We start from the raw sequence: 196,262 nt of genomic DNA, 5'->3' as shown, positions 1-196,262 counted from the left end.
CGCGGCGGAAACTGCTGTTGTGGAGCCTTTGTTTGCTGCTACTACTGTGTTCCAGTAGTTCAGACCTGCTGGATCAGCAGGACGATTGAAGTAAGCAACGTACAGTTGCTGGATGGCTTGATCGTAAATACCCATTCTGGATCCGGAAAAAATTTAAAAATAAGGAAATAGTGCAACTCTTTGAAAAATTTATCGTGTAATACTAGCATCACCTATTCATAGGTGACTTAAATTTATATGATGTCGAAAATCTTGTGTCTTTATTGCACGACTGAACCCAGTCAATCTCTGTAGTCTGAATATACTTATTCTGGGTAGGATAATTGAACCTGATTGTTCAAAACTCGGAAGCGCTCGCTTTCATACGTATTAATTGGTAGTAGCATTCGTCATATCAATGAAACTTCGATTCTTATACAAGTTTTTGCACCAATTGATTGCTGGAAATTATGTTAATCACAGATGATTTCTTTCTTGAAATAAAAACAAGGTTACATATATAAAATCTGATGGTTTTTAGAAACCTGCTCAAATCTTATTTACACTTCAAATTGACTTACAAATCTCTTACAAGCTAAGACGCATTTGCATGCACTAGAAATATCTCAAGGCAATCACTCCGCAGCATTAAATTATCGCCATAAGATTATTAATAAATCAATCAAAGAGTGCTTTGCAGGTAATACAATTGCGAAAAATATTTTAATTCCTTTAAATAACAACAAACTGATGCAAACCACTCTTCATTACAAATAAAAACGAGATGATGAGTTTGCAAACGATCTTTCTCAAAACATGTTGATACATCAAATCTAGGCCGGTTATTTGTTGACGCGACACAAAATTAGCCTATATTAAGCAACCTTTCTTTTTCTCCTTTTTATGTCTTCGTTTAGCAGCACAATGGCAAAACCAGAAGTTTTACACGGTGAGTACATTCCCGAACTGATGCGCCATGAAGTTTTGGCAGATTTATTAGAAACAACCGCACATACTTTCCCCACTAAAATCGCGCTGATTTTTGAACAAAAGGCACTTACTTATGCGGAGCTGAATACAAAAGCGGATCAGATCGCTTCTGTATTAATACGTTCGGGCATTCGCCCGGGACATATACTTGGGCTGTGGTTACCGCGCGGGATTGATTTGCTGGTGATGCAGGCAGCTATCGCAAAAACAGGCGCCGCCTGGTTGCCGTTTGATGCGGATACGCCAATTGAGCGTATCGCTGTCTGTTTGACAGATGCAGATGCTGCCGGAATATTAAGTTGTCAGCAATTTGATGCGGCGCTGGCACAATTAGATTTGCCTGTCTGGCGTATAGAAACCCTGCTGGATCATGCTGAGTCTGAACGATCGGCTGGTTTACTCAGACGCGGTGAGGTTGCGCCAGAATCACCTGCTTATGTTATTTACACTTCTGGTTCGACCGGTAAGCCGAAAGGCATCCTGGTTACTCAACAAAGTATCTGCCATTTTTTACGCAGTGAAAATCACATACTAGGCATCACTGAACATGACAAGGTGTATCAGGGATTTTCTGTTGCCTTCGATATGTCCTTTGAGGAAATCTGGATCAGTTATTTAGTTGGCGCAACTTTATGGCTGGCACCAAAAGAAATGACTGCCGACCCGGATGCTTTGCCACGAGCCATGCAGGCTCATCAGATTACAGTTCTGCATGCGGTACCTACTCTGCTTGCATTATTCAGCGAAGATGTTCCCAGTCTGCGGCTGATTAATCTTGGTGGTGAGATGTGTCCTGAGTCGCTGGTGAATCGCTGGTCGAAGCCGGGTCGGCAGATGTTTAATACCTATGGTCCGACGGAGGCCACTGTATCAGCCAGTCTGGCACCGTTACTACCGAATCAAGCTGTCACGATTGGCCAGCCTTTACCCAATTACTCTTTGCTGGTGATCAGTACAGAATCCGAACAAGGTTTGCAATTATTACCTCGTGGAGAAACTGGGGAGTTATGCATTTCCGGACCGGGAATTGCTATTGGTTATCTTGGACGTCCAGACCTGACCAATGAAAAATTTATCGCCAATCCGTGGGCGAGTCATCCGACAGAGGAAAGACTGTACAAAACAGGCGATCTGGCTTGCATTAATCCCGATGGCAGCGTGCAATGTCTGGGACGTGCTGATGATCAGGTCAAAATACGCGGATTTCGCGTGGAGCTTGGTGAAATTGAAACCATCTTGACGCAACAAGCAGGCATTGGTACCGCCGCTGTTGTATTGCGCCAGGATCAGGGCATTGATCAGATTGTGGCTTTTATATTGCGCGATGATCTGAATCATACGGCAACACCTCATCCTTTGTCGGATTCCGAGTTCAGTGCGCTTCTAAGGTCTGCATTAAGTGCGCTGTTGCCTCCCTATATGATGCCTTCGAGGTTTGAGTATGTATCAGAAATGCCGCGGTTGACTTCTGGCAAGATCGACAGAAACGTTCTCAAGAAACAAGCATTATCGATACAGACGATGGTCGGAGAGTCTGACGTACCAGAAACCGAGGCAGAAAAAGTTTTGTTTGCAGCATTAACGGGTTTATTTCCCGGTCAGGCGATTCGTAGAAAAGCGGATTTTTTTGCTGACCTGGGCGGACACTCTCTGATGGCTGCAAAACTGGTCTCTGTTTTGCGCCAACAGCATCGCTATGCTTATTTCAAAATCAGCGATATTTATCAACAAAGAAGCATTGAAAAATTGGCTGCCGTACTGGAAGTTGCAGGAATGGCGCAAGATACAGCGACCGAGCAGACGCAACTCTGGATTGCGCCGCCAACGTGGCGTCGTATGGCGTGTGCTGCGGCTCAAGCGGTGGCAATTCCCTGGTTGGTCGTTATGCGCATGGTGCAATGGCTTGCGCCATTTTTTGCTTATCACTTTTTTACAGGTGACCCCGGGGATTCTGTTGGTCGTGCAATGCTATTGTCTGTGGGCGTATTTTTGTTACTCACATTGGCAGAGTTTGCAGTGGCCATTCTGGGGAAATGGTTAATCGCAGGTCGCTTGCGCGCAGGGCGATATCCTTTGTGGGGATGGACGTATTACCGTTGGTGGCTGGCGGATCGTCTGGTAGAAGCAGCGCCAACCTACATGCTCGGCGGTTCTTCGCTGTATGTCTGGTGGCTGCGCGCATTGGGAGCAAACATAGGAAAAGATGTTGTTATCGGTTCCCTGACATTACGCGCACCAGATCTGTTCACCGCAGGTTCCGGCAGTAGCATTGGAAATGCTTGCAATTTTGAAAATGCACGCGTGCTGCACGGCGAATTATTGCTAGGCACGATTACCTTAGGTGAAGACACTTGTGTAGGCTCCTATTCTGTACTGGAAGGAAACACGAGTCTGGAAGATGGTGCGCATCTCGAAGGACAATCTGCATTAGCTGAGGGGCAGACTGTGCCGCGCTGGCGCATCTGGAAAGGCTCGCCGGCTCAGGATGCCGGAGCATTTGATCCAGCAGGCAATTTACCTCGCCCACCATTATCACGTGCCAGATCTGCTTTTGAAACACTATTTTTTGTGATTGGTTCGCTGGCGATCAGCGCTCTCTTTTTCATGCCGGTATTTCCCAGCTTCATGACGATAGACTGGTTTGACAGTAGTGATAATTTTCCGTGGTTACAAAGTAACTCATTGGCTTTTCAACTGACCAAATATTTTGTATTGGCATTTCCGGCAACTGGCGTGTTGATTATTTGCACCGCCCTGCTCTCTGCGGCAATCCGCTGGAGTATTTTGCCAAAATTGCAGCCAGGACACTATCCGGTGCATGGAAATATTTATTGTGGGAAATGGCTGGTCAATCAGATTCAAGAGGCTAGCTTAAATATTCTGCACGGTGTATATGCCACTGTTTATGCTCCTTTTTGGTATCGTTTGCTAGGCGCAAAAGTGGGTAAAGGCGCTGAAATTTCAACGGCACTCGGCGTTGTACCGGATATGTTAGCGCTGGGAGATGAGACCTTTATTGCCGATGCCGTTTTGTTGGGAGATGAGCATATTGACGGCGGCTGGATGAGCATGCGCCCTACAGTCATCGCCAAACGGAGCTTTGTCGGAAATGGTGCGTATATCCCAGATGGCACCGTACTACCGGAAAATGTGTTGATTGGCGTGCATTCCTGCGCACCAGACAACACACAAATGAAAGATGGTGATACCTGGCTGGGTTCGCCGCCTATTCACTTGCCGGCGCGTGAAGTTGTTCTGGGGTTCCCCGAAAATCTGACGTTTCACCCCTCTGCTTTCCGCCGTCTTGGACGCGGAGTGATCGAGGCTTTCCGTATTATTGCGCCTCACGCAATCGTGATTGCCGTGGGCTATACGATCGTGCTGGACCTGATGCCGTTAGCGGGTGATGACCGCTGGATGGAGGTGCTCTATTACCTGATGGTCGCTGGTTTGTTATACGGCATTGGTAGTTTTGCCTTTGTTCTTGGGCTGAAATGGCTGTTTATTTTCCGCTACAAAAAAAGTAGCGTGCCTATGTGGACGCCATTTGTCTGGTTTTCGGAGGGAATTACTAATTTGTATGAGGGTGTTGCCGTACCAAACTTTATGAGATATCTGAGAGGCACGCCGTGGCTTCCATTTGCTTTTAGTTTGCTGGGATGCAAAATTGGCAAAGGCGTCTATATGGATACGACGGATATCACGGAATTTGATTGCGTCAGCATTGGCGATTACAGTGAAATCAATGCTCTGGCCTGCCCTCAGACCCATTTGTTTGAAGACAGAGTCATGAAAATTGACCATGTCCATATTGGCGCCCGGGTGTATATGGGGCCGCGCAGTTCTGTCTTGTATAGCGCTGTTGTCGGGGATGATGCACAGCTTGGTGCTCTGACACTGGTCATGAAGGGAGAATACATTCCTGCGCGATCAAGCTGGCGCGGCTGCCCAGCTGCAATGACGACAGCCTGAGCCGGCTGACTTGTATGTTCCCGACAAGTCAGCCCGATGTTGCAACAGTGCTTTGCTGGCCCGAGAAAAGCTCTGAATTGCTGGATGTATTGAAAACCCAAGGACGCGCGCTATTGTATGTGCGCTTACCGGGTGCATTGGCAAGAGACGCGGCAAGATATCAGATTCGCATTGCCGTGTCAGAGTTATTAAGCCTTGCGTATTCTTTTCCCGCCGATCAGTTACGCATACCTTCCGGCATCGCCGGTCCGCTGTCTGTTTTGTTGAATCAGCAACGAGTGTTTCTTTCATTCGCGCACGAAGATGGCTTGTCGCTGGCAGGTATCAGCACAAGATCTGCGTTGGGTATGGATGTGATGAAGATTGACACCCAGTTGGAGTGGCAGCCGTTATCAAGGCTTTTTCTGGGAACAGCGCAGACTGCGCGCTTGCTCGATTGCCCGCCTGAACAGCAACATGCCGCATTTGCACAGGCATGGACAAGCATGGAAGCCTGTTCGAAGTTATCAGGAGATGGCTTGCATGAGTGGAACGCGCAACGCGAAGCCCGATTCTTGCAATATCACCAGAACGCTGATGTACTACGACTATCACTCCCCTCCCCTTATTGTGGAACGGTATTTTTCCAGAAAGAAGATGCCTGAGAGAATGAAAGAGACTTTTCGTCAGGTGCAATATCCGGCAACGATATTCATCAATAAGATTGTTCGCTGGTCCTCGTCATACTCAGTAGTTGCATCAAAGGTACCAGCTGTACCAGCCTTACCAACCCTCTGCGAGCCGTATTAGTGGTACCAGCGTAATAGATTCCTGCCCACCAGTTATCCGCGTGCCTTGGATAAAATAACCAGCCATTTCCGGCACAATAATATTTCGAGGTAACCTGCTTGTACTCCTGTGGAGCAATCAATCAGACTACTGACGTGGTAATTACGCTGTCTGAAATCCCGGCAAACAAAGACTTCTCTGCGGCCTATTCTCAACATAAATGATGTCGGTGTGAATTGCAGGCTGAAACGTGCTTCAAAAGACTGTTCGAGGTGTGCCATGGTGGTCAATCTCCGGATCGGTATTGGTTGAAATAAGTTGGGTGAGTCAATCAATAATAAGTGTGTAGTAAGTACGTGGCTGACATGAATATTCCGCCACTGAGAAAGACTTTAACACAAAACACTGTATGTACAATCAGTATTTAATCGTTTTCACACTGTTTGTCTCATCTTGTCACAGGCTGAATGGAATTTATTGGTTTATACAGGAGATGGAAAATATACTGAACATATAATCAGTATATTTTCTTTTGCAAATATTTCCCTTATATCCTGACTGATAGAACGGGATGTGATGGGTGGGTGAACGGGTGGGTTTCACATGCTGTGACGAAGAGCCTTCGTATAAGGGCAGGAAAGCTAGGTGCTTAAAAAAATGAAAAATCCCCCTGAAAATACTAGGGGGAGTATATTTTTAATCGCCTTTATTTCTAACGACATCAAGGGGAATATTCACTATACTCCCCTTAAAATACCAATATATCAGCTACGCAGCATCAATATATTCATGAGACTGATGAGACAAGAAAGTAGTTACAAGCATCATCAACAGAAGAGGCGACAAAAATGATTAAAGTCGTAAGCCTTAGCCTTGATATAAGCAATTTATTCTTCAACGATTATCGTCACCATCTTCTGGCAAAGTCAGCCGGCCAGTATGATAATCGTACTCATATACTTCACCGTAGCGCCCCCATTCGATCGCCACTTCCAGTACACGCTTCGCTTCGTCTGCCTTCAGAAACTCTGCCAACAATTCCAGTAAAGGCTGTTCCGGCAAGCTGCCATTACTTTCTGTTTCCAGATTACGTCGGATATGAGCTGCTAATGGCACGTGCGTCAATAATTGCTGTCCGAACAATTCCTGTTTATGTGCCTGTTCTGCTTCAACATACTTGGTTCCCAGTGCGGTCAGCATGATGTCACCCTTTTCCAGAACAGCAAAGCCGAGCAGACTCAGTGCTTCATAAGTAGGGAATAATTCTTCATCAGATAACTCTGACTCTTCTGCCAGTTGCGGCAAATCGGCGCGTCCATTAAAGGGCGCATTGGCCAACATGTCCAGGACACCCTCAATACGACTAACATCGGTGTCTGGCAAACGGTAACCCAGATGGCGTGAGCTTGGCGCATCGATTGCCGCTTCATGGCCATGACGCATGGTCATCAGCCCATAAACTTCATCAATCAGGGCCCGCACTTCCACCGCATCGACATCACGGGGCCGTGGCAAATCAATATGAATCTCACATCTGACAGTACCTGGATCGCTCGATAGAATGATGATGCGATCCGCCATCATGACGGCTTCTTCGATGTTATGAGAAACAATCAAAATACCTTTGGTCGAGATTTTTTTATCTTCCCATAGTTCCAGCATATCGTTGCGCAGTGTCTCACCAGTCAACACATCCAATGCCGAAAAGGCTTCATCCATCAGTAAGATATCGGGATTGGTCACCAAGGCCCGGGCGATACCTACCCGTTGCTTCATACCGCCAGATAATTCGCGTGGTAATGCCCCGCCAAAACCTGCCAGACCGATCAACTCCAGTACCGCATCTGCACGTGTTTCCCGCTCCGCCGCCGGCACCCCCTGCGCTTCAAGACCAAGTTCTACGTTTTGTTGCACCGTTAGCCATGGAAACAAGGCAAACGACTGAAACACCATCGCAATGCCAGCAACGGGACCAAAAATATCTTTATCACGATAGGCCACTTTACCTTTATCTGCCGGAATCAGACCCGCCATAATACGCAGCAAGGTCGATTTGCCAGAGCCAGATTTACCAAGCAAAGCAACAATCTCACCTTCTTTCAGATGAAAATCTACTTTATCCAGAATCAGACGAGATTTCCCATCAGAGGCCTTGAAGGATTTGGCGACCTGATTCAGGTCGATCAACAGGTTTTGAGTCATCTTATTTTCCTCATGCTGAGCAGATAGTGTGGTCTGATGATTAGCGAACATGATCTTCTGCCAGCAAATACAATTTACGCCAGAAAAAACGGTTCAGCAGCATGACGAACACACACATCACGCCAATGCCCAATGCGATTCTGTGAAAATCGCCGGCTTCCGTCATCTGCTTGATATAGCTACCCAGGCCATCTGCAATCAGCGTCGTTTTGCCCCAGGTAACGTATTCGGCGACGATACTGGCATTCCATGAACCACCGCTGGCAGTAATTGCACCTGTGATATAGCTGGGGAATATCGCTGGTAAATACACGCGCTTCCATTTCAACCACCCCTTCAAGCCGAGATTATCTGCCGCCAGACGAAGCTCATGTGGAATGGTTGCTGCACCTGCGACAACATTAAACAAAATGTACCATTGCGTTCCGAATACCATCAGTGGACTGAGCCAGATATTCGGTGTCAGGTTCAGTGTCACCATGACCAATACCACCAATGGGAACATCAGATTGACCGGAAACGCAGCCAAAAATTGTGCCACCGCCTGCACCTTCTGCGAATACTGTGGCCGTAATCCTATCCAGACAGCAATAGGCACCCAGACCAGAGAGGCCAGTGCGATGAGCAACATGACCCGTACTAAAGTGATCAAGCCAAGCCCGGCAACATGAAGCACCTCGCCCCAGCCGACATCGCTATGAATAAAGAGCATCAGGCGATAAGCCGCAAACAGGGCGCTGGCAACAATGCCAGCATCCAGCAACCTGAGCCAAAAGGGATTGATCACCTTACGCTGCGCTCGCTCTGAAGTCCCGTCGTAGCGGACGCTGAACCAGCTCAGTGCCCGCCCCAGATACGACCAGAATCTTTCTGTCCAGGTGCGCACCCAGCTACTGCTGCGCATCCAATCCAGTAGCCAGGATTGTTGTGCAGTTTCACCTTGTGATTCTTCAAAGCGAAATTTATCTGCCCAGGCCAACAAAGGCCGGAAGAATAACTGGTCATAGAGCAGAATCCCCGTCAGCATCGCGCCTATGGCCCACGCAATTGCCACACCATTTTTGGCTTCTATCGCAACGGCAATATAAGAGCCAATTCCGGGTAATTTGATATCCTGACCTGCGACAGAAATGGCCTCTGCCGCGACCAGAAAGAACCAGCCCCCAGACATTGACATCATCATATTCCACAACAATCCCGGCATAGCGAACGGTAATTCCAGACGCCAAAACCGTTGCCAGCTCGACAATCTGAAAATATGCGCAGCTTCCTGCAATTCGGCAGGAACATTACGCATGGATTGATACAAACTGAATGCCATGTTCCAGGCCTGCGAAGTAAAAATCGCAAAAATTGCAGCGCATTCCACGCCCAACAAATTACCTGGAAATAAGGCGATGAATGGCGCAATGGCAATCGCCTGAAAACCCAGAATCGGCACGGACTGCAAAATATCCAGCGCAGGGATCATGACTTTTTCTGCTGCCGCGTATTTCACAGCGATTGCTGCAAAGATAAGGCTGAACAGCAATGAAAAACCGAGCGCAGTAAACATGCGCAAAATAGTGCGCAACAAGTAATAGGGCAGATAAGACGGATCAAGCGAAATCTGCAAGGCTTGACCAACAGAAAACGGACGACTCATTTGCATAGCAGCAAAGGCAAACACACCCAAAAGAGCGAGAATCAATGGCAATAATGCCCAATCCCAGCGGTTAGGGCCCTTCACTTCGATATCGTCGCGATTCTGTAACTTAAACAGCTCAAACATGGCTAGCTCCTGAACAGGAGTGAAGACAGAAAAAAATATGAGACAGCACAATACCTCCCTGCACTGGCGCAATAGCGCTCAGGTGGTGACAAGAACATCCAATCCAAGGCACTTTGCCGCTCGAAACCGGTCGGTCTGGCAGTGAATGCGTTGATCAGGATGAGAGAAAAATGAGGTAAATAGCGATTCAGCTGAATTTGCTGAGAGGGACTACTACCCGCCAGGCGGCAAGGTAGCAGCAGATGATCTGCGATTACATTGCCGTGATGAAGTCGACGTAGGATCGACAACTATAACTATCCACAGAATGAACTCCCAAAAATGCGATGCCCGAACTCTAACACAGGCCTCAGACAAACTACAATATGCTGCAATGCGGAAATATGTTTTAAATTGTAAATGAAATCTATTTCTTAAAATCTAGTTCTTGATTTGCATTTTTTGCTGCAACAAGGCGGCAATTTCTCTTTGCTCGATTTCTTCGGCAAAATCCAATGCCGTCAGCCCCAGCGTATTTTTCAAATGCGGATCAGCGCCTTCTTCCAGTAACAAACTCACTGCCTCCAGCTTGCCAGAGCGAACAGCCATCATCAGAGGCGTTGTTTTATTCGGAGATTCGGTATCAATGTAAGCAAAATGCTCCAGCAACAGCGCAATAATATCCGTATTTCCTTTGGCCGCTGCGTAATGTAACGGCGCCCAACCGACCTGATTGATTTCAGCACCCGCAGCAATCAATTTTTTTACTGCTTCGGTATTTCCTAAAAAACAGGCCAGCATTAACGCAGTATCACCATTGACAGCACGTGCCTCCAGCTTGATGTCATCAGCCTTTAATAACTGGTCGAAGACAGTCATCGAATTTTCACGTAAGGCCAACATCAGTATCGTTTCTCCTCTGACACCTTCTACTGAGTTAACATCCATCCCTTTACGTAAAAATTCCTTTACTACAGGGGCATTATTAAAGCGTACTGCAAACAGAAAATCGTCATACGCCTCTGCATGTGCAAGGATAGGCAAAAGCAAAATAACAGAGAGCACACTGGCGAGCGCACCTGCGCGGGAAATGGTGCGCCAATCGTCAAGATTAAACAGTCGCGGGGCGATCATGGGAAGCGGACTTCGCAAACTGAAACAGGTTAAAGAAATTATCGGTCGTGGCTTGCTGTACCTCTTTCAGCGGAATTCCTCTCAAATCAGCCAAAAATTCACCGACATGGCGAACCAGCCCAGGCTCATTCATTTTGCCACGATGTGGCACAGGGGCGAGATACGGCGAATCCGTTTCTATCAATATCCTGTCCAACGGCAAAGCTTTGGCAACTGCCTGCAAATCCTTGGCACTTTTAAATGTGAGGATGCCGGAAAACGAAATATAGAATCCCATTTCTACCGCAGCTTGTGCGACTTCGAGTGACTCGGTAAAGCAGTGCATGACCCCCGCCACACCGCCCTGTGCCGTTCCAGCTCCCTCTTCCCGCATAATCCGGATCGTATCCTCCGACGCAGCGCGTGTATGGATAATCAATGGCTTACGGCTAAGGCGGGAAGCACGAATATGTTGACGAAAACGCTCACGCTGCCATTCCAGATCGCCTTTTAATCGGAAATAATCCAGGCCGGTTTCTCCGATTGCAATAATTTTAGGATGTTGCGATAACTCAAACAGCTGTTCCGCACTTGGCTCCGCTGTATCTTCATAATCAGGATGCACACCGACCGAAGCATAAATATGCGGATATTGCTCTGCCAGTGCCAATACTTGTGGAAAATCCGGCAGATCAACAGAAACACAGAGCGCATGACTGACACCATTGTCAGCCATTTTTTGCATAATTTCAGGTAACTTAGCTGCAAGTTCAGGAAAGTTAATATGGCAATGTGAATCTATGTACATAAAATATTTCTGGTTGATGAGATTGGCGGCTGAAGTAGCCGTTTATTTGCAGATGGGCTGATAATAAGCTGATATAGAGCCAGTCTGGTATTGCGATACAGCAGTTGACGCAACAAGGTGGCAAGATGACTCCAATACTAACGTCGTTTAACGCCGCGCAATCACATCCATGACGGCTTGCGCTGAAATATTGGCCGTATCCCTCAGCAAAGTATGATGCATCTGTGTGAACCTGTCCTTCAGGTCGCGTTGTATCGACTCACTATTGAGCTGTTGCCAGATGGCATCGGCCATCGCCAACGGCGTGGCAGCCGATTGCAACAACTCAGGAACCACAAATTCTTTTTCCAGAATATTGGGCAAACCTACCCACGGTTGATACCCCATGTGTTTCAGGATTTGCCAAGAGGCTTCCATCATCTTATAAGCAATCACCATCGGCTTTTTAAACAAAGCCACTTCCAGCGATGCCGTACCGGATGCAACCAGCACAGCATCTGCTGCTGCAATAGCCGTATGTGAACGACCATCAATCAACAATATCGGTACGCCTTCTAACTTGGCAGCCACAACCAGCTTGATGTAATAGCTTCGTTGCTTATTCCCTGCCATGGGTACCACGATTTGCAGATGAGGTTCGCGTTCTATCAAAATCTTTGCCGCACGAATGAATGCTTCCGTATTGTATTTAATCTCAGATATACGACTGCCAGGCAAGATGGCGACAACTTTGAATCGAGGGTCAAGGCCTAGTTCTTCACGTGCGGCTGCTGTATCAATTTCCATAGGAATGACTTGCGCCAAAGGATGCCCAACGTAAGTCACGGGAATGCCAGCATCCCGATAAATCTGCTCTTCAAAGGGAAACACCACCAGCATGTGTGAAACCGCTTCAGCGATTTTTTTGATACGCCCACCACGCCAGGCCCAAATGGAAGGGCTGATATAGTGCATTGTCGGGATACCAGCATGTTTAAGCTGTATTTCCAGATCAAGATTAAAATCAGGCGCGTCGACGCCAATGAATACATCCGGTTTTTCGTCGAGTAGCTTCTGCTTTAATTGCTTGCGAATACCACTGATCTCCCGGTAATGCGCAAGCACTTCAAATAATCCACGGACCGACAACTTATCCATCGGCCAATCGTTTACAAAATCGTATTCTTCCATGCGAGGACCACCAATGCCATGCATCAGTGAGTCCGGCAGATGAAGCCGTAGCCCAGATAACATGCGGGCTGCCAGCATATCACCGGAGGTTTCACCGGCCACCATGGCGATAACAGGACGATCAGCAAACACAGGCGATCCTTAGCGAACGATGCCGCGAGTCGATGCATCCAAAAAATCGCGCATCATTTTGACTTCGGGTGCACCTGCTTCCAACTCTGCCATCTGATGATCCAGTGCAGCCTTTGCCTCATCCAGCGTATGTCCTGATTTATAAATCAATTTATAGGCTTGACGAATCGCATTCAATTGCGGGCGATCAAAGCCACGTCGCTTCAGTCCTTCCAGATTCACGCCATGTGCTTGAGCTGGATTACCCGAAAGCAATACAAAAGGCGGAACATCTTGCGTCAGGCTGGTATTCATGCCAACAAACGCATGAGCGCCAATTTTGCAAAACTGATGAACAGCGGAGAAGCCGCTCATAATCACCCAGTCGCCCACCTCGACATGTCCAGCCAATGCCGCATTATTGGAAAAAACAGTATGGCTACCAACCGTGCAATCATGAGCAATATGCACATAGGCAAGAAACCAGTTATCGCTGCCTACCTTCGTCAGTCCTTTATCCTGCACAGTACCGCAATTGAATGTACAAAATTCACGGATCAGATTGCGATCACCTATCTCAAGATAGGTCACTTCACCTGCATATTTTTTATCTTGTGGTGGTCCGCCAATCGATGAAAACGCGTGAAAATGGTTATCCTTACCTATTGTTGTATGACCATCAATCACGACATGCGGGCCAATTTTAGTGCCTGCACCGATACTCACATCCGGACCAATAACAGAGTACGCACCAACCTCAACTGAGCTGTCAAGGTGAGCCTTGGGATCTATCAGTGCTGTTGGATGGATAAGCATTATTTCTCCGTGCTATCGTCAGTTGTACGCATTGTGCACATCAGCTCACCTTCAAGTGCCAGCTGACCATCCACTGTACCTTTTGCTTTGTATTTCCAGATGCCGCGGGCTACTTTCAGAATTTCGACATCCATCACCAACTGGTCACCAGGTTCAACCGGACGTTTAAAGCGTGCGCCGTCAATCCCTAGAAAATACACAATTGTTTTTTCATCAGGTTTAATGCCCATCGTCAGGAAAGACAGCAAAGCAGCGGTTTGAGCCAGTGCTTCTATCATCAACACGCCAGGCATGACTGGTTTGTTTGGAAAGTGGCCATTGAAAAATTCTTCATTGACTGTCACGTTTTTAATCGCCGTAATTGTCTTGCCACTTTCCCAATTTAATACGCGATCAACCAGTAGCATTGGATAACGATGTGGCAGATATTCTTTGATCTCGTTGATATTCAGTGTGTTCATGATGATTTTTCAGTCAATGTTTTAATTGTTTTTTCTAGTACGCGAAGTTTTTCCCGCATGCCAGAAAGGTTGCGCACAATGGCAGCCGTTTTTTCCCAGTCGGCATTTTTCGCCAATGGATAAAAGCCCGTATATTGTCCAGGCTCTAAAATTGAGCGGGACACCATACTGGCAGATGAAATATGGACGTTATCGACTATTGTCAAATGCCCGAGTACCATGGCGGCGCCACCAAATGTGCAGTGTTTTCCAATTTTTGCGCTGCCCGCAACACCAACGCAGCCAGCCATCGCAGTATGTGCGCCGATATGACAGTTGTGTCCTATCTGAATCTGATTGTCGAGTTTTACACCGTCTTCAATAATGGTATCGGCCAAAGCACCGCGATCAATACTGGTGTTCGCGCCGATTTCAACATCATTGCCAATCAGTACACGCCCGGTCTGGGGAATCTTAATCCACTGGCCGCGCTCGTTGGCAAAGCCAAATCCATCCGCACCAATGACGGCACCAGAATGGATAATTGCTGTTTGTCCGATCTGGCAATAATCATAAATACTGACATTGGCATGGATCAGTGAGTGATCACCGATTACCACCCCCCGTCCGATGACGCTACCGGCTTTAATGACAACTCCCTCACCGATGACAGACTCAGCGTCAATACTGACATGAGGGCCAATGCTCGCCGTTGCAGCAATCACCGCGTGCGGACTTACCCATGCGGAAGGATGCACACCGCATTCTGGTTCAATGGCTGTTAATGCTGCAAAATATTGCGCCGCACGAGCAAAGTAGACATACGGATTAGCCGCAACAATGCAGGCACCCTGATAGTCTGACGCAATTTGCTCGTAATCTGCTTCTGTGAGTATTAAAGCCGCCGCCTTGGTATGCGCCGCCTGTTGTCTTAATTTAGAATTAGACAGAAAAGTAATTTGATCAGGATTGGCATCGCTTAATGGAGCAATGCCAATTACCGCTATATCAGGAGAACCAATTAATTGACCACCGAAGCGATCGACCAATTCCCCCAGCCGAGTGCTTGTCGAGGTCATTAATTATTTGGCGAGTGCTTTGAGAACCTTGTCGGTAATATCAACGCGGGGATTAAAGTAAACAGCGTCTTGCAAGACGATATCGTATTTTTCTGCTTCTGCAATCTGCTTGACCGCTTTTACAGCACGATCAACCAAAGCTGCAATTTCTTCATTCTTACGCTGGTTAAGATCTTCATTAAAGATTCTTTGTTTGCGTTTGAAATCCTGATCCAGATCAGTCAGCTCACGCTGACGCTTAATACGCTCAGACTCAGTGATCACCGGCGCATCTTTATCTAATTTTTCTGCCATCGATTTCAGACGGGCAGACATATCCTGTAATTCTTTGCCACGTTTGGAAAATTCTTGCTCAATTTTCGCCTCGGCCGCTTTTGCAGGTCCAGACTCACGCATGACACGCTGAGAATCAAAAATGGCAACTTTAGAATCTTGCGCCTGCACTGTGGCAACACTGGCGAAACAGGCTGCGCAAATCATCAGGCGTTGCAGCAATCTGGACGGGGTAATCAATTGACTCAAAATAATCTCCGTAATACGAACTATGACTAACAAAATAGTGGTGCCAAAGTTTCGATCAGAAACCGGTACCCATCTGGAATTGGAAGGATTGCTTCTTATCATCCGGTTTTGCATTTAATGCTTTACCGAAACTCAATTTCAGCGGGCCTACTGGCGATATCCAGCTTATACCGATACCAGCGCCAAAGCGCAAATCACTGGTACGTATTTTTTGACCTTCATCAAATACTTGTCCACCGTCAATGAATGTGAACCAACGCAAGGACTTATCCGCTCCGGGGAAAGGAATCTGTAACTCAATATTGCCCAACAATCGGGTTGCACCGCCCAGAGCGTCACCATTAGGATCTTTAGTTCCTAATGAGGATGGTTCATAACCGCGAACAGAACCGATACCACCTGCATAGAAATTTTTAAACAAAGGATATGGTCTGCCACCTAATCCATGACCATAATCGAATTCACCATTTAACGCCAGCGTGACAGAGCGATAAATTGGCTGGAAGTACTGAGCATTATAAATAGCGCGATAATATTTGAAACTACCTACTGCCGCCAGTTCAAGATTGGCCCGTTGATAACGACCGATCGTTGGAGTCAGGACGCTGTCGCGGCTATCACGTTGCCAGGCTGCTGTTAGCGGGAATGAAGTAGTACTTGCCTGACCTACGCCATAATTAACGCTGGTTGAGTCTTTTGAGCCCGTGCCATAGTCAGCTACATATTTGAGATAACGATATGGACTGCCGTTGTAGGTTTCGACCTTGGTACGTTCTACACCCAGACCAAAAAATATAGTATCAACTTCAGAGAAAGGAACACCAAAACGAACGCTGCCACCAGTTGTCTGTACTTTATAGTCACCAATACTGCCAATGATAGGACGTGTCGTGCGTAGATAGGCATCTACGCTGCGGCTAATGCCATCATCGGTAAAATAAGGATCCGTATGCGACACTGCAATAGTGCGATTCTGACGGCTGGTATTTACATCCAAGCCGATAGTATCACCACTGCCAAACGCATTGGCTTGCTGAATCGAACCAGTCAAGGTTAATTTTTCAGCACTGGAATATCCGGCACCAAACATCAGATTGCCTGTTGGTTTTTCTGTCACTGTCAGATTCACATCAACCTGATCAGTACTGGTAGACACTTCTGGCGTCTCTAATTTGACATCATTGAAATAACTAAGTCGCTCTACGCGGTCACGCGAGGCTTTAATTTTTTCACCGTCATACCAGGAACTTTCAAATTGACGAAACTCACGACGAATCACTTCATCCCGCGTACGTGTGTTGCCGGCAAGATTGATACGACGCACATATACACGCTTACCTGGGTCAACGAACACGGTGAAAGCAACTTCCTTTTTCTCTTTATCGAGGATAGGATTTGCATTCACGTTGGCAAATGCATAGCCAAAATTACCCATGCGCTCGGAAATACGTTTCGTACTTTCGGTCAAACGCGCTGCGTTATATACGTCACCTTTTTTCAGCAACATCAATGCAGCGAGTTCTTGTTCGCGACCGAACATATCACCTTCGAGTTTGATATCGGAAATATTGTATTTATCACCCTCGACCAAATTAATCGTGATGTAGATATCTTTTTTATCTGGAGTAATCGAGATTTGCGTCGACAACACCTGCATTTCCAAATAGCCACGATTCTGATAAAACGACTTCAGCGATTCAATATCACCAGATAATTTCTGTTTTGAGTACTGATCAGCTTTGGTATACCAAGTGAACCAACCTGGCGTTGTCAAACTTAATAACTCGCGTAATTCGCTATCGGAAAAGGCTTTATTACCGATGATATTAATTTGGGCGATTCTGGCGATTTCGCCTTCATCAACTGCGAACGTCACACGCACACGATTCCGTTCAATTGGCGTAATCGTTGTTGTAATCTTCATGCCATATAAACCTTTAGACAAATATTGTCTTTTCAGTTCTTGTTCCGCACGATCAACCGTTGCCTTATCGAAAATCCTCGACTCGCCAATGCCAATATCTTTCAATGCTTTCACCAAAGCATCTTTTTCAAATTCTTTTGTACCTGTAAATTCAACACCAGCGATTGTTGGGCGCTCTTCCAGCAGCACAACCAATACACCGCCCTGTTCTTCAATCTGAACATCCTTGAAAAAACCTGTGGCATACAAAGATTTAATCGCAGTCGTACTCTTAGCGTCGTCGAATATTTCACCAACGCGCACTGGCAGATAACTAAATACGGTTCCCGCTTCGGTTCGCTGCAAACCTTCAACACGAATGTCTTTTACAGTAAACGGTTGAATCGCAAATGCGCTGCCGGAACAAAATGCCAATGCAGCCAGAGCCAAAGTGTGACGACGGAAATTCGGCAAAGTGAAATGCTCAATATGTAATTTCATTGGGTATACAATTCTTTCAATACTCTCAATATTGCTATCTGAAGTGAGTTTTTTGTCATCAAGCCGATTATTATGACATCAGTCTGACGATGTCATTAAAAAATGCTATTGCCATCAGGGTCATCAATAAAGTTACGCCTATTCTTTGGGCAATTTCACCAACCCGCTCTGGCACGCGCTTCCCAGTCAAAACTTCCAGCGAATAATACAACAAATGCCCCCCATCCAGCACTGGAATAGGCAGCAAATTCATTACTCCCAGACTAATACTGATCAAAGCAATGAAGCTGAGATAGCTCACGGCACTGGTTCTGGAAGTTTGTCCCGCGTAATCAGCGATAGTCAAAGGTCCGGTAATATTTTTCAGCGACACATCACCTACGATCATTTTTCCAAGCATTTTCAGACTCATCATGCTGGTATCGAACGTTTTATGCGATGCTTTTACTATTGCATCAAAAAAAGGAGCACTGACAACCTGCATATCAGGTGCCATGGATAACTTTACCTTCAGACGCCCTATTGTTTTTTCATTCACAACATCGGCAACAGGAGTGACATCGACATCGAACGCTTCTTGACCGCGTTTCACCAGTAGTTTCAGTGATTTTCCAGCAGATGCATTAACAATTTCTGTGAACGACAGGGCATCTAATAGCGGGATATGATCGACCTCTAAAATCTGGTCCTGCGCCAGCAGTCCGGCCTTCATCGCTGGACCATCGGCGGCCACCTCCTCCAGAAATGCAGGTGGTCTTGCCAGAGAAAATCCCAATGTACTAAAAAAATCTCCTTCAAGATCTTTGGTCGTTAATTGCTTCAGAGGTAAGCTGATTACACGTTGCTGTAACGCATGTCCATCCTCGCTGGATAAGCGTTGAACGCCTAATTCCACATCGGCCTTGTCTAAGCCCTTTTGCATTAATTTCCAGCGCAAGTCCGACCAGCTTTGAACAGTTTGCTGATCGACAGTTTGTATCAAATCACCCTGTCTTAAACCCACCTGATACGCAATGGAAGTTGATGATGGAACACGGATTTTTGCGACTGGTTCCGAAATGCCATGCATAAAAAGCGCGGCATATAAAATAATTGCCAGCAGAAAATTGGCGAAAGGACCAGCGGCAACAATTACCATCCGCTTCCATGCTGGCTGGCGGCAGAACTCACGCGGCAAATCTTGTTCAGAAATTTGTTCAGACCCTGACTCTCTTATGTCGAGCATTTTGACATATCCTCCGAGAGGCAAAGCCGAGATAGCCCATTCGGTCTTATCTTTCCCCCATTGTCTGGAAAAAATGACTTTCCCCATACCAATAGAAAAGCGCAGAACCTTGACACCGCACCAGCGTGCTGCCAAATAGTGTCCAAATTCATGGATGGTCACCAAAGTGCCCAACGCCACCAAAAAAGCCAATAGGGTTTGAATCAGCATCATGAGGCAATAACCGATCTTGCAATGGAACGCGCCTCAGCATCTGCAGCAAGAATCGCCTCAAGACTATCAACCGGCGACGAACTGAAGGCATCTAAAGTGCGGGCAATGATCTGATCTATCATACGGAAACCTATTTCCCCATCTAAAAACGCTTGGACAGCAACTTCATTACTTGCGTTCAAAATAGTTGGCGCCGATTGCCCTGCATTCAATGCCTGATAGGCAAGTGACAAGCAAGGGAAACGCTTAAAATCAGGTTCTTCGAAGTTAAGCTTTGCTACCTTAATCAAATCCAAAGGGGCGACTCCGGAATCAATCCGTTCCGGATAGGCGAGTCCGTAAGCAATCGGAGTCCGCATATCCGGATTGCCCAATTGTGCCAGTACCGATCCATCATTATAGGAAACCATAGAGTGAATAACACTTTGTGGATGGATCAACACTTCAATATGCTCTGGCGGCATCGCAAATAACCAATGTGCCTCAATGACTTCAAGGCCTTTGTTCATCATTGTTGCAGAGTCAATCGAAATTTTACGCCCCATCACCCAATTAGGATGCGCTATCGCTTCCTCAGGGGTTACTGCTGATAGAGTCGAGATTTCCCGATGTAAAAATGGTCCACCCGAAGCAGTCAGTAAAATACGACGAATGCCATGCGACTGTGGCTGTCCATCATAAGCAGCCGGAAGGCATTGGAAAATCGCATTATGCTCACTGTCTATCGGCAAAATAGAGGCTCCGCTGGAGCGTATTGCATCCATAAACAAGGCGCCGGACATGACTAGCGCTTCCTTATTGGCCAGCAACACTTTTTTCCCGGCGCGAGCCGCAGCAAGCGAAGGCGGCAAGCCGGCAGCGCCAACAATCGCAGCCATTACGCTGTCGCACTCATTGGCACTGGCAACCTGACACAAAGCTTCAGCGCCGTGTAAGACCTGTACCTGGCTCAGTTTTCTTTCTCGCAACAACAAAGATAGTACATCGGCCGCTTCAGCGGAACCAACCACCGCTATTTGCGGGAAAAATCGAGAACATTGCTCTGCCAGTTTTTCGATCTGACTATGCGCCGTTAACGCGAAAATCTCATATCGATCTGGGTGGCGCGCAACCACATCCAAAGTAGAGACGCCTATCGATCCAGTCGCTCCAAGAATACAAAGTCGCTGCTTTTTCAACATACTCATTAACGCCAGAGATCTAAAAGTGCAGCCAGTGGCAACACAGGAATAAGTGCATCGATCCGATCCAGTACACCACCATGACCAGGCAACAGATTACTACTGTCTTTCATATCAACACGACGTTTCAAACAGGATTCGAATAGATCACCAACCACACTGGCCGCGCTCAGTATGGTCATGACGGCGACAAATATCAGAACGCCTTTACGCTCAAGTATTTGTGCTGCAAATGTATTTTGAAGAACGTCAACATAAGTTGATGCATAAGACAGCAATAACACCGCCAGCCACCCGCCGATAGCGCCTTCCCAAGATTTCCCAGGAGAAATGGCAGGAGCCAACTTGTGTTTTCCAAATGCTTTACCAGCAAAATAGGCACCTATATCTGCCACCCAGACTATCGCCATCACTGATAGCAACAACAGTGGTGATGACTGAAATAAAACAGCAATCGCTACAAAGCAACCAAAAATAGTAATCCCGTACAGCGCACTCAGCAAACCATTAGAGAAACTGGTCACATCCGGCAGTCCACGGTAAAGCATGGGTACCAGTCGAAATAACCAGAAGGCGCAGCAAAGGGCAAATAAAAGCGGAGATGAAAAATTATTCAGATGCAATAGTAAGTAGGCAAAAAATACTGTCCACAAACCAGCCATGAATAAGGGGGCCGGCTTTTTAAATAAGCGCTGACACTCCCATATCGCCGCACCAAAAAATAATAAAACAACGACAGAAAATGCATAAAAATTTGCTGAATAAAGCACGGGCAATAAAATTGCCAGTAATATCAGCGCCGTGATCACACGCGTTTTTAGCATCGACAGCTCTCTTATTGTGATGATGGCCCGGCGACCTGAGCACTGGTACGGCCAAAACGACGCTCTCTCGCCTGATAGGACTGAATGGCGACATCCAGCGCTGCAGCATCAAAGTCCGGCCAAAAAGTTTCTGTAAAATAAAATTCACTATAGGCAAGTTGCCATAGCAAAAAATTAGAAATCCGCGTCTCACCACCAGTGCGTATGAACAAATCCGGCTCAGGAGCATAGGCCATCGACAAATACTGACTCAGATCGTCTTCGGATATTTCGCCATTAGTATTTCGCTTGGCATTCAGCTGATTGACTGCCTGAATAATATCCCAGCGACCACCGTAATTGGCACAGATAGAAACTGTCAGGCCAGTATTATTTGCAGTTTTGGCCTCAGCAATCTGAATCATTTTTTGCAACTGAGAATCAAAACGCGATAAATCACCAACGACTTTCAGGCGGATATTATTTGCATGCATCCTCGCCACCTCTTTTTCCAAAGCGGAGACGAAAAGACGCATCAGCAACGATACCTCGTCGGCAGGACGCCGCCAGTTCTCGGAGCTGAATGCAAATAAGGTCAAAAAGGAGATGCCACGATCTACGCAAGCCTCAACAATGCCCCGGACTGCCTCAACACCTTTGACGTGCCCAGCAACACGAGGCAAAAACCGCTTGGTTGCCCAGCGGCCATTGCCGTCCATGATAATCGCAACGTGCTTAGGAATAGCTCCGGTGGATGGTACTGCTTTAGTAGAGCTGATATGGGTCATGTAGATCCAGAGAGGATGATAAATTCAGCACAAACTAAACAGTCAGCACTTCTTTTTCTTTTTCGCCCAAGAGTTTATCCACTTCGGCAACAAATTTATCGGTCAGTTTCTGAATATCATCCTGCGCGCGACGCTCATCATCTTCAGAACACTCTTTGTCTTTGAGTAATTTCTTCAGGGACTCGTTTGCATCGCGACGAATATTACGAACAGCGATTTTCGCACCTTCGCCCTCTGTTTTCACGAGCTTCACCATTTCTTTACGACGCTCTTCTGTCAATGGCGGTGTTGGAACACGGATCATTTCTCCCTGACTGGAAGGATTCAGGCCAAGATCAGAGTCACGGATCGCCTTTTCAATCGCATTCAACATTTTCTTTTCCCAAGGTTGAACACCGATCGTGCGTGCATCGATCAATGTTACATTGGCCACCTGGGTGATATTCGTGGGAGATCCATAATAATCTACCATCACATGATCAAGAATACCTGTGTGCGCACGGCCTGTGCGCACTTTGGATAAATCAGCTTTTAAAGTCTCAATCGACTTTTGCATTCTCTGGTCTGTATTTTTTCTAATCTCTGCAACACTCATACTGCTCTCCTGTCCATCCTGATCAAGATATCAACCATATTCATTTTGATCAGATAAATTCAATATTTACAAAACGCTGGATTATACGTGTACTAACGTGCCCTCGTCAGCCCCCATAATCACGCTTTTTAATGCACCAGGCTTTGTGATGGAAAAAACCTTGATTGGCAATTTTTGATCTCGGCACAAAGCAAAAGCCGTGGCATCCATCACTTGCAAATGACGGGCAATTGCCTCATCAAAAGAAATTGTACTGTAACGCGTTGCTGCTGGATCCTTTTTAGGATCGGCAGTGTAGACACCATCAACCTTTGTCGCCTTCAGTACAATCTGTGCGCCAATTTCTGAGCCACGCAATGCCGCAGCTGTGTCCGTGGTAAAGAAGGGATTGCCGGTGCCAGCAGCAAATACGACAACCTTCCCTTCTTCTAAATATTGCAAAGCTTTCGGACGAACGTAAGGCTCAACCACTTGATCAATTGCAATCGCGGACATGACGCGAGCGGTCAGCCCGACTTGACGCATAGCATCTGCCAACGCCAGTGAATTCATCACTGTCGCCAACATACCCATGTAGTCAGCGGTAGCACGATCCATCCCCTGCGCTCCAGGAGCAACGCCACGGAAAATGTTGCCACCACCAATAACAATGGCCAACTCAACTCCCATACGGGAGATTTCAGCGACATCAGCCACCATACGATCAATAGTGGCGCGGTTAATGCCAAATGGATCATCGCCCATTAAGGCTTCGCCAGATAGCTTCAAGAGTACTCGTTTGTAAGCTGGTGTGGTCACGACAGGACTCCTTCTGGATAATGATTTAAACTATAAAACGACTCAATACTATTTGCACTAAACACAGCATGACAATCAATCAGATCATTCACTGCAAATAAAACTGTAAGAAATACCGACAGAATCCAAATCAAAATAACTGCGATATCAGAATTTAAAATCAGAACATTTAAATTCATCCAACAAGAAAAATGCTGCACTTAAAAAAACGGGCCTTTCGGCCCGTTTTGTCTTTGCCTGATTACGCTTGTTTTGCTGCAGCAACCTGCGCTGCAACTTCTGCTGCGAAATCATCCACTTTCTTTTCAATGCCTTCACCAACAACAAACATTGTGAACGCTTTTACTGAAGCATTAGCTGCCTTCAGCATTTGCTCAACTGTTTGCTTGTCATTTTTTACGAAAGGCTGATTAAACAGAGAAACTTCTTTCAGGAACTTCTGAACAGAGCCTTCTACCATTTTTTCTACGATATCTGCTGGCTTGCCGGACTCAGCAGCTTTCTGAGACGCAACCGAACGCTCTTTTTCGATCAATTCAGCAGGAACTTGTTCTGTAGACAAAGACACTGGCTTCATTGCAGCAATATGCATCGCCACATCTTTACCAACTTGCTCATCAGCACCATCAAATTCAACAACAACACCAATGCGTGTGCCGTGGAGGTATGAGGTCAATTTAGCTGGTGTTTCGAAACGAACGAAACGGCGAATAGACATGTTTTCACCGATTTTACCGACCAGAGCAGCACGAACTTCTTCTACTGTTTTGCCATCCAGTGGCAATGCGCCCAAAGCGGCTACGTCAGCAGGATTATGTTCTGCCACCAACTTAACGCATGTGTTTGCCAATGCGATGAAGTCATCATTTTTTGTAACGAAGTCAGTTTCGCAGTTAACTTCGAGCAACGCACCAACATTACCAGAAATGTAAGAAGCAACAACGCCCTCTGCTGTCACGCGAGAAGATGCTTTTGACGCTTTACTACCCAATTTCACACGCAGAATTTCTTCCGCACGATCCATATCACCATCAGCTTCCGTCAAAGCTTTTTTGCATTCCATCATCGGCGCATCTGTCTTTGCGCGCAAAGCACCAACCATCGCTGCTGTAATCGCCGCCATGTCATTCTCCTATGTCAATAGTGTCATTGAGACACTGATCATCAAAATTTTGTTTAAAAAAAGGGGCTAACGACTGTTGCCCCATTTTTAGTTTCAGATCACTTTTGGCAAGCCGAAACTGCATGCCAGAACAGCAATTATGCTTGTTCTACTTCCACAAAATCATCAGCACCTGGTTTTACAGCTTCCAGAACTTCGTTTACTGCGTTTGCACGGCCTTCGAGAATTGCATCAGCAACACCGCGAGCGTACAAAGAAATTGCTTTGGAAGAATCATCATTACCAGGAATGATGTAAGCAACGCCTTCAGGGGAGTGATTAGTATCAACTACACCAATAACTGGGATACCCAATTTTGCAGCTTCAGTAATCGCACCTTTGTGATAACCAACGTCAACTACGAAAATTGCGTCAGGGATGCCGCCCATATCTTTAATGCCGCCGATAGATTTTTGCAGCTTAATCATTTCGCGCTGGAACATCAAAGCTTCTTTTTTGGACAATTTTTCAACAGAGCCGTCTTCGATGGAAGCTTCCATGTCTTTCAGACGCTTGATCGATGTTTTGACTGTTTTGAAGTTAGTCAACATACCGCCCAACCAGCGCTGATCAACGAAAGGCATACCTGCACGCTGAGCTTCAGCAGCAATAATGTCGCGCGACTGACGCTTTGTACCAACCAGCAACACTGTGCCGCGATTGGAGGACAATTGACGGATGTACTTCATTGCATCCTGATACATCGCCAGTGTTTTTTCCAGATTGACGATATGAATTTTATTGCGATGGCCGAAAATATACGGTGCCATTTTTGGATTCCAAAAACGGGTTTGGTGACCAAAGTGCACACCAGCTTCCAGCATTTCACGCATTGTTACAGACATAATAACTCCAGGGTTAGGTCTTGAATTCAGCCAGTGATCTTCCTGAAACCTCAGGCAGACACCCTTTTCGACCAAATTCGATTAATAGAATTTAAAATTAACTTGCTATCAAAAAGCACATAAACACAAGCTAACCATCTATTCTACTACGAAAATGCCCCACCCCTCAAGTCCCAATGAGTCAGGCACTACAGGAAAGGCTGTACTAGACTATAATTCTGTCTTGGCTACACCCTCTAAATTTCATGCGCGCCACTCTTGTAGCGCGCTTTGATCAAGAACAAAGAAAAAAGTATGGAATCCATCGTTATAAAAACACCGGAAGATATCGCCGGTATGCGCATTGCCGGAAAACTGGCCTCCGAAGTCCTTGACTACATCACGCCATTTGTCAAAGTCGGCGTAACAACAGGCGAACTGGACAGACTCTGCCATGAGTACATGGTGAATGTACAAGGCACTATTCCTGCACCATTAAATTATTGCCCTCCTGGCTACACACCATATCCAAAAGCCATCTGCACGTCGGTAAATGATGTCATCTGCCATGGCATTCCTGGCGACAAAGTGCTTAAGAGTGGCGATTCCGTCAATCTTGATATCACAGTAATCAAAGATGGCTACCATGGCGATACCAGTCGTATGTTTTTGGTTGGCGATGCCTCCATTCTGAGCAAGCGACTGAATGAAGTTACATATGAATGCATGTGGCTGGGTATTTCCAAAATCAAACCAGGTGCGCACCTTGGCGATATTGGTCATGTGATTCAGCAATATGCCGAAAAAGCTGGCTATAGCGTAGTACGTGAGTTTTGCGGACATGGTATTGGTAAAGTTTTTCATGAGTTACCTCAGGTGATGCATTACGGCAAACCAGGCACCATGGAAAAACTGGAAGCCGGAATGATTTTTACAGTGGAGCCCATGATTAACGCGGGGCGTCGTGAAATTCGCGAAATGGGTGATGGCTGGACCATTAAAACCAAAGACCGCAGCCTGTCAGCGCAGTGGGAACATACAGTACTGGTGACTGAGACTGGTTATGAAATATTGACCCTGTCAGCAGGCTACCCTCCTATCCCCGATTACATTACTGTTCCTCCAGAATTCGCTAAAAAATAATGGCAACAATGGCATTACCAGCGCTCGCATTCAAAGAAGAGTTAAAGACTGCTCAGGCAGCAGTTCTGCAATCATTCAAGGAAAATCACAAGTCTGATGTCTTGCTGAAGGATTTGTGTCGTCATGTCGACCAAGTATTAGCAAAAATCTGGAAGCATTTCGATTTACCAAAAGAATCGGCGCTTATTGCCGTTGGTGGTTATGGAAGGGGGGAGCTATTCCCCTATTCTGATGTCGATGTATTGATACTGCTGCACGAGCGTCCAGATGCGATTTTCAAGGAAAAGCTGGAAAGCCTGGTGCAATTATTCTGGGATATCGGGCTCGATATAGGACACAGCATCCGAACCATTGATGAATGTCTGGACGAATCTGCAGCCGACATCACAGTGCAGACAAGCCTCTTAGAAGCTCGCTGGATCACTGGTAGCCGCAAATTATTCAAAGAATTGCAGCAACGCTACTCAGAAAACATGAATCCGCAAAAATTTTTCCAGGAAAAGCTTCTGGAATTACAGCAGCGTCATGTGAAATATGAAGATACACCCTACAGCCTCGAACCCAATTGCAAGGAAAGTCCCGGTGGTTTGCGCGATTTACAAGTGATTTTATGGGTATCCAAAGCAGCGGGATTGGGAAATTCGTGGAAAGAATTGGCGAGTCGCGGGCTGATCACCGATACAGAAGCACGACAACTAAATCGCAATGAACGAGCGTTCAAGGATATTCGCATCCGCTTGCATCTGCATGCTGGCCGACGCGAAGATCGTCTGATTTTTGATTTGCAAACACCAATTGCAGAAACCTTTGGTTTCAAGACGACAGAATCACGTCGCGCCAGCGAATATCTGATGCAGCGCTATTACTGGGCCGCGAAAGCAGTCACGCAATTAAATACAATTTTATTGCAAAACATTGAAGCACATCTTTTCCCGCAGCCATCAGTTCCCCGTCCACTCAATGAGCACTTTAATGAGGTGAACGGATTCATTGATATCGCCAGGGATGACACGTTTGAATCATCGCCGTCGAGCTTATTAGAAGTGTTTTTAATCCTCGCAAAACATACCGAATTAAAGGGAATGACTGCCAGGACCTTACGCGCACTCTGGCATGCACGATTATTGATGGATGCCGAGTTCCGGCATGACATTTATAACCGGTCTTTGTTTTTGCAGATCATACAAGCACCACAAGGCATTACCCACGCTTTGCGGCGCATGAATCAGATGAGTATCCTCGGACGCTATCTGCCAAATTTCAGGCGCATTATCGGACAAATGCAGCACGATTTGTTTCACGCTTACACAGTCGATCAGCATATCCTGATGGTTGTGCGCAACCTACGGCGCTTTACCATGCCGGAGCATGCGCATGAGTACCCTTTTTGCAGTCAGCTCATGGCAAATTTTATTCAGCCGTGGGTTTTATACATTGCAGCATTGTTTCACGACATCGCGAAAGGCCGTGGCGGCGACCATTCCGTGCTTGGAATGGCGGATGCGAAAAAGTTTTGTTACGATCACGGCCTATCGCGTGCGAATACGGAACTGATTGTTTTTCTGGTCAAGAACCATTTGACGATGTCGCATGTCGCACAAAAACAGGATTTATCTGATCCTGATGTCATCCAGCACTTTGCCGAGCTGGTGAAAGATGAACGTCATCTGACCGCACTCTATTTGCTCACGGTGTCCGATATCCGCGGCACCAGCCCTAAAGTCTGGAATGCGTGGAAAGGTAAATTACTGGAAGACCTGTATCGCATGACATTGCGCGTACTCGGTGGCGAAGCGCCATCCAAAGATCGTGAATTAAAAAACCGTCAGGAGCAGGCTCAAAAAACGCTGCGATTGTATGGACTGGCACCGGATGCGCATGAAAAATTATGGCAACAACTGGATGTTGCCTATTTTTTACGCCACGATGCGTCTGATATTGCATGGCAAACACGGGCTTTACACGATAAATTAGACAGTAAAACACCTGTAGTCAAATGCCGTCTGTCCCCGATTGGCGAAGGCCTTCAAATTACTGTGTATGTGAAAGATCAGCCCGACTTATTTGCGCGTATCTGCAATTATTTTGATGGTAAGAATTTCGGCATTCTGGATGCCAAAATTCATACGACGAACAATGACTATGCGCTCGATACTTTCCTGGTCATTGAGCCTGCATTTGCGAATAATTACCGTGACATTATCAGCCTGATAGAGCACGAATTGACTGAGGTGCTGACGTTGCAAACACCTTTGTCGCCGCCAAATCGCGGCCGTTTGTCGAGGTTGTCGCGCACGTTCCCGATTGCACCCAGTGTGGATTTACGACCGGATGATCGCGGTCAGTATTATCTCTTGTCTATTTCAGCCAATGACAGAAATGGTTTGCTCTACGCGATTGCCACGATACTGACCAAATACAAGATTAATCTGCATACCGCCAAGATCATGACGCTCGGTGAGCGTGTCGAAGATGTCTTTATTGTTGACGGTGCAGCACTGCAAGGGGCGCGCAGCCAGATTCAATTCGAGACAGATTTATTGGATGCCATGCGCGTATAACTTCAACGCAGATCTTACTTTTAAACATATGCCGGATGCACTGCTTCCGGCTTTCCATTTTTATACACCATGACTGAATTAGTACGACTCTCAAAACGCATGTCTGAGCTTGGACTCTGCTCCCGTCGCGAGGCTGATGAATGGATTGCTCGCGGCTGGGTGCGGGTTGATGGCAAGATTGTTGCCGAACTGGGCAGTAAGGTATTGCCACATCAACGTGTATCTGTAGAGCGCCAGGCAGCGGCAGAACAATCAAAACGAGTGACCATCCTGATCAATAAGCCTGTTGGCTACGTCAGCGGACAAGCAGAAGACGGCTACACGCCCGCCGTTGCACTGATTAAACCCGAAAACCGCTGGCCTGAAGACAATATTGATACCCAGTTTCATCCAACACAATTGCGCAGCCTGGTTCCTGCAGGTCGCCTGGATATTGATTCGGTAGGTTTGCTGGTATTAACGCAAGATGGTCGGGTTGCCAAGCATCTCATTGGTGAAACGACGGTGGTAGAAAAAGAATATCTGGTCAGGGTTGCCTATTCCAAACCCGGACGTCTGCCAGACGCGGATTTGAGACGACTGAATCATGGCCTGAGTCTTGACGGCAAAAAATTACTGCCCGCCAAAGTCAGCTGGCAAAATGAAGATCAATTGAATTTTATTTTGCGTGAAGGCAAAAAACGCCAGATTCGCCGCATGTGCGAAATGGTCGGATTGACAGTACTCGGTTTAAAACGGGTCAGAATTGGCAAAGTGAAACTGGGTAAATTACCAGAGGGCCAATGGCGCTACCTGCGTGAAGACGAGCAGTTCTGACCTATTACGACATCATTATTCAGCCAGATAAAGCTGGGCACCAAACCCCAAATACGGATACTCCCCTGTCATTTCAACCAAAACCTGCTGAAATCCGCAGAAAATAAGGCATGAAAATAGTTACTCAGGGGAGTATTAAATCAGGTGTTTTATTACTCGCAGCCACGCTTGCAACATACATCAATCGTCATCAGCAGGATCTAATTCCGGAAACAGGATTTCAGTAAAACCAAACTTCGTCATATCCTGAATCCGCATAGGGTACAAAACACCATTCAGATGGTCGCACTCATGTTGAACAACCCGCGCATGAAAACCATCAACATCACGATGGATTTTAGTGCCAAACTGATCAAACCCCTCGTAGCGCAAGGCACTCCAGCGCGGAACTAGTCCACGCATTCCGGGCACCGACAAACAGCCTTCCCAGGCATCATCCTTTGCTTCCGACAACGGCGTGAGAACTGGATTGATAAGCACCGTTTCCGGCACGACCGGCGCATCCGGATATCGCGGATTTGACTTAAATCCAAAAATCACCAATTGCAGGTTAATACCAATCTGAGGTGCAGCCAGTCCAGCACCATTCGCTGCCACCATGGTTTCAAACATATCTGCAATTAACTGGTGCAACTCGGGCGTATCAAATGCCTTTACCTGCTCTGCCACTCTCAACAACCGAGAATCGCCCATCTTGAGAATAGGATGAATCATGTTTTTCCTTTCTGCCATAAGCACGGAGCGGACTTCATATCAAAAGCTGATCAGCAATCGCTGATGCGTCGCCCACACCAAATCTGTACTTGCGAACGCATCAAACTGCGACAGCCACTGATCACTGAACTGAAGCGGATCGCGCTGAACGCATCAGTCCGATCCGGTTGAATGTAACGCTTTCGTGATTGCTCGGTAATCGTCTCTCGCTTACTTAATTAATCGCAAAAATTCAGCAAATTCTTCACCTGTTTCCTTGTGCTTCAGACCCAGAGCGACACTAGCTTTGAGATAGCCCAGTTTGGAGCCGCAATCATAGCGAGTTGCCGCTGGACGGTACGCGTAAACAGGAAAGTCCTTAAGCATGGCAGCAATGCCATCGGTTAATTGAATTTCTCCTCCGGAGCCTTTGCCCAGATTTTCAAGATAAGAGAAAATTCTGCCGGACAAAATGTAACGACCAACAACTGCCAGTGTCGACGGTGCGACTTCTGGCATCGGCTTTTCTACGATGCCATGCATTTTTTCCAAACGATCTTTATATGCCGTGCCACTGACGATACCGTATTGACGCGTGAACTCACGTGGCACATCCTGAACCGCCACGATACTGCCGCCTTCCTGTTCGTATTGGCGGACCATTTGCGCCATAACAGAAGGGTAACCTTCATCTGCATCCATCAGATCATCTGCCAGCAAGACTGCAAACGGATCGTCGCCGATCACAGAACGTGCGCACAACACCGCATGCCCCAGACCCAAGGCCGCTTGTTGCCGGATAAAAATACAATTAATATTTTTGGGAATCACGTTTCTGACTAAATCCAGCAATGCTTGTTTACCAGCTGCTTCGAGTTCACTTTCTAACTCATACGCTTTGTCGAAATGGTCTTCAATCGCTCGCTTATTACGTCCGGTGATGAACACCATTTCGGTAATTCCTGCTTCCACTGCCTCCTCGACCGCATACTGAATCAAAGGCTTATCAACGATAGGCAGCATTTCTTTTGGCTGCGCTTTCGTTGCCGGCAAAAAACGACTGCCCAAGCCAGCAACAGGGAATACGGCTTTTTTAATTTTTCTCATTTCATTTCCTGGAACAAAGTTGAAGTAAATCTGTTTCTGTCAAAATGGTAATGCCTAATTCTTGCGCCTTGATGAATTTACTGCCAGCTTCATCACCGGCGACCACATAACTGGTTTTTTTAGAAACTGAACCTGCGACCTTGCCGCCCTCTTTTTCAATTATGGCAGCTGCCTGATCGCGGCTCAGCGTCGGCAAGGTCCCGGTTAATACAAAAGTTTTTCCTGAAAAAATGCCTTCTTCTGCCTGCGCCGGGAGAATTTCCAGTAATTCCTGTCGCAGACTGCCGATCCGCAATAATTGTTCTTGATGTTGAGGAGCAATTAACCAAGCCAATAATGCAGCATGCACATCGGCTGGCAGTCCCAGCTGGACAAATCCCTCTGTGTTCAGTTGTGTCAGTGCAGACAAAGTCACGCCCCGGTCTTGCAGTTGTCTGCAGCGTATTGCACTGAGTTTAGGAATCGCCAATGCTGCGAGCAAATTTGCCACCTCCAGGCGTTCACGCAATTTTGCACTCGGCGCATGCTCGTCTCTCACTGTTACATTGGCATGCAACAAATCATCAAGTGCCTGTTGATTTTTTGGTTCTGCAAAAAAATCAGCAATGGCCTCGGCCACAGTGGCACCAATATCAGGCAGGATACGGAACAGTGCAACCGGGGCTCGGCGTATGATCGCCAGACTTCCCAGCCAATCGGCCAGTGTTTTTGCTGTTGATTCACCAACGTGCCGGATACCCAGCGCAAACAAAAAACGGTCTAGTGAAGGTTGCTTACTTGCCGCAATAGCTGCAATGAGATTTTCAGCCCATTTTGTCGCAATTTTTCCTTGCTGCACCGTCTCTGGTATCGCACCATCACGCTCATCTGCACGCTGCTTCATATCAAGCAGATCATCCAGCGTCAGGGTATAGAGATCGGCGATACCGCGAACATAATCAAGTTCTACCAGATTATCGATATAGCTCTCGCCCAGACCCTCGATATCCATCATTCTGCGACCAGAAAAATGGCGTATGGCTTCCTTGCGTTGCGCAGAGCAAAATAGTCCACCGGAACAACGGGCTATCGCCTCACCTTCTTCACGCACGACATGCGAACCACAAACCGGGCAGGTCTTTTGTAATTCAAATATGGCGGGAACAGGATCAGGCCTGCGCTCGAGAACCACAGAAACAATCTCCGGAATTACATCCCCTGCACGTCTGACAATGACAGTATCCCCAATACGGACATCTTTGCGCTTCACTTCATCTTCATTGTGCAATGTGGCATTCGTGATCGTCACCCCACCCACAAATACAGGCGCCAGTCTGGCGACCGGCGTCAAGGCACCGGTTCGTCCAACCTGAATATCAATTCCCAATACAAGTGTTGTTGCTTCTTCTGCCGGAAACTTATGTGCAATCGCGAAACGTGGAGCGCGCGAGACAAAACCTAATTCCTGTTGTTGCTGAAACTGATTCACCTTATAAACCACGCCATCAATATCGTAAGCAAGGCTTTGGCGAATACTCGCTACATGCTGGTAAAAATCAAGCAACCCCTGTGCACCAGCAACCACGGCGCGATCGTGGCACACCGGCAGAGACATCGAAGCATACCAGTCCATTAATGCCGAATGAGATGCTGGCATTGCAGCTCCCTCCAGCGCACCGATGCCATACGCAAAAAAACGCAAACTACGCTGAGCGGTAATTTTGGAATCCAGTTGTCGCAAACTGCCGGCAGCCGCATTGCGCGGATTGGCAAATTCTTTGGCATTCGCATCGCGCTGGCGCTGATTCAGACGACTGAAATCGGCCTTGAACATCAATACCTCGCCGCGAACATCAAGAATCGCCGGTGGGTGTGAAGTATTCAGACGCAAAGGAATGCTGCGAATGGTACGGATATTTTCCGTCACATCTTCACCGGTAAAACCATCACCGCGCGTGGCTGCCTGCGTGAAAACACCATCAACATAACGTAAATTAATCGCAAGACCATCAAATTTCAGATCAATGGCGTATTCAATTTCCTCATTCACATTCAATCCTTCGCGTACGCGACGATCAAATGCGATCACATCCTCATCTACAAAGCCGTTATTCAATGAGAGCATAGGCACTGCATGCTGAACCTGCCCAAATTCAGGCAGCGGAGCGCCGCCAACACGTAATGTTGGCGAGTCTGCGGTTTTTAATTCAGGATGATCTTGCTCAATGGCTTGTAGCTCAAGAAAGAGCTTGTCGTACTCAGCATCAGGAATCACTGGCTGATCGAGTACGTAATATGCATGAGCGTGACGTTCTAATTCCGTGCGCAAGAAGTTGGCACGATCACTGAGAGTTGTCACACGATCTGGTGCGACATCCTCTCCAAATAAATCATTTTGCATGCGGTTTCACATTTAGCTGAACAAGCGTTGTGCACGCATGGAGCCGGCAGGTACCTGAGCTTCTGCCATTGCCGCATAAAACTCATTCACCTGACCACCGATTTCATCGAGGGCCTCTTTAGAAATAGGATGGTTGCCATCATCAACAACGGTACCACTAAGCCGGGTTGCCAGTGATTTTGCACAAGCAGCCATGGCCCCAAAACCATCACGAGACGGTGCGACACACGGCACATCAAGCAACAAAGTCAGACGCGCAGTGATTGTTTCGCTGACACCGACATTTGTTGAAAGGGTAAATAAACTGCCACCGTCGCCATCGGGCATCATCAACCGACCATCAGGGCGTTGATCAAATCCCATTTTTTCCAGTGCAGCCAACAAAGTATTCAGCGCCCACGGAGCGCCATTCGCAGCCACATTAACGCTTAATTGCGCGTCATGTTCTGCAACAAACTCATGCAAACCTTTAGCGTTGAGCATGACTTTATTCATGTCGGGAATATCAGGATGCGCATTCAGGTTATCCGCAATCGCCCGCAACTTCATAATGAATTCTGAATATTCCAACTCAGTCAAAGGACCACTGCGACTCACCAACTGAATACCTGCAAATAAATTGGTATAAGCGCCACCAACGGCGATGACATCGCGTGCGCCATTTGTACTTTGCCCGATGAAATGCACCGGCTTTTTACCAACATATTTCAGTGAAGCGATTTCCGTCAGAATTTTTTCACCACGAACTGGCGCATCAAACTCCATAGGAATAACACAATCAATCAATTCGTCAACTGGCAATTCTTTCTCAGGTTCTGCTGACTCAGGCGCTTGCGACGATGGCACTGATGCTGTGGATAATTCGTCGGGTGCATCAAGCGTTGGCTCCTGCAACCCATGAGTGATTTCAGCATCTGGTTCGGCTGGATTGCCAACATCTGCAGGATGCTCCACCTTCCGGGCAGGTGTGACAGGCACATTCACAGTATCAGGAGTGGCATCAAGAACAGGTTCATGACGATCACTGATATCCAGCGGAATATCCGGATTGAGCAATACATCGTCGTGCCCGTCGGCAAAGGCGTTTTCGACGGACTTCTTGGCTTTGTATTCTTGCCATTTATTAAAAATGACAACGCCAACCACTAATGTGCCACCAATGGCTAATAAACTTATTTGTAGATCTGTCATGCTGCTTGAACCTCAGTAGCCAAGTTGACGGCAGACTCCATGTCCACCGCAACAATTCGTGAAACCCCCTGCTCTTGCATGGTGACACCAATTAACTGCTGTGCCATTTCCATTGCAATTTTGTTGTGGGAGATAAATAAAAATTGGGTATTCGTTGACATACGCTTCACCATATTACAGAAACGTTCTGTGTTTGAATCATCCAGAGGCGCATCAACCTCATCCAGCAAACAAAATGGTGCCGGATTTAATTGAAACATAGAAAATACCAAGGCAGTCGCCGTCAGCGCCTTTTCTCCGCCGGATAATAAATGGATTGTTGCATTTTTCTTTCCAGGCGGCTGAGCCATCACCTGAACACCGGAATCCAGAATCTCGTCGCCGGTCATAATTAACTTTGCCTGACCGCCGCCAAACAAGATCGGGAATAACTCTGCAAAATGATGGTTCACTTTATCAAACGTGTCTTGTAACAGTTCCCGGGTCTCAATGTCTATCTTATGGATAGCATCTTGCAAGGTGGTGATTGCTTCAGTCAGATCGGCATGCTGTGCATCAAGGAAAGTTTTACGTTCTTTGGCCTGCGCCAGTTCATCCAAAGCGGCCATGTTGACGGCCCCCAGTGCGGTAATCGCGTTGCCGAGTCGGGTCACTTCCCCTTGCAAGTAAGACGGCTTGAGATCGTCATGCAATTTTTCTGCGAGTTTTGTTTCATCAACATCAAAATTGCGTAACTGCTCGGCATATTGCTCCTGGCTCAACCGAGCCGCCTGCTCTTTGAGTTGCAACTCAACGATCCGATCTCGCTGTGGCTGCAAACTACGTTCCACCTGAGACTTAGTATCTTCATGCTGTCTTAATTGCTGTGATAACTGGTCTAATTCATGCCGTGCATCTGCCAACGCACGCTCTTGATCACTGCGGCGATCCAGCAAGTCTTGCAATCCGGCATGCGCTGCCTGATCGTTCATGGCTTCCAACTCTAACTGGCCTTGTTGCATGCTGTCGGATAATTGCAGAGCCTGTTCAGACGCCGTCAGAATATTACGACGTAACTCCTCCATCTTGTTGCGATGTGATTTTTCAGAAAATGCTGCTTCTTGCGCCGCCAGTTCAACATCGCGTAAATGTTGTCGTGCTTCCTGTAATTGCTGCTCTTGTTGCAGATAATAGGTTTGCCCATTCTCGTGCGCTTCTTGTAACTCGGCGAGCTCAATATCCAGCACTTCAAATTTCTGTTCGGACTCTTCCCTGATTTGTTGCTGTTCGCTTTCCTGTGCGGCGATTTCCGCAAGATCGGCACTGATCTGTGTACTGCGCTGATTAAAGCGTTCCTGTACCTCCGCCAGTTTCATGTAGTCGATTTGCAGGCTGTGTGTTGTTTGCGTCAAAGACGCAATTCGTTGACGCAATTCCTGCAACTGCTGATTTGCCTGAGCATACAGCGCTTCTGCACGAACAGAGCGATTCTTCGCCTCATCTGCCAGAAACTGCTTGGCACGACATTGTTTTCCGGTATTTTCAATTTCTTGCTGGCGCGCCAGAACACCATCCTGCTCAGAGTCTGACGCGTAAAACCGTACGCTTGACCGGGAAATAATGTGACCCTGGCGAGTAATAAAGCATCCACCTGCTGGCAGTTTCATCCTGTCCATAAACGCTGATGTCACGTCTTCTGCAACATAGGCCTGATGCAACCAATCCTGCATCAGGCTGCGCACACCCGCATCGTTTAATTGCAGTAACTGAATAAATGGTTTCAGTCCGGCGACAACCGGAGCCTGCTCAGCCATAATCTGTGGGCTGTACACCGCCAGTTTGGCTGGGGGAGTATCGTTAAAAAAAGCCTTCGCCCAATCAAGATTAGACATTTCGAGAGCAACCGTCCGTTCACGCAATAGCGATTCCAGCGCAGTTTCCCAGCCTGTTTCGATCTGTATTTTTTGCCAGAGTTTAGGCAAGCCGCCTAACTCATGCTTTTCCAGCCAAGGCTGGACTTTGCCCTGAGTTTGTACCTTTTCTTGTAATTGTTTCAGCGCCAATAAACGAGCTTCGAGCTGCGCCAATTCAGCGGCGTCCTGATTGACTTGCAGCTGGGCTTGTTTGCGCTCTTCTTCCAGCACAGGCAATCGCTCCTGAGCCTCTTCGAGCTGCATGTTGCATTCTTCTAGAATCTGTTTTTTCTCTTCGAGCTGAAAAGACAAATTATCCAGATGACTGGAATCCGGCAAAGCGAGGCCATGTTTTTCCTGCTGCAAGCGTTCTTTACGTGCAATCAGGGTATTGAGAATATTAGAGGCATTGCGCTGATGAGCAGATTCCAGTTCAATCTGCTGTTGCATCTGCATGATTTTTGCGCGGGACTCGGTTGTTTTGGCTTGCGAATCACGCCAAAGTTGTTCCATGGCAGGTAATTTTTCTTGTTGCTGATGAGCAAACTCTGCTGCCTGCTCAGTACGCATGGCAAGTTCTTCGACCTGGATTTCTGCTTCGGACAATTCGTCTTGTTGCTGCTGACTTTGTCTTTGCCATTGCTCACGCTGTGCTGTCAGTGTGTGCAACTGTGCCTGCAAGCGACTCCGTGACTCAATCACAAACTTGATTTGCGCTTCCAGACTGCCAATCTCTGTATTCGTCTGATACAAATGCCCCTGAGCCTGATGCATACGGTCACCCACTGCATAATGTGCCTGACGCATTTGCTCAAGCTCAAGCTCTACGTGACGCAATTTGGCAGTTTGTTCTTCCAGATCCAGTTGCGTTTTTTCAATCTCCGCGAAATATCGCTGCTGTTCATTGGAGGCTTCTTTTTTTCGAAGAAGCCATAATAATTTTTGCTTTTCTTCCTGATCAGCCTGAAGTTCGTGAAATTTATTCGCGACAAGCGCCTGCGCTTCGAGCTTTTCGAGATTGTTATTCAGTTCACGCAGAATATCATCCACGCGAACCAGATTTTCATGGGTGTCGTGGATGCGGTTTTCAGTTTCACGACGGCGCTCTTTATAGCGAGAAACACCGGCTGCTTCTTCCAGAAAAATCCGCAATTCTTCAGGGCGAGCTTCAATAATGCGGGAAATCATTCCCTGGCCAATAATGGCGTAAGCACGCGGCCCCAAGCCTGTACCAAGGAAAATATCTTGAATGTCACGCCGCCGAACCGGCTGACCATTGATGTAGTAAGTGGAGGTGCCGTCGCGCGTCAGCGTGCGCTTAACAGCTATTTCACCGTATTGACTCCATTGTCCTGCAGCTTTACCAAGACTGTTATCAAAAATGAGTTCAACAGAAGATCGTCCAGCGGGTTTGCGATGTGTTGAACCATTAAAAATAACGTCTTGCATGGATTCCCCACGCAACTCAGAGGCTTTGGATTCGCCCAGCACCCAGCGCACCGCATCGATGATATTGGATTTGCCGCAGCCATTTGGTCCGACGACACCCACCAGCTGTCCCGGAACCTGAAAATGAGTGGGATCAACAAAAGATTTAAATCCCGACAATTTAATAGAAGTTAATCGCACTTTATATAATTTTATTATCTTTTGCAGTTAAATTTAGCGTTAATTCCTCGCTACGCAGCAAAAAGTTGCCGATCTTACTTACCACGGCTGCATCATACCATCTGAAACCGCATTTTTACATGCCAGACTTATGAAGTAATTAATGATAATTTGCTATAAGCAAACCTTCATTATTCATCGGAATCTACGTTAAAAAGGGAATTTAATGATCAAAATTCGCCCATTGTCTTCGATGAGCTTGAGTGACAGCTATAATGCTGAAAAGTAAAAAATTGATTCCCGTACTCGCCAAAAACACAGCACAGAATACGTGGAACATTGTCCTGGCACCTTGTGCGTGCCACGACTGACCAACGCAAACATTGACCAAGAACATGACATTCAACCCATTTCTGAGCAAGCTTCAGCCCTATCCATTCGAAAAACTGAAGCAACTATTCGCCAACATAACCCCCAACCCTGATTACAAAGCCATTAGTCTTGGTATCGGTGAACCCAAACACCCTACTCCCGCCTTCATCAGAGAAGCGATCAGCGCCAATCTGGACGGGCTTGCAGGGTATCCGGCGACCGCAGGCTCTGAATCTTTGCGTAAGGCAATTTCGGGCTGGCTTTCACGACGCTATTCCATTCCAGCACCTGACGCAGCAACACAGATATTGCCCGTCAATGGATCACGTGAAGCCTTGTTCGCACTGGCGCAAACCATTATTAATCCGCTAGAGTGTATTGATGGTAAGCCGCTGATCCTCTGCCCTAATCCGTTCTATCAGATTTACGAAGGCGCTGCGTATTTATCCGGTGCAGAACCTTACTTCGCCAATGCCGATCCAGCGAGAAACTTTGCTCCTGATTACAAAAGCGTACCGGAGGCGATCTGGAAGCGAGTGCAACTTTTGTATATTTGTTCGCCCGGCAATCCGACAGGTGCCGTTCTGACGATGGACGACTGGAAGGAATTATTTGCATTATCAGACCGCTATGGTTTTGTTATTGCGGCAGATGAATGCTATTCAGAAATATATTTCAAAGAAGAAGCGCCACTCGGAAGCCTGCAGGCTGCGCGGGCATTAGGGCGTAACAACTATGAAAGGTTGATTACCTTATCGAGCTTATCGAAGCGCTCCAATGTTCCTGGGATGCGTTCGGGTTTTGTTGCTGGTGATGCAGAAATTATTAAACAATTCCTGCTGTACCGCACCTATCATGGCAGCGCCATGTGCCCGACTATACAAGCCGCCTCTGTGCTGGCATGGAACGACGAAAGCCATGTAATCGAAAACCGGGATAAATATATTAAAAAATTCGCGCAAGTGACCCCTTTACTAGAGAAAGTATTGGATGTCAGTTTGCCGGATGCAGCATTTTACTTATGGGCGCGGGTCGATCAACACCACGCCATCACCGATACAGAATTCGCGAGAAGGCTCTACGAGGAATATAATGTAACGGTATTACCTGGCAGCTATCTGGCGCGTGAAGCTCATGGTATTAATCCTGGACAGAACCGGATACGCATGGCGCTGGTCGCCGAAGTCGAAGAATGTATGGAAGCAGCTCAGCGCATAGTCGCCTTCTGCAACAAACTCTCCGCATAATTTTTGTTTTTATCTTGACCCAATTTACATAAAGAAAATTGAAATGACTCAACAATTACAGCAAATCATTGATCAGGCCTGGGAAGATCGTGCTAACTATTCTCCAAAATCAGCACCTGCAGAACTGCGCGAAGCCGTTGCCCATGTTCTGGGCGAGCTCGACGCTGGCAGTCTGCGCGTGGCACAGAAAGTAGGCGGCCAATGGCATGTGAATCAATGGATCAAAAAAGCCGTATTGCTGTCTTTCCGCCTTGAAGACAATATTTGCATGCCATCCGGCGATCATATGCAATTCTTTGACAAAGTACCAACCAAGTTCGCCAATTACACAGCTGAAGATTTTGTCAAAGGTGGCTTCCGTGTGGTACCGCCGGCAGTTGCACGTCGTGGCAGCTTCATTGCAAAAAACGTAGTGCTGATGCCATCCTATGTCAACATCGGCGCATACGTCGACGAGGGTGCGATGGTGGATACGTGGGCAACCGTTGGCTCCTGCGCTCAGATTGGTAAAAACGTGCATTTGTCCGGCGGCGTCGGCATCGGTGGCGTCTTAGAACCAATGCAAGCCAATCCAACCATTATCGAAGACAACTGCTTCATCGGCGCGCGTTCAGAAATCGTCGAAGGCGTGATTGTCGAAGAAAATTCAGTAATTTCCATGGGTGTTTATATCGGCCAATCAACAAAAATCTACGATCGCGCTACCGGTGAAGTCAGCTACGGTCGCGTTCCGGCAGGCTCTGTTGTAGTATCCGGCAATTTGCCATCTGCCGATGGCAAATACAGTCTGTACTGCGCAGTCATCGTCAAACGCGTTGATGCGCAAACACGCTCCAAAACCAGCATCAACGAGTTATTGCGCGGCGTCTGATCGTTGCCTTAGTCATCGCAATACCTGAAACCACAACATATTCAACAGACAGGAAAAAATATGGCCGCGATGGAGCGCTTATTTCAGTTGATGAAAGATAAACATGCATCTGACATGTTTTTTGCAATGAATTCTGCTATTCATTTGAAAATCAACGGAAATTTATTGCCTATCAACCAGCAAAAAATGGATCAGGCAAATATCCTGTCGATGTTGAACGAAGTGGTTTCACCTGAACACATGCAGGTACTGGAGCACGACAACGAACTCAATATCGGTATCGGCGCTCCAGGCATAGGCCGGTTCCGACTATCAGCATTCCGGCAGCGTGGCAGTATTTCGGCGGTTTTCCGTTTTGTTCCCGGTGATATTCCTAAGTTGGAGACTTTAAATCTCCCACCGATCTTATCTGACCTGATTATGGAAAAGCGTGGTCTGTTGCTGGTAGTCGGCGCGACAGGCTCTGGCAAATCAACAACGATTGCCTCCATGCTTGACCACAGGAATGAGATTAAAACAGGCCATATCCTGACGCTTGAAGATCCGATTGAATATCTGTTCCGCAGTAAAAAATCGATCATTAACCAACGTGAAATTGGTAGTGATTCAGAGAGTCTGAAAACGGCACTGAAGAATTCCCTACGACAGGCGCCTGATTGCATACTGATTGGTGAAATCCGCGATCTGGAAACCATGATGGCCGCAATAGCGTATGCGCAGTCGGGTCATCTGGTATTGGCGACACTGCATGCGAATAATAGTTATCAGGCATTAAATCGTATCATCAGCTTTTTTCCGATGGAATCGCGTAGCGCTTTATTGCTCGATTTGTCTTCGTCAATCCGTGCAATCGTGTCACAACGCCTGATCAAATCACTGGATGGCAGCCGCTGCCCTGCGGTCGAGATCATGCTCAATACCCGTTATGTTGCCGAGTTGATCGAGCAAGGAGATATTTTCCAGATCAAGGAAGCCATTGAGAAAAGTTTGTCGCCAGGTTCGCAAACATTCGAGCGCGCATTGATGCATCTGATTAAATCTGGACTGATCAGCAAAGAAGAAGGTTTGGCCAACTCTGATTCTGCCAATAATCTGTTGTGGTTACTTAATAATGAATCATCATCAATGATGTCGCCGCCGCCAGAGCCAGAACCAGATACGAAGGAAGAAGCCTCCTTCACAGAATTTACCCTCAACGTATAACAATGACGCGTCACATTACACTCTACGGTATCCCTAATTGCGATACCGTAAAAAAGTCCCGTTCCTGGCTGCAGGAGCATGGCACAGAATTCGTTTTCCATGATTTTAAAAAACAAGGACTGGATCAGCTAACCATCAAAACATGGTTACAGCATCTGAGTCTGGATGTCTTGATCAACAAAAAAGGCACAACCTGGCGCGCATTGAGCGATGAGCAAAAAGCCAGCGCAACAAATACCGAACAAGCTATGGCACTGATGCTCGCGAATCCCTCCATCATCAAACGTCCAGTACTACAAATCACCGAAAACAATGCACTGAAACATGTTTCCGTCGGTTTCTCGGCGGCACAGTTTGAATCTATTTTGAGTCAATGACTATGAGCAAAACCCTCGCCCTGACCGAGCAATTAATTGCTCTGGATTCCGTCACACCAGAAGATAAAGGTTGCCAGCGAACATTAATTTCTCTTCTGGAACCACTAGGCTTCACCTGCGAAACCATACAGTCAGGTGATGTCACCAATCTCTGGGCGCGTCGCGGCACAACGCAACCACTGGTGGTCTTTGCCGGACACACGGATGTGGTTCCGACTGGTCCTGTCGCACAATGGCAATCCGCCCCATTCACACCAACACATCGCGACGGGAAGTTATATGGTCGTGGTGCTGCAGATATGAAAACATCCATCGCTGCATTTGTCGTTGCGACTGAAGAATTCGTCGCCAGCCATCCAAATCACCAAGGTTCTATCGGCTTTCTGATCACCAGTGACGAAGAAGGTCCCGCTACTGACGGTACTGTGGTGGTGTGTGAAAAGCTGAAGGCGCGTGGCGAGCAGCTCGATTACTGCATTGTCGGCGAGCCAACCTCGGTCGATGTGCTGGGTGACACCATTAAAAACGGCCGTCGTGGAACGATGTCAGGCAAGCTGACCATTCGCGGTGTGCAGGGCCATATCGCCTACCCGCAACTGGCAAAAAACCCCATTCATTTGTTTGCCCCCGCGATGGCAGAATTGGTGGCGGAAGTGTGGGATGCAGGTAATGAATATTACTTGCCGACCTCCTGGCAAATATCGAATATTCATTCTGGTACTGGCGCGTCGAATGTCATTCCCGGTGAGGCAGTGATCGATTTTAATTTCCGCTTTTCTACCGCCAGTACAGCAGAAGGCTTGCAGCAGCGCGTACATGCCATACTCGATCAGCATCAACTGAGTTACGATTTAAAATGGACTATCGGCGGACATCCATTTCTGACTCCCAAAGGTAATTTGAGTGATGCCTTGGCGGACGCAATCAAGGCAGAAACTGGCGTAAACACTGAATTATCGACCACCGGTGGCACGTCTGACGGTCGCTTTATCGCTAAAATTTGCCCGCAAGTTGTAGAATTTGGCCCTCCGAATGCCAGCATACATAAAATCGATGAGCATATTGAATTGCAATATGTTGATCCACTCAAAAACATCTACCGGCGTACTCTGGAAAACTTGCTGACCTGATTTAGTTCTGACCTCTGACCAACAGAGCTGACGCATCCCGTTTTTACTGAGACACTAAAGTTCAATACATACATGACGACAATACCCGCCACTACATTTAAAACCATTCGCGACATGCTGCGCTATGCAGTTTCGCGCTTCAACCATGAAAAGCTCTTTTTTGGCCATGGCAGCGCCAATGCACTGGATGAAGCTGCGTATCTGATTTTGCATACATTACATTTGCCGCTGGATAAAATTGACCCATTTCTGGATGCGCATCTGTTGCCACAAGAAATTGATGCCGTTTTAAGCGTCATCGATCGACGTGCAACAGACCGTGTTCCGGCATCGTATATCACGCATGAAGCCTGGTTAGGCACGTACAATTTTTATGTGGATGAGCGCGTTATCGTACCGCGCTCCTTTATTGCCGAACTGATTCCTGAGCATTTTTCTCCTTGGGTCGGCGATCCTGACGACATCAGTCAGATTCTTGAGCTATGCACAGGTTCTGGCTGCCTCCCCATCATGCTGGCAGATATGTTTGACCGCGCTCATGTGGATGCAGTTGATATTTCCAGAGATGCGCTGGAAGTTGCCCGCCGCAATGTCGAGACCTATGAACTACAGGACAGAATCACCCTGATCGAATCCGATTTATATACCAATGTACCGGATAAAAAATACGATCTGATTATTACTAATCCACCGTATGTCAATTCTGGCTCTATGGGTAAATTGCCCAAAGAGTATTTGCATGAGCCGCAAATCGCACTGGCAGGTGGGGATGACGGTATGGATCTGGTGCGTAAAATCGTTGCGGGAGCGGCACAACGCTTGACTGACAACGGACTGTTAATGGTAGAAATCGGCAACGAACGCGCATTTGCAGAAGCCGCTTTTCCAGAACTGAATATGACCTGGTTATCCACCAGTGCCGGTGACGATATGGTTTTTTTAGTTGAAGCCAGTGATTTAGCGAACTTCAAGGCATAAGCCTGTAAAATGTCCGCCCAGCACTCTGCCGATATCGTGCTGGTACCGACGAAGGGATTTCACGACGGGCAAAATGTATTTTTGCCCGTTTTTCATTCCTAGATACTCCCGGCAGTATTATTCAACACGCTTTATTTTTTGCCGACAATCAGAGCAAAAAGCGACATACCCCCTTAAATTTAAGTTTATATGATACGTTTGCAGCAAGTCATTCTCGCCCGTGGCACCAAGCCTTTATTCGATAGCGTCGATGTCACGCTCAATCCCGGCGACAAAATCGGCCTGATCGGCTCTAACGGCGCAGGTAAATCCAGCCTGTTTGCGATGTTACGCGGCGAACTGCATCCGGATCAGGGCAGTATAGAATTTCCGGCAAAATGGCAACTCGCTCACGTAGCGCAGGAAACACCACCGCTCGAACGCAGCGCCATTGACTACGCGATCGACGGCGATGTCACTTTGCGCAAACTAGAAGCCGAACTAGCGGCGCTGGAAGCCGAGCCAGAAAGCCACGACAATGGTATCGCCATTGGTAATCTGTACGGATCGCTGGCCGATGCCGATGCTTACACCGTGCGTTCACGCGCCGAGCAATTACTGATCGGCCTCGGCTTTAAACTTGAACAACTCGAAGAATCCGTCGCCAGCTTTTCCGGTGGTTGGCGTATGCGGCTCAATCTGGCGCAGGCACTGATGTGCAAATCTGATTTGCTGCTGCTCGATGAGCCGACTAACCATCTGGATCTGGATGCCATCATCTGGCTTGAAGACTGGCTGAAACGCTATGCCGGCACGCTGATCATCATTTCGCATGACCGCGATTTTCTGGATGGTGTCGCGAATGTCATCGTGCATATCGATGAACGCAAACTCAAACGTTACTCCGGCAACTACTCAGCATTCGAACGTCAACGCGCAGCACAACTGATTCTGGCGGCAGGAACGATAGAGAAACAAAACCGCAAACGTGCCCATCTGGAATCCTTCATCAGCCGTTTTGCCGCCAAAGCCTCCAAGGCAAAACAGGCGCAAAGCCGGATCAAAGCTTTGGCGAAGATGGAAGAATTGGCACCGCTGCGGGCTGCCGCTGAATTTTCATTTGAATTCCGCGAACCACTCAGCGCACCGAATCCTATGCTGGTGATGGAAGATGTCGATTGCGGCTATCGTATCGAATCCCCAACTGATCACAGCTTCACAGAAAAGTGTATTGTCCGCGATGTGAAATTTTCTCTGCAAATCGGCCAGCGTATCGGTTTACTCGGGGTGAATGGCGCCGGTAAATCAACGCTGATCAAAACCATCGTCGGTGATATTCCGCCACTGCATGGCACCATGCAAACGGGCAAAGGCCTGTCGATCGGTTATTTTGCCCAGCACCAGGTCGAAATGCTGCGCCACGACGAATCGCCTTTATGGCATCTGGCACATATTGCGCCGGATGTACGTGAACAGGAATTACGTAATTTCCTCGGCGGTTTCAACTTCCCCGGCACGATGGTCACCAGCCCGATCAAACCATTCTCCGGCGGCGAAAAAGCCCGGCTGGCACTGGCGATGATCGTGTGGCAACGCCCTAACCTGCTGCTGCTTGATGAACCGACCAACCATCTGGATCTGGAAACACGCGAAGCCCTGACCGATGCGCTGGCGCAATTTGAAGGCACGCTGGTCGTGGTGTCCCATGACCGGCATTTGTTACGCGCGACGACTGATCAATTCATCATCGTTGCCGATGGCAGGTTACAAGAGTTCGATGGTGATCTGGACGACTACAAAGATTGGTTATTCAAAAACAAACTGGAAAATGCTTCCACTCCTTCCTTGCCAGAAAAAACCAAAACCAAAGAAGCCGCATTACCACAAGCCAAGCCTGTTCCCGCTGCCAAAGTTGATGACAAAGAACAGCGTAAACGCGATGCAGACGAGCGCCAACGCCTGACCAATCTGCGTAAGCCTATAGAAACACGCATTAAACGGCTGGAAGAAGAAATGGCAAAACTCACTGCCAAAAAGAAAGCAATCGTCGTGCAACTGGAAGACAGTGATATGTATAACGATGCCAACAAAGAAAAATTAAAGGCGTTGTTACTGGATCAGGCTTATCTTGTGAAGGAATTATCACAAATAGAAGCAGATTGGCTGGAACAGCAAGAATTCCTGGAGGCTGTGGAATAAGTTCCAAGATAGCAGATACTGCATCTCAGAAAATAAAATGCCCGATGAACACCATCGGGCATTTTTATCATGGGGCTGAAATCAGTATCAGCATCAGTGCCGCTATCTACGTAATTCTTGACGTAATTCTTGACGTAATTCTTGACGTAATTCTTGACGTAATTCTTGACGTAATGTTTGACGTAATTACTAACGTAACTATTCACGCAACTAAGAATGCATTATCAATGCATTCTTAGTCTGACAATTACTCGATACCCTGGCTTGATAAATACTCTTCGTATGTGCCTTGGAAATCAATGATGTCGTTTTCTTTGATTTCAATCACGCGTGTCGCTAACGATGATACGAATTCACGATCATGCGATACAAAAATCAACGTGCCTGCATATTTTTCCAATGCAATGTTCAATGATTCGATCGATTCCATATCCATGTGATTCGTCGGCTCATCCATCAGTAAGACGTTGTGGCGGCCAAGCATTAACTTGCCGTACATCATGCGTCCTTTTTCACCACCAGAAAGCACTTTGACAGATTTCTTAACGTCATCGCCACCAAACAATAAGCGTCCAAGGATAGAACGAACTGCCTGATCATCATCACCTTCTTGTGTCCACTGTCCAATCCAGTCAGTCAGGTTCTTGTCCGATGAAAATTCTTCGGTCGGATCTTGAGGCATGTAGCCGACATTGGCATTTTCAGCCCATTTAACGGTGCCGTAATCTGCAGTCAGTCCGGCAATTTCCGATCCGCCAATACAACGCAGTAAAGTAGTTTTACCGATACCGTTGGCACCGATAATTGCTATACGCTCACCGGCTTCCACCATCAGATTCACGTTTTTGAACAATGTGCGGTCATACGCCTTGGTCAGATCCTGCACTTCCACAGCCAGTCGATGCAGCTTTTTCTCACCATCAAAACGAACAAAAGGATTTTGACGACTGGATGGTTTAAATTCTTCAATCTTGATTTTATCGATTTGTTTAGCGCGAGAAGTTGCCTGACGCGCTTTCGATTTATTAGCAGAGAAACGACGTACGAAGTCCTGCAGTTCAGCAACTTTTTCTTTCGCCTTGGCGTTATTAGCCATTTGCTGCGCACGTGCCTGAGACGATGCCAACATGTAGTCGTCATAATTACCCGGATAGATTTTCAGCGTACCGTAATCCATATCCGCCATGTGCGTACATACCTGATTCAGGAAATGACGGTCATGCGAAATGATGATCATCGTAGAGTTACGCTGATTCAAAATATCTTCCAGCCAGCGAATCGTATTGATATCCAGGTTATTGGTTGGCTCATCCAGCAGCAAAATATCTGGATTGGAAAACAAAGCCTGCGCCAGCAACACACGCAGCTTCCATCCTGGTGCTACCGCACTCATGACACCCTGATGCTGGTCAATGGGAATACCGACACCTAACAGTAACTCGCCCGCGCGCGCCTCGGCTGTGTAGCCATCATATTCTGCAAACTTGGCCTCCAGATCCGCAGCCTTCATATAATCTTCGTCAGTCGCCTCAGGATTGGCATAGATCGCGTCGCGTTCAGACATGGCACCCCACATCTCTGTGTGCCCCATCATAACTACATCTAACACACGCATGTCTTCAAATGCAAACTGATCCTGGCGCAATTTACCAAGGCGCTCATTTTGATCCAGCATCACAGTGCCTGACGATTGCTCCAGATCACCGCCCAGAATTTTCATGAACGTTGATTTGCCACAGCCATTGGCACCAATCAGACCATAACGATTGCCCTCGCCAAATTTGACGGAGATATTTTCAAACAGTGGCTTAGGGCCAAACTGCATGGTGATATTTGCGGTAGATAACACGTAAAAACCTTTTGCATTGAAGATGTGAATTAACCATAGATTATAACATTCACCCAGACCCTCTTCCGAAAAGTGTCTGAGCAAAAAAAAGCGCAGCTTTCGCTGCGCCTTTTACATTCACTAGTGAGTCAGGCTACTACCCGTAACCAGTGCTTGATTTTTAGCCAATTCAGTTAAACGTCTTACCTTCAGCTGCTAGCTGAGCCAGCAAAGGCGCTGGTTTCCATGCATCGCCATGACGGCCTTTTGCATATTTAGCCATCGCCATGACGACATTTGGCAAACCAACTGTATCAGCATAGAACATCGGGCCGCCGGTATGGAGCGGGAATCCATAACCAGTCAGATAGACCATGTCGATATCGGAAGCACGGGTTGCAATTCCCTCTTCCAGAATATAGGCAGCTTCGTTGACCAAAGCGAAAATCAAACGCTCAACGATTTCCTGATCAGAAATTTTGCGACGCTCGATACCCAAATCGGCAGAGTGCTTCACAATCATGTCATTGACAACAGACGATGGGTAAGCTTTACGGTCACCTGGTTTGTAATCGTACCAACCAGCACCAGTTTTCTGACCAAATCTACCCATTTCGCACAGCAAATCCGCTGTTTTGGAATAAGTGATTTGTGGCTTCTCGAGATAACGACGCTTACGGATATACCAGCCGATATCATTACCTGCAAGATCACCCATGCGGAACGGGCCCATGGCAAAGCCCAGTTTTTCTACCGCTTTATCAACCTGCTCAGGAGTGCAACCTTCTTCCAGCAAAAATCCTGCCTGACGGCTGTATTGCTCAATCATACGATTGCCGATAAAGCCGTCACACACGCCAGAAACCACGCCGGTTTTCTTGATTTTTTTAGATAAACCAAGCACCGTTGCCAAGACATCCTTAGCTGTTTTCTTGCCGCGTACGATTTCCAGCAGCTTCATCACATTCGCTGGACTGAAGAAGTGCGTACCGATCACATCTTCAGGACGCTTTGTAAATGCAGCGATCTGATCAACATCCAGTGTTGATGTGTTGGAGGCAAGGATTGCGCCTGGTTTCATGACTTCATCCAGTTTTTTGAAGACTTGTTCTTTCACACCCATGTCTTCAAATACTGCTTCAATCACGATATCGGCCTGACCAATTTCCTCATAGGACAAGGTGCCAGTAATCAGACCTACGCGCTGTTCGAATTTTTCAGGGCTAAGTTTGCCCTTTTTCATCGTATTTTCGTAATTTTTGCGGATAGTCGCCAAGCCTTTATCTAAGGCTTCCTGCTTCATTTCCAGAATTTTGACTGGAATACCCGCATTGGCAAAATTCATTGCAATACCACCGCCCATCGTACCGGCACCAATCACGGCGACAGATTTGATTGCACGTACAGGTGTATCACCCGGAACATCTGGCAACTTACTTGCCATGCGCTCACCAAAGAAGGCATGACGCAATGCTTTTGATTCTGTTGTCTGAACCAGATCAGTGAATAAGCTGCGTTCGAACTTAATACCATCATCAAATTTTTTGGTTACCGCCGCTGCCACTGCCTCCACGCACTTCAATGGCGCTGGGAAAGGGCCTGCCATTGCACGGACAGTATTGCGCGTAAATTGCAGATATCCTTCGTAGTTTGGATAATCAATCTTGATATCGCGTACGCGTGGCAATGGGCGAACATCAGCCACTTTTGCCGCGAAAGCGAATGCGGCTTGCAGGAGGTCTCCCTCTGCTACTTCGTTGAAAATGGCTGTTTTTGCCAATTTTTCTGATGCCACCGGTGTGCCGGAAACAATCATATTCAGTGCCATTTCCAGACCCAACACGCGTGGCAGACGTTGTGTGCCGCCTGCGCCAGGCAAGATACCCAGTTTGACTTCTGGCAAGGCGATTTGCGCACCTGGGCTGGCAATGCGATAGTTACAACCCAGTGCCAATTCCAGGCCGCCGCCCATACATACGGTATGAATCGCTGCGATCACTGGCTTAGTGGAGCCCTCTACCACATTGATCACTGTGTGCAATGTTGGTTCTGCTAATGCTTTAGGCGAATTAAATTCTTTGATATCCGCACCACCTGAAAATGCTTTACCAGCGCCGGTAATGATGATTGCTTTGATCGCGTCATCATTCAAAGCTTGCTTCATGCCGTCAACAATCGCACTACGCGTCGAATGGCCAAGACCATTGACAGGTGGATTGTTCAGCGTAATAACGGCAACATCGCCGTTCACTTGGTATTCTGCGCTCATGTCTTTTCCTATGGTTGAAATGCCGTTGGGATTTACCAGTTCTACTTGCGTTTGCAAGCAAACCTTTTAGTGCTGATTCAGTGGGGATTACTATACCGCAAAAATAGAACGATCGTATTATTTTGTAATAAATTTTTTATTTACTGATTATTTATTTCTTTTTTGTGTCTTTTTTGTATATCAAAAGACACCAGCTTCAAATGCTCTCACGCAATAAATGCAAGCAAAAAACAAGCAAATTACATAGAGATTTAAGCAAATTCTTCTATTATTACAAGGCTTACGAAAAATTATTTTGGCAAGTAAAAACAACGTTTGATGCCAGAAAAACTTCGTTTGCAAGGGAAGTCCATCGCATCGGCAGACAACATGTTGACTGAATTCCTGATACATCGTAGTGATGAAAACAGTGTGTGGTGCCGACAATGGACTCGCCATGGGCTTGCCCAACCAAATGCCACAAGGCTGCCAAGACGCATTTTGCTTAAGTCCTGATTTAATGGCTTACTGTGAAGACCATCACCAGGTACTAAAAACATAGTGATGGTCTTCACGATTTACTACCAACAACAATGACTGAAACGCATCACAACATCAGACTTCCAACCATTCTTTTCTGATATTGTCGTTTGCCCGCAAATCTGCCGGTGATCCTTCGAACACAATACTCCCGTGGCCCATCACATACACGCGCTGTGAAATCTCCAGTGCAATGGCAAGTTTCTGTTCAACGAGCAATACTGAAATACCACGGTTTTTTAGCTCTTTCAGATACTCCCCCACCAACTCAACAATTTTTGGTGCAAGCCCTTCAGTGGGCTCATCAATCATAATCAGATCAGGATCACCCATGAGCGTACGGCATAAAGTCAGCATCTGTTGCTCCCCTCCCGACATGACTCCTGCCGCCGTATTTCTTCGCTCTTTCAAGCGTGGGAACATCTGATACATGTCTTCAATCGACCAACGATTTTTCTTGCCTTTACCCGAACTGGATTTCTCACCAAGTATCAGGTTTTGTTCTACCGTCAGTGAAGGAAAAATATCGCGATTTTCAGGAACATAACCCAGACCTTTATGGGCGATCTGAAACGCTTTCATCCCTATGATTTCTTCCCCTTTGAACAAAATGGAACCGGTCGCGTCGACCTGCCCCATAGTGGCTTTCACAGTGGTAGAACGTCCAACACCATTGCGTCCCAGTAAACTTACGATTTCACCCGGATTGACATGCATATCCACGCCATGCAATACGTGGCTTTTTCCATAGAATGCATTCAGGTTTTTAATGTCTAGCAATGCACTCATACATTGTCCTCCGCTGGAGCATGACCACCAAGATAGGCGTCTTTCACTTTTTGATTATTACGAATGTTAGACGGAGTATCACAAGCGATCACCTCACCGTATACCACTACAGCAATCTTATCGGCCAATCCAAACACCACGCTCATATCATGTTCAACCATGAGTAATGTTTTTCCTACGGTCACTTTTCGAATCAATTCGACGGCGGCATCTGATTCTGAGCGACTCATGCCAGCAGTTGGTTCGTCCAGCAAGATGACATCAGCCCCGCCAGCAATCGTGATGCCAATTTCCAAAGCACGCTGCTCTGCATACGTCAGAAGTCCGGCTGTCACATCTCGCCGACGCTTGAGCCCAATTTGTTCAAGTACATATTCTGCTCGCTCGTGTGCATCTTTCAGCCCATTCAAACGATGCCAGAAAGAATACTTGTAGCCTAATGACCAAAGAACCGCGCACCGTAAGTTTTCGTAGACAGAGAGTCGATGAAAAATATTCGTAATCTGAAAACTACGTGACAAACCACGACGATTAATTTCATAGGGTTTCAAGGAGGAAGTGCTCTCCCCGTTGAGCAAAATATCACCGGAAGTAATCGGGAATCTGCCAGAAATCAAATTGAACAACGTTGATTTTCCAGCCCCGTTAGGGCCAATAATGGCAAAACGCTCTCCTTTTGGTACTTGCAGGCTCGCACCGCGAATAATCTCTGCACTACCAAAACTTTTACGTACTTCTTTTAACTCTAACGAAAAGCTCGTCATGCTTGCGCCCTCCGCATCAGATCTTCAATTTCAGTATTGCTTTCACCCCATTGATGAGCAAAGCCAGGTTTAAAACGAACAAAGCCAATCACACCTGCCGCAATCAAGGCAAATGCGATGATCCATGCTTGTGGTTGAGCAGTATCAAACGACATACCAAACAGGGAAATAGTGGAGGATTGAGTTGATTCCAACGTCCGTTGATACAGCATTTCTGTCGCCAAAATAGCGCCAGCAATCGCGACAGCAGAAGAAAGAAGTAATTTCCACATAGAAGGCCAGATGCGCTTGAATTTACCAAACTTCACCATACGCAGATTCATCATCAAAATACTGGCGAGACCACCTGGTGCGTACATCACGATCACAATAAAAAATACCCCCAGATATAGCTGCCATGCTTTCGTGAAATCAGACAACATCACAGTAAGGAACACGCCGAGAATAGCGCCGATCATAGGACCAAAGAAAAAGCCGATACCGCCGATAAATGTGAACAACAGGACGGCTCCTGAGCGGACGGCACTGACATTTTCTGCCGTAACGATTTCAAAATTAATTGCAGACAATCCACCAGCAATACCTGCAAAAAATGCAGACAGAATCAGGGTCAGATAGCGTACCCACTGCGTGTCATAGCCAACAAATTCGACTCGTTCAGGATTATCGCGGACAGCATTTGCCATTCTTCCCAGTGGTGTCTGCGTAAAGGCATACATCCCTATCGTGCTGATGAACAACCAGAAAGCGATCAGGTAATACACCTGGATTTGAGGCCCATAGGTGATTCCCATAAACGATTGACCAATCACACGGTTAGTAGAAATGCCGCCTTCGCCACCGAAGAAATTAGGGAACATTAATGAGCATGCAAATACCAGTTCCACCATGCCCAACGTGATCATGGAAAATGTCGTACCTGATTTTTTGGTCGTAACATAACCAAATAAAATCCCGAAAAACATTCCGGCAACACCGCCAATCAGAGGAATCAGGGTGATTGGAAATATCAACGAGCCGCCCGCCACCATGTTCATCGCATGAATTGCAAAAAAAGCACCCAATCCAGAATACACAGCATGTCCAAATGACAGCATCCCCCCTTGTCCCAATAACATATTGAAAGACAAGCCAAAAATCATGACTGTCCCCATTTGCGACAATAAGGACAACGAAGCTCCCTGGTTAAAGATGACTGGCGCCAACAGCAAAATCAAGGCGAACAGAGACCAGATGATCCAGCGACCAAGATTGACCGGTTTAAAATGTAATGTTTTACTCATGGTTTATCCTTCTCTCGTACCAAGCAAACCACGGGGTCTGAAAATCAGAATCAACACCAGCAACAAATATGGCAAGACCGGCGCGACCTGTGCAATGGTTAAGCTGAATAGCGCGTATCCTGGCGATGTCGCATTGATCAACATGCCAAATTTTGCCATGACAGAAACAAAGGAGTAATCGAGTGCCACTGCAAAAGTTTGGAGAATACCGATCAGCAAAGACGCAACAAAGGCTCCGGCGAGTGATCCCATGCCACCTACCACGACAACCACAAAGATGATGCTGCCCAGCGTTGCGGCCATTCCTGGCTCAGTGACAAAGGCATTTCCACCAACGACACCTGCCAGCCCTGCCAGGGCACAACCACCACCAAAGACCAGCATGAACACTCGCGGAACATTGTGTCCAAGTGCTTCTACGGTATCGGGATGAGTCAGTGCAGCCTGAATAACGAGACCGATGCGAGTGCGTGTCAACAACAAATAAATAGAGACCAGCATCAACAATGCGACCAGCATCATGAAACCACGATACATAGGGAAAGTCGTTGTATAGAGCGTAAACAGTGGGCCTTCTAATGAGGTTGGAATCGGGTACGGTACTGTAGAGCGACCAAACACCAATTGCACCAGCTCGACGATGACGTAAGACAGACCAAAAGTGAATAATAATTCTGGGATATGTCCGTATTTATGTACGGAGCGCAGTCCATAACGCTCAATCAGCGCCCCGAGCAAACCTACCAGCAAAGGTGCAAAAATCAGTGCAGGCCAAAATCCGATTTTGCTACTAATGGCATAGGCAAAGTAGGCGCCCAACATATAAAAACTGGCATGGGCGAAATTAAGTACGCCCATCATGCTGAATATCAGCGTCAGACCAGAGGACAGCATAAACAACAGCAATCCGTAGCTGACGCCGTTCAACAAAGTGATCAGTGTGAATTCCACAACGTAGATCCTTTTCTAAAATTTTCTTGCACGATCGTACTATTTTAGTTTGTAAAAAAAGAGAGATCACCGCATGGCAAGCTCTCTTTTTACTAAATTAGCCTGGACGTTTCATTTGGCAGGAGGATGGCTGTGAGGCCACGAATGCATCAATTTTTTGATTGGTTTTCCAGCCCATGCCTGTATTTTCCTGATCAAACTTCACGTCTTTACCGTTTGTTTTTACCCAGGTTGCGATATACAGTGGTTGCTGGATCTGATGATCTACCTTACGCATAGAATCATCACCATTCAGGCTTTTGAAGTTGGAGCCCTCAAGAGCAAATGCGACTTTCACAGGATCAATCGAGTTCGCCTGCTTAACCGCTTTGGCCATTGCTGTGATAACAGAGTAAGTAGCGATGGAGTAGTAATCGTCTTTATATTTGCTCTTGAAACCTTCGACAATTTCTTTGCCGGAGAATGTTTCATTATTAGGATTCCAATAGCCGACATACTTCACACGATCAACACCCGCTGCCCCCATCGCAGTTGGAACACCCGTTGTCGACGCATAATAAGTGTAGAAGTTAGCTTTCAAATCAGCATCTTTCGCTGATTTAATCAACAAGGCAAGATCCGCACCCCAATTACCTGTAATAACGGTATCTGCACCTGATGCCTTGATTTTAGCAATGTACGGAGAGAAATCTTTTACCTGACCGATAGGATGCAAATCATCACCGACAATTTGTACATCAGGACGTTTGCGCGCCAGATATTCTTTGGCTGCTCTGGTCACCTGATGACCAAAGGAATAATTCTGACCAATGATATAGACTTTTTTGATGGATTTATCCGCTGCCATATACGTCGTCAGCGCCTCCATTTTCATGTCTGAATTAGAGTCAAAACGGAAATGCCAGAAACTGCATTTGCTATTGGTCATATCTGGATCAACAGCTGCGTGATTCAGGTAAACAATTTCTTTACCCGGATTACGTTCATTATGCTTATTCACTGCATCAAGTAAAGCGAGCCCGACACCGGAGCCATTTCCCTGTGTAATGTAGCGAAAACCTTTGTCAATCACGGTCTTCAGAATGTTCAGAGATTCTTGCGGGCTCCCTTTATTATCAAAGCCAACGACTTCGAATGTATGTGCGCCAGCCCATTTTTCGGCATTGGCTTTATCGGCGATGAATTGGTAGGAATTTAAAATATTTTGTCCGACAGGAGCAAACGCGCCGGATAAAGGATCGATGTAAGCAATCTTGATGGTATCAGCCATCACGACTGGAGCTGTGATTGCAAATGCGACTGCGACGAGCGATGTACGTAATTGGAATTTCATGTGTCTCTCTCCGAAATTTTTATGATTGGAATTAATTCTCTTACATGTCGTGCCTATGCTGCCATCTCTCCTGCCTTGACTATTTTTATACAGGAGAGATGTGGTTCATCCGTTATGCAGTGGGTAGTTGATGCTCCTTAAATTGATCTCGTAATTTATTTTTCAAAATTTTGCCCGTAGCACCTAACGGCAATGCCTCAATGAAAACGACATCATCAGGCGTCCACCATTTGGCCACTTTACCATCAAAGAAATGTAGTAATTCTTCTTTTGTTACTTCTGCACCAGGTTTTTTCACCACCAGCAACAATGGACGCTCATCCCATTTAGGGTGGAATACGCCGATGCACGCTGCCTGCAATACGGCAGGATGAGACACAGCGACGTTTTCCAGGTCAATCGTTCCGATCCATTCGCCACCAGATTTAATCACGTCTTTGCTACGATCCGTAATCTGCATGTAGCCATCAGCATCAATCGTTGCGACGTCTCCAGTCGGGAACCAGCCGTCCTGCAAAACGTCACCGCCCTCACCTTTGAAATAACTGGAAATAATCCATGGTCCCTTGACCAGCAAATTACCATAGGTTTTGCCATCCCAAGGCAACTCTTTACCAGCATCATCGACGATTTTCATGTCGACGCCATACAGAATATGCCCTTGTTTTTCCAGTACACTCTGCTTCTCGTCTTCGCTCAGACTCTGATGTTTAGCCATCAAAGTGCCAGCAGTGCCCAGCGGCGACATTTCTGTCATTCCCCAGGCATGTACCACTTCAACTCCATAAGTGTGGCGCAATGTTTTCATCATCGCCGGAGGACATGCCGAGCCACCAATCACCGTGCGCTTAAATGAGGAGAAGCGTAAATTATGTTGACCTACATAGGTCAGCAGACCCAGCCATACGGTAGGAACTCCTGCTGAGAACGTCACTTGTTCCTTCTCAAACAGTTCATACAATGACTTACCATCAAGATGAGGGCCCGGGAAGACCAGTTTTGCGCCAGTCAACGGTGCTGAGTAAGGCAGACCCCATGCGTTCACATGGAACATCGGTACAACGGGTAATACTGAATCACGCGCAGAAACATTCAGGCCATCTGGCATGGCAGATGCATATGAATGCAATATCGTTGACCGGTGAGAATACAGAGCGCCTTTAGGGTGACCTGTGGTTCCGGATGTATAGCACAGGCTGGAGGCAGAATTTTCATCGAAAACGGGCCATTCAAAATCCGCTGAATTCTCGTCAATAATATCTTCATAACACAACAGATTAGGGATTTTGCCGTCTGTTGGCAGATGTGTACGATCACACATCATGATGTAACCCTTTACCGTAGGGCAATGCGCAGCAATGGCCTGAATAATCGGCAAGAAGGTGATATCAAACAGCAGATATTGATCTTCTGCATGATTGACGATGTAAGAAATTTGTTCGGGATGCAGACGGGGATTAATTGTATGCAGCACAGCGCCGGAACCTGAAACTGCATAATAAGCCTCCAAATGGCGATAACCATTCCAAGCCAGAGTCGCGATACGATCACCGAGCTTGATACCAAATTTTTGGAATGCATTGGCCAGCTTTTTAGAGCGCTGATGACACTCATGGTAGTTGTAGCGATGAATATCGCCTTCAACACGGCGGGATACAATTTCATTATTGCCGAAGTAACGATCCGCATGCTCAATGAGGCTCGATATCAGCATGGGTTTGCTCATCATCTGCCCCATTAATGGGCTTTGTGGATAGGTTGTCATTTAGTCTCCTGAGTTGTGCGATTGACTCACCACATTAGCTTTTAGCAATCGCTAAATTTTGTTCTTGAACGATTTTTGTACGACCGTACTAATTCGTCAATCACTATTTTTAGTGCAGAGCAACATTCTCAGAAAATTCAATGACTACCAACCACCATTCGTGTCGTAAATAAAGACGATTAACACATATTGCAACGCAACAAATTCAATATGAAATTCTGTGACTCCAGCGCGAATAATCCAAGCTCATCACCGAAGAAAATTCGCCGGATGTTTATTTTTCGCGACGAACAGGCGGTGCAACGGCATCACCAGACTCAATACTGAAATGCGCACCGGCATCTTTACCGAGTACATTGACCAGATACGGCATGACTTCTTTCAGTGTTGCAGCCAGCGTCCAAGGTGGATTGATAATAAACATACCACTGCTATGCAGACCAAAACCATCCGGATTCGGACCGCTGATGGACAAAGTAACATTCAGCCAGCCGTTCGAAGGCAGGCGTTTTAATTTTTCCGGCAGTTGCCGGGATTCTGGTCGCTGCAAAACGGGATACCAGACTGCGTAGGTTCCGGTTGGAAAGCGCTTGATCGCGTCTTCTAAAGTCACTTTGACCCGACGATAATCATCTTTGACTTCATAAGGAGGATCAATCAACACCATTCCCCTGCGGGACGGCGGAGGCAACAAGGCTTTCAGACCATCAAAACCGTCGCCACTCGAAATAATGACCCGCTTGCCACGTGTAGTCGGACGCTTACCCTGTTCAGCAGCGTGAGCATCAAGCTTACGAAAATTTTCGCTCAGAATTTTGATCTCGCTTGGATGCAGTTCAAACAAACGTAATCTGTCCTGTTCACGCATGATCTTATCCGCACAATACGGAGAACCGGGGTAGTAACGTAATTTGCCACTTGGATTCAAATCTTTGACCAGATCGATGTACTCGGCTAGTGCCGCTGGCAAATCCTTTTTATCCCACAAAGGGGCAATGCCAGTCTCAAATTCGGCATTTTTACTGGCATAACCACCATCCAGTGCATATAAACCTGCGCCAGCATGGGTATCGATACAAGTGTAAGCAGTATCTTTCTGTCCTAAATACTGAAGTAACTGAATGAACACGAAGTGTTTTAATACGTCGGCATGATTGCCTGCGTGAAAAGCATGGCGGTAACTAAGCATGGCGGGGACTTTCTTAAAATAGCTAGGCAACTGTAGTGTCAGTTGCTGTCAAGGGAATGGCGGATGAGGCGCTGGCTGCTATTGTACTCAGCTATCGCGCCATACTGCGGAATTTAAAGGTAAAGGAATTTCAATCAACGCATGAAGTGTTCAGAACAACAGCGTGGGATCATGCCTTGAGTTGTGAATCAGGCGACACGTTTTCCGAGAATAATGAGGTCACGCTCGATACCATCCAGTGTCGCCACACGTGGCATGTTCGCCCAGGTATCGAAGCCGAATCCAGCAAATAATTTGAGGCTGGGAGTGTTATGTCCAAAAATAAATCCCAATAGCGTATGCACCTGAATATTGGGCGCAAACGCGATTGCCTGCGATAAAAAGTACTTGCCCAGTCCTTGTCCACGCGCATCCTCATGCAAATAAATAGATAATTCAGCCGTACCGGAATAAGCAGGCCTGCCATAAAAGTTTGAAAATGACAGCCAGCCAATAATTTTCCCGTTTTGCTCACAAACCCAGAGCGGGCGCTTTTCTGGTGTGTGCTCTGCAAACCAGGCATGACGTGATTCGACGCTGACAGGCTCAGTATCTGCGGTCACCTGTCGCGAAGCGACGGTGGAATTATAAATAGCGACGATGTGGGCCAGATCTTCAAATCTTGCCAGGCGATGTGTAAATTGCATTGCTGTACTTCTTTAATCGTGTGAGTGTTCAGATAGTGTGTGTCGCGCGTGAAGATCTGATGGCAGCGCCTAACAATTCTTCTACCCGCAGCCGTATCCGCGTACCGCTTTCATCTTCCGGAAAATGTACGCCGATTCCCTGGGATTTATTATTACCAGCACCGGCAGGTGTAATCCAGGCGACTTTACCAGCGATCGGGTATTTTGCCGGATCGTCGAGCAAGGTCAGTATCAAATAAATCTCTTCGCCAAGGCGATAGTTTTTATTGGTAGGAACAAAAATTCCACCACTTTTCAAAAAAGGCATGAATGCGGCATATAGCGCTGCTTTTTCCTTGATTGCCAATGACAAAACAGAAGGCCTGTTGGGTGACGGAATATTGAGTGGAATACTGAGATCCGCTGGTAAATCTGACATGGTCAAGGGCTTTCGCAAGGTTCTATTCAAACAGGGCTGAGTATTCCAGCAACATATCTTCTAAAAATAATTTAGGCGATAAGGGATGACTGGAAATAGCCTGACGCTCATTGATCTGCTGGATCATATGCATCAGTGGAATCGTGTTCACGCGCATGGCCAGCGCCCTTACCTCTTTTTCATAGCGAGGATAATACCGGATTCTACCGCTTTGTTTGAAAGAAAATATGTCATACAGCCAACGTTGAAGCCACGAAACGGTGATGGGCATATCCATTTTTTGCATTTTCTCTGCCATTTTCAGGCAAACATCCACGGCAGGCCTGCTCAGCTGCTTCAGAAATTCATCCAGTTCATCGCGACTATCCGACTGTGCAACTTCCAGTGCAGAGAGTGGTGCTCCTCCTTGTTGCGCCAGCCAGACATCGGCATCTCGAACTCCCTGAGATGTCAACCATGCCATCGCCTGTTCATGATCTGGTTGAGTTAACGCAAACTTATGGCAACGTGACAAAATCGTTGGCAGCAATTTATCCAGATGATGGGAGACCAGAATAAACACCGTATTTGCGGCAGGCTCTTCGAGTGATTTCAACAAGGCATTGGCCGCAGGGACATTTAATGCTTCTGCCGGATACAGCACGATAACGCGACGCCCCTGCCGGTGCGTAGAAATGTTCATAAAATCCGCGAGTGCGCGAATCTGATTGATGACAATTTCTTTTGAAGGTGTTTTGCTGGTTTTCGCACTTTTGGGGGACACTTCTGCTTCTCCCTCAACTTGTTGTGCATCTTCTTCATCGAGCAACTCTGGCCGGACGCGCCGGTAGTCGGGGTGGCTGTACTGAACAAACCATCCACATGAAGCACACTGTTCGCAAGCATGACCATCGATACCAGGTGACTCACAGAGCAAAGACTGGGCAAGATGTTCGGCAAAACGTGTTTTACCTATACCCTGCGGGCCGTATAGTAAAAACGCATGCGGCAGCCGCTGTCCCAGTGTCTGCAGTTGCTGCCATGCGGAATGCTGCCAGGAATATAAAGGAGCGCTCATTTCAGACTGATCGTTTCAGTAATAAATTATCCAGCAAGCCATTCAGTTGCAGACGGATATCGGCGATTGATTGCGTTGAGTCGATTAATCTGAAACGCTCAGGAAACTGTGCGGCACGGCGCAAATATTCATTGCGGGTATTCTCAAAAAAATCTGCTTTTTCTTTTTCGAATTTATCCAGTGCCCTGCTTGCATCCAAGCGCGCGCGCGCGACCTCCAGTGGCACATCAAACAATAAGGTCATATCCGGTTGCAGATGCGGGTGCACCCATTGTTCAAGCACATTGAGTTTATCCAGAGATAAATGACGCCCGCCACCCTGATACGCAAAACTGGCATCGGTGAAACGATCAGAAATAACCCAGTCCCCTCTGCCCAGGGCTGGTTCGATGATTTGTGCCAGATGTTCGCGGCGTGAGGCAAACATCAGTAAAGCTTCCGTTTCAAGATGCATGTTTTGCTGCAAAAGTATTTCACGCAATGACTCTCCCAGCGGAGTGCCGCCGGGTTCACGACTGGCGACAACTTTGGTTTCAGAAGGTAAATGCTGTCGCAGATAATCCACCACATACGGAATATGCGTAGATTTACCAGCACCATCAATGCCTTCGAACGTGATGAATTTTCCTGTTTGTTTCATTAGCTTATTTTATTTACTGCGAATATTTCGCTGATATTTATTCACTGCCTGATTGTGCTCACTCAGGTTAGTTGAAAAATGACTACTGCCATCACCACGGGCAACAAAGTACAGTGCATCACTGCGCGCAGGGTTTGCCGCGGCTGTCAGCGATGCCAGACCCGGCAAGGCAATCGGCGTGGGCGGCAAACCAGCGCGTGTATAGGTGTTGTAGGGTGTATCGGTCAGTAAATCGCGTTTATAAATTTTGCCTTGATAAGCATCTCCCATACCGTAAATCACGGTAGGGTCAGTTTGCAGCAGCATGCCCGTTTTCAGACGATTCGAAAACACAGCAGAAATCAGACTGCGCTCAGATTTTTGTCCTGTTTCTTTTTCTACAATCGACGCCATAATCAAGACTTCGTAAGCATTTTTATATGGCAAGCCACTGGAACGCGTGGCCCACGCATCGTCGAGTCGTTTCGACATCATCGCATAGGCTTGTTGGTACAACTGAAGATCACTGCTGCCTTTAGCAAATAAGTAGGTGTCCGGGAAAAATAAACCTTCTGCCGCCTGATACGGTACGCCAATTTTTTTGAGTAATTCAACATCCGACACACCTTTAGTGTCGTGCTGCAAGGCTGGGTGTGCGTCTACCGCCTTTCTCATCTGAGAAAATGTCCAGCCTTCAATAATGGCCAGTGTGCCTTGTGAAAACTCTCCGTTGGCAATTTTTTCCAGCAATTCGACGGGTGTTTTTCCTGATTCCAGCTCATACGACCCGGCTTTCAAGCGACTGGCTTTGCCGCTCAGCCTGGCAAGTATCTCAAACATGAGCGGTTGCACCGGCAATCCGCTCTCTTGCAACTGATGGGACAAACTACGAACACCACTGCCTGGCCGGATTGTAAATTCGATCGCTGTATCGCCGATAAATACAGGCTGACTGGACCAATACATAAACCCCGCTGCGGCGGTCAGTCCGATCAATACCGGCATGACAATCAGCATAAGAAAAAGTTTTTTGATCAATCCCATGAGAACAAACACTTACATTGTGAGGTTATAAATCACGCACAAGGCACTTGAGTCTCTTATGAAGACCAAAGGCATCTGCGCCGGCTGGCGGTATAGAAAGACCACGATGGCTGATATCAATTCAGTATCAATATAAGCATTGATCATTGAATGCAGTTTGAAGGCTAGTTCAACGCATTTTTGCGGACACTACTATAATTCGCAGATCGGGTGCAGGTTGAATCGTATCGCCAGCGCCATAATGAGGCTAACGAGTGAGTATATCAATATGTGGCAGGATTTTTTAACGCAACAAGGCATTTCAGTTAACGATAACGGCATTAATGGCCTGAACAATGCCTGGGACAATAACGCACTGGAAACAGGATTTATCACGATATTGAATGATATTGGCCTGATTCAGGCGAGTGGCGAAGAAGCGGCGCATTTTTTGCATAATCAATTGAGCAACGATGTTGAAACGCTCAAGCAATCTGAGTTGCGTCGCGCTGCCTATTGCTCTCCCAAAGGAAGAATGCTCGCCAGCCTGCTGTTATTCAACAACAATGAGCAAATTGTGTTGCAGGTGTCGAAAAGTATCCTGGCTCCCATACATAAACGGCTGCAAATGTTTGTACTGCGCTCCAAAGTCAAACTCGCTGACATCACATCACAATATGTGCTGCTGGGATTGGGGGGGGAAGCGGCGGCTGCCAGTTTGCAATCCTGGTTTCCAGACTTGCCTAAAGCCGAAAACACCAGCATCAGCAATGAGTTCGGACAATTATTGCGGGTGAGCGACAGCAAGGGATTGCCACGTTATGAATGGTTGGCGCCCCCTGAAACAGCAGTTCAGGCCTGGACGGCCTTGAGCACGGCACTGACACCAGTCAACACTGCTGCCTGGCGTCTTTCAGAAATACAGGCAGGAATACCAATGATCATCGCTGCTACACAAGAACAATTTGTACCTCAGATGGTGAATTTTGAAATTATCGGGGGCGTTAATTTCAAAAAGGGTTGCTATCCGGGGCAGGAAATTGTCGCCCGCAGTCAGTATCTCGGCAAATTAAAACGTCGCATGGCGCTGGTTTCCATTGCCACGGCCGATGTTCGTGCAGGCATGGAAGTATTCAGCCCATGTGATGCTGAACAAGCCTGCGGTATGGTCGTCAATGCGGAACAATACTCTGCCAGCGACAGCCTCGCTCTGGTCGAAATGAAAGTGGCAGATCAGGAATCGGGGGATATTCATCTTGGCTCAGCCACTGGCGTACCACTGATATTTTTGGATCTGCCGTACGAAATCACAGATATCACGCAATAAATACTCCCCCCTGTATTTTTTAAGTGCCTTGTATTTATTTGGACTACATTGATGATATCGAAGCATACTCCCCTGAAAACCTGTCACAGTTAGGTTATGAACTGCTATATTTACTTTAAAGCAGAAGCGCAAAACGAAGCTCATGTACGGCGAGCGGAAGCGCAGTTGCAGGCGATGGTCATGCAGCATTATCAGTTAGTAGCCACAGTGCAAAAAAGACCGGAAGCAACTCATGGTATTCATACCTGGATGGAGGTATATCGTGCGGTACCGGATCATTTTTCGACCGTGTTAGCCCAGCTTGTTGCGCAAACTGATTTGCCTGCGTTGCTGCACTCTGAGCGTCATATTGAGTACTTTATGGATGTTGACTTATGTGCCTGATCGTCTTTGCCTGGAAATTGATTCCGTGCACTCCTTTGGTTGTTGCCAGCAACAGGGATGAGTTTTATAACCGCCCTGCTGCTACGGCGGCATGGTGGAAAGATGCCCCCAGAGTCTACGGTGGCAGAGACCTGCAATCCGGTGGTACCTGGATGGGATTGCAAAGCGAAAACGGCCCGGACACGCTGACCAGCAGATTCGCTGCAATCACCAACATCCGCGCGCCCTCAGAAAAACGTGAGGATGCCCCCTCTCGCGGCGAATTGGTTGCCAATTTCTTAAATAGTGACCTGTCCGTCAAAGACTATATTGCCAGCATCCGCGAACAGGCTGCACTGTACAATGGATTCAATTTACTGCTATGTGATGGCACTGAACTGATCTGGTTTTCCAATCGCCAGTTGGATGATCCCCGCAATGGGCAACCATTAGAAGCTGGCATTTACGGCATCTCTAATGCTGCGCTCGATACGCCGTGGCCCAAAGTTGTGCGAACTAAAGCCGAGTTTGCCAGCCTGATTTGCCAACGTGCGCCAGTCGAGGCGTATTTTGAGATTCTGGCCAATACCACTCCTGCACCAGATTGCCGCCTGCCGGACACTGGTATTTCATTCGAACTGGAAAGATTGCTGTCCTCACCCTGCATAGAATCACCTGACTATGGAACGCGGGCTTCCAGTCTGGTAAAAATTCATCGCGAGTATCCTGCTGAATTTTATGAAAAAACGCTGCGCTAACGTAGCTTGTTGGCAGATGTTTTTTGATTCAAAGTGATTGATTCAGGATTACTCACCCACCACGGTGCTCACCGTGTACTTACTATAATAATTCAACAGATCAACCCGGCCAGGTTGATCTGGGTTGATCTGGGCTGATCTGGGCTGATCTGTTTACCCGCTTCAACTGCGTTGATCATCTTGATGATGCCATCTTTTCGGACATGAACAATTCATGCAATCGTGAGCGCCACAACATTAATGCAGCGATCAGTTTCAAGCCACAAGGAACCAGTGCATAGCCAATGGCTAAAGCCCTTAATCCACCAGCATCAGTCGTACCCGGAACATACCCCAGCCACTCCAGCAAAGGCAAGGAAACACCTGCAGCCAACGCCAGATTCATTTTACTGGCCCAATTCCATGCCCCAAAATACAGGCCTTCATGCTGACCGCTATGTCCGGCCTGATGAATCACCCCCGCCAGAATCGCCGGTGGTAGTGCCAAGTCTGCACCCAACGTCATACCGGATAAGACACAAATCACCATGAATGCCTGACCATCACCAGCACTCAGGGCAACCACCCAGATAAAACAGAGTATAGAGAGACACATCGCCAGTAACCATGTCCGAATTTCCCCAAAACGTTTAGCCAACGCAGTCCAGATGGGCATAGACATGGCAGCGGCCACAAAGTACAGCATCAGCAATACCCCCGATAACGCTCCCAGCTGCAAACGGTCTTTGGTAAAAAACAGAAACAAAGTTGCCGGAATTGCAGCCGCTGTGCCATTGCATACAAACACCAAAAATAAAGACCTGAATCTCTGACCCGCAAACAGATCGCGCATCGTCATATGACTCTGCACCAGATTGACAGGTGCCGGGATATTGACGGTATACCGTATCAGAACAGCTGCACTCAGCAGCAGGCTAACGACAAAGATCAGACTTAAATAGAACATGCCCGCAAACTGCACCAGCAAAGCAGCAGAAATTACACCCGCCAATCCACAGGCTTCGCGGCAGGCAGTCAACCGCACCCTTATCTGAGGCGAATAACTGAATGCTGCACCCCAGCTTTGATAGGCAATACTGGCCATACTAAACCCCACATAGACCAGCATCAAGGTCAGAAAAAACCACCAAAATGGGAAGGCAGCTACTACATCCGGAGGGTGAAACAAAGCGACAAAGCCCAGTATCAACAACGGCAATGCAGCAACGATATAGCCTGCGTAAGACCAGCCAAAGCGTCGCCGATCAATCTGCACACCGAGAACAGGATCGATGAAAGCATCGAATAATCTGGCGATTAGCAGTGCAGAACCGATCGTCGTCAATGACATATGAAAGCGCTCTGCATAAAATTGTGGCGCGTAAACATATAACGGCAACGCGACCAACGCCAGAGGAAAGCCAAATCCTGCATAGCGCAACAAAACCAGAGGACTCACAGAGGTCATATCAACTCGAATCAAGTCAAATCCAATCAGATTAATCTAGTTCTGTTGCACAAACAAAACGGTGCGATCACACTAGGTTGATCGCACCGTTTCTTGCTCATTCGACGGGCTGATACCGTCCTGACCAAGCCGCTATCATTGATAGCAAACCTGATTTATCTGACGTGAATTCAGCTCAATTCTTCAAGACGTAATTTCGTCACTGTGCCGAACACTGCGTCCAACGCTTCAATTTTTTCAATCGCAGCAACGATATTTTTCTCTTTTGTCTGATGCGTCAGAATGATGATGTCAGTTTGAGTCTCGCCTTCTGCCGGTTCTTTTTGCAACATCGCATCAATAGAAATTGTCAAATCCGCCAGAATACGAGTCACATCGGCCAACACACCAGGCTTATCGGCCACGTGCATGCGCAGATAATAGCTGGTAACGATCTCAGACATTGGCAAAATTGGCAGATCGCTGATGGCATTTGGCTGGAATGCCAGATGCGGAACGCGGTGTTCAGGATCAGCCGTTGCCAGACGCGTAATATCAACCAGATCAGCAATGACAGCCGATGCAGTAGGCTCAGAACCTGCCCCTTTGCCATAATATAAAGTGGCGCCAACTGCGTCGCCCTGTACCAGAACTGCATTCATTGCGCCTTCCACATTCGCAATCAAACGCTTCGCCGGAATGAGTGTAGGATGCACGCGCAATTCTATGCCCTGTTCGGTGCGCTTGGTGATACCCAGCAATTTGATCCGGTAGCCCAATTCTTCGGCATAACGGATATCACTTGCTTCAAGTTTGGTAATGCCTTCAACGTGCGCTTTATCAAATTGCACCGGAATCCCATAAGCAATCGATGCCATGATGGTAGCTTTGTGCGCAGCATCCACACCTTCGATATCAAACGTAGGGTCTGCCTCAGCATAGCCTAACTCTTGCGCCTGCTTTAACACTGTCGCAAAATCCAAACCCTTGTCGCGCATTTCGGACAAGATGAAATTGGTTGTGCCATTGATAATCCCGGCAATCCATTGAATGCGGTTGGCAGTCAATCCTTCGCGCAGCGCTTTGATGATAGGAATACCGCCAGCAACCGCCGCTTCAAAAGCAACTACAACACCTTTATCCTGTGCGGCTTTGAAAATCTCATTACCGTGGGTTGCCAACAAAGCCTTGTTGGCAGTAACAACATGCTTGCCATTGGCGATAGCTTTAAGTACCAGATCCTTGGCGATACCGTAACCACCAATCAACTCAATGACGATGTCGATATCCGGATTATTCACTACCAGATTGGCATCATTGACGACTTCTACTTCGCCATTTGTCAATTCACGTGCCCGCTCAACGTTCAGGTCTGCCACCATGGCAATCTCAATCGAGCGACCTGCGCGACGCGTAATCTCTTCCTGATTACGCTTCAATACGTTGAAAGTGCCGGAGCCGACGGTGCCTATGCCTAACAGACCTACTTTGATGGGTTTCATATATTTTTAAACAGTAAAATTGAATTAATTAGTGCCGTGACGCTTTCGATAGCTTTCCAGGAACTGGGCAATGCGACCAAAAGCCTCGGTTAAATCATCCGTATTTGGCAGGAATACCACCCGGAAGTGGTCGGGACTGATCCAGTTAAATCCCGTTCCTTGCACCAACAACACGCGCTGCTCGGTCAGCAGTTCGTGAATAAATTCCTGGTCGTCCTTGATCGGGTACATCAAAGGATCCAGTTTCGGAAACATATATAGTGCAGCTTTAGGCTTGACACAAGTCACGCCTGGAATCTCTGTCAGCAGTTTGTGGGCGAGATCACGTTGTTTTAACAAACGCCCGCCAGGACCTACCAAATCTTGAATGCTCTGATAGCCTCCCAGCGCAGTCTGAATCGCAAACTGACCCGGTGCGTTAGCACACAAACGCATGGATGCGAGCATATTGAGCCCTTCAATATAGTCTCTGGCATGCCGTTTTTCTCCTGAGACTATCATCCATCCCGCACGATAACCACATGAACGGTAATTTTTAGATAAGCCGTTCAGCGTTAAAAACAAGACATCATCTGCCAACGATGCAATCGAAGTATGCGTTGCTTCGTCATACAAAGTCTTGTCGTAAATTTCATCAGCAAAAACAATGAGCTGGTGTTGGCGAGCAACCTCAACGATTTGCTGCAGAATTTCGACAGGATACAGTGCTCCAGTCGGATTATTGGGGTTAATGACAACAATTGCCTTGGTATTCGGTGTGATCTTACTTTTAATATCATCAATATCAGGCATCCAGTCTGCACTCTCATCGCAGACATAATGCACAGGCTTGCCGCCGGATAAACTCACCGCCGCAGTCCACAATGGATAATCAGGTGCTGGCACCAATACTTCGTCGCCGCTATTGAGCAAGGCATTCATGCCCATGACGATCAGTTCTGATGCGCCATTACCGATATAAATATCTTCAATCGTCACGCCACGGATATGCTTTTCCTGGCAATAGTGCATGATCGCTTTACGTGGCGCGAACATGCCTTTCGAATCGGTATAACCAGCAGCATTTTGCATGTTGCGGATCATATCCTGCACGATTTCGTCAGGAGGATCAAAGTTGAATACCGCAAGATTACCGATATTAAGCTTGATGATCTTATGACCTTCGTCTTCCATCTGTTTAGCTTTTTCCATGACAGGGCCACGGATGTCGTAACAGACGTCAGCTAATTTTTGTGATTTTTTTATAAGGCGCACTAGCAAGAATCCTCTAACGATATAAACTCAACAATCAGCGGATGCAGACGTAATACTCCTTTTTGCTGCAATGCCGAAAAGAGCATTCTGCACAAGGAATCCTGTTTAATCAACTCGTTTTCTGAAAAACGAAGGCCAATCATGGCAAATTAAGCATCAAATGAATAACCGGATGCAACCCACCATCTGGATGGTGAACTGATTGTCGGGCTGGTTAGCAAGCTTTTGCAACAGGCAATTACTCCGATAGCGCACCCGAGCATACATATTAAAAAATTAAAAAAATCTTATTTTTTTGCTTCTTTACGACATATTTCACTATTTTTTGCATTCGTAATTTTTCCGTAAGGCAAGATTGAGAAAATGATGTAAATAAAAATGGATGGCGCGTTCAAGAAGCATGACACCCTTCGTCATGACGAGGCACAGCTGTTCAGATGCATACAAAAATAACGCTCAGGAGACCATCATGTCATTATCGCGCATCATACAGAGCTTAAGTATTGCCAAGCGTTTAGGCATTTTGATAGCTGGCGCTATTATTGGCCTCCTCGTCATGACGAGTATTTTTCTGTTCACAGAAAAAACGATGTTGTTACAAGAACGAAAAAGTAACGTCATGCAAACGGTACAAACCGCTGAAAAACTGGTGGCTTACTACCATAACCTTTCCGTTAAAAACAAATTATCAGAACCAGAAGCCAAGCAAGCTGCGATGGATGCCGTTCGCGCACTTCGCTACGGTGAAGGCGAGTATTTCTGGATTAATGATATGCAGACGGTCATGGTGATGCACCCCATTAAACCAGAGCTGGAAGGTCAAAATTTATCCGGCAGCAAAGACACCGCTGGAAAGCCGCTGTTTAACGACATGGTCGATGTTGTCAAATCCAAAGGTGATGGCTTCGTGTTCTATATGTGGCCCAAACCAGGCAGTAAAGATTCTGTTGAAAAAGTATCGTATGTCAAAGGCTTCGCACCTTGGGGCTGGGTGATCGGCTCTGGTGTCTATATAGATACAGTCGATGCGACGTTTCAAGCGCGCTTATTCGAATCTTCCATCGGGGCAGTGCTGCTTGCCACCGTGTTACTCATCGTATCGCTGATCATTGCCCGGGGTCTTATACGCCAACTGGGCGGAGAGCCTGCTTACACTGCGGAAGTAACGCGGCATATTTCGGCAGGTAATTTATCTGAAGAGATCAAACTCAAAGAGAATGACCAGTCAAGCTTATTGCATTCAGTCAAAGTGATGCGCGACAGCATCGCGCAACTGATAGGCGAAGTAAAAACGGGCGCCGAAACCATTTCCATCGCCTCCAAGGAAATCGCGTCGGGCAATATGGATTTATCTGCCAGAACTGAATCCCAGGCAAGCTCTCTCGAAGAAACAGCCTCCTCCATGGAAGAACTCACCAGTACTGTGCAACATAATGCCGATAATGCGCGTCAGGCAAACCAACTGGCATCCTCTGCATCAGAGGTCGCTCTCAAGGGCGGGAAAGTGGTGGCAGAAGTCGTATCCACAATGAATCTTATCAATACTTCATCACAAAAAATTGTCGATATTATTGGGGTCATTGATGGTATTGCGTTTCAAACCAATATTCTTGCGTTGAATGCGGCGGTCGAAGCTGCCCGTGCCGGTGAACAAGGTCGTGGTTTTGCGGTAGTTGCCTCAGAAGTGCGTAATCTGGCACAGCGCTCAGCCACCGCCGCGAAAGAAATCAAGGATTTGATTAACACGTCGGTCAGCAATGTTAGCCATGGTAGCAATCTGGTGGATCAAGCCGGAAAAACCATGGACGACATTCTGGAAAGCGTACGCAAAGTATCTGATGTCATTTCTGAAATTACGACGGCCAGCGCGGAACAAAACACGGGGATATCACAAATTAATCTGGCCATCGTCGAAATGGACAATGTCACCCAGCAAAACGCAGCACTCGTAGAGCAGGCGGCAGCGGCGGCGGCATCGATGCAAGAACAATCCGGCCATTTACTGGATGCCGTATCTGCGTTCAGACTACATGCCAATCAACTTACCCCACAGGCAAAACCTGCTGTCAATATCCAACCGTCTGCGTCATTACAAAAAAAGAAGGCGTCTGAACAGCCAATGCTCAATATCGCTCGCGCTGCAAGCACACCGAACACGTCATCCGCAGTCGGCAAGAAAAAATTACCAGCCATCAAGCCAGCGACCAATGATAGCAATGATCAATGGGAAGAATTCTGACGCGCTGATCTCAGCAGGAAAGACAAGTAGGAAAGTTTTCATTCACCATTTACTTCCTACTTGAGACCTATTTTCGACCTACTTGTGCCCTGTATATGATTGCAGCTGCAAAAATAGCCTTACGTCATTGTTTCACAATAGAAATAATGACGTAAGGCTATTTTCATATCATTTTCAGTCTATTCAATCAGCCACTACGATCAGCCACTACGATCAGCTACGCTGATCACGCTCGTGATTATCATGGCTCGCGCAGCGTATGACAGGCAAAAAAAGTTACAATGCGGCATTCGCATAACACATGCCTAACACTGAGCCCAAAGATGAAGCTGCACTCTACCCATACTCAGCAATACCAGACTATTACCGGATACGAAACAGACAGCGTTGAAATCAATGCGATTTTATTCAAACACAGCCTGATCGTACTTCCCGAAACCAAACCTGCCGCCTGGCCTGTTCAGCAATTCGAGCAACTGACTGCCGAACATATCGCTCAAATTGAAGCAACTGCACCTGATGTTGTGATTTTAGGCACAGGTAACAGACAAAAATTCATTCATCCTAAATTGACTGCCGCATTGGCGGCGCGTCGCATAGGCGTCGAGTGCATGGATAATAAGGCAGCCTGCCGCACCTACAATATTTTGATGGCGGAAGGTCGCAAAGTCGCGCTGGCGCTGATTATGGATGCTGCATGAAATCATCCCCGACACCGCACTCATCTTCCTCGCCTTACGACAGTCCACGCACTTTATGGGCAATTACGATAGCATTTCTTCTGATCTGGCTGTATATGCTGGGTGCCAGAACACTGGTACCGACGGATGAAGGTCGCTATGCAGAAATGGCCAGAGAGATGCTGGCAACTGGCGACTGGATTACATTGCGCCTGAACGGCATCAAATATTTCGAAAAACCGCCATTACAAAACTGGATGAATGCACTTAGTTTCGCCGCATTCGGGCTAGGTGACTGGCAGGCACGTTTATGGACGGGCCTGTGTGGTTTGGCTGGCGTGGCAATGGTTGCGTACACAGGTACAAAAGTATTCAGCCGACGTGTGGGAATCAGTGCTGCATTGGTCCTGGGCTCCAGTTTTTACTGGGCTGGCATGGGACATGTCAATTCTCTGGACATGGGCTTATCCGGCATGATGACACTGAGTTTATGTGGACTGTTGCTGGCGCAAAGGGAGCATGCCAGTACACGAGAGCAGCGTCATGGCATGCTGTTGTGCTGGCTGGGAATGGCGTTGGCCACCATGTCAAAAGGATTAATCGGCTTTGTTTTACCCGGCGCCGTATTGGTACTTTATACCTTGTGGACGCGTGATATTGCGCTATGGACGCGCTTGCATCTGGTGAAAGGCTTGTTGCTTTTTTTTGCGGTCACGGCACCTTGGTTTATATTGATTGCATTAAAAAATCCTGAACATCCGCATTTCTTTTTCATTCACGAACATTTTGATCGTTTTACCAGTAACGTACATAAACGTGGCGGCGCGTGGTATTACTTTTTCCCATTTCTGATTCTGGGGATTGTTCCTTGGCTGGGTTTTCTGTTGCAAGGCTTATGGGCTGGCGTCGGCAAGGATAAGGGTTTGTTTCAGGCACGCAAATTACTGCTTGTGTGGTCGGTATTTTTCTTTTTCTTTTTCAGCATTTCAGGCTCTAAATTACCGGGGTATATTTTGCCGATTTTCCCGGCATTGGCACTATTGATCGCCGTATTCCTGGAACGAGCATCCGCGCGGTCCATGCAAATCGCCGCAATACTGTTTGGGATGATTGGTCTGGTTGGTTTGTTATTCATCAACAAAGCTGCTGGCATGGGTACTACTCCCTATGAAATACCGCTGTATCAGGGGTATGCTCCGTGGCTGGCAATCGCGGCAGGACTGACACTGGCAGGAGGAATCGCAGCGTGGCTGTTAGCGCGTAAAGGGCTAGCAGGTAAAGATTGGGCTTGTATTATTCTTGCGGCGACGGGCTTTGTGGCTGGCCAGATTGCATTTTTAGGACATGATCCCTGGGGGAAATATATTGCAGGAACAGCCCACATACCCGCGATACAAGCAGAATTGAAACAACCAACAACACCTATATACGCAGTAGGTCGCTACGAGCAGGCATTGCCGTTTTACTTGCAGCACACGCTGACTTTGGTGGAGTTTCCGGATGAAATGCAATTTGGACTGGAACAGCAACCTGAATTGTGGATACCAAAACGCGAAGATTTCATCGCGCGCTGGAATAGGCACATCAGTAAAGGGGAATCGGCTGTCGCGATTGTTCGTACAGATATTTACGCAGAATTCAAGGCACAACAACTTGCGATGCGAGTCATTGGTGAAGACCCGAGACGTGTCATCATCGCGACACCGCCCCCAGTGAATTCGGCACACGCTTCCTCACAAACAATACCAACTGCCTCTGTACCGCCAACACCAGCAGCAGGCCCGTCACCCTCTCATTAACGATATGAATATAAATACTTTTGGCTTTATCCTTACCGGCATTTTATTAAATGCTATGGCGCAACTTTTGCTCAAAAAAGGTACCAATGCAGTCGGTGCTATTCACCTGACCGCGGACAACTGGTTTTCTACCGGATTGCAACTGGCAACGCAGCTACCCATCATCGGCGGCCTGAGTTGCTATGTCATTTCTGTCGTTGTATGGATTATCGGTTTATCGCGTGTTGATGTCACCATTGCCTACCCCATGCTCTCGATTGGCTATATCGTGAATGCGATCGGAGCCTGGTATTTCCTGGGAGAAGTCATGTCGATGCAACGCATGCTGGCGATCGGCGTCATCATTATCGGCGTGGCGCTACTCGTGAAAAGTTAAACTTTTTCTTACAGAAGAACATTCCACATTGCATTAAAATGAAGAAAAAACGGGAGTATGCTAAAAAAAATGGCGCTCCACGTTATATTTACAAGCAGATAAAAATATACTCTACCCAGTATATATTGACCAAAGGATCATGATGAGCGACACCACTGCATTTCTGCCTTTTACCAAACCCACCATTGATGAGGACACTATTGCGGCCGTTGCCAATGTGCTGCGCTCCGGCTGGCTGACCAGTGGCCCAAACGTTCAGGCACTCGAAGCGCAGTTGTCTGAGTATTTTGGAGGACGCCCAGTGCGGACTTTCAACTCTGGCACTTGCACGATGGAAATTGCCCTGCGTATCGCAGGCATAGGCACAGGGGATGAAGTCATTACGACACCAAACTCGTGGGTCGCCACGGCCAATGTCATCATCGAAACCGGTGCCACGCCTGTATTTGCGGATATCGACCCAAAGACTCACAACATTGATCTGGACAAAGTCGAAGCAGTGATCACCTCCCGTACCAAAGCGATCATCCCGGTACACATGTGCGGCTTGCCATGTGACATGGACAGGCTGTACGCCATTGCGGACAAATACAAACTGCGTGTCATTGAAGATGCCGCTCAGGCGATAGGCTCTACCTGGAAAGGAAAACGTATCGGCTCCTTTGGTGATTTCGTTTCGTTCAGTTTTCAGGTCAATAAAAATATCATGACTGGTGAAGGCGGCTGCCTGGTGTTGAATAATGCCGAGGAAGTACGTCTGGCGGAAAAATATCGCCTGCAAGGTGTTACCCGCAGCGGACTGGATGGCATTGACGTTGATGTGCTCGGCGGCAAATACAATATGACGGATATCGCAGCGGCGATAGGTTTAGGCCAAATGAAGCATCTGGCTGAATTTAACGCCAAACGCGCATCGCTTGCAAAACATTACTTTGACTGCTTCGGCAACGATTTTGAAGCCAGCAGCGGTGCTGAATTGCCCGTAGCAGATTTTGAACACAGCAACTGGCATATGTTCCATCTGGTGTTACCTGAACGCATTCATCGTGCAGACTTCATGCAAACAATGCTGGACCAGAAAATCGGCCTCGGTTATCACTATCGCGCTATTCATCTGTTTACGTACTATCGCGAACGCGGCTTTACTGATGGCATGTTCCCGATTGCAGAACGCATAGGCAAACAGATTGTAACCTTGCCCTTATTCCCCTCTATGACAAACTCAGATGTCGAAAGAGTCGTGTCTGCGGTAAAATCCTGCCTTCTTTGAAATCGGCCAACAACAATACCAATGAAACCCGAACTCTCCGTCGTCATTCCCGTTTATAACGAAGAATCTGGCCTCGCCAAATTGTATGCCCGCCTGTATCCGGCGCTGGATGCCCTGGCGGCGCGTGGCATTAGTTACGAAATCGTGTTTGTGAATGACGGCAGTCGCGATAACACTCCTGCCCTGCTCGCCGATCAGTACCGGCTGCGCCCTGATGTCACGCGAGTCGTGCTGTTTAATGGCAATTATGGTCAGCACATGGCGATTCTGGCTGGATTTGAGGCCACCAGGGGTGACATCGTTGTCACGCTTGATGCTGATTTGCAAAACCCACCTGAAGAAATTGGTGCGCTGGTCGATAAAATGCGCGAAGGCTATGACTACGTAGGATCAATCCGCCGGAAGCGTCAGGATTCCGCATGGAGAACGTATGCCTCCAAGGCGATGAATCGCTTTCGTGAAAAAATCACGCGGATCAAAATTACCGACCAGGGAAATATGTTGCGCGCCTATGGTCGCAACGTCATTAATCTGATTAACCAGTGCAGCGAAGTAAATACTTTCGTTCCCGCACTGGCCTATACCTTTGCGCGTAAACCAACGGAAATTATCGTCGAGCATGAAGAACGTGCCGCAGGCGAGTCGAAATATTCGCTATATAGCCTGATTCGTCTGAATTTTGACCTGATGACAGGTTTCTCCATCATGCCCCTGCAATGGTTTTCGATGCTGGGAATGGTGCTATCTGTGCTTTCAGGAGGTTTAGTCCTGCTCCTGTTCATCCGCCGCTTTATTCTTGGCGCAGAAGCAGAAGGCTTGTTCACCTTGTTCGCGATTGCCTTTTTCATGATGGGCGTAATTCTGTTTGGCATTGGATTGCTAGGAGAATACGTAGGTCGAATTTACCAGCAAGTCCGGGGACGTCCCCGTTATGTGGTACAGACCATACTGGAGCAGTCCGGCGACGACCAGCCGGAAAGCGAATGATATGGACAACATGAAACCCTTGAACAACTCCGCTACGGCTGTCGTTTTTGCCTATCACAATGTCGGTGTGCGCTGCATACAGACCTTGCTTGCCCGTGGGATCAAGATTGCCCTGGTCGTCACACATCAGGACAATCCGGCTGAAACCATCTGGTTTGAATCGGTTGCCGCTTTGTGTCAGGAACGCAATATCCCGTTTATCACACCGAATGATCCGCAATCACAAGAACTGCTGGATCAAATAGCACATATTGCGCCTGATTTCATTTTCAGTTTCTATTACCGTCACATGTTGCCAGTCAAACTTCTGGAACTGGCTTCACGCGGAGCGTATAACCTTCATGGCTCGCTGCTCCCCAAATATCGAGGCCGCGTGCCCGTCAATTGGGCAGTCTTACATGGCGAAACAGAAACAGGTGCCACTTTGCATGAAATGGCTGCCAAGCCAGATGCCGGTGCCATTATTGCGCAGACGGCTGTTCCGATTCTGCCTGACGACACGGCCTATGAGGTATTTGGCAAACTGACAGTCGCTGCCGAACAAACTCTGTGGTCTGCATTGCCGGGCCTGCTTGATGGGACATTCAACAGACTACCCAATGAGCTCTCTAAAGGTAGCTATTTTGGAGGCCGAAAGCCCGAAGATGGTCGCATCAACTGGCAACATACAGCACAGCAGGTCTACAACCTGCATAGAGCAGTTGCTCCACCCTATCCAGGCGCATTTACTGAATTACATAGGAAACAATTTGTGATTGTAAAAGCAAGACTTTCCGATATTCCTGCTGCAAATTTGCCGCCGGGCTTGCATGTAGTGGATAATGTCATACTTGGCGTGTGTGGCGATGGCCACACGGTGCGCATCATTGAATTACGCTGCGATGACAAAACAGTCTCAGCAAAAGAATTGCAACAATTGTGCAACGCGGCCTGATCGCTGCAATGAATGCTGGCAACGCAATCTACATTTATTAAAGAAAAACTCACCATGAAAAAAGTCCTTATTCTCGGCGTGAACGGTTTTATCGGTCACCATCTGTCCAAACGTATTCTGGAAACCACAGACTGGGAAGTGTATGGCATGGACATGCAAACCGAGCGTCTGGGCAGTCTGATCGATCATCCACGTATGCATTTTTTTGAGGGTGACATCACCATCAACAAAGAATGGGTTGAATACCACGTCAAAAAATGCGACGTCATTCTGCCGCTGGTCGCGATCGCCACACCTTCCACTTATGTCAAACAACCATTGCGCGTGTTTGAACTGGATTTCGAAGCAAACTTGCCGATCGTGCGTTCGGCTGCCAAATACGGCAAGCATCTGGTCTTCCCTTCTACATCCGAAGTCTACGGCATGTGCCACGATGAAGAGTTCGATCCGGAAGAATCTGAACTGATCTGCGGTCCGATCAACAAGCCACGCTGGATTTATTCCTGTGCCAAGCAACTGATGGATCGCGTCATCTGGGGCTATGGCATGGAAGGTCTGAACTTCACGCTGTTCCGCCCATTTAACTGGATCGGTGCTGGTCTGGATAATATCCATACACCAAAAGAAGGCAGCTCACGCGTAGTAACGCAATTCTTTGGTCACATCGTTCGTGGCGAAAACATTTCGCTGGTGGATGGCGGCGCACAAAAACGTGCTTTCACTTATATTGATGACGGTATTGATGCTCTGATGCGCATCATCGACAACAAAAATGGCATTGCGTCCGGCAAGATTTATAACATCGGCAATCCGACTAATAACTTTTCTATTCGCGAGCTGGCGCACATGATGCTGGATCTGGCAGCAGAATACCCAGAGTACGCGGAAACAGCTAAAAAAGTCGGACTGACAGAAACCACCTCTGCCGCTTACTACGGCAAGGGATACCAGGACGTACAAAACCGTGTACCAAAAATCACCAACACCTGCGAAGAACTCGGCTGGAAGCCGGTCACGACGATGCAAGACACGATGCGCAATATTTTTGATGCTTACCGCTCACAAGTCGCAGAAGCACGCGCCTTGATGGACTAAGCCAACGACGATATTCAGCATGCCCTCTATTGTTCTTAAGATTGACGTCGATACCTATCGCGGCACCAAAGAAGGCGTACCCAATCTGGTACGCCTTCTGACAAAGCATCAGGCAGGTGCCACGTTTCTTTTTTCACTGGGAAAAGATCACACAGGCTGGGCTTTGCGACGCGCATTTCGCCCGGGATTTTTTCAGAAAGTATCACGTACTTCTGTCGTGGAACATTATGGTATTAAAACGCTGATGTATGGTGTGCTGCTGCCAGCACCAGACATAGGCAGTTGCACCGCGGAAATGCGGGCTGTACAAGCTGCCGGCTTTGAGTGCGGCATCCACACATGGGATCATGTGGTCTGGCAAGATAATGTACGCCATAAAGATGCGACCTGGACTCAGCACCAGATGCAGCAAGCCAGTCGCAAGTTTCAGCAAATTTTCGGCACACCGCCAAAAACGCATGGCGCGGCAGGCTGGCAAATGAATGCGCATGCCTTTGCACAACTCGATCAGTTTGGCATGGCGTATGCATCAGATGGAAGAGCCATGCTCAAGGAGGATGGTAGTCTTGCCAATCCAGCGTATGGACCTTACCGTCTGCAAATTGCGTCCGAGGTCCAGTCTTGCATACAAATGCCTACCACACTACCGACACTTGATGAATTACTGGGTAGAACTATCGCCGATAAGGAAATTACGATCAGCAATATCGCGCAACATATCCTGTCATTGACGAAATCTGCACGAGATCATGTATTTACCTTGCATGCTGAACTTGAAGGGCAAAAACTCGCCCCCATATTTGAGGAATTGCTGACAGGCTGGCAGAAACAAGGCTATCGCTGCATATCTATGGCAGATTACTACACCGCCATACAACACCAGGAATTACCGATACGCCCCTTGTCCTGGGCGAGCTTACCGGGACGTTCCGGAGAATTGATCGCCCTGCTCTAGCCCGTCAGCGATGCTTTCTCCACCCCTAACTAAGGAGACGACAGTGGCTGACGCCCCTTCCGCATTGCATTGCCAGGTTCCGCACTTTACCGCCCCGATGACCAGCGGCAAAGAATTTCAACTCAGCGATTATTCTGGCAAAAATCTGGTGATTTATTTTTACCCAAAAGATAATACCCCCGGATGTACAACAGAAAGTATTGCGTTCCGAGAAGCCTATGCAGGTTTTCAACAGGCTAATACCGAAGTTTTTGGCATCAGCCGTGACAGCCTTCGTTCTCATGAAGGATTTAAAAACAAACTGGCGCTGCCATTTGAACTAATTTCCGATCCAGATGAAACACTTTGCCAGTTGTTTAACGTCATGAAAATGAAAAACATGTATGGCAAACAAGTCAGAGGCATAGAACGCAGCACGTTTGTGATTGACGCAACAGGTACATTAGTGAAAGAATGGAGAGGCGTTAAAGTTGCAGGACACGTTGATGAAGTACTTGAATTTGTGAGCGCAAAAAGCTAATTGAACTCCACCTATTTTTCATACATAAAAGCCGCCGATGGCATAACCAGTAATACTGGGGTCGTCGCAGCGGCTTTTTAATTTTTCAGCTCTCACTATTGATTGAGGTTTTCATGCCATTGCCTAAAATGCCGACAAAACCAGCTGCGCTGCTGTCCACCAAAGATTACCCAACGGCAGACAAAAGCAAACTCAGTAAGACGGTAAAAACTGTATCAGCAGAAAAATCCAAGCCTGTCGTTGCAGCAAGCTCAACTCCCAGAAAGAAAACGAGTGCAGTTCCAGTGACCGCAAATATTATCGTTGCTGAGCAATCTGCACCTGTAGCAAAAGTAAGCACAGCAACTGCTGTCGCTGCAGCAGCAAAAAATAAAATCCAGGATAGCCGGGTCAAGTCCGGCACCAGTCGTGCTGCAGATAAATCCGGTGTAACCAAACTGTTTGTGCTCGATACCAATGTGTTGATGCATGATCCATCATCGTTATTCCGATTCGAAGAACATGATATTTACCTGCCAATGATCACGTTGGAAGAGCTGGATGATCATAAAAAAGGAATGTCGGAAGTAGCACGTAATGCCCGTCAAGTGTCACGCTCACTGGATGCACTGGTTGGTGACATTGATCATCACGATATAGAAAAAGGTATTTTGTTGTCCAAACTTGGCAATAAAGATGCCAAAGGCCACCTGTACTTCCAAACCAAACTGCAAATCGGAGAATTACCGCGCGGCTTGCCACAGGGCAAAGCTGATAACCAGATTTTGGGCGTCGTTCGTGCGCTTGAGCAAGAATTCCCTGGGCGGCCTATCGTACTGGTATCAAAAGATATCAACATGCGCATTAAAGCGCGTGCCATGGGATTGCCAGCTGAAGATTATTTCAATGATCACGTGCTGGAAGATTCAGATTTATTGTATTCCGGCATAGTGCAATTGCCTGATGACTTCTGGAATAAACACGGCAAGGGCATAGAAACCTGGCAAGAAAACCGTAACGGTCTGAGCACAACATTTTACCGAATTACAGGTCCGGTTATTCCTAGCCTGCTGGTCAATCAGTTTGTCTATCTGGAACCCAAAAACGGCGAAGCATCGTTCTATGGTCAGGTCAGACAAATCAACGGCAAAACTGCAGTTCTGCAGACATTGCGTGATTATGGCCATATCAAACATAGCGTATGGGGTATTACGTCGCGTAATCGTGAGCAGAACTTCGCTCTCAATCTGTTAATGGATCCTGAATGCGATTTCGTCACATTACTGGGACAAGCAGGCACCGGTAAGACTTTGCTGGCTCTGGCTGCGGGCCTGGCACAAGTGCTTGAAACCAAAACGTATAATGAGATTATCGTCACTCGTGTGACAGTTCCGGTTGGCGAGGATATCGGCTTCCTGCCTGGTACCGAAGAAGAAAAAATGTCTCCATGGATGGGAGCCTTTGATGACAATCTGGAAGTCCTGAACAAATCCGACAATGACGCCGGCGACTGGGGACGGGCTGCAACACAGGACCTGATCCGCTCGAAAATTAAAATTAAATCGCTGAATTTTATGCGTGGCCGCACCTTCGTCAACAAATTCCTGATTATTGATGAGGCACAAAATCTCACACCAAAACAAGTCAAGACACTGGTCACCCGTGCAGGTCCAGGAACCAAGATCATTTGCCTGGGCAATATTGCGCAGATTGACACCCCATATCTGACGGAAGGTTCCAGTGGTTTGACTTATGTGGTCGACCGCTTTAAAGGGTGGGCGCATAGTGGGCACGTCACATTGGCCCGTGGCGAACGTTCTCGCCTCGCCGATCACGCAAGTGAAATTTTATAAAATAATTTGTACATCTCAAAAGCGCTGCAATTGCAGCGCTTTTTTTACGTCCTGCAAAAAAAAATCACTTGATGTAGACTATTGCCTAGTCAATGATTATCCATCACCATGAATACCGAAAATGACGTCATAAAATTCGATGCAGCTCAGGCTGAAGACAGCGTAGGTTATCTGATCGCAAGAGCCAGAACCATGCTCAGCAGAGCAGTCGATGAATCTCTGCGCGATCTTGATATCACTCATGCACAAAGTAGTGTATTCGTCATGCTGGCAATGAAAAGATGTACTACGGCTGCAGATCTTTCCAGAGAACTTCTGATTGATTCTGCTGCCATGAAGCGCACTCTGGATAAACTTGAAAAAAAAAGGCTGATACAACGCGTCGTCAATGAAAAAGATAAACGACTGTATCGGCTCGAACTGACCGAGGCCGGCAAAGAATTGTCTGCCAAACTCCCCCCCGTTTATCGCGAAGTGCTGAATATCGGTTTTACAGGCTTTACTGAAGAAGAAATTGGCTTTCTCAAATCACTGTTACGCAAGTTACTCGCGAATCGTCCATTACTTGAATCCAAAAAATAAATCATTGCTTAGTCAATTAATTTATTGAGTAATTATCTAATTTGTAGTGCAAACTTTCTCTATCACTGTACTCACATGACACCTTATTTATCTACTATGCCCAGCACCAGACATTTTGCCCGGCACGCCATTGCGATTGGTGCAATAGCAATGCTGTCGGCTTGCGTCAGCTTTCACGGCATACAAAGTCAGGCGACAATGAAATCATTGTCTTCCGAGATGTCTGCAGGTCTTTATGCAGAACAAAAAGGACAGACGCAACAACGATCAAAATGGAGTGAAAACCAATGGCCTGATAGCCAATGGGCTCAACATATCGGTGGTCAAGACTTACAGGATTTGATTGATGCTGGTCTGGCAAACAATCCCAGCCTTCAAATTGCCGCAGCACGCATCAGCGCGGCCAAAGCACTGAGCGAGTCAGTTGGCGCCAACGAGCTGCCATCTGTCAATGCCAGCCTGGACAGTACCTATCAACGGTTTACGGAAAATGGTCTGATTCCACCACCTCTGGCGGGCAATTACAAAACCAATAATCAGCTTGCATTGAACTTCAGTTATGAACTCGACTTCTGGGGCAAGCATCGCGCAGAAATGCGTACCGCACTATCACAGGAAAAAGTCGCAGAAGCCGAACAACAAAGTACCAGGCTGATGCTAAGCAATGCCATTGCACGCACCTGGCTGCAGCTTGCACGTCAATATGCGCAACTCGAAATCAGCAATCAACAATTACAAGTCCGCGAAAAACTGGACCAACTGACGGCGCAAAGAGTCAGAGCAGGATTAGAAACAAAATCAGAAGTACAGCAAGGACTGATCCAGACATCCTCCATTAAAAATGACATGATTCTGTGGCAGGAAGCGATTGCCCTGAGCCGGAATCAGCTCGCCGCATTATTAGGCGCTGGTCCGGAGCGTGGTCATCAGATTGGACGCCCTGTTTTTTCTGCATCCACACAATCGGGAGTACCTGCCGATTTGCCACTGGAATTGATGGCGCGACGCCCAGACATCGTTGCGGCGCGCTGGAGAGTCGAAGCGGTGCAGGGAGAGATTGATGTCTCTAAAACACAGTTTTATCCGAACATTAATCTCGTCGGTTTCGCAGGTGTATCCAGCCTCGGTCTGGATAAATTACTCAATACCGGAAGCACGATCATTGGCGCTGGGCCAGCAATCCGTTTACCTATCTTTGAAGGCGGACGTTTGCGTGCCCAGCTCAAAAGCAAAGTGGCCAGCTACGATGCAGCTGTCGCCACCTATAATCAAAGCCTGACCGATGCACTGCGCGAGATAGCAGATCAGGTAAAAACACTGCAATCAAGCGAAGTGCAAGCTCAGCAGCAACAGGCTTCCGAAGCAGCTGCCAACGCCGTACTGCAACTGGCACAACAGAGGCAAAAGGCCGGCACAGCCAATGTATTACCTGTTCTTAGCGCAGAAGCTGCATTACTGACACAGAAAAAAATATCGCTTGATATTGCAATACGACATGCAGATAGCCAGATCAACCTGATCAAGGCACTCGGAGGTGGATACGATCGTAAAGCCTTGGCAACCGTACCCACGAGCCAAACAAAACCAATATCTCAAACATCCAAAACAATGATCCCAGCATCCAACAAATCGGAGGCAAAGTAATGAGCACGCCAGCAAACAACACCACAAATACGACATCAACCCCAGCACCGGCCGCACCAGACCCTGGCAAACGTCGTGGAGCCTTATTAATTGTTACCAGCATTCTCGTCATCGCAGCCATTGCTTATGGCATCTGGTGGTATATGTTTGCTCGCAATATTGAACATACAGAAGATGCCTATGCTGCCGGTAACGTCGTGCAGGTTACGCCACAAATAGCCGGAACTGTCCTCGCTATCAATGCGGATGATACGGAATTGGTTCAGGCTGGTAAGCCACTGGTCGATTTTGACAAGTCAGATGCCAAAGTGGCTCTGGATCAGGCGGAAGCACAACTGGCACAGACTGTTCGTGAAGTGAAAGTCTTATTTGCGAATAACGGTAGCCTGCAAGCGAATATCGATGTGCGTAGCAGCGATGTGGAACGCGCCAAGGCAGATCTGGCACGACGCCAGCAATTACTGAGCACTGGTGCCGTTTCTACTGAAGAGTTGGAACACGCTAAAAATAGTCTCAAAACAGCAGAGGCAGCATTACTCGCAGCCAAAGAGCAATTGGCATCCAACCGCGCTCTGACCGAAAACACCAATGTCAGCCAACATCCGAATGTATTACGCGCAGCATCCAAAGTACGTGAAACGATGCTGGCATATAGCCGCACCAGCATACCCGCACCATTAACTGGCTATGTTGCCAAGCGCGCAGTTCAAATCGGACAACGCGTAGCACCCGGCGCACCGTTGCTGTCTATCGTTCCTTTAAACTCGTTGTGGGTCGATGCCAACTTCAAAGAGGTGCAACTGGCTCACATGCGCATAGGTCAGGACGTTATCCTGCACTCCGACGTCTACGGCAGCAATGTCGAATACCACGGAAAAGTTCTCGGAATGTCCGCCGGCACAGGCTCTGCATTTGCTTTGTTGCCAGCACAAAATGCCAGTGGTAACTGGATTAAGGTAGTGCAGCGTGTTCCTGTCAGAATTTCTCTGGATCCTAAAGAACTGAAAGCACATCCATTGCGAATCGGCGTCTCCATGCAAGCAGAAGTCAATATCTCACAACAGCAAGGGGCTCCTGTTACTGCCAATCAACCCGCCCGTACTTCACCGGCCTATCAGACATCGGTCTTTGAACAACACGGAAAAGACGCCGAGCAGCGTATTGCTGAAATCATTAACGCAAATATCAAGGCGAAGTAATGAGCCAGCAAACCAGCGCGACATATCCGCCACTGAAAGGCTCCCAGCTGTCAATGGGTACTCTTGCCCTGTCGCTGGCAGTATTTATGAATGTGCTGGATTCATCTATCGCCAATGTATCTATTCCTGCCATCTCGGGTAATCTGGGTGTTTCTCCGCAACAGGGAACGTGGGTCATCACCTCATTTGCTGTTGCCAACGCCATTTCTATTCCGCTGACAGGATGGCTGACGACACAATTTGGACAAGTACGTTTGTTCATGACATCCATCCTGCTATTCGTCTTGTCGTCGTGGCTATGCGGCATGGCTCCGAATATCGAGATGTTAATTGCTGCCCGGGTGCTGCAAGGGGCTGTCGCAGGTCCGATGATTCCTTTATCGCAATCATTGCTACTGGGTAGTTATCCGCCTTCAAAGAGCTCTATGGCATTGGCTTTATGGGGAATGACCACCCTGGTAGCACCAATTATGGGTCCGCTGCTTGGTGGCTGGATTTCCGACAACTATTCCTGGCCCTGGATTTTTTACATTAATATTCCCATCGGCTTATTTACTGTATGGGCAACCTGGTCAATTTACCGAAAGCGGGAATCGAGCATTAAAGCCATTCCGATCGATAAAGTGGGTTTATTTCTTCTGATGATCTGGGTCGCAGCTTTGCAGTTAATGCTGGATAAGGGAAAAGAACTGGATTGGTTCAACTCCGGCGAAATCATTCTACTCACCGTGATTGCTGCTGTTGGTTTCATTTATTTTGTGATCTGGGAGTTGGGCCAGGATCATCCTGTAGTCGATTTATCGCTGTTCAAAGGCCGAAATTTTTCGGCTGGTGTGATTGCGATTTCCATCGGCTACGGTTTGTTCTTTGGAAGCCTCGTGATTATGCCTTTGTGGTTGCAGACGCAGTTATCCTACACGGCGACTGAAGCAGGGAAAGTCATGGCACCTGTTGGAATTTTTGCGATCATTTTGTCGCCTGTTATCGGTAAAATTTTACCGAAGGTGGATGCCAGACGCGTCGCTTCACTTGCATTCATCCTGTTTGCGATCGTCTTTTTCATGCGTTCACGCTTCACCACAGATGTCGATACCATGTCATTGATGATACCGACCCTGCTGCAAGGCGCTGCGATGTCCATGTTCTTTATCCCACTGACTTCTATCATATTATCTGGGCAGTCACCGGATAAAATTCCTGCCGCATCTGGATTATCCAATTTTGTTCGGATTATGTGTGGAGGTATGGGCGCCTCCATCATGACCACCATGTGGGATAGCCGCACAACAATGCACCATGCCCACATCACAGAAAATACGGGTAGCAGCTATCCGGTATTCGTACAAAGTGTGCAGGGATTAATGCAGCAAGGAATGCCAGAACCGGCAGCCCATGCGGTAATCGATAGAGTCATCAGTGTTCAGGCAAGCACAATGGCAGCGACAGACATTTTTTATATGGCTGCATGGACATTTCTGGCATTGATCAGCTTGGTATGGATGACCCGACCAAAAAAATCATCTGCTCCCATTGATGCTGGTGGTGCGCATTAACAATACACCAGATCAACGTGGCGCCGTATTTGACAATACCGCGCCACGCACTTCAAATGTCAGTTGATCCAGGATAGCCCCATTCATGTCCAGCAAACTCAATATATGTTTACCTGGCCAGGGAAACCAATCGTAATGTAGTCCCGGCTCTGCGGTTTTAGATGTACTCAAACTGAGATTTTTTCCATCCAATACCAGCATGGCGCGATGAATTCCCGTGACTTGCAACCTCAGTTTCTGACGATCAGGGGGAATGTCTGGATCAAGAGCCACGACCATTCCCGTTTTCGGATAACGAATTTTGGGGGCAATCGTATCTGATAGAGCAAGAGTGATATTAGCCTGCTCGGTTCCTGTCAAAAACAGCTCTTTTCTATCTCCTTCGATAGGACTACTGAAGTGAATCTGACGTACCTGCACATCGGAGGGCAGCGGAGGCGAAGTGCTGTAGGCTTTTTGTCCATCTCGCTGGTGTAAGTAGTGCATGACTTCCTGCCACACGGGAGCCGCACCAGTTATGCCAGAAACATCCCACATAGGCTCTCCTGAAGCATTCCCCACCCAGACGCCAACCGTATAACGCTGGGAATAACCGATGCACCAGTTATCCCTCATATCTTTTGATGTGCCTGTTTTCACTGCGGTCCAGATGCGTGTGCTCAGTGCATTTTCCAGGCCAAAGGTCAAAGCACGGGCAGCACGGTCACTTAAAATGTCACCAACAATGTAACTTGCTTGCGGATTCAAAATACGTTTTGGCGTATCCAATTTTGCAGACAGAGTCATTCTTGGCTGACTGAATAATCCCTGCCTTGCCAAAGTGCGGTATGCGTTGGTTAAATTGAGCAAACTGACATCCGCACTTCCCAATGCCAGACTGTAACCGTAATATTCGCCAGACTCGCGCAAACCCAAACCCAGATTCTGCAAATACTGAAAAAAGGTCGAAGGCGTCACGCTGATCAATGTCCGCACAGCAGGAATATTGAGCGAAGAAGCGAGTGCCGTCCTCGCACTGACCATCCCCTTAAAATGTTTATCGTAATTCTGCGGAATATATAAGCCATTTGCTGTCGGCAAATTAACCGGGGTATCGTCAAGAATGGATGCGGCTGTCAGCAATTTTTTTTCAAAGGCAATTTCATACAAAAATGGCTTCAGCGTAGAACCCGCCTGTCGCAACGCCAGCACACCATCCACCTGAGATGCATCCGATAAACTGCCACTGGAACCCACCCAGGCAAGAACATCGCCACTAGCATTATCCAATACGACGACCGCACCATCCTCCACATTTCTATCTACCAGCGACGATAACTGACGTACCAGACTATTGCGCGCCACGGTCTGAACACCGGCATCAAGAGTTGACTGAACTCTGGCACTGTCTTTTTTCAATAAACGCCGGGCAAGATGCGGCGCAAGATTAGCCGTATTAGGTGTCGAGTCACTGCCATGATTGACGATACTGTTTCCAGCTTTGGAAGTCAGTTTTGAAAACGCCAGTAAAGTTTGCCCTTCCAGATTCTGGCAATAATCAGGTTGTCGCTGCTCGCGCAAAATACTGCAAGCCCGCTCCGCCACTTTAGCCGCGCTGGCATTGGGAGCACGAATCAATGCAACAGCGATGGCAGACTCAATTTGATCCAGGCCGCTCGGATGCTTCTCAAACAATATCCGGGACAAAGCATGGACACCGAGCAATTCACCTCTGAATGGAACGAGATTCAGGTAGGCTTCTAATATCTGATCTTTGCGCCAGGTTTGTTCCAGTGATTGTGCGATCCATGCCTGCGATAGTTTTTGTGCCGTTGTTCTTGCGCTGGAACGACGCCGGATATCTTCCTCCAGCAAACCCGCCAATTGCATCGTAATCGTGGAGGCGCCACGGGTTCTGCTATTCCATAAATTACCCCAGGCAGCCGCAGCAACGGCACTCCAGTCCACGCCGGAGTGCTGAAAAAAACGCTTGTCTTCAGAAAATAACAAGGCATTGCGCATTGCTGGTGAGATGTCATCCAGTGGTATCCATGACAACCTGCGTTCTCTGGGATTCACACGCATCTGTTGCAATATCACACCGTGGCGATCTGTCAATATTGCTTCTGAAGATTGATAAGCAGCGCGCACCTCCTGAAAGCTGCTCAGTGCGGAGGCACGCTCGGCTGACAATAACAATGCACCCGCAAGCAGCACATGCACGGAGGAAAAACGCCATGAGGTACTCGATGACATACTCAACAACAACGTCACTTCACGAAGATCGTTGTATTCGGCAACTCACCGAACATTTCCGGCGCGTACATCGCCTCGGCGCGCGTAGCAGGCAAATGGAATTCACCGGCATTATTCAAGCGCACTGTGTAAGACAGGCTGAATTTACCCTTTGGTATAAACTGATAGTAGGTACGGAACGCCTCAAAACTACGTTCCTCATACGCGATCAGCGCGTTACTTTGCCAGTTCGACTGTTGGGTTGACGTGGCGATGACCGAATCCCTTCCCAAACCTGAACCGAGCAAACTGGCACCGGCCGGAACAGGATCAGTCACAACGACCCAGGTCATATCCGCCTGTGCATCAATATCAATATTCACACGAATAACATCACCACGGCTATATTGACCCGCTTGCTTTTGCTCTACCGGCGTCAGCGTTTTTGTCATTCGGTAACCGCTGGAGAATGCTGCCTTTAAAGGCACAGCCGCGAGGCTTTGCAAGGTAATCCAGGGCTTACCTTTACCATCATGCTGCAATTTAAGTGTGTCATTTGGTGCTGCTTTTACAGGCCATGACAACATCATTTTTCCACCATTACCCCAACTGTAATTTTGAGTTAAGGCGGATGCAGCCGATACCTGTTCTATACTTGCACGGGTGCTGCCAGTGACTTTTTCAGATTCAAATTTCTTTGCAAATTTCTCCATAGCGAGACTGCCCCATACATTGGCTGTCGTCGTCGTCCAGTGACCACGGTTCTGACGCTGTAGGCTGCCGTTGAATATTTTGGGCATATCAGCCTGCCATGCAGGGTTATCCATCATCAATAGCAACAAACGGTTCGCATTCACATCCGCATTGCTCATCAGCCACCACCAGTAGTCATCCCCCTCATTGGAAAAGCCCATGCGTGTCCCCTGATAATTCAAGCGTGAACGCAGTATCTGCTCCGCCTCTTTGAGATACGCTGCACGTTGAGGTAACGATGCGGTTTTCTGCAAAATAGCGTACCAGTCAAGCACCGCCCCGGTTGGCCATTGCTGAGGTGTGATCTGTAATGATCCCAACATCCGTGGCTGCACCATTTGATAACGTGATAGCGCTTCCAGTGCTGCCAGCTTACGCACGTCAAGGTCTTTTCTGGGCGACCAATATTCACGCGTAATCTTACCTTCGACAAATGCAGATAATCCTTGCAACATCTTATTTCTGAGAGCATCAGGAATCACATAACCAGCCTCCTGCGCTGCCGAGATCAAATAGGCAGTCAGCGTATCACTTCCTTGTCGCAACGCGCTTTCGGACGGTGGGTAGTAATAGGCAAGGCCATCGGCATCGAGATAGGTCGGTAATTCTGTGACGATCTTTTGCCACATGGCTGCATCTTTGAGTCCGATTGCTTTCGATGTTTTTTGCTCAAGGCATGCATAGGGGTACTGCATAAAATAACGACGCAGCCCTTCACTGCCGCTGGATAAGGTAGATGCCATGGTCACCGCAACCCCACCTCTGTCTGGCAGACTATCCATCGGGCGCTGTACCGGAATACTGGACGTTTTATCTAACTGAAACATACTGGCCTGCTGTACTCTGACAGGAACTGCTGCAATCAGTTTTTGACGAAACTTGAGTGCGTCTCTTGCTACCGTAACAGGGGAGTTCTGCTCCTCTGCAACGATCTCCCATGACAAAGATTGATTATCGACATCCCCTTTGATATCAGGGGCAATCACTGTCCAGTTTACTTCCCGTGCTTCTCCGGCGGGTATTTGCACTAGCTGCGTTGGCAATGCCATTAAAGAAGCATCCGTCTGTGCCGACAAACTGACCTGCATCTGACGAGTGCTGGTATTACGCACAGTCAATGCAGCGTTATAACGATCACCTTCCCTTACCAGGGGCGGTAACCCTGAAACAATTTGTAAATCCTGCGTTGCTTTAATACTGACGCTGCCAGTTCCGAACAACGAGTCACCGCTCTGAGCAATCACTACGATTCTGAAGCTGGTCAACGCATCATTCAATGGCACTTCAATTTGTGCTTTTCCATTGGCATCAAGAATTATTGCAGGCTTCCAGAGTAATAAGGTATCGAGCAATTCCCGTGTAGGTGCTTTCCCTCCACCGCCACCAGCGGCCACGGCTTTACGACCATAGTGTCGCTTGCCGATCACCTGCATCTGAGCGGTGGCGGTTTCCACCCCATAGCTGCGCCTTTGCAACATTGCCTGCAAGAGATTCCAGCTATCGTTGGGCTGAAGTTCAAGTAAGGCCTCGTCGACTGCGGCAATCGCCACTTCAGCGCCTGCAGCCGGCTTGCCATCCGGCAAACGAACTTGTATGCCAACTTTCGATACCGCGCGAATCGGATAACTGGCTTTATCCGTCGTCACGTTTACCGCTAGCTGATGGCCGGCGGTACCCACGGCAATTTCAGCAATCCCATATTTGTACGCAGGCTTTGCCAGATCCACTGTTGCGGAAGGTGACTGATATTCACGAAATTCTTTCCACCAGTTCAATGGCTCTTTCCATCCCCAGCTAAAAAATGAATACCACGGTACTTCGCGCATACGCCCACGGACTGCAAGAACCGACACAAAAACATTGGGTCCATACTCTGCCTTGACTGGAATTTTTATCGTAGGGTCTTGTCCATGCAAAGACACTACCATGGTGTCAATGACACCTTCACGCTCGATCGCGACCAATGCCGTTGCCTGACGAAATGGCATACGAACCTGAAATGACGCTACATCGCCTGCCTGGTAAGTTTTCTTTTCTGGCAGAATGTCCATGCGATCCTGATTTTCTCCATCAAACCAGACTTCGCCTTGCCCCGTCACCCATAATGAAGTTGTTGCATAAGAACTCTTTCCATTGCTATCAAGAGCCTTCGCTGTCACTTCGATATTGCCTGGCTCCTTCAAATCCACTTCACAAATGAATAAGCCCCGATCATCTGATTTGCCATGACAAAGTTGACCTAAATCCTTCGTGGCATCGGTATTTTCATAGGCATAAAACCCACCAACCATCCGTTTTCTATGCGACAGATTACGCTTTGCAAGCGCTGTCAATGTGAACGGTACGCCCGCCAGAGGTTTGCCATTGGTATCCAGGGCAAGCACAGTCAGATGGGTTTTATTTTTAACCGAAACCCAGGTTTCATTCTTAATACCTGCAATGACTGCCGCCGGCCACAAGGGAGTCAGCGAATGAATGGTTTGTATTTCACCATTCGGATCTGCGTAGGTCATTTCTGTCAGTAATTCCTGAGCACGTCTGACTTCAGGCAATGGCTGTATCAATGCTTTGCCGCTGCCATTTTTATCCAGCGTAACGGCGATATTATTGGCAACAATTTTCTGTTCTTCATTGTCTTCCTCGTTACGACCGAAAGAAAATTGTTCATAGCCCGCAAATTGTAAAAACCGATTCCGCAACATGCCAGTCACTTTCACAGGCAGGCCGGACGCACCGCCGCCATTCAGATAATTGAGCTGCAAGGACAACGGTAATTCCTTGGGCGATATCTGAACCGCTTTAGGAGCAACAATACGCCCCTGAAGCAAGGGCAAACGGAATTCTTCTACTCTGAAAACACCTGTGTAATAGGTTCGCTCGCCATTTTGTTCTCCATATTTGTCATTGTCATCTTCCGCAGTTGTCACTGGATTGGCAATCTCGGTCGCTGATTTGACCTTACCGCTATCAAGAATGATTTCATACTGTCCCAGCTTTGCCTGTGCCGGAATGGCAAAACTATTCTCAGCAGTATTGCGCCCCTTCCATACCAGCGGAAATTGAAACTCCTGATTACTTCCCTGATGGACAATTCGCATCCGCGTTGGCAATAACTCTGCTTTCTGTAAAGCAAGACCAAATCTGTTTTCTGTCCGCAATACATGTTTCATAGAGACGGTCTCACCAGCCCTGAACAAACTGCGATCCAATATCGTGTGTGCTTTGACAGATGCTTGCGGACTCATTTCTGTCGGCAAATTGAAGCGATATGCTTCGATACCGCTATTCCACGATGACAGTGCAAATGCCATATCAGCGCGCCCTTTTTCATCCACCTTACGCGCACTGACAAAGTAGCCATCAATTTTTCGCTCACCTGCACAGGCGTTATTCAAGCCTGATGGCAGCATGGCGACGCCACGTGCATCCGTCCGTCCCCGCCAGAGCATTTTGCCACTGCAATCTGATACTTGTATCTGGGCGTCGGATACCGGCTTGGCATTATCCAGCGTAGTGACCCAGACAGCGCCGTTTTCACGTCCTAATTTAATATGTACTGACAAATTCGTTACCAGCGCACTGTTACGCACGTACATCGGTAGAGGTTTATCCAGTAGAGCTGCACCCAGTTTTTTCGATTCCAGTTCCAGAACATAAAATCCTGGCGATTGAAAAGGAATACCCACCACCTCAAATGGTCGCAAGCTTTGTCCAGCAGGTGCAGGTAAATCAATCTTCGTTACAGTTGACTCCTTCGATGCAGAAGCCAGCAGACTGAGACTGCGTGTCTGAATATCCTCGCCATTTTTTCGAATGGTAGTTTCATGATAACGATTGAGCTTACTGATCCACTCAATCATCGATGCATCATCGTCAACCTTAAGTTTTGCCAACTTGCCAGGCGATTGTCTGGTATCTGCACTCCGAATAGTCAAAGAACTCTCCACATTGCGCAATGTCACAGGCAACATGGCGTCGGCATTCAACTCGACGATACCAAAAGGGGCTGCTGGAAATTTCGCCAATGGAGGAAAATCAGCCGTTCTGAACTTTAATGGAAACTGACTTGCATTGGCCAATGACCGGCCACTATCATCTTTCAGGTCAGAGGGTAACTCAAAGCTCAGTTCTGATTTTTCTGGAAATGGTGCTTTGAAATTCACTTGCGTTACCAATTCTTCATTGTCACCGATCCGGAATTCTGGCTTTGTACTTCCTTTGGAAGATTTCAGAATAATTTTTTCAGCAAGCTTGCGAGAAATACCTTCACTGAAATTCAGACTGACAGGAAGAATCGGTGTGCATGCCGCGTTTGCGTTCTCACGCTGACAATTCAACTCTGCCGTAAATGCAGGACGGGTACGGAATTTAAAACTCTGATTGCGGCTTGATTGAATGCCAGTGGTAGTTGCGATCCCTTTCTCCCATACCAGCCTGACTGCTGCATCTGCGGGGAAACGCTGCTGACACTGCACAGTACTGATGCGCGCAGCATCCTGATTATTGGCAAACTCTTTCAACAAGCGCTGCCTGGATTCGCCCACCACCAGCTTGGCTGGGACACGCTCATGCACACCCTCGATTTCACAGTACACATGTTGACGCAGACTCGCTTCTGTAGCGACTCCCGTTTGAAACAAAATAAAAATTTGTTCTTCTTCTATCGTGGATTGTTCCGAAGGCATGACACGCGATATTGCCGGACCACCAGTATGAAACTGAAAACTGGTTTTACCTGTGATGCTGGCACCTGACAGCGTTTTAAAATCAGGCTTTACATTGACATCACAACGCGTTCCCGGCATCAGATCCTGGGAAAAATCGTAAATCCAATGACGATCATCTGCCCATCGACCAACGCCATCGCTATTCGCTGTGCAATTGACGGTAAATGGCGCAGGTATTTTAGGATCGCCAAAACTGATTACTGACTCAGAAAATGTTGCCTTGATTTGCCGTATCTGGGCAATCTCACCTTGCGGTGAGAATCCCGCTATTGTGACAGCCGCCGCCGGGGCAGCGTACGCATCGCAATACAGAGCAAAGGCCGACACTGCGACCGCGCCACATAACAGGGACAACATTTTCTTTGCAGAGACCATCGTATTATCTCCATTCACCACGAAGGGATTTGACTTTTTCCTGCAACACCAAAGGACTGACTTCGATTGGCTGCATGACATCACCTACCACCAGTTCTAACCGCGAAAACGGGCCGCGACGAAATGCGCGTCCGAAAGGATTACCTTTGTCTCGTGTAAAAAAACTGCCCCACAACCCACGCAATGCCATCGGATAAACAGGTACCGGAGAGCGCTCCAATATTTTCATCACGCCGCCCTTAAATTCATTCATATCGCCGGTATGAGTCAGCTTCCCTTCAGGAAAAATACACACTAGCTCACCTTCATGTAAGGCCTGTGCAATATCGACATATGCCTTTTCCATTAGCCATGGATCTTCCTTGGCAGGTGCGATAGGTATCGCTTTTGCAGTACGAAATACCCAGGATAAAAACGGAATTTTGAAAATACGGTGATCCATCACAAAACGGATAGGACGCGGACTCGACGCCATAATGACAATCGCATCCATGTAACTGACATGGTTACAGACCAACACACCGGCACCTTCATTCGGAATGCGGTCTGTATTCACTGTTTTGACTTTATGTATGGTGTGAATCAGCAGCCATGCAATAAAGCGCATCAGGAATTCAGGTACCAGGCTAAAAATATACATTGCCACCAGCGCATTCAAAATGGCGGTAGCCATAAAAATTTGTGGAATGGTAAAACCCTGCTTTAACATCAGCATCGCAGCCAAAGACGCCACAACCATAAAGACCGCATTGAGAATATTCATCCCGGCGATGGTGCGAGACAAATGCTTAGGATCACAACGCGTTTGTATCAAAGCAAACAAGGGAACGATATACAAGCCACCAAACACCCCGATCATGACAATATCAAACAAAATGCGCAGACTACCGGCCTGTTCTGTAAATTTCCACATATCAACCTCCATGGTATTCACATAACTGACGCTCGCCAGATACAAATCAAAACCAAACACTGAGAGTCCTATCGCGCCAAACGGCACCAGACCAATCTCTACTTTATGCCCGGATAATTTTTCGCATAACAATGAGCCAGAGCCAATACCAAACGAAAAAATCGTCAGCAGCAATACGAATACGCTATGGTCGCCGTGCAGATAATTTTTGGCGTAGAGAGGGAATTGCGCAAGGATGATTGCGCCATAAAACCAGAACCAGGAGTTTCCCAGTAAGGATAAAAAGACGGGACGATTTTGTTTGCTGAAGCTGATATTACGGACGGTTTCTGTCGCCGGATTCCAGTTCATCCGCAATTCTGGCTCTGGTGCTGGCGAATACGGAATCCGCAAACTGGTGAGGTAACCAATCACGGCAATCACAATAGCACCAATGGCCACCAACTCGATTCCCCAAGGTTTATGTACCACCAGCATGGCACCAAGAATTTCACCCAGTAAGATGCCGACAAAAGTTCCCATCTCGATTAAGCCATTACCACCAACGAGTTCATCTGTATGCAAATGCTGAGGTAAATACGCGTATTTGACAGGGCCAAATAAAGTGGAATGTATGCCCATACCTGCAACGGCAAGAATCAGGAGCCATAAATGATGGTTCATCCAGCCAAATGCGGCCACCAGCATGATCGCAATTTCCAGCAATTTCACTTTACGAGCCATGCCGCCTTTTTCAAACTTATCGGCTAATTGGCCGGAAGTCGCCGAGAACAAAACAAACGGGAGAATAAATAGACCCGGGATCAGATTATTCAGCAAGCCGACATCCATGTCGGTCCATTGCAGTGCATCGTAGGTCAATATGGTCAGCAAGGCGGTTTTAAAGACATTGTCATTAAAGGCCCCAAGGAATTGTGTCCAGAAAAAGGGCGCAAACCGGCGCTCTGACAACAATCTGAATTGGCTATGTTGGCTCATATCACAGTACATTCTGAAGAAGATAAAGATACAAGAATTGTAACTTATTCAAGTTCAATCCAATCAAATTCTGCAACAGATTACAAGCGCATGGTGCGCGTAAATGAAAATGACAGATGAGACTAGCGATGCAGATGGACGACAATGCCACGCCAGAGATGAGTTGACATGCCAAAAATGATAGTGCCGGATCAGGTCATGGTGTTGAGCAACAATGAGGCAATGAATGCGGCGCGCAGCTAAGAAAACATCCAACATTAGCATGCTTCATGCTGAAATATTGAATGGCGCGGCTCACAGAAACCAGCGGGTTAAGAAGCTACAGGATGCATTCGATCAAACAGCGCTGTGTAATCCAGTTCGTCATGAACGAAAAAAATCAATCGCAGCCTGCACAGGTAAAATTTGGCAATGCTCCTGTCGGGCTATCCTCAACGCCATGTCCAGTTGATCCGGTGTCGTTCCCCAGGGGCCTGGTTGTTCGGTAACCTCGTGAGAATAGAAAATCAACCAGCCGCCTTCCTGTGCAGCCTGACGTATCAGACTGAGTACCATATCCGCACTAGTATTAGCGGCATACAATGCCTGCGCCCTTAATGCAGACAAGTCCGCTCGCTCAAGCTGCAACCCGCCACCAGTGATGCGATTATAAGAAAATCGTCGATTTGCCGCTAATTTACTGCCTAATCTATAGGCACCAAATGGAAACGCGAATCCATTTGTGGGTAAATCGTTCTGCTGAAAAAACGCCTGATTTTTATCCCAATCTTGCCGAAGCCGTGCAATGGGGGTGTTGGCACAATTGGTATGTGAAAAAGTATGGCAACCCAGCTCATGACCTGATGCCACCAGACGTTGCAAATCGCTTACGCTGTGGCATGGTTGATGTTGTTCGATGCCATCAGTCAATTGACCGCAAATATAAAACGTCGCCCGCGCATCATATTGCTCAAGTAATGCTGCTCCTGACAAACAGGCGCTTGCAGGAACATCATCAAATGAAAAACTCACCACGCCCTGCCCTTTTCGCAATGGCAACCAGCGACAACCAAGACGACGTGCGGCAAAACGACTGGCTTTCAGAATGAGCGACATGATGAAATCACTTTGTTTGGTTTGTTTAAGAGAAGCAGGTGTGAAAATAGTCACATTTACCGCAAGGCATCTGTCGCGCTCAGTGATTGCTGATACCGGTTTAAGCCCATACGTGCAGCGCTGCCAGGCAGATTCTCATAGGTATATTCCAGACCAATCTTCACCACCCCTTGCTTCAGATTCAGCCCATCAGGGTCCCGACTGACTTTCTCATAAAAACTATCAAAAAATAATCGGAAACCACGCTCGATCTGAAAATTAGCCCCCACACCAAGCCTTTGCAATTTTTCTTTGCGAGAAACACCTTCGGCCAGGGTGGACAACCGTGGGATCAGTTGCTGATCGCTATTTTGTAGCAATCCAGAAAGATTAAACTGAGTTCTATCTGTCCATTTCCATTGCGCATCAAAACGAACCGCTTTTGTCACGACGTAAAGAATTGCCGGATCAACGATAGAGAAAGGCCTGTCCCAAAACTGTAAATCCAACCGTAATTTGGGCGAATAGTAGTAAGTGCCGCGCCATAAAGCATTGAACAGATTCGTATTGCGCTCTGCAAGACTTTCGTATTGACGCCGGATCACCCCGAAATGCGCACTGGTCACCGATTTCACGCTGTATTTCCACTCACCATCCAGATACAACTCAGTTTCCTTATATCGCTGATCAAGATCAGCAATTTGCTGCTCAGTCCGGTCAGGATAGTGCGATTCAGACCAGCGGCTACCCACCTCAATGCTGGAGCCTGTCGGCACACGGTAGCGAATACCCAGCTGCTTGCCAGATGCGTCAAAATTGTACAACTGGTTAACGGGCAAATCGTAGGTCAGCCCGGAGCGGTCAAATTTGGCCTGTACGGTCCAGTCATCCGTCACATTCATACTCACTTCTGCACTGGAACGTGTCTGATGTGATATGTCTTTGTCGGTCAGGCTGCCATTGATGTACTGAAATAGCCTATCCTCTTTACCCGCAGTTACACGTCCATTCAACAAACTGCCTGTGACCCACTCCAGACTGGCATCACCCGCACCGGTGTGATGATCCAGTTCGCGATAATTTTTATAGTGATGATTGCCCAAAGAGCCCGTTAATATGAGTCTGGTTCGGTCAGATAACAACGGAATCACTGCCCCGACACGAAGATCAACACCTGTCGATGTATCTGATGTCTTCGATATACCATTGGTGCCGCTGGTTCCGATGGTTCCATTTGGTACATTGGGTAGGTTTGCTGCATCTGGAGGCGCAACGGGTGCTGTATCGTAAAAACGAAAAGGATTTGTATCGCTGGACAGCGAGGTTTCGAGTTGTAATACCAGTTCTGTCGTGGCGAACGCACTACCAGAAAATATTGATAAACAGCCACACAAGAATAGTCTGGGTCGCACCCAGCGATAGTATTCAACTGATGCCAAACGCAGTTTGCGCTTTGTCTTCATCCCTCTACCCTCATTGCTGCTGCAAGCCTTGCGACGACAAACGAAATACACGATCACATCGTTTCGCCAATTCAGCATCATGCGTGACGATGACAAAGGCCGTTCCCAGATTGACGGATAATTCCAGCATCAGCGCAAACACCTGTTGTGCCGTATCGGCATCCAGATTACCCGTTGGTTCGTCAGCGAGCACACAGGCGGGCTGCGTTACCAGCGCCCGTGCGAGAGCAACGCGCTGACGTTCACCACCAGACAATTCGCCAGGCACATGCGTCAGCCGATGTTGCAACCCGACTTTGTCGAGTATCGCCGCCGCGATCTGCTGCGCTTGAGAACGTGGCATGCGCCGTATCAGCAAGGGCATGGCGACATTATCGAGTGCTGAAAATTCCGGTAGTAAATGATGAAACTGGTACACAAAACCGAGTGACTGATTCCGTAAATTGCCACGTGCGGTCTCTCCCAGAGTCGCCATGTTAGTTCCTTGTAACAACACAGTACCTGTTGTCGGCGTGTCCAACCCACCCAATAAATGTAACAAGGTTGATTTGCCAGAACCCGATGCGCCAATGATGGCGACCCGCTCGCCCTTTTTAACATCCAGATCAATTCCAGACAACACTTTCACAATTTCCGACCCTTGAACAAAGGTCTTACTGAGCTGAGTGCACGATAAAATACTGCCAGATTGCGACATGATTACATTACTCATAGCGTAAAGCCTCCGCTGGTTTAACGCGGGCAGCACGCCAGCTTGGGTACAACGTTGCTACAAATGCCAATACGACAGCCACACCAGCAATGGTACTGACATCAGACCAGCGCAAATCTGATGGCAAGGCGCTGATGACGTAGACTGCTTTTGGCAAGAAATGAATGCCCAGCAAGCGTTCGATGAATGGCACAATCACATCAATGTTGGATGCAACGAGCACACCAAGACCAACGCCAGCGGCAGTTCCTGCCAACCCTACCAGTGCTCCCTGCACCATAAAAATCTTCATGATGGATAAAGGCGAGGCACCCAGCGTACGCAAAATCGCGATATCGGCTTGTTTATCCGTCACGGTCATCACTAATGTGGAGACCAGATTAAACGCCGCCACCGCAATGATTAATGTCAGGATAATGAACATCATGGTTTTTTCGGTTTTCACTGCGGCAAAATAATTCCGGTTTTGCTGCGACCAATCGTGTATCAGTAAATCACCGCTCAAGCTACGCGACAACTCCAGTGCGACCTGAGGTGCTTTCAGCATGTCCTGTATGCGCAAACGCAAGCCTGATGGCGCACTCAGCCGGAAAAATTTTTGCGCATCATCGAGTTGCATGAATGCCATACCTGAATCAAATTCATAATGCCCTGCTTCAAAAATCCCGACCACCGTAAATGCTTTCAGACGCGGAACCATACCAGCGGGTGTCATCTGACCTTCGGGAGCCGCCAGGGTCACCTTATCCCCGATACCCACGTGCAAACTACGTGCCAACTCTGCTCCCAGAATGATATTGAATGCACCAGCCCTCAGATCAGACCAATTGCCGCTGATGATTTTGCCCGCCACCTCAGACACTTTTGGCTCTTCTTCCGGCAATACACCGCGCAAAATCACGCCGCGCATGGTGTCATCCCTGATAATCATTGCCTGACCATCGACATACGGAGCCGTTCCCAGCACCGCCGGATTCTTCTGTATTTGCAGCGCGGTTGATTTCCAGTCCGGCAAAGCACCGCTGGCATCAAATACTTCGATATGCGCCAACACCGACAACATCCGGTCACGTACCTCTTTCTGGAAACCGTTCATCACGGACAGCACCACGATCAACGCAGCAACGCCAAGACCGATCCCCGCCATCGAAATCAGTGAAATAAATGAAATAAAGCTGTTACGCCCGCTACGTCGGCCTGCCCGCGTATATCGCAAACCCACCAGCCACTCAAAGGAAAGATTTTTCACACCATTCACACTTCATTAAGTTAGGGCTTACGCAAAACTGTCCCGGCAAGACAACGCTGATATTGGCGTTCAGGGAACTTCCCCTGACAAGGAAAGTTTCTTACGTCGGCAAACAATATGCTGTCTAAATTCCCGACCACACCGTAGCGACAAAGGCAGTAAGTGCTTGTACTGAACCTGTACAACAGGTAGCAAGCTAACCCTCACCCTGCCGGGACATTTTGCGTAAGTCCTAAAGTTCATCAAATAGGCTTTTACAACAAGCCCGCAGTTTGCCATACGTTTGCCATACAATGGCGTGCCATGAAAAATTTAGAACTTATTATTCCCTTTTGCATTCCTCCTGTCGGTCTAGAGAAAGACTTATTGCGGGAATTACGCACACCGTCTCTGGCTCGCCTGATCGCTGCCGCAGGAAAACCTCGTTTGCAGATGGCAGAGGACTTTGCCCGGGCATTGCCGCATGAATACTGGCAAACAGGGCAATTTCCACCGCTTCCAGATGCGAACAGTCCACCGCTGACCTGGAACCGGATGCGCGATATCGGACTCGATCCTCAGCAAGGTCATTGGTTCACCATGCAACCGGTGCATATTCATATCGCTCGCGACCATCTGGTGCTGACGGATCAACGTCGCCTCGATCTCCCAGAAGAAGAAGCGCGCGTGCTGTTTGATATCGCGCAGGAAGCCTGTCGCGAAGCACAGCTTGAATTGCGTTATGGCAATGCGCAGACATGGTTTTTACGCGCAGATGCCTGGTCGGATTTGCAAACAGCCACCAGCGATGTAGCCTGCGGTCACAATATCGATATCTGGATGCCCAAAGGAGAATATGAGCGTCAATGGCGTAAATTACAAAACGAAATTCAGATGTCATGGTTTGCGCATGAAATCAACCATCGTCGCGAAATGCGCGGCGATAAGCCAGTGAACTCAGTCTGGTTATCTGGCGGAGCATCAGGCTTTCAGCAGAATAACGTTCAGGCATCGTCGATCCATCTGGATTTACTCTCTGAAGCAGCGATCAACAATGACTGGGGACACTGGCTGCATCAGATGCAGATATTAGAAGACGAGCATTTCTCGACGCAATTGCAAGCCCTTCAGAATAAACAGATTAGCCAACTGGATCTGCTGGTCAGCGATACGCAGCGTCTTGCCAGATTTTCAGTCACACGCTGGGGTTTGCGTCGTTTCTGGGTCAAACCCTCCTTGCACACTCTCTTTACACTACCGTCATCATGACCCGCATTACCACCCGCCCCTATTCTTTCCGCGAATCAGAAATGCTGCGCCAACAGGGTGTGCATCCTGTTCTGGCCAGGCTGTACGCCGCCAGAGGCGTCACCAGCGCGCTCGAACTGAGTACCGAGTTCAATGCCTTGTTACCACCGTCCGGCTTACTGCAAATCGATGCTGCAGCCCGCTTTTTGGCGGACGCCATCGCTGCTCAAAAAAAATTGGTGATTGTTGCCGATTATGATTGCGACGGTGCCACCGCCTGCGCAGTCGGTCTGCGCGGCTTACGTATGCTGGGCGCGATTGTTGACTATATCATGCCGAACCGGTTTGAATACGGCTATGGCCTGACACCCGAAATCGTTGCCTTGACGATACGTGAAAAGTCCCCCGATATCATCGTCACAGTCGATAACGGCATTGCCAGTGTAGAGGGTGTGGCAGCCGCCAATGCACAGGGCATACCTGTGCTGGTGACAGATCACCATCTTCCGGGCGATCACTTGCCGGACGCCGCAGTCATCGTCAATCCCAGTCAGCCAGACTGTCAGTTTGCGAGTAAAAATCTGGCAGGTGTGGGTGTCATGTTTTATGTGTTATTGGCTCTCAGAGCAGAAATGCGCCAACGTGGCGTGTTTGACCAGCAACATCAACCCAAGCTCGATACCCTGCTCGATCTGGTTGCACTGGGGACAGTGGCGGATGTGGTCAAGCTGGATGGCAACAACCGTGTACTGGTTGCCCAAGGGTTAAAACGTATGCGTGCAGGACGCATGTGCGCTGGTATCGCCGCCTTGTTCCGCGTTGCGGGTCGGGAACCACATCATGCTGGCCCTTTTGATCTGGGTTTTGCTCTGGGACCAAGACTGAATGCGGCAGGACGTCTGGCCGATATGGCGCTGGGCATCGAGTGCCTGACTACAGACGATGAAGGACGTGCCTGGCAAATCGCCCAGGAGTTAAATGCCATTAACGCCGATCGTAAAGACATAGAGCGGGAAATGCAGGATGTGGCGCTATTGCATCTGGATAGTTTTGAGCCAAAAGATACCCATACGATCGCAGTCTTTGACGAAAGCTGGCATCAAGGCGTGATCGGTATCGTTGCTTCCCGCCTGAAAGATAAGTTCTATCGACCGACGATTACTTTTGCACCCGGCAATGAGGGGCAAATGAAAGGTTCAGGACGCTCTATTCCCGGTTTTCATTTGCGCGATGCGCTGGATCTGGTATCCAAACATGCGCCCAATCTGATAGAAAAATTCGGTGGGCATGCGATGGCAGCGGGTCTGACCATACGTTCAGAAAATTTTGATGCTTTTCAACAAGCTTTTGAAGCCGTTGGAAAAAGCTGGCTGGCACAACACCAGCTGGAGCGAATTATCGAAACGGATGGACCTCTGGAAGAAGCGCATTTTACGACTGATTTCATCCATATCCTTGAAGGCCAGGTATGGGGCCAAGGCTTCCCTCCACCTCTATTTTGTGATCAGTTCAAGGTGATATCGCAAAGAATATTAAAAGAGCGCCATTTGAAACTGGTGTTGGAAAAAAACAAGCAACGATTCGATGCAATCTGGTTTGGACATACCGATACGTTGGCAGAGCAGGTTCAGGTTGCGTTCCGTCTGGATGCCAATGAATACAATGGTGTTACCAAGGTACAACTGTTAGTGGAACATATTGAATGATTGAATGATTGAATAAGTGCCTGCCTATATTCATCAAACACCGGTTCAATATCTATCCAGCACCTTCTCAATACCTTTTAGATAGGCGTCTGATCCCCATTAACAGGGAGGAATTGTCAAATTCCGCCGGATCGATCTGAATTGCGCTGTCAGTAATGCCAATCATGCCAGCAAGTTATTTGAAAAAAAATTTACCAAATAAAGAACTTGATGCAAAATTAAGTGTCAGAATATTCTCGCTATTCCATTTCAACGATAATCGACGATAACAACATCAGGAGTCCTATCAAGTGAAAGTACATTTTCTCAGCGCCGTTGCACTGATGATCGCCAGCACTGCTGGCAGCAACATTGCCTATGCAGGCGAATCCACCAAAACAACAGCCTCTGCGCCAGCCGTGTTGTTGTCAGGCATAGACACAAAACATAACGATGCCTCTGTGAAGGCGCAAGATGATTTTTATCGTCACGTGAATGGAAACTGGCTCAAAAATGCACAGATTCCGTCTGATAAATCCTCTGCTGGTGCCTTCATGGATTTGCGAGAAGCAGTTATTCCACGTCTGCACACCATTATTGACGGCCTGGCTAAAACCCATAATGCCAAAGGTTCGGATGCACAGAAAATCGGCGATCTTTATTCCAGTTTTATGGATACCAAGCATATTGATGCCTTGGGACTCACACCATTAAAAACTGAATTTGCAAAAATAGACGCGATCAGCGATAAGCAGCAAATTCCGGCGTTGATGGCATGGTTAAACATGGTCAGTATTGCTGCCCCTTACGATGTGCAGGTTCATCAGGACAATAAAGACTCCACCAAATACATACTTGATATTGGTCAATCCGGTCTGAGCTTGCCTGATCGCGACTATTATTTGAAGGACGATGACGCAAAATTAAAAGATACGCGTGCGAAGTTCGTTAAACACGTAGAAAAAATGCTGTCCATGTCGGGCGACAAAGATGCGACCAAGCATGCCGCCGACATTCTGGCATTGGAAACGGCTCTGGCGAAAATACAATGGACCAAGGTTGAGCTCCGTGATCCTGTCAAAGCGTATAACAAAATCGATGTGAGCAAACTCGACGAACTCACTCCTGGCTATGACTGGAACACTTACCTGAATACGCTGGGCGTGAAAGATAAATTGACCTATCTGATCGTCAGTCAGCCAAGTTATCTCAAAGGCTTTCATACTGTTTTGCAAGAAACGTCTCTTGAGCAGTTGAAAACTTATTTCAAATGGCATGTACTCAGCTCGGCTGCCAATCAATTACCGAAACAGTTCAGTGAAGAGAATTTCGCTTTCTTTGGCACAATTCTGCGCGGCGTACCGGCACAAGAAATACGCTGGAAGCGTGGCGTACGTCTGGTTGACTCTGGCATGGGTGAAAGTCTTGGCAAATTGTATGTCGGCAAATACTTCCCAGCATCCAGCAAAACCAGAATGGAAAAACTGGTCGCCAATCTTTTGCTCGCGTACCAACAAAGTATCGATACGCTGGATTGGATGAGTCCGGAAACAAAGAAAGAAGCGCAAGCCAAACTCGCGACTTTCATGCCGAAAATCGGCTACCCCAACAAATGGAAAGATTATTCCGCACTGAACATTACCAAAGGTGACGCTGTTGGCAACCTGCGTAATATCCGCCTGTTTGCAGCGCAGACAGAGCTCAATAAATTAGGCAAACCCATTGATCGCGATGAATGGGGCATGACACCGCAAACCGTCAATGCCTATTACAACCCGGAGATGAACGAAATCGTGTTCCCGGCGGCGATTCTGCAACCACCTTTCTTTAATCCTAAAGCAGACGATGCTGTTAATTACGGTGGCATTGGTGCTGTCATTGGTCATGAAATCAGCCATGGTTTTGATGATCAGGGCTCTCAATACGATGGCGCAGGCAATTTGCGCGACTGGTGGACGAAGGCAGATCACGAGAAATTTGCTGCCAAAACTGCTGCGCTGGTCAAACAATACAACGCATTCAGCCCGGTTCCCGGTTACAACGTGAATGGTGAGCTGACATTGGGCGAAAACATTGCCGATAACTCCGGGCTCGCTATCGCGTATAAGGCATATCAATTGTCACTGGGCGGCAAACCAGCACCGGTGATCAACGGTCTGAGCGGTGATCAGCGTTTTTTCATGGGTTTTGGACAAGTATGGCGTGGTAAATTGCGCGAACAGGAAGCGATTATCCGCATCAAAACCGATCCTCATTCCCCTGGTGAATTCCGCGCCAATGGCTCTATGCGCAATATGACACCGTTTTATCATTCATTCGGCGTTAAAGAAGGCGACAAAATGTATCTGCCGCCAGCAGAGCGCGTGTCTATTTGGTAAGGATGATGTAGGAAAATAACGTCAAAACGAGATTCGGAACTGAAGCAAACAGGTATCCGAGAAGTCGGGCTAATAATTCCGGACCGATAATTTTGAACTGACAATGCAAAAGGCAGGCATCAATGAGATGTCTGCCTTTTTTATTATGCGAAGATTTACGTGACCCAACGCGCCATCCAGCCATAGCGACAGGTATTCACCTGCCCAACTCATCAAGTTGTGTCGGTATGAAACTAATGCAAAATCGCCATTAATTCATGATGAATTCGTTATGGATGTCGTCGAATTCGCATTGACTCTTCCTGCGTACTACCAACCGATGCGGGTGACGATATATGATTTCGAATGAATTTCGCCTAAAATATACTCACTGGGAGTATTTATAAGGAAGCTTTAATAACGTTGTCTACAACGTCAAAAAATCACATACTCCCCATTTTTCTCATATTATGATGCGCTACTGGACACTTCAACTCCGGCAGCAGAAGTCCTGTCAGCATGCAAGCGCGTAAAGAAAGCAATGACATCTGACTCCAGACGGGTGCGGGCAAAACTTGGCAGACTTTGCCAGATGCGCTTGCCATAAGGTTTGGAAATCAAGCGAGGATCGCAAATCATCAGCACTCCCTTGTCTGTCTCGTCACGAATCAGGCGGCCTGCTCCCTGCTTCAGATTAATAATCGCTTCGGGCAACTGATGATGGACAAAACCGTTCATCCCTTTTTTTTCCATCGCAGCAATACGCGCAGCCAGCACAGGATCATCCGGTGGTGAAAATGGCAGTTTGTCGATAATAACCAGCGACAATGCCTCACCACGGACATCCACGCCCTCCCAAAAACTCTGGCTGCCGATCAACACCCCGTTACCAGACGCGCGAAACCGGTCAAGCAACTCCGTGCGACCGGCATCGCCCTGCACAAACAAGGGGAAATTCAGGCCAAGCCGGGTAAATTCTTCTTTCAGACGCTCTGCGCTGAATTTCACTGCTTTTAAGGTGGTACATAACAAAAATGTACGCCCACCCGCCGCCGCAATCACCGGCAACGCGGCAGTAATAACAGCGTCAGCATAATCACGGGAATTCGGGTCCGGCATTCCGTCTGGCACATACAAAAAGCCTTGTTCTTGATAATTGAACGGGCTAGGCCAGGTATGTGCAGGCTCATTCCACAATCCCATCTGGGATACGTAATGCGTGAAGTCATTTTTTACCGCCATCGTCGCTGAAGTAAAAATCCAGGATCGTGGCGTACCTTCACGTTGTTTATTGAAAATCGGGGCAATCGACAATGGTGTTTTATGCAATTGCAAAGAAACAGAAAATGCCTCCACCCACAATACATAATCACCTTCTTTTTCTTTGCCAGTCGGCGCTGCATTCCATTGGTGAATCTGCTCGTGCAGCATGATCGCCCGGGCGCGGCACTGTTCCAAGGTCTCGGCGCGTTCGGCCTGTTTTTCCAGTACGGCAATCATCTCTTCCAGATGATCTTTCAAGGTTTCCAGAGACTCAAAAAAAGGACTTGATTCCGCAATCTGATCAATCGATAGCCGAACAATATCCTGAGGAAATGCAAGACGCAGATCGCGCGCCGCTCTTTCAACAGGTGCGACCAGTTTTGCCCACTCAGCACCGTCACGCGCATGCGACAAGCCCTCGGCAAGCACATCGCGACAAAGCTCAAGTACCTGCGATGTGGATACGGTTTCGCCAAAGAATAAAGTCGCTGTTTCTGGCAACTGATGTGCTTCATCAAAAATCACGGTATTCGCAGAAGGTAATAATTCAGCAATCCCCGTATCTTTAAGCGCCACATCGGCAAAAAACAGATGGTGATTCACCACCACCACATCCGCCTGCTGTGCTTCTTTCCGCGCTTTCATGACAAAGCAGTCCTGATGGTACTGACATTCAGAACCCAGGCAGGTATCTTTGGTGGAGGTCACCAAATTCCAGACGGAAGCATTTTCCGGTACCCGAGACAACTCAGATTTGTCACCACTCGATGTTGTTTTTATAAAACGCCCGATATCTCTTAAATAGCCAACATCTTCTCTTGAGCTCAGGCGACCATTTTGCAACGTGCGTTCCAAGTGGTAATGGCATAAATAGTTAGCACGCCCTTTGAGCAATGCCACAGAAACCGGTGCCTTCAATACTTTTTTGATTGTCGGAATATCGCGTAAATACAACTGATCCTGAAGATTTTTTGTACCCGTTGAGACGATGACCTTGCCGCCCCACAATAAAGCCGGTATCAGATATGCATAAGTTTTACCCGTACCAGTCCCGGCTTCAGCAAGCAATGTACTCTGCCCTGCAATCGCATCCGCGATTGCCTTGGCCATTTCTGTTTGCGCCTGACGGGGACGATATCCGCTAATTGACGCACTCAATGGCCCTGTCAGACCAAAAATACGCTCGACTTCGTTATCATGCACGCCAGAGGCGTGCGTAGTGGCAGGTGATTCAATCAAAGTGGGAACAGTCAAAAACTAAATAAAATGAAGAAGGCGATGTAAAAAGGAGATAATCAAGCTGGCACATCTGGCATCAGCTGCATTTTGAGCAGAGTGATATGGTCTTTCAATTGTAATTTTCTTTTTTTCAGGCGGCGCAACTGTAATTCATCATGAGCAGGGTCTTTAATGAGGGTGTCAATGACGACATCCAGATCCCGGTGCTCTACTTCCAGTTCGATAATTCGTTGCTGTACTTGCTCTGGCTGACTCATAGTCTTCTGCTTACAGTAAAATGATGTTAATTTAGGAAAGACCATTTTTATAGGTTAATCCCGCTAGTTTAATCTACCAAGACGTATGAGCCAATATAAGATCGAAGCTGGTACCGGACAACACATAGGCGACCGGCAAGAACAACAGGATCGGGCTGCATTATTTGCAGCGCCGCATGCTCCAGGCTACATGTTGGCTGTAGTCGCAGACGGCATGGGCGGCAAAAGTGGCGGTGCCTTGGCCGCAGAACAGGTCATACGCACCGCCAAACAATTATTTGACGAGTTTTATCCTGGCAATGATGTTCGCGTTCTGCTGGAAAACATCGTTAGCGAAGCACATACGGTCATTAAGCTGTCTGGTGTTTCGGCTGAAAAAGAACCGCACAGCACCGTTGTTGCTCTCGTGATCACACCAGCTCAGGAAGCAATCTGGGCGCATGTCGGCGACTCTCGCTTGTATCGCTTCAATGGCCCTAATTTTTCTTTTAAAACCAAAGATCATTCTTACGTTGAGAAACTGGTTGATGAAGGGAAACTGGCGCCCGAAGAAGCCAAATACCATAAACTCTCCAATATCCTCATCAATGTCCTTGGCTCAGGCACGACGGCACCCTACGTCACGATAGGACAATATAGCCCTTTAAAAGCCAACGATAACTTTTTATTATGTTCAGATGGTCTCTGGCATTATTTTGATGATGCCGAGTTATCGGCAGCTGTCGCTGCGAACTCCCCTCGTCAGGCTTCAGAATTATTAATCCGCAAAGCACGCGAACGATCCGATGGCCGAGGAGATAACTGTACGTTCGCCATCGTTAAACTAGTAGAGCCACCCGCAGAAGTAAAATCTTATACGGTACAAAAAATGCGGCGAGCCGTCTGATCATTAAAAATTCAGATAGTGCAGTTCCGGAACTGCAGTACAAGGTTTAAACCACGCAAACAAATGATGTGACACACATAATATCTAGAATAGGTTGATGTACCGATAAGCCGTATGACTGATATGTCATCAAACAAGAAACTAAAAATATATTGCTATAAATAAAAAAGCGGAGTCTGACGATTCCGCTTTTTTCGTGACAGGTTTCTGTTACATCACTTTTTCATGCTGGCCATCTGCAATTGATTTTCTTTTCTGTCGGCATTGATTTTCTGGATATGCGGACGCTCAGAAAGGCGCGTTGTGTATTCACGCGCAGGTAATTCAGCCAGGAAATCACGGCCGTAAATGGCCTTAGTCGCCATCGACACCAGTGGCAGGTGAAATACAGCAACGCAATCAGCCATCGTGAACTCGTCACCAGCGATATATGGGTGAAATTTAGCCAGCTTGGCAAATGCCGCAATATTTTTTGTTAATTGCTTTTCCACTTTTGCTTTGACTTCTTCACTGACCATCCCACCAAAAAAAGCTTGCGCATATAACTCGCGAGCGACTAATTCCAGATGAAGCTCCATGAATGTAATTAATTCACGAACTTTAGCTGCCGCAAACGGATCAGCAGGCAATAAAGGCTTTTCAGGAAATTGTTGCTCCAGATACTCCAAAATCACCTGAGATTCACACAAGGGTCCTTCTGGTGTTTCTATGTAAGGCACTTTACCAAGTGGAGAGCGTGCCAGCAACGCTTCAGATCGTCCGGTCCAAACCAACTCTTCCTCAAATGGGATACCTTTTTCTAACAATGCCAGCTTTACTTTGTTGTAGTAATTACTAACGGCAAATCCACATAATTTAATCATACATCTCCTTTTTATCGCTTCATTTATTTTTATCTACTAAGCTCAGATACATTATTTTTCATGACGAAAATCGATCGTTTCGAAATTAATAATATTTGATTCGGGCTCTTCTTTTACGTTGTTATTTGCGGGTGAAATGACGGGTGCATCAGGTATGTTATTCCAACCACCGGGCTTATCGTTCCCAAAAGCCTTTAATCTGTCCAACTCATTGGCAACAGAAATCAACAACAAAATATCACGATACACAGGCAACTCAAAACCCATGCGCTTACCATCCCTGTCATCAACCAGCAGACTCTGCAAGAAAGGCAAAATATCGTTGGTGGTCCACATTTTGCATATTTTCTGCATTAAATGTTCAAACTCTTCCAATTGACGAGACGGTAATGTTGCCGGGTCAACTTCGAACTCTGGGATATTGGCATTGAAAAACACGACAAACTTATCGCGCAACTGATCGTATTTTTCTTTTTGACCGGTAACACGGTACAAATCCAACAGATACAACCAGGGAACGGGAGAATCAGGATATTCAAGCGCTGCCTGTGGCTCCAGAATTTCGATCGCCCTATCAGGATCATTCACGGACATCCAGAACTCAGCTTCCTGGGTCACATCAGAAATCTCTTCCACTTTCACAGAGTGCGCACGCGTCGTGAAAAAGTTAAACGTACTGCTATTGGTATCTTCCAGAGATGGCGCGTAATAACCTTTACCAAACACCGATGGCGCTTCCATATTTCCCAGAGGTGCATCAACGGTCGCTGATTTAACTAAAGAAACAGATGTTTGTGGCACGGTAATTTTAGAAGGTTCAGATTCGCGCGAAGGAAACATCGCGCTGCCATCTGTTGTCGGGCCATACGATGCCTGAACGCTATCCACAAGTTCCTCTATGCTTCTCTTGGAATCAGCCTCAGGCTTTAGCTCTTTTTGCTCCCACCAACTCGACGAAAACTTTTTATGCATTCTGCCGATATACATGAGTAGCAGTGCCACTGACAGCAAACCAAGCAAGACAAAAGCGGACAAACCAATGACCAAGTTACGTGAAAAACTGGTTTCTTTTAAATCCTCAAGAGCGGCCTTATCCAATTGACTTTGACGCTTCAATTGCGCAGCTTCTTGCTGCAGACTCTGCACACGCTGCTGATCCGCCTTCAATTTTTCTGACGAAAATTGTTCAGGTTTTTCATCTTTCAGCATTGCTGCAAACTGTGCTTGAGCAGCGCGTAAATCAGCAATATCTGAACGAGGTGTATTTTCTGTTGCTGATAAACTGTCACTGATACGTAAGCCAGCAGGAAAAATGGCAACTTCGTCTGACAGCTTCAATTCATCGCGTCTTCCGACTTCTTTGGTGTTTCTGGATTTCTCTACAGGCTGAGCTGATGAGGTGGTTTGAGTGCGTGCAGGTTTTTTTTCAGCAGAGGCACTGACTATCTCAGTATCCGCCAACGCTTTTTCTTTGCTACGTTTTATTTTTTCACGTGGCGCTGCATTTGACTTGGGAAGCAGCTCTTTTGCATCTGTATTAGATACCAGCGGCAAATCCGGTTTCGTTTGAGCAGAAGGTAATTTGGCAAATTGTGGCGGGTCAAGCAATACCAGATACTCACGATGCAACTGAACTTCGCAACCGACATCAATGACAAGTTTTGCCGCTGGCTCCGGTATGTTTTTTCTGGTAACTAAGGTTAATACTCTGCGCGGACTAATGGCTGACAAACTGACCACCACTGGCGCCAGTAAATCACCTTCCGCTGATTCAACCCTCGCCTTGAAGCACTCTTGTTCAACAGTAGGCGTATCAATACCATTGATCTCAATTTGAGCCTTGAGTTGCTGCCCTAAACCAGATTGCAACTGTACGTTTCCCAAACTGAGCGCACAAGCATTACCCGCCGCGACTGATGCGACAGCACCAGCCCAGATCAACTTCATCGAAGATCGTCGAATCAGAACAAAAATAATAATGACCCCAGTCAATGTTGTTCACACAAAAAGTATGACTTTTGTACAAAAAAGGAATGCGAAACACCCAGCATGTGTGCTTTGCAATATTACTGGATTTGTAATAAAGCTAGTAGCTTATGCCCCTAAAAAGATGATTAATAATTATGTTTTTCATGGAAATTTCAACATATTTATCAATTCAGAGAGGAAAATGATTTATTTCTTTTGCACATCTAAAATCTTTTTTGCAATACCACGAAGTATATTCACCTCCTCCACTTCCAACTGAGTCCTTGAAAACATACGCTTAAGTCTCTGCATTAATTTTCTGGGATTGTGAGGATCAAGAAAGTCAATCGCAACCAAGGCTTGCTCAAGATGTTGGTACATGCCGTCAATTTGTTCTACTTGTGCTAACTGCCCCTGAAAGCCAATATTGCTGGCAACAGGCACATTCTCTACTTCTGCCATTCTGCACTCATAAGCAAGCAATTGAATTGCCTGAGCCAGATTGAGAGACGAGTAATCAGGATTGGCCGGAATATTAATCAGTGCATGACAATTCATCACCACCTCATTGGGCAAACCGTAGCGTTCACTACCAAATACGAATGCCGCATTCAAGTGTTTTGATTGCGATAATTTTTCTGAGATTGCTCTGGGGCCGAATAATGGTGGCGAAAATTCACGTAATCTGGCGCTGATGGCAGCAACAAAATCACAACCAGCCAGCGCCTCCTCCATCGTATTGACGATGCGAGCATGATCCAGCACGTCCTGAGCGCCACTTGCAAATGCGATAGCTTCAGGCTGTTGCAAAGCATCAGCAAAGCGCGGCCTGACCAGAACCAACTCCTTAAAACCCATCGTTTTGATGGCTCGGGCTGCTGCGCCGATATTACCTGGGTGACTCGTTTCAACAAGAACAAAACGCAGACGTTTAAAAAGAGATGTGTCAGTTTCAGGCAAGTTCATTTAAAATAGCGTCATTAAAGCGTTTATGTTGTGGTTGTGTTCATGATGACATGACTAATGACGAAAGCGTATGCTCTTTATCATTTTTGTGTAGCAGACTCGCCTTTATCAATTCTGTTTGATGAAACAGATATGGTATTGGTTTTGTTTGCCGTCATTTTATCGGAAACCTCTTATGCATCCAATGCTGAATACGGCTATTAAAGCCGCTCGTCGTGGCGCGACGATTATCAACCGCGCGTCTTTTGATCTTGACCGTGTCAGTGTCACTGAAAAACATTTCAATGATTTTGTTACTGAAGTAGATCAAGCTGCTGAAGCAGCGATCATCGAAGTATTAAAAACAGCCTATCCTGGCCATGCTATCTTGGCCGAAGAGTCCGGCGCTTCCGATAACCTGCACGACGAAAATGAATTTGTCTGGATCATTGATCCTCTTGATGGCACAACTAACTTTATTCACGGCTTTCCACAATACTGCGTCTCCATTGCACTTCAACATCGCGGCGTGATCACGCAAGCCGTGGTATATGATCCAACCCGCAATGAAATGTTCACCGCCAGTAAAGGTGGTGGTGCGTTTTTGAACGACAAACGTATTCGTGTAACGCGTTGCGATAAGCTGGCTGATGGATTAATCGGAACAGGCTTTCCTTCACGTGATTTATCCGGATTAGATCAGTACCTGCAAATGTTCAAAGTCATGACATCCAAATGCCAGGGATTAAGAAGACCAGGCTCTGCTGCACTGGATCTGGCTTACGTAGCGATGGGTCGTCTGGATGGTTTCTTTGAGAAAGGTCTGGCGCCATGGGATATCGCTGCAGGTTCATTATTAATCACAGAAGCTGGCGGTATTGTCGGTAATTTCTCAGGCGACTCTGATTACCTGTATAAAGGTGATGTATTGGCAGGCACACCCAAAGTCTTTTCACAGATGGTCAATGTATTGCAAGTGTTTGCAGCATCGTCAAAATAATATCTTTCACACTTTGAATATCAGAGTGCATCTTCACCGGGCTGGCATCTGCCAGTCCGTGTTTTCAGAAAATCAATAGAAACACATGTCCTCATTCAGCGAACTCGGTTTATCCGAGTACATCGTTCGCGCAGTCAGCGAACAAGGTTACACCTCTCCGACGCCTATTCAACAGCAAGCTATTCCTGCTGTAATTCAAGGTGGCGACTTACTCGCCGGCGCTCAGACCGGCACAGGTAAAACGGCGGGTTTTACCCTGCCGGTATTGCAACGATTGTCTACCTCAATCAATGCGCCGCAAGACAAACTAAGCAAACGCACGATCCGCGCTCTGGTGCTGACGCCAACACGCGAGCTGGCGGCTCAAGTGCAGGAGAGCGTAGAAACCTACGGTAAATACGTACCACTGACATCTGGCGTTATTTTCGGCGGTGTCGGCATCAATCCGCAGATCAAACTATTGAAACACGGTGTCGATATTCTGGTAGCGACACCTGGTCGCTTGCTAGATCATCACCAGCAAGGCACGATTGATCTGCGCCATATTGAAATACTGATTCTGGATGAAGCAGATCGTATGCTGGACATGGGCTTTATCCATGACATCAAAAAAGTACTCGCCATTTTGCCTCCTAAGCGCCAGAACCTGTTGTTTTCAGCAACTTTTTCGGATGACATCAAGACATTAGCCGATCGCCTCCTGAATAATCCTGCCATGATCGAAGTGGCACGACGCAATTCAACGGTAGAAGTCATTGCGCAAAAAATTCACCCCGTAGATCGTGATAAAAAGCATCCACTCCTGGCGCATCTGATCAAAACGCACCAGTGGTCTCAGGTATTGGTATTCACCCGCACCAAACATGGCGCAAACAAACTCGTCGAACAGCTGGGTAAAGACGGCGTGGCAGCAATGGCTATTCACGGCAACAAAAGCCAATCTGCCCGCACTAAAGCACTGTCAGAATTCAAGGATGGCAGCTTGCCTGTGCTGGTAGCAACTGATATCGCGGCGCGTGGTATTGATATTGACCAGCTGCCGCATGTGGTGAATTACGACTTGCCCAATGTACCGGAAGATTACGTTCATCGCATAGGCCGCACAGGGCGTGCAGGCGCAACGGGTGAGGCAGTCTCTCTGGTCTGCGTGGATGAGTTCAAATTGCTGGCCGATATTGAAAAATTTATTAAACGCCAGATTCCACAAGAAATCATTGACGGTTTTATTCCTGATCCACACGCCAAGGCACAGCCAATACAATTGCGCAGCTTTGAAGGTCGCGGCAATCCTGGCGCTAGCCGGGGTGGACGCCCTCAAGGTGGCAACAAGCCAACGCAGCAACGCACTGCCACGAAAAACGCAGCTCCAGGGCCTCATCGCGGCGATGCTGGGAGTAACCCGCGCGCACCGGGCAACCGCCCTGCGGCCAAGCAATCAACACCGCGACGCTCAGGTGGTCGCGGCAACGGCTAAACCTGACGCTGAATAGAAAATCTGCCGGGAAAACAAGCCATAGTCGCATACAATACTGGCTTTGTTATTCCGGCTTTTTCATATAATGCAACAAGATTTAAGCAAGCACACTCCCATGATGCAGCAGTATTTACGCATCAAAGCTGATCATCCCGATACCCTCGTGTTTTATCGTATGGGTGATTTTTATGAGTTATTTTTCGACGACGCTGAAAAAGTCTCCCGCCTGCTCGGAATCACACTGACACAACGCGGCAGTTCTGGCGGAAATCCAATCAAAATGGCAGGTGTGCCATTTCACTCGTTGGAGCCCTATCTCGCCAAATTAGTCAAGATCGGCGAATCTGCTGCAATCTGCGAACAAATCGGCGACCCAGCAACCAGCAAGGGGCCAGTGGAGCGCAAAGTCATGCGGGTAATCACTCCCGGAACACTGACCGATACCGATCTGCTTCCAGAAAAATCTGAACGTCCCTTATTGGCGCTAAATCTGGTTCAGCACAGAAAAACGATCACCGTGGGTTTTGCATGGCTATCGCTGGCAAGTGGCGTTCTTAAATTAATGGAGCTCACCAGCGACGAAAAATCCTTACCTCAACGTTTGCAGCAAGAACTGGAACGCATCTCTCCGGCTGAAGTATTACTCTCCGCCGGCACACTGTTACTCGATGAATACGCAAAGCAGTTGCCGGGAAAGTTTTCGGAAGTTCCTGACTGGCATTTCGATATCAAACAAGGGCAAAAATCCTTGCAGGAACAAATGGGCACCGCCAGCCTGACAGGCTTTGGCGCAGAGCATCTGAATGCTGCGCTGGGTGCCTCCGGAGCATTATTACGTTACGCTGAAAGCACACAGGGCCGCGGCCTGAAACACGTCAATGCACTGACTGTTGAGAATGAAGATGAGTTCATTGGACTGGATACAGCGACCAGACGCAATCTTGAACTGACCGAAACTTTGCGCGGACAAGAATCCCCAACACTTTTTTCTTTGCTAGATCACTGCCGCACCGCAATGGGATCGCGTTTACTACGCCACTGGATACACCATGCCCGACGCGAACAATCCGTCGCCAGAGCCCGGCACGACGCAATCAAGGCGTTAATTTTAGCGGACTCCACGGAGGGTTTATCTACGACGCTCAATACGATTCCTGATATTGAACGTATCACTACCCGCATTGCCCTACAATCAGCCCGCCCCAGAGACTTATCTGGATTGCGGGATGGTTTGCAACACCTTCCGAATCTGAGAAATTACGTCAGCATGTGCATTGCCGATAATCAGACCAGTGTGCTGACGAAAATTCTGGCTGATCTGGCGACTCCTGCCGACTGTCTCGACTTACTGGAACGTGGCCTGATGCCACTCCCTGCAACAATGGTGAGAGATGGCGGTGTGATTGCTAATGGATACGATGCTGAACTGGATGAATTGCGGTCATTGTCGGAAAACGCAGGTCAGTTTTTGGTGGCACTGGAAGCATCGGAACGCGAAAGAACGGGCATTGCTAATCTGAGAGTGGAATATAACAAAGTACATGGTTTTTACATCGAGGTGACCAATGGCCAGACAGACAAAGTGCCAGACAATTATCGCCGCCGCCAGACACTGAAAAATGCTGAACGGTATATCACGCCTGAGCTAAAGGCCTTTGAAGACAAAGCGCTGTCAGCACAAGAACGTGCCTTGCTGCGGGAAAAACTCCTGTACGAAAAAATCTTAATCGAATTATTACCGTACATCAGCTTATTACAGGCCATAGCGCATGCAATAGCGCAGCTCGATACACTGGTGAGCCTCGCCAATCATGCAACCAGAAATAACTGGTGCGCCCCTGAATTACTCAGCGAGCCTGTTCTGCATATTTCTCAAGGACGCCACCCTGTCGTCGAAAATCAGATTGAACGCTTTATCGCTAACGACTGCGACTTTTCTGCTGAAAAAAAATTATTGCTGATTACAGGTCCTAACATGGGCGGTAAATCGACCTACATGAGACAGGTTGCATTAATTACCCTGCTCGCCTATATCGGCAGCTACGTGCCCGCAACTGAGGCTAAAATCGGCCCGATAGACAGAATTTTTACCAGAATAGGTGCAGCCGACGATCTGGCAGGAGGTCGCTCTACGTTCATGGTTGAAATGACAGAGTCTGCCGCCATTCTGAATGCCGCCACAGAAAACTCATTGGTGTTAATGGACGAAGTAGGTAGAGGTACTTCTACGTTCGATGGCCTGGCACTGGCATGGGCGATTTCAAAACATCTGATACAGACATCGAAAAGTTACACACTGTTTGCGACCCATTATTTTGAATTGACTCAATTGCCCGATCTTCATCCAACGGCAAAAAACGTACACCTGTCCGCAGTAGAACATAAGGAAACCATCGTTTTTCTGCATGCAGTGCAATCAGGACCAGCTTCCCAGAGTTATGGTTTGCAAGTGGCGCAGCTGGCAGGCATTCCGCAGACAGTGATTCGCTCAGCCCGCAAACATCTGGCAGAGCTGGAGGCGCACTCACTCCAATCAACATCGCAATTTGATCTCTTTTCTTCTGTACCGGCCATCCGGGATGAGATGACAGACACGGCAATGCCTCAGCCCGAACCAAGCAATGAGCTCAATGAGGCATTAGATGAGATAGACCCTGATGCGTTGACACCAAGAGAGGCATTGGATGCATTGTATGAATTGAAAAAAATCAGGCAATCAATCGTTTGATACACAACAATTTGCACCAACTCCCTGACCAATAACCCACGGATGATCAATACATCAAAAAAAGATTTAGTCACGGTATCAGCCAGAGAAGCTTTTCTATACTGGCTGAAACTAGGCTTCATCAGCTTTGGTGGGCCTGCCGGACAGATTGCGTTAATGCATGCTGAATTGGTGGAAAAGCGGCGCTGGATTTCCGAACAACGTTTTTTGCATGCACTAAATTACTGCATGTTGCTACCGGGGCCAGAAGCAACCCAGCTTGCTGTTTATATCGGCTGGCTGATGCATAAAACCAGAGGCGGTCTCATGGCTGGCTTCCTGTTTATTTTCCCAAGTTTCATCATGCTATGCCTGTTGTCATGGGCTTATCTGTCGTTAGGGAATAACGCGCTGGTCAGTGGCATACTGTTTGGCATCAAACCCGCCATTGTGACGATTGTTCTGGCTGCTGCATGGCGTATTGGCAAACGGACTTTAAAATCAAAAGTTCTCAAGGGCATCGCTCTAGTTGCGCTAGTCAGCATCAGTATATTGAATCTCCCTTTCCCATTGATTATTTTGGCCACCGCACTGATTGGTATTTTCGCAAAAACATCTTGCGCGCCATCTCCTGCCACACAAACGACCTCCAACGTATTACCAGATCAGCAAGACAGCAATCTGTGTAGCTACCTGATTGGCGACGAAACACCCACACCACGGCATGCATTATTTTCATGGACACAGTTGCTCTGCGTACTAGCGACAGGAATCGCGTCTGGCTTCGCCGTCTATGTCTTATTAGCATTACTTTTTGGATGGCATTCTTTATTCACTGATCTGGCATGGCTATTCACTAAAACGGCGCTCCTTTGCTTCGGTGGAGCTTATGCTGTACTGCCATACGTCTATCAAGCTGCGGTAGAGCATTTTCACTGGCTATCTGCCGCTCAGATGATGGATGGACTGGCTTTAGGTGAAACCACGCCGGGTCCCTTGATTATGATCGTCGCCTTCGTCGGCTTTATCGGTGGCTGGGGTAAGGCAGTAATGGGCTCCGACAGTATGATCATGCTTGCCTGCATCGGTGCATCGGTAGCCTGCTTTTTTACTTTTTTACCCTCCTTCATTTTTATACTGGCAGGAGGTCCGCTGGTAGAGTCAACACGAAATAATCTGCATCTGACAGCACCACTCAATGCGATCTCGGCAGCCGTGGTCGGCGTCATCATCAGCCTGGCGATATTTTTTGCGAAAGCGGTATTTTTACCTGATGGTCAGCACCCTGAAATGCTGGCGTTGCTCCTGTTCTTCATCTCCTGTGTAGCGATATTTCGTTTCGAGTGGGGTACGATGCGGGTGCTGGCTATCTGTGCCTTGATTGGCGCGTGCCTGAAGTACTATGCGCATATATGAGACAGGCGGACAGAACGAATAATCTGGCATCGTGGTATCGTTCAGCCTGTCGCCATTTCTATTTTTAAAAGCTGCATCCCATGACGGAAAAGTTCATTCCACTGATAGATCAGCGTCAGCAACGGTCACTCAGCAACATCCCTGCAGTGCTGCAAGAGCCAAGCGGCTTATTGTCAGATGCGATGGGCAGACCGTTGCATGATTTACGCATCTCCGTGACCGATCGCTGTAATTTCCGCTGCGTTTATTGCATGCCGAAGGAGGTTTTTGGAAAAGATTATCCTTACCTGCCCCATGCTTCCCTACTCAGTTTTGAGGAAATTACCAGAATCGCCAAAATTTTTGCTGCACATGGCGTCAAAAAAATTCGCTTAACCGGCGGCGAACCTTTACTCAGAAAAAATATTGAAGACCTGATCGCAATGCTGGCAAGCATTCGTACTACCGATGGTACGCCACTTGATCTTACATTAACCACCAACGGATCGTTGCTGACAAAAAAAGCACAGACACTCAAAGACGCGGGTCTGTCGCGAGTCACTGTTTCACTCGATGCGTTGAACGACGTTATTTTCAAACGCATGAATGATGTCGACTTCTCTGTCGCTGAAGTACTGGAAGGCATTCAAGCTGCGCATGCTGCTGGCTTGGGGCCTGTCAAAGTGAATATGGTTGTCAAAGCGGGTATGAATGACCAGGAAATTACCAGCATGGCACGGTATTTCAAAGATACGCCGCATATTTTGCGCTTTATCGAATATATGGATGTCGGTGCATCAAATGGATGGCAACTTGATGAAGTGATCCCTTCGGCAGAAGTCATCCGGCGCATACGTGAAGCTGGCATGCCGCTATTACCGATTGATGCCAATTATGCTGGCGAAACTGCGGAACGATGGCAGCATCTTGATGGCAAAGGTGAGATCGGCGTTATTTCCAGTGTGACTCAGGCATTTTGTCGTGACTGCAGTCGCGTCAGACTCTCGACGGAAGGCCAGCTTTACACCTGCCTGTTTGCCAGTACAGGACACGATTTGCGCCATCTGCTCCGAAATTCCGAAGCAATCTCTGATTTTCAAATTGCCAATGTCATCGCCAGCATCTGGAATGTGCGAAGCGATCGCTATTCGGAGTTGCGCAGCCAACATACTGAAGGTTTGCATGCAGAACGCAAGAAAATTGAAATGTCGTATATCGGTGGATAAACTGGCATCGTGTTTTCCACGAGAATACTCAATAGACTTACACAAAATTGTCCCAACAAGGCCAGACAAGCTTCTTGTAATGTGGGAAACATGACTTAGCTCACTTATCAGTCATGTTCAGTTCGCCAATTGGCGAGACCATGGCGACGAAAGCTGCACGTGCTTATGCAGGATTTCGTGCGATAGGAAATCATAATATTGTTACTACCGTTTTGCGTCAGTCTTGTAAATTAAAAATGTAGCTGTGCAATCATTTGTCCTTCAGCTTATCGAATTGAGAGAAATGTCATGTTAATTGACAAAGAATTAATTACCGGCCTTATCCTTGCTGGCGGCAGAGGCATCAGAATGGGACAAGTCGATAAAGGCCTGCAAAATTTTCGCGGTGCTCCGATGGCACTGCATGTCCTGATGCGACTATCGCCGCAAACTGGTGAAATCATCATCAATGCCAATCAAAATCTGGCAGTGTATGAGAGCTTCGGAACACAAGTATGCCCAGACCAGATTGAAGGCTTTGCTGGTCCTTTGGCTGGTTTACAAACTGGTTTACAGCATTGTGAAACACCTTACCTGGTAAGTGCACCATGCGATTCCCCGATGTTACCTGTGGATCTGGTCAGCCGCTTATCATCCGCATTACTTTTGCACAATGCCGATCTTGCTGTCGCCTACACGTTAGAACTGGAAAACGGGATCAGAAAAAAACAACTACATCCAGTATTTTCACTAATGACATCCGCATTACTTCCACACCTTACTGAATTTCTGAGTCTCGGCGGTCGAAAAGTCGATGCGTGGTTCAAAGAATTAACAGTGGCAGAAGTTTTGTTTGAAGACAATACTGCATTTCGCAATATCAATACATTAGACGATTTACGACAATTTGAATCCTGATATGACCACCGCCAGCTCAAGCAAAGATCAACTACACGATATCGTGAGTTGCCTGTCTGATTACGATCCAAAGGCAGTTCCGGTATCTCAGGCACAAGACATCATCAGGCAATTCGTGCAGCCTGTGAATGCCATTGAAAAACTGGCGATACGACAGGCTCTTGGACGAGTCCTGGCGGCACCCGTTATCTCTGGCATCAACGTTCCCGCACACGATAATTCAGCCATGGATGGCTATGCACTGCAAGGAAACGATTTACCCCATCAAGGCCATCGTACACTGTCAGTCATTGGCACCGCCTATGCAGGACGCGCTTATCAGGGCACTGTGAATGCTGGTGAGTGCGTGCGCATCATGACAGGCGCCGTCATGCCGGACAATTGCGATACAGTCATCCCGCAAGAGCTGACATTACAAGCAACAGAGCTGGAAGTGACGATTCCATCAGGAAAACTCCGAAGTGGTGATAATCGGCGCCTAAAGGGAGAAGACCTCGCCTGCGGCAACGTAGCAATCTCTGAGGGGAAGGTATTAAAACCTGCCGATCTTGGTTTGCTTGCCTCACTGGGCATTGCTGAAGTAGCAGTTCATCGACGTTTACGGGTTGCTTTTTTTTCGACTGGTGACGAATTACGTTCGCTTGGGGAGACTCTTGATAGCGGCTGCGTCTATGACAGTAATCGGTACACTATCTACGGCATGTTGACACGCTTGGGATGTGACATCGTTGATATGGGCGTCATCAAGGATGATCCGGATGCCCTGGAGGCAGCCTTCCGCAGCGCGGCTGAAAATGCAGATGCCATTATCACGTCCGGCGGAGTCTCCGTAGGGGCAGCCGACTATACGAAGCAAATCATGGGAACCCTTGGCGATGTAGCATTCTGGACGATTGGTATGCGTCCGGGACGCCCAATGGCATTTGGGAAAATCCGTTCAAATGGCAAAAGCGCCTATTTGTTCGGCTTACCAGGCAACCCGGTTGCAGTCATGGTCACGTTTTACTTTTTTGCTCGCCAGGCGCTACTACACATGATGGGTGCGACAGCGACAGAGCCCCTATTGGTCACGGCTGTTTCCCGAACTGCGATCCGTAAGCGGCCAGGACGCACAGAATATCAACGCGGAATTGCAACAATGAACGGACAGGGACAACTGGAAGTGCATGTGACTGGCTCACAAGGCTCGGGCATTTTGCGATCAATGTCAGAGGCTAACTGCATGATCGTGCTGAGCCATGATCAAAGCGATGTGATGCCCGATAGTCTGGTTCAGATACTGTTATTTGAAGGACTGATCTGAAATTGCTCTTATCGATATATTCAATAAACCCGGACAGGAATTTCGTAACAAACTGGTACATTAGCCCTGAAATGTAAAGTGACACAGTACAATTTTGCTTTCACTTTTTCAGGAGAGCAGATTGAATAAAACAACATGGCTATTAGGTGCATGCGCATCGGCGTTACTGTTGAGCGCATGTGGTGGCGGCAGCTCAAGTGATAGCAGTACATCAAGCACTGTCAGCGTCAGCAGTGTCACAACAGACCAGTTGGCCTATCGCAAAGTCACCAACATGACGATTACGGGTAAAAACCTGGATAAAGGGATCAATATCTCCAATCCTGGTTGCCTGAAAATCACAGAAGTAGCTGGTGGCACCTCGACTCAACGTATTTTTTCATGCAAGATGGTCGCCGTCGGCACAGTCAGTGTCGGGATTACTGCAGGTGACGGTTCTTCATTATACAGTGGATCTCTGACGATCCCCCTGGCTGCTCAGCCTCAGGTCACCATGGTCACCAGCCTGGGAACCTTGGTAATTGAACTCAATCCTGCCAAGGCACCGATTACCGTTGATAACTTCCTCAACTATACCGAGTCCGGTTTTTACGTTAACAAAATTTTTCATCGTGTCATCAGTAATTTCGTGATTCAAGGTGGTGGCTATACAGCAGACCTGCAACAAGCGACGACTTCTGCAGCAATCAAACTCGAAGCAAGTAATGGCCTGAGTAACACCAGAGGCACCATTGCCATGGCTCGTCTTTCGTCGCCAGTAGATTCTGCCACGTCGCAATTCTTTTTCAATGTCGTTGATAACAGCAGCATCCTCGATGCCAGCACGACGAATTCGGGCTATGCCGTTTTTGGTAAAGTAGTTACCGGACTTGATGTGATGGACAACATTAAGGCTGTACCAACATCAACAGTCACATCCCTTGGCATGACTGATGTACCAGTAACGCCTGTTGTCATTAACAGCATGGTACAAACGCAATAAAATTGCTATCCTGAAGAAACTCGATCATCATCATTGATGGTTGAGTTTCTCAATTGACATGGTGGTTGCAATGGTGCTCGCAAAAGTGCTTACCAAAAAGCGACCATCTCTTTTATTCAAGGAAAAGCGATGAAAAATCTGTGGAAATCCGCTCTGGCCATCGCCAGCTTCAGTCTTTTAATGAGCCCGATGGCGTTTGCAAAAGAAGCAGCGACGCCATCGCCTGCACCGACAGCAGCAAGTGCCAAAGTTGAATTAATTGATCTGAACAGTGCAGACAAAAAAGAATTATCGACATTGCCCAAAATTGGTGATGTTCGTTCCGATGCCATCATCAAAGGTCGTCCATACAAAGGCAAGGACGAGCTGCTATCTAAAAAAATTCTGACTGAAGACGTCTATAACGGCATTAAAGATCTTGTCATTGCGAAGCAAAAACCTGCTGCTAAAAAATAAGCATCTTGTTTCTCTCTTTGATGAGTGATGTAACTTATCGACACATTACTTATCTTTGAGAGAATTCAGACAAAGTACAGGCAAAATTATTGCTACATATTGATCTAATTTGCGGATAGGCAAAGGCGCTATGTCAAACATAGCGCCAAGGTTGTGCCATTACCCTTGAGTGCTTTACTGACACGTTCAACACATTTGCCACTCCGGCATCTGAAGATAGTTCAAAAAAATACTGGCGGATATGATCATGTCTGAATACGCCGACTTCTCATAATTTCATTTCCAGACGCAATGTCCAAGTTGTATAAGTTTTTGCGGTATTGTAGTCAATATGATTAATTCCGCCAGTAGTCACGAGACTACTGCTGAATGCAGCATCTGCCTGAAGATTATTAGCTGATAATCGCAACTGCAAATTCGGATTCACTTTCCAGAGTCCATAGAGATCAATCTGCCGCTTGATACCTGTACTATTGATTTGCATCTCACTACTTTGTGTGATGTAAGCTGGGGTCCAATTCCAGTTTCCACCAATAGTCAAAGGAATATTCTGAAGACGGTAATCCAACCCCACATTTGCGGTCTGCGCAGGTTGCGTATCAAGTCTGTTATTAGGCCCCGGAATATCGTCAACCCGTGACCAGAAATGGCTATAGTTGCTACGTACATCGATCGCTGGCCCTGATGGAAAAAATTCCTGTAACTGAAATTTGGCTTCGAGTTCGACTCCACTTGTCGTTGCATGCCCAATATTGACTGGTGAAGATACCCAGCGCATGCCCGTCAATGTATTAATGAATAACGTACGACGACGGATCAGGTCATCAATACTGCGCACAAATAAATTCGCACTCACAATGCCTGCACGACTTAAATAGTGTTCAAACGCCAGATCAATCCCTCTGGATAATTCAGGTTTCAGAAATGGATTTCCAGTGCGGTCTGGTTTGGTTGGTCCATTCAGATTAGAGATGCTCGGCAGCGCAATCAAATCATTCAAGGCGGGAGCGCGATAACTATGCGTCAAACTCAACCGAATCTGATCTTTCCCGGCACCTGGAATGCGCCAAACGCCATGCAACAAAGGGCTCCATACACGGCTGCTGTTATCAATCGTCCCTGTTGCAATCGTACTCTGCGTTCTGATGCCTTCCCAGCGTAAGCCTGCATAGGCGGAAAATTGCGAATTAATATCAAACTCATCCTGGACAAACAAGGCAAAGCGACGTGTGCTTGCATCCAGGTTATCACCTGACTCCGCAAATTGCGGCGATCCATTATCGAGTGATATTCTGGTTTGAGATCGCGCACCCGTCTCCACCTCCCAACCGACTGCCAAAGTCTGTCCTTCACCGTAAGGTTTAGTGTATTTTCCTCCGGTATTTAAACTACGATCGCGGGTATTATTCACGTCGCTGATCAGGTCAACCTGCTTGCCCGTTGCATCGTATTGATAACGGACTGAAGAATTGTCCATTCGCCCTACACCGCCGCCAAACTTGACGTTTAATTTCGAATTATCCTCAAATTTATGCTGCCAGTTGCCAAAAAGTCGGCCAAAACTGGTCTGCGCATACGCACTGGTATTTGCTGATGCATAAGGAGACAGCAGGCCCAGAGTCTGCGTTAGCTGTGTAGCACTACTGGAATCGCTGCGCGAATTCATTAAAAATGGTTGCACGGTTAATGCATCCCCATTCTCCAGCTTAAGACTGAATCGTGGCGTCAACTGCAGCCCCTTAGTTCTGCGATTTGTCAGGTCATGCTGGTTCTGGATCAGACTGAATTGATCAGCAGGATCTTTTTCTATGGTGATACTATTAACCACATCGTGCTGTTGGTTTTGAAAAGCCGAACCACTGAGCGTATAAGACAATGGCCCCACCTCTCCCGGAAAAGTGACCGAAATATTCGGTGCATTACGCCCTTGCTCAAATGCCTCTGACACTTTAAAGTCAATATTTTTTTGCTTATACTCCTCGCGCAAAACGATATTAATTGTCCCTGCAATCGCCTGCGTACTATATTCAGCGACGGGACCGCGCATCACTTCAATGCGCTCGACCTGATCTGGCGTGAGCGAATCCATAGAAAAGCCACGCGGTGCTTTTTCGCCATTAATCAATATCTGTGTATAGCCGCTGCCCATTCCGCGCATCCGGATATCACCGCCCCGCCCCGCCCTTCCCCCCACAGTCACGCCAGGCAATCGCTTCAATACCTCACCGATACTGCTATCACCATTCCGATCAAGTTCCTCGCGGCCAAAAATCATTTTGGCCGCAGTAGACTGCCTCCGCTCCTCAAGATCAGTTCGCCCACCGCTGATAGTGACTTTTTGTATATTGTCTTTCGATGTGCTATCTGCTTTCTTTGTGACGTCTTTTTCAGCCCTGATTTTCTCGGACGCTGGCATTTCTGTTTCAGCAAAAACCTGGCAAGAAATTGAAAAAACGCCGGCAATAGCAAATGTCAAAGATCGAATAGGGAGATGGTTATGCATGTGGTTGTGACTAAACAATACAATCGGCAAGTATTCTGAAATACTTATTTTGCGCCATTGTATTTTTAATGCAGATGCGATGCCAGCGAACAGCGCCATCATTTTGTATTGTATTGAAACAAACTCAAAAGTGAGGACTATCAAAGGGATGATTTCGAACAAACCGACCTGACATAAAAAAAACCTGCCGAAAATAACCAAGGCAGGTTTGTATTCAGAAAACGATCCAGACTTGATTCTGACCAAGACCGAATTCAGATCAACTTAATCCGCTCTCGCAGCCAGATTCAAATTCAACTGTGAGCGCAAGATGTCTTCGGTATCTGGTCTTGGGCTATTGCGAGCGGCTTCCAGCTTATCGAGGTAGGCGGAAGTAACATCGCCGGTCACGTAAAAACCATCAAAGCAGGATGCCTCGATATTTTTCAAACGCGGATTCACGTCAGAAATAGAACGCTTCATCGCTGCGACATCCTGATAGACGAGCGCATCAGCAGTAATCTCGCGACATACTTCTTCTTCCGAGCGACCATAGGCAATTAACTCACTACGGGTTGGCATATCAATACCGTAGACATTCGGGAATTGTACCGGTGGTGCTGCAGAGGCAAAGATCACGCGTTTAGCGCCAGACTCACGTGCCATTTGAACAATTTCGCGGCTGGTTGTACCGCGAACAATAGAGTCATCCACCAACAAGACACTTTTACCCTTAAATTCCGAACCAATCGCGTTCAACTTCTGACGTACTGATTTTTTACGGATGGCTTGCCCCGGCATCATAAACGTACGGCCGATATAACGGTTTTTAATAAAGCCTTCGCGGTAATCCAGATTCAACTTCAGAGCCAGCTCCATTGCTGAAGGACGAGATGAATCAGGAATTGGCATCACCACATCGATATCACCACTGCTGAATTGGCTACGCACTTTTTCCGCCAGATATTCACCCATTTTCAGACGTGTCAAATAGACAGAGGCGCCGTCAATGATGGAATCTGGACGTGCCAGATAAACATATTCAAATGCACATGGATTAAGACTTGGATTATCTGCGCATTGCTCAGTATGCAATTGACCATCAAGATCAATAAACAATGCTTCACCCGGCTCAACATCACGCATGAAGCGGAAACCTAATCCTTCCAGCGCGACAGATTCGCTGGCGATCATATATTCGGTACCGCTCTCATTTTCTGATATGCCAATGCACAAAGGACGAATACCGTATGGATCACGGAACGCGAGCAATCCGTACCCAGCAATCTGCGCCACTACTGCATACGAGCCCCGCACACGGCGATGTAACATCGCTACCGCACGAAATACTGCGGCAGGATCTAATGAATAGCCACTCGTTACTTCCTGAATCTGATGCGCCAGAATATTCAACAATACTTCTGAGTCTGAATCTGTATTCAGATGACGACGATCGTTCTTGAATAACTCAATTTTTAATTCAACAGCGTTTGTCAGATTGCCGTTATGTGCCAATACGATACCAAATGGTGCATTGACGTAAAAAGGTTGAGCCTCTTCTTCACTGGTCGATCCGGCGGTAGGATAACGTACCTGACCGATACCCACATTTCCCGGTAACGAGCGCATATTACGTGTTCTGAACACATCACGTACCAGGCCATTCGCTTTGTGCATAGCAAATTTATTACCATGACTGGTCGCAATACCTGCGGCATCCTGACCTCGATGCTGGAGCAACAGCAAGGCGTCATAAATCAGTTGGTTAACGGGATTATTTGAAACTACACCTACGATGCCACACATGGTGGACTCCTAAAAAAAAGCAATTAAAAATGTACATGGCCGGAAATAGATGCCGGCAAAAATGGAATAACAGTCTGCGCTGCAGTTTCCGCAAGGGGGCTGAGTAAGGCATCTTTCCAGAATGACTGCCTGGGAATCGATGTCATGCCACACACCAGCACGGCAGCCAATACCAACACACAACCACGCGCCAAACCAAATAAGCCGCCCAGACCACGATCAGCCAGACTTAAACCGCTTGCCTTGATAATGGCATCAACCGCCATCATTACAAGCGCCATGAGTAAACGTACCCCAATAAATAACGCCATAAAAGCAACAATGAGGCGCAAAATCTGACCTGGAATCAAGGCTGGCATCCATGTCGCCAGCAACTCGCTATAAGCATTGGCGACAACAAACGCGACGACCCAACTGATTAAAGACAAAATTTCTTTGATCAACCCGCGCATCGTACTGATGACGATCGAGCAAATTAATATCAACAACACGACATAATCAAACAATGTCATGACACATCCAGTCAGTTAGGTGGCAAGCTGGCATTCATACCAAGTTTGCTTAATTTAGCCCGCATTTTTTCCGCCTCTTCTTTCGATGCAAACGGGCCGATACGGATACGCGTAATTTCACCTGAGCTGGTCACAATTTTTTGTGTATAAGAACGAATATTGGCAGCGTTTAATTTCGATTGAATTTCATCTACTTTAGACTGTGTCGAAAAAGCACCCGCCTGAACAATATACGATGATTTTTCAGTATTCTCAGGCTTGGCCACCAAAGGTTTTGGCGGCGCTTTTCCTTCGAGAATCGCCAAAGCACGAGCGGCATCATCATCTGATGTAACGGCTTTCGCTGGCTTGGCTGGTTCTGGCCTGGATTCCGATTTTGCTTCAGATTTATGCTCGCTCTTAACTGCTGCGGTATCTTTTTCGACAGGTTTCGCTGGCTTAGAGTCCTGTTTGGCCTCGTGTTTTATGTCAGTTTTAGACTCCGTTTTAGACTCAACTTTTAATTCTGATTTTGAATCCGCCTTCTCTGTCTTGGCTTCTGGCTTGATGACCGGCTTAGAATCACTCTTCTGCTCTGGTTTCGGTTGTTTTTCTTGCAAATTTACAACAGTCAGCGGATCGACGTTTTTCACAGGCGCAGCTGTTTTTGGCTGATTAGCCGGAATTTCTGAAAAAGTCGGCTTGCGAGTCGGCTCTGGTGCAGGCTCAATAATTTCCTCTACCGGCTCATTGTCGCTGGCGATGTTTTTACGTGGCAATGGTGCCTCGGGTTGTTGTTGCGCAGCAAGCTCAGACGACTTATCTTTGGATGGAATTTTGATATTAATATCATCAGCCAGTTGTTTCGGCTCAGAATCCAGCACCATGGGTAATCCGACAATAGCAGCCAATGCGAGCGCAACTGCACCAATCAGGCGTCTTCTTGCACGTTTTTTTTCAGGCAAAATCGGGTCATTCGCCTTGTTCTTACGACTTGGTTCGGCTTTTTTAGTTCTGGTACGCGACTGAAGACTGTCCTCTTCAGCGCGAGAACGAAATACACCACTATCCTGGTGATCGGACGTTTCTTGCTTCTTTTTAAAGCGCGAGAGCAAACCCATGTGCAAATATCTGGTTGGTTAGCGTCTTACCCCGAGTTCCGGAGCAGCGTACGCAAAATCACATCAATGCAGTGCAGACCTTCTGGCGCGCATCACTCCGGCAACAGTCAGGAAAGAACCAAAGACCACTATTCTATCATTTTCGCCCGCTTTGCCGATGGCGTAAGCATAAGCCGCTTCCGGCGTATCAAATTCCTGAATACTCCGCTCGGGATCTTTTAACACTTCTGCCTGCACCAATTTTTCCTTCAACTGTAAGGCAGTGGCAGCACGTGGCAAGGGTAATCCCGTGACGCACCAATGATCGATTTTATCTTTGAGTTGAGCAATCACACCGTCAATATCTTTATCCAGCATGGAACCAAAGACGGCGTAGGTGTATGCGTGAAAACCCATGTTATCCAGATTTTGTGACAAAGTCGCTGCTGCATGCGGATTATGCGCTACATCCAGCACCACCGCCGGGCGTCCGGGCATCACCTGAAAACGTCCTGGCAAATCTACCATGACCAAGCCAGTCCTGACTTCCTGCGCCCCAACGGGCAACTCGTGTCGCAATACTTCAAGAGCAGCAAGCACTGCGGAAGCATTCAACAACTGATTGGCTCCACGCAAGCTTGGATAGCCCAGCGAATTCCGACGTTGGCTACGTCCGCCAAAATTCCACTGTTGTTTATCACCGTTATAATTAAAATCACGACCAAATAGCCACAAATCTGCGCCTATCGCATGAGCGTGATCGATCAGAGATTGTGGCGGAACCGGATCACTACAGATGGCCGCTTTTCCGGCACGGAAAATACCCGCCTTTTCAAAGCCGATTTTTTCGCGGGTATCGCCAAGATAATCTGTATGGTCAATATCGACACTGGTCACGATCGACACGTCAGCATCAATCACATTCACAGCATCCAGACGTCCGCCCAGACCGACTTCAAGAATCACCACATCGAGCTTGGCATCGGCCAGCAATTTGCAAATGGCCAGCGTGGTGAACTCAAAATAAGTAAGTGAAATATCTTCGCGCTTCGTTTCTACTTCAGCAAATACCTGAATGAATTGTTCATCGTTGACATTTTCGCCGTTGATTCGCGCACGCTCGTTAAAATCGAGAAAATGTGGTTTGCTGTATAAGCCAACACGATAACCTGCTTGTAACAACACCGCCTCCAGCATCGCACAAGTCGATCCCTTGCCGTTGGTGCCGGCCACCATAATCACGGGACAAGCGTACTGGATATCAAGGCGCTGCTTGACCGCAGCGACGCGATCGAGCCCCATATCAATTTCTTTGGAATGGCGGGTTTCAAGCAACGACAGCCATTCTGGCAAACTAGCAGGTAATTTTTGCATAGGATAAAAAAAGCCCGAACAGCAACGCTTCGGGCTTATCTTAATAAAAAGGAGAAATCAGGAAACTGCTTCAGCAGGCTGGTTTTGTAACAATGCCAGCAAGCGGGCAATTTCTTCACGCATCTTGCGACGGTCAACGATCATGTCAACAGCACCTTTTTGCACCAGGAATTCTGCGCGCTGAAAGCCTTCTGGCAGTTTTTCACGTACGGTATTTTCGATAACACGCGGACCAGCAAAACCAATCAGCGCTTTTGGTTCTGCAATGACAACGTCACCCAGAAAAGCAAAGGATGCCGATACGCCACCCATAGTTGGGTCGGTTAAGACAGAAATGAATGGCAAACGCTTCTCAGACAACTTCGTCAGCATCGCTGTCGTCTTTGCCATTTGCATCAAAGACAGCAAGCCCTCTTGCATACGCGCCCCACCCGTTGCCGTAAAGCAAATGAATGGTACTTTTTGCTCCAATGCTGCCTGAGCACCGCGCACAAACCGCTCACCAACGACAGAGCCCATGGAACCGCCCATGAATTCGAATTCGAAGCAGGCGGCAACGACCGGAACCGTCATGATAGAACCACCCATCACAACCATAGCATCCGTTTCGCCGGTTGTTTCGAGAGCACCTTTCAGGCGATCGGGGTACTTTTTACTGTCTTTAAATTTGAGCGTATCGACGGGCAGGACTTCCTGACCGATTTCATAGCGGCCACCGGCGTCAAGCAGTGCATCAAGCCTTTCTCGGGCACTGATACGCAAATGATGGCTGCATTTCGGACAAACATGAATATTGGCTTCCAGATCAGATCTGTAGAGAACCGCTTCGCATGACGGACATTTAACCCAAAGACCTTCGGGAATGGACTTGCGGTTTGCAGATTCCGAGCGTTGTATGCGCGGTGGTAACAGCTTTTCTAACCAACTCATGTTTTCTCCTCTTAGCGGCTGTAGCGCCTGTTTGGCACTACAGCGTATGGTTTAATCTGATGAAAAAACCAATTTGATGCGTATTTTACTCGTCCAGCGCCTGTCTGACACCAGAAATAAAATCCCTTACTGCAGCAACCGCATTTTCACGCGGTGTATTTTCCAATTCTTGAATGATACGGGAACCAATCACCACGGCATCTGAGACACTGGCAATCGCGCGAGCCGTGGCACCATCACGTATTCCAAAGCCAACGCCAACCGGCACGTTTACATGCTTTTTAATCCGTGGAATCATCTCCGCGACAGCATTCAGATCGAGATTACCCGAACCAGTAACACCTTTCAGCGATACATAGTACACATATCCACTGGCGATTTTGCCCACTTGTTCAATGCGTTCGTCCGTTGAGGTCGGTGCCAGCAAGAAAATGGTATCCATGCCGTTCTGCTGCATATTTTTCGCAAACTCTTCACATTCTTCAGGCGGATAATCAACGACCAACACGCCATCCACGCCCGCATCCGAAGCCTGGGCAATGAATGCATCCTGTCCCATACGCTCAATCGGGTTAGCATACCCCATCAGCACTACGGGCGTATTCTGATTCGTTTGCCGGAATTCGCGAACGAATTGTAATACATCATGCAAGCCAACTCCAAATTGCAAAGCTCGCTCAGAAGCGCGTTGAATCACTGGACCGTCAGCCATGGGATCAGAAAAAGGAACGCCAAGCTCGATAATATCAGCCCCCCCCTCAACCAAGGCATGCATCAGCGGCACCGTCAGCTCAGGTGCCGGATCACCGGCTGTGATAAAGGGGATCAGGCCTTTTTTTTGACTGGCAGCAAGTGCGGCCATCGTTTTTTGAATTTTTGACATAATTTGAATGAATAAGGTACCAATACCAAACAGGGGTATCCAGTCTGCACATGCTGGACAACGAATCGTCTACACAAGCATCAATTTCGCCAAAAATATACTCCCCTCAGTATCATTATTTCCATCTGTAATCATGCGGACAACAGAAGGTTTTTATCGAAAACAGTGGGGAGTATATCAATCTAACAGGCAAAACCAATACAACTACATGGCAACTGACTTAAAAGTTCAAGCCTGCACGTTCAGCGACAGTATGCATATCCTTATCGCCGCGACCAGACAGATTCGCCAACACAATACTGTCTTTAGGCAAGGTCGCAGCCAGCTTTGTCGCATAAGCCAGGGCATGACTGGATTCCAATGCTGGAATAATCCCTTCAATACGGCAGCAGTCGTGAAATGCCTTGAGCGCCTCATCATCTGTAATCGTCACATATTGAGCACGACCACTGTCTTTTAACCATGCGTGCTCCGGACCTACTCCAGGATAATCCAAACCAGCAGAAACCGAGTGCGTCTCTATCACCTGACCATTGGCGTCTTGCAGTAAATACGTACGATTACCGTGCAATACCCCCGGCGAACCCAGCGTCAGCGAAGCAGAGTGTTTCCCTGTTTCAACACCTTCACCAGCCGCCTCGACACCAATCAGCTTCACCTGTTTTTGATCAATATAAGGATAAAAAATCCCCATGGCATTAGAACCGCCACCCACGCAAGCGACGACATAATCAGGCTGACGCCCCGTCAGCTCGGGCATCTGCCACAAACATTCCTCACCAATCACCGACTGAAAATCACGCACCATCATAGGATAAGGATGTGGGCCAGCGACAGTGCCAATGATGTAAAAGGTATTATCGACATTAGCCACCCAGTCACGCATCGCCTCGTTCAGTGCGTCTTTCAGGGTTTTAGAGCCGGACTCAACAGGAACGACCGTCGCACCCAGCAGTTTCATACGGTACACGTTTTGCGCCTGTCGTTTGACATCCTCAGAGCCCATGTAAATCACGCACTCCAGCCCAAAACGAGCACAGATAGTTGCCGTCGCTACGCCATGCTGTCCCGCTCCTGTTTCAGCGATCACGCGAGGCTTACCCATACGCTTAGCCAACAACGCCTGACCAATCACGTTATTGATTTTGTGTGCGCCGGTGTGATTCAGGTCTTCGCGTTTAAAATAGATTTGTGCGCCGCCCATGATTTCAGACCAGCGTTTAGCGTGATAAACAGGAGATGGGCGGCCGACAAAATACTTCAATTCATGACGAAATTCTTGCAAAAACAAAGGATCATGCTGATATTTAGCATAAGCCTGCTTGAGTTCAGTCAATGCATGTGTCAACGTCTCAGACACGAATGTGCCGCCGTAAGGGCCGAAATGGCCTTTCGCGTCAGGTAAATGATATTCCGCAGACTGATAAATGGCTTGCTGAGATGCTGATTTTGACGATACAGATTGATGCTCAGATTGAGCATTCATTGCGCGAAGTTCTTTCATATTATTCCTTTACGACGGTATTTTTCAGACCTGTTCCTGGCCCCGAAATACCGTGTGTGTATTTAACGCCGATCAGCAATGGCTGATTACATGGCGGTTTGATTGTCAGCCTCACGTACAGCGGCAATAAATGCGTGTACTTTGACTTCATCTTTAATACCCTTTGCCAATTCAACACCACTACTGATGTCAACGGCAAACGGACGCACCTGGCTCACGGCGCCAGTCGCGTTGTGTACGCTCAAGCCACCACTTAAAACGACCCGAGGCGCGAGCTCTTTTGGGATGAGAGACCAATCAAAAACCTTTCCACTACCGCCGAAACCATCAACAAAGGTATCCAGCAATAAACCGTTAAACAAAGGACTTGCGTTACGATATGTTCGCTCACATTCTAACAAATCATCGGCACTTGTGTCCGGCTTGACGCGAAAAGCACGAATAAATGGACGATTCACACTTGCCGCCAGGTGGCTACACTGCTCTGGCGTCTCATCGCCATGAAATTGTAGCAACTGCACCGGTGCCTGATTTATCACTGACTTCAACTCTTGCTCATTCACATTCACAAACAAGCCTACGGAAACAACAAACGGAGGAAGCATCTGTATTAATTGCCCTGCGTCCTCAGGCAAAATATACCGTGGACTCGGCGGATAAAATACAAAACCCAGCGCATCCGCTCCTGCATTGACAACGCACTGCACGTCTTCGCGTCGGGTTAAACCGCATATTTTGATTCTCGTTCTTGAAAGCATTTGCTAAGCCATTTAATCATCGTTTTATTATTTTACTCTCGCATCAGCGCTTTTCATGTTTATCGATGTTTATCTGGGTGCAAGCGAAGATAGTTCTGCGATAATCGATAAAACGACTCTTTCTGACATCTAATGACAACCGCTGCATCACATACCGACGCCGTTCACCTTTTCGGACTCCCCATTCAATGCCTGGATTTTCATACCGCCAATCAGGAATTACTCAAAGTCGCCTCCGAACGCAACCATCCGAGCAGAATTGTTGTCACACCCAACGTTGATCATGTTGTCAAACTGAATCAGCAGCCTGAATTCAAACAACGCTATATTACTTCGGACTATATTTTTGCCGATGGTATGCCAATCGTCTGGGCGAGCAAAATGACGCCATCACCGCTTCCAGAGCGAGTCACTGGTGCAGACTTATTTGTATCTCTGTGCCTCGGCTGCGTAGAACAGCAAATGTCGATTTTCATTCTTGGCGGACAACCCGGCCAGGAACAAATGCTCCGGGATGCCTTTGCCATTACCTACCCACGCTTAAAAGTCAGTATTTTTTGCCCCTCAATGCAATTTGATACGGAAGGGGCAGAAAGCGATGAAGCAATACGTCAGATACAAGATGCGCAGCCGAATATTTTATTTGTTTGCCTTGGCATGCCCAAACAAGAAAAATTTGCATTCAAATATCGGGAGCAATTTGCCACCAATAATGTGCCATTGATTTTATGTGTTGGTGCTGCAATGGAATTTGCACTGGGGCAAAAAAAACGCGCCCCTCTCTGGATGCAAAAAATTGGAATGGAGTGGTCTTGGCGACTAGCGACTGAGCCTCGCAGACTATGGCAACGCTATACAACGCAGGGATGGAAATTTCTGAGCTTACTCAAAAAAGAATATCAAATACAAAAAAGTCATCGACCATAAAAATATGCACTGAAACACGTTGAAACACGTCAACGCGTTGATCAATTTACCGATTCAACGCGCCGATATCGATGCACATCAACGAGACCTGACAACAACTCTCCGGCAATACGCATCAAAATATTTGCATCCGGGGAAGCATGAAAGTTTGAATCTGCTGATTAGTTTGCACATTCAACAAACAACAAACAACAAACAACAAACAACATCCATCAATACTGCACTTCAAAGAATTGCTCATCTTCTGTTGACCCATGCAATGCTGTTGTTGAAGACTGCCCTTGCTGAATGGTCTGAGTCACTGCGTCAAAGTACCCAGTACCGACTTCGCGCTGATGTTTTACAGCGGTAAAGCCTTTTTCCGCTGCAGCAAATTCTGCCTCCTGCAACTCAACAAATGCTGACATCTGGCGACGCGCATATCCATACGCGAGATTAAACATACCGTAGTTCAGCGCATGAAAGCCTGCCAATGTGATGAACTGGAATTTATAACCCATGGCACCAAGTTCTTTTTGAAATTTAGCAATCGTGATGTCATCCAGATTTTTCTTCCAGTTAAACGAAGGAGAACAATTATAGGACAGCAATTTCCCCGGGAATTTGGCATGAATTGCGTCGGCAAAGGCGCGGGCAAATTCCAGATCAGGCTTACCAGTTTCACACCAAATCAGGTCTGCATATTCCGCATACGCAAGACCACGGGAAATAGCCTGCTCTAAACCTGGTTTGGTTTTATAGAAACCTTCAACCGTGCGCTCACCCGTACAAAATGGCTTGTCGTTTGTATCAACATCAGATGTCAGTAAATCCGCTGCTTCCGCATCAGTACGTGCCAGTATCACAGTCGGAGTACCCATAATATCGGCCGCCAGACGTGCTGCATTCAGCTTTTCAACTGCCTCACGAGTAGGCACCAACACTTTACCGCCCATGTGACCGCATTTTTTGACAGAGGCAAGCTGATCTTCAAAGTGAACTCCGGATGCACCGGCTTCGATCATCGCTTTCATCAGCTCAAATGCGTTCAAAACACCACCAAAACCTGCTTCTGCATCGGCAACAATAGGCGCAAAAAAATCAATATCGTCTTTACCTTCAGACCACTGGATCTGGTCAGCACGGGTCAATGTGTTATTAATACGTTTCACAACCAGCGGCACAGAATTAGCCGGATACAACGATTGATCTGGATACATTTCACCTGCGACATTGGCATCGCCGGCGACTTGCCAGCCAGACAGGTAAATCGCCTTCAGACCAGCTTTCACCTGCTGCATTGCCTGATTACCAGTCAACGCACCCAATGCATTGATAAACGGCTCGTTATTCACCAGATTCCATAGCTTGATCGCACCATTTTTGGCGAGGGTATGCTCCACCTGAACAGAACCACGTAAACGAATAACATCTTCGGCTGTGTAATTGCGCCTGATCCCCTTCCAGCGTGGATTGGTATCCCAGTCTTTTTGCAATTCAGCTACCTGTTGCGCGCGTGTGATCATGCTATTCCCCTGTGGTCAAATCAAATAAAGTAAAGTTCTTTTGAGATCAATCATAGGAGATTTTTTGCACAGCAACAATGTCTTATATAAGACATATGACAAATATTTTTTATATTAAATTCAAATACTTAATCATTATTTTTTGCGATACGAAATAATTTTTCTTAGCATGATAAAAATATTTTGTGCACTACAACCATTGATTTCGCATTATAAAAAATAACGCCATCATGATAAATACACGGATTTTTTTAAAAACTCAAAGACGTTAAACAGGCCAGACTTGCTAAAAATCATTCGTTCAAGTCAATGGTTGAGACGGTGCAGGACGTCCTCTTGGCACACGAACAATCAAAGCGACGCGACTAAAATTAGCGCAAAAATAGACCATAAATGGATAGCAAATGGACGAAAAAAGACCTCGCTCCTCTGGGCGCAGCCTGCACCGACATAATGAATAGAGAAATACGGCGGCGAACGACTTGCTTATTCAGCATTCATTCAGCACTTATTCAGCATTCACCGCAATTCAATTGATGACCATTTCAAACCATGGTGAAGAATGGTGCAAATGAATAATGAAGCCCCCCACTCCCTTGCGAATCAATGCAGGGTCAACTTGTTGCATGCGCTGTCCATTTCCATCCAAAGGAAAAATTTGCAAGCGATGTGCGGTCGATGGATGAAAGAATGTCATATCAATGCTCTCCAGCCAGACTGGTGCCTGCGCATCCCGTGCCCCGGACGGCTTTGTCGCATTAGGGGTATCTGGCTCCAGCGTCCACCAGGCACGCTCAGAAGGATATTGCTGCAAGCGCTTTGGACGTTGTGGTGATTCGTTTGGTTGGGTGCCAACGGTAGCACCAGTCACGATCAACAATAAGCGCTTGGACGTTGATGCAGGCAAACCATCGCGACTCGTCAGCAGCACAGTCGCCAATTGTCTGGTTTGCCTGGAAAATTCTGGCATCAGACCTGGCAATGCACTGTTAATACCAGCATCCGTCCGGTGCCCAGCAAACATCCTGCTGTAGATAGTATCCGCCTTTAGCCACGGACCAGCGCTGTCGTACGCCAACTGATTGCCAGACGCATTCCATACTGAATTTGCGTTGGCAGCATCGGCTTCTGCCTGTCGGCATGGCTTGTTGAGCATATCGTTTTTGTGGATAAACCCGGTGCGATAACTAAAAATCTGTTTTATATCAACACCCGTACAATTCGCTGCGTATTCTGGCAAACCGATACCAGCAACCCCGTCGCGCAATGCACCGAGCATCTGTCGCGTATCTGCAGTGAGTCCGATGGGTAATTGTGCTGATAAGGGACTGATATGGAATTGTCTGAACATGGCGGCAGAAATTCCCGTCGTCACCCATTGACCCCAGTGTCCACTTAACCCAAAACTATCTGGTAATGCGGCCCAACTATCTCCGTCAACATACTGAAAGAAAAACAGCCCATCCCAATCCTGCGCACTGGCAATCGCGGCAAGAACTGGCATGATTTCGGCACTTTGTTGATTTGGATAAGCCTGATTAAATTCGCTGACGACAAATGGTTTATTCAGATCCCGATAGAGCGCTCGCTGCAATAGAGAACTCCAACCTTGCCTGAGCGCAGAGTGATTTCGGATACGCCAGTCATTTCTATCCCATGCCTGCCTTGGAAAATCGTAGTGATCGACATAAAAATGCTCATCCGCATAATCCATATGTTGTTGCGCATCTGAATTTACAACGCCACCAAAATACATTTGCGTTCCAGTCAGCGGAACCAGATCACCTACTTCGGTGCGAATTGCTTTACGCAAAATCTCAAGATATTGCTTATCCGTTTCGGTTAAGAACTGTACATAATCCAGCACACGCTTTCCCGCGCCATGCTGGTGCGGGTGGAATTGCTGCTGCAAAACAGACGAAATACTCATATCCAGTTTAGTCATGATGCGCCTTGCATATTGCTGCACACCGGCGATCCATCCTTCACCAAACTCCAGCACGCGTGATTCGGCTGATTGCACCAGTACACCGCCGCGCTTGGGCATTGAACAGCTATTCCATTCGGCACATGCCTTCTCCAGACTGCCATACCGATGCAAAATCCAGCGCTGCCACTGTAACTGCAGCAAGCGCTCATATTCTCCATTGAGCTGATCGAGATCGCCGCGCTGCCATGCACCAACCATCGAGGATTCGTTATTAATTTCTATCATAGCCAGAGCGGGGTTATTCCCCAAATCCAGGCGCCTGATTAATTGCTGTGCATACTCGACCTGCAGCGCAATCATGCGAGGTTCAAATAAATGCAAGGGATGGCTTGCGAATGGTATTTGCCCACCAGCGATTAAAGGGGTGATCTGATCAACTGCGGGACGAAAAGTATAGCCGACATGTAAATTCAGGTTGACGTACAGCCCCTCTTCTTTCAGCGCTCCAATCAGTACGCGGAGTCGCTGTAACGCTGTTGCATTAAAACTGGGAAATGCCGCAGAAGTGAGGATGCCGCGAGGATGCTCGTCGCTGTCGCTTAATATGGTGTCAAGGTGATGTAGGCGAACTGCATTGAATCCCATTTTTCGTAAACGTTTTGCTATTTTTGGGGCGTCTTCTTCTTTTGGAAAGTTTGCAGCACTGCTTAAACTGATACCAAATATGCGCACACGCTTGTCGTCTTTGGTGTTGGCTTTACCATCATTTCCGACTCGATAAAAATGTGCATTCCGCACAAACAATCTGTCCGCCGGTGTAATTGCACGATTCATACCACTGAAATCAGCAACACCGCTGACACCATCTTCGTTGATATTAAAAGGGTACCAGGACATATTGTCCGCAGCGAATGCGGGACATATGAAAAATGCGACAAGGCAAACAAAAACAGCTCTCATGCCGGAAAATGGTGTGTGCAGAAAATACTTCATAAGTTCAGTGGAAACAGTGCATCAAGACATTAGAATATCGCACAAACAAATGACACCTGTATCACGAATGCAAAATTCTTCTCTGCCTGCAGAAACTATTTCCTCACTATCACCATTTGAGACAACCATTGTCAAAATAATGGTTGTATTGTTTGTCGTATTTTCACTGTTGCCATATGGAATTTCCTGGGATTACACAGGAACATCGGCATTGACAATGGAAGGATCGCTCACCACCAAGTTGCAATGGGGGAGTCTTTTTCTTGTTGCAGGAATAATTTTGTATCGACATCTGCCCGTTACACTGGCAGATGTCAGAAGGATCAACCCATTTCTGGCGTTGATTTTAATTTGGTGTGTGTTGTCCAGCGTATGGTCTCCGCTGCCAGGCGTCACGTTCAAACGAGCCATCCAACTATACGGCATTGTGATGATCGGTCTCAGCATACAAATGGCGGACAGACCCTTACATTTGCTGGTGAATTATCTGCTCTATACTCTGATGTGCATACTAGGGCTATCACTGTTTATGTCGGTAGCAGTACCCAGCGTTGGGATTGACTATCAGTTAGGTGGGGCATGGCGTGGCGCGCTGTCGCAAAAAAATGAGTTAGGGCAAGTAGCTGCAATGTCCGTTTTACTTTGGCAAGTAAAGGCACAGATTGAAAAAGTGAACATTAAATTACTGCTTTTTGCGATGCTGTTCAGCTTTTTTATGTTGGTGATGAGTAAAAGTTCTACCAGTATGATCATCACGATCTTCACCAGCGGCACATTTCATTTACTCAGAAAGCGCCGTTTGAATTCTGATTATTCGTTCACACGCGTCTTTCTCAGTTTGTTTTGCCTGATATTGCTCGCCACTTACATCTTCTTTGTACAAGAATCCCGTTTTCCTACCTGGTCAGAAATATCGTCACCGATTGCAGGCATTTTTGGAAAAGGTTCTGATCTGACAGGACGTACCGATATCTGGGAGCTGGTCATACTGGAAATACATAAACATCTGATATTCGGGCTTGGCTACGGCGCATTCTGGCTTGGCCCCGACAGCCTCTCTCAATTCGTGATTGATGCCCTCAACTGGGTGCCATTACAGTCCCATAACGGTTATCTGGATATACTCAATGAACAAGGAATCATTGGGTTGGTGCTGTGTATCCTGACGCTCTTAACGCAAGCAAGAAAGCTGATCCTTTTATCGCACAAAGACCGTCCTCAAGCGGCATTCTGGACCGCGATGTTATTGGTTGTTATCGTCACTAACTTTACTGAAAGCAGCCTTTTCAGGGGATTCGGCTTCCAGAATGTTTTCTTTATTTTTTCTTTGCTGGCAGTCACGTCGGCGTCACGAAGATTAAGCACACCTCACATCACCTGAATTACTTTACATCTATAAGTGAAACAGCCTGATCACGCAATTAATGTAAATATTGCCTACCCAATTTCAGCATCGGCTGCTCAACAAATCGATACGACAAGTGCGCCAATACAAACGATAAAAACAACATCAATCCTATCCTGAAATATAAACCCAAGTCTGGCAACCACATCGTGATCACACCAAATACCAGCCAATGATAAAGATAAAGCGAATAACTGATCTTACCTATGTACACAAAAAAACGGTGACTCAGTATCTGGCTTGCAAATGTCGGCGTCAATACCAGATAACAAAATAAACACGTCAATGCAATGCCCTGAATTGAATACCGGAACGTTTCACGAAATTCTTCGTTCCTGTATAAAAGCGAGAACAACATCAATACCACTCCGGTTAGCACCGTTCTTTTCTGGCTTAACCAAGCAAAACTAGCCGGTACTCTGGCAAGAAGAAATGACAGACATACGCCATAGACGATAGAGTCCGCTCGGGTATCCGTTGCTTTGTAAATTCGGTAATGTGGCAGATGCTCAAGACCGACGCCATACGCCAGATAAACACGCCACATCAGCGCTATCAGCAAGATAGAAATTGAAATAAGAAAAAATCTCTTGGGAATGGCGATCACGGTCAAAAAGAAAAATGGAAAGAGCATATAAAAATGTTCCTCCACAGCTAACGACCACGTAATAGATAACGGAGGTGGTAGCGCATCACCACTAAAGCCAATAAAAATGCCGTAATAATTGGCGTAGTAAAAAAAAACCGACAGCAATTCCACCCAACGCCACTGAACGCCAGCAACCATCATGACTGCCAGTGACAGTAAAACAAAAACTACCAATGCCGGCATTAAACGAAAGAAGCGGCGGATATAAAATTTCTTAATACTGATAGTGCCGGTGGAATCCCATTCCTCAATCATTAAACGGGTAATGATAAAGCCACTGATAAAGAAAAAAATGGTAACACCCAAGCCACCTGGAATAATATGACCAAGCCATGCATGTGAGAACAACACCAGCAGAATTGACACGGCTCTGAGCCCGTCTAGAGCTAATACTCTTTGTTGAGACGTCACACTCATACCGTTGACCACACCATGTTATCTAAGGAGTTAAAGACCATATGCTTCTTGAAATTTACCGCGAAAATGATTGAGTTTCCCCAACTGAGATACGCATGTTCTTAACCAGTGAAAAGCTTTTAACGGAGAAAAGAGAACACATATCAGCGCCAGAATAAACGCAACGCCCATTTGCGCTATTGCCTTGAATGATAAAAATAAGGCACGCCTGCGACGATGAGCCGGATCAGATGTCTCCAGTTCCGTTCGCATGAATAATTGTCCCGTTCTGAACGAACGCTGCAACAACCAGAATGCAGTAGCACGTTCAAGAGGAACATATTCATAGACTGGTGCTTCATCGCACCAAATCATTTTTGCGCCACTCGCTGCCATCTGACGAAACAACATGGAATCTTCTCCACCACTACGCCCATAGGCAGGATCAAAGGGCCCCTCAGCACCAGAAAAAATGCTATCCAACACTGAGCGCCGAACCAACACATTGCCACTACGCGCGTCTTTGTGACCAATGGTTGTGCCACTTGGTAAGCGTCTGCGATCGAAATACTTTCCCTTCTTGATCCATGCAGGCGTGTTATCAGCATACTCTGGCAACACAGGAGCAAATACGACATCAGCAGCTTGTTTATGCTGCTGATGAAATAGCTGTTTCAGCCAATCACTCTGCGGATATTCGTCGTCATCCACCATCACAATCCACTTACCCGTTGCCAACCCAATCGCGGCATTACGTGCAAGCGAAATATTCGGTTGAGCTAATGAGGCGAATGTCAGTCGATCGCCGTAGATTGTTTGCATGTCCGACAATACCTGTGCGGCAGAATGTTGTGGATCATTATCAATCACCACAACCTGAACCGACATTGAAGTCTCTTCTTGCGCATGAATTGCGATCAGCAAACGTCGCAGTAATTCAGGACGTCTGAAAGTACAAATACAAATACTGACATCAGACATGGGATTTATTTTTGGAAGAGCCTGTTAATTTCAATATCCAACGTGCTAACCAAACAGGCATACCATATGGGTGAGAGACATCCGGCACGTTACGAGCATCATATGCGTTAAAAATTGTCCCAAGGATATTGACGCCAGCAGCCTGCATATCGCTTTTTGTTTGTTTGACATCGTCCAACAGCGTAGCGTCTTTTTTTGCAATCAATAATGCATTTCCAATCTGATGCGCCACCATCTGAGCATCAGAGGCACCTGAAGCAGCATACGTGTCAATCACAAAAGCATCAAACTGCTCCGAACATGCCAACAATAACTGTTCAATTCGAGGTGCGCGTAAAATTTCCAGAGGATTCGGAGGTCTTGGCCCTGCTGGAAGGATAAATAAATTTGGCATCAGCTGAATCAAAGCATCTGAAAATGGAATACGCCCCGCCAACACAGATGACAATCCATCAGGAGCGCCAAGGGAAAAATATTGATGCAAACCACCTGCTCTCAAGTCTGCATCAATCAACAAGGTTCTTTTTCCTACTTGCGATAAAGCAATCGCCAGACTTGCTGCCATATAACTTTTGCCATCACCTTGTGCCGCACTGATGATAGCAATCCTGATTTTTTCCTGGTCATGAAATTTCAACAGCAATTCGCTGCGCAAACCACGAATTTCCTCCGCTTCAACGGAGAAAGGGAAATGTAAAAATTTAAGTGAAGAATCTGCATAACCATTCAGCAGGTTTTTACTGGAATAACCAAATTGTTCACCCAGTGCCTGATCAATTTGCTCCTGGCTCAGCAAGCCAAGGCTGAGAGCTGCATCACCAAAACGAAGTTTTTTCTCTTTTTGTTCCCTGGCGATTTCTTCGATCTGCTGAACCGTCAACACACCCTTTTGCAGAAAAAGTTCGCCCAGACGACCAATCTTAAGCATGTCAGGAGAAGATATGTCAGTAACCGGCATTTGAGGTCCTTCCTGGCTTCATCCCAGCTTTCATTTCACGCTTCATCTTCTGCTCGACAAAACCAATTTTTGCCATCACCGGGACATCGAATTCACGCTCAAGGTCTTCAAGACAACGTATTTTTCTGTTCATGAGCTCTAATAAAAATGCAACACTGAAGCCAAACGATAGGCCTGCGATCAATCCAAAAATAAGATTTGTACGCAGTAAGGGCTTTGCATGCTTTTCGGGCAATTCAGCCCATTGCATGACAGTCGCATTCGAAACGACTACATTGCTGGTCATCAGCAATTCATCAAATTTCTGGATCGCCGCATTATAAATTTTCTGAACACTATCCAGTTGCCTCTGGTATGAACTGATCACATCTCTGTGTTTTTTATTTTCAAACGTTTTTTTCTGATAAATTGCCAACTCATTCTCTATCGCTTTTTCTTGCTGAGAAAGCCGTGATTCAACTGAATTTATTGATTCCAATGCAGTGGCAGATTCTTTTTCAAGTTTGTCGCTCAGCGCCTGCTGCTCTTCCTGAATTGCAATATACTTTGGGTGCCTTTTACCCAAAGTCGTTTTAACACTCGCTAACTGCGCATCACTTGCAATCAAAGCAGCTTTCAAACCCGATATATGTCCGATATTCGCAATTTCAGGAATATCGGAATCAAGATTCCCTTGCTTGATCAAACCCATCAGCGATTGTCGCTTTGCCTGAGCTTCGACTTTTTGCAATTGAATATCAGTCAAACGTGTGCTGAGTAAATTCATTTGCTTTGATTCACGATCAGCCCGCTCATCCACATCGACAATTTGAAATTCCTGCTGATAGGCAGTCAGTTTTTTCTGCAACTCATCCATCTGTTTACTCATGGATTCAAGTTGTCCGTTGTACTGATCACGCCTTGCTCTTGCAGGAGCATTCATCATCTCCAAAGACAATTCAACATAAGCTTTAGCAACTGCGTTCACTACATCTTTTGCGTGCTGGGGATTACTGGACGAATACTCAATACCAATAATGCGACTATTCTTATGTGGGGCGACCTCAACATTTTTCGCGATAATTTCAGCGAGTACTCTTAATCCTCTTTGCTCACCAAATTTTTTAATGAGATTTTTTGCTTCCTGCGTTTCCTGCAAATTCAATGCACTGACCACACGTTCAGCCACTTGAACACCACGAATCACATCAAATTGGGTCTGCAAATAGCTTTCATCTTGCAAAGGGTGAAACTGCCGTCCTCCAATCGGATCATTCATTCGATAATCAATGAAAATATCTGCAACCGCCACATACGTTTTGGGTAACAACATGCTGGCAATCCCGGCAAATACTGTCGCCAACACAGTAATCAGAATAATCAATGTACGCCGGGCGCGGAGCATCGCTCCGATCTGAACAAAAGAGAGTATTAACTCACCAGCAGAAGCTCTCATCTGTACACTCTAAAAAATACGTTCATTAACAAACACAACATCTCCTGGCAGAATCACATCACCGATCCCTGCAGAAATCTCTTTCAATTCTTTACCTTCGATTTTTCTGTAGATGCTGATGCGTCTTAAAGATCCACGCTCCGTTACGCCACCGCCAATCGATAACACACGCATGACATTAAGTTCGTCTTCCATTGGATACATTCCCGGCTTTCTGACTTCGCCATACACATAAAAATTCTTTTGTGTCGCCACAAAAATAATATCGTTGGGTAGAATTTTTTGTGCGAGTTGATTATTTAATTTGGCGGCTTCCAGATCCAGTTTCGTAGAAATATACTCAATCAACTCATTTTTTTCAGATGAAGAACCGCGTCGCAAAATTTTTACAGTCTTCTCTGCCCTTGGAGAAATTCCACCCGCCATGCTTAACGCATCCAGAACACTCATCTGACCTAGTATAGGAAAGCGACCAGGACGAAGTACTTCACCCATCACAGAAAAATTACGGCTTAATTGCTGCACAAGTTTCACTGACACTTTCGCACTGACCAAATACTGTCCCTGCTCAAGCTTTCTGGAAAACAAAGCAGCCACCTCCACCGGAGATTTCCCTTTCACTTCCATACTACCGACCAACGGCAAAGTAATGACGCCACTCTCACCCACAGTGATGTCTGCTGTCAGATCTGGCTGACCAAACACCGTAATCAGCAACTGATCACCTTCACCTATCAAGTCACTTGTAGGCTCAGTAACATTGCTCTGAGCTTCCGCACTCCCGGTTTGCTGTACTTTATTGTCGATCGGCAATGGAGATAAAGTTGTGTCCAGTTTAAAACTGGTGGCAGGTTCGCTTAACTCTATTTGTGCGAATGCTGTATCAGCACAAAAAAACGTCAATAGCACCATACACAATGAGGCGAGAGCATGCGTCCTATAAAGACGAAGAAATAGCGAAAAATCCATCTATGAGTTATCTGTTTGAGGAATAAGTTTCATTTTATCTTGCAATAGTAAAAATAGTTGCAAATTTTTGTCATAGAGACAAAAACCAAACATAATCCCCTACTCTGATTACACCCTGATAACAATAATTAACTTTTATTTATTTGTTTGTCCATAAAAGCTAAGTTAACATTCGTCTATATATGAGAAAGTGCCATCATCACATCCCCCATCATAAATATGACCAACTCCACTTTAAGCAAAGATATCGCTATTGCTGACAACATAGTTCCTCTCGTGATTATTGCACCTGTTCGTGATGAGGCCGATCTGATTCAACTGACATTAGATTCCATGGTCAGTCAGACAGTAAAACCAATAGAGTGGATCATAGTCGATGACGGTTCCAAAGATGGAACTGCCGACATTGTCAGAGCTTACGCAGAAAAATATCCTTTTATCAGACTGGTTCAACGTCCGGACCGTGGTTTCAGAAAAGTGGGGGGCGGAGTAGTTGCCGCATTTAAGTTTGGCCTGACACAAATTCTTCATCAGGATTATCAATACATCGCCAAACTTGACGGAGACATGTCGTTTGGCCCTCGATACCTGGAACTGATGTTCGAGCAATTTCAAAAAGATAAAAAACTTGCTGCGGTCTCGGGCAAAGTATTTCGCGAGGAAAATGGCGAAAGAGTTGAGGAATATATTATTGATGAGCATGTCGCAGGACAATTCAAACTATACAGAAGAACTGCATTTGAACAAATTGGCGGCTTTGTCGAGGAAGTGTTATGGGATGGCATCGACATTCACACTGCGCGTATGAAAGGCTGGAGAACAGCAAGTTTTTATCATACTGACGCAGTTTTAATGCATCACCGCCTCATGGGGTCTTCTGATAAAAATGTTTACCGTGGGCGCTTACGCTGGGGGCGTGGCATCTGGTTTATGGGCTACCACCCACTGTATGCATTGGCATCAAGCATATTCCGAATGAGAGAGAAGCCGCTGATTATTGGCGGAATATTGATTTTTGCTGGCTATCTTGGTGCTGCGATAAAACAAGCACCTCGTTATGACAACCCAGAATTCCGACAGTATCTGCAAACATGGCAATTATCTCAAATAAAAAAGCTTTTTTTTAAAAAAGCCAAATAAGATGCATAAACCTGCCGCACCGCTCATGAGTCTTTTGCTCAATCATTCTTTTTATATCGGCTTCCATGTTTAATTCGTCACCTGACAATGCCTCCAGGCCAGCACAATTACTGGCCGTACTGACAGGCATCGCCTTTGGCGCCATTGTATATTTCACGCTGTTCTTGATCATCGTCTATTCTGAAAAGGCCAATGCAGATGCTTTTGGCGTCAGGATGCTGATCGCATTTTTGACCAGCATCATCGTTTTTTCCAGTCATGAGCTTTTAAATTCACTGCAAAAAAAACGGATATTTGCACTATTCCCGACTTTGACCGGACGCTGGTTTATTGTTTTCATGGTGGTATTACTAACGGCATATGTAGATAAAGAATCAGAACAATTGTCCCGACAGGTCATGCTTATCTGGCTACTTGTAACGCCATTTAATCTGATGCTGACCGCCTTTGTTATACGAAGGATGGCGATTATTTATTATTCAAAACCTTCGCGCCGCCGTAAAGCGGTATTAATTTGGTCTAACTCAGCCTGTGCCGAAATGATTGACTCTCTTCGTATGAGTCCTCTGGCAGCCATTGATGTCATCGGATTTTTTGACAACAGGAGTGACTCTCGCCCACCAAGCAATTTGAATAAACTCGGTGAGTTAAGCGATGCAGCAAACTGGATCGTCGACCCGCTGACTGGTCGCGTGAATGTTGATGTCGTGTTTATTGGGCTCAATACAAAAGAGCCGCCTGAATTAGCAGAAATTATCTCCATTTTGTATGACAGCACAGCAACTACCTACTTCGTTCCTGAATCACTGATTTTTGGCATGCCGGGTATTCAGTTGCGCGAATTAGCAGGCAAGCCCGTACTCGCATCAACCGAAACGCCTTTCATCGGACTGGCAGCGTTACCAAAAAGAATATTGGACTTGATTGGCGCCACTGCAGGCTTGATTCTTTTGTCTCCCGTCATGCTTATCGTTGCATTGGGTGTCAAATTAAGTTCGCCCGGTTCCATTTTTTTCAAACAAAAAAGATATGGCATTGCAGGTAAGCCAATCAATGTTTATAAATTTCGGAGCATGAAACAAGACAAACATTCTGGCCCTGTGATACAAGCAAAAGCAGGTGATCCGCGAATTACCAAATTTGGTCGCTTTTTAAGAAAAACATCTTTGGATGAACTGCCTCAGTTATTCAATGTTCTTAAAGGCGACATGAGTTTAGTAGGGCCTCGCCCACATGCTGTAGAGCACAATGAACTCTATAGAAAACTAGTCAATGGTTACATGTTCCGGCATAAAATCAAACCAGGCATTACAGGATGGGCACAGGTTAACGGACTAAGAGGAGAAACGGAAACTCTGGAAAAAATGCAAGCAAGGATAGATTACGATCTTTATTATCTGCGCAACTGGTCCGTCTGGCTGGATATTGTCATTATCTGGCGCACTGTGAAAGTGTTATTTGGAGATAAAAATGCCTATTAAACTGTCTGACACATCGGTCAGCGAATAAGCTGACCAATAGGCTTAACAGGTTTAAAAGGTCATAAGACATAAATTATTTTATGCCTTGTTTAATCTTCTTCATACAGCGACCAATTGCAGAAACTTTGATACTCTGCTTAGATCGAAACAAAAATGACTGCGCTGAACTTAAAATAGATGGCGAAGAAATTGCGCCTTCGCAAAGAGGAATCGCATCATTGGCAAAACGCATCTTATACGCTTGCTCCCCGCGACCAAGATCAATTTTAGTGATTCCATACTCATGCGCTGCCTGGCCGCATTGCGCCAATAAAATCAAACCTGGAGAATACTCAGCAAAAGTAGTGCTGTACCAGGGAAACCAGTAATGCAGGGTATTATGAGAACGCATGCCAAAGTGTGCCGCGATCAATTCGTCCCCTGCATACAATGTAGACAACATACCGGCAAAATGAGGTGCCTGCAATCTTCTGATTTCATTGAGCATTTGTCGCACCCAAGCCATCGCAAAAATATCATGGTCGGCGCCGACGGTCCGAATAAATTGCTCAGACTTACCATGCAATAACGCTAAATAACTTTTCTCGCTCGTGTCATGCATCACAAAACGAAGAGACCCCACTTTTTTTTGCAGTTTGCGTTCATTCGTTTTTGTTTTTTTCAATAGCGATGCATCCCGGCGTTCTGTTAAATCTTGGCTATAAGCATCAAATCCTCCGGATAAATTCATCAGTAGCGAACGACTTTCTGTCCACGCATGCGCCGAAAATATCTTTTGTTGAAGCGGCATATGGTTGAAACCATAGTGCCGAACTTTCATGGCGCGTAACATATCTGTTAAGGGCCACTGAAAATCAGGAATATGTACAGGACCTTGATAATCAGATAAAAACTGACCGACAGCGTCAGCCTGAAAATTATTGCGTCGATGAAAAGGTAAAAAACCAACAATACGGCTTCCATCTTCGCACACCAGTAACCGACTCTCCTCCCTGCACTGCGCTGCGATCAGAGAATATTCAGGCTGGTAATACGGACTATCATATATGGCAGACATGCAGGCGATTTCCCGCCATCTTGTACGCAAAGAATCATCCAACTCGTTCGCATGAATCAGACTGAATTTCATTTGCCGTCTCTCATCCTGAAAAAATTATCCTGCAAAGACTCTTGAAGGCCGTTTCCTATCACCCTGTCAACCATAAGCGATAAACGATCCCCTTTCTTTGCATCAAACACAAATAAACGATACACATCAGCCAGCATCAATAAACAGGGATTGGCAATCAGCGTCCAATACTCCTCTCCTTCGTTATTTTTTTTCCACCACGCACTAGTAAATGCTGGTTGGCGATCACTGACCAGAACACGTGCAACCCAGCCTGCATCAGCCATACGCTCCAGCAGTCCATCAATTTCGTCAAAACCAAACAGAGTCTTATTTCTGATCGCAGCAACGCTGACAGCCCCTCCGTCACTTGAAGTCCGAGCCTCAATCATAACGCCCAACACATGAACGGAATCTTCAAATTCACTCCCCGGCCGCGGGACATGCCACCAACGCTCATACTTAATCACAGGCAAAGAGGCTGCAATCACAGCCCCCAATAAGGTAATCAGCCAGGACAGATAAATCCAGACCAGAAAAATAGGCACAGCAGCTAATGCACCATATACGATCGTATACGTCGGAAAATGCGTCACAAAAATTGCAAAAAAACGCTTGGCAACTTCAAACGCTATTGCCGCAAAAACGCCTCCCCATGCAGCGTCACGCCAATCAATCGTGCGATTTGGCACGGCCAGATACAAAAGCGTAAAAGCAGAAGTTGTAAACATCAGTGAAATCGACGTGTAAAAAACCACACCGATGAAAGGTACAGATCCCACTACACCGCTAGTTGCGGTAAATAAATACGAAGTAATAGAAATAGAAGCGCCAACCAACAATGGCCCAAGAGTCACGATCGCCCAATAAACCAATATTCTCTGTAACACAGGCCTGGAACGTTTGACATGCCATATCTGATTAAACGAACGATCTATCATTGCCATCGTCGCTACAGCAGTGACCATCAATGCACCACCACCAACGGCGGACAAGCGCGTCGCCTTGGTCGCAAACTGAGTCAGGTAACCAAGTATGGTGTTAGAAATGCCTTTCGGCATCAAGTTTTGAATAAAATACGCTTCCAGTGAAGTCCGAAAAGTATTAAATAAAGGGAAAGCCGTGAAAATGGCTAGTGCAACTGTCAGGATAGGAACCAATGCCAACACCGTTGTAAACGTCAGGCTACCTGCCACTTGTGGCAATTTGCCTTCTTTCAAACGTTGCAATGCAAACTTGAACAGATTCCGTATTTGTTTCCACGACAGCACACGCATAAATTAAATCTAAAATAGAAGAACCTCTATTTTACGAGAGTGCCGTCAGAAAGCCTCATATAATATCGATCATGAATACAAACCAAGTCACTATTCTCGTTTTATATTACTCACGTCACGGTAATACAAAAAAACTGGCCGAACATATTGCACAAGGAATAGAGGCTGTTGCAGGCTGCGATGCACGTTTGCGCACCGTTCCGGCAATCTCCAGCAATATCACAGCATCAGAACCGGAAATTCCAGAAGACGGGCCACCTTATGTGGAATTATCAGACCTTGCAGATTGCGCCGGCTTAGCACTGGGCTCACCCACCCGCTTTGGTAATATGGCCGCAGCCATGAAATATTTTCTGGATGGCACCGCCGCGGACTGGCTATCAGGTACATTAATCGGAAAACCTGCATGTGTTTTCACCTCAACCGGTAGCATGCACGGCGGTCAGGAATCGACATTACTCAGCATGATGCTCCCTCTGATGCACCACGGCATGTTGTTGATGGGTCTTCCTTATTCGCACCCAGAATTAATGACAACGTCAACCGGGGGGAGCCCCTATGGAGCAACGCACTGGTCCGGTGTTGACGGGCGACAAACAATATCGGAAGACAGCAAAAAATTAGCCTTCGAATTAGGTAAAAGACTTGCTCAGACAGCACAAAAATTACATGCAACAAGATAACTCGACACATAATACCCACTACCATCTAATGGCTTGCATCAGCCTGATTGCGTTGATTGCGCTCTGTCTATGCTGGGAAGTGTTGATCGCTCCGTTACGGCCAGGAGGCTCGTGGATGGCATTGAAAGCAATACCCTTGCTGCTCCCCTTACGTGGAATCATAAGAAAAGACAATTACACGTTGCAATGGTCTTCCATGTTGATCTGGTTGTATTTCATCGAAGGTGTTGTACGTGGTGCGAGTGATAGACTTCCTATCTCTTCGTTCATGGGATGGATAGAAACCGGCTTATCGCTTAGTTACTTTCTAGGCGTCATTCTTTACCTGGCACCAATCAAAAAGGCTGCCAAAGCGCGAATAAAAGCCCTGCAACATGAATGAATTCCTTGAATCATGCAGACACCTTATTGGTGAACAATACGTTCTGACACTCTCAGAGGATATCAGCACGTTTCTCACTGATTGGCGACAACGGGCATCTGGCAAAGCATTAGCGGTTCTGCTGCCAGCATCAACGTCAGAGGTCGCTGCACTCGTACGTCTCTGTAAACAATTTGCTGTGCCTATCGTTCCGCAAGGGGGAAATACTGGCTTGGTTTTAGGTAGCATACCAGACTCATCAGGCAATGCCGTTCTGATGTCATTACGCAGATTAAATCTTGTACGCGACATTGACCATGCCAACAATACCATTACAGTAGAAGCTGGCTGCCTGCTTCAGCAGGTACAGCAGGCAGCATCAAACGCGAATCGCTTATACCCGCTGTCGCTTGCGTCTGAAGGAAGCTGTACTGTTGGCGGCAACTTATCAACTAACGCCGGAGGAACAGCCGTATTGCGTTACGGCAATGCACGTGAGTTATGCCTTGGTATTGAAGTTGTCACAGCAAGCGGTGATATATGGGATGGATTACGAGGATTGCGCAAAGACAACACTGGATACGACTTACGAGATTTGTTTATCGGCGCGGAAGGTACACTTGGCATCATTACTGCTGCAGTATTAAAACTCTACCCTGAACCCAAAGCAAAAATCACTGCGTTTGTCAGCCTAAGCACTCCGGATGCTGCACTTCAACTACTCTCACTCACACAAGAAAAATTAGGATCAACGCTGACATGTTTCGAATTAATGTCGCACGCTTGCCTGCAACTGGTCTCCAAACATTTCACTCAATGCACCTCCCCTTTTGCATCACCAGATGCTCAATATGTATTACTTGAATTATCTGATCACGAGTCCGAAGATCACGCAGCAAAGTTAATGGAACAAGTGCTGAAATCTGCATTAGAAAAAAATTACATCAACGATGCCGTGATCGCGACATCGCTGGCGCAGGCAAGCGCACTATGGAGTTTAAGAGAGAACATTTCTGCAGCGCAGGCAACAGAAGGCAAAAATATCAAACACGATATATCCGTACCAGTCTCTCAGATTCCGGCATTTATCGCAGACACAGATGATCTGCTACAAAGAGATTTTAATGGCTGCAGAATAGTCTGTTTCGGACATATGGGCGACGGCAATTTGCATTACAACGTCTCGCCACCGACCGACATGAGCGACATACAATTTCTTGAACATCAAACTGCCATTAACCGTATCGTACATGACAACGTACATCGTTTTCATGGCTCCATTTCTGCTGAACATGGATTAGGCGCATTAAAACGCGATGAAATCAAACGCTATAAATCCGCAATTGAATTGGATTTAATGCGCACACTAAAGCACGCACTGGACCCTGGAAACTTAATGAACCCCGGCAAACTTATCTAAGCATATCTTTAAGAAAAGATACATCATGAATCAGTTTCTCACTCATAGCTTTGTACTAGCCATGGCGATAGCACCCATCGCGCATGCAGAAATATATCAATGTGAGGAAAATGGGAAAATAAGTTATAGCCAAACTGCCTGCAAAACTGGCAGCAAGGAAACTCAACGACAATTCAGCGTCGAGAACAACAGCAATCCTGGCTATGGCAAAATTGCAGAACAATTAAAAAAAGATAAAGCAGAGTCAAAGCAGCTGACAGATAAGCGTCACAAAGAAGAAGTAAAATACGAAAAAGAAGTAAAACAAATCACGTTAAAAGCAGAAAAGAAAAAGGAGAAATGTGATTATCTGCAAATGCAAGTCAAGTGGGCAGCGGAAAATCTTGAGAACGCATCACCAAAGACACAAAGTCAAGCACGTACAAAGCTGAAAAGAGCAAAAGAAAAAGCTGAGTTTTTCTGCAAATAAACATAATGCTATTTCAACCAAGAAAATGATTAAGCACTAGCATTGCATTGGAAGTGAGATATGAGGAGAAATACGAAGTGGCCTGTCCAGCACGAATCGAACGTGCGACCCCGAGCTTAGAAGGTACGGGTTCCACCAATATTCAATGATATATGCAGATTGCTTGTTATATCCCAACCCTTTGATTTTATTGAATTTTCCATCTCCCAACTCTACTCTGTTGTTACTCCAATTATTTCGGAGTATTCCCATTCGGTAGCACAACGGTAGAACGAAAATGACAAATAATAGAATCAACTTTACAAAAGCAACACTCAATTCAATTGAACCACCAACATCCCAGCAAAGGATTTATTTCAGCGACCAACAGTCAAGGGGACTACGACTCGATATTTTAGCCAGCGGCACAAAATCGTTCCAAGTGTACCGAAAGGTCAACGGCAAACCCAAAAGAATCGTGTTGGGCAGATTTGACGCAAGCATTCCAGACTCTAGAACTTTCCCCGCAAATCAAGACCATCTCACAATGATTGGAAATTCAGCCGGTCTGAATGTCGGCATGGCCAGAAAATTGTGCGATGCTGTGAATGCCGCCCTTGATCGTGGCGAAGACCCTTTAGCAACTGCAAATGAACGACGCCGTGTAATCAGGGAAGAATTGACCCTTGGCGGTGCATTTCAAGAATATTACGCCAAACACCTGTTAGTACAGGGAAAAGCAAGTCATTTGCGCATCAAGGATGACTTCTGCCGCTATTTAGGCAAGGCGAGTACAGACCCAAGAAAGCCAAGAGGCAAAGCGAAATCTAAAGCCCAGGGTTCCGTCAATTGGGAAAACCGTCCACTTTCCAACATAAGTCAAACCGATATTCGGGGATTAATGGCCTCTATCAAGCAAGAAATTGGGAAACGAACCGCAAATCGCGTTCTCTCTATCATTTCTGCCATATATAACAAGGTCATCACTTGGGAGCAATACAAAGGCGAAAATCCATGCGCTAGAGTTGAGAAATTCCCGGAGAATAGCAGAGACCGTTTTCTCGCATCAGCAGAAATCCCAAAGCTCTTAAACGCACTGAATGCTTTGACAGACATTGATTTTAAACATTTTGTGTTGTTGTCCCTGTTTACCGCATGTCGCCAATCCAACGTACTGGGAATGCGCTGGGCTGATATTAACTATGACGCATCAATACTGACAATTCAGAAAGAAGTCTCAAAAAATGGCACACAGATGACAATACCGCTTACAGGGTTTGCCTTGGAAGTCTTATCAGAACGTAAAAAGACTATGAATTCTGACAGCCCATTTGTTTTTCCTGCAAAAAGCGCATCTGGACACATGACGCCTCCTAAAAAACGGTGGAAGCAATTGCTTGCGCAAGCAGGTATTGAGGATTTGCGCATGCACGATTTAAGGCGCTCATTGGCTAGTTGGGCAGCAATGTCAGGAACAAGCTTGCCTATCATTGGAAAAATGCTGGGCCATAATAGTGCACAAGCAACAGAAATTTACGCCCGCCTTCAGGCTGATCCTGTAAAAAATGCCATGCAGACTGCCACCAAAGCAATGTTGGATACCATGTTGCAGACTTATACAGTGAAGGCTGAAGCTTAAGCTAACCCTAAACGCAAAAGACTATTCATGACAGCTAAATTTTCCGACGCGACAGACCAAGACCTCGAATGGTTTGATCTTGAGAACTATCACCCTCTGGAGTCGGCAAGTTTAGCGACTTGGAGCACGCTTATCCGAGATCGTGTCATGCTAACTCACGCAATCAATAGCAGTAAAAATCCACATACGTCGGACTATGAATACTTTAGGCAGTATTGCCTGGAACAATTCGACAAGATAAAGAAAGATCCTCTAACACCCCTTGGATTCACGAAACGCATTCTTTCGGTCGAAAGCGAAACCAATACCAAGACTGTTAATTCCATATCGACCAAACGACTGCGATTTTTAGCCAATTCAATAGAAATAGAAGTCGATGAGAAAACTATCGCCGATCTTCAGTTACAAAAATCAGAAAACTATCCTTTGAGCCAATATGCTCATGTAATGGTTAATTTACACGCATCTAGCGAAGATATAAAAAGGGATTTTGCAATCTGGCTCAAAAAATACAGAAAGATGCACTCCACTACGCCAAGCGATGACCATCGCAATAAAACAAAAATATGGTACAAAAACAAAGTTTTGCAGTGCAAAGATTTGTTGTTATTTGAGGCAATCACGGATAAACGAGTAATTTGGACAAGAATCATAGCCATGATTGACGTTGACGACCAAGTGCTGTCGAAGGCAAATCAGGACCATAACCGAATAAAAAATTTACGCCAACAAATAGATCAAATATTTCAGGATGAGATTTGCGACATCTTGGACAATGCCCAAAATTAATATTTTCCACAATAAAATCAAAGGGGCAAAATTCTTTGCTACATTTTTGCCCCAAACAATAAAATCGATTTTGCAATAATTTGCTCCACGCCGGTATTTCCCGGTAGATGGAGAAAATTATGCTCACCATTTCAAGCAATACCTTCAACGCCCCATCTCTCAATACTCCATTATCAAGCATCGTGAGCCCGCTTCTTTGCAGGAAGGAGGCTGCACGATATTTGGGTATAGCCACGCAAACACTTGCTCAATGGGCCTGTAATCGAAGAGTTCCAATTCAATTCGTCAAAATTGGCAGGAAAGCTATGTATAAAAAGGCAGATCTAGACGATCTGATAGAGGCCAATCTAATTCATGCATTCGATCAAGTAACTGCGGACGAAAGTTAAACAACCGGGCGCAATGGAAAACATCAATTGGACTAGGTCAAAACAAAAACCTGCTCTCGACATTGAGAGAAAGGAACGTTCAGTGTCGGTCTTTAAAATTTTTTTAAAGACTCAAAAACACCAAAAACGGAGGTTAACATAAATTAAAGCGGTGAGGAAAAATTCACGCTCTTTTACCTTAAAAGGATCGAAATTATGAAGAATCAAGAAGTAATTAGGAAGGCAATATTCAATATGGGAGGCACCAAGATTGCAGCTAGCAGCTTGCGTGTGTCACCCAGCACGATTGGAAAATGGACTCGAAATGGAGTCATACCCAATCTAGAAAAAGCTCGATTAGTAGCGAAGCAAAGCGGCTTTAAATTAAACACACTTCGTCCACCATTTAAGCAATAACTGCAATACCGCAGCAAAAATCACGCTCGCAGAAACCGCTAATTTCTAACGAGCCAAAATAAACCATGAAAGAACAATTTAATGAACTCTTATTTTAATCCAGCACCGCCAGACAATCATAGCATACCACCATCAATTCAAGCGATATTGACATCGTTGTCAAGCACTTCAGCTTCGCTTTCCAAGACAAATCCCACGACAAGTTTAGCGGAAAGGCTTCTTGCTGAATTTCGTGCAACTAAGCGGGTAAACTTTGAAGAAACCAATGCTTTAGCACTTGAATGTATTCACGAGATTCTTGAATCCATCTTGCCAGATGGAGAGCTACGTGGTCAAAGGTACGTTGCACTAAATCCGACGAGGAATGACGTCAACCCGGGCTCATTCGGAATCGATATAGAAAAAGGTATCTGGGCTGACTTCGCAACTGAAGACAAAGGTGGCGATGTCGTCAGCTTCGTGAAATATGTAAATAATCTGGATTCTCAACCTGAAGCAGCAGTGAAAATTCTAGAATTCATTGCCGGAATCGAGCCATTAGCCCAGAAAAACCGTATCGAAACGAACTCGAAGCTAATCAAAAAAAAGAAAACACACTCAGAATACACCCATATCTTTCCAATTCCAGAAGATGCGAAAGAGCGCCCAAAATTTTTTGGCAAAGACCTGGGAACTCCAAGCGATATTTGGGAGTATAAAAATGCCGAAGGCAAAACCCTATTCTATGTAAATCGATTTGAAACAGTCTCGGGCAAAGAATTTCGCCCACTGTCCTACTGCATTGATAGCACTGGCCATAAGTCTTGGCAATTGCTGGCCCCGGCTTCGCCACGTCCGGCCTACGGACTCGATCGCCTGGCCGCAAGACCGGGCGCACCAGTTCTTTTTGTCGAGGGCGAGAAGGCGGCAGATGCTGCACAAAGACTTTTCCTAGACTTTGTGGCTGTAACCACAATGAACGGAGCAAAGTCGCCTGAGAAAACTGACTTTAGCCCATTCGCTGGTCGAGAAATATACTTTGCTCCTGATAATGATGAAGCAGGCGATTTCTATCAAAATCGTGTTTCAGCACTATTGAAGGATGTCGGGGCTAAGGTGATCGCTACCATATCCAAAAATCACTTTCAGAAAAATGATGAGCCACTTGCGAAAGGCTATGACCTGGCAGATGCTGAAGCAGATGGTTGGACACAAGCAGACATCACGAGAATTGGTAACGGATTATGGATGCCTTTTACGATGGCAGATGAAGCCACAATAAATCCTGAAGGTAGCCATCAGCAAAACTCAGAAACTCAAGTAAAGCGCATAAACAATATGCCGCCTGGAATAGCTGCGTTTACCGCAAAACACTACCCAAATGGACTGATTTTTATTAACGGGGAGTTCTATGCATATGAAAATGGATATTGGCCACGCTTGGACATACAGAATGATATCAGGCGAAAAATGGCCGAATTTTTGGGTATTACCGCACATCCCAAAGTCATCAATGAGAACTTGATACTTCTAAAGGATTTTTTCTCAGAAAGGGAACAGACCGCACAACCAGACAGGACATTGATCTGCATGCGCAACGGAACCTACAATACAACAAACTTTTCGCTTGAAGCGCATAGTCCCACGCATCTGTTGCGTACAAAAGTCAATGTCGATTGGGATGCCAATAGTCAATGCCCACGCTGGCAGGAATTTGTTCGTGAAATTTTCGCACAAGATTCAGATGTGGACGAAAAAGTTTGCTTTATCCAAGAATTTTTAGGCTATTGCTTAGTTCCCGATAACTCACAGCATAAATGGGTGTTGATGGTTGGCGAAGGTGGCAATGGAAAATCTGTTTTATTAAATATTTTCACCAAGTTGATCGGTAAAGAAAATATTAGTAACGCACATATAGAACGACTAGGTGACAAGCATTCCAGGGCAGAACTGGAGAACAAACTTGTGAATATCTCTTCTGAAATGTCTGCAAACGCCACCGTCTCAGATGGTTACCTTAAGCAGATCGTGTCTGGTGATGACATTGAAGCAGAAAGGAAATTCAAAGACCCATTTTCCTTCACGCCATTCGTTCGTCTGATTTGTGCAACTAACCACTTGCCCAGATTACTAGACTTATCAGATGGCTTTTTTCGGCGACTGGTTATACTGAAATTCAACAGACAATTTACCGGAAATGAAATTGATCCAAATTTGACAGCGACCTTGACTCAAGAACTGCCAGGCATTTTACGTTGGGCACTTGATGGACTACAACGCTTGCGTCAAAGGGGGGCTTTCATTATTCCGAAATCGTCATTAGCCGAGTCCATGATTTATAAAAATGAATCCGATCCTATCCAAATATTCACGGAAGAATGCATAATTCGTAGTGATAAGCGTGGCTTGCGTCCAAACCAGATTTATCCTGCCTATAACCAGTGGTGCAAGAACAACGGCTTCAAAGCACATAGCAGCATCAATTTTGGTAAACGTATGGGGTCGCTGAAGTATGAAAAAAGCCGTTCATCGGGCAAAGACTATTGGAAAGTAGAACCATTGGATGGATTTTCAAATATTTGGCAACTGGACGTAGGTGGGGCTGAGTTTGTTGATGAACCGCCAGCTGCTGTAATCCAACCTGTTGCCAAATGTCCTGCGTATGTAGTGTAAGTGTGAGGTAGTGTTAGATGGTGTGGCTTGATTAATTCACCCCACACCACAAAAACCTATAGAAGAATATGGCTGTTTGGCTAGAAAAGTGTGAGGTGTGGGATGTTCTTACATATAAATTATTTCAGCTCAAGACCCTCAACATTATGATTTGCCAGAACCAGATTTTGATGCATTGGTCTCTTTGACTTTATGCTCACATCTCACACTTTTTTGCATGAAGTGCCTTAGCTTGCTGAAGGTTTATCAAGTGTGTGATGAATGAGATCAAAGTGAAGCGCACACTGTATATGTTATGCATTGGGGACAAGACTTAACAAGGTTATTTGCGCAGTCGCATTTGCACCGGAAAACGGAAGCTGACGGCATCACAGAAAAAGAGTGATATCCATGAACAAAGAGAAGCCAACCAAAGAGGAACTGGAAATAATCAGGAAAATTTTCGACACCGTAGTTGGCGAATATGAAGCAAACAGTCGGATTATTTTCAAAAATGAGTCAGAGCGTGCAAGGAGAGAATTTGGCAGTGTGCATAGAAGTTTGAAAAACTGGTCAACAGCAAGACGCTGCATGGTCCCCACTTGTCATAACCTAAGCATAGGACGGTCGCATACAATACCTAAGGGAATGGCATTAACGGTTATAAGTGAAAATTCGCATGTGCTAGTTCCAGATTTTTCTCACAAAACAAATACTTTGCGACTCAAGAAAACGGGGATTTCCGAAGCAACGACTTTCCCAGGTTTTTGCACAGATCACGAGTTGTTGTTTAAAGACTTTGAAAGCAAGAAGATTATAGATACTGAAGCACACGTTTACCTACAAACTTACCGTACCGCATGCAGAGAATTATTTCGTCTAAATTTTGTAATTGAGCAATTTGATTGGACAGTAAATGAATACCGCCAAGCTCGTGAGGAAGGACTATTGCGCATACTTCGGGAAAGAATTAAGCAACACAGGTCGGCTATCGATTTAGGTTTCGCATCTATGCGATTCCAAAACGACCCCTTAACAGATCAAGCAAGCAAGCGTGTGAAATCAATTCGGGAACAGGCAGCTCATTTAGAAAATTTACTGTTGCCGTCAATTGAGAAAGCTGTATTCCCAAAAGACGATTCTGAGATTTATATAATGGCTACGGAGGTTGATATTATGATTCCCGTTGCGCTTGCTGGATCAGCTTCTTTTTTTGTAGAGGAAAACGGGATCGAAAGGAACGTCCCTCTCTTGATGTGTGTTGTTCCTCAACCTGAAAAAACTTTGATCATTTTCTGTAGTCACAGTTCAAACTTTAAACAAGTTAATGAATATGTAGCTTATTGGACAAAGCATGCGCTCTTAATTCTGTCAATGATTGAGTCGTGGATGATTAACGGCACGGATCAGTGGTGTATAACACCAAGCGTTTGGAACAAGATTCCTGAAAGTAGAAGGCTCGCTTTACTAAATTTGTTATTGAACACCAAGAACAATATTGGTCAACAGTGTGAACTTTCCATCTTTGACGATATTAGAAAAGACTTGATAAACCAAACTGATGCATTCAATGCCAAAGATATAACGAGTGCCTCTAAAATTTTCATAATGTCCGAACAAAAGAAGATGGAATAAGGTCGTCAGCTTACAATTTCGCAAACGAGCATTAAGTAAATCAGGAATTTAATTGCCCATGAAAATTCCAGTGCCCGGTGTTTTTAACTGATCTAGCCAATTAGAAATGACGAACCTGTCTGCCTGATGGATATTGTAACCTCTTGCAACACAATCCTTTTTTGCGCCGGGTGACAAAGCCGATGTAGTTACGATTAACCCTGAGCTTGCTTTTTCCCATTGCATATCTGCCCAAAGCGTCTTCACCACGGTTTTGTCGATCTTCTCTTTATATCTTTTACACTGGATCAATATAAGTGGAGGGTCTTCTGGGGAGATATTCTCTTTCCATACACGAACATCAATCCCCCCATCATTGCGCCCAGCCCCTATCTCTACTTTGTATCCCTGGCGGTCAAAAAATTCTGCTGTTAGCCCCTCAAATTTTCGCCAGTTCATATGACCTAATCTGTCTTGGTTTCTGTGCAAATAGTCAATATATCGCTGATCTAAAAATTTTCCATATGAAGCCTCAAGAGATTCGGCTGAGAACAAATCTTCAAGTTCAATGGTGTTCTCCCATTCAACACGGCGAAATTCCGAGAGATTTCTGTGCTGATCCTCGGCACGTCCCGTAATAATCTCAAATGCCATTTGCAACCCATCTTGACCATACAGCGCAGCAGCCTTTCGAAAAAATCCGGTTGGATCGAAAGCTTTATTCTCGGATTCGGATGCACTATCTATCATCAGTTCAATCTCTTCAGAGAACAATTTAGAGATTGCCATATACATTGCTAAAAGCTCTGCGTTGCCTTGATACTTGTGGAGTAATCGTACCCAAGAAGGAATAGTTGACGGACTATTTATATTTCCTAGTTTGTATAAAACCTGAGCAAAAGTCTCGTCTATATCTTCAGCCCGAATACGGAACCATTGATCTTCAGGTAATAGGAATGGTTCTATCGCAGATGATTCTGACTCAAATAATTCTGCGAGTTGGTTACCATTTAGAGCAATGCCTGTTTTGAAACCAGCGGCCTCACTAATGAGTACAACAAACTCGCCGGCTCTTAATCTCATCGCTCCCATTAGTCCCCCTATTACATATCTTCCAGAAATTTTGCTTTGATATATTTTTTTGTGCCCTCTGCGTGCATTAGAACGACCTCACCTTTGATCGTGCCAAACACATAGTCGTCTGGCGACTGAAATGCTTTAGATGCGATCCTGACTTTTACTGCCTTGTCATGAAAGTCTGGGAGACTGGGGCTGATATAGGCCTTATCGATTCGCCGGTTAGCATCGTATTCAGATTCTTCCAATTCAATCTCCTCATTTTTAATAACTATTTATCCGCAAGAAGTACAAAGGCGAAAATGTGGCATTACTAAAAAACAAGAGATTTGAGCTGGCATTTGTCAATATGTTCGTTATCACTGAGGATGATAATTTTCATAAAATTCTGACAGCCAATTATCCAATTTTAACTAACTGGTACAATACTTTAGCAATTTCTTTGGAACGCTCCCGAATTTCCAATTCAGACCATTCTGAATTATTCACAAGCGCTTTTTTAACAGGGTAATTAATTTCCTTCAGGAATTTAATTTTCTCTGATGGCTCCTTGTCTTTTAAACGATCTGAATTCGTCTTAGACTCAACCAACAATAGATTACCAATATTCCCGACGACATCTTCAGAGGTACCCTTCTTGATAAATGACTCAGGAAGTAAATGTTCAATTGTTAAATTATCAAGATTTATCTTTAGCCCATTTATCTGTTCACCTAATTGCCTGGAAAGTGAATATTTAATAACATTTTTATGCTTCGTGCGATTTGCGAGATAAGTTAGTGTTAAAAATTTAACCTCAAACTCTTCATACGAAGGAAGCTTGCTGGCTAACATAGAGAACAGTCCATTAAGTATGCTCTGGATCTCATCATTGCCGTTGGAGTCAGAAAGTTTGATCGCAAACGTTGAATACATTGTTGCAATCGATCCTGACGATCTTTGAGAAGTTACTGCATTGAAAACAAAGTGAAAGAATTCTATTTTTTTCAACGTCGTCTTTAAATTTTTTAACGACAATTTTTTATCGTAATACGCTCTCAATAAAGCCAAGACCATTGAAGATTGTTGTTTTACCTTAAATGAGTTTAAGACCAGCAACGATTGCTTGACTTCAGCCTCCTCTTTTGTCCACGTGGCATTCTCAGGATCAAGGGCACGGCAATAAATCGGGGCAACTTCATTTAAACGCTTCATCAACAATTCTGCGTTCCCCTCTTTTACTGATACATATACAGAAATCTCGGAGAACAGCTTTTGATCCGTGGTATAGCCATGTGCTGAAAGCCAATAATGCAGCAAAAAGACATCTAGAGTTTCTGCGCCATTTATATCGTCGAATCTTTTTATTAATAAATTCCATGACTCTTTAGCAGAGTCAAGTTTGATATTCGCCGCTTTTATTTTTTTCAGGAGGAGATTTTTCACCAAGTCAGAGCTTTTCAGGTCTCGTCCTCGTGCATTCAAAGTCTCAAAGATCAAATAGGCATCATCCTCGTTATCCAGCTGAATAAATACTAATTTCAAAGACAGTACCTTGTCACGCAACGCTTTTAATTTTTGTACAGTTTCATCGGTAAAGTCAAAAGCTAAATCCGCTTGAGATGAGGGACTTATCATTGCAACCGGTGCTAGCAAAGAAAGTTTATGATTAATCAACTCAAATGCTGTTTTCAAATTTAATTCTTCAACACCTACGTCCCAATCTACGCCGGTTCCAATAAAATTTTGAATATGATCTTGTAGATATGGGTACGAAGTTTCTGCGTTTAATACAAATTCTTCTTGATTGTCGATATTCGGTTTTTCAATGTACTGATGCACCCCTTTTGCTAAATTTGTCTCCCCAATTGAAATAAATGAATTACGAATAGCGGCAAGGATTAACGTAATTGTCGTCAGCCGCTGCTGACCATCAACAATACCGAAATACGGTTTTTTGGCCTGGTAGACAACCATGGAGCCTATGAAATAATTTTCAGCATTGTCATTAACGACATCGTTCCAAAATTTCTCGACTTCATCACGCTCCCAGGAATATGGGCGCTGAAATCGGGGAATCTGAAAATACCCAAGCGAAAAAATGTCTTGAATTTCTTTGTCGTTTGCTTCTATTTTCATATTGTGGATATCAAGTTATCAAAGGAGTATAAATTTTACAATTTGATATTAATGTATCGAGTGCCACATCTGCAAGCATTGAGCGTGCAATTAGATTTTTTTATATGCTAAATCCCCCCAACTACAGGAGGGCGATAGCACGCCTTTTTCGGTTATTCCAAGAAAATGAATTTAGGTGCTAGCAGCCGACCTACAAATAGCAATCAGACTTTGATTATCTAGGCAATGACACCGGTAAGAACTATACAATTTTCATCATACTGCTGCGTCTAATTGGCTGCCAGCCTTTAGATTTAGTTTTTCCAACAAACTAGGCTTAGTCGTTGGTGCCAACAAAGGTTTTTCATCTCCCTTAGTTTCTGTAAAGAACTCGTCAACAACATCTGCAATCTCGTCATCACTTTCTTCAAATGCGCCATTAGCAAACCCATTTCTGGCAGCAATATCCAATGCACTCTGGTCATATCCAACCGCCTTGCGCATTTCATCAGTCTGCCTTGCATGGGAAATGGCCGCTGCAAGTGTCAAGCCCTCCCGCACTGTGATATCAACATAGTAGATAGCTGATCTGTGGCTCTGCGTCGTGCTTTTTCCCCGCAAGCGCAATTCAAGTGGAAGGCATGACAGCAGATTTCCAGATACAGCCTGGTAATAGGCCAGCCGTGCTGCCAAACTGCGGATACTGTTAAATCCTGTAGTGCGGAAAACAAAGCTACCCAATTCATCAGAATCCCCGATAGACACATTGAGCCTTGCATAGGGCTTGCAACCGCCTTTGGCAAGCTCGCAGTTATCAGGGGATGGGCAAGTTGCTGTCTCAATGCCAGATGCCGTAAAGCGCCTGCAAACGTCCCCGTCGCCGACGCACAAAGGGCGACCATTCTTTTTGTCAAACAAACTGTAATCTGCTCTAAGATTGAGGTCTGGATCATTGAATAGCACATTTATAGGGATGGAGCGGAGTTTGTTATTGGCTGCTCCTTTACGCAGTTCTTCGTCCAAGGGGTGCAATACCCAACCATCTCTGTTCTGGACTTGTGACGTGATGGTGAACTGGTCATCTTTCTCTGGCAGCCGCTTGCCGTTCTTTTCGACTACACGGCCAATTGAAATGCGCCCCAATACAGGTGGGGTAATGGCTAAACCTTTAATCATGGCGATGCTCCTTTAATGGCAATACCTGCCTTGGGTTATCTATAGGCAGGCGAATATGAGAGCCCAGTTGATCTGGGCTATTGATTGGAATGTGTTTGTTCAAGCGGTTATAAGAAAGCGGCGACTGCCTGGCTTGGTCAGTGGGTACTGCTCCAGCAACTCAGGCTGCTCCTGCAAGAGCGTAGGAATATCTAAGACCAGGCTATCCTTCGCCCTTCGCCATGTCACAGCACCAGTCTCAAAGAGGGCTTTGCTTGCTTCTGCCATACGTTGCTGTATGCGTTGCTTAAGCTCGGCTTCGACCTTTTCATGAGCGGCGATTTGCTCACGGACTGACACCAGATCTGCGAAGGCAGAAGACATTGCTCTGTCACTGGTCAAGTCAATCGTGATCCCAGAATCTTTTGGATACAGACAGCGCAATGCCAATTCAGCAGACTCTGAACCATCGGCAGGCGGTGGTATGTCAGCTTCAACGTAATGCCAGAATTGCCTTTCGAGTTCTATCAGTCGGGCTATCAGGGCATCGTCTCTGTCGATTCTGTGTATGCGTATTTCCTGACCGCACACCAAAACACAAACATCAGCAGCGGCTTTCCCTGTGACAGCCAATTGATGCTGCACCTGGCAGACGACGTATTCAGGCACACCGTCCCGCCACAGCTTTGCGCCAAACTCACCAGCGGTTTTGCATTCCAGTATCTGCACGTCTCTTGCACCCATGACTTCACGGTCGATATTTGCAAGCATCCAAGCCTTGTCTTTGTCCGGGTGCTGCAATACAGCGTTGATCTTGCGGATCCGGTTGCCTGTGCGTCTCGTGTAGTGTGCAGCAACGATAGGCTCAAGCAGCGTTCCCCAGTACATAGGGCTGGCTTCATCGTTTGCGTCAATTTTTGGTAGATTGCTGTCACGGCCAGTTTTAATCATCCACAATTCCAACGGTGACTGATAAGGGTTCAAACCAACGGCAGTGCCTGCATCACTACTGCCAATTCCTCTCTTGCGCACGTCCAGCCAGTCATCCCTTGACAGGTCATTGGTTTTGACCAGGCGCAACGCTGGCCGCTGTACAGGACTGCTATCCACATTTGCGATAATCATGATGCCTCCTTAAAATGAAAAACCCGACATGCCTAAGCGATGCCGGGTTAATTTGGTTTGCGTTATCAGTTTCTTGTGCCCATAACGCAGAAAGACACTTGTTATTTGCTAGGACTACTAGGCCACCATCAGCAGGGCTTGATCCAAGGCTTTTTGTTTCAGGCTTGCACCTGCACCAAACCATGCTGATTCAAGTCTGTGATCGTCGCTGCGAGCCCGTCTTTCGTGGTCAACGTACTCTGTTACTGCATTCAACAGACCGAATGCTGTTCCCTTGGCAGAGGCCAGTTCTGAACCTTTTCCTTGACCTTCAAACAGCTCTTGTACCTTCTTCATCGCCCTTTCATTGCTGATATTGGCTGTAGATAGGTTTGGGTCATTAAATACCCGCAGAAAGTAATTCATGGATTCATGGGATTTCACTTTGCGCTCAGACAGGACTTTCATGCGGTACATGAAGCCATCCCATGACGAAACAGAGACACCGAGTTGACGCTTAACTGCTTGCGGGTCAAAGCTGGTGCTGTGTGGCACCTTGACTGCGCCATTACCATTGGCAAGTGCAACTGCAAGGGTGTTGTTGCATACAACCCTGATACTGGTGAATTGGGCAGTGGTTGCCAGCGTCCCATCACAGGCAGTTGCCAGCAACAGATAGCCGTTGACCTGGTCATTGCCTTTCAGCGTAGTAGACTGATTAGTTTTCGCCAGCGCCCATATCTTGCGTCCACCTTTTAACACACCGGCAGTCTCCAGCTCAAAACCGGATATTTCTGTGAGGTCTCGGTAAAACTCCAGAATTTCCATTGGCTGTACTACCTGATATCGGTTTGAAACGACTGACAGCGCAACTCTGGTATCCGAGCGATACAGCACCTTCTGATCTGGGAAGGACATGATTGCGCCAAGACTTCCAGCACTTTCAGTCATAAAGCGAACAGGCGTTTCCTTTATATCGAAGTTCATACCTGCTTGTTTTGCCCAGACTTCTATCGACTGGTTAGCAGTGAGTTGATTGCCAAGGCCATGCCAAGGCTTTTCGGCGACATAGGCCATTGTTTCTATGAGGTGTGCCATAGGGTTTCCTTTGCTTGTGTACAGGCGTGCCAACACGACTGCATGCTATGCAGTGACGTGGCTAAATTGGATTATTCAGGGATGTGTGCGATTGCTGGATGAATCGCTATGCGGGAGAGTAATTGGTAAGTTTGACCGACTCAGGCAAAGTCACCATCGTCGTTTTTCCTAAAACTACCTTCACTGCGTCCCATGTTTTGCATGAGACAGTCTTTGAGGTAGTTTGCAACGACTGTGATGGCCTCTACTGCCAAAACCAGCAAGAAACTGATTAAAGATGGGTGCATTTCTTTCTCCTTCAAAAAGTGGTTGGGTTTTTACTTCAACCTACTTATACCAATTTGAAGGTAGCATATTTACTGCTAGCAAGATCTTAGTCTTGCCACATTTCCTGATGGAGTGCGAATTGTGCGATTGTCTCCGTAACTAAAAAGCGTTGATGCTCAGAAAGCGTCCGAATGCGCAGCATTAACTGAATTTCTTCAGGACTGAATGCGTCACGGTTTGTCGCATTCTTTAACGATAATACTTTTGCAGGCTGAGCGGGAGGTTTCTCCGCTATACCGAACCTTAACCATTGTGCAGACACATTCAACCATTGAGCAAGTGTTTCGATTTTATCTGGCGTTGGCTGCGACAGCCCAGTAAGCCACTTCTGTGCAGCTTGCGGTGTAACTGGTGTTTGATGACGCAGATTGAATTGTATAGAGAGTTCCAATGGAGTCTCAACTTTTTTCTTGCTGCGCTTAAGCGCCTGCTTGAGGCGCAAGGCAAAAGCTTGTTTTTCATCAAATAGTCGTGGCATGCGCCAAGTTTGAAATAAAGTATGCGCTCCATGACAACTAAATGATTGTACGAAAATATTAACTAGTTTATCTTAACAACCACTTTCATATATCTGCCGTCCAATCTCGTCTATGTGTATTTCTTATTGAATGCAAAGACTGAATTTAAGAATCGAGTCACCAAATGGAAACAATAAAAAACCTGGCAAATAGCATTATTGAAGATGTTTCTGCCGTTATGAAAGGCACCATAGAAACATCAGCACAGGAGGCAAAAAATATTGCTGAAAAATTAGAGCCTATAAAAGACGAGACCATCCGGATGGGGCGAAATGGCTATCACTCAATGGAAGATGCACTGATATTAGGCACTGAGCAGGTAAAGAACGCTGGAGGAGCTACAGTTGATGCAATTAAAGCAGTGGTGAAAGAACCGACGATAGTGGTCGAAGCCACGTTGGATGGCGTGAACAAAACCAAAGAAGCGATTCTACAAGCAAAGGCATTTACTGCCGATGCATATAACAGACGAGCAGAAATATTTGACGATACAAAAACTTCTGTAAAGGAGAGTGCCGAGTGGACGGCAGATAAGGCAATATATATTGTAAAAAACCCGGTTGAAACTATTGGTGATATCAAAGAACATTCCAAAGCGATTCTTAAGGGTACTCTTGATGGCGCCACCAGTTTTTCTGGACACTTCACAGCAGGAAAGCAGGATTTCGAAGACTGTGAAAACCGGATAAAATTACAAAGCGCTGAACATAAGGAACTTACGGATTTGCCTTTAATCACTGCTGGAAAACTGACTAACAATTCTGCATTTCTGGATGCTATCTTACTAGGCGGGGATTCGCTTCATGCTGCGTTAGCGTCTAAGATTCCAAATGACATATTGCTTGCGTATCAAATGACTATGCCAAACATAGCTCTTGAAAAGTCCTTTAAAGAGTATGTTTTAGACCTCGGTAGTAAAGCTAGTGAAGACATGTTTGTATCTAAAATCAAAGGGAAGCTCTTTGAGATTCAATATGTAGATTACTTGAACTCTTACGATCGACTGCCATCTGGATACCATGCGGAAATGGCTCAACTACCGAATCAACCTGGCTGGGATATACATATAGTAGGGCCTGACGGAGTAGACATAGACTATCTGCAATTGAAGGCAACGGATTCCATACAATATGTGAGAGAAGCTCTGGAAAGGTATCCTGACATACATGTTGTGACAACCTCAGAGGTGTACTCGGAACTTGTCCTTAGGGGTTACCAAGAGCGAGTTACAGATAGCGGGATTGCAAATATAGATTTAGAAAATTTATCGACTGATGGAGTTGGTGTTGCAAATGAAGGGATGGGAGACCCGTCACTTATTTCTCTAGCATTAATTGCATTTACTTCGTACAACAGAAGTGACTTAACATCAATCGATAGAAGCAAGCTATTTGGCGACCGATCAGGTAAGTATGCCATCTCATTCTATGTAGGTGCCGCTGCGACCGCTGGCTATGATAGTGGAGCAAAAATTGCCGCCATATTGATCGCTACAGTCACACAAGCGATCTTAGGCTCTGGACAGCAAAAAATAGACCGACTCAAAGCGATGGAAAAATTGATCTACAACAATGAAGTATTGTTGAACAAACTTAGGGACCAACGACGCGCTTCGCATTGATGAAAAAATGTCTTTTACTCCAGAAACTCTTCACAGACAGTGGAATACGCTAAGGCTTATCCCTCGAAATCCCAGGAAAATTAGCGCTACTGAACTTCATAAACGACTAGCTAAGGAGGGCTTCAGGGTTGGAAAACGAACAGTTGAACGCGACCTCCAGTCGCTGGCAATAATATTTCCCCTATCTGCTGATGAGCGCAGCAAACCCTTTGGTTGGAGCTGGCAAAAGGATGCACCGGTATTTGATTTGCCAGGGCTAACAAATAGCCAAGCATTGACGATGCTGTTGGTTAGAGAACATTTGCGAATGCTGATTCCTAGTTCGGTGCTGGCGCAATTGGAAGGTTTTTTTGCGTTGGCTGAACAAACGCTCTCAAACTTGGATGGGCGTGTTGGCGCAGCCACTTGGCTTGGTAAGGTGAAGGTCATTCCTTCAACACAAGCGTTATTGCCACCTCAGGTCAATTCCGACGTTCAAACAGTCGTCTATGATGCATTACTGCTTGATAGGCAGTGCTTGATTGAGTATCTCGGTAGGGATAAATTGACCAGCGAGCAATATCCCATACATCCGCTTGGCTTAGTGCAGCGTGGCCAAGTTATATATTTGGTATGCACTATAAAGACCTATCCTGACATTCGGATTCTTGCAATGCATCGCATACGGAACGCACAAGCCATTGACACACCGGCGGAACGCCCTGACACGTTCAAGTTCGACGATTATCTGAAGTCCGGTGCTCTTGACTGGTTTCCCCAGAAAGTCTTGTGCCTAGAGGCTTTTTTTTCAGCGGACATTGCCAGTCATCTCATGGAAACTCCTTTGAGTGAAGAGCAGGATTTACAAAAAATGCCTGATGGTCGTTTTCTCTTGCGTGCTAATGTCAGAGAAACCAAGCAATTGATTTGGTGGTTGCAAGGTTTCGGTGCAAGTGTTGAAGTAGTGAAACCAGTAGCTCTTCGACAGCAATTGTATTGCGAAGCCAAACGAATGCTTGAGTTATACGAGGGCTAGTTGCAATTTTCCCTATCTCTATATGCAATCCCCATCCGGTATGTCCTTCAAAATTAGCTAAACCTGTATAAAAATTCCAGTAAAGAATCTCTCATCCTCGATGCGACGCAGTTTGTCGCAGTCGTCTCTTAGACTGAATGCATGGTTAAGAAAATCAGTTTTTAGACGCCATATTCTTTCGTCTGGGTTTGTTAATCCCCAGATCTGAATGTGGTATAGGCCCAGTCAAATCGAGAAAATTAATGATTCAAAAAATTTACTACGCTGTAATTATCTGCGCTCTTCTTTTTGCCGCCATAGCGACCGCATGCATCTTTATGCTTTTTTGGATTATTCGAGTTGCGCAGGCAATACTAAGCGGAATTTGGGTTGTTCTCAACGAGCTAGTATCCGAGCTAGAAAATTCGGCTGTGCGCAGTCTACTCAACATAGTCATGCGGTGTAGAACATGAAAAAAGTCATTATTGCGATGACAAGCTTGGTTCTACTAATTTTACTGGGCTGCACAAAAAAAGAAGAAAATAATTGGATAGACATGGGTGAAGGTCCAGAAGACTTATCCGCTATTCCTTACCGTACTATCAATTTGGAAGGTGTTAATCAAAAGCCAGATTTGCCAAGAACTAACCCAGATTTAGTGTCCCTGACCATGGGATTGCAATCGGGGAAATTAAGGGGTTCGTGGGTTTACATACAACTATTTGATTGCTACGCGCCTCAATTAAGGGATGGTCTTCCATCGATATTGTGTAAATCGTTGAATAATAGCGAAGTGTTTATTGTTGGTAATGACAAAATCAGAGAATTCTTACTCTCAATTGAGCAAAAAGGAAAAATCGCTGCGATTAAAGGTCGGGCAATTGGTTTGTATGCTGATATCCCAGTTGTCTTAATTAAAGATGAGACAGCGCAGCAAGGTAATATGGGTAAATAAACTGCACAGCAATTGACTAAGCATATTGGACAATAAGAACTTAAACTAATTCTTTCGAATCGATGTTAGGCGAGGCCAACGATATATGTTAATGACTTAACCTACTTACATACGATGAGCAAGTAATTGCAAGAAGTCCAAAAATATTTTTTCTCTAAATTTGCCAACGTTTAAAGGGCAAATTCAGAAAAACGATCTTCACTCTCCACCACCTATCATTTCACGAGTTAACATAAGAATGACAGACATTTGATAAGCAAATGTCAGATCAGAAAAAAATTCTTATATTGGAAAAAGATGATAGTAGATATGAATTTAGTAAGGGTGGCGGTAGATCGCCTCGGAGGACCAACCAAAGCCGCCCACGTCATGGCAGTATCAAATACCACTATTCACGCCTGGATAAAGCGTGGCAAGGTCGTCGATATCGACAAAGCCAATTTGATGTCGAAAGTCTCAGGCGTTGAATTGCAGAAATTAAGGGATACGTACTGATGCAAAACAGCAAATTGATAAAATTAAGAGCACAAGCGTTGATAAACTCGGCACTCAGATCGCTTAAAGAAGAAGGTTACGAAGAAGCTCCAGAGAAGACAGTAGATTATGAAAGCTATGGAACATTGACTCCTTGCCAAATTGATCAAGGCGTAGTGGCCTTAGTCCTGCACTGCAACCTGTCTGGCGGATCAATGGCGGATATGGATTTATACAACTTGGTTAAAACTTATCTCAGGAACACTGACGCCAGAGCATCAATGAACGCAATTATTGCAAACGCGCGTTTGACAAATAAGCCAATCACTCCCAAAGTTCCTTAAAGCCGAGGTATTTGAGCTTATTTCCCTATTGCCAGCCGTTGTAATTGGCCAGTAGAATCTAAGGGTTGATGCAAGTGCACAACAATAACAGTAGCACACGAGTAGCACAGAAGAGATGAAAGATCTGGGGGTAATTTCAAAAACCCAAGTATCCACAGGGAAAACCTGGCCTGTCCAGCACGAATCGAACGTGCGACCCCGAGCTTAGAAGGCTCGTGCTCTATCCAACTGAGCTATGGACAGTTCTTTTAAGACTGATCAAAACAGACCAGCCAAAAACTGAAGGCTGAATAGTACATGTTATCCAGTATAGATTCAACCTGCATCCTGATTTTAGAGTGAAAAATTAAACAATTTCGGGCGTAATTTTATCTGCCAATCGTCTGGCACAAGCAGATGCCAAACCAGCGTCATTAGCTTCCACCATCACACGTATCAACGGCTCAGTTCCTGATGCACGTATCAATATCCGACCATGATTACCAAGCTCACGCTCAACCAGTATTTTTTCGCTGATTAAAGCCTGATCTTGCTGCCACTGATAACTTTTAGGTACTTTCACATTTAACAGTACTTGAGGAAACAATTGCAGCTCATCGAAACACTGATCAAGATGTTTGCCACTACGCCTTAACGCTGAAAGCACCTGCAGGGCTGAAACAATACCGTCACCTGTGGAGTGCTTATCCAGGCATAGTAAGTGGCCCGACCCTTCGCCACCGAGCAACCATCCACGTTCATGCATTTGCTCCAACACATAACGGTCACCAACTTTGGCACGGGCAAAGTCAACTCCCAATTTATTGAATGCCAACTCGACTGCCATATTAGTCATCACGGTACCGACAACTCCCTCTACAGCACCTATTGCCAGCCGGTCAATGACCATCAAATACAATAATTGATCACCGTTATAAATTTTTCCATATCGATCCACCATCAATAAGCGATCAGCATCACCATCAAGTGCGATACCAAGATCCGCATGATTTGCTCTGACCGCCAAAGCTAATGCTTCCGGAGCTGTAGCACCTACCTGATCATTAATATTTAATCCATTAGGTTGATTACCAATGGCAATGACCTCCGCTCCCAACTCATGAAAAACATGCGGAGCAATATCATAGGCAGCACCGTGAGCGCAATCGACAACAAGTTTCAAACCACGTAGATCCAACTCAACTGGAAAAGTACTTTTACAAAATTCTATATATCGACCATTTGCATCACGCAAACGACGTGCTTTACCCAAATGATCCGAATCAACACACTGTATCGAACGTTCTAATTCCGCCTCGATTGCTAACTCAACCTCATCCGGTAGTTTATTTCCCTGAGCAGAAAAAAACTTAATGCCATTATCATCGTAGGGATTGTGCGATGCTGAAATTACGACACCAGCAGAAAGGCGTAAAGCACGCGTCAAATAAGCAATTGCAGGCGTTGGCATGGGCCCAGACAGCATTACATCCACGCCTGCAGCAGCAAAACCTGCCTCTAAGGAGGCTTCCAATAAATAACCAGAAATACGCGTATCTTTACCGATTAATACGGTTGGGCGACTATCTCCAGGTGTTTTTGTTTGTGCTAATACCTTACCTGCTGCAAAACCCAGGCGCATCATAAAATCAGGTGTAATTGGAGCAACGCCAACCTTGCCGCGTATACCATCGGTACCAAAATATTTTCTTGTCATTGAGAGTCCCATTTTTTTTATTGGCTAATTATTGGCTAATATTTGCCAGACTTTAATAGCATCTACCGTTTCAGCAACATCGTGTACGCGCACAATTTTTGCCCCCCGACTGATCGCTGCAAGCGCTGCAGATACACTACCCGCAAGACGATGCTCTACTGCCTTACCCGTAATATGTCCTATCATCGTTTTGCGAGATACTCCGACCAACAAAGGCAAACTAAATTCTCGTTGCATCGACTCCATTTGTCTAAAAACGGTAACGTTATGTTCAAATGTCTTTCCAAATCCAAAACCAGGATCAATCGTAATGCGGGAAGGTGATATGCCAGCAGCCGTCAATGCGGCTATTTGCCGACGCAAAAAATCACTTACGTCGAGATTAACATCAGCGTACTCAGGACTTAATTGCATGTTTTTAGGCACATTTTGCATATGCATTACACATAAACCCGCATCTGTAGAATTGGCGATTGCTGCAATTGCTGCATCAGAGCGAAAACCGTTAATATCGTTAACAAGGTCAATACCTGCAACGAGCGCCTCCGTCATGACCTCTGGTTTGTAGGTATCGACAGATAAAGGCACACCGCAATCACGCAAAGCATAAATGACGGGCATTACGCGATCCAATTCCTGAGAGAGCGATAATGGAACAGAGCCGGGGCGAGTAGACTCTCCCCCAATATCAATAATATCGACACCGTCCAATATCATCTGTTCGGCACGTGAAATCGCGCTATCTAGAGACACATACCGTCCCCCATCAGAGAAGGAATCCGGGGTCACATTAAGTATACCCATCACCAGTGGCTTGAATTCAGCCCCAGTTATCGGTAAACGATAGCGGCCGCATTGAAAATGACTATGCATAAAAAATTAAGGGTGAGGACTGCTCCTCACCCCTTTAAAAATAAATAATATGAATTATCAAGCGGGCGCAGCGGCGTTAGGAGATACTCCGCCAGATGAATTATCAGAAGAAGATTTACCTGAAGACTGCCCCAACTTCGGTGGACGAGGATCAATGCCATTCATGATGTCATTAATTTGTTCTGCATCAATGGTTTCCCAATTCAACAACGCCTTCGTCATTGCCTCAACTTTGTCCCGATTTTCCTCGAGTAGCTTACGCGCCAAGGCGTATTGCGTATCAAGAATGGCTCTGATTTCCGCATCTACTTTCTGCTGAGTCGCCTCAGAGATTGTTTTCGACGAACCACCAAAATAACCTTCTTGTTGGCTATCCTCGTACACCATAACGCCCATACTGTCGGACATACCAAAACGAGTCACCATAGAGCGAGCCACCTTAGTAGCGCGGGAGAAGTCATTGGAAGCTCCCGTCGACATCTGACCGACAAAAATCTCTTCAGCAATACGACCACCAAATAAAATAGAAATTTCTTCCAGCATTTTGTCTTTATATCCACTGATCTGATCGTGCTCAGGCAATTGCCATGTCAATCCCAATGCAAAGCCACGTGGCATAATTGTCACTTTATGCACAGGGTCAGCCTTAGGCAATAATTTTGCGACAACAGCATGGCCAGATTCATGATAAGCAGTGTTGCGGCGCTCTTCTTCACGCATCACCATCGATTTACGCTCTGGACCCATAAAAATCTTGTCTTTCGCATCTTCGAAATCCAACATTTCAACTAACCGTTTGTTGCGACGCGCTGCGAACAAAGCCGCCTCATTAACCAGATTCGCTAAATCAGCACCGGACATACCAGGAGTACCACGAGCAAGAATATCTGCTTTCACATCGCTACTGATGGGGACCTTACGCATGTGAACATTCAAAATCTGCTCACGACCACGAATATCTGGCAACCCAACAGAAACCTGACGATCAAAACGACCAGGACGCAACAAAGCTTTGTCCAGTACATCAGCACGGTTCGTAGCTGCAATCACGATCACACCAGAATTAGCCTCAAAACCATCCATCTCGACCAACATCTGATTCAACGTTTGCTCGCGCTCATCATTACCGCCGCCCATTCCGGCACCACGATGACGACCGACAGCATCAATTTCATCGATAAAGATAATACAGGGCGCATGTTTTTTTGCATTTTCAAACATGTCACGGACACGTGACGCACCCACACCAACGAACATTTCAACGAAATCAGAACCAGAAATAGTAAAGAATGGAACTTTTGCTTCACCTGCAATTGCACGGGCAAGCAATGTTTTACCTGTTCCAGGTGGACCAACCATCAAGATACCACGAGGAATACGTCCACCAAGTTTCTGAAACTTTGTTGGATCTCGCAAAAAATCAACAACTTCAGTCACTTCCTCTTTGGCCTCATCACAGCCAGCCACGTCCGCAAAGGTAACGTTATTATTGGTATCGTCGAGCATCCGCGCCTTGGATTTACCAAATGAAAACGCCCCCCCTTTGCCACCGCCTTGCATTTGACGCATGAAAAACACCCAAACGCCAATAAGTAACAGCATCGGAAACCAGGAAATGAAAACCTGAGACAAAAATGAAGGTTCTTCAGGCGGTTTATTGTCAAATTTAATACCATTATTAACCAGATCACCAACTAAACCGCGATCAAAAATAGTCAACTGGGATTTGATTTTTTTGCCATCAGTTGTGGTAGCAACAACTGTACGATTAGCATCATCAATTGTCGCTTCTTTGATATGTTTGGACTTCACCTCATCCAAAAACTCAGAATACGGTATGGAGGCAGTCCCAGACCCTATGCTTTTTCCATCAAACTGCTTAAAAAGTGTAAAAAGCACTAGGGCAACAACCACCCAAATAGCAGCTTTTGAAAACATATTATTCACGAGAACTCCTTGAACGCCGGGTGCGCCATTTGAAACTGTAAACAGTCATTCTACCTTTAATGAGTAGAGCTTGCTAGCCAACATATAATGCTTACATTGAGGATTATCAAGAGGCAATGTGGCTAATCTACATTCTTCAAACCTCTTCCTAGCAAAAATATTTCCGAAGATTTATCTTTGCTTGCTTTTGGTTTTTTATTTGAAACGACCTTAAATGTATCTTTAAAGAGATCAACAATGGTGTTATAGCTTGGCCCGTGAAAACATTTCACGAGCAAAGATCCTGTTGGCTTCAAATGATCACTGGCAAATGAAACTGCTAATTCAATAATGTATTCAACGCGTGCAGCATCTACCGTGGAGTTACCTGATAAATTCGGCGCCATATCAGACAAAACTAAATCAACCTTACGACCAAGCAACCTGGACTCTAGCTGACTCAATACATTTTCCTCACGAAAGTCGCCCTGAATAAACTGTACGTCAGCAATAGGCTCCATCAACAAAAGATCTAATGCAAAGATTTCTCCTTGAATTCCACCACCTTCTTTGCCAGCCAATTTATTCCGTACATACTGCGACCAGCTACCTGGCGTGGCCCCCAAATCGACAATAATTTGCCCCGGACGAACCAGATGCTCCGCCTCATCTATTTCTTTGAGCTTATAAACAGCGCGGGCACGATACCCTTCTTTTTGCGCGAGTTTCACGTAAGGGTCATTAATATGATCGTGAACCCAATTTTGATTGAATTTATTTTTTGCCATTCGCGTAAAATACTGCTTTTAAAGGAATTACTATGTTAAAACTTACGCCCGCCGAAAGAAGCGAACTCAGATCCGAAGCACATGCACTGAAACCGATTGTATTGATTGGTGAAGCTGGACTGTCACCATCCGTTATCAAGGAAATCGATAGTGGCCTTGATGCACATGGATTAATTAAGGTAAGAGTATTTGGCGATGACCGAGAAGCACGTATCGCCATGTATGACACAATCTGCACCGAACTTAATGCCGCACCAGTACAGCATATCGGCAAACTACTGGTTATTTATCGTCCGAAAGTCGACGGCACAAAAGAAACCAAACTAGTTAAAAAAGGTAAAGGTTTACGCGAGGTTACTATCGTAAAACCTAGCCCAAGTGGCACCAAAAAACCAACTGTCTCCAAAGTAATGGTCAAAGGTAACGAGCGAGTAACACAGGGCGGCAATGTAAAACGTGCAAAACCACGCCAAACCAGCGCAAAGAAAAACGCTTTAGGCTAATTTACAGATAACTCCAGCTTTTCCAAACCAGAGTAACTCGGTCACACCAGTGACCGAGACTATCACACCTTAACTGTAACAGTTCAGACGTACAACACATCCAACACTTCGTATTCACGAATACCTGCAGGCGCCTGCACTCCAACAACATCACCTGCGTATTTACCAATTAAGGCGCGCGCAATCGGCGAAGTAATGGAGACTTTACTTAGCTTAATATCTGCCTCATCCTCACCAACAATCTGGTAACTAACTTTTTTGGATGTTTCCAAATCTTCAAGGTGAACAGTAGAACCAAAAACGACTCGTCCTTCTGCATCTAAAGTAGCTGGGTCAATAATTTGTGCTGATCCCAGCTTTCCTTCGAGCTCAGCAATTCGCCCCTCAATAAAAGACTGGCGTTCTTTTGCCGCGTCATATTCAGCATTTTCAGACAAATCGCCCTGAGCACGTGCTTCAGAAATTGCATTAATAACGCTTGGACGCTCTTTTGTTTTTAGATTGTGCAATTCCTGCTTTAATAATTCTGCACCAAATTTGGTGATGGGTACTGTACTCATGTCGCTCACACTTATAAAAGTAAAAATACAGAGGCCACATCGGGCATCAGCATAACCGATGCTTATTGTGAGCTCTGTATCGAATTTAGGTGCTTTCAGAAACATATCTGAAAGCACTGATTTTTCTTAGTTTAAAGTCTTATGCAAACCTTGTAAATCATAAACATGCAATTCATTCAGATGATGCATACCCTCAACGGCAGCCTCCGCACCGGCAATCGTTGTAAATGTAGTAGCTCTAGCGATCAAAGCTGAGGTCCGGATTGCACGTGAATCGACAATCGCGTTCCGTTTTTCCTCTACCGTATTGATGACCAAGGCAATTTCGTTATTCTTGATCATATCAACAACGTGCGGACGACCTTCCACCACTTTATTCACAACAGAAACAGGAATTCCTTCAGCTGCAATGGCCGCAGCAGTTCCTCTGGTTGCAACAATAGAGAAGCCCAGTTCAACCAGATCTTTCGCCACTTTAACACCACGCGGCTTGTCGCTATTTTTGATACTCAGGAAAACCTTGCCGGAAGTCGGCAATTTCACACCAGCACCCAATTGCGATTTCACGAAAGCTTCGCCGAAAGTCTTACCGACCCCCATGACTTCGCCAGTCGATTTCATCTCAGGCCCAAGAATCGTATCCACGCCAGGGAATTTCACGAACGGAAATACCGCTTCCTTCACACTGAAATACGGTGGCACCACTTCAGCACCGATACCTTGTGAGTCGAGTGACTGACCAACCATGCAGCGTGCGGCGATTTTCGCTAATTGCAAGCCGGTTGCTTTCGATACATAAGGAACGGTACGCGAAGCACGTGGATTGACTTCGAGCACAAATACTACGTCCTGGCCATCTTTATGCTGAATGGCAAATTGCACATTCATCAAACCAATCACATTCAGACCTTTTGCCATCAACGCAGTCTGGCGCTTAAGTTCTGCAATCGTTTCTTGCGACAGGGAATATGGGGGCAACGAACATGCAGAGTCGCCTGAATGGACACCAGCCTGCTCAATATGCTCCATAACACCACCGATGAATGTGCGAGTACCATCAGACAAGCAATCGACGTCAACCTCAATAGCATCATTCAGGAACCGATCCAGCAATACAGGAGAATCATGCGATACCTTGACCGCTTCGCGCATGTAGCGCTCCAGATCACGTTGCTCATGAACGATTTCCATTGCACGGCCACCCAGCACATAAGATGGACGAACCACCAGCGGATAACCGATCTCCTGCGCCAGTGCCAATGCCTCTGGCTCAGTACGTGCAGTACGATTCGGCGGCTGACGCAAACCAAGTTCTTGCAGCATTTTTTGGAAACGTTCACGATCTTCTGCAGCATCAATCATGTCTGGGGAAGTACCAACAATAGGTACACCGTTCGCCTCCAGATCAAGTGCCAACTTCAAAGGTGTCTGACCGCCGTACTGAACGATCACGCCAACAGGTTTTTCTTTTTCGACGATTTCCAGCACATCTTCCAATGTCAGCGGCTCGAAATACAAACGATCCGAGGTATCGTAATCGGTCGAAACAGTTTCCGGATTACAGTTCACCATGATGGTTTCATAACCATCTTCACGCATCGCAAATGCGGCATGGACACAGCAGTAGTCAAATTCGATACCCTGACCAATGCGATTAGGACCACCGCCGAGCACCATGATTTTCTTCTTGTCGGTAGGATTCGATTCGCACTCTTCTTCATACGTCGAATACATATAAGCTGTATTCGTGGCAAATTCACCCGCGCAAGTATCAACGCGCTTGTAAACCGGCCGTACATTCAGCGCTTTTCGCTTTTCACGTATTGCAGTATCTGTCGTTTTCAATAACTTTGCGAGTCGACGATCAGAGAAACCTTTTTTCTTCAATTGCAGCATCATATCTTTATCGATGCTATCCAGGCTCTGCTCGTCAAGCCACAATTCGATGTCAACGATATCTTTAATCTGCACCAGGAACCACGGGTCGATATGCGTCAACTGATGCACTTCTTCCAGCGTGAAGCCTTGAGCGAAGGCGTCACCAACATACCAGATGCGATCTGGCCCAGGCTCACCCAGTTCTTTCTCCAGAATTTCACGATCCTGCGTTTTTTCATTCATGCCATCGACGCCGACTTCCAGTCCACGCAATGCTTTCTGGAACGACTCCTGGAATGTGCGGCCGATCGCCATGACTTCGCCGACCGACTTCATTTGCGTGGTCAGACGATTATCCGCCGTCGGAAATTTTTCGAAGGCAAAACGTGGAATTTTCGTAACAACATAATCAATCGAAGGCTCGAAAGAAGCTGGTGTCGCACCACCGGTAATTTCATTACGCAATTCGTCAAGTGTGAAGCCTACAGCAAGTTTGGCTGCAATTTTGGCGATCGGGAAACCGGTTGCTTTTGATGCTAACGCAGACGAACGCGAAACACGCGGATTCATTTCGATAACGATCATGCGTCCATCAGCCGGATTGACCGAGAACTGCACGTTAGAACCACCGGTATCCACACCGATTTCACGCAATACTGCCAACGAGGCATTACGCATGATCTGATATTCTTTATCGGTCAATGTCTGTGCTGGTGCAACAGTAATGGAATCACCGGTATGCACACCCATAGGGTCCAGATTTTCGATGGAGCAAACGATGATGCAGTTGTCGGCCTTGTCGCGCACGACTTCCATCTCATATTCTTTCCAGCCTATCAGGGATTCTTCGATCAGCAATTCATTGGTCGGTGATGCTTCCAGACCACGTTTGCAAATCGTCTCGAATTCTTCTGGATTGTAAGCAATACCGCCACCTGTACCGCCCATCGTGAATGAAGGACGAATGATGACCGGAAAGCCAACATCCTTTTGCACCGCCCAAGCCTCATCCATTGAGTGAGCAACTCCGGATCGAGCAGAACCAAGGCCGATCTTGGTCATCGCGTTCTTGAACTTCAGACGGTCTTCTGCTTTGTCGATCGCCTCAGGGGTTGCACCGATCAACTCCACTTTGTATTTGTCCAGCACGCCGTTACGCCACAAGTCCAGCGCGCAGTTCAGTGCAGTTTGTCCGCCCATGGTCGGCAGAATCGCATCCGGCTTTTCTTTAGCGATGATGCGCTCAACCACCTGCCATGTGATTGGCTCGATATAAGTCACGTCGGCCATTTCCGGATCGGTCATGATGGTCGCAGGATTGCTGTTGACCAGAATCACTCGGTAACCTTCCTCGCGCAAAGCTTTACATGCCTGCGCGCCGGAATAATCGAATTCGCAAGCCTGGCCGATGATGATAGGGCCAGCGCCGATGATCAATATGCTTTTTATGTCTGTACGTTTTGGCATTTATTATTCTCCTGTTTTTGCCGTGGCCATCAATGCAGTAAAGCGATCGAACAGGTAGGCAATATCATGCGGCCCTGGTGACGCTTCAGGATGCCCCTGGAAGCAGAATGCAGGTTTATCAATGCGCGCAAAACCCTGCAACGAGCCGTCGAACAACGACACATGAGTAACGCGGCAATTGGCCGGCAGCGACGCTGCATCTACTGCAAAGCCGTGATTCTGTGATGTGATCAACACTTGTTTGCTGTCAAGATCCTGTACCGGGTGGTTTGCACCGTGGTGGCCAAATTTCATCTTCAAAGTTTTTGCGCCGGAAGCCAGAGCCATGATCTGATGACCCAGACAAATACCGAACGTCGGAATGCCTTTTTCGATCAACTCCTTGGCAGCAGCGATCGCGTAATCACAAGGTTCCGGATCGCCAGGTCCATTCGACAGAAACACGCCATCAGGATTTAACGCCAGCACTTCGGCGGCGCTTGATTGTGCTGGCAGAACTGTAACCTTACAACCACGCTCAGCCAACATGCGCAGGATATTGCGCTTCACGCCAAAATCGAAAGCAACAACGTGAAATTGAGGATCGATCAGTTGTCCATAACCTTCACCCAACTTCCATTCGGATTCAGTCCATGAATATGATTGTTTGGCTGAAACGATTTTTGCCAAATCCATACCTGACAGACCCGGGAAAGATTTCGCCAGCGCAATCGCTTTTTCAGCAGCATCCCCCACCAGAATCGCACCGCCCTGAGCACCTTTTTCACGCAAAATACGGGTCAGTTTACGGGTGTCGATACCAGCAATCGCAACGATGTTCTGGGACTTTAAGTAATCGGAAAGAGAGGATTCGGAGCGGAAATTGGAGACCAGCATAGGAAGATCTTTAATGATCAGACCAGCTGCATGGATTTTTTCAGACTCAACATCTTCGGCATTGACGCCTGTGTTGCCGATATGAGGATAAGTCAGAGTGACGATCTGGGAACTGTAGCTTGGGTCAGTCAGAATTTCCTGATAACCTGTCATTGAGGTGTTGAAGACCACTTCGCCAACGGTATGACCGGCAGCGCCGATAGAATATCCTGTGAAAATGGTTCCATCTGCAAGAGCAAGTATCGCGGTGTCCTGGCCGGAACGAAGAAGGGACTGCGGAATGGGCAGCAAGGGCAACTCCTGTATTGTTACCGCCGCTGCGACGCCCCAAGCTGTCGTTTTCCGCAGGCCGAGCGATGCCGCGCGGCCTGAAAAAGATGATGGAGCGATGTGAATTTGGGTAGGCGCTACGGCGAAATTTCGAATTAGTTAAACCCTACTATTGTAGCGCAAAACAGCCTTTCAGGCAATCAAAACCCTGCCTACCCTTTTGATATAAAGCCTTAATTATGCAGTCAGTCCCAGAGCGGCGATGCCAGCCTTGGCAATCTGGGCGTCCTCTGCCGACTTCACGCCGGAGACACCAACAGCACCTACACAATGTCCGTCCACAATAATGGGGACACCACCTTCGAGCATACCTTGAATATAGGGCGCACTCAAAAAGGAATAACGGCCATTATTAATAATATCCTCATATACTTTCGACTCTCTTTTGCCGAGCGCCGCTGTGGTCGCCTTTGCTGGAGCGATTTGTGCAGAAATAGGGGCGACACCATCCAGTCGCTGCAACCACATCAGATGCCCACCGTCATCCACGATAGCAATCACAACGGCCCAGTTATTGGCCCTTGCCTCAACTTCTGCCGCAGCTGCAATTATTTTTACGTCATCCAATGTTAATACAGGTTTTGTTTGCATCATGAGCTCCTCAATAAAAGTGATGGAATTGTACGCGATGAAAAATATCCTATGTGTACAAAGTGTTTTGACAATCATGCCTGACAATTTTTAGTTTAAATGCCATCAGGCAATATTCAAACTGTTTACATTCAATACATTCTCGCTTAAAGTTGAGCGGTTTTCTTTTTCAGACATAAAAATGCTGCCAACAACCACTCGCCTTTACAAACATGCCAAACTAATTGTAGTTGCCGCATTATTGCAAGGAGCCTTGAGTAGTAATGGTTGGTCTGCTGAAAACCCCTTCCCAGAATCCTCCACTGCATTTATCAAATTACAAGAAATTAAACAGCGCGCCTCTGACCTCACCATGAAAGCAATGGACATGATGGGGATAAGATATAAACGCGGAGGCAATACACCTGAAAACGGATTGGATTGCAGCGGTTTTGTACGATATGTATTCAAGGATGTATTAGGCGCAAATTTGCCACGCACATCTGCGGAAATAAGTCGCGTTGGTGAAAACATCGATCAAAAAGACCTCCGCCCCGGAGATCTTGTGTTCTATAACACGCTACGCAGAGGCTTTTCCCATGTGGGAATTTATCTGGGTGATAATAAATTTATCCACTCTCCATCTGCCGGTGGCCAGGTTCGTATAGAAAGTATGGACATTGATTACTGGAAAAAACGCTTCAACGGCGCCAGAAGAATTAACGACGATGAAATCAAGCAATAATCGGCATACTGCTTGATTAGCCTGAAACCAGTATTCACCGCTCCTGTGCCGCTTTAATTTTTTGCTTCATTTCAACAATCTGAGCCATTACCGCTCTTTCCCCGGCCAGAATGGCCAAATTTCGGCCATTAAAGTCACTTCCCTTCATGCCTGCAAGCTCCGGACGAACAACAACTTCAGCTTGTTTTAGCTCGAATTGACTAATGCTTTGCCCCATAATGGTTACTGTCTGCAGCAAAATATCAAGTGTACTACTGCCATTCTGAGCCTCTGGTTGAGAAGAAATATTGACCGCAATCACAAAATCGGCCCCCATCTCCCGCGCAAAGCGCACCGGCACAGGAGAGACCAATCCTCCATCAACATATTGATGATCGTTGATTTTGACCGGTTGAAAAACGCCAGGCACAGCAGACGAAGCACGGACAGCAGCGCCTGTATTGCCACGCTGAAACAATACGGGTTGACCTGTAGACAGATCAGTCGCAACTGCACCAAAAGGCTTGCGCAATTTTTCTATTGGCGATTGTCCAACCATTCGATTGACATAGGATTGCAGAGCCTCCCCTTTAAGGACGCCACTTGACTTGGAAAATAAAGGGAGCGACCAATCAGAAATCGTTGCCTCATCCATCTCCAACGCCATTTTTTGCAAGATAAATCCACTATTACCAGCAGCATACATTGCTCCAACCACGCTACCGGCACTCGTCCCCACAATAATATCTGGATAAATCCCTTGTGACTCCAGCGCCTTAATGACGCCAATATGGGCAAATCCACGCGCAGCTCCACCACCGAGCGCCAATCCTATCTTAACAGGTCGCACTGACTTAACGACTGAAAGAGGTGTCTGTTGCGATGTCGAAGATATGGGTGCCGTACTGGCACATGATGCCAACAAAGCCAACAGCGAAATCGCAACTATTGCCCTAAAACGCAATCGACAGATTCGCATCACTGAAATAGTGCTACTCATTTTATATATCTCGATTCAAAAAAATAAAACTACAGCAATGCAGATCATGCATCGCTGTAGTTTCTATATACACTCATCCAGATAAACGTTATCAGCTTTGATTAATCCACCCACTTACGTGCGTTACGGAATACACGCATCCACGGAGAGTCTTCACCCCAGCCATCTGGATGCCATGAGTGCAGCACCGTGCGGAATACGCGCTCGGCGTGCGGCATCATGACCGTAAAGCGACCATCTGCATTTGTCACTGATGTGATACCTTGAGGGGACCCATTAGGGTTAAACGGATATCCCTCAGTGACCTTGCCACCATTATCAACAAACCGCAAGGCAACCTGCGCTTTTGAGATATCTCCGGTCAAAGAGAAATCAGCATAGCCTTCGCCGTGAGCAACCGCAATTGGCGTTTGAGTCCCAGCCATGCCCTGAAATAAGATGGATGCAGATTCCACGATTTCAACCATCGAGAAACGAGCTTCAAATTGTTCCGATTTATTCTTGGTGAATTTTGGCCAAGCCTTCGCACCAGGAATAATAGATTTCAAATTACTCATCATTTGACAGCCATTACAAATACCCAAGCCAAAACTGTCATTTCGCTGGAAAAACTCAGAAAATTGATCAGACATCATCGAGTTAAACAAAATTGTTTTCGCCCAACCCTCGCCTGCTCCGAGCACATCCCCATAGGAAAATCCTCCCACGGCAACCATTCCTTTGAAGTCAGCTAATTTTGCTCTACCCAAAATCAAGTCACTCATATGCACATCGACCGCCTCAAAACCGGCTTTATGCATGGCATAGGCAGTCTCGATGTGGGAATTAACGCCCTGCTCACGCAAAATAGCCACTTTTGGACGAATACCGCTGGCAATGTAAGGTGCAGCAATATCTTCTTGTGGATCAAAACTCAATTTTGGCTGCATTCCAGCATCTGCAATATCCAGAATTCGAGCATATTCTGCATCAGCACAAGCCGGATTGTCGCGCAAACGAGCAATCTGCCAACTTGTTTTACTCCAGACCTGATGCAAACTGGCGCGCGCATGGCTATAAATTTGCTTCGCATCGCGCGCAAACTCAATATTATTTCCATTATTCGGTTTGCCAATAATGTGGCTACAAGCACCTAATTGATGAGACCGCAATACATCCATGACTGCTGTTCGCTGCTCGGTCTTAACCTGAATAACAGCACCCAGCTCCTCACTGAATAACGCTCGTAAAGTCAAGTCATTGCGTCGCTCGGCTACCTGACCCGCCCAGTTTTTAGCATCTCCCTGATCGGATGCATGCTCCGACTCCATCGTCAGAATATCAAGATTAATAGCAAGGCCAGCACGCCCTGCAAATGCCATTTCACATAAGGTGGCAAATAATCCGCCATCAGAACGATCGTGATAAGCCAAAATCTGACCCTCCTGATTCAGTTGCTGGATAGCCGCAAAAAATGCCTTTAAGTCTTCAGCCTGATCCACATCTGGTACCTCATCACCCAGCTTCTGCATCACCTGCGCGAAACATGACGCGCCAAGACGATTTTTACCACGCCCCAGATCAATCAAAATTAAGCTGGTATCTCCCGCATCAAGACGAATTTGTGGGGTCAATGACTTTCTAACATCATAAACTGGTGAAAAAGCGGAAATAATCAATGAAACTGGTGACGTAACAGATTTGTTCTCATCACCATCTTTCCAAGTGGTACGCATGGAAAGAGAGTCCTTTCCCACAGGAATACTAATACCAAGTGCGGGACACAATTCCATACCAACTGCATGCACAGTATCAAACAACGCAGCATCTTGCCCAGGCTGACCACAAGCAGCCATCCAATTAGCTGATAATTTAATATCTGAAATTTCGCGAATCGGCGCAGCTGCAATGTTAGTGATCGCCTCGCCCACGGCCATGCGCCCAGATGCTGCGGCATTAATCACGGCTAAGGGTGTACGCTCACCCATTGACATCGCCTCACCAAGATACCCTTCAAGACTCATCGTCGTCACAGCACAATCAGCAACAGGAACCTGCCAAGGGCCGACCATCTGATCACGCACAGAAGTGGCACCAACCGTCCGATCACCGATGGTAATTAAAAACGATTTATCCGCTACAGTAGGCAGACTCAGCACTCGCTGGGCTGCGTCTGCCAAATCGATACCTGTCAAATCAATCGCAGGATACTCAACGTGTTCATGCGACACATCCCTGTGCATCTTTGGTGGCTTCCCAAGCAAGACATCCATAGGCATATCAACCGGCGAATTATCGTGCTCGGAATCAATCACCTTTAATTGGCGCTCTTCCGTGGCAGTGCCAACTACTGCAAACGGACAACGCTCACGCTGACAAAAAGAACTGAATAACTCCAGGCTCTCCGGTGCAATGCCAAGTACGTAACGCTCTTGAGACTCATTACTCCAGATTTCCTTTGGAGCCATACCACTTTCCTCAAGAGGCACTTTACGAAGATCGAAAATAGCACCGCGCTTCGCATCATTTGTAATTTCTGGAAAGGCATTCGACAAACCGCCTGCACCGACGTCATGGATAGACAGAATCGGATTGTGATCACCCATTTGCCAACAAGAGTTAATCACCTCCTGCGCACGACGCTCCATTTCAGGATTGCCTCGCTGCACGGAGTCAAAATCAAGATCAGCCGCATTGGTTCCAGTTGCCATTGAAGAAGCTGCACTCCCTCCCATCCCGATACGCATACCAGGACCACCAAGCTGTATCAGCAAACTACCGACTGGCAAATCATCCTTTTTTGTATGCTTATCTGAAATGTTGCCAATACCACCGGCAATCATAATCGGCTTATGGTAGCCATAGACTTTAGAACCAACATTCTGCTCGTAAGTTCGGAAATACCCTCCGAGATTTGGACGACCAAATTCATTATTAAATGCAGCCCCGCCAATTGGCCCGTCAATCATGATCTGCAAGGCGGATGCAATACGATCAGGCTTGCCATAAACACGATCAGTCGCATTGGAGCCCAGTACATCTGATGCGTTTTCCCATGGCTGCAACGCGCCTGGCAACATCAGATTAGATACAGTAAAGCCAGCGAGTCCGGCTTTAGGTTTGGCGCCCCGGCCTGTAGCACCTTCATCACGGATCTCGCCACCCGCTCCAGTTGATGCACCAGGAAATGGGGAAATCGCTGTAGGGTGATTATGCGTTTCCACTTTCATCAAGGTGTGCGTCAACTCAGTCGTTGATTGATATACATTGCCACCAGCAGCACCATTTGGGTAGAAACGTGTGACAACTGCCCCTTCCATAATGGAGGAATTATCACTATAAGCAACGATCGTTCCCTTAGGCTGCAACTGATGGGTATTTTTAATCATCTGAAACAATGATTTTTCTTGCACCACGCCATCGATCGTCCAGTCCGCATTGAAAATTTTATGGCGACAATGTTCGCTATTTGCCTGAGCAAACATCATTAATTCAACATCGGTTGGATTCCGTTTTGCGGTGACAAACGCCTCTACCAGATAATCGATTTCATCATCTGACAACGCCAGACCCAATTCGGTATTTGCCAGCAACAACGCAGCTTTTCCGCCATGAAGTATATCCACAGTTTCCAGAGGTTTTGCAGTCAATTCGGAAAACAGATTTTGTGCCTGATAAGCATCAGACAATACCATCTCGGTCATTCGGTCATACAAGACGCCAGCAACGGCCTGGCGGGATGACTCTGAGAGTTTTTTTGCCCCACCTAACAAACCTGTTTTTACTTGAACAAAATAACCAATGCCACGTTCTACTCTGTGAATTTGCTGCATGCCACAATTATGGGCAATATCCGTCGCCTTACTTGCCCAAGGCGAAATGGTGCCAAAACGTGGAATGACTACAAAAACATCCCCCTCTTCGGAACCGTTAAATACATCACCATAAGTCAACAATGAATTTAAGCGTTGCACCTCGTCCTCAGATAAAGTAGAGGAAGTATCAACAAAATGCAGGTAACGGCCAGTTATACCAATAATGCTGGCATCAATCGCCTGCAAACGGGATAAAAGGCCGGAAGTACGGAACGCGGACAAGGCATTGGAGCCAGGCAATATCAACATGGTGAGATAGATAGTTGAGGCAAGACATAAATTATCATTTACATCATTGCAGGTTGGATCAGAAAGGCAGATTATACCTTGATGCCCATTTAGGCTCCAGATAAGGGAATGAAGAATTGCCCAGAAACATATTAATCAATTCAAAAATAGAGTGGCATTGCCGATTTTTTTATATTTTCTGAATTGTTTTAGATATATTTTGCTTTCGGCATCATCAATGTCTTGATTCATCACAATCAATGCAATTTTTTTTTGCTCCGACAAACGCACAAACTTATCAACCGTCCAGGTAATATCATTCCTGTGCAATCTATCGCCCCAAAATAAGTCACTGCTACGACTCTCCAGCACGTTCACTGTTTTTTTCAAATAAAATGGCAATGAAGATTTATTTTCGAAGATTTTATAAAAAAATACTTGGCGCTCAGACTGCTTGTTTTGCAACTCCTCCGCCAAGGGAAGCGCCGAAGTCCAGTCCGAGGATAGCTGCACGAGTTGCAGTAGCATTGCGGTTAAAATCGCCGGTACAATAGCATATGCCGCCACAAAAGTATTACTCCAGTGCACATTAAGCCAGCCAATCACCACCGTAACAACAAGCATCAGTCCCAGACAAAGCTGAACGAAATAGCGCCCACTTTGCCCAAGTACCAACACCGAATCCAGCCAAGGTTGATTTGAATACTGCAACCAATAAAGCAATCCAGCCAATACCCCGCCAAGAAACATCGCAGTGATCAACGCACCAATTCGGCCGCCATAATCACAATCCTCCAACCAATAGGAGAGCTGAAGTGCAGCAACAGGCATCACAACGACGAGATAGTAGTTTGCTTTTGCGCTGGATAAAGAAAAAAACAATACTGGCATAATCCATGCTGCCGCCAGAAACCATTGCAATGGCTTGAATTTATTCACGTTCGATTTAGCAAAAAAAAGAACCGGCAAAAAAAATGACCACGGAAATAAATACATAATCATTCTGGGTAAGTAATACCACCATGCCCCGGCATAATAATCATGAGGCTCGCGCTTTCCCAGAAAGCGCAGAATATGCTCATTAATAAAATAAAACCATGCGAACACTGGCTCTGCGAACATTGCAGCCATATGCCATGGAACAGCAATGACGCAAAAAATACCTAAAGCACGTCTATCAAACAAATTTGATATGCGCCTAAAGAAATCACCGACTGATGCAGAAATACATACGACATATGCACCAATCACTACAGAAAATAAAATAATCGCAACAAATCCCTTTGCCAGCAAGGCAAGCGCTAACATTGCCAAGGACCAGTACCACGATTTTTTTGATCCAGCTGTGAGAAAAAAATAAGCTCCCATTAACGAAGCTGTAAGCAATGCAGTCAGCAACATATCAAACATCAAAGTCCGAGACATCGCAGTCACGCCGAGACCACTGATAAACATGAGCGCAGCCAAGCGTCCCGCATAGACTCGCTCATTTTTTTTTGAAAACCACAAAATCAATGCTACACACGACAAAGACGAT

At 46.6% G+C, this 196,262-nt stretch carries 154 protein-coding genes and 1 tRNA gene (1 of these 155 only partly in view); 64 read left to right on the top strand and 91 right to left on the bottom strand.

Annotated elements, in window-relative coordinates; genetic code table 11:
- Positions 1-903 precede the first annotated feature (903 nt).
- Together ACO0LB_RS07545 and ACO0LB_RS07540 are read left to right on the top strand one after the other, a co-directional pair.
- A complete protein-coding gene (locus tag ACO0LB_RS07545; RefSeq protein WP_423048058.1) occupies positions 904-4,941 on the top strand; it encodes a Pls/PosA family non-ribosomal peptide synthetase in 4,038 nt (1,345 codons plus the stop codon).
- Positions 4,942-4,955: 14 nt separating this feature from the next.
- Positions 4,956-5,585: a 4'-phosphopantetheinyl transferase family protein gene (locus tag ACO0LB_RS07540; protein ID WP_423048056.1), complete on the top strand. Its 630-nt coding sequence runs from the start codon at positions 4,956-4,958 to the stop codon at positions 5,583-5,585.
- Between the two features lie 177 nt (positions 5,586-5,762).
- On the opposite strand, the gene ACO0LB_RS07535 is transcribed toward ACO0LB_RS07540, so the two are convergent.
- The 19 genes from ACO0LB_RS07535 to rpsB all read right to left on the bottom strand — a co-directional run bounded on the left by ACO0LB_RS07535 (position 5,763) and on the right by rpsB (position 25,734).
- Complete coding sequence (locus ACO0LB_RS07535) at positions 5,763-5,990, bottom strand: hypothetical protein (protein WP_423048054.1); 228 nt, start codon at positions 5,988-5,990, stop codon at positions 5,763-5,765.
- 613 nt (positions 5,991-6,603) lie between these two features.
- The gene (locus ACO0LB_RS07530; RefSeq protein ID WP_423048052.1) at positions 6,604-7,911 is read right to left on the bottom strand and encodes a nitrate/sulfonate/bicarbonate ABC transporter ATP-binding protein; all 1,308 of its coding nucleotides are present in this window, start codon (positions 7,909-7,911) and stop codon (positions 6,604-6,606) included.
- 40 nt (positions 7,912-7,951) lie between these two features.
- Positions 7,952-9,682, bottom strand: a complete 1,731-nt coding sequence (locus tag ACO0LB_RS07525; RefSeq protein ID WP_423048050.1) for an ABC transporter permease — start codon at positions 9,680-9,682, stop codon at positions 7,952-7,954.
- 420 nt (positions 9,683-10,102) lie between these two features.
- Positions 10,103-10,795: an ankyrin repeat domain-containing protein gene (locus ACO0LB_RS07520; protein WP_423048048.1), complete on the bottom strand. Its 693-nt coding sequence runs from the start codon at positions 10,793-10,795 to the stop codon at positions 10,103-10,105.
- A complete protein-coding gene (locus tag ACO0LB_RS07515; RefSeq protein ID WP_423048046.1) occupies positions 10,773-11,582 on the bottom strand; it encodes a TatD family hydrolase in 810 nt (269 codons plus the stop codon). The genes ACO0LB_RS07520 and ACO0LB_RS07515 overlap by 23 nt, the downstream gene beginning before the upstream one ends.
- Before the next feature lie 147 nt (positions 11,583-11,729).
- Positions 11,730-12,884 (bottom strand): lipid-A-disaccharide synthase, encoded by a 1,155-nt coding sequence (gene lpxB, locus ACO0LB_RS07510; RefSeq protein ID WP_423048044.1) that lies wholly within the window; start codon positions 12,882-12,884, stop codon positions 11,730-11,732.
- A 9-nt stretch (positions 12,885-12,893) separates the two neighbouring features.
- Positions 12,894-13,682: an acyl-ACP--UDP-N-acetylglucosamine O-acyltransferase gene (lpxA, locus tag ACO0LB_RS07505; RefSeq protein ID WP_423048085.1), complete on the bottom strand. Its 789-nt coding sequence runs from the start codon at positions 13,680-13,682 to the stop codon at positions 12,894-12,896.
- A complete protein-coding gene (gene fabZ / locus ACO0LB_RS07500) occupies positions 13,679-14,140 on the bottom strand; it encodes a 3-hydroxyacyl-ACP dehydratase FabZ (protein WP_423048043.1) in 462 nt (153 codons plus the stop codon). The genes lpxA and fabZ overlap by 4 nt, the downstream gene beginning before the upstream one ends.
- The gene (lpxD, locus tag ACO0LB_RS07495; protein ID WP_423048041.1) at positions 14,137-15,198 is read right to left on the bottom strand and encodes a UDP-3-O-(3-hydroxymyristoyl)glucosamine N-acyltransferase; all 1,062 of its coding nucleotides are present in this window, start codon (positions 15,196-15,198) and stop codon (positions 14,137-14,139) included. The genes fabZ and lpxD overlap by 4 nt, the downstream gene beginning before the upstream one ends.
- 3 nt (positions 15,199-15,201) lie before the next feature.
- A complete protein-coding gene (locus ACO0LB_RS07490; RefSeq protein ID WP_423048083.1) occupies positions 15,202-15,723 on the bottom strand; it encodes an OmpH family outer membrane protein in 522 nt (173 codons plus the stop codon).
- Positions 15,724-15,775: 52 nt separating this feature from the next.
- Entirely contained in the window at positions 15,776-18,124 is a 2,349-nt protein-coding gene (bamA, locus tag ACO0LB_RS07485; RefSeq protein WP_423048039.1) for an outer membrane protein assembly factor BamA, read from the bottom strand.
- Between the two features lie 70 nt (positions 18,125-18,194).
- Positions 18,195-19,562, bottom strand: a complete 1,368-nt coding sequence (gene rseP / locus ACO0LB_RS07480; RefSeq protein WP_423048037.1) for an RIP metalloprotease RseP — start codon at positions 19,560-19,562, stop codon at positions 18,195-18,197.
- Positions 19,559-20,749, bottom strand: coding sequence for a 1-deoxy-D-xylulose-5-phosphate reductoisomerase (ispC, locus tag ACO0LB_RS07475; protein WP_423048035.1), 1,191 nt, complete (start codon positions 20,747-20,749; stop codon positions 19,559-19,561). Before ispC ends, rseP begins: the two co-directional genes overlap by 4 nt.
- Positions 20,749-21,567, bottom strand: a complete 819-nt coding sequence (locus ACO0LB_RS07470; protein WP_423048033.1) for a phosphatidate cytidylyltransferase — start codon at positions 21,565-21,567, stop codon at positions 20,749-20,751. The genes ispC and ACO0LB_RS07470 overlap by 1 nt, the downstream gene beginning before the upstream one ends.
- Positions 21,568-21,578: 11 nt before the next feature.
- On the bottom strand, positions 21,579-22,334 hold the full coding sequence (locus ACO0LB_RS07465; RefSeq protein WP_423048031.1) for an isoprenyl transferase: 756 nt from the start codon (positions 22,332-22,334) through the stop codon (positions 21,579-21,581).
- Positions 22,335-22,368: 34 nt separating this feature from the next.
- Complete coding sequence (frr, locus tag ACO0LB_RS07460) at positions 22,369-22,929, bottom strand: ribosome recycling factor (RefSeq protein WP_423048029.1); 561 nt, start codon at positions 22,927-22,929, stop codon at positions 22,369-22,371.
- An 81-nt stretch (positions 22,930-23,010) separates the two neighbouring features.
- Positions 23,011-23,727, bottom strand: coding sequence for a UMP kinase (pyrH, locus tag ACO0LB_RS07455; RefSeq protein ID WP_423048027.1), 717 nt, complete (start codon positions 23,725-23,727; stop codon positions 23,011-23,013).
- Between the two features lie 241 nt (positions 23,728-23,968).
- Positions 23,969-24,850: a translation elongation factor Ts gene (gene tsf, locus ACO0LB_RS07450; protein ID WP_423048025.1), complete on the bottom strand. Its 882-nt coding sequence runs from the start codon at positions 24,848-24,850 to the stop codon at positions 23,969-23,971.
- A gap of 137 nt (positions 24,851-24,987) precedes the next feature.
- Positions 24,988-25,734 (bottom strand): 30S ribosomal protein S2, encoded by a 747-nt coding sequence (gene rpsB, locus ACO0LB_RS07445; protein ID WP_423048023.1) that lies wholly within the window; start codon positions 25,732-25,734, stop codon positions 24,988-24,990.
- Positions 25,735-26,007: 273 nt separating this feature from the next.
- Between rpsB and map the strand changes: the two genes are divergently transcribed.
- The 3 genes from map (at position 26,008) to ACO0LB_RS07430 (ending at position 30,233) form a co-directional block, all read left to right on the top strand.
- A complete protein-coding gene (gene map / locus ACO0LB_RS07440) occupies positions 26,008-26,856 on the top strand; it encodes a type I methionyl aminopeptidase (protein WP_423048081.1) in 849 nt (282 codons plus the stop codon).
- A complete protein-coding gene (locus tag ACO0LB_RS07435; protein WP_423048021.1) occupies positions 26,856-29,417 on the top strand; it encodes a [protein-PII] uridylyltransferase in 2,562 nt (853 codons plus the stop codon). Before map ends, ACO0LB_RS07435 begins: the two co-directional genes overlap by 1 nt.
- A 69-nt stretch (positions 29,418-29,486) precedes the next feature.
- Positions 29,487-30,233: a pseudouridine synthase gene (locus ACO0LB_RS07430; RefSeq protein WP_423048019.1), complete on the top strand. Its 747-nt coding sequence runs from the start codon at positions 29,487-29,489 to the stop codon at positions 30,231-30,233.
- Positions 30,234-30,413: 180 nt separating this feature from the next.
- Here ACO0LB_RS07430 and def read toward each other — a convergent pair whose 3' ends face one another.
- From def to smc, 5 genes are all read right to left on the bottom strand, one after another.
- A complete protein-coding gene (def, locus tag ACO0LB_RS07425; RefSeq protein ID WP_423048017.1) occupies positions 30,414-30,947 on the bottom strand; it encodes a peptide deformylase in 534 nt (177 codons plus the stop codon).
- A gap of 210 nt (positions 30,948-31,157) precedes the next feature.
- The gene (gene galU / locus ACO0LB_RS07420; RefSeq protein WP_423048015.1) at positions 31,158-32,033 is read right to left on the bottom strand and encodes a UTP--glucose-1-phosphate uridylyltransferase GalU; all 876 of its coding nucleotides are present in this window, start codon (positions 32,031-32,033) and stop codon (positions 31,158-31,160) included.
- A 1-nt stretch (position 32,034) separates the two neighbouring features.
- Positions 32,035-34,413 carry an NAD-dependent DNA ligase LigA gene (gene ligA / locus ACO0LB_RS07415; RefSeq protein WP_423048013.1) on the bottom strand — a complete coding sequence of 793 codons (2,379 nt, stop codon included), beginning with the start codon at positions 34,411-34,413 and terminating at the stop codon, positions 32,035-32,037.
- Between the two features lie 12 nt (positions 34,414-34,425).
- Positions 34,426-35,604, bottom strand: coding sequence for a cell division protein ZipA C-terminal FtsZ-binding domain-containing protein (locus ACO0LB_RS07410; protein WP_423048011.1), 1,179 nt, complete (start codon positions 35,602-35,604; stop codon positions 34,426-34,428).
- Positions 35,601-39,125, bottom strand: coding sequence for a chromosome segregation protein SMC (gene smc, locus ACO0LB_RS07405; protein ID WP_423048009.1), 3,525 nt, complete (start codon positions 39,123-39,125; stop codon positions 35,601-35,603). The genes ACO0LB_RS07410 and smc overlap by 4 nt, the downstream gene beginning before the upstream one ends.
- Positions 39,126-39,499: 374 nt before the next feature.
- Here smc and dapC point away from each other — a divergent pair, with 374 nt between their 5' ends.
- From dapC to ACO0LB_RS07370, 7 genes are all read left to right on the top strand, one after another.
- Positions 39,500-40,723 carry a succinyldiaminopimelate transaminase gene (gene dapC, locus ACO0LB_RS07400; protein WP_423048007.1) on the top strand — a complete coding sequence of 408 codons (1,224 nt, stop codon included), beginning with the start codon at positions 39,500-39,502 and terminating at the stop codon, positions 40,721-40,723.
- A gap of 43 nt (positions 40,724-40,766) precedes the next feature.
- The gene (gene dapD, locus ACO0LB_RS07395; RefSeq protein ID WP_423048004.1) at positions 40,767-41,594 is read left to right on the top strand and encodes a 2,3,4,5-tetrahydropyridine-2,6-dicarboxylate N-succinyltransferase; all 828 of its coding nucleotides are present in this window, start codon (positions 40,767-40,769) and stop codon (positions 41,592-41,594) included.
- A gap of 60 nt (positions 41,595-41,654) precedes the next feature.
- Positions 41,655-42,797 (top strand): PilT/PilU family type 4a pilus ATPase, encoded by a 1,143-nt coding sequence (locus ACO0LB_RS07390; protein WP_423048002.1) that lies wholly within the window; start codon positions 41,655-41,657, stop codon positions 42,795-42,797.
- 2 nt (positions 42,798-42,799) lie between these two features.
- A complete protein-coding gene (locus ACO0LB_RS07385) occupies positions 42,800-43,174 on the top strand; it encodes an ArsC family reductase (protein WP_423048000.1) in 375 nt (124 codons plus the stop codon).
- 2 nt (positions 43,175-43,176) lie between these two features.
- On the top strand, positions 43,177-44,304 hold the full coding sequence (gene dapE, locus ACO0LB_RS07380; protein ID WP_423047998.1) for a succinyl-diaminopimelate desuccinylase: 1,128 nt from the start codon (positions 43,177-43,179) through the stop codon (positions 44,302-44,304).
- 72 nt (positions 44,305-44,376) lie between these two features.
- The gene (prmB, locus tag ACO0LB_RS07375) at positions 44,377-45,282 is read left to right on the top strand and encodes a 50S ribosomal protein L3 N(5)-glutamine methyltransferase (RefSeq protein WP_423047997.1); all 906 of its coding nucleotides are present in this window, start codon (positions 44,377-44,379) and stop codon (positions 45,280-45,282) included.
- A 189-nt stretch (positions 45,283-45,471) separates the two neighbouring features.
- Positions 45,472-47,460, top strand: a complete 1,989-nt coding sequence (locus ACO0LB_RS07370; protein WP_423047995.1) for an ATP-binding cassette domain-containing protein — start codon at positions 45,472-45,474, stop codon at positions 47,458-47,460.
- Positions 47,461-47,707: 247 nt separating this feature from the next.
- Here ACO0LB_RS07370 and ACO0LB_RS07365 read toward each other — a convergent pair whose 3' ends face one another.
- The 14 genes from ACO0LB_RS07365 to mltG form a co-directional block, all read right to left on the bottom strand.
- Positions 47,708-49,309, bottom strand: a complete 1,602-nt coding sequence (locus tag ACO0LB_RS07365; RefSeq protein ID WP_423047993.1) for an ABC-F family ATPase — start codon at positions 49,307-49,309, stop codon at positions 47,708-47,710.
- A gap of 169 nt (positions 49,310-49,478) precedes the next feature.
- Positions 49,479-51,557 (bottom strand): 3-hydroxyacyl-CoA dehydrogenase NAD-binding domain-containing protein, encoded by a 2,079-nt coding sequence (locus ACO0LB_RS07360; RefSeq protein ID WP_423047991.1) that lies wholly within the window; start codon positions 51,555-51,557, stop codon positions 49,479-49,481.
- 594 nt (positions 51,558-52,151) lie between these two features.
- Positions 52,152-52,865: an ABC transporter ATP-binding protein gene (locus ACO0LB_RS07355; protein ID WP_423047989.1), complete on the bottom strand. Its 714-nt coding sequence runs from the start codon at positions 52,863-52,865 to the stop codon at positions 52,152-52,154.
- Positions 52,862-53,629 carry an ABC transporter ATP-binding protein gene (locus ACO0LB_RS07350; RefSeq protein WP_423047987.1) on the bottom strand — a complete coding sequence of 256 codons (768 nt, stop codon included), beginning with the start codon at positions 53,627-53,629 and terminating at the stop codon, positions 52,862-52,864. Before ACO0LB_RS07350 ends, ACO0LB_RS07355 begins: the two co-directional genes overlap by 4 nt.
- Positions 53,626-54,912, bottom strand: a complete 1,287-nt coding sequence (locus tag ACO0LB_RS07345; protein ID WP_423047985.1) for a branched-chain amino acid ABC transporter permease — start codon at positions 54,910-54,912, stop codon at positions 53,626-53,628. Before ACO0LB_RS07345 ends, ACO0LB_RS07350 begins: the two co-directional genes overlap by 4 nt.
- Positions 54,913-54,915: 3 nt before the next feature.
- A complete protein-coding gene (locus tag ACO0LB_RS07340; protein WP_423047984.1) occupies positions 54,916-55,863 on the bottom strand; it encodes a branched-chain amino acid ABC transporter permease in 948 nt (315 codons plus the stop codon).
- A gap of 97 nt (positions 55,864-55,960) precedes the next feature.
- Positions 55,961-57,196 carry a branched-chain amino acid ABC transporter substrate-binding protein gene (locus tag ACO0LB_RS07335; RefSeq protein WP_423047982.1) on the bottom strand — a complete coding sequence of 412 codons (1,236 nt, stop codon included), beginning with the start codon at positions 57,194-57,196 and terminating at the stop codon, positions 55,961-55,963.
- A 112-nt stretch (positions 57,197-57,308) separates the two neighbouring features.
- Complete coding sequence (locus ACO0LB_RS07330; RefSeq protein ID WP_423047980.1) at positions 57,309-58,961, bottom strand: 3-(methylthio)propionyl-CoA ligase; 1,653 nt, start codon at positions 58,959-58,961, stop codon at positions 57,309-57,311.
- A 274-nt stretch (positions 58,962-59,235) separates the two neighbouring features.
- On the bottom strand, positions 59,236-60,150 hold the full coding sequence (locus ACO0LB_RS07325) for a 23S rRNA (adenine(2030)-N(6))-methyltransferase RlmJ (RefSeq protein WP_423047978.1): 915 nt from the start codon (positions 60,148-60,150) through the stop codon (positions 59,236-59,238).
- A gap of 188 nt (positions 60,151-60,338) precedes the next feature.
- Complete coding sequence (locus ACO0LB_RS07320) at positions 60,339-60,836, bottom strand: GNAT family N-acetyltransferase (protein ID WP_423047976.1); 498 nt, start codon at positions 60,834-60,836, stop codon at positions 60,339-60,341.
- A gap of 28 nt (positions 60,837-60,864) precedes the next feature.
- Complete coding sequence (locus ACO0LB_RS07315) at positions 60,865-61,254, bottom strand: PilZ domain-containing protein (RefSeq protein WP_423047974.1); 390 nt, start codon at positions 61,252-61,254, stop codon at positions 60,865-60,867.
- A gap of 22 nt (positions 61,255-61,276) precedes the next feature.
- Positions 61,277-62,311 carry a DNA polymerase III subunit delta' gene (gene holB, locus ACO0LB_RS07310; RefSeq protein WP_423047972.1) on the bottom strand — a complete coding sequence of 345 codons (1,035 nt, stop codon included), beginning with the start codon at positions 62,309-62,311 and terminating at the stop codon, positions 61,277-61,279.
- A 1-nt stretch (position 62,312) separates the two neighbouring features.
- A complete protein-coding gene (tmk, locus tag ACO0LB_RS07305; RefSeq protein WP_423047970.1) occupies positions 62,313-62,951 on the bottom strand; it encodes a dTMP kinase in 639 nt (212 codons plus the stop codon).
- Between the two features lie 9 nt (positions 62,952-62,960).
- A complete protein-coding gene (gene mltG / locus ACO0LB_RS07300; RefSeq protein ID WP_423048079.1) occupies positions 62,961-63,965 on the bottom strand; it encodes an endolytic transglycosylase MltG in 1,005 nt (334 codons plus the stop codon).
- A 277-nt stretch (positions 63,966-64,242) separates the two neighbouring features.
- Between mltG and ACO0LB_RS07295 the strand changes: the two genes are divergently transcribed.
- The 3 genes from ACO0LB_RS07295 to ACO0LB_RS07285 all read left to right on the top strand — a co-directional run bounded on the left by ACO0LB_RS07295 (position 64,243) and on the right by ACO0LB_RS07285 (position 66,401).
- Positions 64,243-65,280: a YgfZ/GcvT domain-containing protein gene (locus ACO0LB_RS07295; RefSeq protein ID WP_423047968.1), complete on the top strand. Its 1,038-nt coding sequence runs from the start codon at positions 64,243-64,245 to the stop codon at positions 65,278-65,280.
- A 96-nt stretch (positions 65,281-65,376) separates the two neighbouring features.
- Entirely contained in the window at positions 65,377-65,664 is a 288-nt protein-coding gene (locus ACO0LB_RS07290; protein WP_423047966.1) for a DUF4936 family protein, read from the top strand.
- Positions 65,655-66,401 carry an NRDE family protein gene (locus ACO0LB_RS07285; RefSeq protein WP_423047964.1) on the top strand — a complete coding sequence of 249 codons (747 nt, stop codon included), beginning with the start codon at positions 65,655-65,657 and terminating at the stop codon, positions 66,399-66,401. Before ACO0LB_RS07290 ends, ACO0LB_RS07285 begins: the two co-directional genes overlap by 10 nt.
- 175 nt (positions 66,402-66,576) lie before the next feature.
- On the opposite strand, the gene ACO0LB_RS07280 is transcribed toward ACO0LB_RS07285, so the two are convergent.
- From ACO0LB_RS07280 to ACO0LB_RS07270, 3 genes are all read right to left on the bottom strand, one after another.
- A complete protein-coding gene (locus tag ACO0LB_RS07280) occupies positions 66,577-67,848 on the bottom strand; it encodes an MFS transporter (protein WP_423047962.1) in 1,272 nt (423 codons plus the stop codon).
- Between the two features lie 170 nt (positions 67,849-68,018).
- Positions 68,019-69,329: a homoserine dehydrogenase gene (locus ACO0LB_RS07275; RefSeq protein WP_423047960.1), complete on the bottom strand. Its 1,311-nt coding sequence runs from the start codon at positions 69,327-69,329 to the stop codon at positions 68,019-68,021.
- Between the two features lie 24 nt (positions 69,330-69,353).
- A complete protein-coding gene (locus ACO0LB_RS07270) occupies positions 69,354-70,583 on the bottom strand; it encodes a pyridoxal phosphate-dependent aminotransferase (protein WP_423047958.1) in 1,230 nt (409 codons plus the stop codon).
- Positions 70,584-71,052: 469 nt separating this feature from the next.
- Between ACO0LB_RS07270 and ACO0LB_RS07265 the strand changes: the two genes are divergently transcribed.
- From ACO0LB_RS07265 to ACO0LB_RS07195, 15 genes are all read left to right on the top strand, one after another.
- Entirely contained in the window at positions 71,053-72,822 is a 1,770-nt protein-coding gene (locus tag ACO0LB_RS07265; RefSeq protein WP_423047956.1) for a methyl-accepting chemotaxis protein, read from the top strand.
- Between the two features lie 323 nt (positions 72,823-73,145).
- Positions 73,146-73,523: an Mth938-like domain-containing protein gene (locus tag ACO0LB_RS07260; protein ID WP_423047954.1), complete on the top strand. Its 378-nt coding sequence runs from the start codon at positions 73,146-73,148 to the stop codon at positions 73,521-73,523.
- Complete coding sequence (locus tag ACO0LB_RS07255) at positions 73,520-75,301, top strand: glycosyltransferase family 39 protein (RefSeq protein WP_423047952.1); 1,782 nt, start codon at positions 73,520-73,522, stop codon at positions 75,299-75,301. Before ACO0LB_RS07260 ends, ACO0LB_RS07255 begins: the two co-directional genes overlap by 4 nt.
- 4 nt (positions 75,302-75,305) lie before the next feature.
- Entirely contained in the window at positions 75,306-75,677 is a 372-nt protein-coding gene (locus ACO0LB_RS07250) for an EamA family transporter (protein WP_423047950.1), read from the top strand.
- Positions 75,678-75,819: 142 nt separating this feature from the next.
- Complete coding sequence (locus tag ACO0LB_RS07245) at positions 75,820-76,947, top strand: DegT/DnrJ/EryC1/StrS family aminotransferase (RefSeq protein ID WP_423048077.1); 1,128 nt, start codon at positions 75,820-75,822, stop codon at positions 76,945-76,947.
- A gap of 21 nt (positions 76,948-76,968) precedes the next feature.
- Positions 76,969-77,934: a glycosyltransferase gene (locus ACO0LB_RS07240; RefSeq protein ID WP_423047948.1), complete on the top strand. Its 966-nt coding sequence runs from the start codon at positions 76,969-76,971 to the stop codon at positions 77,932-77,934.
- Positions 77,935-77,944: 10 nt separating this feature from the next.
- Complete coding sequence (locus ACO0LB_RS07235; protein ID WP_423047946.1) at positions 77,945-78,868, top strand: formyltransferase; 924 nt, start codon at positions 77,945-77,947, stop codon at positions 78,866-78,868.
- 54 nt (positions 78,869-78,922) lie between these two features.
- Complete coding sequence (locus ACO0LB_RS07230; RefSeq protein ID WP_423047944.1) at positions 78,923-79,963, top strand: bifunctional UDP-4-keto-pentose/UDP-xylose synthase; 1,041 nt, start codon at positions 78,923-78,925, stop codon at positions 79,961-79,963.
- Between the two features lie 19 nt (positions 79,964-79,982).
- Positions 79,983-80,918, top strand: coding sequence for a polysaccharide deacetylase family protein (locus ACO0LB_RS07225; protein WP_423047942.1), 936 nt, complete (start codon positions 79,983-79,985; stop codon positions 80,916-80,918).
- A 43-nt stretch (positions 80,919-80,961) separates the two neighbouring features.
- Complete coding sequence (locus ACO0LB_RS07220) at positions 80,962-81,438, top strand: peroxiredoxin (protein ID WP_423047940.1); 477 nt, start codon at positions 80,962-80,964, stop codon at positions 81,436-81,438.
- A gap of 113 nt (positions 81,439-81,551) precedes the next feature.
- The gene (locus tag ACO0LB_RS07215) at positions 81,552-83,270 is read left to right on the top strand and encodes a PhoH family protein (protein WP_423047938.1); all 1,719 of its coding nucleotides are present in this window, start codon (positions 81,552-81,554) and stop codon (positions 83,268-83,270) included.
- A gap of 108 nt (positions 83,271-83,378) precedes the next feature.
- On the top strand, positions 83,379-83,852 hold the full coding sequence (locus tag ACO0LB_RS07210; RefSeq protein ID WP_423047936.1) for a MarR family winged helix-turn-helix transcriptional regulator: 474 nt from the start codon (positions 83,379-83,381) through the stop codon (positions 83,850-83,852).
- 75 nt (positions 83,853-83,927) lie between these two features.
- Entirely contained in the window at positions 83,928-85,496 is a 1,569-nt protein-coding gene (locus ACO0LB_RS07205; protein WP_423047934.1) for an efflux transporter outer membrane subunit, read from the top strand.
- On the top strand, positions 85,496-86,695 hold the full coding sequence (locus tag ACO0LB_RS07200) for an efflux RND transporter periplasmic adaptor subunit (protein WP_423047933.1): 1,200 nt from the start codon (positions 85,496-85,498) through the stop codon (positions 86,693-86,695). Before ACO0LB_RS07205 ends, ACO0LB_RS07200 begins: the two co-directional genes overlap by 1 nt.
- On the top strand, positions 86,695-88,248 hold the full coding sequence (locus tag ACO0LB_RS07195) for a DHA2 family efflux MFS transporter permease subunit (RefSeq protein WP_423047931.1): 1,554 nt from the start codon (positions 86,695-86,697) through the stop codon (positions 88,246-88,248). The genes ACO0LB_RS07200 and ACO0LB_RS07195 overlap by 1 nt, the downstream gene beginning before the upstream one ends.
- Positions 88,249-88,260: 12 nt before the next feature.
- Here ACO0LB_RS07195 and pbpC read toward each other — a convergent pair whose 3' ends face one another.
- The 7 genes from pbpC to ACO0LB_RS07160 form a co-directional block, all read right to left on the bottom strand.
- Positions 88,261-90,483 carry a penicillin-binding protein 1C gene (gene pbpC, locus ACO0LB_RS07190; RefSeq protein WP_423047929.1) on the bottom strand — a complete coding sequence of 741 codons (2,223 nt, stop codon included), beginning with the start codon at positions 90,481-90,483 and terminating at the stop codon, positions 88,261-88,263.
- Between the two features lie 14 nt (positions 90,484-90,497).
- Complete coding sequence (locus tag ACO0LB_RS07185; protein ID WP_423047927.1) at positions 90,498-96,317, bottom strand: alpha-2-macroglobulin family protein; 5,820 nt, start codon at positions 96,315-96,317, stop codon at positions 90,498-90,500.
- Between the two features lie 4 nt (positions 96,318-96,321).
- Positions 96,322-98,208, bottom strand: coding sequence for an MFS transporter (locus tag ACO0LB_RS07180; RefSeq protein ID WP_423047925.1), 1,887 nt, complete (start codon positions 98,206-98,208; stop codon positions 96,322-96,324).
- Positions 98,209-98,571: 363 nt separating this feature from the next.
- Positions 98,572-99,303 carry a polysaccharide deacetylase family protein gene (locus ACO0LB_RS07175; RefSeq protein WP_423047923.1) on the bottom strand — a complete coding sequence of 244 codons (732 nt, stop codon included), beginning with the start codon at positions 99,301-99,303 and terminating at the stop codon, positions 98,572-98,574.
- 56 nt (positions 99,304-99,359) lie between these two features.
- On the bottom strand, positions 99,360-100,745 hold the full coding sequence (locus tag ACO0LB_RS07170; RefSeq protein WP_423047921.1) for a hypothetical protein: 1,386 nt from the start codon (positions 100,743-100,745) through the stop codon (positions 99,360-99,362).
- A gap of 10 nt (positions 100,746-100,755) precedes the next feature.
- On the bottom strand, positions 100,756-101,457 hold the full coding sequence (lolD, locus tag ACO0LB_RS07165) for a lipoprotein-releasing ABC transporter ATP-binding protein LolD (RefSeq protein ID WP_423047919.1): 702 nt from the start codon (positions 101,455-101,457) through the stop codon (positions 100,756-100,758).
- Entirely contained in the window at positions 101,450-102,715 is a 1,266-nt protein-coding gene (locus ACO0LB_RS07160; protein ID WP_423047917.1) for a lipoprotein-releasing ABC transporter permease subunit, read from the bottom strand. Before ACO0LB_RS07160 ends, lolD begins: the two co-directional genes overlap by 8 nt.
- A 294-nt stretch (positions 102,716-103,009) precedes the next feature.
- On the opposite strand from ACO0LB_RS07160, the gene ACO0LB_RS07155 reads away from it, so the two are divergent.
- From ACO0LB_RS07155 to ACO0LB_RS07145, 3 genes are all read left to right on the top strand, one after another.
- Entirely contained in the window at positions 103,010-103,954 is a 945-nt protein-coding gene (locus tag ACO0LB_RS07155; RefSeq protein ID WP_423047915.1) for a hypothetical protein, read from the top strand.
- Complete coding sequence (recJ, locus tag ACO0LB_RS07150) at positions 103,951-105,639, top strand: single-stranded-DNA-specific exonuclease RecJ (RefSeq protein WP_423047913.1); 1,689 nt, start codon at positions 103,951-103,953, stop codon at positions 105,637-105,639. The genes ACO0LB_RS07155 and recJ overlap by 4 nt, the downstream gene beginning before the upstream one ends.
- A 290-nt stretch (positions 105,640-105,929) precedes the next feature.
- Positions 105,930-107,996 (top strand): M13 family metallopeptidase, encoded by a 2,067-nt coding sequence (locus ACO0LB_RS07145; RefSeq protein ID WP_423047911.1) that lies wholly within the window; start codon positions 105,930-105,932, stop codon positions 107,994-107,996.
- 447 nt (positions 107,997-108,443) lie between these two features.
- Here ACO0LB_RS07145 and ACO0LB_RS07140 read toward each other — a convergent pair whose 3' ends face one another.
- Together ACO0LB_RS07140 and ACO0LB_RS07135 are read right to left on the bottom strand one after the other, a co-directional pair.
- A complete protein-coding gene (locus ACO0LB_RS07140) occupies positions 108,444-110,477 on the bottom strand; it encodes an ATP-dependent DNA helicase (RefSeq protein WP_423047909.1) in 2,034 nt (677 codons plus the stop codon).
- Between the two features lie 56 nt (positions 110,478-110,533).
- Positions 110,534-110,734 carry a YdcH family protein gene (locus ACO0LB_RS07135; protein ID WP_423047907.1) on the bottom strand — a complete coding sequence of 67 codons (201 nt, stop codon included), beginning with the start codon at positions 110,732-110,734 and terminating at the stop codon, positions 110,534-110,536.
- 85 nt (positions 110,735-110,819) lie between these two features.
- Here ACO0LB_RS07135 and ACO0LB_RS07130 point away from each other — a divergent pair, with 85 nt between their 5' ends.
- Positions 110,820-111,620 (top strand): PP2C family protein-serine/threonine phosphatase, encoded by an 801-nt coding sequence (locus tag ACO0LB_RS07130; RefSeq protein ID WP_423047905.1) that lies wholly within the window; start codon positions 110,820-110,822, stop codon positions 111,618-111,620.
- 215 nt (positions 111,621-111,835) lie between these two features.
- Here the strand turns inward: ACO0LB_RS07130 and ACO0LB_RS07125 are convergent, their stop codons facing one another.
- From ACO0LB_RS07125 to ACO0LB_RS07115, 3 genes are all read right to left on the bottom strand, one after another.
- Positions 111,836-112,483 carry a glutathione S-transferase family protein gene (locus ACO0LB_RS07125; RefSeq protein WP_423047903.1) on the bottom strand — a complete coding sequence of 216 codons (648 nt, stop codon included), beginning with the start codon at positions 112,481-112,483 and terminating at the stop codon, positions 111,836-111,838.
- A gap of 51 nt (positions 112,484-112,534) precedes the next feature.
- Entirely contained in the window at positions 112,535-114,430 is a 1,896-nt protein-coding gene (locus ACO0LB_RS07120; RefSeq protein WP_423047901.1) for a type IV pilus assembly protein FimV, read from the bottom strand.
- Positions 114,431-114,658: 228 nt separating this feature from the next.
- A complete protein-coding gene (locus tag ACO0LB_RS07115; protein WP_423047899.1) occupies positions 114,659-115,417 on the bottom strand; it encodes an RNA methyltransferase in 759 nt (252 codons plus the stop codon).
- Between the two features lie 184 nt (positions 115,418-115,601).
- Between ACO0LB_RS07115 and ACO0LB_RS07110 the strand changes: the two genes are divergently transcribed.
- The 9 genes from ACO0LB_RS07110 (at position 115,602) to ACO0LB_RS07070 (ending at position 126,836) form a co-directional block, all read left to right on the top strand.
- Entirely contained in the window at positions 115,602-116,396 is a 795-nt protein-coding gene (locus ACO0LB_RS07110; protein WP_423048075.1) for an inositol monophosphatase family protein, read from the top strand.
- A gap of 85 nt (positions 116,397-116,481) precedes the next feature.
- Positions 116,482-117,870, top strand: coding sequence for a DEAD/DEAH box helicase (locus ACO0LB_RS07105; protein WP_423047897.1), 1,389 nt, complete (start codon positions 116,482-116,484; stop codon positions 117,868-117,870).
- 85 nt (positions 117,871-117,955) lie between these two features.
- On the top strand, positions 117,956-120,598 hold the full coding sequence (mutS, locus tag ACO0LB_RS07100; RefSeq protein WP_423047895.1) for a DNA mismatch repair protein MutS: 2,643 nt from the start codon (positions 117,956-117,958) through the stop codon (positions 120,596-120,598).
- A 42-nt stretch (positions 120,599-120,640) separates the two neighbouring features.
- On the top strand, positions 120,641-121,993 hold the full coding sequence (gene chrA / locus ACO0LB_RS07095) for a chromate efflux transporter (protein WP_423047892.1): 1,353 nt from the start codon (positions 120,641-120,643) through the stop codon (positions 121,991-121,993).
- A gap of 80 nt (positions 121,994-122,073) precedes the next feature.
- Positions 122,074-123,198, top strand: a complete 1,125-nt coding sequence (gene moaA, locus ACO0LB_RS07090; RefSeq protein ID WP_423047890.1) for a GTP 3',8-cyclase MoaA — start codon at positions 122,074-122,076, stop codon at positions 123,196-123,198.
- Between the two features lie 288 nt (positions 123,199-123,486).
- A complete protein-coding gene (mobA, locus tag ACO0LB_RS07085; RefSeq protein WP_423047888.1) occupies positions 123,487-124,095 on the top strand; it encodes a molybdenum cofactor guanylyltransferase MobA in 609 nt (202 codons plus the stop codon).
- A 1-nt stretch (position 124,096) separates the two neighbouring features.
- Positions 124,097-125,398: a gephyrin-like molybdotransferase Glp gene (gene glp / locus ACO0LB_RS07080; protein WP_423047886.1), complete on the top strand. Its 1,302-nt coding sequence runs from the start codon at positions 124,097-124,099 to the stop codon at positions 125,396-125,398.
- A 388-nt stretch (positions 125,399-125,786) separates the two neighbouring features.
- The gene (locus ACO0LB_RS07075; RefSeq protein WP_423048073.1) at positions 125,787-126,380 is read left to right on the top strand and encodes a peptidylprolyl isomerase; all 594 of its coding nucleotides are present in this window, start codon (positions 125,787-125,789) and stop codon (positions 126,378-126,380) included.
- 129 nt (positions 126,381-126,509) lie between these two features.
- A complete protein-coding gene (locus ACO0LB_RS07070) occupies positions 126,510-126,836 on the top strand; it encodes a ComEA family DNA-binding protein (RefSeq protein ID WP_423047884.1) in 327 nt (108 codons plus the stop codon).
- 268 nt (positions 126,837-127,104) lie between these two features.
- Here the strand turns inward: ACO0LB_RS07070 and ACO0LB_RS07065 are convergent, their stop codons facing one another.
- From ACO0LB_RS07065 to ACO0LB_RS07025, 9 genes are all read right to left on the bottom strand, one after another.
- Positions 127,105-129,252 carry a TonB-dependent receptor plug domain-containing protein gene (locus ACO0LB_RS07065; protein ID WP_423047882.1) on the bottom strand — a complete coding sequence of 716 codons (2,148 nt, stop codon included), beginning with the start codon at positions 129,250-129,252 and terminating at the stop codon, positions 127,105-127,107.
- 351 nt (positions 129,253-129,603) lie between these two features.
- On the bottom strand, positions 129,604-131,124 hold the full coding sequence (gene purF / locus ACO0LB_RS07060) for an amidophosphoribosyltransferase (RefSeq protein ID WP_423047880.1): 1,521 nt from the start codon (positions 131,122-131,124) through the stop codon (positions 129,604-129,606).
- 23 nt (positions 131,125-131,147) lie between these two features.
- Positions 131,148-131,636, bottom strand: coding sequence for a CvpA family protein (locus ACO0LB_RS07055; protein WP_423047878.1), 489 nt, complete (start codon positions 131,634-131,636; stop codon positions 131,148-131,150).
- Between the two features lie 11 nt (positions 131,637-131,647).
- Positions 131,648-132,736, bottom strand: a complete 1,089-nt coding sequence (locus tag ACO0LB_RS07050) for an SPOR domain-containing protein (RefSeq protein WP_423047876.1) — start codon at positions 132,734-132,736, stop codon at positions 131,648-131,650.
- 63 nt (positions 132,737-132,799) lie between these two features.
- Positions 132,800-134,089 (bottom strand): bifunctional tetrahydrofolate synthase/dihydrofolate synthase, encoded by a 1,290-nt coding sequence (gene folC / locus ACO0LB_RS07045; RefSeq protein WP_423047874.1) that lies wholly within the window; start codon positions 134,087-134,089, stop codon positions 132,800-132,802.
- A gap of 57 nt (positions 134,090-134,146) precedes the next feature.
- Positions 134,147-135,019, bottom strand: a complete 873-nt coding sequence (gene accD / locus ACO0LB_RS07040) for an acetyl-CoA carboxylase, carboxyltransferase subunit beta (protein ID WP_423047873.1) — start codon at positions 135,017-135,019, stop codon at positions 134,147-134,149.
- 85 nt (positions 135,020-135,104) lie between these two features.
- Complete coding sequence (trpA, locus tag ACO0LB_RS07035; protein WP_423047870.1) at positions 135,105-135,902, bottom strand: tryptophan synthase subunit alpha; 798 nt, start codon at positions 135,900-135,902, stop codon at positions 135,105-135,107.
- Positions 135,903-136,122: 220 nt separating this feature from the next.
- Positions 136,123-137,406: a tryptophan synthase subunit beta gene (gene trpB / locus ACO0LB_RS07030; protein WP_423047868.1), complete on the bottom strand. Its 1,284-nt coding sequence runs from the start codon at positions 137,404-137,406 to the stop codon at positions 136,123-136,125.
- An 86-nt stretch (positions 137,407-137,492) separates the two neighbouring features.
- Positions 137,493-138,164: a phosphoribosylanthranilate isomerase gene (locus ACO0LB_RS07025; RefSeq protein ID WP_423047866.1), complete on the bottom strand. Its 672-nt coding sequence runs from the start codon at positions 138,162-138,164 to the stop codon at positions 137,493-137,495.
- A gap of 132 nt (positions 138,165-138,296) precedes the next feature.
- On the opposite strand from ACO0LB_RS07025, the gene ACO0LB_RS07020 reads away from it, so the two are divergent.
- Complete coding sequence (locus tag ACO0LB_RS07020) at positions 138,297-139,091, top strand: WecB/TagA/CpsF family glycosyltransferase (protein ID WP_423047864.1); 795 nt, start codon at positions 138,297-138,299, stop codon at positions 139,089-139,091.
- 212 nt (positions 139,092-139,303) lie between these two features.
- Here ACO0LB_RS07020 and aceA read toward each other — a convergent pair whose 3' ends face one another.
- Together aceA and ACO0LB_RS07010 are read right to left on the bottom strand one after the other, a co-directional pair.
- The gene (gene aceA, locus ACO0LB_RS07015) at positions 139,304-140,596 is read right to left on the bottom strand and encodes an isocitrate lyase (RefSeq protein WP_423047862.1); all 1,293 of its coding nucleotides are present in this window, start codon (positions 140,594-140,596) and stop codon (positions 139,304-139,306) included.
- Between the two features lie 529 nt (positions 140,597-141,125).
- On the bottom strand, positions 141,126-143,423 hold the full coding sequence (locus ACO0LB_RS07010) for a hypothetical protein (protein ID WP_423047861.1): 2,298 nt from the start codon (positions 143,421-143,423) through the stop codon (positions 141,126-141,128).
- A 163-nt stretch (positions 143,424-143,586) separates the two neighbouring features.
- Here ACO0LB_RS07010 and ACO0LB_RS07005 point away from each other — a divergent pair, with 163 nt between their 5' ends.
- Positions 143,587-144,900 carry an O-antigen ligase family protein gene (locus tag ACO0LB_RS07005; RefSeq protein WP_423047859.1) on the top strand — a complete coding sequence of 438 codons (1,314 nt, stop codon included), beginning with the start codon at positions 143,587-143,589 and terminating at the stop codon, positions 144,898-144,900.
- A 40-nt stretch (positions 144,901-144,940) separates the two neighbouring features.
- Here the strand turns inward: ACO0LB_RS07005 and ACO0LB_RS07000 are convergent, their stop codons facing one another.
- The 5 genes from ACO0LB_RS07000 to ACO0LB_RS06980 are packed head-to-tail and all read right to left on the bottom strand — an operon-like array spanning position 144,941 to position 150,255.
- Positions 144,941-145,990, bottom strand: a complete 1,050-nt coding sequence (locus ACO0LB_RS07000; protein WP_423047857.1) for an acyltransferase family protein — start codon at positions 145,988-145,990, stop codon at positions 144,941-144,943.
- A 30-nt stretch (positions 145,991-146,020) separates the two neighbouring features.
- Positions 146,021-146,950: a glycosyltransferase gene (locus ACO0LB_RS06995; RefSeq protein ID WP_423047856.1), complete on the bottom strand. Its 930-nt coding sequence runs from the start codon at positions 146,948-146,950 to the stop codon at positions 146,021-146,023.
- On the bottom strand, positions 146,943-147,908 hold the full coding sequence (locus tag ACO0LB_RS06990) for a polysaccharide biosynthesis tyrosine autokinase (protein WP_423047855.1): 966 nt from the start codon (positions 147,906-147,908) through the stop codon (positions 146,943-146,945). The genes ACO0LB_RS06995 and ACO0LB_RS06990 overlap by 8 nt, the downstream gene beginning before the upstream one ends.
- On the bottom strand, positions 147,895-149,343 hold the full coding sequence (locus ACO0LB_RS06985; protein WP_423047853.1) for a Wzz/FepE/Etk N-terminal domain-containing protein: 1,449 nt from the start codon (positions 149,341-149,343) through the stop codon (positions 147,895-147,897). Before ACO0LB_RS06985 ends, ACO0LB_RS06990 begins: the two co-directional genes overlap by 14 nt.
- A 9-nt stretch (positions 149,344-149,352) precedes the next feature.
- On the bottom strand, positions 149,353-150,255 hold the full coding sequence (locus tag ACO0LB_RS06980; protein WP_423047851.1) for an SLBB domain-containing protein: 903 nt from the start codon (positions 150,253-150,255) through the stop codon (positions 149,353-149,355).
- A 276-nt stretch (positions 150,256-150,531) separates the two neighbouring features.
- Here ACO0LB_RS06980 and ACO0LB_RS06975 point away from each other — a divergent pair, with 276 nt between their 5' ends.
- Complete coding sequence (locus tag ACO0LB_RS06975; RefSeq protein WP_423047849.1) at positions 150,532-151,452, top strand: glycosyltransferase; 921 nt, start codon at positions 150,532-150,534, stop codon at positions 151,450-151,452.
- A gap of 65 nt (positions 151,453-151,517) precedes the next feature.
- On the top strand, positions 151,518-152,933 hold the full coding sequence (locus ACO0LB_RS06970; protein ID WP_423047847.1) for an undecaprenyl-phosphate glucose phosphotransferase: 1,416 nt from the start codon (positions 151,518-151,520) through the stop codon (positions 152,931-152,933).
- 73 nt (positions 152,934-153,006) lie between these two features.
- Here ACO0LB_RS06970 and ACO0LB_RS06965 read toward each other — a convergent pair whose 3' ends face one another.
- Positions 153,007-154,032, bottom strand: coding sequence for a GNAT family N-acetyltransferase (locus ACO0LB_RS06965; protein WP_423047845.1), 1,026 nt, complete (start codon positions 154,030-154,032; stop codon positions 153,007-153,009).
- 26 nt (positions 154,033-154,058) lie between these two features.
- Positions 154,059-155,318, bottom strand: coding sequence for a YihY family inner membrane protein (locus tag ACO0LB_RS06960; RefSeq protein WP_423047843.1), 1,260 nt, complete (start codon positions 155,316-155,318; stop codon positions 154,059-154,061).
- A gap of 71 nt (positions 155,319-155,389) precedes the next feature.
- Between ACO0LB_RS06960 and wrbA the strand changes: the two genes are divergently transcribed.
- The 10 genes from wrbA (at position 155,390) to ACO0LB_RS06910 (ending at position 165,709) form a co-directional block, all read left to right on the top strand.
- A complete protein-coding gene (gene wrbA, locus ACO0LB_RS06955; RefSeq protein ID WP_423047841.1) occupies positions 155,390-156,001 on the top strand; it encodes an NAD(P)H:quinone oxidoreductase in 612 nt (203 codons plus the stop codon).
- Complete coding sequence (locus ACO0LB_RS06950; RefSeq protein ID WP_423047839.1) at positions 155,988-156,383, top strand: DUF2069 domain-containing protein; 396 nt, start codon at positions 155,988-155,990, stop codon at positions 156,381-156,383. The genes wrbA and ACO0LB_RS06950 overlap by 14 nt, the downstream gene beginning before the upstream one ends.
- The gene (locus ACO0LB_RS06945) at positions 156,376-157,782 is read left to right on the top strand and encodes an FAD-binding oxidoreductase (protein ID WP_423047837.1); all 1,407 of its coding nucleotides are present in this window, start codon (positions 156,376-156,378) and stop codon (positions 157,780-157,782) included. Before ACO0LB_RS06950 ends, ACO0LB_RS06945 begins: the two co-directional genes overlap by 8 nt.
- Positions 157,783-157,807: 25 nt before the next feature.
- The gene (locus ACO0LB_RS06940; protein WP_423047835.1) at positions 157,808-158,251 is read left to right on the top strand and encodes a DUF4124 domain-containing protein; all 444 of its coding nucleotides are present in this window, start codon (positions 157,808-157,810) and stop codon (positions 158,249-158,251) included.
- Positions 158,252-158,528: 277 nt separating this feature from the next.
- On the top strand, positions 158,529-159,869 hold the full coding sequence (locus ACO0LB_RS06935) for a tyrosine-type recombinase/integrase (RefSeq protein WP_423047833.1): 1,341 nt from the start codon (positions 158,529-158,531) through the stop codon (positions 159,867-159,869).
- A gap of 27 nt (positions 159,870-159,896) precedes the next feature.
- Positions 159,897-160,658 (top strand): DUF6387 family protein, encoded by a 762-nt coding sequence (locus ACO0LB_RS06930; protein ID WP_423047831.1) that lies wholly within the window; start codon positions 159,897-159,899, stop codon positions 160,656-160,658.
- Positions 160,659-160,765: 107 nt separating this feature from the next.
- Positions 160,766-161,047, top strand: a complete 282-nt coding sequence (locus ACO0LB_RS06925; RefSeq protein WP_423047829.1) for a helix-turn-helix domain-containing protein — start codon at positions 160,766-160,768, stop codon at positions 161,045-161,047.
- A gap of 195 nt (positions 161,048-161,242) precedes the next feature.
- Complete coding sequence (locus ACO0LB_RS06920; protein ID WP_423047827.1) at positions 161,243-161,443, top strand: hypothetical protein; 201 nt, start codon at positions 161,243-161,245, stop codon at positions 161,441-161,443.
- 81 nt (positions 161,444-161,524) lie between these two features.
- Complete coding sequence (locus tag ACO0LB_RS06915; protein WP_423047825.1) at positions 161,525-164,095, top strand: phage/plasmid primase, P4 family; 2,571 nt, start codon at positions 161,525-161,527, stop codon at positions 164,093-164,095.
- 390 nt (positions 164,096-164,485) lie between these two features.
- Positions 164,486-165,709, top strand: coding sequence for a hypothetical protein (locus ACO0LB_RS06910; protein WP_423047823.1), 1,224 nt, complete (start codon positions 164,486-164,488; stop codon positions 165,707-165,709).
- Between the two features lie 48 nt (positions 165,710-165,757).
- Here the strand turns inward: ACO0LB_RS06910 and ACO0LB_RS06905 are convergent, their stop codons facing one another.
- The 8 genes from ACO0LB_RS06905 to ACO0LB_RS06870 all read right to left on the bottom strand — a co-directional run bounded on the left by ACO0LB_RS06905 (position 165,758) and on the right by ACO0LB_RS06870 (position 173,024).
- The gene (locus tag ACO0LB_RS06905; RefSeq protein WP_423047821.1) at positions 165,758-166,780 is read right to left on the bottom strand and encodes a restriction endonuclease; all 1,023 of its coding nucleotides are present in this window, start codon (positions 166,778-166,780) and stop codon (positions 165,758-165,760) included.
- A gap of 11 nt (positions 166,781-166,791) precedes the next feature.
- Positions 166,792-167,013, bottom strand: a complete 222-nt coding sequence (locus ACO0LB_RS06900; protein ID WP_423047820.1) for a hypothetical protein — start codon at positions 167,011-167,013, stop codon at positions 166,792-166,794.
- Positions 167,014-167,164: 151 nt separating this feature from the next.
- Positions 167,165-168,883: a DUF262 domain-containing protein gene (locus tag ACO0LB_RS06895; protein WP_423047818.1), complete on the bottom strand. Its 1,719-nt coding sequence runs from the start codon at positions 168,881-168,883 to the stop codon at positions 167,165-167,167.
- 255 nt (positions 168,884-169,138) lie between these two features.
- The gene (locus ACO0LB_RS06890) at positions 169,139-170,038 is read right to left on the bottom strand and encodes a hydrolase or metal-binding protein (RefSeq protein ID WP_423047816.1); all 900 of its coding nucleotides are present in this window, start codon (positions 170,036-170,038) and stop codon (positions 169,139-169,141) included.
- Positions 170,039-170,137: 99 nt separating this feature from the next.
- Positions 170,138-171,142, bottom strand: a complete 1,005-nt coding sequence (locus ACO0LB_RS06885) for a YqaJ viral recombinase family protein (protein ID WP_423047814.1) — start codon at positions 171,140-171,142, stop codon at positions 170,138-170,140.
- A gap of 117 nt (positions 171,143-171,259) precedes the next feature.
- Positions 171,260-172,219: a DUF932 domain-containing protein gene (locus ACO0LB_RS06880; protein WP_423047812.1), complete on the bottom strand. Its 960-nt coding sequence runs from the start codon at positions 172,217-172,219 to the stop codon at positions 171,260-171,262.
- A 140-nt stretch (positions 172,220-172,359) separates the two neighbouring features.
- Complete coding sequence (locus ACO0LB_RS06875) at positions 172,360-172,506, bottom strand: hypothetical protein (protein WP_423047810.1); 147 nt, start codon at positions 172,504-172,506, stop codon at positions 172,360-172,362.
- Between the two features lie 86 nt (positions 172,507-172,592).
- Complete coding sequence (locus tag ACO0LB_RS06870) at positions 172,593-173,024, bottom strand: transcriptional regulator (RefSeq protein WP_423047807.1); 432 nt, start codon at positions 173,022-173,024, stop codon at positions 172,593-172,595.
- A 164-nt stretch (positions 173,025-173,188) separates the two neighbouring features.
- Here ACO0LB_RS06870 and ACO0LB_RS06865 point away from each other — a divergent pair, with 164 nt between their 5' ends.
- From ACO0LB_RS06865 to ACO0LB_RS06845, 5 genes are all read left to right on the top strand, one after another.
- The gene (locus ACO0LB_RS06865) at positions 173,189-174,685 is read left to right on the top strand and encodes a hypothetical protein (RefSeq protein ID WP_423047805.1); all 1,497 of its coding nucleotides are present in this window, start codon (positions 173,189-173,191) and stop codon (positions 174,683-174,685) included.
- A gap of 7 nt (positions 174,686-174,692) precedes the next feature.
- A complete protein-coding gene (locus ACO0LB_RS06860) occupies positions 174,693-175,700 on the top strand; it encodes a helix-turn-helix transcriptional regulator (RefSeq protein ID WP_423047803.1) in 1,008 nt (335 codons plus the stop codon).
- A 448-nt stretch (positions 175,701-176,148) separates the two neighbouring features.
- Positions 176,149-176,634 (top strand): hypothetical protein, encoded by a 486-nt coding sequence (locus ACO0LB_RS06855; protein WP_423047802.1) that lies wholly within the window; start codon positions 176,149-176,151, stop codon positions 176,632-176,634.
- A 309-nt stretch (positions 176,635-176,943) separates the two neighbouring features.
- Positions 176,944-177,129, top strand: a complete 186-nt coding sequence (locus tag ACO0LB_RS06850) for a hypothetical protein (protein WP_423047800.1) — start codon at positions 176,944-176,946, stop codon at positions 177,127-177,129.
- On the top strand, positions 177,129-177,452 hold the full coding sequence (locus tag ACO0LB_RS06845) for a hypothetical protein (protein WP_423047798.1): 324 nt from the start codon (positions 177,129-177,131) through the stop codon (positions 177,450-177,452). The genes ACO0LB_RS06850 and ACO0LB_RS06845 overlap by 1 nt, the downstream gene beginning before the upstream one ends.
- A 166-nt stretch (positions 177,453-177,618) precedes the next feature.
- Here the strand turns inward: ACO0LB_RS06845 and ACO0LB_RS06840 are convergent.
- The 5 genes from ACO0LB_RS06840 to ACO0LB_RS06820 form a co-directional block, all read right to left on the bottom strand.
- Positions 177,619-177,695: transfer RNA gene (locus ACO0LB_RS06840), tRNA-Arg, on the bottom strand.
- Between the two features lie 103 nt (positions 177,696-177,798).
- Positions 177,799-179,148 (bottom strand): phosphoglucosamine mutase, encoded by a 1,350-nt coding sequence (gene glmM, locus ACO0LB_RS06835; protein ID WP_423047796.1) that lies wholly within the window; start codon positions 179,146-179,148, stop codon positions 177,799-177,801.
- Positions 179,149-179,172: 24 nt separating this feature from the next.
- Complete coding sequence (folP, locus tag ACO0LB_RS06830) at positions 179,173-180,021, bottom strand: dihydropteroate synthase (RefSeq protein ID WP_423047794.1); 849 nt, start codon at positions 180,019-180,021, stop codon at positions 179,173-179,175.
- Positions 180,022-180,078: 57 nt separating this feature from the next.
- Complete coding sequence (ftsH, locus tag ACO0LB_RS06825; RefSeq protein WP_423047793.1) at positions 180,079-181,968, bottom strand: ATP-dependent zinc metalloprotease FtsH; 1,890 nt, start codon at positions 181,966-181,968, stop codon at positions 180,079-180,081.
- 122 nt (positions 181,969-182,090) lie between these two features.
- Positions 182,091-182,735, bottom strand: a complete 645-nt coding sequence (locus ACO0LB_RS06820) for an RlmE family RNA methyltransferase (RefSeq protein ID WP_423047792.1) — start codon at positions 182,733-182,735, stop codon at positions 182,091-182,093.
- Between the two features lie 32 nt (positions 182,736-182,767).
- Between ACO0LB_RS06820 and ACO0LB_RS06815 the strand changes: the two genes are divergently transcribed.
- Complete coding sequence (locus ACO0LB_RS06815; protein ID WP_423047790.1) at positions 182,768-183,238, top strand: YhbY family RNA-binding protein; 471 nt, start codon at positions 182,768-182,770, stop codon at positions 183,236-183,238.
- An 83-nt stretch (positions 183,239-183,321) separates the two neighbouring features.
- Here ACO0LB_RS06815 and greA read toward each other — a convergent pair whose 3' ends face one another.
- The 4 genes from greA to ACO0LB_RS06795 form a co-directional block, all read right to left on the bottom strand.
- Complete coding sequence (gene greA / locus ACO0LB_RS06810; protein ID WP_423047788.1) at positions 183,322-183,798, bottom strand: transcription elongation factor GreA; 477 nt, start codon at positions 183,796-183,798, stop codon at positions 183,322-183,324.
- A gap of 126 nt (positions 183,799-183,924) precedes the next feature.
- Positions 183,925-187,143, bottom strand: a complete 3,219-nt coding sequence (gene carB / locus ACO0LB_RS06805) for a carbamoyl-phosphate synthase large subunit (protein ID WP_423047786.1) — start codon at positions 187,141-187,143, stop codon at positions 183,925-183,927.
- A gap of 3 nt (positions 187,144-187,146) precedes the next feature.
- Positions 187,147-188,301 (bottom strand): glutamine-hydrolyzing carbamoyl-phosphate synthase small subunit, encoded by a 1,155-nt coding sequence (gene carA, locus ACO0LB_RS06800; RefSeq protein ID WP_423048071.1) that lies wholly within the window; start codon positions 188,299-188,301, stop codon positions 187,147-187,149.
- A 225-nt stretch (positions 188,302-188,526) separates the two neighbouring features.
- On the bottom strand, positions 188,527-188,940 hold the full coding sequence (locus ACO0LB_RS06795; RefSeq protein ID WP_423048069.1) for a GlcG/HbpS family heme-binding protein: 414 nt from the start codon (positions 188,938-188,940) through the stop codon (positions 188,527-188,529).
- 181 nt (positions 188,941-189,121) lie between these two features.
- Between ACO0LB_RS06795 and ACO0LB_RS06790 the strand changes: the two genes are divergently transcribed.
- Positions 189,122-189,664 (top strand): C40 family peptidase, encoded by a 543-nt coding sequence (locus ACO0LB_RS06790; protein WP_423047784.1) that lies wholly within the window; start codon positions 189,122-189,124, stop codon positions 189,662-189,664.
- Between the two features lie 34 nt (positions 189,665-189,698).
- Here ACO0LB_RS06790 and ACO0LB_RS06785 read toward each other — a convergent pair whose 3' ends face one another.
- From ACO0LB_RS06785 to ACO0LB_RS06775, 3 genes are all read right to left on the bottom strand, one after another.
- Complete coding sequence (locus ACO0LB_RS06785) at positions 189,699-190,643, bottom strand: patatin-like phospholipase family protein (RefSeq protein ID WP_423047782.1); 945 nt, start codon at positions 190,641-190,643, stop codon at positions 189,699-189,701.
- 101 nt (positions 190,644-190,744) lie between these two features.
- Complete coding sequence (gene purL / locus ACO0LB_RS06780; RefSeq protein WP_423047780.1) at positions 190,745-194,746, bottom strand: phosphoribosylformylglycinamidine synthase; 4,002 nt, start codon at positions 194,744-194,746, stop codon at positions 190,745-190,747.
- A 135-nt stretch (positions 194,747-194,881) separates the two neighbouring features.
- Positions 194,882-196,262: the 3' portion of a glycosyltransferase family 39 protein gene (locus ACO0LB_RS06775; RefSeq protein WP_423048067.1), read on the bottom strand. It continues 92 nt past the right edge of the window; 1,381 of the gene's 1,473 nt are visible here — the last part of the coding sequence; its start codon lies off the right edge, out of view; the stop codon is at positions 194,882-194,884.

Origin of the sequence: Undibacterium sp. SXout7W (genome assembly GCF_049339385.1) — a bacterium.
In the GTDB taxonomy this organism is placed as follows: Bacteria; Pseudomonadota; Gammaproteobacteria; order Burkholderiales; family Burkholderiaceae_D; genus Undibacterium.
This window is presented reverse-complemented; position numbering and strand designations above follow the sequence as displayed.

What these genes read in the sequence shown, in the direction of transcription:
- ACO0LB_RS07545 (WP_423048058.1), top strand. Translation starts at nt 904, where the DNA reads ATGGCAAAACCAGAAGTTTTACACGGTGAGTACATTCCCGAACTGATG.
- ACO0LB_RS07540 (WP_423048056.1), top strand. Translation starts at nt 4,956, where the DNA reads ATGTTCCCGACAAGTCAGCCCGATGTTGCAACAGTGCTTTGCTGGCCC.
- ACO0LB_RS07535 (WP_423048054.1), bottom strand. Translation starts at nt 5,990, where the DNA reads ATGGCACACCTCGAACAGTCTTTTGAAGCACGTTTCAGCCTGCAATTC.
- ACO0LB_RS07530 (WP_423048052.1), bottom strand. Translation starts at nt 7,911, where the DNA reads ATGACTCAAAACCTGTTGATCGACCTGAATCAGGTCGCCAAATCCTTC.
- ACO0LB_RS07525 (WP_423048050.1), bottom strand. Translation starts at nt 9,682, where the DNA reads ATGTTTGAGCTGTTTAAGTTACAGAATCGCGACGATATCGAAGTGAAG.
- ACO0LB_RS07520 (WP_423048048.1), bottom strand. Translation starts at nt 10,795, where the DNA reads ATGATCGCCCCGCGACTGTTTAATCTTGACGATTGGCGCACCATTTCC.
- ACO0LB_RS07515 (WP_423048046.1), bottom strand. Translation starts at nt 11,582, where the DNA reads ATGTACATAGATTCACATTGCCATATTAACTTTCCTGAACTTGCAGCT.
- fabZ (WP_423048043.1), bottom strand. Translation starts at nt 14,140, where the DNA reads ATGAACACACTGAATATCAACGAGATCAAAGAATATCTGCCACATCGT.
- lpxD (WP_423048041.1), bottom strand. Translation starts at nt 15,198, where the DNA reads ATGACCTCGACAAGCACTCGGCTGGGGGAATTGGTCGATCGCTTCGGT.
- bamA (WP_423048039.1), bottom strand. Translation starts at nt 18,124, where the DNA reads ATGAAATTACATATTGAGCATTTCACTTTGCCGAATTTCCGTCGTCAC.
- rseP (WP_423048037.1), bottom strand. Translation starts at nt 19,562, where the DNA reads ATGATGCTGATTCAAACCCTATTGGCTTTTTTGGTGGCGTTGGGCACT.
- ispC (WP_423048035.1), bottom strand. Translation starts at nt 20,749, where the DNA reads ATGAGTATGTTGAAAAAGCAGCGACTTTGTATTCTTGGAGCGACTGGA.
- ACO0LB_RS07470 (WP_423048033.1), bottom strand. Translation starts at nt 21,567, where the DNA reads ATGCTAAAAACGCGTGTGATCACGGCGCTGATATTACTGGCAATTTTA.
- ACO0LB_RS07465 (WP_423048031.1), bottom strand. Translation starts at nt 22,334, where the DNA reads ATGACCCATATCAGCTCTACTAAAGCAGTACCATCCACCGGAGCTATT.
- frr (WP_423048029.1), bottom strand. Translation starts at nt 22,929, where the DNA reads ATGAGTGTTGCAGAGATTAGAAAAAATACAGACCAGAGAATGCAAAAG.
- tsf (WP_423048025.1), bottom strand. Translation starts at nt 24,850, where the DNA reads ATGGCGGCGATTACAGCAGCGATGGTTGGTGCTTTGCGCGCAAAGACA.
- rpsB (WP_423048023.1), bottom strand. Translation starts at nt 25,734, where the DNA reads ATGTCTGTAACAATGCGTGAAATGCTGGAAGCTGGTGTGCACTTTGGT.
- ACO0LB_RS07435 (WP_423048021.1), top strand. Translation starts at nt 26,856, where the DNA reads ATGGCAACAATGGCATTACCAGCGCTCGCATTCAAAGAAGAGTTAAAG.
- ACO0LB_RS07430 (WP_423048019.1), top strand. Translation starts at nt 29,487, where the DNA reads ATGACTGAATTAGTACGACTCTCAAAACGCATGTCTGAGCTTGGACTC.
- def (WP_423048017.1), bottom strand. Translation starts at nt 30,947, where the DNA reads ATGATTCATCCTATTCTCAAGATGGGCGATTCTCGGTTGTTGAGAGTG.
- galU (WP_423048015.1), bottom strand. Translation starts at nt 32,033, where the DNA reads ATGAGAAAAATTAAAAAAGCCGTATTCCCTGTTGCTGGCTTGGGCAGT.
- ligA (WP_423048013.1), bottom strand. Translation starts at nt 34,413, where the DNA reads ATGCAAAATGATTTATTTGGAGAGGATGTCGCACCAGATCGTGTGACA.
- ACO0LB_RS07410 (WP_423048011.1), bottom strand. Translation starts at nt 35,604, where the DNA reads ATGACAGATCTACAAATAAGTTTATTAGCCATTGGTGGCACATTAGTG.
- dapC (WP_423048007.1), top strand. Translation starts at nt 39,500, where the DNA reads ATGACATTCAACCCATTTCTGAGCAAGCTTCAGCCCTATCCATTCGAA.
- dapD (WP_423048004.1), top strand. Translation starts at nt 40,767, where the DNA reads ATGACTCAACAATTACAGCAAATCATTGATCAGGCCTGGGAAGATCGT.
- ACO0LB_RS07390 (WP_423048002.1), top strand. Translation starts at nt 41,655, where the DNA reads ATGGCCGCGATGGAGCGCTTATTTCAGTTGATGAAAGATAAACATGCA.
- ACO0LB_RS07385 (WP_423048000.1), top strand. Translation starts at nt 42,800, where the DNA reads ATGACGCGTCACATTACACTCTACGGTATCCCTAATTGCGATACCGTA.
- dapE (WP_423047998.1), top strand. Translation starts at nt 43,177, where the DNA reads ATGAGCAAAACCCTCGCCCTGACCGAGCAATTAATTGCTCTGGATTCC.
- prmB (WP_423047997.1), top strand. Translation starts at nt 44,377, where the DNA reads ATGACGACAATACCCGCCACTACATTTAAAACCATTCGCGACATGCTG.
- ACO0LB_RS07370 (WP_423047995.1), top strand. Translation starts at nt 45,472, where the DNA reads ATGATACGTTTGCAGCAAGTCATTCTCGCCCGTGGCACCAAGCCTTTA.
- ACO0LB_RS07360 (WP_423047991.1), bottom strand. Translation starts at nt 51,557, where the DNA reads ATGAGCGCAGAATACCAAGTGAACGGCGATGTTGCCGTTATTACGCTG.
- ACO0LB_RS07355 (WP_423047989.1), bottom strand. Translation starts at nt 52,865, where the DNA reads ATGAGTGCATTGCTAGACATTAAAAACCTGAATGCATTCTATGGAAAA.
- ACO0LB_RS07350 (WP_423047987.1), bottom strand. Translation starts at nt 53,629, where the DNA reads ATGACGAGCTTTTCGTTAGAGTTAAAAGAAGTACGTAAAAGTTTTGGT.
- ACO0LB_RS07345 (WP_423047985.1), bottom strand. Translation starts at nt 54,912, where the DNA reads ATGAGTAAAACATTACATTTTAAACCGGTCAATCTTGGTCGCTGGATC.
- ACO0LB_RS07335 (WP_423047982.1), bottom strand. Translation starts at nt 57,196, where the DNA reads ATGAAATTCCAATTACGTACATCGCTCGTCGCAGTCGCATTTGCAATC.
- ACO0LB_RS07330 (WP_423047980.1), bottom strand. Translation starts at nt 58,961, where the DNA reads ATGACAACCTATCCACAAAGCCCATTAATGGGGCAGATGATGAGCAAA.
- ACO0LB_RS07325 (WP_423047978.1), bottom strand. Translation starts at nt 60,150, where the DNA reads ATGCTTAGTTACCGCCATGCTTTTCACGCAGGCAATCATGCCGACGTA.
- ACO0LB_RS07320 (WP_423047976.1), bottom strand. Translation starts at nt 60,836, where the DNA reads ATGCAATTTACACATCGCCTGGCAAGATTTGAAGATCTGGCCCACATC.
- ACO0LB_RS07315 (WP_423047974.1), bottom strand. Translation starts at nt 61,254, where the DNA reads ATGTCAGATTTACCAGCGGATCTCAGTATTCCACTCAATATTCCGTCA.
- holB (WP_423047972.1), bottom strand. Translation starts at nt 62,311, where the DNA reads ATGAGCGCTCCTTTATATTCCTGGCAGCATTCCGCATGGCAGCAACTG.
- tmk (WP_423047970.1), bottom strand. Translation starts at nt 62,951, where the DNA reads ATGAAACAAACAGGAAAATTCATCACGTTCGAAGGCATTGATGGTGCT.
- ACO0LB_RS07295 (WP_423047968.1), top strand. Translation starts at nt 64,243, where the DNA reads ATGTGGCAGGATTTTTTAACGCAACAAGGCATTTCAGTTAACGATAAC.
- ACO0LB_RS07290 (WP_423047966.1), top strand. Translation starts at nt 65,377, where the DNA reads ATGAACTGCTATATTTACTTTAAAGCAGAAGCGCAAAACGAAGCTCAT.
- ACO0LB_RS07285 (WP_423047964.1), top strand. Translation starts at nt 65,655, where the DNA reads ATGTGCCTGATCGTCTTTGCCTGGAAATTGATTCCGTGCACTCCTTTG.
- ACO0LB_RS07280 (WP_423047962.1), bottom strand. Translation starts at nt 67,848, where the DNA reads ATGACCTCTGTGAGTCCTCTGGTTTTGTTGCGCTATGCAGGATTTGGC.
- ACO0LB_RS07275 (WP_423047960.1), bottom strand. Translation starts at nt 69,329, where the DNA reads ATGAAACCCATCAAAGTAGGTCTGTTAGGCATAGGCACCGTCGGCTCC.
- ACO0LB_RS07265 (WP_423047956.1), top strand. Translation starts at nt 71,053, where the DNA reads ATGTCATTATCGCGCATCATACAGAGCTTAAGTATTGCCAAGCGTTTA.
- ACO0LB_RS07260 (WP_423047954.1), top strand. Translation starts at nt 73,146, where the DNA reads ATGAAGCTGCACTCTACCCATACTCAGCAATACCAGACTATTACCGGA.
- ACO0LB_RS07255 (WP_423047952.1), top strand. Translation starts at nt 73,520, where the DNA reads ATGAAATCATCCCCGACACCGCACTCATCTTCCTCGCCTTACGACAGT.
- ACO0LB_RS07250 (WP_423047950.1), top strand. Translation starts at nt 75,306, where the DNA reads ATGAATATAAATACTTTTGGCTTTATCCTTACCGGCATTTTATTAAAT.
- ACO0LB_RS07245 (WP_423048077.1), top strand. Translation starts at nt 75,820, where the DNA reads ATGAGCGACACCACTGCATTTCTGCCTTTTACCAAACCCACCATTGAT.
- ACO0LB_RS07240 (WP_423047948.1), top strand. Translation starts at nt 76,969, where the DNA reads ATGAAACCCGAACTCTCCGTCGTCATTCCCGTTTATAACGAAGAATCT.
- ACO0LB_RS07235 (WP_423047946.1), top strand. Translation starts at nt 77,945, where the DNA reads ATGAAACCCTTGAACAACTCCGCTACGGCTGTCGTTTTTGCCTATCAC.
- ACO0LB_RS07230 (WP_423047944.1), top strand. Translation starts at nt 78,923, where the DNA reads ATGAAAAAAGTCCTTATTCTCGGCGTGAACGGTTTTATCGGTCACCAT.
- ACO0LB_RS07225 (WP_423047942.1), top strand. Translation starts at nt 79,983, where the DNA reads ATGCCCTCTATTGTTCTTAAGATTGACGTCGATACCTATCGCGGCACC.
- ACO0LB_RS07215 (WP_423047938.1), top strand. Translation starts at nt 81,552, where the DNA reads ATGCCATTGCCTAAAATGCCGACAAAACCAGCTGCGCTGCTGTCCACC.
- ACO0LB_RS07210 (WP_423047936.1), top strand. Translation starts at nt 83,379, where the DNA reads ATGAATACCGAAAATGACGTCATAAAATTCGATGCAGCTCAGGCTGAA.
- ACO0LB_RS07205 (WP_423047934.1), top strand. Translation starts at nt 83,928, where the DNA reads ATGACACCTTATTTATCTACTATGCCCAGCACCAGACATTTTGCCCGG.
- ACO0LB_RS07200 (WP_423047933.1), top strand. Translation starts at nt 85,496, where the DNA reads ATGAGCACGCCAGCAAACAACACCACAAATACGACATCAACCCCAGCA.
- ACO0LB_RS07195 (WP_423047931.1), top strand. Translation starts at nt 86,695, where the DNA reads ATGAGCCAGCAAACCAGCGCGACATATCCGCCACTGAAAGGCTCCCAG.
- pbpC (WP_423047929.1), bottom strand. Translation starts at nt 90,483, where the DNA reads ATGTCATCGAGTACCTCATGGCGTTTTTCCTCCGTGCATGTGCTGCTT.
- ACO0LB_RS07185 (WP_423047927.1), bottom strand. Translation starts at nt 96,317, where the DNA reads ATGGTCTCTGCAAAGAAAATGTTGTCCCTGTTATGTGGCGCGGTCGCA.
- ACO0LB_RS07180 (WP_423047925.1), bottom strand. Translation starts at nt 98,208, where the DNA reads ATGAGCCAACATAGCCAATTCAGATTGTTGTCAGAGCGCCGGTTTGCG.
- ACO0LB_RS07175 (WP_423047923.1), bottom strand. Translation starts at nt 99,303, where the DNA reads ATGTCGCTCATTCTGAAAGCCAGTCGTTTTGCCGCACGTCGTCTTGGT.
- ACO0LB_RS07170 (WP_423047921.1), bottom strand. Translation starts at nt 100,745, where the DNA reads ATGAAGACAAAGCGCAAACTGCGTTTGGCATCAGTTGAATACTATCGC.
- lolD (WP_423047919.1), bottom strand. Translation starts at nt 101,457, where the DNA reads ATGAGTAATGTAATCATGTCGCAATCTGGCAGTATTTTATCGTGCACT.
- ACO0LB_RS07155 (WP_423047915.1), top strand. Translation starts at nt 103,010, where the DNA reads ATGAAAAATTTAGAACTTATTATTCCCTTTTGCATTCCTCCTGTCGGT.
- recJ (WP_423047913.1), top strand. Translation starts at nt 103,951, where the DNA reads ATGACCCGCATTACCACCCGCCCCTATTCTTTCCGCGAATCAGAAATG.
- ACO0LB_RS07135 (WP_423047907.1), bottom strand. Translation starts at nt 110,734, where the DNA reads ATGAGTCAGCCAGAGCAAGTACAGCAACGAATTATCGAACTGGAAGTA.
- ACO0LB_RS07130 (WP_423047905.1), top strand. Translation starts at nt 110,820, where the DNA reads ATGAGCCAATATAAGATCGAAGCTGGTACCGGACAACACATAGGCGAC.
- ACO0LB_RS07125 (WP_423047903.1), bottom strand. Translation starts at nt 112,483, where the DNA reads ATGATTAAATTATGTGGATTTGCCGTTAGTAATTACTACAACAAAGTA.
- ACO0LB_RS07120 (WP_423047901.1), bottom strand. Translation starts at nt 114,430, where the DNA reads ATGAAGTTGATCTGGGCTGGTGCTGTCGCATCAGTCGCGGCGGGTAAT.
- ACO0LB_RS07115 (WP_423047899.1), bottom strand. Translation starts at nt 115,417, where the DNA reads ATGAACTTGCCTGAAACTGACACATCTCTTTTTAAACGTCTGCGTTTT.
- ACO0LB_RS07110 (WP_423048075.1), top strand. Translation starts at nt 115,602, where the DNA reads ATGCTGAATACGGCTATTAAAGCCGCTCGTCGTGGCGCGACGATTATC.
- ACO0LB_RS07105 (WP_423047897.1), top strand. Translation starts at nt 116,482, where the DNA reads ATGTCCTCATTCAGCGAACTCGGTTTATCCGAGTACATCGTTCGCGCA.
- mutS (WP_423047895.1), top strand. Translation starts at nt 117,956, where the DNA reads ATGCAACAAGATTTAAGCAAGCACACTCCCATGATGCAGCAGTATTTA.
- chrA (WP_423047892.1), top strand. Translation starts at nt 120,641, where the DNA reads ATGATCAATACATCAAAAAAAGATTTAGTCACGGTATCAGCCAGAGAA.
- moaA (WP_423047890.1), top strand. Translation starts at nt 122,074, where the DNA reads ATGACGGAAAAGTTCATTCCACTGATAGATCAGCGTCAGCAACGGTCA.
- mobA (WP_423047888.1), top strand. Translation starts at nt 123,487, where the DNA reads ATGTTAATTGACAAAGAATTAATTACCGGCCTTATCCTTGCTGGCGGC.
- glp (WP_423047886.1), top strand. Translation starts at nt 124,097, where the DNA reads ATGACCACCGCCAGCTCAAGCAAAGATCAACTACACGATATCGTGAGT.
- ACO0LB_RS07075 (WP_423048073.1), top strand. Translation starts at nt 125,787, where the DNA reads ATGGTCGCCGTCGGCACAGTCAGTGTCGGGATTACTGCAGGTGACGGT.
- ACO0LB_RS07070 (WP_423047884.1), top strand. Translation starts at nt 126,510, where the DNA reads ATGAAAAATCTGTGGAAATCCGCTCTGGCCATCGCCAGCTTCAGTCTT.
- ACO0LB_RS07065 (WP_423047882.1), bottom strand. Translation starts at nt 129,252, where the DNA reads ATGCCAGCGTCCGAGAAAATCAGGGCTGAAAAAGACGTCACAAAGAAA.
- purF (WP_423047880.1), bottom strand. Translation starts at nt 131,124, where the DNA reads ATGTGTGGCATCGTAGGTGTAGTTTCAAATAATCCCGTTAACCAACTG.
- ACO0LB_RS07055 (WP_423047878.1), bottom strand. Translation starts at nt 131,636, where the DNA reads ATGACATTGTTTGATTATGTCGTGTTGTTGATATTAATTTGCTCGATC.
- ACO0LB_RS07050 (WP_423047876.1), bottom strand. Translation starts at nt 132,736, where the DNA reads ATGGGTTTGCTCTCGCGCTTTAAAAAGAAGCAAGAAACGTCCGATCAC.
- folC (WP_423047874.1), bottom strand. Translation starts at nt 134,089, where the DNA reads ATGCAAAAATTACCTGCTAGTTTGCCAGAATGGCTGTCGTTGCTTGAA.
- accD (WP_423047873.1), bottom strand. Translation starts at nt 135,019, where the DNA reads ATGAGTTGGTTAGAAAAGCTGTTACCACCGCGCATACAACGCTCGGAA.
- trpA (WP_423047870.1), bottom strand. Translation starts at nt 135,902, where the DNA reads ATGTCAAAAATTCAAAAAACGATGGCCGCACTTGCTGCCAGTCAAAAA.
- trpB (WP_423047868.1), bottom strand. Translation starts at nt 137,406, where the DNA reads ATGAAAGAACTTCGCGCAATGAATGCTCAATCTGAGCATCAATCTGTA.
- ACO0LB_RS07025 (WP_423047866.1), bottom strand. Translation starts at nt 138,164, where the DNA reads ATGCTTTCAAGAACGAGAATCAAAATATGCGGTTTAACCCGACGCGAA.
- ACO0LB_RS07020 (WP_423047864.1), top strand. Translation starts at nt 138,297, where the DNA reads ATGACAACCGCTGCATCACATACCGACGCCGTTCACCTTTTCGGACTC.
- aceA (WP_423047862.1), bottom strand. Translation starts at nt 140,596, where the DNA reads ATGATCACACGCGCGCAACAGGTAGCTGAATTGCAAAAAGACTGGGAT.
- ACO0LB_RS07010 (WP_423047861.1), bottom strand. Translation starts at nt 143,423, where the DNA reads ATGTCCTGGTACCCTTTTAATATCAACGAAGATGGTGTCAGCGGTGTT.
- ACO0LB_RS07005 (WP_423047859.1), top strand. Translation starts at nt 143,587, where the DNA reads ATGCAAAATTCTTCTCTGCCTGCAGAAACTATTTCCTCACTATCACCA.
- ACO0LB_RS07000 (WP_423047857.1), bottom strand. Translation starts at nt 145,990, where the DNA reads ATGAGTGTGACGTCTCAACAAAGAGTATTAGCTCTAGACGGGCTCAGA.
- ACO0LB_RS06995 (WP_423047856.1), bottom strand. Translation starts at nt 146,950, where the DNA reads ATGTCTGATGTCAGTATTTGTATTTGTACTTTCAGACGTCCTGAATTA.
- ACO0LB_RS06990 (WP_423047855.1), bottom strand. Translation starts at nt 147,908, where the DNA reads ATGCCGGTTACTGACATATCTTCTCCTGACATGCTTAAGATTGGTCGT.
- ACO0LB_RS06985 (WP_423047853.1), bottom strand. Translation starts at nt 149,343, where the DNA reads ATGAGAGCTTCTGCTGGTGAGTTAATACTCTCTTTTGTTCAGATCGGA.
- ACO0LB_RS06980 (WP_423047851.1), bottom strand. Translation starts at nt 150,255, where the DNA reads ATGGTGCTATTGACGTTTTTTTGTGCTGATACAGCATTCGCACAAATA.
- ACO0LB_RS06975 (WP_423047849.1), top strand. Translation starts at nt 150,532, where the DNA reads ATGACCAACTCCACTTTAAGCAAAGATATCGCTATTGCTGACAACATA.
- ACO0LB_RS06970 (WP_423047847.1), top strand. Translation starts at nt 151,518, where the DNA reads ATGTTTAATTCGTCACCTGACAATGCCTCCAGGCCAGCACAATTACTG.
- ACO0LB_RS06960 (WP_423047843.1), bottom strand. Translation starts at nt 155,318, where the DNA reads ATGCGTGTGCTGTCGTGGAAACAAATACGGAATCTGTTCAAGTTTGCA.
- wrbA (WP_423047841.1), top strand. Translation starts at nt 155,390, where the DNA reads ATGAATACAAACCAAGTCACTATTCTCGTTTTATATTACTCACGTCAC.
- ACO0LB_RS06950 (WP_423047839.1), top strand. Translation starts at nt 155,988, where the DNA reads ATGCAACAAGATAACTCGACACATAATACCCACTACCATCTAATGGCT.
- ACO0LB_RS06945 (WP_423047837.1), top strand. Translation starts at nt 156,376, where the DNA reads ATGAATGAATTCCTTGAATCATGCAGACACCTTATTGGTGAACAATAC.
- ACO0LB_RS06940 (WP_423047835.1), top strand. Translation starts at nt 157,808, where the DNA reads ATGAATCAGTTTCTCACTCATAGCTTTGTACTAGCCATGGCGATAGCA.
- ACO0LB_RS06935 (WP_423047833.1), top strand. Translation starts at nt 158,529, where the DNA reads ATGACAAATAATAGAATCAACTTTACAAAAGCAACACTCAATTCAATT.
- ACO0LB_RS06930 (WP_423047831.1), top strand. Translation starts at nt 159,897, where the DNA reads ATGACAGCTAAATTTTCCGACGCGACAGACCAAGACCTCGAATGGTTT.
- ACO0LB_RS06925 (WP_423047829.1), top strand. Translation starts at nt 160,766, where the DNA reads ATGGAGAAAATTATGCTCACCATTTCAAGCAATACCTTCAACGCCCCA.
- ACO0LB_RS06920 (WP_423047827.1), top strand. Translation starts at nt 161,243, where the DNA reads ATGAAGAATCAAGAAGTAATTAGGAAGGCAATATTCAATATGGGAGGC.
- ACO0LB_RS06915 (WP_423047825.1), top strand. Translation starts at nt 161,525, where the DNA reads ATGAACTCTTATTTTAATCCAGCACCGCCAGACAATCATAGCATACCA.
- ACO0LB_RS06910 (WP_423047823.1), top strand. Translation starts at nt 164,486, where the DNA reads ATGAACAAAGAGAAGCCAACCAAAGAGGAACTGGAAATAATCAGGAAA.
- ACO0LB_RS06905 (WP_423047821.1), bottom strand. Translation starts at nt 166,780, where the DNA reads ATGGGAGCGATGAGATTAAGAGCCGGCGAGTTTGTTGTACTCATTAGT.
- ACO0LB_RS06895 (WP_423047818.1), bottom strand. Translation starts at nt 168,883, where the DNA reads ATGAAAATAGAAGCAAACGACAAAGAAATTCAAGACATTTTTTCGCTT.
- ACO0LB_RS06890 (WP_423047816.1), bottom strand. Translation starts at nt 170,038, where the DNA reads ATGATTAAAGGTTTAGCCATTACCCCACCTGTATTGGGGCGCATTTCA.
- ACO0LB_RS06885 (WP_423047814.1), bottom strand. Translation starts at nt 171,142, where the DNA reads ATGATTATCGCAAATGTGGATAGCAGTCCTGTACAGCGGCCAGCGTTG.
- ACO0LB_RS06880 (WP_423047812.1), bottom strand. Translation starts at nt 172,219, where the DNA reads ATGGCACACCTCATAGAAACAATGGCCTATGTCGCCGAAAAGCCTTGG.
- ACO0LB_RS06875 (WP_423047810.1), bottom strand. Translation starts at nt 172,506, where the DNA reads ATGCACCCATCTTTAATCAGTTTCTTGCTGGTTTTGGCAGTAGAGGCC.
- ACO0LB_RS06870 (WP_423047807.1), bottom strand. Translation starts at nt 173,024, where the DNA reads ATGCCACGACTATTTGATGAAAAACAAGCTTTTGCCTTGCGCCTCAAG.
- ACO0LB_RS06865 (WP_423047805.1), top strand. Translation starts at nt 173,189, where the DNA reads ATGGAAACAATAAAAAACCTGGCAAATAGCATTATTGAAGATGTTTCT.
- ACO0LB_RS06860 (WP_423047803.1), top strand. Translation starts at nt 174,693, where the DNA reads ATGTCTTTTACTCCAGAAACTCTTCACAGACAGTGGAATACGCTAAGG.
- ACO0LB_RS06855 (WP_423047802.1), top strand. Translation starts at nt 176,149, where the DNA reads ATGAAAAAAGTCATTATTGCGATGACAAGCTTGGTTCTACTAATTTTA.
- ACO0LB_RS06850 (WP_423047800.1), top strand. Translation starts at nt 176,944, where the DNA reads ATGAATTTAGTAAGGGTGGCGGTAGATCGCCTCGGAGGACCAACCAAA.
- ACO0LB_RS06845 (WP_423047798.1), top strand. Translation starts at nt 177,129, where the DNA reads ATGCAAAACAGCAAATTGATAAAATTAAGAGCACAAGCGTTGATAAAC.
- glmM (WP_423047796.1), bottom strand. Translation starts at nt 179,148, where the DNA reads ATGACAAGAAAATATTTTGGTACCGATGGTATACGCGGCAAGGTTGGC.
- folP (WP_423047794.1), bottom strand. Translation starts at nt 180,021, where the DNA reads ATGCATAGTCATTTTCAATGCGGCCGCTATCGTTTACCGATAACTGGG.
- ACO0LB_RS06820 (WP_423047792.1), bottom strand. Translation starts at nt 182,735, where the DNA reads ATGGCAAAAAATAAATTCAATCAAAATTGGGTTCACGATCATATTAAT.
- ACO0LB_RS06815 (WP_423047790.1), top strand. Translation starts at nt 182,768, where the DNA reads ATGTTAAAACTTACGCCCGCCGAAAGAAGCGAACTCAGATCCGAAGCA.
- greA (WP_423047788.1), bottom strand. Translation starts at nt 183,798, where the DNA reads ATGAGTACAGTACCCATCACCAAATTTGGTGCAGAATTATTAAAGCAG.
- carB (WP_423047786.1), bottom strand. Translation starts at nt 187,143, where the DNA reads ATGCCAAAACGTACAGACATAAAAAGCATATTGATCATCGGCGCTGGC.
- ACO0LB_RS06795 (WP_423048069.1), bottom strand. Translation starts at nt 188,940, where the DNA reads ATGCAAACAAAACCTGTATTAACATTGGATGACGTAAAAATAATTGCA.
- ACO0LB_RS06790 (WP_423047784.1), top strand. Translation starts at nt 189,122, where the DNA reads ATGCTGCCAACAACCACTCGCCTTTACAAACATGCCAAACTAATTGTA.
- ACO0LB_RS06785 (WP_423047782.1), bottom strand. Translation starts at nt 190,643, where the DNA reads ATGAGTAGCACTATTTCAGTGATGCGAATCTGTCGATTGCGTTTTAGG.
- purL (WP_423047780.1), bottom strand. Translation starts at nt 194,746, where the DNA reads ATGTTGATATTGCCTGGCTCCAATGCCTTGTCCGCGTTCCGTACTTCC.